Origin of the sequence: Brachybacterium vulturis (assembly GCF_002407185.1) — a bacterium.
GTDB classification, from domain to species: Bacteria; Actinomycetota; Actinomycetes; order Actinomycetales; family Dermabacteraceae; genus Brachybacterium; species Brachybacterium vulturis.
This window is the reverse complement of record NZ_CP023563.1, coordinates 627,903-854,304: the sequence shown is the minus strand read 5'-3', so window position 1 is coordinate 854,304 and position 226,402 is coordinate 627,903. Positions and strand designations below refer to the sequence as shown.

At 71.5% G+C, this 226,402-nt stretch carries 197 protein-coding genes, 1 tRNA gene, 5 pseudogenes and 1 CRISPR repeat array (2 of these 204 only partly in view); of the genes and pseudogenes, 87 read left to right on the top strand and 116 right to left on the bottom strand.

The window, feature by feature from the left end; genetic code table 11:
* From CFK38_RS03810 to CFK38_RS03770, 9 genes are all read right to left on the bottom strand, one after another.
* Positions 1-652, bottom strand: the 5' portion of a protein-coding gene (locus CFK38_RS03810; RefSeq protein ID WP_096801883.1) for an ABC transporter permease. The gene continues 20 nt to the left of window position 1, outside the view; the window shows 652 of its 672 coding nt (coding positions 1-652); the start codon lies at positions 650-652; its stop codon lies beyond the left edge, outside the window.
* Complete coding sequence (locus tag CFK38_RS03805; RefSeq protein WP_096801882.1) at positions 649-1,299, bottom strand: ABC transporter permease; 651 nt, start codon at positions 1,297-1,299, stop codon at positions 649-651. Before CFK38_RS03805 ends, CFK38_RS03810 begins: the two co-directional genes overlap by 4 nt.
* Positions 1,296-2,168: an ABC transporter ATP-binding protein gene (locus CFK38_RS03800; RefSeq protein WP_096801881.1), complete on the bottom strand. Its 873-nt coding sequence runs from the start codon at positions 2,166-2,168 to the stop codon at positions 1,296-1,298. The genes CFK38_RS03805 and CFK38_RS03800 overlap by 4 nt, the downstream gene beginning before the upstream one ends.
* Before the next feature lie 144 nt (positions 2,169-2,312).
* Positions 2,313-3,146, bottom strand: coding sequence for a class II glutamine amidotransferase (locus tag CFK38_RS03795; RefSeq protein WP_096801880.1), 834 nt, complete (start codon positions 3,144-3,146; stop codon positions 2,313-2,315).
* Between the two features lie 65 nt (positions 3,147-3,211).
* On the bottom strand, positions 3,212-4,039 hold the full coding sequence (locus CFK38_RS03790; RefSeq protein ID WP_096801879.1) for an amino acid ABC transporter permease: 828 nt from the start codon (positions 4,037-4,039) through the stop codon (positions 3,212-3,214).
* Positions 4,036-4,734, bottom strand: coding sequence for an amino acid ABC transporter permease (locus CFK38_RS03785; RefSeq protein WP_096801878.1), 699 nt, complete (start codon positions 4,732-4,734; stop codon positions 4,036-4,038). The genes CFK38_RS03790 and CFK38_RS03785 overlap by 4 nt, the downstream gene beginning before the upstream one ends.
* A gap of 117 nt (positions 4,735-4,851) precedes the next feature.
* The gene (locus CFK38_RS03780; RefSeq protein ID WP_096801877.1) at positions 4,852-5,832 is read right to left on the bottom strand and encodes a glutamate ABC transporter substrate-binding protein; all 981 of its coding nucleotides are present in this window, start codon (positions 5,830-5,832) and stop codon (positions 4,852-4,854) included.
* 108 nt (positions 5,833-5,940) lie between these two features.
* Positions 5,941-6,726 (bottom strand): amino acid ABC transporter ATP-binding protein, encoded by a 786-nt coding sequence (locus CFK38_RS03775; RefSeq protein WP_096801876.1) that lies wholly within the window; start codon positions 6,724-6,726, stop codon positions 5,941-5,943.
* A gap of 243 nt (positions 6,727-6,969) precedes the next feature.
* A complete protein-coding gene (locus tag CFK38_RS03770) occupies positions 6,970-7,770 on the bottom strand; it encodes a hydroxymethylpyrimidine/phosphomethylpyrimidine kinase (protein ID WP_096801875.1) in 801 nt (266 codons plus the stop codon).
* Positions 7,771-8,008: 238 nt separating this feature from the next.
* Here CFK38_RS03770 and CFK38_RS03765 point away from each other — a divergent pair, with 238 nt between their 5' ends.
* Positions 8,009-8,530: a GtrA family protein gene (locus tag CFK38_RS03765; protein ID WP_245851212.1), complete on the top strand. Its 522-nt coding sequence runs from the start codon at positions 8,009-8,011 to the stop codon at positions 8,528-8,530.
* Between the two features lie 201 nt (positions 8,531-8,731).
* On the opposite strand, the gene CFK38_RS03760 is transcribed toward CFK38_RS03765, so the two are convergent.
* The gene (locus tag CFK38_RS03760) at positions 8,732-9,253 is read right to left on the bottom strand and encodes an O-acetyl-ADP-ribose deacetylase (protein ID WP_096801873.1); all 522 of its coding nucleotides are present in this window, start codon (positions 9,251-9,253) and stop codon (positions 8,732-8,734) included.
* A gap of 107 nt (positions 9,254-9,360) precedes the next feature.
* Here CFK38_RS03760 and CFK38_RS03755 point away from each other — a divergent pair, with 107 nt between their 5' ends.
* Positions 9,361-10,587, top strand: coding sequence for an aminotransferase class I/II-fold pyridoxal phosphate-dependent enzyme (locus CFK38_RS03755; protein ID WP_096801872.1), 1,227 nt, complete (start codon positions 9,361-9,363; stop codon positions 10,585-10,587).
* An 86-nt stretch (positions 10,588-10,673) separates the two neighbouring features.
* Here CFK38_RS03755 and CFK38_RS03750 read toward each other — a convergent pair whose 3' ends face one another.
* The 3 genes from CFK38_RS03750 to CFK38_RS03740 form a co-directional block, all read right to left on the bottom strand.
* On the bottom strand, positions 10,674-11,615 hold the full coding sequence (locus CFK38_RS03750; protein WP_096801871.1) for a PT domain-containing protein: 942 nt from the start codon (positions 11,613-11,615) through the stop codon (positions 10,674-10,676).
* A 206-nt stretch (positions 11,616-11,821) separates the two neighbouring features.
* Positions 11,822-14,026, bottom strand: a complete 2,205-nt coding sequence (locus tag CFK38_RS03745; protein WP_096801870.1) for a 3-hydroxyacyl-CoA dehydrogenase NAD-binding domain-containing protein — start codon at positions 14,024-14,026, stop codon at positions 11,822-11,824.
* A gap of 167 nt (positions 14,027-14,193) precedes the next feature.
* The gene (locus CFK38_RS03740; protein ID WP_096801869.1) at positions 14,194-15,141 is read right to left on the bottom strand and encodes a hypothetical protein; all 948 of its coding nucleotides are present in this window, start codon (positions 15,139-15,141) and stop codon (positions 14,194-14,196) included.
* Between the two features lie 83 nt (positions 15,142-15,224).
* Here CFK38_RS03740 and CFK38_RS03735 point away from each other — a divergent pair, with 83 nt between their 5' ends.
* Together CFK38_RS03735 and CFK38_RS03730 are read left to right on the top strand one after the other, a co-directional pair.
* Entirely contained in the window at positions 15,225-15,578 is a 354-nt protein-coding gene (locus tag CFK38_RS03735; RefSeq protein ID WP_245851211.1) for an ArsR/SmtB family transcription factor, read from the top strand.
* A 2-nt stretch (positions 15,579-15,580) separates the two neighbouring features.
* Positions 15,581-16,063 (top strand): SRPBCC family protein, encoded by a 483-nt coding sequence (locus CFK38_RS03730; protein WP_096801868.1) that lies wholly within the window; start codon positions 15,581-15,583, stop codon positions 16,061-16,063.
* Positions 16,064-16,078: 15 nt separating this feature from the next.
* Here CFK38_RS03730 and CFK38_RS17055 read toward each other — a convergent pair whose 3' ends face one another.
* On the bottom strand, positions 16,079-16,228 hold the full coding sequence (locus tag CFK38_RS17055; protein ID WP_157773340.1) for a hypothetical protein: 150 nt from the start codon (positions 16,226-16,228) through the stop codon (positions 16,079-16,081).
* A gap of 317 nt (positions 16,229-16,545) precedes the next feature.
* Between CFK38_RS17055 and CFK38_RS03720 the strand changes: the two genes are divergently transcribed.
* Positions 16,546-17,661 carry a PLP-dependent cysteine synthase family protein gene (locus tag CFK38_RS03720; RefSeq protein ID WP_096801866.1) on the top strand — a complete coding sequence of 372 codons (1,116 nt, stop codon included), beginning with the start codon at positions 16,546-16,548 and terminating at the stop codon, positions 17,659-17,661.
* A 15-nt stretch (positions 17,662-17,676) separates the two neighbouring features.
* On the opposite strand, the gene CFK38_RS03715 is transcribed toward CFK38_RS03720, so the two are convergent.
* The 3 genes from CFK38_RS03715 to CFK38_RS03700 form a co-directional block, all read right to left on the bottom strand.
* Complete coding sequence (locus CFK38_RS03715) at positions 17,677-18,744, bottom strand: hypothetical protein (protein WP_096801865.1); 1,068 nt, start codon at positions 18,742-18,744, stop codon at positions 17,677-17,679.
* Positions 18,744-19,847: a hypothetical protein gene (locus CFK38_RS03710; protein WP_096801864.1), complete on the bottom strand. Its 1,104-nt coding sequence runs from the start codon at positions 19,845-19,847 to the stop codon at positions 18,744-18,746. The genes CFK38_RS03715 and CFK38_RS03710 overlap by 1 nt, the downstream gene beginning before the upstream one ends.
* A 365-nt stretch (positions 19,848-20,212) precedes the next feature.
* The gene (locus CFK38_RS03700; protein ID WP_096804202.1) at positions 20,213-20,698 is read right to left on the bottom strand and encodes a DUF2231 domain-containing protein; all 486 of its coding nucleotides are present in this window, start codon (positions 20,696-20,698) and stop codon (positions 20,213-20,215) included.
* 78 nt (positions 20,699-20,776) lie between these two features.
* On the opposite strand from CFK38_RS03700, the gene CFK38_RS03695 reads away from it, so the two are divergent.
* From CFK38_RS03695 to CFK38_RS03680, 4 genes are all read left to right on the top strand, one after another.
* Positions 20,777-21,352, top strand: a complete 576-nt coding sequence (locus CFK38_RS03695; protein ID WP_096801862.1) for a sigma-70 family RNA polymerase sigma factor — start codon at positions 20,777-20,779, stop codon at positions 21,350-21,352.
* Positions 21,349-22,089 (top strand): anti-sigma factor family protein, encoded by a 741-nt coding sequence (locus tag CFK38_RS03690; RefSeq protein ID WP_096801861.1) that lies wholly within the window; start codon positions 21,349-21,351, stop codon positions 22,087-22,089. The genes CFK38_RS03695 and CFK38_RS03690 overlap by 4 nt, the downstream gene beginning before the upstream one ends.
* A 110-nt stretch (positions 22,090-22,199) precedes the next feature.
* The gene (locus CFK38_RS03685) at positions 22,200-22,739 is read left to right on the top strand and encodes a COG4315 family predicted lipoprotein (RefSeq protein ID WP_096801860.1); all 540 of its coding nucleotides are present in this window, start codon (positions 22,200-22,202) and stop codon (positions 22,737-22,739) included.
* Between the two features lie 76 nt (positions 22,740-22,815).
* The gene (locus CFK38_RS03680) at positions 22,816-23,580 is read left to right on the top strand and encodes a CDP-alcohol phosphatidyltransferase family protein (RefSeq protein ID WP_096801859.1); all 765 of its coding nucleotides are present in this window, start codon (positions 22,816-22,818) and stop codon (positions 23,578-23,580) included.
* A 244-nt stretch (positions 23,581-23,824) separates the two neighbouring features.
* Here the strand turns inward: CFK38_RS03680 and CFK38_RS03675 are convergent, their stop codons facing one another.
* Positions 23,825-24,232, bottom strand: a complete 408-nt coding sequence (locus CFK38_RS03675) for a hypothetical protein (protein WP_157773339.1) — start codon at positions 24,230-24,232, stop codon at positions 23,825-23,827.
* Between the two features lie 634 nt (positions 24,233-24,866).
* Here CFK38_RS03675 and CFK38_RS03665 point away from each other — a divergent pair.
* On the top strand, positions 24,867-25,319 hold the full coding sequence (locus CFK38_RS03665) for a C2 family cysteine protease (protein ID WP_096801856.1): 453 nt from the start codon (positions 24,867-24,869) through the stop codon (positions 25,317-25,319).
* A gap of 60 nt (positions 25,320-25,379) precedes the next feature.
* On the opposite strand, the pseudogene CFK38_RS17510 reads toward CFK38_RS03665, so the two are convergent.
* From CFK38_RS17510 to CFK38_RS03655, 3 genes and pseudogenes are all read right to left on the bottom strand, one after another.
* A pseudogene (locus CFK38_RS17510) lies at positions 25,380-25,661 on the bottom strand (acyl-CoA dehydrogenase family protein); the annotation flags it as partial.
* Between the two features lie 120 nt (positions 25,662-25,781).
* Positions 25,782-25,925: pseudogene (locus tag CFK38_RS17730) on the bottom strand (LacI family DNA-binding transcriptional regulator); the annotation flags it as partial.
* A gap of 35 nt (positions 25,926-25,960) precedes the next feature.
* Entirely contained in the window at positions 25,961-26,359 is a 399-nt protein-coding gene (locus CFK38_RS03655; protein WP_157773338.1) for a hypothetical protein, read from the bottom strand.
* A gap of 305 nt (positions 26,360-26,664) precedes the next feature.
* Here CFK38_RS03655 and CFK38_RS03650 point away from each other — a divergent pair, with 305 nt between their 5' ends.
* Entirely contained in the window at positions 26,665-27,270 is a 606-nt protein-coding gene (locus CFK38_RS03650) for a hypothetical protein (protein ID WP_096801854.1), read from the top strand.
* Here the strand turns inward: CFK38_RS03650 and CFK38_RS03645 are convergent.
* A complete protein-coding gene (locus tag CFK38_RS03645) occupies positions 27,198-28,541 on the bottom strand; it encodes an acyl-CoA dehydrogenase family protein (protein WP_096801853.1) in 1,344 nt (447 codons plus the stop codon). The two genes, CFK38_RS03650 and CFK38_RS03645, sit on opposite strands and share 73 nt — an antisense overlap.
* The gene (locus tag CFK38_RS03640; RefSeq protein WP_096801852.1) at positions 28,541-29,758 is read right to left on the bottom strand and encodes an acetyl-CoA C-acetyltransferase; all 1,218 of its coding nucleotides are present in this window, start codon (positions 29,756-29,758) and stop codon (positions 28,541-28,543) included. Before CFK38_RS03640 ends, CFK38_RS03645 begins: the two co-directional genes overlap by 1 nt.
* A 146-nt stretch (positions 29,759-29,904) precedes the next feature.
* Between CFK38_RS03640 and CFK38_RS03635 the strand changes: the two are divergent.
* From CFK38_RS03635 to pdxH, 7 genes and pseudogenes are all read left to right on the top strand, one after another.
* Positions 29,905-30,365 (top strand): annotated as a pseudogene (locus CFK38_RS03635) (RsbRD N-terminal domain-containing protein); the annotation flags it as partial.
* A gap of 87 nt (positions 30,366-30,452) precedes the next feature.
* Complete coding sequence (locus tag CFK38_RS03630; protein WP_476727208.1) at positions 30,453-31,124, top strand: PucR family transcriptional regulator; 672 nt, start codon at positions 30,453-30,455, stop codon at positions 31,122-31,124.
* Positions 31,125-31,230: 106 nt separating this feature from the next.
* A complete protein-coding gene (locus CFK38_RS03625) occupies positions 31,231-31,764 on the top strand; it encodes a GNAT family N-acetyltransferase (protein WP_157773336.1) in 534 nt (177 codons plus the stop codon).
* A 122-nt stretch (positions 31,765-31,886) separates the two neighbouring features.
* On the top strand, positions 31,887-32,198 hold the full coding sequence (locus CFK38_RS03620; RefSeq protein WP_096801848.1) for a hypothetical protein: 312 nt from the start codon (positions 31,887-31,889) through the stop codon (positions 32,196-32,198).
* A gap of 22 nt (positions 32,199-32,220) precedes the next feature.
* Positions 32,221-32,727 (top strand): hypothetical protein, encoded by a 507-nt coding sequence (locus CFK38_RS03615; RefSeq protein WP_096801847.1) that lies wholly within the window; start codon positions 32,221-32,223, stop codon positions 32,725-32,727.
* Positions 32,724-33,071, top strand: a complete 348-nt coding sequence (locus CFK38_RS03610) for a transcriptional regulator (protein ID WP_096801846.1) — start codon at positions 32,724-32,726, stop codon at positions 33,069-33,071. Before CFK38_RS03615 ends, CFK38_RS03610 begins: the two co-directional genes overlap by 4 nt.
* A gap of 116 nt (positions 33,072-33,187) precedes the next feature.
* Positions 33,188-33,898, top strand: coding sequence for a pyridoxamine 5'-phosphate oxidase (gene pdxH, locus CFK38_RS03605; protein ID WP_096801845.1), 711 nt, complete (start codon positions 33,188-33,190; stop codon positions 33,896-33,898).
* 28 nt (positions 33,899-33,926) lie between these two features.
* On the opposite strand, the gene CFK38_RS03600 is transcribed toward pdxH, so the two are convergent.
* From CFK38_RS03600 to CFK38_RS03570, 6 genes are all read right to left on the bottom strand, one after another.
* Positions 33,927-34,811, bottom strand: a complete 885-nt coding sequence (locus CFK38_RS03600; protein ID WP_096801844.1) for a glycoside hydrolase family 25 protein — start codon at positions 34,809-34,811, stop codon at positions 33,927-33,929.
* A 179-nt stretch (positions 34,812-34,990) separates the two neighbouring features.
* Entirely contained in the window at positions 34,991-35,728 is a 738-nt protein-coding gene (locus CFK38_RS03595; RefSeq protein WP_096801843.1) for a glutamine amidotransferase, read from the bottom strand.
* A gap of 79 nt (positions 35,729-35,807) precedes the next feature.
* Entirely contained in the window at positions 35,808-37,559 is a 1,752-nt protein-coding gene (locus CFK38_RS03585) for an HNH endonuclease (protein ID WP_245851210.1), read from the bottom strand.
* 361 nt (positions 37,560-37,920) lie between these two features.
* The gene (locus CFK38_RS03580; RefSeq protein ID WP_096801842.1) at positions 37,921-39,744 is read right to left on the bottom strand and encodes a serine hydrolase domain-containing protein; all 1,824 of its coding nucleotides are present in this window, start codon (positions 39,742-39,744) and stop codon (positions 37,921-37,923) included.
* Positions 39,745-39,858: 114 nt separating this feature from the next.
* Positions 39,859-40,395 carry a hypothetical protein gene (locus CFK38_RS03575; protein WP_157773335.1) on the bottom strand — a complete coding sequence of 179 codons (537 nt, stop codon included), beginning with the start codon at positions 40,393-40,395 and terminating at the stop codon, positions 39,859-39,861.
* A gap of 44 nt (positions 40,396-40,439) precedes the next feature.
* Positions 40,440-42,536, bottom strand: a complete 2,097-nt coding sequence (locus tag CFK38_RS03570; protein ID WP_096801840.1) for a dipeptidyl-peptidase 5 — start codon at positions 42,534-42,536, stop codon at positions 40,440-40,442.
* A 122-nt stretch (positions 42,537-42,658) separates the two neighbouring features.
* Here CFK38_RS03570 and CFK38_RS03565 point away from each other — a divergent pair, with 122 nt between their 5' ends.
* From CFK38_RS03565 to cas2e, 8 genes are all read left to right on the top strand, one after another.
* Positions 42,659-45,538, top strand: a complete 2,880-nt coding sequence (locus tag CFK38_RS03565; RefSeq protein WP_096801839.1) for a CRISPR-associated helicase/endonuclease Cas3 — start codon at positions 42,659-42,661, stop codon at positions 45,536-45,538.
* A 68-nt stretch (positions 45,539-45,606) separates the two neighbouring features.
* Positions 45,607-47,295 carry a type I-E CRISPR-associated protein Cse1/CasA gene (casA, locus tag CFK38_RS03560; RefSeq protein ID WP_096801838.1) on the top strand — a complete coding sequence of 563 codons (1,689 nt, stop codon included), beginning with the start codon at positions 45,607-45,609 and terminating at the stop codon, positions 47,293-47,295.
* Positions 47,288-47,950 (top strand): type I-E CRISPR-associated protein Cse2/CasB, encoded by a 663-nt coding sequence (gene casB, locus CFK38_RS03555; RefSeq protein ID WP_096801837.1) that lies wholly within the window; start codon positions 47,288-47,290, stop codon positions 47,948-47,950. Before casA ends, casB begins: the two co-directional genes overlap by 8 nt.
* Before the next feature lie 58 nt (positions 47,951-48,008).
* Entirely contained in the window at positions 48,009-49,139 is a 1,131-nt protein-coding gene (gene cas7e / locus CFK38_RS03550; protein ID WP_096801836.1) for a type I-E CRISPR-associated protein Cas7/Cse4/CasC, read from the top strand.
* Entirely contained in the window at positions 49,136-49,840 is a 705-nt protein-coding gene (gene cas5e / locus CFK38_RS03545) for a type I-E CRISPR-associated protein Cas5/CasD (RefSeq protein WP_096801835.1), read from the top strand. Before cas7e ends, cas5e begins: the two co-directional genes overlap by 4 nt.
* Complete coding sequence (cas6e, locus tag CFK38_RS03540; RefSeq protein WP_096801834.1) at positions 49,837-50,523, top strand: type I-E CRISPR-associated protein Cas6/Cse3/CasE; 687 nt, start codon at positions 49,837-49,839, stop codon at positions 50,521-50,523. The genes cas5e and cas6e overlap by 4 nt, the downstream gene beginning before the upstream one ends.
* Position 50,524: 1 nt before the next feature.
* Positions 50,525-51,466 (top strand): type I-E CRISPR-associated endonuclease Cas1e, encoded by a 942-nt coding sequence (cas1e, locus tag CFK38_RS03535; RefSeq protein WP_096801833.1) that lies wholly within the window; start codon positions 50,525-50,527, stop codon positions 51,464-51,466.
* The gene (gene cas2e / locus CFK38_RS03530; protein WP_096801832.1) at positions 51,463-51,807 is read left to right on the top strand and encodes a type I-E CRISPR-associated endoribonuclease Cas2e; all 345 of its coding nucleotides are present in this window, start codon (positions 51,463-51,465) and stop codon (positions 51,805-51,807) included. Before cas1e ends, cas2e begins: the two co-directional genes overlap by 4 nt.
* Positions 51,808-51,905: 98 nt before the next feature.
* Positions 51,906-56,672: a CRISPR direct-repeat array (repeat unit 27 nt; unit sequence GTCCGCCCCGCGCAGCGGGGATGAGCC).
* 55 nt (positions 56,673-56,727) lie between these two features.
* Here cas2e and CFK38_RS03525 read toward each other — a convergent pair.
* From CFK38_RS03525 to CFK38_RS03475, 11 genes are all read right to left on the bottom strand, one after another.
* Positions 56,728-57,120 carry a cation:proton antiporter gene (locus tag CFK38_RS03525; RefSeq protein WP_338025019.1) on the bottom strand — a complete coding sequence of 131 codons (393 nt, stop codon included), beginning with the start codon at positions 57,118-57,120 and terminating at the stop codon, positions 56,728-56,730.
* Positions 57,120-57,380 (bottom strand): monovalent cation/H+ antiporter complex subunit F, encoded by a 261-nt coding sequence (locus CFK38_RS03520; protein WP_096801831.1) that lies wholly within the window; start codon positions 57,378-57,380, stop codon positions 57,120-57,122. The genes CFK38_RS03525 and CFK38_RS03520 overlap by 1 nt, the downstream gene beginning before the upstream one ends.
* Complete coding sequence (locus CFK38_RS03515) at positions 57,377-57,874, bottom strand: Na+/H+ antiporter subunit E (protein WP_245851209.1); 498 nt, start codon at positions 57,872-57,874, stop codon at positions 57,377-57,379. The genes CFK38_RS03520 and CFK38_RS03515 overlap by 4 nt, the downstream gene beginning before the upstream one ends.
* Positions 57,874-59,412: a proton-conducting transporter transmembrane domain-containing protein gene (locus CFK38_RS03510; RefSeq protein ID WP_096801830.1), complete on the bottom strand. Its 1,539-nt coding sequence runs from the start codon at positions 59,410-59,412 to the stop codon at positions 57,874-57,876. The genes CFK38_RS03515 and CFK38_RS03510 overlap by 1 nt, the downstream gene beginning before the upstream one ends.
* Positions 59,409-59,741 (bottom strand): sodium:proton antiporter, encoded by a 333-nt coding sequence (locus CFK38_RS03505; protein ID WP_096801829.1) that lies wholly within the window; start codon positions 59,739-59,741, stop codon positions 59,409-59,411. The genes CFK38_RS03510 and CFK38_RS03505 overlap by 4 nt, the downstream gene beginning before the upstream one ends.
* A complete protein-coding gene (locus tag CFK38_RS03500) occupies positions 59,738-62,839 on the bottom strand; it encodes a DUF4040 family protein (protein WP_096801828.1) in 3,102 nt (1,033 codons plus the stop codon). The genes CFK38_RS03505 and CFK38_RS03500 overlap by 4 nt, the downstream gene beginning before the upstream one ends.
* A gap of 351 nt (positions 62,840-63,190) precedes the next feature.
* The gene (locus CFK38_RS03495; RefSeq protein WP_096801827.1) at positions 63,191-65,836 is read right to left on the bottom strand and encodes an alkaline phosphatase PhoX; all 2,646 of its coding nucleotides are present in this window, start codon (positions 65,834-65,836) and stop codon (positions 63,191-63,193) included.
* 157 nt (positions 65,837-65,993) lie between these two features.
* Entirely contained in the window at positions 65,994-66,407 is a 414-nt protein-coding gene (locus tag CFK38_RS03490) for a universal stress protein (RefSeq protein ID WP_096801826.1), read from the bottom strand.
* A gap of 52 nt (positions 66,408-66,459) precedes the next feature.
* Positions 66,460-67,911 carry an APC family permease gene (locus CFK38_RS03485; RefSeq protein WP_096801825.1) on the bottom strand — a complete coding sequence of 484 codons (1,452 nt, stop codon included), beginning with the start codon at positions 67,909-67,911 and terminating at the stop codon, positions 66,460-66,462.
* Positions 67,912-68,029: 118 nt separating this feature from the next.
* Positions 68,030-69,634: an LssY C-terminal domain-containing protein gene (locus tag CFK38_RS03480; protein ID WP_096801824.1), complete on the bottom strand. Its 1,605-nt coding sequence runs from the start codon at positions 69,632-69,634 to the stop codon at positions 68,030-68,032.
* 82 nt (positions 69,635-69,716) lie between these two features.
* Entirely contained in the window at positions 69,717-71,378 is a 1,662-nt protein-coding gene (locus CFK38_RS03475; RefSeq protein ID WP_096801823.1) for a DHA2 family efflux MFS transporter permease subunit, read from the bottom strand.
* A gap of 115 nt (positions 71,379-71,493) precedes the next feature.
* On the opposite strand from CFK38_RS03475, the gene CFK38_RS03470 reads away from it, so the two are divergent.
* A complete protein-coding gene (locus tag CFK38_RS03470) occupies positions 71,494-72,342 on the top strand; it encodes an aldo/keto reductase (protein ID WP_096801822.1) in 849 nt (282 codons plus the stop codon).
* 42 nt (positions 72,343-72,384) lie between these two features.
* Here the strand turns inward: CFK38_RS03470 and CFK38_RS03465 are convergent, their stop codons facing one another.
* The 4 genes from CFK38_RS03465 to CFK38_RS03450 form a co-directional block, all read right to left on the bottom strand.
* Positions 72,385-73,140: an iron ABC transporter ATP-binding protein gene (locus CFK38_RS03465; RefSeq protein WP_096801821.1), complete on the bottom strand. Its 756-nt coding sequence runs from the start codon at positions 73,138-73,140 to the stop codon at positions 72,385-72,387.
* Positions 73,137-74,324, bottom strand: coding sequence for an iron chelate uptake ABC transporter family permease subunit (locus CFK38_RS03460; RefSeq protein WP_096801820.1), 1,188 nt, complete (start codon positions 74,322-74,324; stop codon positions 73,137-73,139). Before CFK38_RS03460 ends, CFK38_RS03465 begins: the two co-directional genes overlap by 4 nt.
* Positions 74,317-75,318 carry an ABC transporter permease gene (locus tag CFK38_RS03455; RefSeq protein WP_096801819.1) on the bottom strand — a complete coding sequence of 334 codons (1,002 nt, stop codon included), beginning with the start codon at positions 75,316-75,318 and terminating at the stop codon, positions 74,317-74,319. Before CFK38_RS03455 ends, CFK38_RS03460 begins: the two co-directional genes overlap by 8 nt.
* Positions 75,319-75,467: 149 nt before the next feature.
* On the bottom strand, positions 75,468-76,472 hold the full coding sequence (locus CFK38_RS03450; RefSeq protein ID WP_096801818.1) for a siderophore ABC transporter substrate-binding protein: 1,005 nt from the start codon (positions 76,470-76,472) through the stop codon (positions 75,468-75,470).
* A 261-nt stretch (positions 76,473-76,733) separates the two neighbouring features.
* On the opposite strand from CFK38_RS03450, the gene CFK38_RS03445 reads away from it, so the two are divergent.
* The 3 genes and pseudogenes from CFK38_RS03445 to CFK38_RS17495 all read left to right on the top strand — a co-directional run bounded on the left by CFK38_RS03445 (position 76,734) and on the right by CFK38_RS17495 (position 78,366).
* Positions 76,734-77,084, top strand: coding sequence for a YciI family protein (locus tag CFK38_RS03445; protein ID WP_096801817.1), 351 nt, complete (start codon positions 76,734-76,736; stop codon positions 77,082-77,084).
* Positions 77,018-77,913, top strand: a pseudogene (locus CFK38_RS03440) (RNA polymerase sigma factor); the annotation flags it as partial. The gene CFK38_RS03445 and the pseudogene CFK38_RS03440, both read left to right, overlap by 67 nt.
* Before the next feature lie 45 nt (positions 77,914-77,958).
* Positions 77,959-78,366 carry an RNA polymerase sigma factor gene (locus tag CFK38_RS17495; RefSeq protein WP_245851207.1) on the top strand — a complete coding sequence of 136 codons (408 nt, stop codon included), beginning with the start codon at positions 77,959-77,961 and terminating at the stop codon, positions 78,364-78,366.
* A gap of 42 nt (positions 78,367-78,408) precedes the next feature.
* On the opposite strand, the gene CFK38_RS03435 is transcribed toward CFK38_RS17495, so the two are convergent.
* Positions 78,409-78,825: a DoxX family membrane protein gene (locus tag CFK38_RS03435; RefSeq protein ID WP_096801816.1), complete on the bottom strand. Its 417-nt coding sequence runs from the start codon at positions 78,823-78,825 to the stop codon at positions 78,409-78,411.
* 129 nt (positions 78,826-78,954) lie between these two features.
* Here CFK38_RS03435 and CFK38_RS03430 point away from each other — a divergent pair, with 129 nt between their 5' ends.
* Complete coding sequence (locus CFK38_RS03430) at positions 78,955-79,818, top strand: DMT family transporter (RefSeq protein ID WP_096801815.1); 864 nt, start codon at positions 78,955-78,957, stop codon at positions 79,816-79,818.
* A gap of 112 nt (positions 79,819-79,930) precedes the next feature.
* On the opposite strand, the gene CFK38_RS03425 is transcribed toward CFK38_RS03430, so the two are convergent.
* Positions 79,931-80,752, bottom strand: a complete 822-nt coding sequence (locus tag CFK38_RS03425; protein WP_096801814.1) for a methyltransferase domain-containing protein — start codon at positions 80,750-80,752, stop codon at positions 79,931-79,933.
* 65 nt (positions 80,753-80,817) lie between these two features.
* Positions 80,818-81,342 (bottom strand): PH domain-containing protein, encoded by a 525-nt coding sequence (locus CFK38_RS03420; RefSeq protein WP_096801813.1) that lies wholly within the window; start codon positions 81,340-81,342, stop codon positions 80,818-80,820.
* Between the two features lie 184 nt (positions 81,343-81,526).
* On the opposite strand from CFK38_RS03420, the gene CFK38_RS03415 reads away from it, so the two are divergent.
* Both CFK38_RS03415 and CFK38_RS03410 read left to right on the top strand, forming a co-directional pair.
* Positions 81,527-82,642 (top strand): hypothetical protein, encoded by a 1,116-nt coding sequence (locus CFK38_RS03415; RefSeq protein WP_096801812.1) that lies wholly within the window; start codon positions 81,527-81,529, stop codon positions 82,640-82,642.
* 98 nt (positions 82,643-82,740) lie between these two features.
* Entirely contained in the window at positions 82,741-83,604 is an 864-nt protein-coding gene (locus CFK38_RS03410; RefSeq protein WP_096801811.1) for a hypothetical protein, read from the top strand.
* Positions 83,605-83,684: 80 nt separating this feature from the next.
* Here the strand turns inward: CFK38_RS03410 and CFK38_RS03405 are convergent, their stop codons facing one another.
* Positions 83,685-84,776: an FUSC family protein gene (locus tag CFK38_RS03405; RefSeq protein WP_157773334.1), complete on the bottom strand. Its 1,092-nt coding sequence runs from the start codon at positions 84,774-84,776 to the stop codon at positions 83,685-83,687.
* A 161-nt stretch (positions 84,777-84,937) separates the two neighbouring features.
* On the opposite strand from CFK38_RS03405, the gene CFK38_RS03400 reads away from it, so the two are divergent.
* From CFK38_RS03400 to CFK38_RS03375, 5 genes are all read left to right on the top strand, one after another.
* The gene (locus tag CFK38_RS03400) at positions 84,938-86,446 is read left to right on the top strand and encodes a purine-cytosine permease family protein (protein WP_096801810.1); all 1,509 of its coding nucleotides are present in this window, start codon (positions 84,938-84,940) and stop codon (positions 86,444-86,446) included.
* A 132-nt stretch (positions 86,447-86,578) separates the two neighbouring features.
* On the top strand, positions 86,579-88,156 hold the full coding sequence (locus CFK38_RS17820) for an isochorismatase family protein (RefSeq protein WP_338025018.1): 1,578 nt from the start codon (positions 86,579-86,581) through the stop codon (positions 88,154-88,156).
* Positions 88,143-88,373 carry a hypothetical protein gene (locus CFK38_RS03385; protein WP_096801809.1) on the top strand — a complete coding sequence of 77 codons (231 nt, stop codon included), beginning with the start codon at positions 88,143-88,145 and terminating at the stop codon, positions 88,371-88,373. Before CFK38_RS17820 ends, CFK38_RS03385 begins: the two co-directional genes overlap by 14 nt.
* The gene (locus CFK38_RS03380) at positions 88,370-88,948 is read left to right on the top strand and encodes a DUF488 domain-containing protein (RefSeq protein ID WP_096801808.1); all 579 of its coding nucleotides are present in this window, start codon (positions 88,370-88,372) and stop codon (positions 88,946-88,948) included. The genes CFK38_RS03385 and CFK38_RS03380 overlap by 4 nt, the downstream gene beginning before the upstream one ends.
* A gap of 76 nt (positions 88,949-89,024) precedes the next feature.
* On the top strand, positions 89,025-89,819 hold the full coding sequence (locus CFK38_RS03375; protein WP_096801807.1) for an SDR family oxidoreductase: 795 nt from the start codon (positions 89,025-89,027) through the stop codon (positions 89,817-89,819).
* Between the two features lie 31 nt (positions 89,820-89,850).
* Here CFK38_RS03375 and CFK38_RS03370 read toward each other — a convergent pair whose 3' ends face one another.
* The 8 genes from CFK38_RS03370 to CFK38_RS03335 all read right to left on the bottom strand — a co-directional run bounded on the left by CFK38_RS03370 (position 89,851) and on the right by CFK38_RS03335 (position 98,387).
* Positions 89,851-90,039: a hypothetical protein gene (locus CFK38_RS03370; RefSeq protein ID WP_096801806.1), complete on the bottom strand. Its 189-nt coding sequence runs from the start codon at positions 90,037-90,039 to the stop codon at positions 89,851-89,853.
* A gap of 139 nt (positions 90,040-90,178) precedes the next feature.
* Complete coding sequence (locus tag CFK38_RS03365; RefSeq protein ID WP_096801805.1) at positions 90,179-91,198, bottom strand: TerC family protein; 1,020 nt, start codon at positions 91,196-91,198, stop codon at positions 90,179-90,181.
* A 157-nt stretch (positions 91,199-91,355) separates the two neighbouring features.
* Positions 91,356-92,555, bottom strand: a complete 1,200-nt coding sequence (locus CFK38_RS03360; RefSeq protein ID WP_096801804.1) for a M4 family metallopeptidase — start codon at positions 92,553-92,555, stop codon at positions 91,356-91,358.
* A gap of 58 nt (positions 92,556-92,613) precedes the next feature.
* The gene (gene hutH / locus CFK38_RS03355) at positions 92,614-94,155 is read right to left on the bottom strand and encodes a histidine ammonia-lyase (RefSeq protein WP_096801803.1); all 1,542 of its coding nucleotides are present in this window, start codon (positions 94,153-94,155) and stop codon (positions 92,614-92,616) included.
* A gap of 50 nt (positions 94,156-94,205) precedes the next feature.
* A complete protein-coding gene (locus CFK38_RS03350) occupies positions 94,206-95,579 on the bottom strand; it encodes a YjiH family protein (RefSeq protein ID WP_096801802.1) in 1,374 nt (457 codons plus the stop codon).
* Between the two features lie 67 nt (positions 95,580-95,646).
* The gene (gene hutI / locus CFK38_RS03345; protein ID WP_096801801.1) at positions 95,647-96,939 is read right to left on the bottom strand and encodes an imidazolonepropionase; all 1,293 of its coding nucleotides are present in this window, start codon (positions 96,937-96,939) and stop codon (positions 95,647-95,649) included.
* A gap of 96 nt (positions 96,940-97,035) precedes the next feature.
* Positions 97,036-98,085 carry a C2 family cysteine protease gene (locus CFK38_RS03340; RefSeq protein WP_096801800.1) on the bottom strand — a complete coding sequence of 350 codons (1,050 nt, stop codon included), beginning with the start codon at positions 98,083-98,085 and terminating at the stop codon, positions 97,036-97,038.
* Positions 98,082-98,387 carry a hypothetical protein gene (locus CFK38_RS03335; RefSeq protein WP_096801799.1) on the bottom strand — a complete coding sequence of 102 codons (306 nt, stop codon included), beginning with the start codon at positions 98,385-98,387 and terminating at the stop codon, positions 98,082-98,084. Before CFK38_RS03335 ends, CFK38_RS03340 begins: the two co-directional genes overlap by 4 nt.
* 163 nt (positions 98,388-98,550) lie before the next feature.
* Between CFK38_RS03335 and CFK38_RS03330 the strand changes: the two genes are divergently transcribed.
* Positions 98,551-99,057 carry a hypothetical protein gene (locus CFK38_RS03330; protein ID WP_096801798.1) on the top strand — a complete coding sequence of 169 codons (507 nt, stop codon included), beginning with the start codon at positions 98,551-98,553 and terminating at the stop codon, positions 99,055-99,057.
* An 18-nt stretch (positions 99,058-99,075) separates the two neighbouring features.
* On the opposite strand, the gene hutU is transcribed toward CFK38_RS03330, so the two are convergent.
* The 4 genes from hutU to CFK38_RS03310 all read right to left on the bottom strand — a co-directional run bounded on the left by hutU (position 99,076) and on the right by CFK38_RS03310 (position 103,728).
* Entirely contained in the window at positions 99,076-100,758 is a 1,683-nt protein-coding gene (gene hutU / locus CFK38_RS03325; RefSeq protein ID WP_096801797.1) for a urocanate hydratase, read from the bottom strand.
* Between the two features lie 155 nt (positions 100,759-100,913).
* Positions 100,914-101,876, bottom strand: a complete 963-nt coding sequence (locus CFK38_RS03320; protein ID WP_096801796.1) for an aldo/keto reductase — start codon at positions 101,874-101,876, stop codon at positions 100,914-100,916.
* A 156-nt stretch (positions 101,877-102,032) separates the two neighbouring features.
* The gene (locus CFK38_RS03315) at positions 102,033-102,827 is read right to left on the bottom strand and encodes an IclR family transcriptional regulator (protein WP_157773333.1); all 795 of its coding nucleotides are present in this window, start codon (positions 102,825-102,827) and stop codon (positions 102,033-102,035) included.
* 28 nt (positions 102,828-102,855) lie between these two features.
* Entirely contained in the window at positions 102,856-103,728 is an 873-nt protein-coding gene (locus CFK38_RS03310) for a formate/nitrite transporter family protein (RefSeq protein ID WP_096801794.1), read from the bottom strand.
* A gap of 189 nt (positions 103,729-103,917) precedes the next feature.
* On the opposite strand from CFK38_RS03310, the gene hutG reads away from it, so the two are divergent.
* Positions 103,918-104,919, top strand: coding sequence for a formimidoylglutamase (gene hutG, locus CFK38_RS03305; RefSeq protein ID WP_096801793.1), 1,002 nt, complete (start codon positions 103,918-103,920; stop codon positions 104,917-104,919).
* 49 nt (positions 104,920-104,968) lie between these two features.
* On the opposite strand, the gene CFK38_RS03300 is transcribed toward hutG, so the two are convergent.
* Positions 104,969-105,928 carry a sulfite exporter TauE/SafE family protein gene (locus CFK38_RS03300; protein ID WP_096801792.1) on the bottom strand — a complete coding sequence of 320 codons (960 nt, stop codon included), beginning with the start codon at positions 105,926-105,928 and terminating at the stop codon, positions 104,969-104,971.
* Between the two features lie 161 nt (positions 105,929-106,089).
* Between CFK38_RS03300 and CFK38_RS03295 the strand changes: the two genes are divergently transcribed.
* The 3 genes from CFK38_RS03295 to CFK38_RS03285 all read left to right on the top strand — a co-directional run bounded on the left by CFK38_RS03295 (position 106,090) and on the right by CFK38_RS03285 (position 109,687).
* Positions 106,090-107,172, top strand: coding sequence for a phosphotransferase family protein (locus CFK38_RS03295; RefSeq protein WP_096801791.1), 1,083 nt, complete (start codon positions 106,090-106,092; stop codon positions 107,170-107,172).
* Positions 107,173-107,263: 91 nt separating this feature from the next.
* Positions 107,264-108,052 carry a fructosamine kinase family protein gene (locus CFK38_RS03290; protein ID WP_096801790.1) on the top strand — a complete coding sequence of 263 codons (789 nt, stop codon included), beginning with the start codon at positions 107,264-107,266 and terminating at the stop codon, positions 108,050-108,052.
* 102 nt (positions 108,053-108,154) lie between these two features.
* Complete coding sequence (locus tag CFK38_RS03285; protein ID WP_096801789.1) at positions 108,155-109,687, top strand: DUF4232 domain-containing protein; 1,533 nt, start codon at positions 108,155-108,157, stop codon at positions 109,685-109,687.
* Between the two features lie 11 nt (positions 109,688-109,698).
* Here CFK38_RS03285 and CFK38_RS03280 read toward each other — a convergent pair whose 3' ends face one another.
* The 5 genes from CFK38_RS03280 to CFK38_RS03260 all read right to left on the bottom strand — a co-directional run bounded on the left by CFK38_RS03280 (position 109,699) and on the right by CFK38_RS03260 (position 116,529).
* Positions 109,699-111,021, bottom strand: coding sequence for a hypothetical protein (locus CFK38_RS03280; protein ID WP_096801788.1), 1,323 nt, complete (start codon positions 111,019-111,021; stop codon positions 109,699-109,701).
* A 178-nt stretch (positions 111,022-111,199) separates the two neighbouring features.
* A complete protein-coding gene (gene gdhA, locus CFK38_RS03275) occupies positions 111,200-112,543 on the bottom strand; it encodes an NADP-specific glutamate dehydrogenase (protein WP_096801787.1) in 1,344 nt (447 codons plus the stop codon).
* 375 nt (positions 112,544-112,918) lie between these two features.
* Complete coding sequence (locus CFK38_RS03270) at positions 112,919-114,310, bottom strand: sodium:solute symporter family protein (protein ID WP_096801786.1); 1,392 nt, start codon at positions 114,308-114,310, stop codon at positions 112,919-112,921.
* Positions 114,311-114,395: 85 nt separating this feature from the next.
* Positions 114,396-115,460: a metal-dependent hydrolase family protein gene (locus CFK38_RS03265; RefSeq protein WP_245851206.1), complete on the bottom strand. Its 1,065-nt coding sequence runs from the start codon at positions 115,458-115,460 to the stop codon at positions 114,396-114,398.
* A gap of 328 nt (positions 115,461-115,788) precedes the next feature.
* Positions 115,789-116,529: a glycerophosphodiester phosphodiesterase gene (locus CFK38_RS03260; RefSeq protein ID WP_096801784.1), complete on the bottom strand. Its 741-nt coding sequence runs from the start codon at positions 116,527-116,529 to the stop codon at positions 115,789-115,791.
* 198 nt (positions 116,530-116,727) lie between these two features.
* Between CFK38_RS03260 and CFK38_RS03255 the strand changes: the two genes are divergently transcribed.
* Positions 116,728-117,354: a hypothetical protein gene (locus CFK38_RS03255; protein WP_096801783.1), complete on the top strand. Its 627-nt coding sequence runs from the start codon at positions 116,728-116,730 to the stop codon at positions 117,352-117,354.
* A gap of 138 nt (positions 117,355-117,492) precedes the next feature.
* Positions 117,493-118,014: a ferritin gene (locus CFK38_RS03250; RefSeq protein ID WP_096801782.1), complete on the top strand. Its 522-nt coding sequence runs from the start codon at positions 117,493-117,495 to the stop codon at positions 118,012-118,014.
* A 74-nt stretch (positions 118,015-118,088) separates the two neighbouring features.
* Here CFK38_RS03250 and CFK38_RS03245 read toward each other — a convergent pair whose 3' ends face one another.
* Positions 118,089-119,708 carry a BCCT family transporter gene (locus CFK38_RS03245; RefSeq protein ID WP_096801781.1) on the bottom strand — a complete coding sequence of 540 codons (1,620 nt, stop codon included), beginning with the start codon at positions 119,706-119,708 and terminating at the stop codon, positions 118,089-118,091.
* A gap of 236 nt (positions 119,709-119,944) precedes the next feature.
* On the opposite strand from CFK38_RS03245, the gene CFK38_RS03240 reads away from it, so the two are divergent.
* The 5 genes from CFK38_RS03240 to CFK38_RS03220 all read left to right on the top strand — a co-directional run bounded on the left by CFK38_RS03240 (position 119,945) and on the right by CFK38_RS03220 (position 125,458).
* A complete protein-coding gene (locus CFK38_RS03240; RefSeq protein ID WP_096801780.1) occupies positions 119,945-121,012 on the top strand; it encodes an LLM class flavin-dependent oxidoreductase in 1,068 nt (355 codons plus the stop codon).
* 137 nt (positions 121,013-121,149) lie between these two features.
* Positions 121,150-121,827: a TetR/AcrR family transcriptional regulator gene (locus tag CFK38_RS03235; protein ID WP_157773332.1), complete on the top strand. Its 678-nt coding sequence runs from the start codon at positions 121,150-121,152 to the stop codon at positions 121,825-121,827.
* Between the two features lie 5 nt (positions 121,828-121,832).
* A complete protein-coding gene (locus CFK38_RS03230; protein ID WP_096801778.1) occupies positions 121,833-122,825 on the top strand; it encodes an ABC transporter ATP-binding protein in 993 nt (330 codons plus the stop codon).
* Positions 122,822-124,468, top strand: a complete 1,647-nt coding sequence (locus CFK38_RS03225; RefSeq protein WP_096801777.1) for an ABC transporter permease — start codon at positions 122,822-122,824, stop codon at positions 124,466-124,468. Before CFK38_RS03230 ends, CFK38_RS03225 begins: the two co-directional genes overlap by 4 nt.
* Positions 124,469-124,528: 60 nt before the next feature.
* Positions 124,529-125,458, top strand: coding sequence for an exodeoxyribonuclease III (locus CFK38_RS03220; protein ID WP_096801776.1), 930 nt, complete (start codon positions 124,529-124,531; stop codon positions 125,456-125,458).
* A 45-nt stretch (positions 125,459-125,503) separates the two neighbouring features.
* On the opposite strand, the gene CFK38_RS03215 is transcribed toward CFK38_RS03220, so the two are convergent.
* The 3 genes from CFK38_RS03215 to CFK38_RS03205 all read right to left on the bottom strand — a co-directional run bounded on the left by CFK38_RS03215 (position 125,504) and on the right by CFK38_RS03205 (position 129,022).
* A complete protein-coding gene (locus CFK38_RS03215) occupies positions 125,504-126,391 on the bottom strand; it encodes a helix-turn-helix domain-containing protein (RefSeq protein WP_096801775.1) in 888 nt (295 codons plus the stop codon).
* 77 nt (positions 126,392-126,468) lie between these two features.
* Positions 126,469-127,599 carry an NAD(P)-dependent alcohol dehydrogenase gene (locus tag CFK38_RS03210; RefSeq protein WP_245851205.1) on the bottom strand — a complete coding sequence of 377 codons (1,131 nt, stop codon included), beginning with the start codon at positions 127,597-127,599 and terminating at the stop codon, positions 126,469-126,471.
* Positions 127,600-127,669: 70 nt separating this feature from the next.
* Positions 127,670-129,022 carry an MFS transporter gene (locus tag CFK38_RS03205; protein ID WP_096801774.1) on the bottom strand — a complete coding sequence of 451 codons (1,353 nt, stop codon included), beginning with the start codon at positions 129,020-129,022 and terminating at the stop codon, positions 127,670-127,672.
* A 399-nt stretch (positions 129,023-129,421) separates the two neighbouring features.
* On the opposite strand from CFK38_RS03205, the gene CFK38_RS03200 reads away from it, so the two are divergent.
* From CFK38_RS03200 to CFK38_RS03185, 4 genes are all read left to right on the top strand, one after another.
* Entirely contained in the window at positions 129,422-130,387 is a 966-nt protein-coding gene (locus CFK38_RS03200) for a hypothetical protein (protein WP_096801773.1), read from the top strand.
* Complete coding sequence (locus CFK38_RS03195) at positions 130,384-131,163, top strand: hypothetical protein (RefSeq protein WP_157773331.1); 780 nt, start codon at positions 130,384-130,386, stop codon at positions 131,161-131,163. Before CFK38_RS03200 ends, CFK38_RS03195 begins: the two co-directional genes overlap by 4 nt.
* A 60-nt stretch (positions 131,164-131,223) precedes the next feature.
* Entirely contained in the window at positions 131,224-134,760 is a 3,537-nt protein-coding gene (locus CFK38_RS03190) for a S41 family peptidase (RefSeq protein ID WP_096801772.1), read from the top strand.
* Between the two features lie 234 nt (positions 134,761-134,994).
* Positions 134,995-135,546, top strand: coding sequence for an SRPBCC family protein (locus CFK38_RS03185; protein ID WP_096801771.1), 552 nt, complete (start codon positions 134,995-134,997; stop codon positions 135,544-135,546).
* A gap of 22 nt (positions 135,547-135,568) precedes the next feature.
* Here the strand turns inward: CFK38_RS03185 and CFK38_RS03180 are convergent, their stop codons facing one another.
* Positions 135,569-135,859, bottom strand: a complete 291-nt coding sequence (locus CFK38_RS03180; protein ID WP_096804195.1) for a DUF1905 domain-containing protein — start codon at positions 135,857-135,859, stop codon at positions 135,569-135,571.
* A gap of 179 nt (positions 135,860-136,038) precedes the next feature.
* Between CFK38_RS03180 and CFK38_RS03175 the strand changes: the two genes are divergently transcribed.
* The 5 genes from CFK38_RS03175 (at position 136,039) to CFK38_RS03155 (ending at position 141,507) form a co-directional block, all read left to right on the top strand.
* Positions 136,039-137,022, top strand: a complete 984-nt coding sequence (locus CFK38_RS03175; protein WP_096804194.1) for a universal stress protein — start codon at positions 136,039-136,041, stop codon at positions 137,020-137,022.
* A gap of 38 nt (positions 137,023-137,060) precedes the next feature.
* On the top strand, positions 137,061-137,741 hold the full coding sequence (locus tag CFK38_RS03170) for a hypothetical protein (protein WP_096804193.1): 681 nt from the start codon (positions 137,061-137,063) through the stop codon (positions 137,739-137,741).
* A 159-nt stretch (positions 137,742-137,900) separates the two neighbouring features.
* Positions 137,901-138,581 (top strand): copper chaperone PCu(A)C, encoded by a 681-nt coding sequence (locus CFK38_RS03165; protein ID WP_096801770.1) that lies wholly within the window; start codon positions 137,901-137,903, stop codon positions 138,579-138,581.
* On the top strand, positions 138,578-139,822 hold the full coding sequence (locus CFK38_RS03160) for a Dyp-type peroxidase (RefSeq protein ID WP_096801769.1): 1,245 nt from the start codon (positions 138,578-138,580) through the stop codon (positions 139,820-139,822). The genes CFK38_RS03165 and CFK38_RS03160 overlap by 4 nt, the downstream gene beginning before the upstream one ends.
* A 194-nt stretch (positions 139,823-140,016) precedes the next feature.
* On the top strand, positions 140,017-141,507 hold the full coding sequence (locus CFK38_RS03155) for a gluconokinase (RefSeq protein WP_096801768.1): 1,491 nt from the start codon (positions 140,017-140,019) through the stop codon (positions 141,505-141,507).
* A gap of 336 nt (positions 141,508-141,843) precedes the next feature.
* Here the strand turns inward: CFK38_RS03155 and CFK38_RS03150 are convergent, their stop codons facing one another.
* The 8 genes from CFK38_RS03150 to CFK38_RS03115 form a co-directional block, all read right to left on the bottom strand.
* On the bottom strand, positions 141,844-143,115 hold the full coding sequence (locus tag CFK38_RS03150; RefSeq protein WP_096801767.1) for a mannitol dehydrogenase family protein: 1,272 nt from the start codon (positions 143,113-143,115) through the stop codon (positions 141,844-141,846).
* Entirely contained in the window at positions 143,115-144,551 is a 1,437-nt protein-coding gene (gene uxaC, locus CFK38_RS03145) for a glucuronate isomerase (protein ID WP_096801766.1), read from the bottom strand. The genes CFK38_RS03150 and uxaC overlap by 1 nt, the downstream gene beginning before the upstream one ends.
* An 82-nt stretch (positions 144,552-144,633) precedes the next feature.
* Entirely contained in the window at positions 144,634-145,638 is a 1,005-nt protein-coding gene (locus tag CFK38_RS03140; protein WP_096801765.1) for a LacI family DNA-binding transcriptional regulator, read from the bottom strand.
* A gap of 233 nt (positions 145,639-145,871) precedes the next feature.
* Positions 145,872-146,192, bottom strand: coding sequence for a DMT family transporter (locus tag CFK38_RS03135; RefSeq protein ID WP_096801764.1), 321 nt, complete (start codon positions 146,190-146,192; stop codon positions 145,872-145,874).
* On the bottom strand, positions 146,192-146,530 hold the full coding sequence (locus CFK38_RS03130; protein WP_096801763.1) for a DMT family transporter: 339 nt from the start codon (positions 146,528-146,530) through the stop codon (positions 146,192-146,194). The genes CFK38_RS03135 and CFK38_RS03130 overlap by 1 nt, the downstream gene beginning before the upstream one ends.
* A complete protein-coding gene (gene larB / locus CFK38_RS03125) occupies positions 146,527-147,255 on the bottom strand; it encodes a nickel pincer cofactor biosynthesis protein LarB (RefSeq protein ID WP_096801762.1) in 729 nt (242 codons plus the stop codon). Before larB ends, CFK38_RS03130 begins: the two co-directional genes overlap by 4 nt.
* The gene (gene larE / locus CFK38_RS03120; RefSeq protein ID WP_172895844.1) at positions 147,248-148,108 is read right to left on the bottom strand and encodes an ATP-dependent sacrificial sulfur transferase LarE; all 861 of its coding nucleotides are present in this window, start codon (positions 148,106-148,108) and stop codon (positions 147,248-147,250) included. Before larE ends, larB begins: the two co-directional genes overlap by 8 nt.
* 101 nt (positions 148,109-148,209) lie before the next feature.
* On the bottom strand, positions 148,210-149,550 hold the full coding sequence (locus CFK38_RS03115; protein ID WP_096801760.1) for a lactate racemase domain-containing protein: 1,341 nt from the start codon (positions 149,548-149,550) through the stop codon (positions 148,210-148,212).
* 297 nt (positions 149,551-149,847) lie between these two features.
* On the opposite strand from CFK38_RS03115, the gene CFK38_RS03110 reads away from it, so the two are divergent.
* On the top strand, positions 149,848-151,569 hold the full coding sequence (locus tag CFK38_RS03110) for an ATP-binding protein (protein WP_096801759.1): 1,722 nt from the start codon (positions 149,848-149,850) through the stop codon (positions 151,567-151,569).
* A 257-nt stretch (positions 151,570-151,826) separates the two neighbouring features.
* Here CFK38_RS03110 and CFK38_RS03105 read toward each other — a convergent pair whose 3' ends face one another.
* Positions 151,827-153,104 (bottom strand): MFS transporter, encoded by a 1,278-nt coding sequence (locus tag CFK38_RS03105; RefSeq protein WP_157773330.1) that lies wholly within the window; start codon positions 153,102-153,104, stop codon positions 151,827-151,829.
* Positions 153,105-153,209: 105 nt separating this feature from the next.
* On the opposite strand from CFK38_RS03105, the gene CFK38_RS03100 reads away from it, so the two are divergent.
* Entirely contained in the window at positions 153,210-153,791 is a 582-nt protein-coding gene (locus CFK38_RS03100) for a winged helix-turn-helix domain-containing protein (protein WP_218192339.1), read from the top strand.
* Here CFK38_RS03100 and CFK38_RS03095 read toward each other — a convergent pair.
* Positions 153,731-154,306: a methyltransferase family protein gene (locus tag CFK38_RS03095; protein WP_157773329.1), complete on the bottom strand. Its 576-nt coding sequence runs from the start codon at positions 154,304-154,306 to the stop codon at positions 153,731-153,733. The two genes, CFK38_RS03100 and CFK38_RS03095, sit on opposite strands and share 61 nt — an antisense overlap.
* Positions 154,307-154,413: 107 nt before the next feature.
* On the opposite strand from CFK38_RS03095, the gene CFK38_RS03090 reads away from it, so the two are divergent.
* Together CFK38_RS03090 and CFK38_RS03085 are read left to right on the top strand one after the other, a co-directional pair.
* The gene (locus CFK38_RS03090) at positions 154,414-154,809 is read left to right on the top strand and encodes a MerR family transcriptional regulator (protein WP_096801756.1); all 396 of its coding nucleotides are present in this window, start codon (positions 154,414-154,416) and stop codon (positions 154,807-154,809) included.
* 139 nt (positions 154,810-154,948) lie between these two features.
* Positions 154,949-156,499 (top strand): SulP family inorganic anion transporter, encoded by a 1,551-nt coding sequence (locus tag CFK38_RS03085; protein ID WP_096801755.1) that lies wholly within the window; start codon positions 154,949-154,951, stop codon positions 156,497-156,499.
* Between the two features lie 135 nt (positions 156,500-156,634).
* On the opposite strand, the gene CFK38_RS03080 is transcribed toward CFK38_RS03085, so the two are convergent.
* Complete coding sequence (locus tag CFK38_RS03080; protein ID WP_096801754.1) at positions 156,635-157,426, bottom strand: SDR family oxidoreductase; 792 nt, start codon at positions 157,424-157,426, stop codon at positions 156,635-156,637.
* A 170-nt stretch (positions 157,427-157,596) separates the two neighbouring features.
* Here CFK38_RS03080 and CFK38_RS03075 point away from each other — a divergent pair, with 170 nt between their 5' ends.
* From CFK38_RS03075 to CFK38_RS03065, 3 genes are all read left to right on the top strand, one after another.
* Positions 157,597-158,565, top strand: a complete 969-nt coding sequence (locus CFK38_RS03075) for a phosphotransferase enzyme family protein (RefSeq protein WP_096801753.1) — start codon at positions 157,597-157,599, stop codon at positions 158,563-158,565.
* A 96-nt stretch (positions 158,566-158,661) separates the two neighbouring features.
* A complete protein-coding gene (locus CFK38_RS03070) occupies positions 158,662-159,603 on the top strand; it encodes an aldo/keto reductase (RefSeq protein ID WP_096801752.1) in 942 nt (313 codons plus the stop codon).
* 57 nt (positions 159,604-159,660) lie between these two features.
* Positions 159,661-160,317, top strand: coding sequence for a CueP family metal-binding protein (locus CFK38_RS03065; protein ID WP_245851204.1), 657 nt, complete (start codon positions 159,661-159,663; stop codon positions 160,315-160,317).
* Between the two features lie 26 nt (positions 160,318-160,343).
* Here CFK38_RS03065 and CFK38_RS03060 read toward each other — a convergent pair whose 3' ends face one another.
* Positions 160,344-162,419 (bottom strand): heavy metal translocating P-type ATPase, encoded by a 2,076-nt coding sequence (locus CFK38_RS03060; protein WP_096801750.1) that lies wholly within the window; start codon positions 162,417-162,419, stop codon positions 160,344-160,346.
* A 215-nt stretch (positions 162,420-162,634) separates the two neighbouring features.
* On the opposite strand from CFK38_RS03060, the gene CFK38_RS03055 reads away from it, so the two are divergent.
* The 3 genes from CFK38_RS03055 (at position 162,635) to CFK38_RS03045 (ending at position 165,035) form a co-directional block, all read left to right on the top strand.
* Positions 162,635-163,060: a VOC family protein gene (locus CFK38_RS03055; protein WP_096801749.1), complete on the top strand. Its 426-nt coding sequence runs from the start codon at positions 162,635-162,637 to the stop codon at positions 163,058-163,060.
* A 69-nt stretch (positions 163,061-163,129) separates the two neighbouring features.
* Positions 163,130-163,792 carry a carbonic anhydrase gene (locus CFK38_RS03050; RefSeq protein WP_096801748.1) on the top strand — a complete coding sequence of 221 codons (663 nt, stop codon included), beginning with the start codon at positions 163,130-163,132 and terminating at the stop codon, positions 163,790-163,792.
* Between the two features lie 46 nt (positions 163,793-163,838).
* Positions 163,839-165,035, top strand: a complete 1,197-nt coding sequence (locus tag CFK38_RS03045) for an amidohydrolase family protein (protein ID WP_096801747.1) — start codon at positions 163,839-163,841, stop codon at positions 165,033-165,035.
* Between the two features lie 48 nt (positions 165,036-165,083).
* Here CFK38_RS03045 and pabB read toward each other — a convergent pair whose 3' ends face one another.
* Complete coding sequence (gene pabB, locus CFK38_RS03040; RefSeq protein WP_096801746.1) at positions 165,084-166,880, bottom strand: aminodeoxychorismate synthase component I; 1,797 nt, start codon at positions 166,878-166,880, stop codon at positions 165,084-165,086.
* 146 nt (positions 166,881-167,026) lie between these two features.
* Here pabB and larC point away from each other — a divergent pair, with 146 nt between their 5' ends.
* Together larC and CFK38_RS03030 are read left to right on the top strand one after the other, a co-directional pair.
* Positions 167,027-168,451 (top strand): nickel pincer cofactor biosynthesis protein LarC, encoded by a 1,425-nt coding sequence (larC, locus tag CFK38_RS03035; protein WP_096801745.1) that lies wholly within the window; start codon positions 167,027-167,029, stop codon positions 168,449-168,451.
* A 42-nt stretch (positions 168,452-168,493) separates the two neighbouring features.
* The gene (locus tag CFK38_RS03030) at positions 168,494-168,880 is read left to right on the top strand and encodes a cupin domain-containing protein (protein WP_096801744.1); all 387 of its coding nucleotides are present in this window, start codon (positions 168,494-168,496) and stop codon (positions 168,878-168,880) included.
* Positions 168,881-168,886: 6 nt separating this feature from the next.
* Here CFK38_RS03030 and ppsA read toward each other — a convergent pair whose 3' ends face one another.
* The 7 genes from ppsA to CFK38_RS02995 all read right to left on the bottom strand — a co-directional run bounded on the left by ppsA (position 168,887) and on the right by CFK38_RS02995 (position 178,349).
* Complete coding sequence (gene ppsA, locus CFK38_RS03025; protein WP_096801743.1) at positions 168,887-171,277, bottom strand: phosphoenolpyruvate synthase; 2,391 nt, start codon at positions 171,275-171,277, stop codon at positions 168,887-168,889.
* A gap of 25 nt (positions 171,278-171,302) precedes the next feature.
* On the bottom strand, positions 171,303-172,226 hold the full coding sequence (locus CFK38_RS03020) for a pyruvate, water dikinase regulatory protein (RefSeq protein WP_096801742.1): 924 nt from the start codon (positions 172,224-172,226) through the stop codon (positions 171,303-171,305).
* Positions 172,227-172,440: 214 nt separating this feature from the next.
* On the bottom strand, positions 172,441-173,046 hold the full coding sequence (locus CFK38_RS03015; RefSeq protein ID WP_096801741.1) for a class I SAM-dependent methyltransferase: 606 nt from the start codon (positions 173,044-173,046) through the stop codon (positions 172,441-172,443).
* The gene (locus CFK38_RS03010; RefSeq protein ID WP_096801740.1) at positions 173,043-174,083 is read right to left on the bottom strand and encodes a hemolysin family protein; all 1,041 of its coding nucleotides are present in this window, start codon (positions 174,081-174,083) and stop codon (positions 173,043-173,045) included. The genes CFK38_RS03015 and CFK38_RS03010 overlap by 4 nt, the downstream gene beginning before the upstream one ends.
* Entirely contained in the window at positions 174,083-175,474 is a 1,392-nt protein-coding gene (locus CFK38_RS03005; protein ID WP_096801739.1) for a hemolysin family protein, read from the bottom strand. Before CFK38_RS03005 ends, CFK38_RS03010 begins: the two co-directional genes overlap by 1 nt.
* A gap of 182 nt (positions 175,475-175,656) precedes the next feature.
* Positions 175,657-177,549 (bottom strand): hypothetical protein, encoded by a 1,893-nt coding sequence (locus tag CFK38_RS03000; protein ID WP_157773328.1) that lies wholly within the window; start codon positions 177,547-177,549, stop codon positions 175,657-175,659.
* Between the two features lie 131 nt (positions 177,550-177,680).
* A complete protein-coding gene (locus CFK38_RS02995) occupies positions 177,681-178,349 on the bottom strand; it encodes an alpha/beta hydrolase (RefSeq protein WP_096801737.1) in 669 nt (222 codons plus the stop codon).
* A 425-nt stretch (positions 178,350-178,774) separates the two neighbouring features.
* Between CFK38_RS02995 and CFK38_RS02990 the strand changes: the two genes are divergently transcribed.
* Positions 178,775-180,409 (top strand): glycoside hydrolase domain-containing protein, encoded by a 1,635-nt coding sequence (locus CFK38_RS02990; protein WP_096801736.1) that lies wholly within the window; start codon positions 178,775-178,777, stop codon positions 180,407-180,409.
* 3 nt (positions 180,410-180,412) lie between these two features.
* Here CFK38_RS02990 and CFK38_RS17050 read toward each other — a convergent pair whose 3' ends face one another.
* The 4 genes from CFK38_RS17050 to CFK38_RS02970 form a co-directional block, all read right to left on the bottom strand.
* The gene (locus CFK38_RS17050; RefSeq protein WP_157773327.1) at positions 180,413-180,712 is read right to left on the bottom strand and encodes a hypothetical protein; all 300 of its coding nucleotides are present in this window, start codon (positions 180,710-180,712) and stop codon (positions 180,413-180,415) included.
* A 19-nt stretch (positions 180,713-180,731) separates the two neighbouring features.
* Positions 180,732-181,286, bottom strand: a complete 555-nt coding sequence (locus CFK38_RS02980) for a type 1 glutamine amidotransferase domain-containing protein (protein WP_096801735.1) — start codon at positions 181,284-181,286, stop codon at positions 180,732-180,734.
* 111 nt (positions 181,287-181,397) lie between these two features.
* Positions 181,398-182,663: a mechanosensitive ion channel gene (locus CFK38_RS02975; RefSeq protein WP_245851203.1), complete on the bottom strand. Its 1,266-nt coding sequence runs from the start codon at positions 182,661-182,663 to the stop codon at positions 181,398-181,400.
* A 169-nt stretch (positions 182,664-182,832) separates the two neighbouring features.
* Positions 182,833-184,257 (bottom strand): protein adenylyltransferase SelO, encoded by a 1,425-nt coding sequence (locus CFK38_RS02970; protein ID WP_096801734.1) that lies wholly within the window; start codon positions 184,255-184,257, stop codon positions 182,833-182,835.
* A gap of 127 nt (positions 184,258-184,384) precedes the next feature.
* On the opposite strand from CFK38_RS02970, the gene CFK38_RS02965 reads away from it, so the two are divergent.
* The 4 genes from CFK38_RS02965 (at position 184,385) to fdhA (ending at position 188,929) form a co-directional block, all read left to right on the top strand.
* On the top strand, positions 184,385-185,509 hold the full coding sequence (locus CFK38_RS02965) for an ROK family protein (RefSeq protein ID WP_096801733.1): 1,125 nt from the start codon (positions 184,385-184,387) through the stop codon (positions 185,507-185,509).
* A 34-nt stretch (positions 185,510-185,543) separates the two neighbouring features.
* Complete coding sequence (locus CFK38_RS02960) at positions 185,544-186,425, top strand: sugar phosphate isomerase/epimerase family protein (RefSeq protein WP_096801732.1); 882 nt, start codon at positions 185,544-185,546, stop codon at positions 186,423-186,425.
* A 35-nt stretch (positions 186,426-186,460) separates the two neighbouring features.
* Entirely contained in the window at positions 186,461-187,522 is a 1,062-nt protein-coding gene (locus tag CFK38_RS02955) for a Gfo/Idh/MocA family protein (protein ID WP_096801731.1), read from the top strand.
* Positions 187,523-187,702: 180 nt separating this feature from the next.
* Positions 187,703-188,929 carry a formaldehyde dehydrogenase, glutathione-independent gene (fdhA, locus tag CFK38_RS02950; RefSeq protein WP_096801730.1) on the top strand — a complete coding sequence of 409 codons (1,227 nt, stop codon included), beginning with the start codon at positions 187,703-187,705 and terminating at the stop codon, positions 188,927-188,929.
* Positions 188,930-189,156: 227 nt separating this feature from the next.
* On the opposite strand, the gene CFK38_RS02945 is transcribed toward fdhA, so the two are convergent.
* Together CFK38_RS02945 and CFK38_RS17045 are read right to left on the bottom strand one after the other, a co-directional pair.
* Positions 189,157-190,830, bottom strand: coding sequence for an HNH endonuclease signature motif containing protein (locus CFK38_RS02945; protein ID WP_096801729.1), 1,674 nt, complete (start codon positions 190,828-190,830; stop codon positions 189,157-189,159).
* Between the two features lie 623 nt (positions 190,831-191,453).
* Positions 191,454-191,789 carry a hypothetical protein gene (locus CFK38_RS17045; RefSeq protein ID WP_157773326.1) on the bottom strand — a complete coding sequence of 112 codons (336 nt, stop codon included), beginning with the start codon at positions 191,787-191,789 and terminating at the stop codon, positions 191,454-191,456.
* On the opposite strand from CFK38_RS17045, the gene CFK38_RS02935 reads away from it, so the two are divergent.
* On the top strand, positions 191,776-192,324 hold the full coding sequence (locus tag CFK38_RS02935; RefSeq protein ID WP_096801728.1) for an NYN domain-containing protein: 549 nt from the start codon (positions 191,776-191,778) through the stop codon (positions 192,322-192,324). The genes CFK38_RS17045 and CFK38_RS02935 overlap by 14 nt on opposite strands.
* A 33-nt stretch (positions 192,325-192,357) precedes the next feature.
* On the opposite strand, the gene CFK38_RS02930 is transcribed toward CFK38_RS02935, so the two are convergent.
* The 5 genes and pseudogenes from CFK38_RS02930 to CFK38_RS17930 all read right to left on the bottom strand — a co-directional run.
* Positions 192,358-193,476 carry a magnesium and cobalt transport protein CorA gene (locus CFK38_RS02930; protein WP_096801727.1) on the bottom strand — a complete coding sequence of 373 codons (1,119 nt, stop codon included), beginning with the start codon at positions 193,474-193,476 and terminating at the stop codon, positions 192,358-192,360.
* Between the two features lie 101 nt (positions 193,477-193,577).
* Positions 193,578-194,402, bottom strand: a complete 825-nt coding sequence (locus tag CFK38_RS02925) for an alpha/beta hydrolase (protein WP_096801726.1) — start codon at positions 194,400-194,402, stop codon at positions 193,578-193,580.
* A gap of 221 nt (positions 194,403-194,623) precedes the next feature.
* Positions 194,624-194,707 (bottom strand) — tRNA-Leu (locus CFK38_RS02920).
* Between the two features lie 137 nt (positions 194,708-194,844).
* The gene (locus CFK38_RS02915; RefSeq protein WP_157773325.1) at positions 194,845-196,275 is read right to left on the bottom strand and encodes an amino acid permease; all 1,431 of its coding nucleotides are present in this window, start codon (positions 196,273-196,275) and stop codon (positions 194,845-194,847) included.
* A 79-nt stretch (positions 196,276-196,354) separates the two neighbouring features.
* Positions 196,355-196,669, bottom strand: a pseudogene (locus CFK38_RS17930) (DUF6198 family protein); the annotation flags it as partial.
* Positions 196,670-196,730: 61 nt separating this feature from the next.
* Here CFK38_RS17930 and CFK38_RS02910 point away from each other — a divergent pair.
* Entirely contained in the window at positions 196,731-198,113 is a 1,383-nt protein-coding gene (locus CFK38_RS02910; RefSeq protein WP_172895759.1) for an aminotransferase-like domain-containing protein, read from the top strand.
* A gap of 114 nt (positions 198,114-198,227) precedes the next feature.
* On the opposite strand, the gene rplI is transcribed toward CFK38_RS02910, so the two are convergent.
* The 6 genes from rplI to CFK38_RS02880 all read right to left on the bottom strand — a co-directional run bounded on the left by rplI (position 198,228) and on the right by CFK38_RS02880 (position 204,389).
* A complete protein-coding gene (rplI, locus tag CFK38_RS02905; protein ID WP_096801724.1) occupies positions 198,228-198,701 on the bottom strand; it encodes a 50S ribosomal protein L9 in 474 nt (157 codons plus the stop codon).
* 17 nt (positions 198,702-198,718) lie between these two features.
* Positions 198,719-198,955 carry a 30S ribosomal protein S18 gene (gene rpsR / locus CFK38_RS02900; protein ID WP_096801723.1) on the bottom strand — a complete coding sequence of 79 codons (237 nt, stop codon included), beginning with the start codon at positions 198,953-198,955 and terminating at the stop codon, positions 198,719-198,721.
* Between the two features lie 84 nt (positions 198,956-199,039).
* Positions 199,040-199,582 carry a single-stranded DNA-binding protein gene (locus CFK38_RS02895; protein WP_096801722.1) on the bottom strand — a complete coding sequence of 181 codons (543 nt, stop codon included), beginning with the start codon at positions 199,580-199,582 and terminating at the stop codon, positions 199,040-199,042.
* A gap of 56 nt (positions 199,583-199,638) precedes the next feature.
* A complete protein-coding gene (gene rpsF, locus CFK38_RS02890) occupies positions 199,639-199,929 on the bottom strand; it encodes a 30S ribosomal protein S6 (RefSeq protein ID WP_096801721.1) in 291 nt (96 codons plus the stop codon).
* A gap of 204 nt (positions 199,930-200,133) precedes the next feature.
* On the bottom strand, positions 200,134-202,671 hold the full coding sequence (locus tag CFK38_RS02885) for a transglycosylase domain-containing protein (RefSeq protein WP_096801720.1): 2,538 nt from the start codon (positions 202,669-202,671) through the stop codon (positions 200,134-200,136).
* 230 nt (positions 202,672-202,901) lie between these two features.
* The gene (locus CFK38_RS02880) at positions 202,902-204,389 is read right to left on the bottom strand and encodes a CCA tRNA nucleotidyltransferase (protein ID WP_157773324.1); all 1,488 of its coding nucleotides are present in this window, start codon (positions 204,387-204,389) and stop codon (positions 202,902-202,904) included.
* 117 nt (positions 204,390-204,506) lie between these two features.
* Here CFK38_RS02880 and CFK38_RS02875 point away from each other — a divergent pair, with 117 nt between their 5' ends.
* From CFK38_RS02875 to CFK38_RS02850, 6 genes are all read left to right on the top strand, one after another.
* Positions 204,507-206,867, top strand: coding sequence for a DUF6049 family protein (locus CFK38_RS02875; RefSeq protein WP_177371000.1), 2,361 nt, complete (start codon positions 204,507-204,509; stop codon positions 206,865-206,867).
* The gene (murJ, locus tag CFK38_RS02870; protein ID WP_096801719.1) at positions 206,864-208,603 is read left to right on the top strand and encodes a murein biosynthesis integral membrane protein MurJ; all 1,740 of its coding nucleotides are present in this window, start codon (positions 206,864-206,866) and stop codon (positions 208,601-208,603) included. Before CFK38_RS02875 ends, murJ begins: the two co-directional genes overlap by 4 nt.
* 54 nt (positions 208,604-208,657) lie before the next feature.
* Entirely contained in the window at positions 208,658-211,267 is a 2,610-nt protein-coding gene (locus CFK38_RS02865) for a protein kinase family protein (protein ID WP_096801718.1), read from the top strand.
* Complete coding sequence (locus CFK38_RS02860; protein WP_096801717.1) at positions 211,264-211,830, top strand: hypothetical protein; 567 nt, start codon at positions 211,264-211,266, stop codon at positions 211,828-211,830. The genes CFK38_RS02865 and CFK38_RS02860 overlap by 4 nt, the downstream gene beginning before the upstream one ends.
* 97 nt (positions 211,831-211,927) lie before the next feature.
* Positions 211,928-212,989, top strand: a complete 1,062-nt coding sequence (gene trxB, locus CFK38_RS02855; protein WP_096801716.1) for a thioredoxin-disulfide reductase — start codon at positions 211,928-211,930, stop codon at positions 212,987-212,989.
* On the top strand, positions 212,986-213,429 hold the full coding sequence (locus CFK38_RS02850; protein ID WP_096801715.1) for a hypothetical protein: 444 nt from the start codon (positions 212,986-212,988) through the stop codon (positions 213,427-213,429). Before trxB ends, CFK38_RS02850 begins: the two co-directional genes overlap by 4 nt.
* Before the next feature lie 2,574 nt (positions 213,430-216,003).
* Here the strand turns inward: CFK38_RS02850 and CFK38_RS02845 are convergent.
* The 8 genes from CFK38_RS02845 to rpmH form a co-directional block, all read right to left on the bottom strand.
* A complete protein-coding gene (locus CFK38_RS02845; RefSeq protein ID WP_096801714.1) occupies positions 216,004-217,890 on the bottom strand; it encodes a ParB/RepB/Spo0J family partition protein in 1,887 nt (628 codons plus the stop codon).
* Positions 217,891-217,978: 88 nt separating this feature from the next.
* Positions 217,979-218,860, bottom strand: coding sequence for a ParA family protein (locus CFK38_RS02840; RefSeq protein WP_096804187.1), 882 nt, complete (start codon positions 218,858-218,860; stop codon positions 217,979-217,981).
* A 34-nt stretch (positions 218,861-218,894) separates the two neighbouring features.
* Positions 218,895-219,569 (bottom strand): 16S rRNA (guanine(527)-N(7))-methyltransferase RsmG, encoded by a 675-nt coding sequence (gene rsmG / locus CFK38_RS02835; protein ID WP_096801713.1) that lies wholly within the window; start codon positions 219,567-219,569, stop codon positions 218,895-218,897.
* An 8-nt stretch (positions 219,570-219,577) separates the two neighbouring features.
* Positions 219,578-220,345, bottom strand: a complete 768-nt coding sequence (locus tag CFK38_RS02830; RefSeq protein WP_096801712.1) for a Jag family protein — start codon at positions 220,343-220,345, stop codon at positions 219,578-219,580.
* 68 nt (positions 220,346-220,413) lie between these two features.
* Positions 220,414-221,520 (bottom strand): membrane protein insertase YidC, encoded by a 1,107-nt coding sequence (gene yidC / locus CFK38_RS02825; protein WP_096801711.1) that lies wholly within the window; start codon positions 221,518-221,520, stop codon positions 220,414-220,416.
* 85 nt (positions 221,521-221,605) lie between these two features.
* The gene (gene yidD / locus CFK38_RS02820; RefSeq protein ID WP_096801710.1) at positions 221,606-221,911 is read right to left on the bottom strand and encodes a membrane protein insertion efficiency factor YidD; all 306 of its coding nucleotides are present in this window, start codon (positions 221,909-221,911) and stop codon (positions 221,606-221,608) included.
* The gene (gene rnpA / locus CFK38_RS02815) at positions 221,908-222,276 is read right to left on the bottom strand and encodes a ribonuclease P protein component (RefSeq protein ID WP_096801709.1); all 369 of its coding nucleotides are present in this window, start codon (positions 222,274-222,276) and stop codon (positions 221,908-221,910) included. Before rnpA ends, yidD begins: the two co-directional genes overlap by 4 nt.
* A gap of 30 nt (positions 222,277-222,306) precedes the next feature.
* Positions 222,307-222,444, bottom strand: a complete 138-nt coding sequence (gene rpmH / locus CFK38_RS02810; protein WP_096801708.1) for a 50S ribosomal protein L34 — start codon at positions 222,442-222,444, stop codon at positions 222,307-222,309.
* A 412-nt stretch (positions 222,445-222,856) separates the two neighbouring features.
* Between rpmH and dnaA the strand changes: the two genes are divergently transcribed.
* The 3 genes from dnaA to recF all read left to right on the top strand — a co-directional run.
* Positions 222,857-224,554, top strand: coding sequence for a chromosomal replication initiator protein DnaA (gene dnaA / locus CFK38_RS02805; protein WP_096801707.1), 1,698 nt, complete (start codon positions 222,857-222,859; stop codon positions 224,552-224,554).
* A 631-nt stretch (positions 224,555-225,185) separates the two neighbouring features.
* A complete protein-coding gene (gene dnaN, locus CFK38_RS02800) occupies positions 225,186-226,310 on the top strand; it encodes a DNA polymerase III subunit beta (RefSeq protein WP_096801706.1) in 1,125 nt (374 codons plus the stop codon).
* Between the two features lie 19 nt (positions 226,311-226,329).
* Positions 226,330-226,402: the 5' end (the start) of a DNA replication/repair protein RecF gene (gene recF, locus CFK38_RS02795; protein ID WP_096801705.1), read on the top strand. Its footprint extends 1,187 nt past the window's final position; the window shows 73 of its 1,260 coding nt (coding positions 1-73); its start codon is at positions 226,330-226,332; its stop codon lies beyond the right edge, outside the window.

Genomic DNA, 226,402 nt, shown 5'->3' with positions numbered 1-226,402 from the left:
CCGGTACGGTCAGTCGCTGCGCGAGCAGCAGGGACAGGTCCAGGATCAGGGCGAGCACGATCACCAGCAGCGAACCGGCGATCATCTGCGGGTAGTTCTGGGAACCCAGCCCCTGGAAGATAAAGCGACCCAGGCCGCCGCTGCCCACATAGGCGGCGAGCATGGCGGTGGCCACCACCTGGACGGTCGCCCCGCGGAACCCGCCGACCAGCAGCGGCATGCCCAGCGGGATCTCCACCCGGGTGAGGATCTGCCATTCGGTCATGCCCTGGGCGCGGGCGGCGTCGACGGTGGCGGGGTCCGCGGATTCGACGGCGGTGTAGGCCCCGGCCAGCAGCGACGGGATCGCGAGGATCACGAAGGACAGCAGCGGGGCGGTGAGGCCGATGCCCACCAGCAGCGCGAACAGGGTCACCAGGCCCAGGGTGGGCAGGGCGCGGGCGGCGCCGGCCGCCGCGACGGCGATGCCCTTGAATCGTCCCGAATGGCCGACGTACAGGCCGACGGGCACGGCCAGCAGCGCCGCGACCAGCACGCCGAGGGCGGTATAGCCGAGGTGCTCGAGGGTGCGCAGCGGGATGCCGTCAGCGCCCGTCCAGTGGGCGGGGTCCCCGAGCCAGCGCAGGGAGTCGAGGAAGGGGCTGCCGGTCATGAGCTGCCCACCTCCTGCCGACGGGTCCAGGGCATCGTCGCACGGCCCAGCAGCACCAGGAGGGCGTCGGTGAGCAGGGCGAGCAGAACCGTCGCGACGATCCCGGCGGCGATCTCGGCGGCGATCCCGCGCCGCACCCCGTCCACGAACAGCATGCCCAGGCTGGGCACTCCGAGCACGCCGCCGACGGTGACCAGCGAGATGGTGCTCACCGCGACCACCCGCACCCCGGCCAGCAGCGCGGGACCGGCCAGCGGCAGCTCGACCTGGACGAAGCGCGCCCGCGGCGCGTAGCCCTGTGCGGTGGCGGAGCCGAGCACGTCACGGCTCACCGAGCGGAAGGCGTCCGAGGCGGTGGGGACCATCAGCGCGAGCCCGTACAGCGACAGGGCGATGATGATGTTCGCCGGGCTCCGCACACCGGTGCCGATCAGCCCCGGCAGCAGCACGAACAGCGGCAGCGACGGGATCGCGTACATCAGGGAGGAGGTGGTGGTGACCGAGGTGCGCAGCCAGCCGCGGGAGTTCGCGAGCTTGGCCAGCGGCAACGAGAGCAGGAAGGCCACCAGGATCGGGGGCAGGGCCTGCAGCAGGTGCGCGCCGGTGTAGCCCGCGATGACGTCGAGGTTCTCGAGCACCCAGGTCACGAGGACCGCTCCCGCGTCGGCTCGTCCGCCGTGCCCTCACCGGCCGGCTGGGCACCGCTCGCCGCGAGCACGCCGGCGGGCCGACCGTCGGCATCGACCACCACGTCGCGGCCGTCGAGCCGTTCGAGGTGCAGGGTGCGGGCCCCGCGCTCCGCGCCGACGAAGCTGGAGACGAACTCATCGGCAGGGTCGGCGAGGATCTCCTGCGGGGTGCCCACCTGCGCGATGATCCCGCCGGGCTTGAGGATCACCACCCGGTCGCCGAGCAGGAACGCCTCGTCGATGTCGTGGGTGACGAACACGATCGTCTTGCGCAGGTCGCGCTGCAGGTGCTGCAGCTCCTGCTGGAGCTCACGGCGCACGATCGGGTCCACGGCGCCGAAGGGCTCGTCCATCAGCAGGATGTTGGGGTCGGCGGCGAGGCCGCGGGCCACGCCCACACGCTGCTGCTGACCGCCGGAGAGCTGGGAGGGGTAGCGCTCGGCGAGGGCGGCGTCCAGGCCGACGGTCTGCATCAGCTCGTGGGCGCGGGTGCGGGCCTCGCGCCTGGTGGTGCCGCGCAGCACGGGCACGGTGGTGATGTTGTCCAGCACGGTGCGGTGCGGGAGGAGGCCGGAGGCCTGCATGACATAGCCGATGCTGCGGCGCAGCTGCACCGGGTCCAGCTCCGCCACGTCGTCCCCGTCGATGTGGACGCGTCCCGAGGTGGGGGCGACCATGCGGTTGATCATCCGCATCAGCGTGGTCTTGCCGGAGCCGGATGTGCCGACCAGCACCACCGATTCGTGGGAGGCGATCTCGAGACTGAAGTCCTGCACCGCGAGCGTCCCGCCCGGGTACTCCTTGCGGACGTTCTCGAATCCGATCACGGGGCCTCCCAGCGACGTCGGGCCGACGAGCGATCACTGCCGGGGCTCCACCCTATCCAGACCGTCGGTCCGATGGGCGGTGCCACGTGTCGCGGAGCGGCCGGTCCGGGCCCGGTCAGGGTCTCCGGCGCGGCGGGGCCGGGATCACGCGGTGAGCTCCGCCAGCCGCGGCCGCAAGGAGACGCCGAGGTCGCTGCGATCCACCACCAGCGCCTGCCCCTCCCCCACCTCGAGGTACACGGCCTGCGGGATACCGGTGGAGGCGACGATGACCCGGTCCGCGTCGATCCGGTAGCGCAGCGAGTAGTTGTCCGCGGTGTGGTGGGGTCGGGCCTGTGCCGGATCGGACTGCTGATAGGCGACCAACAGGTCGGGGGTCATGTACAGGCAGTTCAGCGCCTCCGGCACCCGGGTGCCGTACTCGAGGCCGAGCGCGGTGAGCTCCGCGGCGGCGCGCTGCACGGCGGTGGCCGGCTCGGCGTCCCGGGCATGCAGCTCGATGAGGGAGAAGAAGAGCTCGGAGTCGGTGGTGCCCTCCGGGGTGCGGCCGCCCCGGGCGAGCACCGCCTCGCGCAGCCCGGGCGGCAGGTCGAACTGGCCGTTATGGGCGAAGACGGTCTCCCCCTCGCGGAAGGGGTGGGTGTTGGCGATCTGCAGCGGCGATCCGGGGCTCGCCTTGCGCAGGTGGATCAGCATCAGCGGCCCTGTCGCCGTATGCACGGCCGCGCGATAGGCGGTGGATTCCCGCGCCACGTCCAGGCGCCGACGGATCTGCGGCGTGCGCGGATTGCCGAGCCCGCCGGTGGCTCCGCCGATGGCGCCCGGGCGGGGCCGCTCACCGTCGTCCGCCTGGAACCAGGCCACCCCCCAGCCGTCCCCGTGGACCTCGGACTGGGCAGTGAACGGTTCGATCTCCTCGGCCACGGCCTGGTCCAGGGAGATGGGTTCACGGGAGACGACGCCGAGCAGGCGGCACATGGGCAGGACCAGCTTTCGCGGAGGAGTGAGGGTGGAGGGACGGAGAAGAGCGGAGCGGGTGCGGGTCAGCTCGCCACGGCGCGCTCCTTCATCCGCACATCGAGCGCGAGCGCAATGCGGGTGAGAAGGAGGTTGATGACGATGTAGATGACCGAGACGACCAGATAGGTCTGCACCAGGTAGCGGGTGATGGAGACCAGCGTCTTGCCCTGGAACTGCAGCTCGTTGTAGCTGACCACGTAGCCGAGGGTGGAGTCCTTCAGGAGTGTGACCAGGGCGAGGATCAGGCTGGGCAGCACCAGGCGCACCGCCTGCGGCAGCACCACGTGGATCAGCGCGTCGCGGCGGCTGAGACCGATCGCGTCGGCCGCTTCGTGCTGGCCGATGTCCACCGCTCTTATTCCCGCGCGGAACACCTCCGCGGTGGTCGCGCTGGAGACCAGGATCATCGGGATCACCAGCATCCAGAACCGCGGAAAGGTGACGCCGAAGGCCGGCAGGGCCAGCAGGAAGGCATAGACGACCAGCAGCATCGGGATCCCGCGGAAGAACTCGATCCAGGTCACGGCCACGGAGCGCAGCAGCAGGAAGCGCGACAGCCGCGCCAGCGCCAGCAGCAGCCCGAAGGGAAAGGCGATGACGGCCGCGAGCGCGGTGACCTTCAGCGTCCCCCACAGTCCGCGGCCGAGGAAGGCCAGGTAATCCGCGCGCAGGTAGACGACCCACTTGTTCGGGTCCAGCTGGCCGTTGGCATGGAACTGCCACAGCGCCCCGGCCAGCAGGGCGACGATCAGGACCACGCTGAGGACCGAGAGCAGCAGGATGCGTCGGCGTCCCTTGGGGCCGGGCGCATCGAAGAGGACCTGGGTGGCGGTGGAGGACGTGGTGCTCATGCTTGCGCCCCTGCCGTGACGTCCAGTGCGGCGCGCCCGCTCGAACGGTTCCTGCCGCCCGGGGCGACGGCCCGCTCGATGGCGCCGCCGAGCGCGGCCCCGCCGAGGGAGAGGATCAGGTAGACGGCGCCGGCGATCATGAACATCAGCACCGCCTGGGCGTAGCGGATGTTGAGCGTCTGCGTGACCCAGGTGACCTCCTGCACCGCGATCGCGGAGCACAGCGCGGAACCGATCACGGTGCCGATGAACACGTTCACCAGCGGCTGGACCATGCTGCGGAAGGCCTGCGGAAGCACCACGAAGCGCAGCGTCCCGAAGAAGCCGAGCCCGATCGAGCGTGCCGCCTCCGCGTGCCCGACCGGGACCGTGTTGATGCCCGAGCGGACGTTCTCACAGACGAACGCGGCCGATGAGAGGGTCAGCCCCAGCACGCCGCACCAGAAGTAGGGCAGCAGCAGGCCCACATCCGGCAGACCGAAGGCGATCAGGATCAGCAGGCTCAGCAGCGGGATGTTGCGGAAGATCTCGACGTACACCGTGGCCGCCCCGCGCAGCGGCGGGATCGGGCTCACCCTCGCCACCGCCAGGACGGTGCCCAGGAGCAGCGCGAACGCGTAGCCGAGCACGGTCAGCGCGACGGTGGTCCCGATGCCCTGCAGCAGCAGGGGGAGATTCTCGCGGATGGCGTCCATCTGGTGCCTCTCGGTGCGTTCGGGGGTGTCGATGCGGTCGGGGACGGCCGACGGGGAGCATGCGGTGCGCCGCTCCCCGTCGGCGCCGCTTAGGAGCTGTCCGGCCCGATCCGTGGATCAGACGGGCAGCTCTCCGGGGACCGGCGGCTCGGGGGCGTCGCCGTCGATGACCTCGCCGACGGTCGCGGTCCACAGCGACTCCCAGGAGCCGGAGTCGATGATCTCCTGCAGGAAGGTGTTGCAGAAGTCGAGGGCGTCCGGCTGGTCCTTCGACAGGCCGATGCCGTAGGGGTCGTCGACGAAGGGCTCGCCGACCACGACCACATCGGGGTCCGCGGCGGAGTTGCCCAGCAGCACGCCCTGGTCCAGGACGTAGGCATCGGCGCGGCCCTGCTTGAGCGCCGCCACACAGGATTCGTTGTCCGGGAGGGTCTGGACGTCGGCGGGATCGGTGACGTTCTCCTCGATGGCCTGGATACCGGTGGAGTTGGCCTGGGTGACCAGCTTCAGCCCGGTGAGGTCCTCGGGGCCGGAGATCGACCCCTTGTCCTCGGCGCGCACCTGGATGGCGGTGCCGGAGAGGTAGTACGGGCCGGCGAAGTTGATGACCTCGAGGCGCTCCGGGGTGATCGAGTAGGTCGCGATCACGCAGTCCACGGTGCCGTTCTGGACCATGGTCTCGCGGGTCTCGACGGTGGTGTCGATGTACTCGACCTTCTTCTCGCCGCCCTCGCCGAGGATGTACTTGGCCAGCAGCTGGGTGATCCCGGCGTCGAAGCCGGTGGGCATGTCCCCGGTGGTCGAGGCCAGGGAGAACACCTGGTTGGCGACGGTGCCGCCGCGGACCAGCTGGTCCTTCTCCTTGATGGCGGTGGCCCAGGCGCTCGCGGCGATCGCGCTCTCGTCGGCCACGGGGCCGGAGGCGAGCGCGTCGGCCTGGGGCAGCGAGTCCCCGTCGCCCTCGTCCTCGCCGCCGCCGCCGAGATCGGGACCGGCGCCGGTGTCGGAGGAGCAGGCGGCGAGGCCGAGCAGCGGGAGCGCGGCCGCAGCGGCGGCGACGACGGCGCGACGGCCGGGTCGGAAGGTGGTGGGGGTCATGGGGTCTCTCCAGTTTCTCGAGCCGCTCCGGGAGGAGCAGAAGGTCGGGTCCGGCAGGTGTCGGGGCAGGTGCTGGTCGGTGGTGGGCGGTGCGCGACGGCAGCCACGTCAGTGGGCGAGGATCTTGGACAGGAACGCCTTGGCCCGCTCGCTGCGCGGGGCGGTGAAGAACTCCTCGGGGTCGCCCTGCTCCACGATCTCGCCCTGATCCATGTAGACCACGCGGTCGCAGACGTGCCGGGCGAACCCCATCTCGTGGGTGACCACGAGCATCGTCATCCCCTGCTCGGCGAGCTCGGTCATGACGTCGAGGACCTCGTTGATCACCTCGGGATCCAGCGCCGAGGTGGGCTCGTCGAAGAGCATCGCCTTGGGCTTCATCGCCAGTGCACGGGCGATCGCGACGCGCTGCTGCTGGCCGCCGGACAGCGCCGCGGGCAGGGAGTTCGCCTTGTCCGTCAGGCCCACCCGCTCGAGCAGCCCCAGCGCCTGCTGGTCAGCCTCGACCTTGGACAAGCCGCGCACCCGCCGCGGACCCAGGGTCACGTTGTCGATGGCCTTGAGATGCGGGAAGAGGTTGAAGCTCTGGAACACCATGCCCACGTCGGCGCGCAGGCGCGTGAGCTCCTTGCCCTCCTCGGGCAGCTGCTCGCCGTCGATGGTGATCTCCCCGGAGGTGATCGTCTCCAAGCGGTTCAGACAGCGGCACAGGGTGGACTTCCCGGAGCCGGAGGCGCCGATCAGCGCGACCACCTCACCCCGGTGGATGTCCAGGTCGATGTTCTTCAGGGCTTGGAAGTCGCCGAAGAACTTATCGACGCCGCGGGCGGAGATGAGAGCATCGCCGATGCTCTTCGTCGGGCGCGGCTCCCGGGGCGGGCTGCTCTCGTTCATGCTCCGAGAATGCGGTGCCGAGTGACATCTGTCCACATCACGGCACGGTTGACCGGATGTCGGAACGTTCTCGTGACCGTGGAACCGCCTCTGCCTCGCAGTACACCGCCCATCGAGCAGCCCCGCGCACGCCAGAACCATCCGTGGTTCTCAGATGTTCACAACTCTCCGGCGACCGACGGCGAGGGGCGCGGGCGCGGGACGAGAGGCCTCAGCGCGCCGCGCGCCGCCCGGCGAGCACGGTCAGGCCGTGTACGCGCCCTGGTACACCGCGTCGAAGGGCGTCGCGCCCTCCTGGCGGTGCTCGATCGAGCTGGTGACCACGGCCTTGGCGACGCGGGCGGCCTCGAGCGGGGTGGCGCCCTTGGCAAGCTCGGCGGTGACCGCGGCGGCGAGGGTGCAGCCGGCGCCGGAGACGCGGTGCTCCCCGATCTTGGGGCTGCGCAGCTCGACGGTCTGCTCACCGTCGTGGAAGACGTCCACCGCGTCCTCGCCCTCGAGCACGACCCCGCCCTTGGCCAGCACGATCACGCCGTAGATGTCGTGGATGCGCCGGGCAGCCTCGGTGAGGTCCGCGACCGACTCGATCGCCTCCATCCCGGAGAGGGTCAGCGCCTCGAAGTGGTTCGGGGTGACGAAGGTGGCCAGCGGCAGGATCTTCTCCTTGAGCGCGGTGTCGGTGTCCAGCGCGGCACCGGGCTCCTGCCCCTTGCAGATCAGCACCGGGTCCAGGACCACGTTCGTGAAGCTGCGCTCGGAGAGCGAGGCGGCGACGGTGTCGATGGTGACAGGGGTGCCGAGCATGCCGATCTTCACGGTGTCGATGTCGTGGACGGCGGTGGTCGTCTCGATCTGGTCGGCGATCACCTGCGGGTCCACCGGCACGAAGCGGTGGCCCCAGTTGTTCTGCGGGTCGAAGGACACGATGCAGGTCAGCGCCGCGGTGCCGAAGGTGCCGAGCTGGTGGAACGTCTTCAGATCGGTCTGGGCCCCGGCGCCTCCGGTGGTCTCGGAGCCGGCGATGGTCAGGGCGACGTGGGTCATGAGGGCCTTCCGTGGAGATGTCGTCGTCGGTGCCGCGCGCTCCCCTGCCCGTCGGGCGGTGCCGTCAGGGCCGTCGCGCAGCGGCGATGACCGGACGCTCCCAGGGCCGGGATCCTCGAGGAACCCGCCTGCCCGTCGCCGCGGCCCGGCCGCGCGCTCCCAGGATCAGGCACCGGGAGGCACCGATCCGTCACAGCGGCCGAGGCCCGATCCTATCGCCTCGGGTACAGTGCCGGGCGTGCTGACGCCGGACCGGACGAGGCAGGACGCCCCTGCCGCCCCCTCCCCCACGGGCACCTCCCTGCGCGCACGCACCTCCGCGATGGCGAAGGAGCACCTGCGCCCCACGACGCTGTTCCTGCTGGTCGGCGGGGTCGTGTTCCTGCTGGACACCGCGATGTACAACCTGCTGGTGTTCTGGAGCCCGAGCCAGGGCTGGGGCGCCGGGCTGATGCACGGCAGCCCGTTGACGGCGAAGCTGCTCACCATCGCCCTCGCCTCCTGCCTGACCTACCTGGGCAACCGTCTGCTCACCTTCGCCGACCGGCCACGACCGGACACCACCCGCTCGATCATGATGTTCATCCTGGTCAATCTGATCGCTGCCGGTCTGCAGCTGTCCTGCCTCGCCTTCTCGCGCTACGTGCTGGGCCTGGACTCCGTGCTGGCGGACAACATCTCCGGCACCGTCATCGGGCAGGTGGTCTCGACCTCCTTCCGGTACGTCACCTACGGCCGCCTCGTCTTCCCCAGGCGCTGACCCGGGCCCCCTGACCGCCGCCGGGCCCAGCGGGCCGGGTGACTGCTCGACCTGCTGGCCGGACATGGTGATCGGCGGCATCACCGGTCTGCTCATCGCTCTCGCGCGGTGGCTGCTGCAGAGCACGGACCCCGGTGGGCAGATCGTCGGCAGCCGCCTGGTGCACGAGCACGCCCGCGGCGCACGGAGCCGCGGCCGCCCTCACCCCCGTATCCAGCGGCGGAACGCCTGCTCGGCCTCGTCGTCGAAGGGCACGAACACGACGGTGTCGATCTGTCCTGCGACCTCGTCGGCCGTCTCCCGCACGGTCTGCACGGCGATCCGGGCGGCGTCGTCCATCGGCCAGCCGAAGACCCCGGCGGAGATGGCCGGGAAGGCGAGGCTGCGGGCCCCGATCTCCACCGCGACGCGCAGGCTCTCGCGGTAGCAGGAGGCGAGGAGCGCGGAGCGGTACTCGCGGGAGGAGTGCACCGGGCCGACGGTGTGGATCACCCAGCGGGCCGGCAGCCTCCCGGCGGTCGTGGCGACCGCGTGGCCGGCGGGCAGGCCGTCCGGGAGCGTGGTCTCGCGCAGCTCCTGACAGGCGGCGAGGATGTCGGGGCCGCCGGCGCGGTGGATCGCCCCGTCGACGCCGCCGCCTCCCCGGAGTCCGGAGTTCGCGGCGTTGACGAGGGCGTCGGTGTCCTCCTGTGTGAGGTCTCCCGGTCGGACGAGGATCTCCATGGCCTGCTCCTTCGCTGCACGGGGGCGTCATCGCGCGGCCCGTCGCCGCGCGGCCGTCCTCCACGGTAGACCTCCCCTCCCCGCGCGTCTCTGACAGACTCGACGCCATGGAGACCACCGGCCCCTGGACCCGTGCCGCCGCCGCTGCCGGCCTGCTGAAGAACGGACGGGCGCACCCGAGCGTGTTCGCCCAGATGTCTGCGCGCGCCCTCGCGCACGGGGCGCTGAACCTCGGGCAGGGCTTCCCCGACGATCCCCCGCCCGCCGCGGTCGCCGAGGCCGCGATCGAGGCGATCCGCCGGGGCCACAACCAGTACCCGCCCGGCATCGGGGAGGCCGGACTGCGGGAGGCGGTCGCCGAGCATCAGGCCCGCTGGTACGGGCTGCACTGGGATCCGGCGAGCGAGGTGCTGGTGACCACCGGCGCCACCGAAGCGCTGGCGGCGACGATCCTGGCCCTGGTCGAGCCCGGCGACGAGGTGATCACCCTGGAGCCCTTCTACGACCAGTACGCGGCGATCATCGCCCTGGCCGGCGGGGTGCATCGCACGGTGCCGGTCACCTCCCGCCCGGACCCGGGCTCGGGCGACCTGGTCCTGGACGTCTCCACCGACGCGCTGCGCGGGGCGTTCTCCGAGCGCACCCGCCTGGTGCTGGTCAACACCCCGCACAACCCCACCGGGCTGATGCTCCGCACGGAGGCGCTGCAGGCGATCGTCGACGAGGCGGTGCGCCACGACGCGCTGATCGCCACCGACGAGGTGTACGAGCACCTCAGCTTCGCCACCGCGCACCAGCCGATCGCCGCGCTGCCCGGCGCGCAGGACCGCACCATCTCGATCTCCTCGGCGGGCAAGACCTTCTCGGTGACCGGCTGGAAGATCGGCTGGATCACCGCCCGGGCGGAGCTGATCACGGCGGTGATCGGGACCAAGCAGTGGCTGACCTACTCCTCCGGTGCCCCTTTCCAGCCCGCGGTGGCGGTGGGGCTCGGCATGCCCGCGTCCGTCTTCGAGGACCTGGCCGCGGAGCTGCGCGAGCGCCGCGACCTGCTCACCGACGGGCTGCGCGAGATCGGCTTCCGGGTGAGCGTGCCCGCGGCCGGCTACTTCACGGTCGCGGATGCCGGTCCGCTCGGGGAACCCGACGCCGACGTGCTGGCGCAGCGCCTGCCGACGGAGGCCGGCGTGGTGGCGATCCCGCTGTCCGCCTTCTACCGCGACGGCGACGCCGGAGAGGCGAGCGGCCACCTGCGCATGGCGTTCTGCAAGAGCCGCGCGACCATCGAGCAGGCGCTCGAGCAGCTCGACGCCTGGGCGGCTCCGAGGCGCTGAACAGGCGCCTCCCCGCCGGACACGGACGGCCCGCCCTCCTCCTCGACGGGAGCGAGAGGGGGCCGTGACCGCGCCGCGGGGTGTGCTCAGGTGGCGCTCACCCAGGAGACCTCCCCGCCGAAGTCGAACAGCGCACCGACGGTGAAGTGACCGGACTCGATCTCGGCGTCGGGCACGATGATCCCGTAGTCCCAGGTGGCGCTGTCGCCGTCGTCGAGGGTGTCGGCGTAGATGCGGCTCTGCGGCGTCAGGGCACCGTCATCGGTGTAGGTCCCCCCGGCCTCGGAGCGGTAGTCGAGGGTGAGCAGCAGGAGCGGCTCTGCGGTGTCGGTGCCGTGGTAGGTGACCGTGACCGGGACCAGGATGTAGGTCTGGTTCTCGGACGCCGCGGTGTTCGCGGAGCTGGCCTCCATGACCTCATCGGTCGCGTCCCAGTTCACCTCGCCGATGGTCACATCGAGGGTGCCGCCCTCGCCGTCGTCGATGGTGAATTCCTGCCCGAGGGCGTAGGGGTCGTCCTCGGTGCCGGTGCCGTCGCCCGCCGGCTCGTCCGTCGGCTCCTCGGACGGCTCCTCGGACGACTCGTCCGTGGGCTCCTCGGTCGGCTCGTCCGTGGGCTCCCCCGTCGGCTCGTCCGTCGGGGCCTCGCCGCCCTCGGTGGTGCTCGTCTCGCCGCCGTCGGTGGGCTCCCCGCCGCTGCGGGCGAACAGGAAGATGCCTCCGCCCACGACGAGCAGCAGCAGCACGAGCAGCGCGCAGCCGGCGCAGATGATGATCGGGACCGTGACGGACTTCTTCGGCGCTCCGCCCTGGGGCATGGCGCCCTGCCCTGCGCCGGCGCCGAAGCTCGGCGCGAAGGCTCCGTCCTGGCCATAGCCGCCGTTCGCGGACGTCGGGCCGGGAACCGGCGCGCCGAATCCGTGCGGGGACTGCCCCTGCGCGCCGTACCCGCCGTTCGCCGACGACTGGCCGTAGGGATCTTCGGAGGGCGGCTGCTGGCCCCATCCGTTCTGCGGTGGCTGCGACATGTTCCGTTCCGGCACCGGGCACGGCGCCGACCCCTCTCTCCTGACACGACCTGCTGCGGTCGAACCCCCCTGGGCCCGTGCGCCATATCGTACGGTGCGTCCAGGAGACATCCAGGGATGGCGGATCCCTTTCCGGTCACGAAGCACACCGCCCCGGGCCCGTCAGAGATCGGAGCCCGGGGCGGTGTGCAGGACGGCGCGACCGCTCAGCCGCGGCCGGTGAACATCTCGCCGTGGAAGGTGCGTCCGTTCACCCGCTGCGAGGCGCCGGAGGAGTCGAGGTAGGCGGTGACGCCGCCGCGGTGGCGGGGGAAGCCTGCGCCCAGGATCAGCGCGAGGTCCACCTGTTCGGGCCGCTCGACCACCCCCGACTCGAGCATCAGCGCGATCTCCTGGGCCAGTCCGTCCTGGACCGTCTCCAGCAGCGCATCGCCCACCGGGGCCGCGGCGGCGCCGGAGGGGTCCCTCCCGCACACCTCGGCGACGGTCGGCGAGACCGTCGGGTGCACGGCGGTCCTGCTGGGCTCGGTGAAGCGGGCCTGCTTCTCGACCATGGCGCTCAGCCCCGGGGAGGCGTGGAAGCGGTCGCCGAGCTCTGCGGCGAGCACCTGGCCCACGTGGTCGGCCACCGCCAGGCCCACCAGGTCCAGCAGGGCGAAGGGGCGCATCGGCAGGCCGAGGGCGTCGAGCGAGGCATCGACCTCGTCCGGATCTGCGCCGGCGTCGACGGAGGCCAGGACCGCGCCGAGCACGCGGAACAGCAGGCGGTTGACGATGAAGCCGGGGGCGTCGGCGCTGCGCACGGCGAACTTCTTCAGGCGGCGCACCACTTCGAGACCGGTGGCGAGGGTCGCCTCGTCGGTGGCCTCGGTGTGGATCACCTCGACCAGCGGCATCTTGGCGACGGGGTTGAAGAAGTGCAGCCCCATCACGCGCTCGGGGTGGGCGAGGTCCTCCGCCATCTGCGCCACCGACAGCGAGGAGGTGTTGGTGACCAGCAGGGCGTCCTCGGCCAGGACGCCCTCGAGCTCGGCGAAGACGGACTGCTTGATCGCGAGCACCTCGGGGACCGCCTCGAGCACGAGGTCGCAGCCCGCGAGCTCCTGCAGGTCCGTGGTGGCGGAGAGGTTCTCGGCGATCTGCGCGGCGGCGGCCTCGTCGAGCATTCCGCGGGCGGCGGTCCGGGCGATCACGTCCTGCGCGGCGGCCAGCCCCTTGGCGGCGGTCTCGGTGTCGAGGTCACGCATCACCACGGGGACCTGCAGACCCAGCGCCAGCTGGGCGGCGATCTGCGAGGCCATCAGGCCGGCGCCGGCCACCCCCACGCGGCGGATCTCGCGGGCCCCGTCGACGGGGCTGCGGCCGGGCTTGCCGCGACGCAGCAGCTCGGCGGAGTACATCGAGGCGGCGGCGGCATCGCTGCGCACCAGCTCCGCGAGTGCGGCGGCCTCGCGGTCGAGGGCCTCGGGGAGGGTGGAACCGGGCAGCGCCTGCAGCAGGGCCAGCGCACGGCCGACGGCGGGGGCGCCCTGTGCCTCGAGCCGGGAGGCCCAGGCGCGACGGGTCTCCGCGCTGCCGTGCGGCGCATCGAGGGCGTCCAGCAGCGCCTCGGCCTCGGGGGTGTCCGCCCCGGGCAGCGGCGCCTCGCGTCCGGCCCAGGCACCGGGGGCGTCGGCCGGGGAGTCGGCGGCGGTGGCGGCGAGCGCCGGATCGACCACGTCGGCATCGGTCTCGTCGAGGTCGATATGGGCGGCGACCAGGGCGGCGAACTGGTCCAGTGCCTCGTCCAGGTCAGCGGCGAGCTCATCGACCAGACCGTTCTCGAGGGCCTGTTCGGCGCCCAGCTGCGTCTCGCGTGCGGGGTCCTCGAGGATCATCCGCACGGCGGTCTCGGCGCCGACGACGGACTGCAGCAGCGTGGTGCCGCCCCAGCCGGGCAGGATGCCGAGGCTCGTCTCCGGCGTGCCGAGGCCGCGCACGCCGGGTGCGGCGGTGCGCACATCGGCCATCAGCGCGACCTCGAGACCGCCGCCGAGGGCGACCGCATTGAGGTGGGCGAGCACCGGGACGGGGCTGGTGCGCACCCGGATCTGCAGGTCGTGCATGGCGCGGGTCATGGTCTCGACCTGCGCCACGGCCGCGGGGTCGGCGAACATCGACAGGTCGGCGCCGGCGAGGAAGGCACGTCCGGTGCCGGTCATGGCGACGGCCTGGATCTCTCCGGCCTCGGCGCGATCCAGGGCGGCGGCGAGCGCACCGGTGACGGCCTCGATCGAGCGCGGGCCGAGGGTCGCGGGACGGCGCTCCTCCCCCTCCGGCGGCGCGAAGGTCAGCACGGCCACGGTCCCCAGGCCCGGGTGTTCGCGATCCTCGGTGAGGACTCGGGTGACGTGCTCGGTGTAGCTGCTCATCAGTGACCTTTCGCGATCTCTTCGTCGAGGGTGGGCGCCGCTCCGCAGTTGCCTGATACTACGGGTTTCAGATAGATCATGCCTCAGGTCGGGGCCGGGTGTCCACCGCGGACGAGCACCGGACCCTCATCGTCGGCCCGCGCGGCCGCGCGGCTCCGGGTCCCGCCTCACGGGGTCGCGAAGTACAGGATCTCGCCGCTGAAGGTCTCCACCCCCAGGCGCAAGGTGTCGATCTCCGCCTCGGGAACCAGGAACGCGCTGCGGAACCGTGCGGTCTCCCCGTCCTGCAGCGGCCTGATGGTCTTCATCGGATCGGTGACCAGACCCTCGGCGACGTCCGGGAAGTAGGTGAGGTCGGATTCCCCGGTCAGCCACAGCTCCTCGGCCGGGGCGAGCTGCCCGGGGCCGTCGTAGCGCACCTCGTAGGTCACCAGCACCAGGCGATAGCCCTCCTGGACCACGTCCTGCCCGCCGGCCCCCGGGACGGTCGCGGCGAGGTCGACCTCGAGGGCGCTGACGGCGATGGTCCCGTCGGTCCAGGCGGTCCAGCTGACGGTGTGCTCGCCGACGGTGGCCGGATCCGCGTAGCCGCCGGTCCCGTCGGCCACCTCCCGGCCCGCGGAATCGGTGACGGTGCCGGGCTGACGCTCCGGCGCGACCGACGACGGAGGGGCGGTGGGGTTCGGCGCCTGGCTGGACGGCTCGGCGACCGGCGCCCCGGGATCGCGGGCGGTCATCCGCTCGATGCCGCCGAGCACCAGCGCGACGGAGGCCACCAGCGCCGCCGCCTGCACGAGGACGATCGCGACGATCGCCCAGGGAGGCAGGGTGCCGCGGAGCGGACGGGGCTCACCCTCGACCGCCGGCGGGTCGTAGGTGAAGGAGGGGGCGCCGTAGGGGCCGACCCCCTCGAAGGCGCCGAACGGCGAGGACGACTCGTCCGCGGAGCCGCCGTCGGCCGCGGGGACGTCCGGGGCGGCCGGATCACCGTCGCGGCCCGGACGCCCGCCCGGCGGGCCGTGCTGGTGATCGGGCAGCGCGAGCGGCTCCGGCTCGGCCGGGACGGAGCCAACCTCCCAGTCATAGCCGGAGGGCGTCCCCCGTCCCTGCACCATGGTTCGAGCATACGGCCCGCCAGGGCGCGATGGCTCGCCGTGGACCCCTTGTACACACAACCTTCTGGTTGTATGATGGTGGCATGCAGGATGACATGCTCCGCAGCGACGAGGACCGGGCGGACGCCTGGTTCCAGGCGCTCTCGGATCGCACGCGGCGGGACATCCTGCGGCGCGTGCTGACGCACGAGGAGTCGGTCTCGTCCCTGGCCCGGAACTACTCGATGAGCCTCACGGCCGTGCAGAAGCACGTCCTGGTGCTCGAACGGGCCGGGCTCATCTCCCGTCGTCGCCGTGGCCGGGAGTCCCTGGCCCGCGGCGACGCCGGGATCCTCCGCACCGCCTCCGAGCTCCTCACCGAGCTGGAGAGCGGACGACGGGAGCACATCGCCCGCATCGACGAGCTGCTCGATGAGGAGCACGATCAGAAGGAGTGACCATGCCGGTCACCGACATCACCCATGATCTCGAGGCGCTGACCCTCACCATCACCGCCCGGTTCGCCGCCCCGGTGCAGCGGATCTGGCAGATCTACGCGGACCCGCGCCAGCTCGAGCAGGTGTGGGGGCCTCCGGAGTATCCCGCCACCGTGGTGGACCACAGCCTCGCCCCGGGCGGCCGCGTCGCCTATTTCATGACCGGTCCCGAGGGCGAGCGCTACTACGGGCTCTGGAGCGTGCTGGAGGTCGACGCCCCGCACTCGTTCAGCTACCAGGACAGCTTCGCGCACGAGGACTTCAGTCCGGACACCGAGCTGCCGGTCTCGCACTGCGTGAGCACCTTCACCCCGCAGGACGGCGGCACCCGCGCGGTGTACGTGACCTCCTACGCCAGCCGCGAGGGGCTCCAGACGGTGCTGGACATGGGGGTCGAGGAGGGCTCGCGCACGTCGATCGACCAGATCGACGCGCTGGTCGCCTGAGCGCGACGCTCCCGGTCAGCTCTCCGGGGGCGCCAGCTCCTGCGAGTGCGCCGGTGGACCGGCGGCATCCCCGACGGCGGCGGCATCGGCCCCCAGGTATGCCCGCATGCCGAAGAACGCGCCGAGCACGAGCAGGAGCACCAGCAGCAGCAGTCCGCCGGCCACGATCGCAGGGCTCGGCCTCCGACCGCGCCGCGGTCCCGAGCCCCGCTCGCGCCCCGGCTCCTGCTCGCCAGCACTCGGCGGGGCCGCCGCGCGCGGGTCGTCGTGGTCCCGCGGATCCTGCGCGGGGTGCGGACGGCCCTGTGATCGCCGGGGATCGGAGGGCGGGGGAGGCTGGGTCATGAGCGACCGGCGCGCGGGGCCGGGATCCTTTCGAGCAGTGGCACGGGCGCCGGGGCCCGGCGCACGGGATCACGCTATCGGAGCGCACCGGAGAGGGCCTGCACGCCCTGACCGGCCGCGCCCGATACGGTCTGTCCATGGACGACACCGTGACCTGGCCGCAGCAGCTCGAGGACGTGGACCGCAGCGATGACTCCCTGCGGGCGTGGGTGTCCGAGCGGATCCATCGACTGGAGGCCGACGGCAGGCGCAGCGCCGACACCCATCTGGTGCGCCTGGGCCTGCCGCCGAGCTGGGACATCCAGCTCTACCTCAAGGACGAGTCCACCCATGCCTCGGGCAGCCTGAAGCACCGACTGGCCCGCTCGCTGTTCCTGTTCGCCCTGGTCAACGGGCAGCTGCGGCCCGGGATGCCGGTGATCGAGGCGTCCTCCGGCTCCACCGCGGTGAGCGAGGCGCATGTGGCGCGGCTGCTGGGCATCCCCTTCGTCGCGGTGATCCCGCGCGGCACCAGCACCCGCAAGATCGCGCTGATCGAAGCCTCCGGCGGTCACTGCCACGTGGTCGACGGCGCGGGGTCGATGAGCCGGGAGGCGCAGCGGCTGGCCGACGAGCAGGGCGGGCTGTTCCTGGACCAGTTCACCCACGCCGAGCGGGCCACCGACTGGCGCGGCAACAACTCGATCGCCGTCAGCGCCCTGTCCCAGCTGGAGCTCGAACCGCATCCGGTGCCGCGCTGGATCGTGGTGGGCGCCGGCACCGGCGGGACCAGCGCGACCTTCGGCCGACTGCTGCGGTACCGCAACCTGCCCACCTCGCTGTGCGTCGCCGATGTCGAGAACTCCGCCTTCTTCGAGGGCTGGGTGCAGCAGGACCCGACGATCACCACCGCCCAGGGCTCCCGCATCGAGGGGATCGGTCGCCCGCAGGTCGAGCCGAGCTTCGTGCCCGGGGTGGTGGACCGGATGATCCGGGTGCCCGATGCGGCCTCGGTCGCCGCGGCCCGGTACCTCTCGGAGCACCTGGGCCGGCGCGTCGGCGCCTCGACCGGCACCAACCTGATCGCCGTCGCCCGCCTGATCACGCAGATGCGCGAGCGCGGCGAGACCGGTTCGGTGCTGACCCTGCTGTGCGATCCCGGGGACCGCTACTCCGACACCTACTTCGACGACGACTGGGTGGCGGCGCAGGGCTGGGACCTGGGACCCTGGCAGGACGCCCTCGCCCGGATGCTGCCGCTGGGGAGCCGCTGACCTGCGCGGCGACGGCTACTCCCGCGTGAAGGTCACCGCGATCTCCTCGGTGGCCAGGACCGTGCCGTGCGCGCTCAGCTCCACCCGGGCCGTCGCACCTGCGGTCTCGCGGGGAACCTCGAACCAGGCCTCGCCGCCGCCCTCGACCGCCTCGAACACCCTGCTGTGGTCCCCTCGCGGGGTGGCCGTCGACCCGTCGGGCAGGACCAGGCCCAGCGTGCTGGTCCCGGGGCGTCCCGTCGGGTACGTGCACACCAGCAGGCTGACCATCAGGGAGCCCGGTGCCGCCCAGGTGCCGTCGGGCGTGACCGCGGCGACCGTGCCCGCGACCACGGTGCCGGCGAGGAAGGTCCAGGGGTCACTGCCGGTCCGCTGCCACCAGTTGGCGGCGACCTCGAGGTCCGGCCGCGGCGCGTAGACGTGCTCGATGTCGCTGCTCACCCGGCTGCCGTCGAGCAGGCTCAGACGCTGGGTGATCCCGTCGAGGGAGGACTCCAGGACGATCCGCTCCGGGGTGATGTCCTCGGGCACCGAGATCAGGATCTGCAGGGCGCGGGGGCCCTCCACCTCCGGGGCGCTGCGCCCGGGCCGCGCGACCTCGACGCCGTCGAGCAGCACCCGCTCGAGGTACGTCCCCGGGACGGGCCGGGTCGGGAGAAAGGACGGCGGCCGACGGTCCAGGTCGACGACGAGGAGCTGCTCGCCGCGTGCGGCCCGGACCACCTCGAGCTCCTCGCCGTCCGGGATCTCGAGACCTGCCTCGCGGGCCTGCTGGGCCGGCAGGGACTCCGACAGGCTCACGCCGCGGACCTGGTACCGGACCCCGGGAAGCTCGATGAGGTGTCCTTCCTGCGGTGCGAGGCCGGTGGTGGGGAGCGGTCCGCCACCGGCCTCGGACAGCAGGACGGTCCGGGCCGGGAGACGCGCGGAGCCACCGCACCCTGCCAGCAGGAGCGCGAGGGCGCCGGCTCCCCCGACGCCGAACGCCGCCCGTCGGCTCCACCGCGGCGCAGACTGCCCGGTGCTCGCGGCGGTGCCGCCCGTGCCCGATGTCGTCCGGCTGGGGCCGGCTGCGGTGGCCATCACCGCTCCTGCTCGTCGGTCGCGGTCAGACGGGCCTCGGCACCCGCCTCCATCCCAAGGATCTCGGCGAGACCCGCGCGGCGCGGGCACAGGGACAGCCGGAGCTGCACGGTGGCCGACTCGAACCCGACGGGGACCTCGAACCAGACCCGGTGGGAGCCGCCGGCGAAGACCCCCTCGATGAGCTGGTGCTCCACGACGGTCTCCATCGCGGACTGCGGGATGACCGTGCCGTCGGGCAGGGTCAGCGTGCATCCCTCAGGTCGGGTCGGGAGCGGCATCGGCTCGGGCCGCCCGGACCCCGGCAGCTGCTCCTCCGCCGGGGTGAAGTGCTGGTCATGATGCACGGTGACGCCGGCCAGGAGGGTTCCCTCCGCAGGCCGTCCCAGGGTGCCGGAGACCGGCACCAGGATCCCGTCCCCGGCGTCGAGGCCGGCGGCGTCCGTCGCACCGTCCTCGTCGACCGCCTCCGCCTCGTACAGCCATTCGTGCTCCGCGGTCCCCGTCTGCACGGAGAGGCCGCGGGGACGGTCCTCCAGGTAGGCGAGATCGTCGCGCACCAGGGAGCCGTCGACGAGGCTCAGCCGGCGGATCCTTCCCCCGATCTCGAACTCGAGCACCGCCTCCTCCGCGGCGGGATCCGCGGGCACCTGCAACAGCCACTCCTCCTGCCGACGTGCGGGATCGAGCTCGAGGGCGGCCCGGTCCCCCGCGCTGTCCGTGAACCGGATCCGGCGGCGCGTCACGACGTCGGCCGCTGCGGGCCAGCGCCTGTCCTCCAGGTACTCCTCGCGGAAGGTGGCCAGCAGGAAGACTGTCCCCTCCGCGGCGGTGAGTCCGTCGTGGGGCGGTGAGCCGACGCGGAACAGCTCGTCCAGCTCCTCCTGGGTGAAGGAGGGCAGCAGTGCGGTGGCCGTGACCTGATAGGTGCTGTCCGGGGTCTCCACCAGCGGTCCGGGGGGCAGCGGCTCCAGCTCGAGGCGTGCGGCGTGCACGAGCAGCGGGGTCGTGCCGAGCGCTCGCCACGGCGCCTCGTCCTCGGGCTCCGCCGTGCATCCGGCGAGACCGACGGCGCCGATCACACCGATCGCCGCGGACGACATCACCGTTCGGCGAGGCAGCTGCTCCTGCGACCTGTGTCCCACCAGAGCCCCCGTACCGTCGAGGCGGACCCGATGCCCACCGAGGTGTCGAATCTAGCGGGACGCGACAGGGCGGTCGATGGGGCGAACTCCCCATGGTCGTCCTCCCCGAGGCGACCACGATCCGGCTGTCCCCGACGATCCCGCGCATCGGCCCGAACTCGTCACCGAGCTCGAGCTCGGGGTCACCGACCAGGAACCGCTCGTCGCGCTCCTCGTCGTCCGACGGGTCGACGGGCAGGAACACCGGCGGCATCGCGACGCCGCCGGTCGCGCGCGGGGACGCTGATGGTCATCGTCCAGCGGGCGGTGGGGCGCGCCCCGGCTCAGCCGAACCCGCCCCAGACGGCCTCCGCTCCCGAGTGCCCGGTGAGCACCACGAGCACGAGGCCGCCCGCGGCGACCACGAGCACCGCCACCGCGAGCACGGCGGCGAGGACGCGAGCCGCCCGCGCACGACCGCCTGCCCGCAGCGCCTCCGCACCCCAGCGGAACCAGGCCCACTGGACCACGGCCACCGCGGCGAGCGCGATCGACCACGGGACGAGCTGCAGCCCGAGCCTCTCGTGCTCCGCCACGGCGGGCAGCGGCCCCACCACCTCGGCGAGCTGCTGACCGGCCGTGGTGGTCAGCGGCACCAGGCCCGCGACCCCCAGCGCGAGCAGCGGCGTGAGCACCCCGAGCCGGCGCCGCGCCGACGGCCAGAACTGTGCCAGCAGCAGTGCCAGCGCGGACAGCGGCAGCAGCACCACGACGCCGTGGACGAGCAGGGGGTGCAGGGGCAGTCCGAGCAGCTGCGAGATATCGTTCATGCAGAGGACACGTGCGGCACCGGCACGGAGTTCATCGACCGCGATGAACCGTCCGGGCAGCTGTCTCGTGGAGAGCACATGGGCGCGGAGAGCACCGACGATCGGCCGCGATCGCAGCGGCCGGAGCCCCCGGAGCCGGGCCCCGAGGCCGAGGCGCACCGGGTCGAGGCCCTGCGCGCCCTGCACGACCGGTACGCAGGGATGCTCTGGCGCTACGTGGTCTCGCTGACCCGCCGGCCGGCGGACGCGGACGACGTCGTGCAGGAGACCCTGCTGCGGGCCTGGCGTCGGCCCTCGATCCTCGCGGAAGACCCCGCACAGGTGCACGGCTGGCTCGTCACGGTCGCGCACAACCTGGTGGTCGACCAGGCCCGCAGCGCCTACCGCCGCCACGAGGAGCCCGTGGCGGAGCAGCCGGAGAGCACCGCCGAGGACCGGATCGACCGGCTGTTCGACGCGCTCCTGCTGCGCGACGCGCTCGCGTCCCTCAGCGCCGATCACCGCGAGGTGATCGTGCGCGCCTACTACGGCGGGTGCAGCACGACGGAGCTGGCGGCGGCGCTCGGCGTCCCCGAGGGGACCGTGAAATCGCGCCTGCACTACGGGCTGCGCGCCCTGCGTCTGGCCATCGAGGAGAGAGGAGTCATCCGATGAGCGGTGGGGATCATGCCCGATTCGCGGACTGGGACGGCGCCTACGTGCTGGGGGCGCTCACCCCGGCGGACCGGCACGCCTACGAGGACCATCTCGAGACGTGCTCCCGCTGCCGGGACGCGGTCGCGGAGCTCGCCCCCGTACCCGGGCTGCTGGCGCAGATCCGTCCGGAGCCGGAGGCGGTCGACGGGACGGAACCGGCGCCCGGTGCCCCGGCCCCGCCCGAGGTCGGCGGGGCCACCGTGCCGTCTCCTCCCGGGGGCCGGTCCGCCGGGCCCCGCCCGCACCGGCACCGCCGCGTCCTCCTCGGGGCGCTCGCCGCGGCGGCCGCGCTGCTCCTGGTCCTCACCCTCCCCCTGGCCCTCGGGGGACGACAGGAGGAGCCGGCCCTGACGGTCTCCCCGAGCGCCGCGGGCCCCGGCCCGTCCGTGATGCGGGTCGACGTGGAGCTCGCGCCGCGGGACTGGGGCACCGCGCTGACGATCACCTGCGAGTACCCCTCGGCCTCCCCGAGCGGCCCCGGCCGGTACGGGGGCGGCGCCCCGCCCCCGTCGTACGCCCTGGTCGTCACGGCCGAGGACGCCACCCGCAGCGAGGTCTCGAGCTGGCAGGGGACACCCGGCGAGGTGGTGACCCTCGAGGCGGGGACCGCGGTCGAGCTCGCGGACATCGCGGAGGTGTCGGTCATCGACGGGGCGGGCACCACCGTGCTCACCGCGGAGGTCGACGCGCCCTGAGCGGGAAGACGGTGAACCGCGAGCCGCGGCGTCTCGTGACCTGAGCAGACCAGTCGCCGACGGCACCGTGCGCGCGCCGCCGACGCCCCTCGGCACAGGAAGGCACGATCATGAGAACAGCGATCACCCGCGGGATGGCGGCACTCTCCCTCACCCTGCTCGCGCTCAGCGCCTGCTCCGGCGGCGACCCGGGCGGTGGAGGCGACAGCGGGGGCGACAGCGGCATGCGCGGCTACGGCGGCGGACAGCAGTCGCAGGACCCGGCCGCCTCGGACGGCGGCGCGGGCACGGACACCGCAGCCGTCGGCCTCGCCACGGCGGAGACCGAGCTGGGCACGATCGTGGTCGACGGCGCGGGCATGGTCGTCTACCAGTTCGACCAGGACGAGCAGGGCTCGGGCACCTCGACCTGCACCGGGCAGTGCGCGGAGAACTGGCCTGCCGTCCCCGGTGACAGCAGCGCCGAGATCGAGGGTGTGACCGGCGAGGTCGGCAGCATCACCGGCGTCGACGGGCAGCCCCAGCTCACCCTCGACGGCTGGCCGCTGTACTACTACGCCGGCGATGAGGAGCCCGGGGACACCACCGGGCAGGGCGTGGGCGGCGTGTGGTGGGTGCTGTCCCCGGAGGGCGAGGTGCTCCGCAGCTGACCTGGGGAGGAGCCCGCAGGACGGCGGAGCGCTCCCCGCGGCCGGGAGCGCAGCAGCCGTCCACTACCCTCGCCCCATGACCACGACGCGGCCCGGCTCACCGCCTCTGCGACGCCCCCGGCGGGTGGGCCCGGTCCTGGCGCTGCTCGCGCTCGGCCAGCTGGGCGCCGCGACTGTGATCCTCCTGCTCGCCGCTCCCGTCCCCGTGCCGCTCGCCGCCCTCGCGCTCCTGATCGCACCGGCCCCGGCCCTGGTCGCCGCCGCGACCCTGCACCCGCGCGCCCCCGGCGAGGTGACCGGCGCGGATCTGCTGACGCTCCTGCGACACCTGGCCGCCGGTGCGCTCGCCGCCGCGGCCGTGCTCACCCTCGGCGGGGCGCTGGAGGCCCGCTCCTGGCCGCTCGCGGTCCTGATCGCGGCCGCGCTCGCCTCCGATGCGCTCGACGGCCCCGTCGCCCGGCGCACGGGCACCGCCGGCCCGGTCGGCGCCCGCATCGACATGGAGGCCGATGCCGCGCTGGTCCTGGTGCTCTCGGTGCTCGCCGCCACCGTGGTGGGGCCCTGGGCGCTCGCGATCGGGCTGATGCGCTATGCGTACGTCGCGGCATCCTCCGTCCGGCCCGCGCTGCGCCGTGAGCTGGGTTTCAGCCAGCTGCGGCGGGTGATCGGCGGGCTCCAGGGCGTCGCCCTGCTGACCGCGGTGGTGCCGGCGGTACCGATGCGGATGGCCACCGTGGTCGTCGGGTTCGCGCTCGGGCTGCTGATCTTCTCGTTCGGACGCGACGTCCTCACCCTCGAGCGTGCCGAGGCGGCCGCACGGGAGGGCTCCTCCCCCCGGTGAGCGGCACGCCGCGGGCGCCCGAGGCGAACCCGGGGGCCCTTGACTCCCTGCCGCGACCGCACGTCACTGTGCCTCCTGTGCGGGATATGTCCGCTTCGCGCCAGAGTTGTTCGCGGAGTGCAGGGCGACTCCGGCTTCACGCCGTCCGAGAAGATCTCCCAGGCCCGCTCCGGGTCGAGGGACGCGGTGCGCCCGGTGCCGCTCAGAGATCGCGCCCCGGCTCACGATGAGCGATTGCACGGCGTCAGTCCACGTCCTCACAGTTCACCGCGAGGTCGACATGCACGGTCAACTCGGTGAAGCCCTTCGCCCGGAATCCCAGCGTGATCCCCTCTCCGCTGCTGGACGTCGTGAGCCATCCGCCAGTGCCCCCGGCGGGTCGGGGAGCGGCCGGGAGACCATGGGCCTCGAGCGCCCGCGAGAGAACGGCCTCGATCGTCGCGTGATCCGCGCTGTCCAGGCCCAGGTAGCGGTCGCAGCGGCGGGCAGGCAACGTCAGCCGGCACCCGGCATCGACCGGTCCTGTGGTCTCGGAGGAGGACTCCTCCCAGCTCAGCCCTGCGAACTCCTCATCCAGCGCGTACTGCGCGTCGTCCAACAGCGAGGTGATCTCCTCGCGAGCTTGCTGCGGTCCCAGCGGGCTCCTGCTCACTGTCTTCCCCTCCCCGATCGGCTCCTCGCGAGCACACGCGGTCAGCACGGCGAGGCCGACCACCGCACCGCTCAGAAGAACCGACCGTCGGCACTGGAGCGCTGTTCCCCGTCTCAGCATCGCCACCTCCAGTCCATGCCGTCCGGCCGTCACGTCCGAGACCAGTCTCGCTGGTCACGCCGGACGGAGCACTCACAGGACATGGGCAGTCCACCCCATCGACGGCCCGGCTCACGCGGAATACTGTTCCACGGCACTGGACGTCCGTCAGGGGCGGAGAGGACTTTCCTGGGTGCTGATACCGAGATGCTGAGGTCATGGGCCGACCGTGCCGACCGCAGCCGCCCGCGGCTCGAGTCGCTGCTGCTCACGCTCACCGATGCGGTGCGATCGGTGCAATGGGTCGGTCCCGACGTCGACGGATTCCGGTCGAGCTTCTCGGCCCAGGTCGAACAGCCCGGACGGGCGCTCGTCGATCGCCTCGAGGACCTCGGCCTCCGCGCACGCTCCGATGCGGAGGAGCAGGACGCGGCCAGCGCTTCCGAGGGGACGCGGGGAGGGACGCCGATGGCTCCGGGTCGATCCGGAGGTCGCGGGGAACGGCGTGCGCGATGGTGACGGGAGCATCTCGACGATGTCGATCTACGAGACCGCCTGCGCGTCATACCGCGGAGGCTATGACGAGCTCGAAGGAGGAACCGCCGAGGACCCGATGTTCACGCTGACGGGTCAGGAGACCCGCACGATGGATGACGAGCCCTCCGCCGAGCGGCTCCGACAGGAGCTGGCCGACGGGAACGTGGTCGTCGCCGATTCCGGACTGCGCGACGGAGAGGGCGGGATCTTCGACTCGAGCTCCTGGGCGGACAGGGACGGTGCAGTCCCCCGCGACACCGTGAGCACGCACGTGTACGTCGTCACCGAGGTGACGGAGGGCGGCCGCATCGTGCTCCGGAACCCGTGGGGCACGGAGGGCGGGTACCAGGCGGGAGATGACGTGCACAAGCCCGGCCGGCTCGTGCTCACCCAGGACGTGTACCGCGAGCGGTTCCAGAACGTCACCGTCACCCGGGACCCCGAGCGCTGATCCCCGGGCTCCGCACGCCGGCCCGGAGCAGTGCTCGCGGACCGGCGCGCGTCTCGCCCCTCACGCGAAGGCGCTGACCCCCGTGATGGACCGGCCCACGATCAGCGACTGCATGGTGTCGGTGCCCTCGTAGATGCGCAGGGCCTCGATGTCGCTGCGGTGGCGCACGCAGTGCAGCTGCATCGAGGTGAGGGTCTGCAACATGGAGGCCAGCCGCACCTGGATGTGCTGCGCCTTCGCCAGCGGCCGACCGAACTGGATGCGCGTCCCGGCGTGCTCGAGGGCGGCCTCGTAGCAGGCCAGGGCATGACCGAGCGCGCCCCAGGTTACTCCGGCGCGGGTCTGGCAGGGCGGGGCCGACCTCGGCGAGGTGGCGATCTCATCGGTGATGAGACCGATGGTGCGTGTCCGCCGCTCCCGCAGGGACACGGCCACGGCCGAGCGGGTGCAGCCGAGCTCGGCCGCCGCCTCGCGGACACGTTGCTGGGTCGCTTCCGCGACGGTGCCCTCGACGCGCCCGTCGAGCACCATGGAGACGGTCGCCCGGGAGACCCCGGCACGGGCCGCGACGTCGGCGGAGGTGGGGCGACGAGGACGGGTGCTCACATCTGCAAGATGTACCTGCTCGGCGGCCGGCCGGTTCAGAGCCCGAGCGCCTCTGCCGTGCAGGGCTCCGCATCGACCAGCGCGCCGCGCAGCGAGAGCCGTCCCTGCTCGTCGAGCACCAGCTCGGCGCCGTGCTGATCCTGGCTGCTGACGCTGTGGATCGCCCCGGAGCGCTCGGGTTCGCCGAGGGCCCCGAAGCCGTGCTCGGCGAGCACCGGGTCCAGCCGCTCGGCGAGTTCGTCCCAGCCCTCGGCGCCGGAGATCCCGTCCAGCACGGCGTCCGCGTTCCACACCCCCGGTGAGTAGCGGCAGCCCTCGTCCCCCTCGCGCACGGTCCGCTGATTCTCCTGCAGGGTCCACTCCGGGCCGGGGAGCTCATCGAGGACGGCACCGGCGACTGCGTCGTAGTGGGCGACGGCATCCTCGGCCGGCACGGGCTCCTGACCTGCTCCGCAGCCTGCGAGCAGAACGAGTCCGGCGCCGAGCGCGACCCACCCCCTTCGGCGAACGCTCCCGCCCGACGCACGCGCCTCATGCGCGACCCCACGCCGCGTCCGTTCGATCGTCCCGTCCATGCCCTGCGCCCCCGGTCGTCCACATTCCCGTCGCGAGCGCTGATACGCCGCTCACTCCTCAGTATTGTGCATGACGAAGGTCACCCCGGGGGAGGTGGCCGGGAAGGAAGGACACGACCGGATTCCTGGGGGCGGATCCCGAGCAGCTGATCCCGCTGGGTCGGATGATGCAGCAGCACGGACAGCGGCTGCAGACCCTCGGCGAAGGGCTCGGCGCGGTCGCGCGGGCGGTGACCTGGTACGGGCCGGACGCGGAGTCGTTCCGCGACGACGTCTCCGCGCGCGCGGTCACCGCCCTCGCCGATGAATCGACGCGGCTGGAGAGCGGAGGGCAGGATCTGTTCCGCCACGCTGCACAGCAGGACGTGGTCTCCAGCCCCGACGGCAGTGTGGACGGTGCCCGCTACGCCGAGCTGCTCGGCGGCGAGTCGTGGTCCGACATCATCAACTGGTCGCAGGACGCGTGGGCGGAAACCCCCTTCGACGACCCGATGACGATCGACGAGCTCGGCGGACGCTATATCGACAGCCCAGAAGGGGCGGACTTCGATCCCGCGGACGTCGACCTCTCTGCGGAGGCGATCGCGGGACAGCGGATGCGTCAGGGGAGCCTCGGCGATTGCTGGCTGCTCGCCGCACTGATGGCCACTGCGCAGTTCGCACCCGCGCCCCGCCGCCACATCACGCAGAGCGCCGCTCACGCGAAGGCGCTGACCCCCGTGATCGCCCGCCCCACGATGAGCGACTGCATGGTGTCGGTGCCCTCGTAGGTGTGCAGGGCCTCGATGTCGCTGCGATGGCGCACCACGCGGTTCTCCAGCAGGATCCCGGAGCCGCCGAGCATGTCGCGGGCGTCGGTGGCGATCTCCCGGGCGGCACGGGAGTTGTGCACCTTGGCGAGCGAGGCCTGCTCGGGCCGGATGGTGCCGGCGGCCTCGAGCTCGGCGAGGCGCACGCAGTGCAGCTGCATCGAGGTCAGCGTCTGCAGCATCGACGCCAGTCGCACCTGGATGTTCTGCGCCTTGGCCAGCGGGCGCCCGAACTGGATGCGGTTCTGGACGTGCTCGAGCGCGGCCTCGTAGCAGGCCAGGGCGTGGCCGAGCGCGCCCCAGGCGACCCCGGCACGGGTGGCGAAGAGGATGACGGAGGTGTCCTTGAAGGAGCGCGCCCCGGGCAGGCGCTGATCCAGCGGCACCCGTACGTCGGTCAGCGTGATGTGGGCCTGGTGGATGGCGCGCAGGGCGACCTTGCCGCGGATCACCTCGCCCTGATATCCGGGCAGGGACTGGTCCACGAGGAAGCCGCTGACCTGGCCGTGCAGCTCGGGCTGGGACTCGTCCTCGACACGCGCCCACACCACCGAGACGTGGCAGCCGACGCCATTGCCGATCCAGCGCTTCTGCCCGGTCAGAACCCACTCGTCCCCGTCGCGGCGCGCGACGGTCTCGAGCGAGACGGAGTCGGAGCCGTGGTCGGGCTCGGTGAGCGCGAAGGCGGCGTGCTCGGCGCCGGTCGCCAGCGGCTCCGCCCAGCGCTGCTTCTGCTCCGCCGAGCCCAGCAGCATGATCGAGCGCAGGGCGAGCCCGCCCTGGACGCCCACCATGGTGCCCACGCTCCCGTCGATCCGGGAGAGCTCCATGTTCACCAGCCCGGTCGCGAGCGGGGAGAGGGTGCGATGGCCGGGCACGTCGAGACCGTCGGTGAGCAGGTCCAGCTCGCCGAGGCGGGCGACCAGCTCGATCGGGTACTCGCCGCGGTCCCACCAGTCGTTGATCCGCGGCAGCACCTCGGCGGCCAGGGAGCGGGCATCGGCCCAGGCCCGCAGGTCCTCGCCGGAGACGTCCTGGAACAGGGAGTAATGGTCGGCGGCGGCGGGCAGCAGGTCGGCAGGGGTCGCGGCGGAGGCGTCGGGCGCGGAGACGACGGCGCGGTCGGTGACGACCGAGTCGGGACGGGCGTCGTCGGAGCTGCCGGGATTGCCGCCGAGGGAGATGTGGCCGGGAGCGGGGGCGTCCCAGCTGCTGCTGTCGTTGCTGGTCATCAGTAGATCCTTTCGATGATGAGGGCCATGCCCTGGCCGCCGCCGACGCACAGGGTCGCCAGGCCGTAGCGGCCCTCGCGCTCCTGCAGGCCGTGCAGCAGGGTGGTGGTCATGCGGGCGCCGGTGGAGCCCCAGGGGTGGCCGAGCGCGATCGCTCCGCCGTGCACGTTGAGCTTGTCGTGGTCGATGCCGAGGTCCTCGGCGGCGGGCAGCACCTGGGCGGCGAAGGCCTCGTTGAACTCGACCAGGTCGATGTCCTCGATGGTCATATCGGCCAGAGCGAGCGCCTTCCGGGTCGCCTCGACGGGACCCAGCCCCATGATCTCGGGGCTGACCCCGGAGACGCCGGTGGCGATCACCCGGGCCAGCGGCGTGATGCCGAGCTCCTTCGCGTACTCCGCCTCCATCACCACCAGCGCGGCGGCGCCGTCGTTCAGCGGGCAGCAGTTGCCGGCGGTGACGGTGCCCTCGGGCCGGAAGACGGGGTCGAGGGAGCCGACGGCCTCGAGGGTGACACCGGCACGCGGGGAGTCATCCGCGCTGATCACGGTGCCGTCGGGCAGGGTCACAGGAGTGATGTCCCGCGCGAAGAAGCCCGAGGCGATCGCGGCCTCGGCCCGGTTCTGGGAGCGCACCCCGTACTCGTCCTGGGCGGCGCGGGAGATCCCGCGCAGCTCGGCGACGTTCTCGGCGGTCTGGCCCATCGCGATGTAGGCGTCGGGCAGCTCGCCGTCCTCGCGCGGATCGTGCCACGGCGCGGGGATCTCACGGGTGGCGCGCTGCGCGGTGCGCTCCCAGGCCTCCTGGAACAGCGGGTCGCGGGAGTCCTCCTCCATCAGCGCGCCGGTGCTGGCCGAGATCGACTCCACACCGGCGGAGATCACCGCACGGGCCTCACCGGAGGCGATCGCGTGGAAGGCGGCGCGGGTGGTCTGGATCGAGGAGGCGCAGAAGCGGGTCACGGTCGCGCCGGGAACGGCGTCCAGGCCGAGGCGGACCGCGACGGTGCGGGCGAGGTTCCCGCCCTGCTGGCCCTCGGGGATCGCGCAGCCCAGCTGCAGATCATCGATCGTGGTCGGGTCCAGCTGCGGCACCTGGTCCAGTGCCGCCTGGATCATCTGACCCACGAGGTCGTCGGGGCGGATGTCCTTCAGCGATCCCTTGCGGGCGCGGCCGATGGGTGAACGGGCGGTGGCGACGATGACGGCCTCGGGCACGAGGATTCTCCTTCGACGGCGATGTCTGGGGCGGTTGCCGGCCGGGGACGGCGGGATGCACGGCACCCGGCGTTACTGATACTACGGGTTGCAGGTACCTTTGGGGAAGCGGAGCCGGCGGTGGGACCCGCCGATAGGCTCGGTGCATGGCCGACCCGCGCTCCCGCACCCACGACGGACGAGCGAGGAGCCCGATGACGCCTCCGCCCACCGCCGACGATCCTCTGCATCGGATCCTCGACGCCCTCGAGGACGATGCGGCGCTGGTCGCGGAGACCACCAGCGCGATCCGCGAGGCCCTGCCCGGCTACGACCAGGTCCCACCGGCCTCGCTCGAGGCCTCGATCCGCCGCAACATCGGCCTCAGCATCCGCACCCTCCGCCGCGGTGCCGCGCCCGCTGCGACGCAGATCGACGAGGCGGAGGAGCTCGCCCTCGAGCGGAGGGGCAGGGGGTGCCGCTGGGCAGCGTGCTGGCGGGGTTCCGGCTGTGCATGACGGTGATCCTGGGGCGCCTGCAGCGGCTCGCCCCGGAGCACGGGATGTCCACCGCGGAGGTGCTCGCCGACGCGAACCTGCTGTGGTCCCTCGGCGACGCGTTCTCCACCCGCGCGGTGATCGCCCATCAGGAGCAGTCCCTCGCCGAGGCCGTCGCCGACTCCGGCCGACGCTCCCGCTGGATCATCGACGCGGTGATGACCGGCCTGCCCCGCACCGAGCTGCGCAGCGGGGCGACGGCCTACGGCCTCGCCGACCAGGACGTGCGGGCGCTGAAGGCGCCGCGGCAGGATCACCGCGTCGACGTCGGCCGACGGCTCCGGGACTGGGCGGCCCGCGCCGGGGTGTCGGTGCTGACCACCCCGCACGGCAGCGCGGAGGTGGGGATGGTGATCGGCACCCCGGCGCCCGGGGTCCAGCCCGAGGGGATGACCCTCGCACTGGGACCGGCCGGCACCCTGGAGGGCCTGCCGGAATCCTTCGCGGCCGCGACGCGGGTGCTGGAGACCGCGCTGGCGGTGGGCCACCGCGGCATCGCCGAGCTCGAGACGCTCTCGTGGCGGATGGGCATCACCGCGAGCCCCGAGACCACCGCACTGCTGCGCCGGCGGCACCTGGAGCCGCTGGAGGCCGAGGGCGAGTTCGGGCAGTTCCTGCTCGAGACCGTCCGCGCCTATCTCGCGCACGGACTGAGCATCCCGCGGGCCGCGGCGTCGATCCCCGTGCACGTGAACACGCTGCGCTACCGGCTCAAGCGGTTCCAGGAGCTGACCGGCGCGGATCTGCGCGATCCGGAGGACCTGATCGAGGTGAGCTGGGCGCTGGCGGCGGGCTCCGAGCCGCCGTCGCACCGTCCCGGAGCCCCGTAGCTCTCCGTCCCCGGCGACGAAACGGGCGCCGGGGCGTTGGCCGCTGGGGTCCGCGGCCCGTCGACCACGGGACTGCCGGTCACGCCGCCCGAATAGGGTGGTGGCCATGAGCGCCCCGGATCCCGCCTCCCCGACGGAGCAGGCCTTCACCATCAGCACCCCCACGCTCGCCGACGTCCCGGCTCTGGCCCGGATCCACGTGCGCGGCTGGGAGCTCGCCTACTCGCACCTGCTCCACGGGGAGCAGTGGTTCGGGCAGGAGGCGATCGACCGCCGGATCACGCACTGGACCAGCTGGCTCACGCCCGGCACCCCCGCGGCCGACGAGGGCCGCTACCGGGTGGGACGCGACGGCGTGGGCGCCGTGATCGGACTGGCCGCCTCCTGGCCCCCGCGCGAGGCGCAGCCGGTACGACCCCGCGAGCTGTCCCTGCTCTACCTCGACGAGGAATGGCTCGGCACCGGCCTCGCCGCGGCGCTGACCGAGGCGATCCTCGAGGGCGGGCCCGCGAGCGTCTGGGTCGCCGAGGACAACCCTCGCGCACGACGCTTCTACGAGAAGGCCGGCTTCGCGCCCGACGGCGCCGCCCGGGTGGAGGAGCATCTCGGCAGCCTGAGGGACCTCCGCATGGTGCGATGAACGGACGCCGACGCGGCGACACCCCGGGCGGAGAGCGGGCTCCCACAGATCACCCCACGGTCTGACCGCGCCGCTCCCGCCGACGGATGTGCCGCCGGTGCGCCGCGGCGGAGGCTGGGACCATGAGAGACGCGACCATCTCCACCAGCCGCACCCGAGCCACCTCCGACCACCTCATCGACTACCGCCCGCTGCCCGCCTCCTACGGCGACCGCGAGGCCCTGCACTCCCTGCGCGTCGCGAAGGTCCGCGCCGCCGAGCGCGGCGAGGATCCCAGCACGCTGAAGCTGCCGGCACCACCCGAGGGTCCGGGCCGGCGCCCGGCGGGGCACCCGCGCAGGCGGGCTCTGCCGTCGGCCCTGCTGCGTGTTGCCGGGACGGACCGTCGAGGGCGCCACCGCCTCTCTCCCGCCGGATCGCTTGCCAGTTCGTGAAGTCACTTGTAGCCTCCGCCGCATGAAGACCGACCCGTCGGGCCCTCGCAATACCCCCGTCCCTCCGCCCACCGCCGGCGAGGCGCGCACCGCGCTGGATGCACTGGACGAGGACGCCTCGCAGCTCGCCGGACGTCTGGTCTCACCGTGGTGGTATCACCTCGTCCTCGGAGTGATCGTGGCCGCGGCGATCGGCGCCCAGGCCCTGCCGACAGTCCCCTCGGTCTCCGTGATCATGCTGGTCGTCCTCTGGATCCCCGTCCTGATGAGGTCCTACACCAGCCGCTACCGGATCTCCATGACCCGGCCGGCGGGGCCCCGCAGCCGACGCATGTTGCTGCTGATCCTGGCGGTGCTCGCGCTGCTGGTGGCTTCCGGCGTGGTGCTGAAGATCGCCTCGCTCCCGCAGTGGTGGGTGCTGCTTCCCGCCGGCGTCGGCGTCGTCGCGACCGTGCTGCTGGGGAGGCGGTACGACGCGGTGCTGCGCTCGGAGGTCGCCCATCCGCACCGCCCCTCCGAACCGCGATGAGCCGACCCTCCTCCCGCACCGGGGCGGAGCCCGCCCCTGCGTTCCATGAGCTCATCCACGCCCCGGTCCGACTGCGGATCTGCGGTCTGCTGCGTCCGGTGGACGAGATCGAGTTCGCCGTGCTGCGCGACACCCTGGCGCTGAAGGACGCGAACCTCTCGAAGAACCTCAGGCTGCTCGCCGAGGCCGACCTGGTAGCGCTGCGCAAGGAGTTCTCCCCGGTCCGGAAGGATGCCCGGCGGTTGACCTGGGTCTCGCTCACCGCCTCAGGGCGCACGGCGCTCGCCGCGCACCTGGCCGCGCTGCGCGCGATCGCGGAGGGCGATCCGACTCTGCCCGGCTGATCGCTGCCGAGCTGCTTGTGCTCCGCCTGCTCTCCCCCCAGGCTTCTCGGACCCCGGTCCCGCACCTCGGCGGGGGCCTGCTGCACGAGTCCGAGCGGAGCTCTAGGATCAGCGTTATGACGAGGACTTCCCCCTCCCCGATCGACGGCGCCGCCGCTTCCGTGCGGCGGCTGGCCGGTGAGCGCACCGACTACCTCGCCGGGTCGCTGCCCGATGACGCCCCGGTGGACCCGCTGGCACTGTTCGACATCTGGCTGGCGGAGGCTTTCGCCCAGCGGGACGAGCACGCGGACCTGCCGGAGCCGTCGGCCGTGGTGCTCTCCACCGTCGCGATCGACGCCGACGGGACCGCCCGGCCCCGCTCCCGCTCCGTGCTGCTGAAGAACCATGACCAGGACGGTTTCGTGGTCTTCACGAACCTGGACTCGGACAAGGGCCGCGAGGTCGGGACGACACCGCGGGCCGCGCTGCTGCTGCCCTGGTACCCGCTGCAGCGCCAGGTGCGGATCGAAGGCACGGTGGAGCAGGCCTCCACCGCGGAGTCCGACGCCTACTGGAGGCAGCGTCCACGCGGTTCCCAGCTGGCGGCCTGGGCCTCCCGCCAGTCCCGCCCCATCGCTTCGCGCGAGTCGCTGGAGGCACAGTACGCGGAGGTCGAAGCACGGTTCGTGGATGCTCCGGTGCCGCGGCCCCCGTTCTGGGGCGGGCTGCGGGTGCGGCCGGAGTCCCTGGAGTTCTGGCAGGGGCGTCCGCATCGGTTCCACGACCGGATCCTCTACACGGCGCGCGCCGACGGCGGGTGGGAACGGCACCGGCTGCAGCCCTGAGCTGCAGGCATGGCCGGCGCTGCCGCGCTCACGTCTCCTCGAGGGGATGGGCGAGCGCACCCTCGCCCTCGGGGATGGCGGCGTGCTCGCGCAGGGTCTCGATCCGGGCCACGTCGATGTCGACCGGGCCGTCGATCCCGGCGACGGTACCGTCGAAGCGCAGCTGCCACACCGCCCAGTCAGCCTGGGACGGTCGCTTCCCGGCGGCGAAGCGCCAGTCCGGGCGGGAGTCGGTGACCGGGAGGCCGAAGTGGCGTCGCCACTCGGAGGAGGCGTAGATGACCAGGCGGCGACCCCAGGACTCCTCCACCACGGCGGTGAAGGCGTCGATCTCGGCCTGGACCGCGCTCGCCTCGGGAAGCTCCTCGCAGGCGCCGTCGAACTCGAGATCCAGCGCGGGGGGCAGGGCGGAATCGTCCGGTGGTGCAGCCGCCAGGAAGTCCTCGGCCTGCTCCGTGCCGGAGGAGCACAGGGTGAAGTAGTGGTAGGCGCCGGGCGTGATGCCGGCGGCGCGGGCCCCGTCCCAGTTCTTGCGGAAGTGGGTGTCGGTGAAACCGGCGCCCTCGGTGGCCTTGACGTAGGCGAAGCCGATCCCGTCGGCTCTGGCCCGCGCCCAGTCGATGTCCTGCTGGTGGCTGGAGACGTCGACGCCCATCACCTCGCCGGGCATGAGCCCGCCCCGGTCGGGCAGGTTCGCGAGCACCGCGGCGTCGCCCGGGGAGAGGGCCACCGACATCGCTGCATCATCGGCCTGGAAGGGCTCCGGATCGCTGAGCGCGTGCCCGTCGGCCTCGCCCCGCAGTGCGCCGATCACGGTGACGGTGCAGCCGCCGACCACCAGCAGCAGCACGAGGGCGAACGTGCCCGCGGCGATCTGGCGTCGACGGACCTGCTCAGGTGTGAATCGGGGCACGCTGGGACGGTACCCGAGCCGGCGGCGCCGACGGGGGACGCCGTGCCGGGCACGGGGGAACAGCCGTCCACGTCAGCCGTGTTGCACCCCGTCAGGCTTTCGACCGCTCGGCGCCGGCCAGCGGGAACCGCCGCGCCAGCCGGCAGGAATCGCAGCGTCAGTCGACGGGAGCCGCCGCGTCAGCCGGCGTACAGGGTCGCGAAGGCGCGCAGCAGGCGGGGCGGATCATCGGCGGTCTCCCCGCGCAGTGCATCGAAGACGTCCTCCATCTCGTCCGGGGAGAAGTAGCCGTGGTCGCGATAGGCGCGGGCGCGCTCGATGATCGAGGGGATGTCCAGCTCGGGATGGAACTGGGTCGCGTACTGCCGCGTGCCCACGCGGAACATCTGCACCGGTGAGGTCTTCCCGGAGGCGAGCACCGTGGCGTGCTCGGGCAGGGTGTTCACCGCCTCCTTGTGCCCGACCAGGCCGGTGAAGGTCTCCGGGAGCCGCGCCTCGCGGATCAGCGGGTCCTGCCGGCCGGCCTCGGTGAGGGTGACCTCCACGGCGCCCAGCGGCTCCCCGTGGACCTTGTCGATCAGGGCGCCCTGGTGGGTGCCGAGGGTGCCGATCCCGTAGCACGCACCGAGGAAGGGGATGTCCTGGGCGATCACCTGGTCGAGGATCCGGAAGATCTCCTTCTCGGCCTTGATCTGCGCCGCGGACTTGGTCCGGGCCGCATCGGAGACGGTGAAGGGGCTGCCGCACAGGATGATCCCCGAGATGTCCTCGGCCCCCAGGTCGGGGAACGGGTCCCGGTCCAGTCGCGCCCAGAGCAGCTCGTCCTCCGCGAGTCCGGTGAAGGCGAGCACGGCGGCGCGCTCGGTGAGGGCGACGTCGTCCTCGGGTCGGGTGGCGATCTGCACGAACGGTTTCACGAGGGTGATGCTAGCGGCCCCGGCCGGGAGGCCCTGCCCGTCGTCTGCTCGGGCGAGCGCTGGCCTCGCCGGCACACGCTCAATGATCCGGATCGTCTGCGGGCTCGGCCCGGTCGCTTCGCCGAGCGGTTGGCGGGACTCTCCGGGCCGGAACCGTCGCGGGTGCGCCGGTGGCTGCCCGCTCGCTGCGTGCAGGAGGCCGGGGCGCTGGACGTTGCGGCGGAGGCGGCGGGGAGGCCGGCTGCCGACGGGGTCGGGTGGCCCGTCGCTCAGCGAGGGACGCAGTTGCCAGGGTCTCGTCGGGCTCCGCGTCCTCGGGCTCTGCGTCCTCGGGCTCTGCGTCCTCGGGCTCTGCGTCCTTGGGCTTGGGCCGACGCGGCCAGCGCAGCGGGGTCGCAGTGGTGATCCGGCGGACGCCGGAGTGGCCGGTCCATTCGACGCGGTGGCCGGATCCCTCGGGGCTCTCGACCCGCTCGACGCTCGCGGCGCTGGTCTCCTTCTTGTTGCAATGCGCGCACAGGCCCTGTCCGTTGTCCACGCTGGTGGGCCCGCCTCGGGATGCTGGCTCGATGTGGTCGCTCTGCCGGATGGCGGCGTTGCAGTGCGGGCCGCGGCACGAGGTGTCGCGCCAGGTGAGGAACCGTCGCATCGCGGGAGGGAAGGCGCGAGCGGTCGAATCCATGGCGACCAGCTCATCGGAGGTCGGATGGGCGTAGAGCCGACGGAGCTCGGCGCGGACGGCCGGACCGTCGGCGCCGTGGGGGTCAGCCGCCGGGTCCGCGGGCTCGGCGGTCGCGGCCCGCAGCTGCTCCCGGACCGCCTCGGCGGGCACGGCCCCGTAGCCCTCGAGGTGGGCGGGGTCCCCGACATCCGGGCGGAACAGGGCTCGGTCCGTGATGATCATCCCGATGTCGAGCGTCCCCGGCGCGGCCGTGTTGTCGCCGCGTCCGAGCAGGGTGTCGGTGAAGGCATCGGCCATGGCGGCACCGTGGCCCCTCCGTGCTCCGGCGGCACGCCGGCGCTCCGCCTCGAGGGAGAGCCGTTTGTGGATCCGCGTGGCGTCGATCGCGGAGAGCCGGGCCGATACCGTGGCCATGCCGTGCTGACCCGGTGTCATCGTCACGTGACGGTCCCGGTGTGCTCGGCGGTACCGCAGGGTGGCCCCTTCGGGATCGAGCTCACCGGCGATGGTCGCCACCGCATCCGCCCAGCGCCGGGTGCCCGCGCCATCGAGCTCGGGGAGCCGTTCATCGAGCCTGCGATCCACCTCGCGGGCGAGGTCGGGGGAGAGCACCGAGGCGGCCCCGGCGACGGAATAGGCGACGTCACTGCTGATCTTCCCCGTACGCAGCGCATCCATCATCCGTGGCAGCACCTCGATGAGCCGCTGCGCGGAGGCCAGGGTGCGGCCGGCCATATGCGGTGAGCGGCGGGTGAGGAGCGAGAGGTCCTCCGCGGTGGCGCCGTCGGCCGCCTCCTGGACCGTGCTCTGCGACGGCCCCGCACCGGTCTCGTGCGCCGCCCGGTCCCGGGCCTGGGCGTGCCGGTCGCGGCGGGTGATGTCCCGCAGCGCGATCACCGAGCGCGCCTCGAGCGCATCCATCGCGGAGGCGCAGGCCTGGAGATTGCCGAGCAGATCCGTGACGTCGCCTCGGGCTCTGCCCGCGATCTCGAACGCCTCCCCGGGATCGCCCGCGATCTCCTGCAGGAGGTGGGCCAGGTCCCCGAGCGCCTCGGCGAGCGCGGCCGGTCCCTGTGCCCGCAGCCCGTCCAGGAGCGCCTGAGCGGAGATCTCTCCCTCAGGGCCGAGAACGTTCGGCGAGCTGGTCATGGCCCCATCGTTCTCACCGGGAGAAGACCGGGGAAGAGCCCGTGCCGAAATGTGGATCGATCGGTGCTGTGGAGGAACCGTCGGCGCTCGACACACGCCGCACGAGCAGCCCGCCCGGTCCACGCTCGGCAGGTTCTGTCCACGCCCCGCCCACGCCCGACGACCGGCCCGCTGCGGGCGCTCCCCGAGGCCTCCGGCGCGCACGTGCCGGCCAGGGCCGTCCGACCCCGGGCGCGGCCCCTCTGCCGCCAAGCCCTCTGTCGCCGTGCCGTCCGCCGCCGAGCCCGCCGCCGCCGTGCCGTCCGTCGCCGTGCCGTCCGTCGCCGTGCCCTCAGCCGCCGGCCCCGCCGCCGCCGAGCCCTCAGCCGCCGAGCACCCAGCCGTCCGCGAGGATCTCCCGGCGGTCATCAGGCCGATGCGAGTCGAACAGCTCGTGGCCCCCATCGAGCACGCGCAGCCGCCCCACCCGGGCACCGAGCCCGCGCGGGGGGCCGCCCGTGGTCAGGCGCAGGCGGATCTGCACCTCGCCGACCAGCGGTGCGCCGCCGTCGGCGAGCGCGAACGTGCCGTCCCACACCACACGCCGTCCCCAGCCGGTGATCCGCCCGTCGGGCACCTCGACCGGGTCCTCGTCCGGCGCCTCGAGGCGGCCGGGGAGCGGCAGCCAGGTCTCCCCCTGGTCCGCGGAGGCCTCGACGGTGAGGATGTCATGGTCGGTCTCGAGGTGCGCGAACAGGTCGAGATGCAGCTCCGCGGCAGTCGCCGGCAGACCCGCCTGCAGATCCGCTCGCAGCTCCGCTGCGAAGCTCAGCGTCGCGGTGCTCGCGTCCGCATCCCCCGCCTGCCAGCCGCCACGGATCTGCTGCGGGACCACTCCGAGCGCATGCGCGACGCAGGTGGAGACCTCGCGGCGGGTGACCGAGGTGCTCGACCACTCCCGGGTGGGGTGCACCGAGTTCGTCAGCAGGATGACGATCGTGTCGGTGAGCGGGTCGATGACCAGCGAGGTGCCGGTGAATCCGGTGTGCACGCCGCTGTAGGGGCTGGTCAGACCGGCGTGGTAGGTCCAGGCCGCGAGCTCCGGGCCCAGGCCGCGGCGAGCGCCGCCCGCCCCGGTCACCTCGGCGATGCGGTCGGTGAACATGTCCTGGACGGTGCTCGCCTCGAGGATCCGTGCCCCGCCGCAGCGACCCCCGTCCAGGAACATCTGGGCGAACACCGCGAGGTCCCGGGCGGTGGAGAACACTCCCGCGTGCCCCGCCACCCCGCCGAGCGACCAGGCGTTCTCGTCGTGGACGTGGCCGTGCACGAGGCGCCCGTCGGCGTCCACGTACTCGGTCGCGGCGATCCGGTCCCTCAGCTGCGCGGGCGGGTTGTACATCGTCTCGGTCATCCCCAGCGGGGCGGTGATGTGCTCGCGCACGTACTCGTCCAGCCCTGTCCCGGAGAGCTTCTCGACGATCAGCCCCAGCGTGATCAGTCCCAGGTCGCTGTAGGTGTACGTCGAGCCGGGCGAGGTCTGCAGGGGCGCGGTGAGCACCGCATCGATCCGGGAGGGGACGTCCGGGTGCGCGGTGCAGAGATCGATCCAGGCCGGCAGGCCGCTGACGTGGGTGAGCAGCTGCTGGACGGTGACCTCGCCCTTCCCGTGCTCGGCGAAGCGCGGCAGCTGGTCGGCGACCCGGTCCTCAAGGCGCAGCAGCCCCTGCTCGATGTGCTGCATCACGGCGGTCGCGGTGACGATCTTCGAGATCGAGGCGAGGTCGAAGAGGGTGTCGGTGCGAGCGGGGATCCACTGGTCCCGAGGCAGCTCGGTGGAGGCGTCCTGCCAGCGCAGCGCCTGGCCGTCCGCATGCTCGTAGGCGATCCCCGCCCGCGAGGCCACCAGCAGGGAGGCCCCCGCGAAACGGGGCGGAGAGTTCTCGAGACCGGCACGGATGATGCCCGGCAGCTGCGCCAGCACCTCGGCGTCGAGGCCGACGGCGTCCGGCCGGGCCTCCCGCAGAGTCCTCCCGGAGCTCCTGCCGGCCCAGGGATGGCGATGCGGCCCTCCGCGGCGCCGGCCCGGGGCGGGACGGTCCTCGTGCCCTCCCGGGTCTCCCGTCGCGGCGGGGAGGCCGGCGACGTCTGCGGCGGCGGGGCCACCGGCGGTCGGTCCCCGCCGAGGGGACATACGGGGGTCCATGAGGCTCCTTCGCAGCCGGAGGCGCCCGGTCGGGCCCGGGACGGGGACTGCCGGCACGCCGCCGACCAACCTAATCAGGACGGTCCGGCGGGGCAAGCGTCACGGCGAGCAGCGTCAGCGCAGATCGAGCGCGTACCCCGCCCGCGCCCGGCGCACCTCGCGGATCCCCAGCCCCAGGATCACGATGCCGGCCAGGGACACGCCCCACTGGACCAGCTGGGCCAGTGTCGCCAGGACGGAGAGGACGCTCTCGAATGTGCCGGAGAGCATCGAACCGTCCATGGAGAACGAGAAGAACAGTCCCATCAGCGCCACGGCGAGCAGCAGGCTCGCTCCGATCCGCAGCTTCCCGTCACCCTTGATCACCACGATGATCCCGAGGATCGCGGCGGCCAGCTTCGTGCCGACGGTGACCGCGATGACCGCCAGGCTCAGGAGCATCACCGCGATGAGCCGTACCGCGAAGCCCTGACCGCCAAGCAGATCCTGGCCCCACTCCGCATCCTCGAAGAGCCCGGTCGCGGCCAGGACGGTCACCAGCGCGACGCCCACCACCGCCATCAGGACCGTCAGCAGCGAGATGATCGCCAGCGCGATCGCGGGCCGCAACGGCTGCTCCTCGGCCGGCACCCGCCTCATCGTGCTCGTCATCGTCTCCCCTCCCGGGTCCGGTGCGCTCCCTGCGTGATCACGGTTCAGTCCCGCTGCAGCTCGAGCACCGGGACGCAGGCCGGGCTGAAGCCCAGCACCTGGCCGTAGAAGGACAGCGACGCCTCGGTGGCCCGGATGATGCTCTCCGCCTTGCGGAAGCCGTGCTGCTCCCCCTCGAACAGGAGGTAGGCGTGCGGGATCCCCTTGGCGGCGAGCGCGTCGCGGAACAGCTCGGACTGGCTGGGCGGGACGATCCGGTCCTCGTCGCCCTGGAGCAGCAGCACCGGGACCTCGAGCTCGTCGACATGGCCGAGCGGGGCGCGCTCGACATACAGGTCGCGCCGCTCCGGGTAGGGGCCCACCAGGCCGTCGATGTAGCGGGACTCGAAATCGTGGGTGTCCTGCCGGAACTTCTCGAGCTCGGCGACCCCGAAGCTGGAGACGCCCGCGGCGAAGGTGTCGGTGCGGGTCAGGCAGGCGAGCGTGGTCCAGCCGCCGGCGCTGCCGCCCTCGATCGCGAGCCGGTCCCCGTCCGCGATGCCGCTTGCGACCAGGTGCTCCATCACGGCGACGGTGTCCTGCACGTCGACCACGCCCCACTGCCCGCGCAGACGGTTGCGGTAGGTGCGGCCGTAGCCGGAGGAGCCGCCGTAGTTCACCACCACCACGCCGAGGCCGCGGGAGGTGAAGTAGGCGACCGGCAGCGAGAGCACGGGCGAGACATGGGCGGTGGGCCCGCCGTGGACCTGCGCGATGAACGGCGGCAGTTCCCCCTCCCGGCCCGCGAAGCCCTCCTGGCGAGGACGGTGCACGATCGCGTGGACGACGCCGCCGTCCGGCAGCGGCACCTCGATGCTCTCGCCCTCGGGCAGCAGGCCGGGGTCCGGCGCATCGCTGCGCGAGGAGCGCAGCAGCGTCAGCGGCGACAGCACGGGGGCCGACGGCGCAGCGCCGTCCCCGAGAGCGAGGCGCGCGAGATGGATCGCCGCGAACTGGGAGGGGGAGGCACCCGCGAGCACCAGCAGACCGTCCTCGCGCAGGTGGGCGGTACCGATGTCGGTGAGCGGGCAGTCCAGCGGAGCGAGCTCCCCGGTGCTGATCCGCAGCACGGACAGCGAGGTCGCGGCGCGGCCGTGCTGCACCAGCGCCCGGTCGGGATCCAGCACCTGGTACCAGCTGCTGCCCAGCGCCCACATCGGGCCCGCGAACTCCTGGTCCAGCTCGAGGACCTGGTGCGCGCCTCCGTCGGCCGACCAGACCCAGGGATTCCACCAGCCGGAGGCGTCGGAGACGAACATGAGGCGCTGGTCATCGAGCCACTCGGGCTGCAGGACGGATTCGTCCTCGCCGCCGGCGATGATCTCGCCCTCCCCCACGCTGCCGTTCATCAGCGGCGCGAGGTGGAGCTGGGTGCCGTCCCACGGCATCTGCGGGTGCTCCCAGCTGAGCCAGGCCACCTGGGTGCCATCGGGGCTGAGTCGCGGGTGGGCGACGAAGCGCGCCGACGGGGTGACCCGGCGCAGGGCGGCGGGATCCTCGGCGGCGGAGCCGTCCAGCGGCACCGCGACCACGTACCGCTCGATGTGCGGTGCGCCGTCGGCCCCGAGACGGGGCCCGTCCGGGCCGCCGGTGTGGTCCTCGCAGATCCACCACACCTCGGCGGTGCCGTCGGCGAGGGTCACCGGGGTGGGGTCAGCCCAGCGCAGTGAGGGGCCATGCGCGGAGGCGACCTCGCGGCCGACGGGAGTCAGCGGGAGCGGCTGCTCCCCCTCGCGGAAGGCATGGACGCGCTGGTCCTCGAAGTTCACGAAGACCACCAGCGGCGGCCGACGGGCCGCCTCGTCCGCCGTCCCGGGCACGACGCTCCAGCTGGCGCCGCCGTACTCGTGCACGCGGGAGCGCGCGTTGTAGGGGGCGGGCAGCACGGTGACCGGCTCCGCCTCGGAGGCGGCGGTCCCCGGCAGGGCGACCGGTCCGGCGGTGCGGAGGATCGCCTGGCGTCCCCCCTCGGTGGAGATGCCCTCCGTCCACCACACGGCATCCCCGACGGGGCGCGGCGCGCCGAGTCGGATGCCGCCCGTCGCGAGCAGCTCGGCGGTCAGGGGCGAGGGCCAGGAACCGTACGGCAGTGTCGTCACCATGGGGACAGGGTATGCAGTGGGGGCCCGGTACGGGGAGGAACGGGCAGGAGCGAAACGCAGCGGAGTGCCGCGGCCCCGAATTTTTCAAATGATTGCGAGAATCGGCCTCGGCAAGATCGTGAATGCTCTACGTTGGGCGAACCAGAGAATTGCTCCACAAAAAAGGGGATCCTTTGCTTCGCGTTCGGCACACTGTCGAGTCGTTCCGCAGACATCTCAGCCCTGCCGCCCTCTCCCTGTGGGCGAAGTCCGGGAGTGATCTCAGCCGCGCCGATGGCGAGGACCCGTGGCTCTGCCTCCCGCAGCACATGCTCGACTCCGCCGGCGCCGCCCTGCACGTCTGGGAGGGTTGGGCGCCCCACAGCGTGCGCGAGGCCGTTGCTCGCGAGGCGGGGCTCTCGATCGACGAGGCGGGGATCCTCCTGTGCTGGCTCGCAGCAGCGCACGACATCGGAAAAGCAATTCTCGTTTTCCAATGCCAACTCGAGGCCCGCGACGGCTTCGGGCATTTCCTCGATCGCTTGCGTGATGCTGGGCTTCCGGTCCGCCCCTCCGCTCTCGAGCGCTCCACCGGTCGTTTGCATCATTCTCTCGCCTCGATGGTCCTGGTGCGCGCCTGGCTCGTCGGCGAGGGCATGAAGCGCACCCACGCCAGCCGGATCGCGGCCGTGCTGGACGCGCACCACGGCTCACCCTCCCTGCAGGAGAGCCGCGCCGGAGCGGAGGAGATCCTGCGGACGTACACGGGCCCGTGGGCAGACGTGCACCAGGAGCTCCTCGAGTTCGCCGCGGAGATCTCCGGAATACGTGAGATCCTCCCTTCCCTCCGCACGAAGTTGCAGGGGTCCGGGCAGATGCTCCTGACCGGAATGGTGATCACGGCCGACTGGATCGCCTCCACCGAGGAGGCCTTCCCGCTCACCCCTCGGGGGTATGCGGGCGACCGTGCTGCCGAGTGCCTCGACCGCGTCGACCTCACGCCGCCGTGGATGCCCCACCCCGCCCCCTCCACGGCGCCGGACGTCTTCGACCCGCATCTACGGCAACGCTTCGGCTGGCCTGCCTCGTCAACCGCGCGCCCGGTGCAGGTCACCGCGGCGCAGGCGAGCGCCGATCTCGGTGGACCAGGGCTGGTCGTGATCGAGGCACCCACCGGCGAGGGCAAGACCGAGGCAGCTCTCAGCGCGGCGGAGATCCTCGCCGAATCCAGCGGTGCCGGCGGCATGATCGTCGCCGCACCGACCATGTCCACGGCCGACGGGCTCTTCAGGAGAGTTCTGGACTGGACTGAACGAGCTGCGGGGGAGGACGTCACCTCGATGTTCCTGGCGCACTCGAAGAGTCGGCTCAACGCCGAGTACCGCCGATTGCGCTCCACCGGGATCGGCGTGGACGAGACGAACCGCACGGAAGGGACCGTGATCGCGTCCCAATGGATGTCCGGCAGGAAGAAGGGGATCCTGTCGAACTTCAGCGTCGCGACGATCGACCAGGTCCTGTTCCTCGCGCTGCAGGCCAAGCACTCGATGCTGCGCCACCTCGGCCTCGCGGGAAAGGTCGTGATCATCGACGAGGTGCATGCCTATGACGCGTACATGTCCGAATACCTCGCCACCGCACTCGCGTGGCTCGCGCGCTATCAGGTGCCCGTCGTCCTCCTCTCCGCCACTCTTCCCGTCGCGCAGAAACAGCAGCTCCTCGCTGCGTACGGCTCCGAGGTCTCGCGGGCATCCATCGCCGAGCTCTCGACGTCCTATCCGCTCGTGACCACCATCGGTGCAGCAGGCCTGCGGGAGCTCCCGGTGCGTTCACGGCCCGCTGACCTGCACGCGGAGGTCGCTCTGCTCGATGACGATCTGCCCGCGCTGCTCGAGCGCCTCGCCGTGGACGCCGCCTCCGGCGGCTGCGTCCTGATCATCTGCAATACGGTGCGGCGCGCCCAGGAGACCTACAGCGCGGTGCGCGAGATCTTCCCCGGGCAGGTCGAGCTGCATCACGCCGCCTACCTCGCCTCAGCTCGAGTTGCCAAAGAAGCTGCCCTCCGCGAGGCGCTGGGTCCGCAGGCGCGCCCCGGGGAAGGACGTCCGGAGCGGCGGATCGTGGTGGCGACCCAGGTCGCCGAGCAGAGCCTCGACATCGATGTGGATCTGCTCGTCACCGACATCGCCCCGATCGACCTCCTCATCCAGAGGATCGGCCGGCTGCACCGCCATCCCCGCCCTGTGGCCGACCGACCCGTGTCGATGCGTGCACCACACGTGCTGATCCGCGGGCTGGTCTCCGTCGACCCCCCAGAGTTCGAGTCGGGCAGCGAAGCGGTCTACGGCCGCAAACTCCTGCTCTCGACGCTCTCCGTGCTCCTCGACCAGACGCTCGAACACGGGTTCTCCCGCCCCGACGACATCGCCGCTCTCGTGCAGACCGCCTACGGGACGTCGCCGCCGATCCCAACGGCTTGGTCCGAGGCCTGGGAGACGGCGGTCGCCGACCACGACCGGGAGCGCGACCGTTCCCGGTCACGCTCCCAGTCGTATCGGATCTGCGAGCCGGGCGGAGCGGGAAGCCTGGACGAGCTGTTCCGGATCGGCAGGGACTCGATCGACACCGCGGACGGCGAGGAACGAGGACTTGCACAGGTCCGGGACAGCGACCCGACCGTCGAGGTGATCCCGATCGAGGTGACAGAGGGCGGCTACCGGCCCCTCGGCCACACGGAAGCCGAAGACTTCGCTCCGGACATCGCGCCGCCCTCCTGGCTCGGCATCGAGCTCGCCTGTTCGACGGTGCGTCTGCCCGCGCGCTTCACCCGCATCGAGAGGATCTTCGACGAGACCCTCAGCCATCTGGAGAGAGGGACGCCACCGGGATGGCAGGCCTCGACCTGGCTCAAGGGTCAGGTGGCCCTTCCACTCGACGAGGAGGGCGGGATCGACCTGGCGGGGCGCCGGCTCATCTACGACGAGGAGCTGGGACTGCACGACGTCACGGAGACCCTTGGATGACGGGCCGCAATCGTTCGTCGGACCCGTCTCCCATACTCGGCACAGCAGGCGCGACGACGAGGAGCATCATGGAAGACCGCACATCCTTCTCCCTGGTGACGGAGCCATGGATCCGCTGTCAGCAGACCGACGGGACCGACGTCGTGCTCTCCCTCGAGGAGGTCTTCGACGGGACACGACCCGTCGCAGGGCTCCGCGGCGACTCGCCGACCCAGGACTATGCGGTGCTGCGCGTGCTCCTCGCGGTCTTCTGGCGAGCCCACCGCGGAGATGCCGTCGTCGCCCCCGGGCGGACCTTCGATTTCGAGGACTGGCGCGAAGGGGCCTGGCACGAGGCTGTCGACGGCGAAGCGGACGCCACCGTGCTCGACTATCTCGACCAGCACCGCGACCGCTTCGACCTGCTGCACCCCCAGCATCCGTTCATGCAGGTCGCCGATCTGCACACGAGCAAGGACAGTCGACCTGCCATCGCCCGGATCGTCCCGGAGGCCGAGTCCGACTACTTCACGATGCGGGCGGGAGAAGCCCTCGGGTCGCTCCCGTTCGACGAGGCGACCCGCTGGCTCGTCCACACCCACGCCTACGACTACTCGGGCATCAAGTCCGGCGCCGTGGGCGATCCTCGGGTGACCGGCGGGAAGGGGTACCCGATCGGCACGGGGTGGTCCGGAATGACCGGCGGCACCACGATCCTCGGCGCTTCCCTGCGCGAGACCCTCGTGCTCAACACCTCCCCGGGGCCGCTGCTCGCAGGCGAGGAGGACCGGCCGGTGTGGGAGCGGGAGCCCGACGGGCCGGCAGAGCGCTCGGCCCCTGCCCCGAAGGGTCCCGCAGATCTCGCGACCTGGCAGTCCCGGCGCATACGACTCTTCCGGGAAGGAAATCGGATCACGGGGGTGCTGGTGAGCAACGGGGACCGCATCCCCGATGCCGGCGCGAACGTGTTCGGCGACCCGATGACCCCGTACCGCTTCAGCACCAACAAATCCTCGAAGACCCAGGATGTGTTCTATCCGCGCCCGTACGACCCGAACCGCATGATGTGGCGCTCGCTCGAGCCGCTGATCGCGCTCGACGGCGATGTCACCCTCGCCCGGGGAGAGCGGTCGGGCCGTCGTCCGGAGACACTGGATGCTCTGGCCAGGGCCAGGGACGAGGGGCTGGCCGAGAGCCAGAGCGTGCTCAGCCTGCGGCTCACCTCCGCGTCATATGGCCCTCAGGCCTCCTCGATGGCGACCACCGTCGATGCCCGGCTCGACGTCCCCCGCAGGATCCTGGCCCCCGGAGCCGGGTCCGTACGCCAAGCCGTGCTCGCGAACGCAAAGGCGACTCTCTCCGCGTCCGTCGCGCTCGGTGTCTTCGGGGGGCGCCTCCTCATGGCCGCGGGCGGCGAGTACTCGTTCCAGGCCGCGCACACCGATGCGATGCTCGCGGATCTAGAGCAGGATTTCCGCGAGTGGCTCGCCGTCCTCGACCCCGACTTCGCTGACGCCTCGATGGTCGAGTGGCAGCAGGTCGTCGAGACACGCGTGCGTGACCGGGCAAATCTGCTCCTGCGCGGGGCGGGCCCCAAAGCTCTGATCGGGCGTGAGATCAGCCAGAACGACCGCGTCTCCCTCCTCACCGCCGGGACCGCCTACTCCCGGCTCCAGCGGGATCTGCGGAAGGCCCTCCCCCTACTCCCGGCGCCGCAGAAGAGCACCGACCACTCCCCCGGCACCTACACCTTCCAGGAGCTGACCACCGATGAATGATCACAGCGCACCCGAGCCCCAGGCCGCGCCGGCCACTCCCGTCACGCTGCAGCACGCAGTCGGCTCGTCTGCGGCGACGCTGCAGTCGCAGTATCTCGGAGAGCGCGGGGTCTCCCAGCAGACCATGGCGCGCGGCCGGCTCGCCGTGCTCAGACGCAGTGCTGGATTCACCGCTCTCCAGCACCCGCTCACGATGCAAGAGGTGCTCGACTCCCTCGACCCGGGCCTCGCGCTCGATGATCTGGGCTCGCAGGATGCTCCGTCCCCCAGCGAGAGCGCCGCCTTCGACGCGATGACCCTGTTCGCGCTGCACATGCAGTCCGCGGCAGCACCGGCCCACGTGCGGAGGAGGAGCTTCGGGACTGCCATGGGGATGCTCCGCCTCCGGTCGGACAGCGGCTCGCTGAAACCCCGCTTCGACGCGCTGCTCAGCGCACGGCACGAACGCTCCCGACTCACGCACGCCCGCTCGCTCATCACTCTGCTGCGCAGTGACGGGATCGGCCTCGACTACGGCCTCCTCGCCCGCGATCTGCGCACGCTCTCCGGGCGGTACCGCTCAGGGGTCCTCCTGCGCTGGGCGCGCGACTTCGCGACCACGCCCCGCAGGGAGACGGCCGACGCCCCCGAAACCGTCGCCACAAGCACCGCCTGACTCCTCCGTCCACTCACCGAACGAACGCTCGCTCAGCACACACCGGAAGGAACCCACCATGTCCCTGGTCCTCGACATCCACGCCCTGCACACCCTGCCCCCGAGCAACATCAACCGCGACGACACCGGCGCACCGAAGAGTGCCGTCTTCGGCGGAGTGCCTCGACATCGGGTCTCCTCGCAGTCCTGGAAGCGCGCGATCCGCCGCGACTTCGAGAAAACGCTCGGTGCCGACCATGTCGGCTTCCGCACCAAGCGGGTCGCGGATCTCGTCGCCGACCGGGTCCAGGAGCTCACGAAGGGCGACGACGCGATGTGGGACCGCGAGCGCGCTGACGCCGCGGCAATGAACCTCTTCACCGGCGCCGGGATCAAGCTCACCGAGGCGAAGGTCCGTGAGGGTGAGGAGAAGCGGGGTGCGGAGACCGGATATCTGCTCTTCTTGAGCCCCCGCCAGATCGACAACGCGGCTCGGAAGCTCGTCGAGACCGACGGTGCCAAGCCGTCCAAGAAGGAAGCCCGAGCCCTCCTCGACGACGCCCACAGCATCGACATCGCCATGTTCGGCCGCATGGTCGCCGACGCGCCCGACTACAACGTCGACGCCTCGGTGCAGGTAGCCCACGCCATCGGAATCCACGAGTCCGAACCCGAGTTCGACTACTACACAGCGGTCGACGACATCGTCGAGGACAAGGAGGAGACCGGCGCGGGCATGATCGGGACGATGCAGATGACGTCCTCGACCCTCTACCGCTTCGCGACCGTCGACCTCCGCTCCCTGCAGGAGAACCTCGGCGATGCGAACGCCGCGGTGGAGGCGACCACGGCGTTCGTGAACTCCTTCATCACGTCGCTGCCGAGCGGGAAGCAGAACAGCTACGCGCACAACACGGTGCCGGAGCTGGTGTACCTCACGATCCGCGATACCCGATCGCTCTCTCTCGTGAACGCCTTCGAGAGCCCGGTGCGCGCGGCGGATGGCGTGAGCAGGCGGGAAGCCGGTGCCCAGCTGCTGGCTTCCGAGGCGAAGCAGCTCGAGAGCAACTACGGGTTCGTCCCAGTGGCGAGCTTCGCGATCGGTCTCGGCGCCCTCACCGAGCCGTTCACCGAGTTCGCCACGGTCACGACTCTCCCCGCCCTCGCCGATCAGCTCCGGAGCGAGCTCACCGCTGAGGACCCGGCGTGAGTGCCACTCTGCTCCTGCTGCTCAAGGGGCCGATGCAGTCGTGGGGCCACACGAGTCGATACCGTGACCGCACCACCGCTTCGTACCCCACCAAGTCCGGTGTCGTCGGACTGCTCGCAGCGGCAGAGGGTCGACGAAGGAGCGCTCCGATCGAGGACCTCGCGCGACTGCGCTTCGCCGTCCGCGTGGATCAGCCCGGATCGCTGCTTCACGACTACCAGACCGCCCAGCGGTGGCAGACCGGTGGCAGCACATCGTTGGTCAGCAGGTACTACCTGAGCGATGCCGTTTTCCTGGCCGCCGTCGAATCTCCGGATCGTGAGCTCCTGGACGGAATCACCCAGTCCCTGCACTCGCCCCGGTTCCCTCTGTTCCTGGGCCGCCGTTCCTGCCCCGCGAACGCGGACCTGCTCCAAGAAGTCCATGACGGTGACGCCGTCGACGTGCTCCGGTCGGAGCGGTGGTTCGCGTCTGAGTTCCACCGGCGCACCAGGCCCCAGCAGCTCACTCTTCCTATCTTCCGTGACGCCCTGCCCGGCGAGATCGGCGATCCTCGGCAGGACGTACCTCTCTCGTTCGACCAGACCCACCGCCGCTACGGGTGGCGGGATGTCGTCCAGGATGCCGAGGGAGCAACCGTTGAGAATCCTCTCGGCAAGCGGAAGGCCGACCCGTTCTTCGAGGAGGTCATCTCGGCATGACAACGTTCACCAGGATCCTGCTGAACCCGCAGAAGCGGGGCGGGCGCAAGCTCCTCACGAATCCCCAGGCGATGCATGCCGCAGTCCGGTCCTGCTTCCCGTCCGACCTGGACGACGCCTCCTCTCGCATCCTGTGGCGCGTGGACCGGAACGATCACGACCATGTGCTCTACATCGTGGGACCGGTAGGAATCGATCCGACGGTCGTCGTCGAGCAGGCGGGATGGCCCTCGCGCCCAGGTGAGTCGGCGGACTACCGGCCCCTGCTGGACAGCCTGCGAGTCGGTCACGAGAGAGCGTTCCGCCTCACCGCGAACCCGGTCCGCAGCCTGCCCGCGGACGGCGCCAAGCGAGGGCGGGTCGTCCCCCACGTGACGCCCGAGCAGCAGACCCGCTGGCTCGTGGAGAAAGCTCCGCGCCATGGATTCGAGATCCGCACCTGTGCCGACGAGAACGGCGATGAACGTCCCGACCTGCTGGTCGACAGGAGGTCCGACATGTCGTTCGACCACCGAGACCCGCACGGCGAGAGTCGAGGCCGCGTCACCCTCCGCACCGCTCGCTTCGAGGGAACACTGAGAGTCACCGACGCCGATCTGTTCCGGGAGACCCTGGCTCGGGGGCTCGGGCGCGGCAAGGCCTACGGTTGCGGCCTGGTCACCCTGGCGCGGATCGGCGGCTGACATGGACAGCAGAGCTGGCTCACCGCCACCCGAGCGGGTGGAGCTTGCACGGGTCTCGGACAGGATCTCGTTCCTGTATGCGGAGCACTGCACCGTGCACCGCAGCGCCAACGCGCTGACCCTCACCGATCAGCGCGGTGTCGTGCACGTTCCAGCCGCGTCGCTGGCCGTGCTCCTGCTCGGCCCGGGGACCCGCATCACGCACTCGGCGATGGCGGTGATCGGCGACTGCGGCGTCTCGGTGGCCTGGGTGGGTGAGGCGGGCGTGCGCTACTACGCACACGGCCGTCCGTTGGCGAAGTCCGCAAGGATGGCAGAGGCGCAGGCACGGATCGTGACGAATCAGCGGTCCCGCCTGCGCTGCGCCCGTGCGATGTATGAGATGCGCTTCCCCGGCGAGGACTTCGCGACGCTCTCGATGCATCAGCTCCGGGGCCGTGAAGGCGCGCGCATGAAGCGCGTCTATGCCGTCGAGTCCGCCCGAACAGGCGCGGACTGGTCGCGTCGCTCGTACTCTCCCGATGATTTCGAGGCAGGCGATGACATCAACCGAGCGCTCACCGGCGCGAACGCGGCGCTCTACGGCGTCGTCCACGCCGTGATCTGCAGCCTCGGCGGCGTACCGGCCCTCGGCGTCGTGCACTCGGGCACCGACCGCTCCTTCGTGTACGACATCGCGGATCTCTACAAGGCTGAGATCTCGATTCCCGCGGCATTCGATGCTGTCGCATCCGATGCGGTCAATCCTGCCAACGAGGTCCGCCGGATGGTCCGCGACCGCATCGTCGAGACAAAATTGATCCGCCGCGTCGTCGCCGACATCCACCACCTGATGGGCTTGGAGGACGATCTCGAGCCGGACTTCGGCGATCTGCTCCTGTGGAGCGAGCTGGAAGCCTTTCCCACAGGGACCAACTGGGACGGCCACGGAGTCCCTGCATGATGACCCTGGTCCTGACGGCTTGTCCCGCAGGTCTCCGCGGGGATCTCACCAAATGGTTGATGGAAATCACTCCCGGTGTGTTCGTGGGACGCCCCTCAGCGAGAGTCCGGGATGAGCTGTGGCTCCGCACCATCGAGCTTTGCAAGGACGGAAAAGCAATTCTCGTGTACTCGGCCGATACCGAACAGGGTCTCGAGTTCCGTGTGCACAACCACGACTGGGTTCCCACGAACCACGATGGTGTCCTACTGATGCTGCGGCCTTCCGCCCCGGCGACTCCTGCGCGCAAGACGGGGTGGAGTACCGCGCGAGCCATGCGCCGCGCACGGCGGCCTCGCTGAGGGTCGAAGGGACCAAAGGTAAAGTCCGTCAAGCCCCTGCTGGCTCGAAGTTGTACCCGCCAGTGGCCTTTTCGTAGCATTTAAGCAGGTCGTTGAGGGTCCGCCCCGCGCAGCGGGGATGAGCCCCAGTCCGTGTCCAGCCGGTGCACGCCCTGCACGTCCGCCCCGCGCAGCGGGGATGAGCCCCTCACGAGGCGCGCCCCCCAGGTCGCTGATCAGTCCGCCCCGCGCAGCGGGGATGAGCCCTCGCGGGTGGCACAGGGGCAGGGCGGTGCAGGGTCCGCCCCGCGCAGCGGGGATGAGCCGTGCTCGGCACGCCTGTTGTTGCCAGTGTCGACGTCCGCCCCGCGCAGCGGGGATGAGCCCAGCTTGGCGAGAGGGGGCGGTTGAGGTCGATTGTCCGCCCCGCGCAGCGGGGATGAGCCCGGGCCGGGGACACATCGGGGGTAGACAGCGGAGTCCGCCCCGCGCAGCGGGGATGAGCCCAACGTACGTCGCAGTCACATCGCGGACACCAAGTCCGCCCCGCGCAGCGGGGATGAGCCCGGCTCGAACATCCTCGGCGCTGTCGCGGACTCGTCCGCCCCGCGCAGCGGGGATGAGCCGACGGCGCTCACCCTCATGCAGCACCCGAGCACGTCCGCCCCGCGCAGCGGGGATGAGCCGAACCGACGATGAACAACACCGGCAAGATCAGCGTCCGCCCCGCGCAGCGGGGATGAGCCGAAGGCCGCGTTCGGGTCATGGGAGCGCGCCACGTCCGCCCCGCGCAGCGGGGATGAGCCCCTTCCCAACCTTCCCGAGGCCAGACGCCGTGCGTCCGCCCCGCGCAGCGGGGATGAGCCGCATCCGCCACCTCAGTGAGCGCGCCCAGATGAGTCCGCCCCGCGCAGCGGGGATGAGCCCCGGTACCCAACTCGGAGCGCCCCACCGTGCCCGTCCGCCCCGCGCAGCGGGGATGAGCCCTGGTCTCGGATTCGCGGGCTCGTCTGCCATTAGTCCGCCCCGCGCAGCGGGGATGAGCCTGAGCCCACGGGCGATCTGGTCGGCGTGGTCCGGTCCGCCCCGCGCAGCGGGGATGAGCCGCCCGAGACCTACAGCGACCGCCACCAGTTCGGGTCCGCCCCGCGCAGCAGGGATGAGCCGTCCTGATACTGCAACGTGGTCATCTCGTCCGCGTCCGCCCCGCGCAGCGGGGATGAGCCCCTGTTGTGCAGGTCCTGGGCGAGCAGGCTCGTGTCCGCCCCGCGCAGCGGGGATGAGCCTCCGGGCCGGAACCCTGCGGGGAGCGTCCACGGGTCCGCCCCGCGCAGCGGGGATGAGCCCGTCCGCTGCGTCATGGCCCGATCTCCGGTCCAGTCCGCCCCGCGCAGCGGGGATGAGCCCCACGGCAGCAGTGCCCGCGACTCCCTCGGCCGGTCCGCCCCGCGCAGCGGGGATGAGCCCCACTTACGCTCGACGGTGCCCTGCCAGCCCGCGTCCGCCCCGCGCAGCGGGGATGAGCCCGGGATGCGCACCGCCCCGCGAGAGTCCGCCTGGTCCGCCCCGCGCAGCGGGGATGAGCCCTGTGCGACCTGCTCACGAGCAGACCGGACCGCGTCCGCCCCGCGCAGCGGGGATGAGCCCCGGACAGCTCTGACCGCACCCATATTTGGGGGGTCCGCCCCGCGCAGCGGGGATGAGCCCCGCGAACCCGCCATCGGGGGCGTACGTTGCCGGTCCGCCCCGCGCAGCGGGGATGAGCCCCACCCGTCGCAAACGCGGAGAGTGCGGCCAGCGTCCGCCCCGCGCAGCGGGGATGAGCCCGGAGCATTGAGCACCGCTGCTTCCCCTTCCAGGTCCGCCCCGCGCAGCGGGGATGAGCCCTCTGCTCCGTAGTCGGCGACGGGCGCTCCCAGGTCCGCCCCGCGCAGCGGGGATGAGCCCCGTGAGGTTCATGTCCGCGAACATGCGATCGCGTCCGCCCCGCGCAGCGGGGATGAGCCCGTCCCGTCCGGGCATGCAGTGCGGGCGTGGGGGTCCGCCCCGCGCAGCGGGGATGAGCCCTCCGGCCCGGAGAGCTGTACGTACGGGGACGGGTCCGCCCCGCGCAGCGGGGATGAGCCCCTGTACGACGTTCTCGCCAACACCACCATGCAGTCCGCCCCGCGCAGCGGGGATGAGCCCGAACAACGACGGCTGCATCCAGATCGAGTACAGTCCGCCCCGCGCAGCGGGGATGAGCCCACCACGGCACCCTTGGCGGTAGTTCGGCGGCCGTCCGCCCCGCGCAGCGGGGATGAGCCGAGGCCGCGGGAGTCGGGGCCGACCTGGTCGCCGTCCGCCCCGCGCAGCGGGGATGAGCCTGCCGGGGGCTTCCGGAGGGCTGAACAGGTCCAGTCCGCCCCGCGCAGCGGGGATGAGCCGCGCGCCGGCGTCGAGTCGGAGGACGTGCAAGCGTCCGCCCCGCGCAGCGGGGATGAGCCGGTTTCCCCGTTGATCTCGATGGTGCCGCCCGAGTCCGCCCCGCGCAGCGGGGATGAGCCGGTTTCCCCGTTGATCTCGATGGTGCCGCCCGAGTCCGCCCCGCGCAGCGGGGATGAGCCGGGTGATCATCCGGACTGGTCGCCGTGGTCGACGTCCGCCCCGCGCAGCGGGGATGAGCCGAAGATCCCCGCCGACGAATGGGCGTGGGCTGTGTCCGCCCCGCGCAGCGGGGATGAGCCCCGGAATCCCCGCTACGCGATGGCCGACTCCCCGTCCGCCCCGCGCAGCGGGGATGAGCCCTTGCCTCTCATTCCCTGCGCGGCGGGCTGCTGGTCCGCCCCGCGCAGCGGGGATGAGCCCCTTCCCGGCTGCATGGACGAGGACAGGGAGACGTCCGCCCCGCGCAGCGGGGATGAGCCGGGACCAGTGCGCCGGGACAGCCCCGATGGAACGTCCGCCCCGCGCAGCGGGGATGAGCCGTTGATGATCCCGCCGCTCACCTGAGCGTCGACGTCCGCCCCGCGCAGCGGGGATGAGCCCGAGACCGGGACTTCAACCCCTGTCGAGACGGTGTCCGCCCCGCGCAGCGGGGATGAGCCCCACTCCTGCTCGGTCCCCACCTTGATGAGTGGGTCCGCCCCGCGCAGCGGGGATGAGCCGGGTGGGCGTACCGTTCCGACGTGGACGGTCACGTCCGCCCCGCGCAGCGGGGATGAGCCCGCCGGCACTCGGTTCCGCATCGACGCGATCCGGTCCGCCCCGCGCAGCGGGGATGAGCCGCCCATGGGGACGACGCCGTTAATGCAGTTGATGTCCGCCCCGCGCAGCGGGGATGAGCCCTACGTGGGGGACGGGCCGATCGGCGTGGAGAAGTCCGCCCCGCGCAGCGGGGATGAGCCCGAGGTCGCGGCTCTGCGTGATGACGTCTACCAGTCCGCCCCGCGCAGCGGGGATGAGCCCGGCTGGGACGGCACCGGCGTCGCCGCGAACGAGTCCGCCCCGCGCAGCGGGGATGAGCCGAACGCCTTAGCGGCGTAGGCAGGATCGGTGACGTCCGCCCCGCGCAGCGGGGATGAGCCCGGCAAGTGCCAGCTCCTCTGGCTGATCGATCCGTCCGCCCCGCGCAGCGGGGATGAGCCGTAGCCCCAGCGGCCGCAGGCGTGATCGAGGGAGTCCGCCCCGCGCAGCGGGGATGAGCCCCTGACCCACGACCTGACCGCCGTGCTGGATCGGTCCGCCCCGCGCAGCGGGGATGAGCCCTAAACGAATTCCTGGATGCTGAGAAGTGGAAAGTCCGCCCCGCGCAGCGGGGATGAGCCGAACGCGGCAGCGTCCGCTACCTGGGTCACCGAGTCCGCCCCGCGCAGCGGGGATGAGCCTCGAGCGTGTTCTCCTCGAGCACGCTCGCCCAGGTCCGCCCCGCGCAGCGGGGATGAGCCCTCGCTCGGCTCTGTGGGCAGCTCCGCGAGGCCGTCCGCCCCGCGCAGCGGGGATGAGCCGTTCCAGCGTGATGTCGGGCCGACTGAAAGCCAGTCCGCCCCGCGCAGCGGGGATGAGCCGTAGGAGACGTTATCGCTCAGCCCGAGCATGTGGTCCGCCCCGCGCAGCGGGGATGAGCCCGGGCACTGGTACGAAGGTATCTCGAACTTCGAGTCCGCCCCGCGCAGCGGGGATGAGCCGGGTTGTGCCCTGCGACGTAGGGCAGGGCGTACGTCCGCCCCGCGCAGCGGGGATGAGCCCGGCACCTCGATCACGTCGCGCGAGCTCGGCGAGTCCGCCCCGCGCAGCGGGGATGAGCCCTTCTGGTGCTTCTCCCATGACGGGATGGCGTAGTCCGCCCCGCGCAGCGGGGATGAGCCCGATCTGTGCGAACCGCTCCATCTCTTCATCGGGTCCGCCCCGCGCAGCGGGGATGAGCCCAACGCCGCGGCGTCGGCGTCCAATCCTCGATGGTCCGCCCCGCGCAGCGGGGATGAGCCGCCGTCGCACAGTTCTCGCGGTCCCTCAAGATGGTCCGCCCCGCGCAGCGGGGATGAGCCGCCGTCGCACAGTTCTCGCGGTCCCTCAAGATGGTCCGCCCCGCGCAGCGGGGATGAGCCCGGCCCGACCATCCTCGCGGCTTCTGCTTCGGCGTCCGCCCCGCGCAGCGGGGATGAGCCCGTCGGCTCCTGGGCCACCTGCCCGAACCTCGAGTCCGCCCCGCGCAGCGGGGATGAGCCCTGCTTGGTCAGGTTGACGATGTTCTCGTCTTGGTCTGCCCCGCATAGCGGGGATGAGCCCAGGTCCACGTCGCGGCGCTGCCCTGCGCTGCCATCTGCCCCGCGCAGCGGGGGTGAGCCCCGTGCCTTCCTCGGATGCCTCGGGGCGAAAGGGTTCGCCTTGCGCAGCGGGGACGAGACCATCCTCGCCCACAGCGGGCCCCAAACGTGATCGCGCGCAGAGCAGTCAGGCGCGTCAGCGGTCGTCGCTGTGGGGCGTCTGCTCCCCCTCGCCCGGAGCCCGCTCGAGGTCCTGCGGGGCGGTGCGCGGATCCACCGGGTTCCCCGAGGAGTAGGCGGCGCGGGACAGGACGTTCGAGGCCACCGACGAGACGATGATCAGCGCGACCACGGTGATGCCGGTCTTCAGCAGCAGGTCCAACGCGAACCCGTCGGTGCGGGTGTGCTGCAGGAATGCACCGACCACGATCATCGGCAGTCCCAGGCCCGTCGCCGGGGAGAGCACGTTGATCCGGGACAGCGAGTCCCGGCCATGGAACATCGACAGGGCCGCGGTGAGCATCCAGAACCCGCCGCCGAGCAGGAGCGCAGAGATCAGCACCGTCAACGCGATATCGAGCACGGCCATCAGCGACGCCCCCTGGTGAGGATCCGGGCGAGCGCCACGGTGGCGAGGATCCCGAGCACCGAGGCGATCAGCGCCGCGTCCACCGCGGCCGCCGACTGCTTGAACAGACCCACCAGGACGATCACCCCGATGGCGGAGAAGAAGACGAGGTCGCCGACGACCGCGCGGCTGGCCGGATCGGGGGCGGTGGCGATCCGGAACAGGCCCACCAGGATCGCCGCCGCCAGCAGGGCGACGGTCATCCACAGCACGATGCTCATCGCTTCTCCTCCGGCTCCGTGGGGCGCAGCGGCCGGGGCGGCCTGCGCGCATCTCGCCCGTCGTCCTCCCGGACGTGACGGGCCATCCGACCGTCGACGTAGCGCACGTCGACGGTACCGCTGCGGTGCGGCCGGCGGGCCGCGTCCGCGCCCTTCGGACCTCGCGTGGCGTGCAGCAGCCGATCCTCCATCTCGGTGAGGTCGGCGACGACCTGCTCACGGGACTCGGCGAACAGCGCGTGCACGAACAGGCTGGGCCCCTCCTCCTGGGTGCCGTGGGCGGTGCCGACCACGAGGGTGCCGGGGGTGATCGTGATCGAGGAGGCCATGGCGACGATCTCGACGTCGGTCGTGCCGCGCAGCGGGTACTCCACGATCGCGGGCGAGCTGAGGGTGCGGCGGCTGTAGACGCCGCGGGCGACATCGAGGGATCCCTTCACGATCTCCACCAGCATCCACAGCACGTAGCTGATCGAGTACCACAGGCGCATCATCAGCCCTTCACCGCTTCCACATAGGCGTCGACGTCGAGCAGCCCGGCCGCGGCGGCATCGAAGAACGGCAGCACCAGTCCGATGCCGAGGAACATCGCCAGCGACAGCACCATCATCGAGGCGCCCGGCAGTGCGAGCCGCCACGGCACCCGGACCTCCGCCGGCAGCGCCACCTCGGCGCCGCGCCCGGTCCGTGCGTCATCGGGCCGGTAGGAGGTCATGTCCTCACCCCAGGCGATCCCGCGCCACAGCCGCTGCAGTCCCAGCAGGGAGCCCACGGACGCCGCCAGCACCGCGATGATGGCGGCCCACCCGAGGACCGCGTCCCCGGTCGGGATCTGCTCGGCGGAGGCCCCGAGCAGGCCGATCTTGCCCCACAGCCCGGACGTCGGCGGCAGGCCCACGAGGCTGAACAGGCCCAGGGCGAGGATCGCGATGACCCACGGATCGCGCCGCGCCAGTCCGGAGAGGTGCTCGAGGCGACCGGATCCGTAGGTGTGCTCGATCGCGCCCGTGGTCAGCAGCAGCGCCGATATCGTCACCACGTGGTGGACCAGGTAGAGCAGTCCCGCCGTGAGCGAGAGCTGGGTGAAAAGCACCAGCCCCAGCAGGATGTGGCCGACGCCGGCCACCATCTGGTGCCCCATCGCGGTGCGCAGGCGGGAGGAGGCGGCGGTGGAGAACGCGCCCAGGAGGATGGTCGCGATCACCAGCACCGCGAACACCGCGAGGTACGGCATGCCCTCGGAGAACGTCACCGAGACGATGCGGAACATCGCGTACAGCGCCACCTTGGTGTGCAGGGCGGAGAACAGGCCCATGATCCCGGCCGAGGTCGCCGGGTAGGCGCGCGGCAGCCAGGAGTGCACCGGCACCATGCCGCCCTTGACCGAGAGGGCCAGCAGCACCACGGCGAGCGCGGCTGCGGTCCTGGGGTCCTCGCTGCCGGCACCGGCCAGCTCGGCGAGGTTCACGGTGCCCGCGGTCCCGTACACGAAGCCCACACCGATCACGAGGATCGTCGAGGTGAGCAGGTTGACCAGGACGAACAGCCGCCCGATGCCGAGCCGGCGCCAGGTGCCGGTCACGGCGATGAGCGCGTAGGAGGGCATCAGCATGACCTCGACCCACACGAACAGGTTGAACAGGTCCCCGGTGAGCAGGGCCCCGTTGACCCCGGCGGTCAGCAGCAGCACCAGCGGGGGCACGAACCGATAGCGGGACTCGCCCGTCAGCAGCAGGAACCCGCTCGCCGCGAGCGTGGACAGGGCCGTGACCAGCAGCATCACCGCACTGGCCGTATCGGAGACGAAGGGGATCGCCAGGACGTCGGAGAACCCTCCCACGGCATGGGAGATCACCGGCACCGACCGGTGGAACAGCAGCAGCCACAGGGCTGCGCCCGCGAGCAGCACGGGGACCCCGAGCAGCAGCACGTGCTCGAGCACGGCCCGCCGGATGAGCACCAGCAGCGCGGCCCCCAGCAGGGGGATCACGACGAAGAGCGGCAGCAGCGCGGGATCGACGGCAGGGATCATCGGTCTCGGGGCTCCCCGGTCGACGGGTGCTGGGACATGTCGTCGTCACGCCCGATGACGGCCAGGGTCAGCATGAAGATGGTGACCGCCATGGTGATGACGATGGCCGTCAGGACGAAGGCCTGCGGCAGCGGGTCCGCCATCTCGGCGGGTGCCGAGACATCGGTGAGCGGTTCGGCGCGCCATGCGGGGACCCCGGCCGCCAGCAGCACGAAGTTCGCCGCATGGCTGAGCAGCGTGATGCCGAAGACGGCGCGCACCATGTTGCGCTGGAGCAGGAGGTAGACACCGCCGGTCACGAGGACGGCCACGGTCAGGCTGAGGATCATCGGCGCCCCACCTCCTTGGGCTCGATGCCGGAGTCCAGGTGTGCGGTGGCCACCCCGACCCGTCGGCGGCGGGGGGCGGGCTCCCCGCGGGTGGTCTCCAGCGGTCCGGGCAGCTCGCCCTCGACCGCCTCGTCGGTGCGCTCACGGGTGCCCTCGTCGGGCGACGCGCCGGCGGTCGCGCTGGCCCCCAGCAGGTTCACCGCGATCATCACCAGCCCCAGCACGGCCAGATAGACGCCGAGGTCGAAGATCATCGCGGAGGTGAGCGCCACACCCAGCACCTCGCCGTGCAGCGGCTCGAGGAAGCCGCTGCGGAGGAATCCCAGGAACCCGGCGCCGAGCGCGGTGGCGACACCTCCGCCGATCAGGAGCAGCGGCAGCCTCGGCGGGCCGATCTGGCGGTCCTTCGAGGTGGACAGATACAGCAGGGCCACGATCGCGGAACCGACCAGCGCGGCGATGAAGCCGCCTCCCGGGGCGTTGTGCCCGCGCAGGAACAGCACCGCCGAGATGATCACGAGGATCGGGGCGGTGACCCGCACCATGAGCTGCAGAGCCGCCGCGTTGCCCCACGCGGAGCGGATCGCGCGATGCGCCGAGGTCCCCTCCTCGCGCAGGGCCGGGGTGTGCTCCTCGTCGGCCGCGGTCTCGGCCTCCGCGATGTCCGAGGGATCGATGAACCGGTGGCGCACGCTGGAGATCAGCGCGACGATCGCGACCCCGGCCATCCCCAGCACGGACAGCTCGCCGAGGGTGTCCAGGGCACGGAACTCCACCAGGATCACGTTGACGATGTTGTGCCCTCCCGAGATCTCCTCGGCGTGCGCGATGTAGTACTCCGCGACATCGCTGCGGCCGCGGCGGCCCATGAACAGGAACATCCCGGCGCCGCTGGCGAGGCCCATCAGCACGGCGACGACGAGGGCGCCGCGCCGACGGGGCCGTGCGGTGGCGAGGAAGCCCCGCGGCAGCCGCTGCAGCACGAGCATGATGATGATGATCGTCAGCGCCTCGACCAGCAGCTGGGTCAGGGCGACGTCCGGAGCGCCCAGCACCAGGATCTGCACCGTGGCGAGGATCCCGATCGCGGAGAGCGTCACGGCGGCGCCGAGGCGGTCGCGGCGCGTGCACAGGGTGATGACGGCAGCGGTCATCAGCACCAGCAGCACGACGTCGAGGGGCTGGTTCATGCCCTCGGTCAGCGGGGGCAGGCCGCCGGTCAGCACCACCAGGGCACCGAGGACGACGGCCGCGAAGAACACCAGGACCGCTCCCAGGTGGCGCATCGGCTCGTCCGAGGCGATCGGTCGCACCAGCACCCGGGCGAGGCGCTCGGCCAGCACGTCCACCGCGGTCAGGGCGCGGGCGCCGTCGATCGGGAAGGGGTGGGCCTCGAGCAGGGGCAGCAGCCGCCGCCGGCCCAGGATGAACAGGATGCCGGCCACGATCACGGCCGCCGTGATGCCCAGCTCCGGGGTGAGGCCGTGCCAGAGCGCGAGGTGGGGATGGTGCTCCCCGCCGAGGGCCGCCTCCACCGCCCGGCCGACCGGGGTGTCCAGCACGCCGACGAAGACGGCCAGGGGCAGGCCTGCCAGGATCGGCAGCGCGGCCGGCCACAGCAGCAGCGCACCGGGGCGGTGCGCATCGGCCGCCCGGATGGTCGCGCCGGTCGCGTCGGTGCCGCCCGGTGCGGTCCCCGCCGACACTCCGCCCGCCGACGCTGCGCCCGCGCCGTCCGCGGCGGCGTCGGCCCGCGCCAGCGCCGCCTCGTCACGACCGTCGATGAAGGCGCCCAGCACGATCTTCGCGCAGTAGGCGAAGGTCAGGACGCTGGCGCCGCCGATGCCGAGGGCGACCACCCAGCCCGCCCAGGCACCGCCCTCGACGGACAGGGCACCGGTCAGCAGCGACTCCTTGGAGGCGAAGCCGAGCATCGGCGGCAGCCCGGCCATGGACATGCAGCCCAGCAGGGTGACCACGAACGAGCCCGGCAGGGCGCGGGCCAGGGCCGGCATCCTTCGCAGCTCCCGGGTATGGACGGCGTGGTCGATCACCCCGACCATCATGAAAAGCCCGGACTTGAACAGGGCGTGGGCGATGGTGTGCAGCACCGCCGCCAGGATCGCGACCTCCGTGCCCACACCGATCAGGGTGACGATCAGGCCCAGCTGGCTGACCGTCGAATAGGCCATGAGCTTCTTGAGGTCCGGCTGCTGCAGGGCCAGGACCCCGCCGACGAAGGCGGTGACGAGCCCGGCGGTGATCAGCAGGACGTTCCAGGCGATCACGTCGTGGAACGCCGGGCTGAAGCGCAGCAGCAGGAAGATCCCCGCCTTCACGACGGCGGCGGCGTGGAGGTAGGCGGAGACCGGGGTCGCTGCGGCCATCGCGTCCGGCAGCCACACATGGAACGGGAACTGTGCGGACTTCGTGCACGCCGCGACTGCGACCAGCACCGCGATCAGGGTGGTGAACGCCGGGTCCGTCGTCCAGACGTCGGCGGTGAGCACCTCGCTCACCGAGGCGGTGCCCAGGCGCAGCACCATCAGCGAGACCGCGGCCAGCAGGGTGAGCCCGCCGAGGAAGGTGATCAGCAGGGTGCGCATCGAGGCGGCCTGCCCGTTGCGGCCCGAGCGGGCGATCAGCAGGAACGAGGCGATCGAGGTCAGCTCCCAGGCCACGAACAGCAGCACCAGATCGTCGGCGAGGACCAGCACCACCATCGACAGCGTGAACACCGCCATCACCAGCGAGAAGCTGAGCTGCGGGCCCGGGTCGAGATAGCGGGCCGAGTAGGCGAGCACCACTGCCCCGATGACCAGGGCGATCATCGCGAACACGATGCCGACGCCGTCCGCCCGAAGCGCGAAGTCGATGCCCCACTGCCCCGCCCAGGGGACCGAGAACGCGGTCAGCGAGTCCTCGTGGGTCCCGCCGAGGACGGCGGCCGCCGCGGGGACCAGCGCCGCCGTGGCGACGAGGTACAGCCCGGCCAGGACCCAGCAGGCGGAGCGGCCGAGGACCCGGTCCAGGACCGGGGTGATCGCGACAGTCGCGACAAGAATCAGCAGGGTCCACAGCACTGACACCGTCAGCACCCCGGCCCGGCGAGCGCGGCGGCGTCGTGGCGGGTCATGCGAGGGAGTCTAGCGATGCCGGCAGGACCGCTCCAAAGTCGACCGGCGACGTCGGACGAGCATCGCCTGGCGCGCGCGTGCGGGAAGGAATAAGACTCGGGAGCTCGACGTGCCTGCCGTCGAGGCCGGATCTCGTGGTGAACATCACGGCCCTCCCGCCTGTCGGGCGACCTCACCGGGACGGTGCGATCAACGGTGGGCACCCCCTCGTGCGGTCCGCAGCGCGGCGTCCGCAGGCCCGACGCCGCTCCATCGCCCACCAGGGCAGGCGCCGGCCGACGAACGTCGGCCGGCGCCTGCCCCACCCTCCTCTCAGCCGCCCAGGCTGCGGAAGGTGATGTTCTGCTCCTGCGTCATGCGCTGCAGGAACGCCGCCGTCGCGTCGCGATTCATCGGGCTCAGCGGACGGTACGTGCCGTCCTTCCATCCGGTGGTGATGCCCTCGGCCTCCAGCCACGCGATCTCCGCGGCGTAGAGACCGTTCACCGGCACGTCCTGGAACGGTCGCTCCGTGGGTGCCGGCACGTCGGGCGAGCCGGCGTAGCGGTGGACGAAGGCGGCCATCGCATCACGGTTGATCGGCTGGGTGGGTCGGAAGGTGCGGTCCGGCCAGCCGGTGGTGATGCCCATCTGGTAGGCCCAGATGATCGCGTCATAGTGCTCCTGGCCCTTCGCCACGTCGCGGAACGGCTCGCTGCGCGGATGGTCCACCTCGGGGGCACCCGCCAGTCGGTGCAGGAAGGCGGCCATCGCGTCGCGGTTCACCGGCAGCAGGGGACGGAATGTGGAGCTGCCGTCGGCCTCCTGCCACCCCTTGGCGATCCCGTTCTCGTACGCCCACCGCACCGACTCGTAGTGCTCGTCGCCGGGGCCCATGTCGGTGAAGGGGTGCTCGGGCTCCTCGGACGTCGGCAGCACCTGGACGACGGCGGGCCGCGGGCCCTTCCCGTCGTAGTCGGGGAAGCAGGAGAACTGCTCCTCGTAGGTGCCGTCCTCGCCCGGGTGCTGCACCGCGACGAACGCGGTGCGGTCCTGGTCCCGCACGATCGGGCCGCAGGTCTCACCGTCGCGCGGGACGGAGAGGAACTGCTCCACGCGACCGCGGGCCGCTCCCTCGAGGGTGACGCGGAACAGTCCGTCGTTGTAGCCGATCCCGGAGGGGGCGCCGTCGGTGGAGATCCACAGGTTGCCCACCGAGTCGAAAGCCAGGTTGTCCGGGCAGGAGATCGGCGAGACCTGGTCCGCCGGGAAGCCCGAGAAGTAGGTCTGGTCGCCCTGCGCGGGATCACCGCACACCAACAGCAGGTTCCACGCGAAGGTCGAGGAGGTCTGGTCGCCCTGCTCGTCGATCTCGATGACGTGCCCGTCGCGGTTCTCCGCACGCGGGTTCATCTCGTCGGCAGGTGCCTTCCCCTCGGTGCCGCGCCCGGAGTTGTTCGTGCACGCCACGTACACGTGCCGGCTCTGCAGCGACGGCTCCACGTCCTCGCAGCGGTCCATCTTGGTGGGTCCGACGGCGTCGGCCGCCAGGCGGGTGTGGACCAGCACCTCCTCGAGGGTGAAGCCCTCCACCGCGGACTCGCCGTCCACGACCAGCGGCAGCCACTCGCCGGTGCCGTCGAAGGCGCCGTCGGAGGGGACCGTCCCGGAGCCGTCGATCTCCGCGGCCGGAGAATTGCCGCTGAACTTCGCGACGTACAGGTCGCCGTGCTCCAGCAGCGTCATGTTGTGCGCGCGATCGCCCTCGACGCAGGGGTCCCGCGAGACGAACTTGTAGAGGTAGTCGAAGACCTCATCATCGCCCGAGTAGGCGACGGCGCGGCCGTCCTCGGCGAGGATCACGTTGGCGCCCTCGTGTTTGAGCCGGCCCAGCGATGTGTGCTTGCGCGGGGTCGAGCTCGGGTCCCAGGGGTCGATCTCGACGATGTACCCGAAACGGTTCGGCTCGTTCTCGTAGCCCTCGTTGTGCGCATCGAAGCGAGGGTGCTCGAGCTCCCAGCCGCGCGCGGTGGCGCCGCTCCGGAGCCCGTAGCGCGTCTCCGCCTCGGACGCGCCGGGAGCGTTGAAGTAGCCGTGGAAGTTCTCCTCACCGGAGAGCAGCGTGCCCCACGGGGTGAGGCCGCCCGCGCAGTTGCCGAGCGTGCCCAGCACCTCGGCGCCGGTCGGATCGTCGACCGTGACCAGCAGGTCGCTGCCGGCGGCCGGGCCGGTGACCGCGAAGGGGGTGTCCAGCAGGATGCGCCGATTCAGCGCCGCGCCCTTGACGTAGGTGTACGGCTGCTGGGCGTTCTCGCGCTCGAGCTCGACGACGGTGAGGCCGTGGGCGGCCATGCCGATGTCGATCAGCTCGTCCTCGCCGGTGTCGGGCGGGAACATGATCGCCTCGTTCGTGTACTCGTGGTTCACGAACATCACGGCGCGCGTGCCGTCGGAGTCGGGGATCTCCTGGATCTCCGTGTAGTCGTTGTTGTAGCCGAACTGGAGCTTCTGCGCCTCTGCGGTCTGGGCCTCCCAGTCGAAGTCGGGCGCATCGTCGAACAGGGGGTCTCCCCAGCGGATGACGGGATGCCACGTGAAGCCCTCGGGGACGGTGAACTCATCCGCCATCGCGTCCACGGGGGCGATCGCGGTGAAGTCGAGCGCGGTGCCGTGGGGGGTGGGTCCGGCGGGGGCGGGCCCGGCGGGGGCGGGACCGACGGGGGCTGTGCCGACGGGTCCGGCGGGTGCGGCGAGCGCCCCCTGGGTGCCGGCCAGACCGATGGCGAGCGCAGCGGTCGAGCCGCCCAGCATGGTCCGTCGCGACAGCGCGGCGGAGGCGATGTCGCGGAAGGATGCGTTGTCGCTGTGGTTGCACGGGCCGAAGGCGCACTGGTTCCCGCACTTCAGTGCGCAGGTGACGGGCGAGCGCTTGCCGCGCACGGCATCCTTCATGAGCAGAGGGAGAGAGATCGAAGCCATCGAGGTGGGGTCCTTTGCAGTCGTCGGGCTCGCGGTCGCTGCGGACCGCGACGCGCTCTGACGATGCGCCAGCAGAGTGAGGGGCATGCCTCGGGCCGGGAACGGGGTGATGAACAGCAGGGAGCCGTCCGTCGACGTCCCCGCACTCCCGTCGGCCTCAGAACCGCGTCGGCGGCACGAAGCCCTCGGGCTTGACCAGCACCACCGGCACCGGGGACTCGATCGCGACCCGCTGCGAGGTGGACCCCAGCAGGATCTTCCCGATCGGGGTGCGCCTGCGGATCCCGAGGACCACGAGGCCCACATCGTCCTGCTCGACGGCATCGAGGATGTCGTCCGCAGGATCTTCGCGCCGGGGGACGGCGCGCAGCTCGAACTCGAGGCCGGTCTCGGCCAGGCGCTCCGGGAGCGGTCGCCCGTCGGTCACGCCCCGCGCCTTGCGGGGATCGGGCGCCCGCTCGGAGGCGAGGACCAGCAGGGAGGTCTCCCGTCGATGCGCTTCCTGGACGGCGAAGTCGAAGGCGGCCTCGCTGGTGGCACTGGGGACGTAGGCCAGCAGAACAATGGACATGATCTCTCCCTCGGGGGCTGGACGGTGGGGGCGGGGCGCTCGGGTCGCCGGGTCAGCCGAGATCGTCGGGGTGGCGGAAGCGGGTGCGACGGGCCCGCACCGCGCTGTTGTAGAACCAGGTGATGACGAACAGCAGCAGACCGATACCGAGCAGACCGCCGGCGATCACGTAGTTCTGCAGCGGCTGCGCGATCGGGGTGATCAGGGCGAAGGACGTGATCGCACCGATCACCGGCAGCACCGTCGGGGTGCGGAAGTGCCGCACATCGACCTTGTCCTTGCGCAGCATCAGCACGGAGACGTTCACCAGCGCGAAGACCGCCAGCAGCAGCAGCGCGGTGGTGCCGCCGAGAGCGGCGATCGTCTCCTCGGCGAGCACGTAGCGCACCGAGAGCACCAGGGCGAAGCCCAGCCCCGTGGAGAAGATGATCCCGGCCCATGGGGTGCGGCGTCCTCGCAGGACGCCCTTGAGGAAGCCGGGCAGCACGCCCTGCTTGGCCATGCCGTACAGCAGGCGGGAGGCCATCATCATGTTGATCAGCACGGTGTTGGCCACCGCGAAGATGGAGATGAACGCGAAGATGGTGTCGATCGGGATGCTCGGCGCGCCCACCTTGACCACCTCGAGCAGCGGGGTGGAGGACTCGGTGAGCCGCCCGATCGGCACCACCGCGACCGCGAGGACCGAGATCAGCACGTAGATCACGCCGGTGATCGACAGGCCCCCGATCAGCGCGCGGGGGAAGTTCTTGACCGGGTCCACCGTCTCCTCCGCCATGTTCACGGAGTCCTCGAAGCCGACCATCGAGAAGAACGCGAGCGCGGTCCCGCCGATCACGGCGATGAAGAAGCTCTTGTCGTCCTGGGTCTCGAAGAGGACCACGCGCGAGAGGTCCGCCTGGCCGCGCCCGAGGGCGTAGAAGCCGACCACGATCACCAGCGAGAGGCCCGTCAGCTCGATGAACGTGAGCACCACGTTCGCGGTGACGGATTCGGCGACGCCGCGCAGGTTGATCAGCGCCACCAGCAGCAGGAACGCCAGCGCGATCCCGGTGGCGACCGGCTGGGCGGCGGCACCCAGCGTCTCCTCCAGGTTGAAGGCCTTCAGCACGTTCTCGGAGAGGAAGATCGCGCTGGTCGAGGCCGAGGTGATGCCCGAGGAGAGCACGGCGAAGGTGACCATGAAGGTCAGGAAGTGGATGCCGAAGGCCTTGTGCACGTACAGGGCGGCACCGGCGGCCTGCGGGTACTTGGTGACCATCTCGACGTACGACAGCGCGGACACCATCGCGATGGCGAAGGCGACGATGATCGGGATCCAGCCCGCCCCACCGACCTCGCCGGCGACCTTGCCGGTCAGCGAGTAGACGCCGGTGCCCAGGATGTCGCCGACGATGAACAGCAGCAGCAGCTTGGGGGTGATCGCCTTCTTCAGCGCCGGCTGGTCATCGCCCGAGGCTCCCGGGTCGGCGGCGGCGGGTGCGGTATCAGGTGAGTCGCTCATGGGGACCTCCCAGGGAAGGGGCGGGAACGCGTCGGAACCGACGACGAGGCCGCCGGCCGGGCCACCGGCGCGAGAACTCGGCGCGACGGTGAGGGCACTCTACCCCCGGTGACGCCCCTCACACAGGCGGGCGGGACGTGGTGTCCTGTTCGTCGGGTGCTCGCTCGGCGTCGGCGTCGACGTCGGCCTTCGTCTCCGCGGCGACCTCGGCGCTGCGGAGGTCCAGGCGCAGGGTCTGCACCCACTGGCGGGAGGCGTCGGAGCTGATCGCCATCACGCCGAGCGCGGAGGCCCCCGCGCCCACCAGCAGCGAATGCGCGACGTCGCCGGACATGGAGGTGGCGAGCGCGAGGGCGGCGAAGGCGTCGATCGTGAACAGCGCCATCAGGGCGATCCGCGCCCACCGGCTGCGGCGCAGCACCCCGCCCTGCAGCACGAGCAGCGCCACCGCGAAGGCCGTCGCCCCGAGCATCCCGTCGCCGGTCGAGAGGATCAGCGCGGCGTCGGGATTCAGGGCCGCGAGGTCCACACCGGCCAGCCGTGCGATCCATTGCGTGATCACGAGGGCGGCCTGCACCAGCACCAGCGCACCGGTGAACAGCACCGTGGGCGGCGGCAGATGGTGGTCCGCGGCGCGCGCGATGACCTGGTGGACGTCATCGACCGTGTCCTGCCACTGGGCGGTCAACTCGTCCGCGACGCCGGCGGGGGAGGCCGAGGTGCGGCTGCGACGGGCGGCCGCCAGCGTCGCCCGGGCACGGGACTTCATCACCGAGGTCCCCGTCGGCCGGTGCCGGGGGAGCATCAGCGCCGTGGCGCCGTCGGAGCGGGAGGTCGCCCCGGCCACGTCGAGCACCGGCAGATCGCCGTCGGTGCGGATGCGGTCGCCCTGGCCGTTGCGGTGGTGGTAGGCGGTGGAGAACTCCCTGATCACCTCCGCATCGATCTGCGGATCGGCGAAGCGGACGGTGTCGATCACGAAGTCGCGCTCGGCATCGATGTTCTCGTCGATCCGATGGGTGATCTGCAGGGTGAAGAAGGAGAAGCCCACGGCGCGGTCGTAGGTCCCCGCAGCCAGCCAGTCCGCCCGGTACCCGCCCGGCAGCACGAAATCGGGCGGCACCCGCCAGAACCGCACATGGTGGCGCTTGGTGGTCGTGCCCCCGACCTCCTGCTGGTAGGTGAAGTCGTGGCGACGCCCCATCAGGTAGAGGTTCGAGACGGGAGCCGACGGGTAGGAGCGGCGCAGCAGCGTCGAGCGCACCATGGACCACGCCGAGGCGAGGGTCCGCTCCTCCGCGAGCACCCAGCCGGCACGGCGCATCGTCACGTGCAGATCGCGTTCGGAGCCGTCGAAGGCGAGGTTGATCGGGTCCGAGAGCACCCCCTCGGTGGTGCGGGTGCGCCCGAAGAAGTAGTCCGGCAGGTAGATCCACGTCATCAGCTGGTGCAGGCGCGGCAGGGTGATGTAGGTCAGCAGCACCCAGAAACCCAGCAGGTACAGCAGCCGGATCGGTGTGAGCGAGAAGCCCTCGACCAGGTACAGCAGGGCGAGCCAGATCGAGACCACCACGCCCGCGGCGATGAACAGGGTGTCCAGCAGCGAGTAGAGCTCGAACCGCGGACCCTGCGCAGTGCCTCCGCGCACGTGGTCGTAGGCGGGCGGCTCCTGCGGGACGGGACGGCGCAGCGGCACCAGGTGGCCCTCGCGCGTCGCCGTCACCTCGCACGCTCCGTGCTCGGCGTTCTCATACGGCAATCGTAGAGGCCGCGGGGCAGGGCCGGTCACCGGTCCGGGTCGGCGCTCAGGATCGGCGAGCGGCCCGCCGCACGGCGATCGCGCCGAGCAGCCCAAGCAGCAGGAACCCGGCCGAGCCCACCATGGCCAGGCGGGAGCCGTCGGCGAAGACGGTGCCGAGCTGGTCGAGGACGTCCGGGGCGGCGTGCTGGGCGCGCAGCTGCGGGAGGATCGAACCGGCCGAGTCGGTCAGCGCCTGCCCGTACCGGGCGGCCTCCCCGCTGAGGGAGTCGCTGCGGGCCGCGAGCCCGGCGGCGAGCATGGCCCCGGAGATGGCGGTGCCCAGAGCCGTGCCCAGCTGGCGGACGGTGGACTGGGTGGCCGATCCCTGCCCCGACTGCTCCTGCGGCACGGGGGCGAGCACGGTGGAGGTCAGCTGTGCGGAGGCGAGGCCCAGGCCCAGTCCGTAGACGACCAGGGTCACCACGAGCAGAGCGAGGGGGGTGGCCGGGCCGAGGAGCGCAGCGAGCACGCCGACCCCGAGCACCTCCAGCCCGAGCCCCACCAGCACCGTGCCCGGGGCACCGATCGCGCCGGCCAGGTGCCGGGCGGCGGTGCCGGAGAGGAAGGCCCCGCCGGCCATCGCGGCGAGCACCAGACCCGCCTGGAGGGTGCCCAGGGCCAGGACGTTCACCAGGTACAGGGGCAGCACGAACAGCAGCCCGAACTCCCCGATGGCGACGGTGCCGGCGGTGATGTTGCCCCAGGCGAAGGCGGGCAGCCGGAACAGCGTCAGATCCAGCAGCACCTCGCGACCGGTCGCCGCCCGGCGCCGCTCGACCAGGAGGAAGGCCGCCAGCGCGGCGATGCCGACCAGCAGCAGCACCGGGACCAGGGAGAGCGGGCCGGGGCCGTGGAGGGTGAGCGCTCCGAGCACCAGCGGGGCCTGCTCCGTGAACCAGCCCAGCGTGGTCGCCTCGATGATCGCGAACACCAGGGAGCCGAGGGCCAGGGCGCTGAGCAGGGCGCCGAGGACGTCGAGATCCCGTCGGCCGCCGGTCACCCGCGGCGCGTCCCGGGTCTCCCCCACCCACGCCAGGGTGCCGGCGAGGACCAGGATCCCGATCGGCACGTTGACCAGGAAGATCCACGGCCAGGAGAACGAACTGGTCAGCCAGCCTCCGAGCAGCGGGCCGAGGGCGGCGGCGCCGGCCATCACCGCGCCCCACACCCCGAAGGCCGCGGCGCGCTCCGATCCGCGGAAGGTCGCGTTGACGGTGGAGAGGGTGGAGGGCAGGATCAGCGCGCCGCCGACGCCCTGCAGCAGGCGGGCCCCGATCAGGGAGCCCGCTCCGCCGGCCAGCGCCGCGAGCACAGAGGCGATCACGAACAGCCCCACCCCGGCCAGGAACAGCCGTCGCCTCCCGATCCGGTCGCCGACCCGCCCGCTGACCAGCAGCAGGGCGGAGAGGACCACGGCATAGCTGGTGGAGACCCACTGGGCGTCGGTGAGGTCCAGGCCGAGGTCGGCGATGATCGTGGGCAGCGAGACCGCGACGATCGAGCCGTCGATGACGATCAGGGCGAGGCCGGTCGCCAGGACGGCCAGCGCCTTCCACCGTCGGGGGTCCGAGCTCGGATCCGCCGCGGAGCCGGCGGGGGTCTGCAGGGACGGCGTGAGTGCGGCCGGGGGCGTCGCTCCGCCGCGCGAGGGGCGTGAGTTCTTCATGCCCCCATGTTATGACACTGCGTCACCATCTTGCATCCACCGTTCGGTGGATGGTCGCGAGCGGCCCGCCGACGGGCCTAGGGTGGCCGCATCACCCCTTTCGGAAAGGTCCTCCATGTCTTCAGCGTCACCTGCAGTCCCGCACCTGTCGTTCCCTGACGGTCACACCATCCCCCAGCTCGGCTACGGCGTCTTCAAGGTCGCGGACGAGATCGCCGCCGACGTCACCGCCCAGGCGCTCGAGGCCGGCTACCGCCATATCGACACCGCGAAGATCTACGGCAACGAGGAGGGCGTGGGCCGTGCGATCGCCGCCTCCGGGATCGCCCGCGAGGACCTCTTCGTCACCACCAAGCTGTGGAACGACGCCCACCGCTTCGAGGACGCGATCGCCGCCTGCGAGGCCTCCCTCGCACGGCTCGGCCTGGACTACGTGGATCTGTACCTGGTGCACTGGGCGGTTCCCGGCCAGGGTCAGTATGTCGAGGCCTGGAAGGCCCTGATCGAGCTGCAGGAGCGCGGCCTGGTCCGCTCGATCGGCGTCTCCAACCACCCCCGGCCCCAGCTCGAGGAGATCATCGAGGCCACCGGCGTGGTCCCCGCGATCCACCAGATCGAGCTGCACCCCTACTTCTCGCAGCGCGAGCTGCGCGAGGTCCACCAGCGCCGCGGCATCCTCACCCAGGCCTGGGGCCCGCTGGGTCAGGGCAGGTCCGATCTGCTGGAGAACGCCACGATCGCCGCCGTCGCCGAGGCGCACGGTGCGAGCCCCGCCCAGGTGGTGCTGGCCTGGCACCTCGCCCACGGCATCGTCACCATCCCGAAGTCGGTCACGCCCGCGCGGATCGTGGAGAACCTCGCCGCCGTCGAGCTGCGGCTCACCGCCGAGGAGGTCGCGGCGATCGACGGCCTGGACCGCCCCGACGGCCGCGGCGGCGCGGACCCGGCGACCAAGACCGCCTGAGCCGGGCGGGCCGCCCCGCGGCTCCGCCGCAGAGCTCGCGGCTCAGTAGTAGACCGCGAGCGGCCCCGTCGGCCCGTCGATGACCTGCACGGGGGTGTCGAACACCCGCGTGAGCACCTCGCCGTTCATGATCTCGCCGACCGGTCCCGCCTCGACCACCCCGCCGTTCTTCATGGCGATGATGTGATCGGCATAGTGCGCCGCGAAGTTGATGTCGTGCAGGACCACCACGATGGTGCGGCCCAGCTCGCGGGCCGCATCGCGCAGCCGTCCCATCATCTGCACGCTGTGGCGCATGTCGAGATTGTTCAGCGGCTCGTCCAGCAGCACGTACTCGGTGTCCTGGGCCAGCACCATCGCGACGTAGGCGCGCTGGCGCTGCCCGCCCGAGAGCTGGTCGAGGTAGCGGTCCTCGAGCTCGTCGAGGTGCAGGAAGTCGATGGCCTCGGAGATCTTGTGCTCGTCCAGCCGGGTCAGACGGCCCTTGGAATAGGGGAAGCGTCCGAAGCCCACCAGCTGCCGCACGGTGAGGCGGGTGATGAAGTGGTTCTCCTGGCGCAGCACCGAGAGGATCTTCGCGAGATCCTTCGAGGCCGTCGAGGCGATGTCGTAGCCGGCCACCTCGATGGCGCCCTCGTCGATCCCCAGCAGGCGACCCGCCATGGTCAGCAGGGTCGATTTCCCGGCCCCGTTGGGGCCCACCAGGGCGGTCACTCCCCCCGAGGGGACGTCGACGGTGACCGGGCCGATCGCGACCGTCTCCGAATACTGCTTCCGCACTGCGTCGATGGTGATCACAGGCGCCCCCTCCGCATGATGACGAGGAGGAACACGGTCCCTCCGACGAGTTCGATGATGATGGACACGACGCCCTGCGCGGCGAAGAGATGGTTCATGACGAAGTAGGCGCCGGCCAGGACCACGAAGCCGGTCAGCACGCCGACCGGCAGCAGCAGGCGGTGGTCGTGGGTGCCGGCGAGCTGGAAGGTCAGCGTCGCGACCAGGAAGCCGAAGAAGGTCATCGGGCCGACGAGGGCGGTGGAGACCGCCATCAGGATCGAGACCAGCACGAGCATGTAGATGGTCTGGCGCCCGTGGTCGACGCCGACGTTGATGCACACGTCGCGGCCCAGCGAGATGACGTTGAGCTGGCGGGCGTTCAACCAGATCAGCGCGCCTGCGCCGAGGGCCAGCGGGATCGCGAAGGGCAGGTACTCGGCGCTGGCATTCTGCACCGAACCGAACAGTCGGGCGGTGAGGACGTCGAACTCGCTGGGCGTGAGCAGGCGCTGCATGAACGTGGAGACCGCGCCCATGCCGCCGCCGATGATGATGCCCACCAGCAGCATCACCTGGATGTTCGCGTACCTGCCGCGCAGCAGCCAGCCGTACAGCAGCACCGAGAGCCCCACCATCACCGCGACCTGCAGCAGGAACTGGCCGGTGCCCTGCAGGGCGACCACCCCGGCCACGCCCAGCAGGTAGACGGCCCCGGTCTGGATCACGGTGTAGAGCGATTCGAAGCCCATGATCGAGGGCGTGATGATGCGGTTGCCCGTGACGGTCATGAAGGTGATCGTCGCGACCGCCTGGCAGAACGCGACCACGGCCATCACCACCAGCGAGGTCGCGCGCATCTCGGCGATCAGCCAGAAGCCGCGCGAGCCCGTCGGCATCGGGTTGTCGACCGCGAGCAGACCGGCGGCGAATCCGAGGGCCAGCACGATCAGGATGGCCAGCATGATCCGGTAGCGCCGGCGGGAGCGGGCATCGGGGAAGGCGCCGGAGCTGCTGCGGGTGCGGCGGGGGGCGCCGATGACCTCGAGATCCTCGACCAGGTCGGCGGGGGCGGTGCTGATGCCGGGGCTGATCGGCTCCTCGGCGACGGCCTGCAGCCGGCGCTCGGTGAGCTGACCGGCGAGGGGGTGCGCCTCGGCGGGGCGGCGCACTGCGCGCGCGGGGACGGGGGTGCGCTCAGCCATGTCGACGCTGCCTCAGCAGGAGGGCGATGAACACGACGGCCCCGACGATCCCGAGGATCAGGGAGACCGGCACCTCGAAGGGCATGATGATGGTGCGGCCGATGAGATCGCAGACGGTGACGATCGCGATGCCGAGCAGGCACACCCAGGGCAGGTTCGAGCGCAGGTCATCGCCCCGGATCATCGAGATCACATTGGGCACGATGAGCCCCAGGAAGGGCAGGTTGCCGACCACCACGGTGACCACGCCGGTGGCGATGGCGACCAGTCCGGTGCCCAGCAGCAGCACCCGCTGGTAGTTCACGCCGACGTTGGTGGCGACGTCCTCGCCCAGGCCGATGACGGTGAGCCTGTCGGCGACCCAGAACACGGCGATCCCCACCAGCAGCACGATCCACAGCACCTCGTAGCTGCCTCGCAGCACCGAGGTGAAGGAGCCGGCGAACCACACGCCGAGGTTCTGCAGGGCGTCGAACTGGAGCGCCACGAAGGTGGAGACCGCGCCGACGACGGCGCCGAGCATGATGCCGATGATCGGCACGATGAGGGAGCTGCGCAGGGTGACCTTCCGCAGGAACAGGAAGAACACCAGGGTGCCGACGAAGGAGAAGATGATCGCGACCGTCATCCGGGTCAGCAGCCCGGCATCCGGGATCGTCACCATCACCAGGATCAGTCCCAGCCCGGCCCATTCGGTGGTGCCGGTGGTGGTCGGCTCCACGAAGCGGTTCTGGGTCATCAGCTGCATGATCAGCCCGCACATCGCCATCGCCGCACCGGAGAGGACCAGGGCCACGGTGCGCGGGATGCGGGTGATCGCGAACATCTCGGCCCCGTCCTCGGCGCCGAAGATGTCGTAGACACCGGTGAACAGGGAGGCGACCAGCAGCAGTGCGACCACCACGATGCCGAGCACGAGCTTGCCGTCGATCAGGCGCTCGCGCCCGCGGCGCCGCAGCGGCGGTGCCCCGGTGGCGAGGGAAGGACTGGGCATCAGATCTCCTGGGGGAAGCAGGTGCCCGCCGCAGCCCCCGCGGGCGCGGGCCCGGTGGGGCCGGCGGGGACTGCGGCGACGCACGGCACGGCGGGCCGGACCGGAGGGGTCCCGCCCGCCGTGCGGAGGTCAACGACGGCGTTCGTGGCTCAGGCCTTGGCCTCGAGGGCGTCGGCGAGCGCGGTGAAGAACTCGGTGTAGGTCTGGATCGACTCGTTGGTGTACGTGTCCGCCGGCATGTACACGATGTTGCCCTCGGAGACGGCCGTGACCGAGGAGAGCGCCTCGGAGGCCTCGAGGACCTCGCTGGCCGGGGTGTACTCCGGATCGTCTGCGGAGATCGCCGCATCCCGGTCCATGACCAGGATCCAGTCGGGGTCCGCGTCGGCGATGGCCTCGACGGAGATGTCATCGCCCTGGTGGTCGTCGCTGGCCCCGTCGATCTCGAGCGCGGGGGCCAGCCCGAGCGCCTCGAAGGTCCAGCCCAGGGTGCGGCCCATGCCGGGCGCGATAAAGCCGATGTCCCCGCCGGAGGTGGTGACGGCCATGACGGTGGAGGTGCCGTCATAGGCGGAGCGCACGCGCTCCATGGCGGCGTCGAGGTCGGTGCCGAGCTGCTCGGCCTCGGTCTCCTTGCCGAAGACCTGGCCCAGCACGCCCACCTGGCGCTTGAGCTCGTCGGCGAAGGGCTCGCCCTCGCGCGGGTCCAGCTCGAGGACGGTGGCCTCGGGGGCGAGCTCCACGAAGTCGTCGTGGTACTGGGTGAACCGCTGCCCGTTGACGATGAGGGTGGGCTCGGCGGCGACCACGGCCTCGAGGTCGGGCTCGCGGTGCAGGCCCAGGTCGATGATCGACTCGTCGTCCTTGAGCGGGTTGGTCGTCGGCATCAGCGCCCGCGCGGCGGCGGTGAGGGTGACGCCCCAGTCGGAGAGCGTCTCGAAGGTGCGGTTGTCGGTCGCGACCACGGAGGCCGGCGGGATCTCGACGGTCTGGGTGCCGTTGTTGTCCTCGACCTCGACGGTGCCCTCGGCCGCGATCTCGTCGGCGGCGCCGGCGCCGGTCTGGTCGGAGGAGGTGCCGCAGGCGGTCAGGACGAGCCCGAGGGCGCCGGCGGTGGACAGGGCGCCGAAGTGGCGGCGGGTGAAGGACGTCATGGAATGGCTCTCTCAGGAAGGCTCCGGGCGCCGCTGTGCGGTCTGCCCTGCAGGGACTCCACTGAGGCTAGCCTTCCCTGAGCGGTTTTCGCCACTCGGGACTTGCTTTAATACCCGAATTCACCCCTCGGACGCTGTGGACCTGGTCACAGACGCCGGCGGGCGGGAGATCTTCGGTGACTGTCGATCTGGGCCCGGTCCGTTCGTCATAGTGGTGTCCGGGCCGCTCGGCCCGGTCGAGGCACCACCGGAGGAGCCACCATGAAGTACGTCCTGCTGCTGATGGGAAACCTGGCCGACGACCGCTGCGGGGAGACCGGGGAGGGCCCCGGCCCCGAGGAGTTCATCGCCTTCGACGCGGAGCTCCAGGAGGCCGGCGTGCTGGCCGGCGGCTTCGCCCTCACCGATCCGGAGGAGGGGACCAGCCTGAGCAGGGCCTCGCGGGAGGCCGAGCCGGTGATCACCGCCGGACCGTATGCGGAGAGCCGGGAGTTCGTGGGCGGCACCATCGTGATCGAGGTCGATTCGCTCGACGATGCCCTGGCATGGGCCGAGAAGTGCCCCGGCGCGATCGGGGGCCGCATCGAGATCCGGCCGCTGCTCGAGATGTGAACGGGATGATCCCTGAGGCGGCGCCCGGACGGCGGCCGACGGACGACGTGCTGGCCCGGATGCACCGGGAGGAGCACAGCCGCCTGCTGGCCACCCTGGTGCGTCGCTTCGGCGATCTCGACCTCGCCGAGGACGCCGCCCAGGAGGCGATGGAGAGCGCCCTGCGCACCTGGCCCGCGCAGGGCGTGCCGCGCAGCCCGCCGGCCTGGCTCACCACCGTCGCGACCCGGGTCGCCCTGGACCGGGTGCGGCGCGACGCCACCTATGCCCGGCGCCTGGCCGAGCTGCGCCTCCAGGACGGCCCGGCCGTCGCACCGCCGGCCGATGTTGGTGCGCCCTCCGGCGAGGACCTGCCCGATGACCGGCTGGCGATGCTCATGGGCTGCTGCCATCCGGCGATCGCCCCGGCGGACAGGATCGCGCTGATGCTGCGCTTCGTGGGCTCGCTGAGCACGGCGGAGGTCGCGCAGGCACTGCTGGTCCCGGTGCCGACCCTGCAGGCGCGGATCACGCGGGCGAAGAAGCGGATCATGGCGAACCGCATCCCGCTCGCGGTGCCGACGGACCCTGCCGAGCGCGCCCGACGGCTGCCGCTCGTGCTGACCGCGATCTCCCTGATCTTCACCGAGGGATACGCGGCGACCAGCGGCGACACCGCGCTGCGGCGCGAACTCACGGCGGAGGCGATCCGGCTGGCCCGCATCACCCACCGCCTGCTCCCCGGCCTCGCCGAACCTCAGGGGCTGCTCGCCCTGCTGCTGCTCACCGAAGCGCGCTCCCCGCCCGCGAAGATGCCGAGGGGATCCCGGTCCCCCTCGAGGACCAGGACCGCTCCCGCTGGGACGGGGAGCTGATCACCGAGGGGCTCGGCCTGGTGAAGGCGGCCGCCGCACGCCAGGACTCCGGTCGCTTCACGATCCAGGCCGCGATCGCCGCGGTGCACGCCGAGTCCTCTCGCTTCGAGGACACCGACTGGCCCCAGATCGTGGCGCTGTACGACCTGCTGCTCGCCCGCGGCGACGATCCGGTGGTGCGGATGAACCGCGCCATCGCCGTGGGCAGAGCACAGGCGCCGACCGACGGGCTCGCGCTGCTGGAGCAGCTGGCCGCGGACCCGGAGCTGTCGCGCCACCACCCTTTCCACATCGCCCTGGCCCTGTTCCGCGAGGAGCTGGGGCGGACGGAGGCGGCCGTGACCGCCTGGCATCGGGCGCTGGACCTGGTGGGCAGCACGGCGGAGCGGCGGTTCATCGAGCAGCGTCTCGCCCGTCACGAGGAGTGAGGCACGACAGAGAGCGGCATCGGCCCCGCGGCGCCCGTCCGCTCAGGCCTTGGCGGAGCCCCTGCCCTTGGAGAGCAGCAGCGCGGCCGCGATCGCGAGCAGCCAGCTGTCCTTGGCGATCGGGGTGCCGTCCTGGGTGGGGCGCACGCCGTCGGGCTCGGTCATCCCCGGGGTGCGCAGATACATCGACACCATCGAACCGGAGAACGCCGCCAGGCCCAGGCCCGCGACCCTGGTCGGCACGAAGGGCAGCAGCAGGGAGGCGCCGACGGCGATCTCGCCGTAGCTGAGGAACTTCGCGAACTGCTCGGGGGTGAGCCTGCCCAGCGGCGGAACGCCCTGCGCGGCCATGCCCTGCAGGCCCTGGGCCGTCTCGGCGGGCATGCCGAGCTTGCCGATGCCGGAGTTGAGGATGAACGCGCCGGGGACGGCGCGGAGAACGGCGGTGCTGAGCGACATGGGGGACTCCTGGATCGAGGTGGTTTCACTTTCAACGATAAATCACGACGGGCGTGGTGTCGACCCGGCACGGGACACTGAGGTGATGCCGTCCACCCTCGCCCCTCTCCGCACCCGCCCGGAGGCACGATGAGCACCCTCGCCCTGTCCCTGGTGCTCGTCGCAGCGCTGTGCCATGCGCTGTGGAATCTCGCCGCGAAGCGGGTGCAGACCGACGCCTTCGCCTTCGTCTGGCTCTATGACCTGGCCTCCGTGGTGCTGTGGGCGCCGCTGGCGATCACCGTCCTGGTGCTCTCCGGCGGCGGACTGTCCCCCACCCTGCTGCTGGCGACCCTCCTCTCCGGACTCCTCCACATCGCCTACCAGCTGACGCTCCAGACGGGATACGCCCGTGCCGATCTCGGGATCGTCTACCCCGTCGCGCGAGGCGTCGGCCCGGTGCTGAGCATGGCGATCGCGGTCCTCGTGCTCGGGGAGCGACCCGGCGCGGCGGCGGCCGCAGGAGCGCTCGTGGTGGTCGGCGGCATCCTGGTGGTCGCGACCGGACGCTCGAGGACCGGGGGCCGCGGGGTGCGCGCCGGGGTCGCCTGGGGCGGCGCCACCGGGCTCTGCATCGCCGGGTACACACTGTGGGACAGCATCTCGGTGACCACCTTCGGCCTGCCCCCGGTCTCCTACTTCGTGATCACCTGCCTGTGGCAGGTGGTGCTCATGACGCCGCGGCTGCTGCGCCGGCACCGGGAGAGCGTCCGGCCGGTCCTGGCGCGGCACTGGCCGGACATCGCCCTGGTCGCGGTGCTCTCACCGCTCGCCTACGTGCTGGTGCTGACGGCGATGCAGACCGCGCCGGTCTCGCTCGTCGCCCCTGCCCGCGAGTCGAGCATCGTGGTGGGCTCGCTGCTGGCCTGGTGGCTGTTCAAGGAGCCGGACCTGCTGCGACGGATGCTGGGCGCAGGGATCGTGCTGGTCGGGATCGTGCTGATCGCGGCGTGACCCCCGCAGCCGGTCCATCTCCTTGCGGACCCGCTCCTCGCTCTGGCCGGGGCCGACCGGCCCCCGGCCTGCCAGAACAGCCGATCCTCCGGGCACCCGTCATACCCCCTGGTCAGGCGTGGGCGAGGATCTCTCCGTGCAGCAGGGAGAACCAGCCGTCGGGATCCTCGGCCCAGCCCAGGAAGACCTCCGCGAGTGCCGCGCGCTCCTCCGCCTCCGCCCAGCCCGCCCGCTCGAGCTGCGCCGCGAAGGGGCCTGCGGTGAGCCGGCCGGCGCAGGTCTCGGCCCAGGCGCGACGGGCCTCGGCGGTCGCGTACAGCCAGGTGGAGGCTCCTGGGGTGACGTCCTCGAAGCCGGCTGCGTGTGCCCAGGCCAGCAGGCGTCGGCCGGCGTCCGGGGTGCCGCCGTTGGCGCGGGCGGCGCGCAGGTACAGCTCACGCCAGCGGTCGATGCCCGGGGTCTCGGGGAACCAGCGGAAGCCTTCGTAGTCGCTGTCGCGGGCGGCGACGACCCCGCCGGGCCGGGTGACGCGGCGAAGCTCGGCGAGCGCGGTCACGGGCTCGGGCAGGTGCTGGAGGACCTGATGGGCGTGGACCACGTCGAAGGAATCGGCGGGGAAGGACAGCTCCTGGGCGTCGCCCACCACGACCTGGGCACCCTGGATCCCCTGGCGCTCCAGCTCGGCGCGGGTGAGGGCGGCGGCCTGCTCGCTCACCTCCAGCGCGGTGAGATGCTCCGGGCCGACGATCCGGGCGAGGTCGGCCGTGATCGTGCCGGCGCCGCTTCCCACGTCCAGCAGGCGCTGCCCCGTGCGCAGGTGGGGCAGCAGGTGCGCCGCGGAGTTCGCGGCGGTGCGGGTGCGGTGGCTGTCCAGCACCGCGGCACCGTAGCCGTGGGTGTACGCGGGAGCAGAGTGCGCTGTGGTGTCCGGCATGGCACGACGCTATGCAAGGCGCGCCCGTCGGACCAGGAGCGACCGCCCCGTGGTCGCCCTCGTCCTCACCGCGGCGGCGCGCCCCCGGCGGCCAGATGGCGCAGGAGCGCCGCGACCTCCTCCGTCCGGTCCTGCTCGCTGACCTTCATGGAGATGTCCTTGCCGTCGCGCACATGGACCCGCAGCCGCCCGGAGATCAGGCGCTTCTCGAGCTCGGCCCCCTGGATGCTCGCCGCCGGGGCCTCCTGGAGGACCGTCCAGCCGCGCAGGCGGTCCATCACGTGCATCACCCGACGGTCGGTGACGATCAGCAGCGGGAAGGTGTCCGAGCGCAGCGCCCCGACCGCGACCTCGTACACGGTCTCCTCGGGATGGAGCACCTGCTGCGGCAGGTTCGCGTCCGCCGCGCGGAAGCGCAGGCCCCGGTTCTTGGCCATGGCCTCGCGGTAGCTCGTCTCCGCACGGCTGTGCGAGGACGTCTCCGCGATGTGCTGCGCGAGCACGGCCTCGGCATCGTCCCCGTGGGTCTCACGGAGGGATCTCTGCAGTTCGGCGGCGGCTCGCAGCTGGTCTCGCTTCTTCCCATCCATGGGACGACCATACGGTGCCTCCCCGCGCGTCTGCCATGTCCACTGGCACCGCCTTCCCAGCAGCGGCTCCCGTCCCGTGGGGAGTTCTCCCCATCGCCGGATCGCCGGCGCACCTCTACGGTGGGGACGGTCGATGAACGCGGGGCCGAGACAGGGCGCCGGGCAGAGCGCGAGGGGACACATCATGAGCGGCTTCTACGGCGCCGACACGGGCCAGCTGCGACACCACACCGAGCTGCTCCGCACCCGTGCACGCTCGCTCACCGAGCTGCGCGAGCGCCTGCAGCCCGCCGTCATGGACGAGAGCGCCTGGCACGGCGCGGATGCCGACGGATTCCGGACCCGATGGACCTCCCGGACCACGGCCCTCTTCGACGATCTCGTCACCCGGATCGCGCAGCAGGCCGGCGACCTCGAGCAGCACGCCGAGGAGCAGGACGCGGCCTCCTCGCCGACGGGAAGCGGGGGCGGCAGCGGAGGCGGCGGAGGCGGCGGCGCTTCCGAGGGCGGCGCGGATGCTGGGACCTCCTGGTGGGATCGCGTCACCGGCGGTCTCGAGGTGTACAACACACTGCAGAATGCGTTCAGCAACGGCAAGGACGTCTGGGACACCCTGCGGGTCATCGACCGCTCCACCGACCTCATCGACGGCGCCGAGGACATCTTCCAGCTCGCTGCCGGGACGTGGAAGTACGGGCAGGACATCACCGGGGTCGTCTTCAACCGCGGCACCGAGTTCAGCGGCCTGGTGAGCAAGCTGGTCGGAGAGCTCCCCTTCCCCGTCCCCACCGGTGCCGGCACCCGGAACTTCTTCGGCTTCGTCGACGACGCCGCGGGGTGGGCCTCGAAGGCGGCGCCCTTCCTCGACGACGTGGCTCCGTTCGTCGGCAAGGCCCTGCCCGGGCTGGACGTCGTCTTCGGCGGTGCCCAGATGATCGAGGGCATCCAGAGCGGGGACACCTTCAGTGCGATCACCGGCGGTGCCAGCGCCCTCGGCGGCGGTCTGATGCTCGCGGGAGGTGCCATGTCCGCGACCGGCGTCGGCGCCGTCATCGGCGGCCCGCTCGTCGCCGCCGGGGCGATCATCTCCGGGGGCGCGGCCCTGGCCGACGTCGGCAGGATGGTCTACGACAACTGGGACTCGATCTCCGCCACGGCGTCGGACGCCTGGAATGCGACCACCGATTTCGTCGGGGACACCGCCGGGGCGGTCGCCGATACCGCCGGCGATGTCGTCGACTCCGTCAGCGACGGCATCTCCGATGCGGTCGACGGGCTCGCCGACGCGATGCCCTGGTGACCCCTCCTCCACCCACCTCGGCCGTGAGAAGCTGACACCGCTCGCCGGCGCACCACGAGCACCGGCCGGCCCATCGATATCCAGGGAGTCGACCCCGCATGAGCACCACCACCCAGTCCCCCTCGGCCGAGCCCACCATCACCCAGCGCGACATGCTCGGTGCGATGGAGGTGCTCGCCACCACGGAGCCCGAGCCGAGCGTGCTGCTGATCCTCACCGACGAGGAGCTCATGGGCCTCGACGGCGCCTCCGCCCTCGAGCTCCTGGGCAGCCCCTACCTCGACCAGGAGGTCGTGGACCGGACGTCCTCGGCCGCCGCCGCGCTGCGGTCCCTGACCGCCCGCGGGCTGGTCCGCCCGGGGGGTGAGAGCGTCGAGGACGAGGGGGAGCTGGTCTCCGGTCCCGGCGATGCCCCGCGACGCGCGATGCAGCTGGATCGTCGGCTGGCCGGCGTGGTCACCCTGCGACGCATCCCCGATGCGATGGTCACCACGAGCCGCACCCTGAACGGCGGCTCGACCACCCTGGCGCACTACCTGTTCCCCCGGGGCGGTGTGCTCGAGGAGTACGTCTCGATCGACGGCTTCCACCACTTCAGCGTGCCGGAGCTGGAGACCGTGCCCGATCGGATCCGACGGTTCGTGGATCCGTTCGAGGCGGCCGGGGAGGACGGCGATCCCGAGACGGTCACCGCGGCCGAGGTCACCCGGAGCATCGACGTGGACGATGCCCGTGCGGTCTCCGTGCTCACCGCCGTCGCGGAGGGGGCAGGCCGCCAGGCCACGCTGATCGCCACCTCCGACCGGGTGCGGGTGCTGGACCACGGGCCCCTCGGCGAGGAGACCTCGCCGCACGATGAGCTGCAGATCTCCGACGTGTCCTCGCAGAGCCTGCTCGGCGTGATCGATGTGCTGATCCCCCGCCCCGCGGACGTTGAGGACGAGGCGACTCCCGGCAGCTGAGGGACCGCGCGGCAGCGCGCGGGGAGGCGCCCGGAGAAGAGCCCCGGGCGGGAGCACCGCTCGCACGAGGCGCGCCTCGCTCACCCGCCGTCGGCCCTCACCGGGGCGTCGGCACGGGACCCCAGCGCCGCCCGCCGGTCCCGGAGGGCCGCGGCGGTCACCACCGCGATGCCCACCACTGCCCCGATGGCGGTCTCCAGCACCCGGGCCTCGAGCAGCGCGCCGATCGGCTGCGGATGGGCGAGCTGGACCATCAGCAGGGCCAGCGGCGTGATGAACAGCAGCGCGAAGGAGTAGTTGCGCATCGCGTACATCTCGGCGAGGAACTGCATGACCACCACCCACACCACCAGCTGCCACGGCTGGACGGGGAAGGACAGCAGGAAGGCGGTGGTGACGATGCCGAGCGCGGTGCCGACGATGCGGTGCAGCCCGCGTTCGACCTGCAGGGTGCGGCCCGGAGCCGACAGCGGCGCGATCGCCGCGATCTGCGCCCAGTACGGGAACGGCAGCCCGGAGGCGAGACCGAGCGCCCCGGCGATCGCGGAGGCGACCGCGAAACGGCCGAACTCCGCCCCCAGCTGCGCCCGCGACCAGGTCTCCGTCGCGGTGCGCACCCCCGCGCCGGGGTGCCGCTCCCCCGCCCAGTGGCCGAGCAGTCCCAGCACCACGCACAGGGACGCGCAGGCCCCGGCGATGAGGAAGGCGGCCCAGATCGGTGCGGCCGGCGGGGCGGAGGCGACGGCGGCGACCGCGAACAGCGGGAAGATCGCCCCGCCCGGCTTCAGGCCGAGCCGCAGCACCACCGCGGCGACCAGCCCCGCCACGATCGACCCTGCCATGAGGACGGTCCAGGACTCCGCGAGGTCGCTCATCGACTCCCCGAGCTGCGCGAGGGTCGCGCCGAGGGTCACGCACACGGTGAGCAGCGCCCCGGCGATCACCTGGCGCCGGAAGCGCATCCGCGTCGGCTCGTACCGCGAGTAGATCCCGGTGAAGGCCCCGAAGCCGACGAACATCGCCCACTGGACGTGCCCCGTCACCAGCAGCAGGGACAGCGGGATCGCCAGGCCCAGGGCGATGCGGAGGGCCGGGATGTGGTCCACGCGGCGCGGGCCGAGGCTGAACAGGCGCTTCGCCGACGTCCGGATCCGGGCGGGTGCTGCGGGCACGGGACTCCTTCCGGGACGTGCGCCGGGGGACGCACCGGTCCAGGGTATGGGCGCCGGCCCGGCCGGTCACCCCCGGATCGGCTCACACCCGTGGGAGACTGACGAGCGTCCCTGCCCCGCCGTCGGCCAGCGTCCACCGGCCCACCTCCCCCGGAGTCGACATGACATCCCCTGACCGCCCCGCCTCCGCGCCCGCCGCCCCCGTCGGCGGCGCCGGCGTCATCGAGACCACCGGCATCGAGATCATCGCCGAGACCGAGAGGACCGCGAAGCCCCGGGACCTGGTCTGGCCCTGGTTCGCCGCGAACGTCTCCGTGTTCGGGATGAGCTACGGCTCGTACCTGCTGGGCTTCGGCATCAGCTTCCTGCAGGCGACGGTGGTGGCGGTCATCGGCATCATCATCAGCTTCCTGCTGTGCGGACTGGTCGCCATCGCGGGCAAGCGCGGCAGCGCCCCCACCATGGTGCTCTCCCGCGCGGCCTTCGGCGTGCACGGCCAGAAGGTGCCCGGGATCGTCTCCTGGCTGACCTCGATCGGCTGGGAGACGTCGCTGGCGATCTCCGCGGTGCTCGCCACCGCGACCGTCTTCGACGTGCTGGGGCTCGCCTCGGGCCAGGCGGTGACCGTGATCGCCACGGTCGTCATCGCGGCGCTGATCGTCGGCGCGAGCGTGCTCGGCTATCACACCATCATGAAGCTCCAGTCGATCCTCACCTGGGCGACCGGTGCGATGACGATCCTGTTCATGATCCTCACGATCCCCCACATCGACTGGGCCGCGGTGGCCTCGATGCCGCACGGCTCCCCCCAGGCGATGATCGGTGCGCTGGTGATGGTGATGACCGGCTTCGGGCTGGGCTGGATCAACATCGCGGCGGACTGGTCGCGGTACCAGAAGCGCACGGCCTCCGACGGATCGATCGTGCTGTGGAACACCGTGGGCGGGGCCGCCGCCCCGGTGGTGCTGGTGATCTTCGGCCTGCTGCTGGCGGGCTCCGACGAGGGCCTGGCCGGCGCCATCGAGAACGATCCGATCGGCGCCCTGGTGACGATCCTGCCGCTGTGGGCGCTGATCCCGTTCTGGATCGTGGCGGTGCTGACCCTGGTCTCCGGCGCAGTGCTGGGCATCTACTCCTCCGGACTCACTCTGATCAGCCTCGGGATCCGCATCCCGCGCCCGGCGGCCGCCGCGGTCGACGGGCTCATCCTCACCGCCGGCACCATCTGGGTGGCGTTCTTCGCGACCAGCTTCATCGGCCCGTTCCAGAGCTTCCTGATCACCCTCGGCGTGCCGATCGCGGCCTGGGCCGGGATCCTCATCGCCGACATCCTCACCCGCCGTGCGGACTACGACGACCAGGCGCTGTTCGATCCTGCCGGCCGCTACGGGGCCTTCGACTGGACCTCGATCCTCACCATGGCGGTCGCCTCGGTGCTGGGCTGGGGCCTGGTGGTCAACTCCTTCACCGAGGCCGCTCCCTGGAACAACTGGCAGGGCTACCTGCTCCAGCCGCTGGGCCTGGGCACCTTCGTGGACGATCCGGCCGGGTCCTACTGGGACGGGAACTGGGCGTACTCCAACATCGGAGTGCTGCTGGCGCTGGTGCTCGGCTTCGTCGTGACCTGGTTCGCCCGGCGCGGGAAGATCCGGGCGCAGGAGCAGCGCTGAGGATCCTCGGACGGGGCTGAGGATCCTCGGACGGGACTGAGCCACCGAGCATCGACCTGCGGGCAGCAGGGGCGGGTGGCCATGAGTGCGCACGACACGCCGCACCCGGCCCGCAGGGCCCATGCTGTCCTCATGCGCCCCTCACCGCCCCACCCCGCCCTGCCCTGGCTCGCAGCACTCGGGGTGATGCTGATGTGGGCCTCGTCCTTCCTGGTCATCCGGGTCGCAGGCCATGACTTCTCCCCCGGGGCGATGACGCTCCTACGGGTGAGCGCCGCCTCGATCGCGCTGCTGCCCCTGCTCCTCCTGGGCCGGGTGCGGGCACCCCGGAGCCTGCGGCTGTGGGCAGCGGTGGCCGGCTGGGGCATCGCCTGGTTCGCGGCCTATCTCGTGGTGCTCAACGCCGCCGAGCTCTTCCTCGATGCGGCCACGGCGGCGATGCTGGTGAACCTGGCTCCGCTGATCGTGGCGGTCGTGTCGGGCCTGCTGCTCGGCGAGGGGCTCTCCGTACGGCTGCTGGCCGGGGTGCTGGTCGCCTTCAGCGGCATCGTGCTGATCTCCGTCGGTGCGTCCACCGGGGGTCTCTCGGGCGTGGGCATCATGCTGGGGCTGGTGGCGGCGCTGCTCTACGCCGGCAGCGTGCTCGTGCAGAAGCTCCTGCTCGCCCACGTCGACTCCCTCTCGTTGACGGTGATCGGCGTGCTGGCCGGTGCCCTGGCCTGCCTGCCCTTCGCCCCGACCCTCCTGGCTGAGATGGGAGCGGCTCCGCTCGGAGCGATCCTCGGCGTCATCTACCTCGGGCTGTTCCCGACCGCCGTCGCGTTCCTGCTGTGGGGATACGCCCTGACCTACACCGGTGCCGGACTGCTCAGCTCCTCCTCTCTCCTGGTGCCCGCCCTCACCGTGGTGATGGCCTGGCTGCTGCTGGGTGAGGTGCCCCCGCTGCTCGCGGCCCTCGGTGGGGTGCTGTGCCTGGCCGGAGCCGGCTTCGCAGTGGCTCCCTCGGTGCTCGGGGCCCTGCGGCCACGGCGACCGGCCGACTACCCTGGCTCCACGTCGTTCTCGTCGTACCTCGAGCACCGCCCGGAGAGGATCCCGCCCATGTCCCCTGAGCCCGACCCCCGCCGGGCGCCCTGGCTGCTGATCGTCGACCCGCAGCAGATCTTCGCCGCCCCCGGCTCGGACTGGGCCTCGCCGTTCTGGGAGCAGAGCTGGCCGCGGATCCAGGCGTTCGCCGCTCGGGTCGGACCCGAGCGCACCCTGCTCAGCCGCTGGCTGCCCACGGCGGATCGCAGCACCGCCTGGGGCGAGTACTTCCGGGCCTGGCCCTTCGCGGACGTCCCCGCCTCGGAGCCGCTCTACCAGCTGGTCGACGGCGCCGCGGCGCTCACCGCCCACCCCACCGTGGACGAGCCGACGTTCGGGAAATGGGGGCCGCAGCTCGAGGGGATCGTCGGCCCGGCCCCGCAGCTGCTGATCGCAGGGGTCTCGACCGACTGCTGCGTGCTCACCACCGTCCTCGCCGCGGCCGACGCCGGAGCGTACGTCACCGTGGTCACCGATGCCTGCGCGGCCTCGAGCCCGGAGAACGGGACCGCTGCCCTGCACGCCATGAGCCTGTTCTCCCCGCAGGTGGAGCTGAGGCCCAGCGCGGACGTCCTCGACAGCGTGCGACCGACGACAGGAGGAGACGACGATGGCGACGCCTGAGCCCGTCTGGGCGGTCGCGGGCGAGCGCACCGTGACCTGCACGCACTGCGGCCAGGGATGGTTCTGGACCCGCCGCATCGTGATGAGCAGCAGCACCGCGAGCCTGTTCGGCATGGACGGGTTCAGCCCGGAGGCCGCCGTGCTCTCGTGCACCAAGTGCGGCAAGCTCGAGCTGTTCGAACCGACGGCCCTGCAGCTGTTCACCTCCACGTCATGACCGCGGCCGAGGCGACCCCGCCCGCCGGGGGCGGCGCCCTGCTCACCGTGGGCCACGGCCGGCTGGAGCGGGACCAGCTCGCCGACCTCCTCACCGGGGCCGGGATCACGCAGCTGGTGGACGTGCGCCGCTTCCCCGGCTCCCGCACCAACGATGCCGCGGCGCGCGGCGCGGTCGAGGAGATCTGCACCGGGGCCGGCATCGGCTACCGCTGGGACGAGCGGCTGGGCGGGCGGCGCCGACTCACCAAGGACGAGGACGCCGCCTCCCCCGACACCTGGTGGCGGGTGACGCAGTTCCGCGCCTACGCCGGCTGGACCCGCAGCGATCAGTTCCGTGCCGGGATCTCCGCGCTGCGGGACGACGTCTCGCACGCCCGCACCGCGGTGATGTGCTCGGAGGCCGTGTGGTGGCGCTGCCATCGCCGACTGATCGCCGACGTGATGCTGCTCGAGCACGGGGTCGAGGTCCTCGACCTCATGCACTCGGGACAGCAGCGCCCGCACGAGCCCAGCGAGGGCGCCCGTCTGGGCGAGGACGGGCACGTGGTGTGGGATCTGCCCGACGAGTCGTGACCCCCGAGACTCCTGACCAGCGGCGAGACACGTAAAAGGCTTGCCCCGGTGGGGTCTGGACCCTACCGTCGGCCCCATGCGCTCCCCTGCACCGCGTACCGACGCCGCCCAGCCCCGTACCGCCCTGCTCACCGGCGTGGGCCGTCGCCGCGGGCTCGGCGCGGCGATCGCGCGCGGCCTCGCCGCCGACGGCTTCGATCTGGCCCTGAACTTCCACGCCCCCGACGACCGGCGCGTGCTCGGCGAGGAGGCCGACGTCGAGCTCCTCGCCGAGGAGCTGCGGTCCCTCGGATGCCGGGTGGAGCTGCTCCCCGGCGACCTCGAGGACCCCGCCGTGCCGCCGGCCCTCGTCACGGCCGCCCGGGAGGCGCTGGGCCCGCTCGGGGCGCTCGTGACCTGCCACTGCGAGGGGGTGGACTCCTCGATCCTGGACACCACGGTGGAGAGCTTCGACCGCCATTACGCGGTCAACGTGCGGGCCACCTGGCTGCTGCTGAAGTCCTTCGCGGAGCAGGTCGAGCCCGGCACGGACACCCCGGGTGGAGCGATGCTGGCGCTGACCAGCGACCACACTGCGCACAATCTCCCCTACGGCGCGACCAAGGGAGCGCTGGACCGCCTGGTGCTGGCGGGCACCCATGAGCTCGCCGACCGCGGGATCCGCACCAACGTGATCAATCCCGGCCCGATCGATACCGGCTGGATGGACGACGAGGTGCGTCAGGCCTGTGCGGCGCAGACCCCGGGTGGGGAGCTCGGTGGCCCGGACACGGTCGCGGACCTGGTGCGGTTCCTGCTCTCCGCGCAGGGTGCCTGGATCCGGGGGCAGCTGCTGCTGTCCAACGGCGGCTTCGCGACCCCGGCGGGCTGAGGCCCCGCCGCTCAGGCGTCGGGGCCGAGGCTCAGGCGTCGCCGGAGCCGACGGGGCCGTCCCCGGCGGCCTGCGCGCGGACGGTGCCGCAGCGCCAGCACGGCACGCTCGGGTCCTGCGCCCCGGCGCCCTCCGGCATCGCGCCGCACTCCGGGCACAGCTGATCGATCCAGCAGACCGCCTCGCCGGCGGCCTCGTCCGGGTCGATCTCCGGGTCCACCGCAGGCTCCTCGCGTCGCATCCTCCCGGTGCCGCGGGCGGCCCGGTCCCTGCTCACGACTGTACGCCGCGGGCGGGTTCGGCGCACCGGCGGCGTCCGTCGCCGGGGTCCGGGCGCCGGCTGCTCGCCTCGGAGGTGCTCAGTGCTCGGAGTCGGTGTGCTCCGGGTCGGTGCCGGTCCCGCCCTCGACCGGCGCGGAGGTCTTCGGTGCGAAGAGCAGGGAGGCGACGACCGCGACCCCCATCGAGACCACGATGACGGTCAGGGACAGCCAGATCGGCACCTCGGGGATCTTCTCCAGCACCGAGAAGCCGGGGATGAACTCGAGCGGGGACTCGTGGATCGCGTGGATCATCAGCTTGATGCCGATGAAGCCGAGGATCGCGGCGATGCCGTAGTGCAGGTAGGCCAGGCGCTCCAGCAGGCCGCCCAGCAGGAAGTACAGCTGGCGCAGACCCATCAGGGCGAACAGGTTCGCGGTGAAGACCAGGAAGGGGTTGCGGGTGACCGCGAAGATCGCCGGGATCGAGTCCAGCGCGAACATGACGTCGGTCAGACCGATGGTGATGAACACCAGCAGCATCGGGGTGAACAGGGTCTTCCCGTTCACGACGGTGCGCAGCTTGTTGCCGTCATAGCTCTCGGAGACGGGGAAGAACTTCCGCACGGTCCGAATGATGAAGGAGTCGCTGCCGTCGTCCTCCTCCTCGGCGGCCTGCTTCCAGGCGGTCCACAGCAGGAAGATCCCGAAGATGTAGAAGATCCAGGCGAAGTTGTTGATCAGCGCGGCACCCGCGACGATGAACAGCGCGCGGGCGATGAGCGCGATGATGATGCCCACCATCAGCACTTCCTGCTGGTACTTCTTCGGCACCGCGAACTTCCCCATGATCACGATGAAGACGAAGAGGTTGTCGATGCTCAGCGAGTACTCGAGCAGCCAGCCGGTGACGAACTCGGAGGCCGGCGCGATACCGCCCACGAAGAACAGCACCACCGCGAACACGATCGCCAGGCTCACGTAGAACCCGATCCACAGTGCGCACTCCTTCAGGGACGGCAGGTGCGGCCGCTTCAGGACCAACAGGAGGTCGACGAGCAGGATGACCACGAGCACGGCGAGTGCCGCGATCTCGAAGCCCAGGTTGAGTTGACCCATGCGAGTTCCTTCGGGTGGCGTGGACGATCTTCCCGTGCTGCCGGGACGGGCCGGTTCGTGCGGACCGGTGTCAGAGTACTAGGCGAGGATCCCGGAAACCTGGGGAGCGGTCACCGTCACAGCGAGCAGGGACACCGGCAGGAACGGCTCACCTCGCTCAGCTCCGCGCGCTGAGCACGCCGACGCTCCGCCAGGCGTCCGCGACGGCGGCGTGCTGCGGCGAACCCTCCCCGTGACGGACAGCGGCGACCTCGAGGGTCGCTGCGGCGAAGGTCGCGAAGTCGGCGTCCTTGGGCAGCCCGGGGCGGATCAGCGCCTCGTACCAGAGCGGGCCCGCGCCCTCCCACGACGCACCGCCGATCCCGGTCGCGGCCAGGTAGAACGCACGGTTGGGGATCCCGGAGTTGATGTGCACGCCGCCGTTGTCGTTCTCGGCCTCGTGCGGGAGGTCGGCGTAATCCGCCATCGAGGCGGGCTGCGGATCCTTCCCCAGCACCGGGTCGTCGTAGGCGGTCCCCGGCGCCTTCATCGAGCGCAGCGCGACACCCTGGACCCGATCGGTGAACAGACCCTCACCGATCAGCCAGTCGGCCTCCTGCGCGCTCTGGCCCCGCAGCCGCTGCTTCACCATCGCCCCGAAGCAGTCCGCGATCGACTCGTGCAGCGCGCCGGGCTGGGCGACGTAGATCAGCCCGGCGGTGAACTGCACGACCCCGTGGGTGAGCTCGTGCCCGATCACGTCCACCGCGTTGGTGAAGGACTGGAAGTACACCCCGTCGCCGTCACCGAAGATCATCTGCTCGCCGTCCCAGAAGGCGTTCTGGAAGTCCTGGCCGTAGTGCACGGTGGCGATCAGCGCCATGCCCTCGTCGTCGAGCGAGTTGCGGGAGAAGGCCTGGTGGTACAGCTCCCAGGTGGCGCCGAGGCCGTCGTAGGCCTCGTCCACCGACTCGTCCCCGCCGGGGGCCTGCCCCTCCTCGCGCACCAGCACCCCGGGCAGGGTCGTGCCCTGCTGCGCGTCGAAGACGCTGCGGCGGGGCGCGGAGTCCGGGCTCGCGGACGGTGCGGCCGTCCCGTCCCCGGCCGGGACTCCCTGGAGGCGCTGCTGCAGGTGCGGCGGGATCAGCCCGGTGCCCGTCCCGGGGTGTCCGGGGCGGCGGGTGCGCGCGGCCCGGACCTCCCGGTTCCCGGCGACGCGCTGTCCGGCCTCGAGGGTCCGTGCGGCGGCGGTGGCCTGGCCATCCTCGCCGGCGCGGGCGATCTGCTGCAGCAGGTGCGGGGGGACGATCCCGCAGACCGGGGGTGGGGCGTCGCTCTCGTGGGGTCCTGCGTCTGTGCTCCGGGCGCCGTTGCTCATGGCTCCAGCATGGCCCCGGCCACCGACGAGCGGAAGCCCTGCCCGCCCCACCTCCGGCTCAGGCGAGCCGGCCGGTGACCTCCTCGACCGCGGCCAGCACGGTCCTATCCAGCAGCCGTGCCTCGGCCTCGGCGATGTCCGGGGCCAGGAAGCGGTCCGGGCCGGGGCCCTCGACGGTGCGGCGCAGCACGGCGATCGCGGCGGCGCTCGGGGCCGAGGGGGCCAGCGGGCTCCGCAGGTCGATCGCGCGGGCGGCGGTGAGCAGCTCGATCGCGAGCACGCGGCGCAGGTTCTCCACGCTGGTGCGCAGCTTGCGGGCGGCGTGCCAGCCCATCGAGACGTGGTCCTCCTGCATCGCGGAGGAGGGGATGGAGTCCACGCTCGCCGGCACCGCGAGGCGCTTCATGTCCGAGACCAGGCCGGCCTGGGTGTACTGGGCGATCATGAAGCCGGAGTCCACGCCGGGGTCGTCGGCCAGGAACGGCGGCAGCCCGTGGGAGCGGGTCTTGTCGAGCATCCGGTCGGTGCGGCGCTCCGCGATCGAGGCGAGGTCTGCGGAGACCACGGCCAGGAAGTCCAGCACGTACGCAACGGGCGCGCCGTGGAAGTTGCCGTTGGAGGTGACGGTCCCGTCCTCGAGCACGACGGGGTTGTCGATCGCGGCGGTGAGTTCCCGCTCGGCGACCGTGCGGGCATGCTCGATGGTGTCGCGCACCCCGCCGGCGACCTGCGGGGCGCAGCGCAGCGAGTAGGCGTCCTGCACGCGCGAGCCCTCGGCGGCGACGTCGGCGATGATCGGGGACCCGGCGAGCAGGGCGAAGATGTTCGCGGCCGAGGCCTCCTGGCCCGGGTGGGGCCGCAGCGGGGCGTGCAGCTCGGGCCGGAACACGGAGTCCCGCCCGCGCAGGCCCTGCACGGACAGGGCCGTGGTGAGGTCGGCGGTGCGCACCAGGTCGTCGAGGTCGGCGATCGCCAACAGCAGCATGCCGAGCATGCCGTCGGTGCCGTTGATCAGCGCGAGCCCCTCCTTCTCCTCGAGCAGCACCGGCTCGATCCCGGCCTCGGCGAGCAGCTCGGGCACGGGGCGCTCCACCCCGTCGCGGTCGCGGGCACGGCCCTCGCCCATCAGCACGATCGCGCAGTGCGAGAGCGGGGCGAGATCGCCGGAGCAGCCCAGGGAGCCGTACTCGTGGACGATCGGGGTGATCTGGGCGTTCAGCAGCGCGAGGATCGTCTCGACCACGACGGGACGCACCCCGGTGCGGCCGGAGGCGAGGGTGCGGGCGCGCAGCAGCATCAGGGCGCGCACCACCTCGGTCTCCACCTCCGGGCCGGCTCCGGCCGCGTGCGAGCGGATCAGCGAGCGCTGCAGGGCGTGGCGCATGCTGGGCGGGATCGCGGTGTCCGCGAGGGCGCCGAATCCGGTGGAGACGCCGTAGACGGGGGTGTCCCCGGCGGCGAGCGCATCGATGTGCGCGCGCACCGAGGCGACCTGCTCCCGGGCGGCGGGGTCGAGCTCGACGCGTGCCCGATGGCGGGCGACGGCGAGGACGTCGGCGGCGGTCAGGCCGGAGCTGGAGAGGGTGACGGGGCTGAGCATGGGGAGCCTTTCTGGGTTTCGGGGTCAGAGGGGGCAGTGCCGGTGGCCGGTTACAGCAGCAGGTGCGCCAGCGGGGCGGCGATCAGGATGGTCAGGACCACCCGGATGAACCACAGCACCACCATGTGCACGACGGAGACCGGGATGCGGGTGGCCAGGATCGAGGGCACCAGCGCGGAGAAGAACACTATCTGGGAGACGGCGGTGACGCCGACGGTGAAGCGCAGCACCTCGGACTCGTGGCCGGCGACCACGGTGGCAGGCAGGAACATCTCCGCGATGCCCACCGAGACCGCCTTGCCGGCCAGGGCCGGGTCCGGCAGCTGTACGAGGTACGCGACCGGAACGAACAGCCAGCCGATCACGTCGAAGACCGGCGTATAGGTGGCCAGCAGCAGGCCGATCAGGCCGACGGAGAGGATCGAGGGGACGATCGCCGAGGCCATCAGCACACCGTCCTTGAAGGTGGCCCAGCTGCCGCGCCCGATGCCGGGGGCATTGGCCAGCGCACGCATCGCCTCGTCCCAGGCCTGCCGGAGACGGTGGCCGCGGGAGGCCGGCTCCGGCGAATGCTCGACGCCCTCGTAGGGCACGTCCGGCACCCGGCTCAGCGGCGGGATCCGCACCGTGATCGCGGTGACCGCGAAGGTGACCGCAAGGGTGAGGAAGAAGTACAGCGTCCAGTGATGCATCAGGTCGAGGGTGCTGGCCACGATCACCATGAAGGTCGCCGAGACGGTGGAGAAACCGGTCGCGATGATCGCGGCCTCCTTGCCGGTGTAGCGGCCCTCGCGGTAGACGCGGTCGGTGATCAGCAGCGCCAGCGAGTAGGAGCCCACGAAGGAGGCGACGGCATCGACCGCGGCACGGCCGGGCACCTTCCACACCGGGCGCATGATCGGCTGGACCAGCACACCGATGAACTCCATCAGCCCGTAGTTGATCAGCAGCGCCAGGAACACGGCGCCGACGGGGACCAGCATCCCCACCGGGATCCCCAGCTTCTCCCACAGGAAGGGGCCGATGTCCGGATTGCCGAGCGGGCCCGGATAGAAGCCGGCCGCCGCGCAGACCGCGACCACCAGGCCCACGATGTTCAGCAGAGCGAAGACGGTGCGCAGCGCGGACTGCCTCCAGCTGCCGGTGACGAAGGGGCGCACGGTCCCCAGCAGCACCAGGCAGACCACCACCCAGGGCACGGCCGGTCCCAGCATCCACATCACGAAGGTCAGCGCATGGTCCACCAGGATGGTGGACTCCCCACCGATCTCGACGGTGCCGAAGAACATCGCCAGGCCGATCGCGCTGTAGACGAAGAACCGCCAGCGATTCCCGGGCATCGGGCGTATCTCGATGCCGGTGGTGTTGCGGCGGGCGGCGGCGCCGTCGAAACCGGGGTCATGGGCAGCATCGGACGTCGTCATCGACGGTCTCCTCTGGTCAGGACTGCGGGGGTGGGGGACGGGACGAGGTGGTGGCGGCAGGAGGGCGTCAGGCCCCCGCGGCCGGGGACCGTTCGAGACCGTGACGCCACACCCGGTGGGTGAGCGGCATGCCGGGCCGGTAGGCGAGGTGGATCGCGGCGGGGGCGTCGAGCACATGCAGGTCGGCGCGGGCGCCGATCCCGAGGTGGCCGACGTCGGTGCGGCGCAGGGCGAGCGCCCCGCCGCGGGTGGCGGCGCGGATCGCCTCGGCCAGCGAGAGATGCATCTGCAGCACGGCGGTGGTGACGCAGAAGCTCATCGCGCTGGTGAAGCTGGTGCCGGGGTTGCAGTTCGAGGCGATCGCGACGGCGGCGCCGGCGTCCAGCAGGTCCCGGGCCGGCGCCAGCGGGGCGCGGGTGGAGAGGTCGCAGGCCGGCAGCACGGTGGCGACCGTCGGACCGGCGTCCACGGCCAGGAGTCCGGGCCGGTCACCCGGCGCGGTGGCGCGGGCCGCGGTCGCGGCGAGCGCCTCGATGTCGGCGGCGGCGAGATGGTTCACGTGGTCCACGCTCGCGGCCCCGAGCTCGGCGGCCAGCGCGACGCCGCCCGAGCGGCCCAGCTGATTGCCGTGCACGCGCAGGCCGAGGCCGGCGTCGGCACCGGCGCGCAGCACCCGCGCGGACTGCTCCGGATCGAAAGCACCCTGCTCGCAGAAGACGTCGATCCAGCGCACGTGCGGGGCGACGGCGGTGAGCATCTCCCCGGTCACCAGGTCGACGTAGTCGTCCGCATCCGGCCGGCCGTCCCGGCCGTCGAACTCACGCGGCACCAGATGGGCGCCCAGGAAGGTCGCCTCGTCGAGCTCCTCCTCCTGCACCAGTGCGGAGGCGAGCGCGGCGGCGCGGAGCTCGTCCGCGACGGTGAGCCCGTACCCGGTCTTGGTCTCCAGGCAGGTGGTGCCGCCGGCGACCGCCTCCGTGATCCGGCCGCGGACCAGCTCGCGCAGGTGCTCCTCGGAGGCGGAGCGGGTGGCCTCGGTGGTGACGCCGATGCCGCCGGCGCTGTAGGACTGCCCGGCCATCCGCGCCTCGAACTCGGCGGTACGGTCGCCGTCGAAGACGAGGTGGGAGTGGGAGTCGACCCAGCCGGGCAGCACGGCCCGGCCGCCGAGGTCCACGGCGGCGTCGGCCGACGGGGCCTCCCTCGCAGGACCGGTCCAGGCGATCCGCCCGTCCTCGATGACCAGGGCGGCGTCGTGCCGCACCTGCTCGTCGGTGGTGTCGCCGGGGCGTGCGCGATCATCCAGCGCGGGATCCAGGGTCCACAGCTCGCTGATGCCGGAGATCAGGGTGCTCGTCATGCCCCGAGGCTACGGGCTGCGATCACCCTCGCCCAGAGGCCCTGACGGTCGTGTGTCCGGGATGCCGGACGGTGGTGCGGGGGTCGATGCGGCCCCTCAGAGCCACCCGATCCGGTCGCCGATCCCGATGCCCTCGAACACGCCCTTCTCCTCGGTGCGGCCGACGGTGGTGCGGCCGAAGGTCTCCTGGTACTCCTCATAGCTCATCGTCACGTTCTTCGGGGCGTTCGGGTCCCCCGCGGCCCAGGGGTTGGTCACCGTGACGGTGCCCGCCTCGGTGTCCACGGAGGACACCGTGTAGGCGTGGTTGCCGACGATCTGGTCATGGCTGGGATCGTCGATCCCCCCGGTGTCGGCGTTGACGAGATGGCCGCGGTCGAGCTGCTCGGCGAGCTCATCGATGTCGAGGGAATCGTAGGCATCGGCGCCCTGACCGGTGAGGGTCTCCATCGCGTCCTCGGGGAACCCGCCGTCGATGTCGACGCCCCGGGCGTCCAGGTGCATCGCATAGGCGCGCTCGTAGAGGCTGTAGACGGACTGGTCGCCGTCGGCGCCGCGCACCCCGCCCTCCTGGACGGACTCGACCTGGTAGACGATCGGGTCGCCGTCCTCGTCGAACATCGTGACCTCGTAGACGCCCGGCTCGACCTCCTCCACGTGCTCGCGCAGGAAGTCCGGATCGCGCTGGGCGAGGGACTGCAGGGAGGACAGCAGATAGCAGTCGCCGATGCTGCCCTGGGCGGAGTCGTCGGGGTCCAGCGCCTCGTCGTCCTCGGGGATGTCCTCGTCCGCCGGATCCGTGCCCTCGACATCGCCCGGGTCCTTCACCGTCCCTGCCTCGTCGCCGTCGGGACCCGCGGCGCCGTCGCCCCCGCCGAGCCCGTCGACCGAGGAGACCAGGTCCTGCTCGTCCGCGTGCTCGAGGAGCTCCTCGCTGCGGCGATCGATGCTCTCCAGCACCGTCCCCGCCTCGGCAAGGCGCGACTCCGCCGTGGTGCGGAAGTCCTCGGCGTCGGGCCCGGTCCAGGTGACGGAGCGGACCGTGGAGCCGAGTGCGGAGATCCTCTCGCGCAGCGTTCTCGTCCCGGTGCGCATCGCCTGCGCGTGGGCACGGACCATATCGGTGTCGGCGCCGAGCTCGATCATCGCCCGCCGTCCTCGTCGGCAGTGCGGACGGTGACCAGCACCCGTCCCCGGCCCGTCGGAGCGGGCCCGTCCTCCGGCCGCGACGGCGGCGGCACCTCGTCCAGGCGGAGGCTCACGCCGTCCCCCACCTCGGCGGTCTCGCCGAGCTCGATCCGCACCAGCTGCGAGTCGTCGCCGCTGCGGACGATCACCTTGGCGTAGGACTCCCCCGTCTCCCCCGAGAACCCCTTGATCGCGAGCTGCAGAGCCCGCCAGGGCGTCACCGCCCCCAGCGCTATCGCCACCTGCTCCTCGGTCGCCATGGTCCGCCCCTCACCTCATCGTCCAGCTGTCGTGGGACGAGTCTGTCGCGGCAGAGCCGTCCCGTCGATGGGCAGTGCTCCCCATCGGAGCGACGCGCCGCACGCTCCGCCCTCTGGAACACTGAGGCCATCGAACACCGTCCGGACGAACTCAGGAGCCGCGATGACCCTCAGGACCTCCCACGGCGCCACGGCGACCGCCACCACCGATCCGGCCCGAGGACGCGCGGCGCGAGCGCTGACCCTTCTCGTCGGTGCCGCGCTGCTCGCGGGCTGCGGAGTGCTCGGTGGCGGCTCCGGCGACGACCCCGCACTGCTCGTGCAGGGGACCACGGAGGTGCAGCTCGCCGTCGGCGAGACCGCCCAGGTCTCCCTCGGTGAGGGCAGCCAGGGCATCGGGGACGACTGGGGCGTCATCTCGCAGACCGACGCCACCGTCGCCGAGGCGAGCGTCGTCATGGACGAGGAGGTGTTCGGCACCGACGAGGGGCAGGACGCCCCCGGGGCGTCGATGCCCTACGCCGTGGAGCTGACCGGCCGGCAGCCCGGGACCACCACGGTGCGGGTGCTGTACTGCACCCGCACCGAGATCGCCGAGGACTGCGACCAGAGCCAGGGGACCCTCGATGCTCCCGTCGCCCCGGTGGAGATCACCGTCGTCGTGGAGTGAGCCGGCGGCCCCGGGGGATCAGTCCCGCCGCACCGGGGTCATCGGCACCCGCACCCCGCGCTCGTGAGCGACCTCGTCGGCCCGGGAGTAGCCGGCATCGACGTGGCGGATCACGCCCATGGCGGGATCGTTGGTCAGCAGGCGCTCGAGCTTCTGCCGGGCGAGCTCGGTGCCGTCGGCCAGGCCCACCTGGCCGGCGTGGATCGAGCGGCCGATGCCGACGCCGCCGCCGTGGTGGATCGAGACCCAGCTGGCACCCGAGGAGGTGGAGGTCAGGGCGTTCAGCAGCGGCCAGTCGGCGATCGCGTCGGAGCCGTCCAGCATGGATTCGGTCTCCCGGTACGGGGAGGCGACGGAGCCGGAGTCGAGGTGGTCACGGCCGATGACGATCGGGGCCTTGACCTTCCCGTCGCGCACGAGGTCGTTGAAGAGCATCCCGGCCTGATGGCGCTCGCCGTAGCCGAGCCAGCAGATGCGGGCCGGCAGGCCCTCGAACTCGACGAACTCGTCCGCGGCGTCGAGCCAGCGGTGCAGGTGCTCGTTCTCGGGGAACAGCTCCTTCAGCGCCGCATCGGTGACCGCGATGTCCTCGGGATCACCGGACAGCGCCACCCAGCGGAACGGGCCGAGGCCCTCGCAGAACAGGGGGCGGATGTAGGCGGGCACGAAGCCGGGGAACTCGAAGGCGCGGTCGTAGCCGGCGTGGCGGGCCTCGTCACGGATCGAGTTGCCGTAGTCGAACACCTCGGCGCCGGCGTCCTGGAACTCGACCATGGCCTGGACCTGGCGGGCCATCGCCTCACGAGACTTCTTGGTGAAGCCCTCGGCGTCGGCCGCCGCCTCGCGCTGCCACTGCTCGACGGTGATCTCGGTGGGCAGGTAGCTCAGCGGGTCGTGGGCGCTGGTCTGGTCGGTGACCACGTCGATGTGCAGATCGCCGGCCCGGTGACGCTCGAGCAGAGCGGGGAAGACGTCCGCCGCGTTGCCGACGATGCCGATCGAGAGGCCCTTCTCCTCGGCCTTGGCGGCGTTCGCGCGGGCGATCGCATCCTCGAGGTCGTCGGCGATCTCGTGGCAGTAGCGCTTGGCGACCCGGCGCTCGAGGCGGGCGCGATCCACCTCCACGATCAGGCAGACACCGCCGTTGAGGGTGACGGCCAGCGGCTGGGCGCCGCCCATGCCGCCGCAGCCGCCGGTCAGGGTGATGGTGCCGGCCAGCGTGCCGCCGAAGCGCTTGGCGGCGACGGCCGCGAAGGTCTCAAAGGTGCCCTGGAGGATGCCCTGGGTGGCGATGTAGATCCAGGACCCGGCGGTCATCTGGCCGTACATCATCAGGCCCTCGGCCTCGAGCCTGCGGAACTCGGGCCAGGTCGCCCAGTCGCCGACGAGGTTGGAGTTGGCCAGCAGCACGCGGGGCGCCCACTCGTGGGTGCGCAGCACGCCGACCGGCTTGCCGGACTGGACCAGCAGGGTCTCGTCGTCCTCGAGGTCCCGCAGGGTCTCGACGATGGCGTCGAAGGCCTCCCAGGAGCGGGCGGCGCGCCCGGTCCCGCCGTAGACGACGAGATCGTCCGGGCGCTCGGCGACCTCGGGGTCGAGGTTGTTCATCAGCATGCGCAGCGGGGCCTCGGTCTGCCAGGACTTCGCGCTGAGGGTGGTGCCGCGGGCGGCACGGACGGGGCGGGCTCCGGGGAGGGACATCTCTGGCTCCTGGGGTCGGGGGCGGCGGGATGGTCCCAGCACACCACCGCCGCCAGGGCGGGTCGAGGGCCTCGAGGCCGCTTGTGTCCGGCATCCCGGACTCACGGCGCCCGCGTCGGCGAGGGCGCGGAGGTGCCGACGCGGGCGACGGCGGGTCAGACGAAGGTCGCGGACGCCTCGTCGAGCCGAGCCACCTGCTCGTCGGTCAGCTGCAGGGCGGCCGCGGCGAAGAGCTGATCCAGCTGCGCAAGGGACGTCGCGGCCGTGATCGGCGCGGTGATCTTGGCGTGCGCGGACGCCCAGGCCAGCGCCACCGAGGCGGGGTCGGTGCCGTGTGCGGCCGCGACGTCGTCCAGCACATCCAAGACCCCCAGGCCGGCCGGAGTGAGGTAGCTCTTGGCGGCCCCGCCGCGGGCGCGACCCTCGGTATCGGCCTCGGTGCGGTACTTGCCGCTGAGGAACCCGCCGGCGAGCACCTGGTAGGCGAAGACGGACATGCCGTGTCGCTCTGCGGTGGCGGCGAGCTCCTTCTCGTACTGGCGAGCGACGAGGGAGTACTGCGGCTGGAGGGCGACGGGCGCGGCGAAGCCGTTCTCCGCCGCGACCCGGAACCACTCGTCGATGGCCTGCGGGGAGAAGTTGGACAGCGCGACGGCGCGCACCTTGCCCTCGGTCACGAGCCGGTCGAAGGCGGCCGCGCTCTCCACGATCGGCGTCCGGTCATCCTGGAAGTGCGCGTAGTACAGGTCGATGTGATCGGTCTGCAGGCGGCGCAGCGATCCCTCGACGCCGCGGGCGATCGTCTCCGGTGCGAGGCCCTGCAGGTCCGGCCTCCCGGAGACCTTGGTCGCGATGACGACGTCGTCGCGATTCCGCCGCGCGGCGAGCCACTGGCCGATCACCGACTCCGACTCACCGCCGGAATTGCCCGGCACCCAGAAGGAGTACTGGTCCGCGGTGTCGAGGAGGCTGCCGCCGCGCTCGAGGAAACCGTCCAGGACGGTGTGGAACTCCTGCGGCGCGGCCGGGTCGATGAACGTGTTGGTCCCCAGGACCAGCGGATGGATGCTCAGCTCGGAGTCTCCGAGGCGGACGGTGGTGGTCGACGGCGCAGACATACAGCCCTTTCCTCGTCGTGGTGGACGCCAGCCCGTGCGAGCGCCCATCCTGGTCAACGAAGAACGCCCCTCGCAAATTCCCTCCTCCGCACCGCTGCGGACCGCGGGTCCCGCCGAGCGGCCGGACCGGGCACGGCTCTCGGCGTGCCGGAGCGGTCACCGGCCCGTCGCCGGGTTCTCCGGACGGCGCCCGCCGAGCCTGCGGGCGATCTCCTCGGCCGCGACGCGCACCGCGGCCGTGCAGCGGTCCCGCTCCGCCGGCGAGGTCCGCGACTCCTCGAAGGTGAGCGCCACCGCGGCCACGGGCCATCCGGCGTGGTCGTGCACCACCGCCGCCACCGAGGCCAGCTCCTCGGTGACCTCCCCGGTCTCCTGGGCGACCCCCTCGGCCCGCACCCGGGTCAGCAGCTCGCGCAGGCCCTTGGGGCTCTCCGGTCCCGGCACGGCCGTGCGCGCGGTGAAGTCCTCCCGGGTGCCGAACAGGGCGCGCAGCTGGGCGGGCGGGAGCTCGGCGAGGATCGCACGACCGCTCGCGGTGAGATGGGCGGAGATCCGCACGCCGACGTCCGTGACGAGGCTGGGCCGGTTCCGGGCCCGTTCCTCGATCACGTAGAGCACGTCCCGGCCGTGCAGCACCGCGAGGTGGCCCGACTCCCCGACCTCGTCGACCATGGCCTCGATCACGCGCCGACCGATCCGGGCCAGCGGCTCCTGGCGCAGGTAGGCGCCGGAGAGCTCCTGCGCGGCGGGTCCCAGCCCGTACAGCCGCTCCGGCTCCAGGTGCATCACGTAACCGTGCTCCACGAGCGTGGCGAGCAGATCGTAGGTGCGTGAGCGGGGCAGACCGAGCTGCTCGGCGATCCGCGCGGCGGGGACCGGGGAACGGCGGGAGGCGAGAAAGGTGAGCAGCCGCAGTGTCGCGTCGGCCGCCGGGACCTTCGGGGTCGTCATGTCGGACAAGGATGCCATCCTCGCGCGCTCAGCGGTCGGCGCTGTCCGCCGCCGGTGCCTGCGCGCGCCCTTCGCGTTGGACGGCGCGCTCCTCGGTGACCAGCTCCCAGGTGCGGATCAGGCGCGGGAGGGTGAGCATCACCAGACCGCCGGCCATGTTCAACGGGATCACCCACGCGAACCAGATCAGCCACTCGAGGTAGGTGGTCCCGGCGCCGGCGTGCATCGCCCCGAAGATCACCGCCGAGCTGAGCGCCCCGTGGAGCATCCCCAGGCCCACCACCAGCAGACCGGAGATGAGAGAGTTCGCGAGCGTGGCGATCCCCTCCTTCGACCCCTGGTTCATGCGGGTGACCAGGGTGATCGTGAACCCGGCGAGCACCGCGAGGGATGCCGTCTCGAGGGTCAGGCCCTTCTCCATGTAGCCCGTGGTGGTCTCGATCAGCTCGTCGTCGAAGCGGGGGAAGGCGGCGACCACGAACCAGGTGAACGCCCAGCCTCCGGCGAGGTTGGTGACCAGCGTCGTCACCCACAGCCGCAGCAGCTGCCACCAGGTGCCGTGCCCGGCGACGATCGCGTTGATCGGCACCAGGAAGTCCTCCGTGAACAGCTCCGAGTGTGCGAGCCGCAGCGCGTACAGGCCGATGCCGAAGGCGAGACCGCCGAGCAGCTTCGACCCCGTCGCATCCAGCACCGCGAGCATCGCCAGCAGCCCCAGGCCCACGTCGATCCCGCCGAACAGCCCGGTGATGATCAGGGCCCTCCAGGTGCGGTGCAGGCGGGCCGCACCCTCGCTGACGGTGTTCTCGAACTCCCCGGCCAGGGCATCCTCGACCGGTTCTTCGCTGGCGCCGAGCCGACGCCTCTCCTGCGCCCGGACGTGCCGCTCTCGCTGGGTCATCGGGTCTCCCTCTGTCGGGTCGGCTGGGCCCGGTCGGGCGATGAGCCCGCCACCGCGGCACCGTCGGACCGGCGCACCTCCGGGTGTCCGGCGGACCGGACCGGCGCGCTCTCGCGGCGGGCCCGGCCACCCGGGCCGGGTGCCATGATGGGCGAACCTACCCCCTTCGCGCCCCGACGAGGAGTCCCGATGCCGAACTCTCCCGACAGCAGCACCGCCTGGCACGGACGGCACGACGGCGAGGGCCCGGAGCACGCACGCTGGCACCAGGCGGTGCAGGTGGTCACCGGTCCGCGGGACGCCGCGGCGGATCCTGCCTCCGAGCACGTGAGCCTGCTCGGCTTCCGTTCCGAGGAGGGGGTGCGTCGCAATCGCGGCCGGGTCGGGGCGGCCGAAGGGCCCGCAGCGCTGCGGCGTGCCCTCTCGCCGCTGGCCCTGCACGGCCCGCTCGCCCGCGGCGAGGTGGGGCTCCACGATCTCGGGGACGCCGAGACCGTCGGCGAGGACCTCGAGGGCGGGCAGGCCGCGGCCGCGGCGCTGACCTCCGCCGCCCTGGATCGGGCCGGCTCCCGCCTGACGGTGGTGCTCGGCGGCGGCCACGAGACGGCCTGGTCCTCCTACCTCGGGCTGATGGGCTCCGGGCTCGGGCCCCGGGCGGGGCAGCGCTGGGGGGTGCTGAACCTCGACGCCCACTTCGACCTGCGCGAGGAGCCGCGCCCCACCTCCGGCACCCCCTTCGCCCAGATGGCCGCGGCGGAGCAGGAGGTGGGCCGCGAGCTGCGCTACGCCGTGCTCGGGATCGCGGAGTCCTCGAACACGGGGGCGCTGCTGGCGAAGGCCGAGCAGCTCGGGGTGCGGTGGTGGACCGACGAGCAGTGCCTCGCCGCGGGCGCCGCCGGGATCACGCGCTTCGTCGAGGAGTTCGCCGCGGAGCTGGACGTCCTCTACCTGACCATCGACCTCGACGTGCTGCCCGCCGCAACCGCCCCGGGGGTCTCGGCGCCGGCCGCCTACGGGGTGCCGCTGCCGCTGATCGCCGCCGCCGTGCGCGCCGCCGCCGACAGCGGGAAGCTGGCCCTGCTGGACGTGGTGGAGCTGAACCCCTCCCTCGACCTCGACGGCCGCACCGCCCGCGCCGCCGCCCGCCTCATCGACGACGCCGTGCGCCGGGTGGCCGGTCCCGCACGCTGAGCCACGATGCGCCCGGTCACCGGCAGAGCCCCTCACCGCGGCATCGTCCTCAGCCCAGCAGCGTCTGGACCAGCGTCACCGCGGCCACTCCCCCGAGCAGGGCGGAGAACGCCAGCGTGAGCGTGGAGGGTCGTGCCTTCGCCGAGAGCGGGCCGCCGAGCATGCCGCCGACGGCGGAGCCGGCCGCGAAGATCAGCGTAGTCACCCAGTCCACCTGCACCTCGGTGCCCACCCGGGCCAGCAGGCTGGCGGCGGTGGCAACCACCATGACCAGCAGGCTGGTGCCCGAGGCGCGGCGCATCGCCAGGCCCAGCGCGATCACCAGCATCGGCACCACGATGAAGCCGCCGCCCACGCCGAAGAAGCCGGTGAGGAACCCGGTGAGGGTCGCGGCGCCGATCACCAGCGGCAGGCGCGGTGCGGCGGGAGCCGCGGGCGAGAGCGGAACCTCGGGCTCGCCGTGGTGATGGCGGATCCCGTCGGCCCCGTCGACCATGTCGGGCCCGGGCTGGTCGAGCACCGGATCGTCGTGAGTGGCGACGGGCTCGGCGTCCTCCTGGCCGGCGGGGTCGTGCGCGGCGGGGTCGTGCGCGGCGGAGTCCTCGGCGAGCGCCTGCTCGGCCTCGGCCCGCTCCTCGGCGCGCGTGCGCAGGGCGCGACGCAGCATCGCGACCGCCACCGCCACCAGCATCACCCCGAACAGGGTCAGCAGCAGCTGCGAGGGCACCAGGGCGGAGAGACGGGAGCCGACCACCGCCCCCACCACGGACACTCCCGCGAACACGAGGCCGTTGCGCCAGTCGACATTCTTCCGGCGGGCATGGTGCGGCAGGCTCGCCAAGGCCGTGATCAGCACGATGACCAGGCTGGATGCGGTCGCAGAGTGGACGGGCATGCCGAGCAGGAACACCAGCACGGGCACGGCGAGGATGCCGCCGCCCGCGCCGAGGGCGCCCACCACGATCCCCACGCCGATGCCCACGACGATGGCGAGCAGTACGAGATCCATGAGGTGTCCTTCATCAGCGGGGCGGCCGGGCGCGGCGGCCCGGGGACGTGCCCCGCGGCCGGGGAACCGGTGGGGACGCCGGACGATCGTACCGAGCCGGCGGTCGCCGCGGCGGCAGCGGCCGCTCGATAGGATCGGAGCCCCCACGGACAGGAGCGACGATGGCCCCGAACCGGCCCGATCGGCCCCCGGCGCTGCTGGATCCCGTCTCGCCCGAGATGGGAGACCAGCTGGTCGAGGCCTGGCGCACCGGCGCCATGGTCCCGCCCGCGATGCTCTCCGGTCCGGTGCGGGTCGAGCTCGCGGGTGTCGGCGAGCGCTTCGCCGCCTGGCGGGTGATCCCCGACGAGCGCGCGCCCCTGATCGTGCGGATCCCGCACATCGCCCCGGACGAGCTGCACCAGGACCTCGACCGGGAGATCGCGGCGCTGACCATGCTCCCGCCGGGGGTGGGCCCGGCACCGATCGCGGTCCATGCCGAGGCGGGGACCAGCGCGCTGGGACACCCCTACGTGGTGACCACCGAGGTCCCCGGCACCGCGGTCGCGCCGGGCGCCTGGACCGAGGCGCATCTGCGCTCCCACGCCGAGCACCTGGCGCGGCTGCATGCGGTCCCCGCCCCGGGTCGTGGTGCGGTGAGCCCGGGCCCGGAGCCGTGGGCGGCCGGGCCGCAGCGGCTGCTGCCGGAGGTCGAGGGCGAGGTCGCGTCCTGGCAGGCGCAGCACGGGACTGCGATCCGGGAGCATGGCCTGTCGCCGTTGCTGGAGGCCGCCCTCGAGACGGTGGCATCGGTGGAGGGGCAGATCCGGCGGCTGGACGGCTTCGTGCTCGCCCACGGGGATCTGTGCGCGACCAACATCATGTGGGACGGGCGGGACGCCGGGACCGATCGGCCACGGGTGCGGTTCATCGACTTCGAGTGGGCTCAGGGGGACGACCCCGCCCGGGATCTCTCCTCCCTCGGCGGCACCGTCCACGGCGGCCCCTGGTACGTGCCGATGACCGAGGAGCAGGTGGCGGGATTCGTCGACGTCTACGTGCGGGCCCGCGGCGTGCACGGCGAGGTGCCGGACTCGGTGGCCGATGTCGCCTCGCTGCGGGAGCGGATGCGGGCGTGGACCGCGTATGAGCGCACCGCGATGCTGGTGCACGTCGCCGCCCGCGCCGCCACCGGCGCCTCGCACCGGCGGGTGCTGCCGGTGCTGCGGGACACCCTGGCCGCGGCCCTCGGCGTCGGCTCCTGAGACCCGCGACCGCACCCCGTCCGGGCACCCGACCGTGCCGCACGACACGGCAAGTGGCACCGCTCGCGCAGACTCTGCGTACGGTGGGCCCATGAACGACTTCGTGAAGAATGCCGACAGCGCCCCCACCGGGTACCTCGCGGCCGAGGCCGCTGGACTCCGATGGCTCGCAGAGCCGCAGGTCGTACCCATGGTCGAGGTGCTCGAGGAGGAGAAGAAGACGCTGCGCCTGGCACGTCTGGAGACGGTGCCGCCGACCGCGGAGGCCGCCCGCGAGCTGGGCCGCGGCCTGGCCCGGCTGCACGACGCCGGGGCGCCCTCCTTCGGCTGGACCCCGGCCGACGGCGCCTGGTTCGGACCGCTGGAGAGCCCCTTCGCCGTCCCGAACACGCCGAACGCGGACTTCGCCGGGTACTGGGCCGACGATCGGCTGCGGCCGCTCGCCGACAACGTCACCCGCACCCTCGGCGCCGACGGCCACGACACCGTGGACGAGGCGATCGATATCATCGCCGACGGCGCCTTCGACGGCGTCAGCGGGCAGGGCGAGGAGCAGCCGGCCCGCGTCCACGGCGATCTGTGGTCCGGCAACCTGCTGTGGACCGCGGACGGCGCGACCCTCATCGACCCGGCCGCCCACGGCGGGCACCGGCTCGAGGACCTCGCGATGCTCTCCCTGTTCGGGGCACCGTTCCTGGACGAGATCTTCGAGGGCTACGAGGCCGAGCACCCCCTGCCCGGGGACTGGCAGCAGGATCTCCCCGCCCACCTGTTCTTCGGTCTGCTCGCGCACGTGCGGATCTTCGGCGAGGCGTACGTGGACCAGACCATCGCCACCGCCGAGTCGATCATCGATCGCGCCGACCAGCTGGGGTTCTGAGCGCCGCCGCACGTCGGATCATCCGTGGAGAGTTCGTGCGCGGAAGGGGCGGGTCCTGCTGTGGCGCCGGGAAATGCGTGGGCGATCGTCTAGGTTGCCTGCATGGCCCGCCCTGCCCCGCTGCGACACCTCCCGGCCCCCGGTGTCGTCGCGGCCGCGCTGGTCCTCGCGGGATTCGCCGTGCTGCTGGTGGTAGGGGTCTGGGCGAGCCGGCTCGGGGCTCCCCCGGAGTGGTCCTTCGACTGCAACGACACGACCTGCATCGACCTATGGGCTGAGGCGCGACGCCGCTATCTGGGGGTCACGGTCCTCGCGGGAATCGTGGTGCTGCTCGGTGCCGTGCTCGGCTCCCTGGCAGTGCCGCGGTCACCCGTGCCGCGACGGAGCACTCCCGGTCCGGGAGCACCCCTCGCCCGCCGGGCTCAGGCAGCGTCCCCGGCGCTCCTGCGCCTGGTCGCCCTGATGCTCCTGGCCGCCGCGCTGCTGTGGGTCGCGGGCTGGGCGGCTCTCGCACTCTCCCGCCCGTCCGCTCTGGCAGTGGCCCTGGCAGCGCTGCTGCTCGCGGTGTTCGCGGCGTGGCGGTGGCTGCGGCCCGGTGCGGAGAGCGACCGCGGGGCCTGCTGGGTCGCGGCGGTGGGGACCATGGCTCCGGTGGCCGTGGGTGCCCTGATGCTGACGAATCCGGTGGTGCTGCTGGGCACGGTGCTGCTGATCGGCTCGCCGCTGCTGGGGGTGCCGGCGATCGCCGGGGTGCTCCTGGGTGGGACCGCGCTGATGGGCCGGCTCCTCCCCCGCATCGGAGAGCCGGGCCACGCCGTTCCCGCAGCGGTTCCACCCGCGGTCCCGGCACGCGTCACCGGCGACGACGCCGTCGAGAACGGACCCGCGCCTCGGCGGGCGAGCCGCCCCATGACCATCGCCGCCGTCATGGTCATCACGGTGCTCGCTGTGGTGATCGCTCGTCCGGTCCCGGCTCCGCCCGCCGATGCCTGGCTGTACACCGACACCGCCGAGGGCGTCGGCACGGGGGCCGACGCCACGGCCCCGGAGCGCACATCGGCGGCTCCGGCGCCGGAGGCCGGTTCCGGCCGGACGGGCGGCGCCGTGCCACCGTCCGAGGAGGACACCGCCCCGGCTGCCCCCGTCCTCGAGGCCGCAGGACTGCCGAGCTGCTCGCCGGAGTCGCTGCGGCTCGTCGCCGCCGGCTGGGACAGCGTGAGCGGCGACTCGGCGGTCACGCTGCGGGCGACCAATATCGGCACCGTCCCCTGCGCCCTGCAGGGCGCGCCGCGCCTGACGCTGGACCAGGGCGGCGAGGAGATCGCGCTGCGACCCGAGCCGCTCGCCCACCTCGCCCCCGCGGTGCGGGCGGCCGACGGGATCGGACTGGCCCCGGGGGACACCGCCCGCTCGCGCCTGTATTGGCCGGGCTACCGCACCGCCGCCGATCAGCGGACCCCTCAGCAGCTGACGGTGCGGATCGGCGCGTCCGAGGGGGCATCACCCGTCGCGTTCGCCCCGACACCGTCCGGGCATGATCCCGGCCCCGCCCCCTTCGACCTGAAGGCCGGGGTGGAGGGCGGGGCCGTGATCGAGGTGGGTCCGTGGGAGACGGACCCGGGGTCAGCGGGCTGAGGGGTGCCGGTTCAGTGGTCGTGGCCCTCGTGGTCGTCGTCGTCGTGGTCGCCGGGCGTGATCTCGTACTCACCGGACGCCGTCCCGGTGGTCACCTGGATCTCGTGCGGGACGACGGGCAGCTCGAGCTCGCGGTAGATCTCGCCACTGGCGATGTCGACCATGGAGAGGGCCTTCGCCTGCGGGTCGACGACGAAGGCGGTGCCGTCGGCGACGGCCATCATCGGGGCGGGGCTCTGCCACTGCTCGGGTTCGGTCCACTCCCCCGTCACCGGGACCTCGTGGAGCATCCCGCCGGTCTCGGGGTCCAGGATGTTCAGCTCGCCGTCCGTGGTCAGCACCAGGGCCTCGCCGTCCGGGCCGCGGTCCAGGGAGCGGAACCAGTACTCCGAGCCCAGGTCGACGATCTGCATCGAGTCATCGCGGGTGTCGATCAGCGCGATCTCGGTGGGCCGCTCCTTCCCGTCGGCGGGATCGGCCTGGACCTTGTGGTCCGCGAGCACGATCGGTGAGTCCTCATGCCCCTGCTGGTTTCCGGAGCGCTGGTAGTCGCCCTCGACCTGGACCTTGTGGAACTCGCCGTCGCGGTAGATCACGGGACCGTTCTCGCAGCCCAGGCTGATCACGTCCCCGGTCTCGGTGGGCCGGGCGGCGGCCTCGCCGTGCACGCCCGGGCAGTCGGTGGTCTCGGCGGTGACGTTCCCCTCGGCGTCGCGCACCTGGACGGTGCTGCGGGCCTCCTCGGTGCCCTGGGTCAGCAGCAGCCCGCCCTCGGTGAGCGGCACCGCCACCCCGTGGTGCGGGGCATCCGTGGCCGTCTCCTCGAGCACCTCGAGCTCGCCCTCGCCGAGGGTCGCGGGGTCGATGACCGTGATCGCGCCGGTGCCGTCGGCGAACAGCGCGGTGCGGCCGCCGTGGGGGACCACGTGCCCGGGGTGCGGGGCGGGGACGGAGAGGTCGGTGAGGACGGGGGCCTGCACGTAGTAGTGGAAATGGTCGCCGTGGCCCTGGGCGAGCAGCCCGGTGTCGTACATGGTGATCGCGTCGGCCGCACTGACGGCGATGTGCCGGCCGTCGCCCGCGGGATTCAGGCGCACGTACCCCTCGAGCTCGGCGCTGCCGAGGGTCGCCCCGTCGGCGGAATCGAGGGTGGTCACCCCGCCCTCGTGGGCGAGCACGATCCGCGGCGTCAGCGCGCCGACCTCGGTGCGATCGGAGGTCGGGGCGGCCTCGCCGCCGTCCGAGGAGTCGCCGGCGGCGCCGCCCGTCGAACCGCCGCAGCCCGAGAGCGCGAGCAGACCCGCACCGAGGAGCACGGCGGCGCGCCGCTTCATGACAATCGTTCTCATTAGATGCATGCGGAGAGACTACCAGTTGTTGAGAACTCTTCTCGCCAAGGGGTGGGTGCGCACGACGAGGGCCCCTCCGGACCATCCTCGCCCGGCGGGCGGAACAGCGCCCCGGAAGGGCCCTCGTGCACGCACCGGTCGTCGCCGGCGCGAAGCCGTCGGCTCAGATCACGCCGAAGGCGATCATCGCGTCGGCCACCTTGCGGAAGCCCGCCACGTTGGCGCCGACCACGTAGTCACCGGGCCGCCCGACCTCGTCGGCGGTCTCCAGGCAGCGGGCGTGGATGCCCCGCATGATCTCGGTGAGGCGCTGCTCGGTGTGCTCGAAGCTCCAGGCATCCCGGCTGGCGTTCTGCTGCATCTCGAGCGCGCTGGTGGCGACACCGCCGGCGTTCGCGGCCTTGCCGGGGCCGAAGGCGACATCGGCGGCGCGGAAGACGGACACGGCCTCCGGGGTGCAGGGCATGTTCGCGCCCTCGGACACGGCCAGCACCCCGTTCTTGACCAGGGTGCGCGCCGCCTCGATGTCGAGCTCGTTCTGGGTGGCGCCGGGCAGGGCGATGTCCACCGGGACGTCCCAGACGCTGCCACCGTTGACGAAGCGGGCTCCGCCGCCGCGGCGCTCGGCGTACTCGTGGATGCGGCCGCGCTCGACCTCCTTGATCTGCTGCAGCAGGGCGAGATCGATCCCGTTCTCGTCCACGACGTAGCCGGAGGAGTCCGAGGCCGTGACCGGGATGCCGCCGAGCTGTGCGACCTTCTCGATCGCATAGAGCGCGACATTGCCGGAACCGGAGACGGCCACGCGACGGCCGTCGACGGAGGAGCCGCGGGCCTTGAGCATCTCGTCGGCGAAGATGGCCGCGCCGTAGCCGGTGGCCTCCTTGCGCACCAGGGAGCCGCCCCAGTCCAGGCCCTTGCCGGTGAGCACGCCGGCCTCGTAGCGGTTGGTCAGGCGCTTGTACTGACCGAAGAGATACCCGATCTCGCGGGCGCCCACACCGATGTCGCCGGCGGGGACATCGGTGTACTCGCCCATGTGGCGGTGCAGCTCGGTCATGAAGGACTGGCAGAAGCGCATGACCTCGCCGTCGCTGCGACCGTGCGGATCGAAGTCGGAGCCGCCCTTGCCGCCGCCGATGGGCAGGCCGGTGAGGGAGTTCTTGAAGATCTGCTCGAATCCGAGGAACTTCACGATGCCGACGTTCACCGAGGGATGGAACCGCAGGCCGCCCTTGTAGGGGCCGAGCGCGGAGTTGTACTCGACGCGGTAGCCGCGGTTGATCTGCACGGAGCCCTGGTCGTCGACCCACGGGACCCGGAAGATGATCTGCCGCTCCGGCTCGCACAGACGCATCAGGATGCTGTGGTCCTGGTACTCGGGATGACGATCCTGGATGGCCTCCAGCGACTCGAACACCTCCCGGACAGCCTGTTGGAACTCGGGTTCTCCGGGGTTGCGGCGGAGAACCTGGTCGTAGGTCGCCTGGAGCGTCGAGTCGAGCATCGCGGTCCTTTCAGGGGGCCCGGGGCCCCGAGTCACGGGGGTCTCCGCGGAGACGGAGGTCATGGCGCCGACCAGAGTACGCGGGAGCTCCCGCGGGAGCACGGGACGTTCGATGCGTGAGCATGCAGGGCGGTGTCCGGCCATGCACCTGCGGCGATGTCCTCGATGGGCCTGTCGCGCAGGTCACAGGGACGCCGCCTCGTGACCGTCCCGTGATCCGACACGACGCCATCGCCGCTCATGCATACCAACCGGAACTTCGCCACCACGAGAGCAGGCGGCGGGGCTGTTCAGAGACCTAACGCGTGGATCGAAAGTCGTCGCGATCATGCCGACCAGGCGAGGGGCCTCGGATGTCGCGACCTCGTCGGCCTCCTAAGCCGTCACACTCGTCGTCCGCGACGGGGTCAGCAGCGAGACCAGAACCAGGGCGAGCACCGAAGCCGGCAGGGCGATGACCACCGAGTTGAGCGCCTCTGCGCGTCCCGTGACCTCCCAGAAGAGGGTGAGGACGGCGCCGACGACCATAGCCGCAAGTGCCCCGGCCCCGTTCGCGCGCTTCCAGAAGATCCCCGCGATGAGCACGGGGGTAATCGTCACGCCGTACATCGTGTACGCGTACATCTGCAGCGCGAGGACACTGGGGAAGAAGCTGACCATCACGAAGCCCAGGATCGCGACGCCGAGCACGGCGACACGGCCGATCCAGAGGTTCTGCCGGTCCGAGGGCTTCTCCCGACGCAGCTGCCCCACCAGGTCGTGAACCACGTTCGAGGAGGAGGTGAGGAGGTAGGAGGACCCGGTGGTGATGATGAGGGCGAAGGCGCCCGCGAGCAGAGCGCCACCGATCACGGCCGGGGTGAAGGAGGAGCCCGCCAGCGAGAGGATCGCCATGTCGGCCTCGATCCCGGGCTGCAGCACGGCGCTCGCGACAGCGAGCAGGACGATCGGGATGATCATGATGATGGAACCGAGGCAGAAGATCATCGCTCCGCCGAGTGCGGCGCGATCGCTGCGGGCCGCGGCCAGTCGCTGGTACATGTTCTGGTCTCCCAGCAGCAGCACCAGCACCGGCAGGATGAAGCCGATCATCTGGAGGGCCGTGAGGCCGCCCAGGGTCCCGGCCTCCGCGTTGACGCCGGTCAACGGGGCCAGGCCGCCCACGTCGGTGCCGACCACGATGAACAGGCTGACCCACAGCGCGAGGACGATGCCGAGCGCCGAGATGAAGTCGGTCCAGGCCACCGACTTCAGCCCGCCCGACAGCGCGAGGAAGGTGATCAGCACGGCGGCGATGATCGACCCCGTCCGCTCCTCGAGCGGGGTGATCAGGCTGAGGATGTAGCCCGCGCCGGTGAACTGATAGGCCGCGATGCCGATGAAGGCGAAGAGGATCATCACCGTCGCCACCACGCGCACCGCCTTGCCGTAGCGGGCGTCGAAGATCTCCGGCACGGTATGACCGGCCAGCCCGCGCACCCGACGGGCGAAGACCACCAGCAGGATCGTGCCGGTGATCGTCCCGGAGAAGAACAGGAATCCGGGCAGGAGGCCGTAGGTGTAGGCGAAGTTCGCGGCGCCGATGATGGAGCCGGAGCCCACGAAGGTCGCGAGCATGGTGCCGCCCAGCACTGGTGCCGGCAGCGAGCGTCCGGCCAGCACGAAATCCTCACCGGAGGACGTCGCCTTTGCGCGGCCGAACCAGGCGCCGACGGCCAGCATCAGCACGATGTAGCCGACGAGGACGGCGATATGGGTGACGTTCACGAGGAACCTCTCGGGTCGCTCAGGAGGGGCAGGGGGTCGCGTGGCGTGGACGGTTCATGACTGACGCCCGTCGGTCGACGGTCGCTCAGCGGGGCGCTCTCTCGTAGACGACTGCGCCGCCCTGGAGCACGAGCACGGGATCGGGCTCGGAGAGCACGGTGAGATCCTCGAGCGGGTCACGATCCAGGACGATCAGGTCCGCGTGGGCGCCCTCCCGGATCACGCCGAGCTCGCCCTCGCGCTCGAGGAGCCGGGCGGCGGTGGTGGTGGCGGAGCGGATCACGGACAGTGGGTCCTGATGCCGGGCGCGGATCGCGAACTCCTCGGACTGGTGCACCTGCATGCCGCCGAGCAGGTCGGTGCCGAAGCAGAGGTCCAGACCCATCTCGTCAGCGATGCGCAAAGCGTTCTCGCCAGCGCTGAGCACGTCGTCCACTTTGGCCCGGCTCGCTGCGGGCAGGCCCATCTCGACGCCGAACTCCTTGAGCGCCCAGTAGGTCACCAGGTTCATGGTCACGAAGGCCCCGGCCTCGCCGATGGCCTCGGCAGCGGCGTGATCGAGCAGGTTCGCGTGCTCGATCGAACGAACCCCCGCGTCGAGGGCACGGCGGATGGCAGCGGGGGTATAGGCATGAGCGGCGACGTAGCGGTTCGCGTCCTGCGCCTCCTCGACCGCGGCGCGCATCTCGGCGAGCGAGTACTGGATCGAGTCGACGCGATCGGTCGGGGAGGCGACGCCGCCGCCGGCCATGATCTTCAGGTGGTGCGCCCCGGTGCGGAGCTGGTCGCGGGCGGCGCGGCGCACGGCGTCCGGCCCGTCGGCGATGACTCCGAGGCCCGCGCAGCAGTTCGAGGCATGGGAGCGCTGCTGACCGGGGACCCGGGTGTCGCCGTGGCCGCCGGTCTGTGAGAGCGACTTGCCACCGAAGAAGAGTCGGGGGCCGCGCAGCAGGCCTTCGGCCTGAGCCATGGCCAGGCCGTGGTCGCCACCGCCGGTGTCGCGCACGGTGGTGAAGCCGCGATCGAGCATGTCGCCCATCAGCCGCGCGGCGTGCATCGTGGCGTAGGACGGCGCCGTGGTCTCGAGCTCGCCGAGGTTCGCTGTCATCGCATAGACGTGCACGTGGCAGTCGATCAGGCCGGGGAGCACATACCGCCCCTCGAGGTCGAAGGTCGGGGTCGCGGGAGCTGCGGCATCGCCGTCGGACCCAGCCCGTGAGGAATCGGCGAGGCCACGGCGTCGCGTGAATCGGCCGTCGCGAACCTCGAGGTCGACTGTGTGCCAGGCACCGATGTCGACGTCCAGATAGCGGGCGTTGGTGAGGACGATGTCGGCGGTCAGGGGATCACTCCTGGGAGAGGGGATCAGAGCATCCTAGAGGCCCGCCCGCCTCTGATCGCTCGATTCCACGGGCTGAGACTCTCTGGGACGCGATGGCGGAAGGGTGCGGGCACGCCCAGAGGACGGTCCTCGCCCCTCACCCCCGACGCACGTCCAGCTCGCGCTGCAGCCAGGCCGGGTCGTCGGTGGTGAGCGTGTCCACGCCGCAGGCGAGGGCCACCTCGAGCTGTGCGGCGGTGTTGACCGTCCAGGGATTCACCGTCATCCCGGCCTCGTGCACGGCTGCGGCGGCACGCAGGCTGAGCCCGTTGATCGAGGGACCCATCCCCGCCGCCCCGAGCTCGCCGGCGGTGGCGATCGCCTGCTCGTCGACCTGCTCGACCAGGTAGGAGACCGGGGTGTCGGTGGCACGGCGGATCTCGGCGAGCGCATCGGCGTGGAAGGAGATGACCGTGGAGTCGGCGGCCGGGGTGCCGGCAGGCAGTCCCCGCAGCAGCTCGGCGACGGCCCTCGCGGCGGCGGCGACCTTGACCTCGATGAACACCGGGGCCGTGGTCATCTCGAACAGCTCGGCGAGGGAGGGGACACGCTCGCCGTCCGCCAGCAGCACGGTGTCGAGCTCGGCCCGGGTGAGGTCGCCGATCGCCCCGGTGCGCAGCGGGGAGTCCTCCGCGGCGGTGCGATCGATGGTCTCGTCATGCATCACCACCACCTCGCCGTCGGCGCTCAGGTGCACATCGCACTCCAGCAGCTGCGCCCCGTCCTCGAGGGCCCGGCGGAAGGCGCCGAGCGTGTTCTCCGGTGCATGGGCGGAGGCGCCGCGGTGGCCGACGATGGCGGGGCGCTGCGGAGCGGACGGGCAGTGCTGCTGGGTCATGGCTCTCCTCGGGGCTGGGGTGGATGACGCCGACGGGACCCAGTCAACCGGACCGGGGATCGGAGCGGCGGGCGTCGGGGGCCCCCTGGACCGCAGAGGTGATCCACACCACACTGGGCGTCTGGCCTCCTCCATCGGAGGCGGCGTCGCCCCCAGGGGCGGCGGGGGCCGGGCCCAGCGTCCGGGAAGGGGATCTCGATGACCTCGAACCGCAGGGACAGCAGCTCGCTCACGCCGAGCAGCGGGCCAGGAGCCGGGCCGCGAGCACCGGGGGACGGTGACCTCGCACCCCATCACCACGGGGCGCGCGCCCGCAAGGGCCGACGGCTGCTCCCCGCCCTGGCGGTCGCCGCCCTCGCCACGACGCTCCTCGCCGGGTGCGGTGCCGCCGACACCGAGGAGCCCGACCAGGAACCCGGCACCGGCACGGAACAGGCCGAGCAGAGCGCCGTGACCGACGACGGCGCGGAGACGTCCGCGCCGGAGGAGCCCGCCGAGAGCAGCGCCCCCGCCGACGCCGGCGACGACACCGCCGAGGGCAGGGCAGGGGACGAGAACCTCTTCGAGGGCACCTGGGGACTCGGCCACGACACGAAGGTGCTCAGCGCCGAGGAGCTCGCCGACCTGCTCGAGGCGGAGGCCGAGTCCCGCGGGCCCGAGGAGATGAGCCTGGACGTCGAATGCGCCGACGGCGTCGACACCGGCGCCGAAGACTATGCAGCCGAGTGCACCGCCTACGCCGATGAAGGGGTCGAGCACCCCTGGGCCGTCACCGTCGGCCCGGCGGATGCCGGGCTCGAGATCGAGGTCGAGAACGCCGGGTGAGGACGCCGCCCTTCGATGAGCCCCTGCCACAGCCGCTCCCCGCACCGGTCAGGTAAGCCTGCCCGAACCCCATCATCGCTGGTCAGGCGAGCCTTTCCATACGTGACAAGGGCGCTCGAGAGGACTACCGTCAAGACCATGAAGATGAGCAATGACCTAGAGAAGAAGTTCCAGGAGCAGATCACGCTCGAGTTCGCCGCGTCGATCACCTACCGCCAGCTGGCCATCGAGGCCGACGAGAAGGATCTCCCCGGGATCGCCGAGTGGCTCCGGCACCAGGCGGACGAGGAGATCGTCCACGCCAACAAGTTCATCCAGCACGTCTCGGACCGCGGCAACCATGCCGCGATCGGCGCCATCGAGGCTCCCGGCGTGAAGCCCGGCCTCTCGGTGCTGGAGATCTTCGAGGCGGCGCTCGCGCATGAGGAGAAGGTCTCCGAGTCGATCCGCGAGCTGTACCGTAGCGCCGACAAGGAGGGCGACTACGACTCCCGCCCGCTGCTGAACTGGTTCGTGGACGAGCAGCTCGAGGAGGAGGCCACCGTCTCCGAGATCATCGGTCGCGTGAAGCTGGTGGGCGAGGACGGCTCGGGTCTGCTGCGTCTGGATGCCCAGCTGGGCACCCGCCCGGCCGGCACCACCGAGGCCGACGGCGAGTGATCCCCTCCGGGGTCGGCCGACCCCGGAGAGCGACGACGACAGCGCCCTGAGCATGACCGCTCAGGGCGCTGTCCTCATGAGCGGGGGCGTCGGCGCAGCAGCGCATCGCGGCGCAGCAGCATCACCAGCGAGACGGCCAGCGCGAGGATGACCAGGATGAACGGGGCGGCGGTGAGCATCACGGCGGCCTGCAGCGCCTCGAGGCCGCCGGCGTAGAGCAGCACGGCGGCCGTGGCCCCGGTGAGCAGACCCCACATGCACATCACCGAACGGGCGGGGTCCATGCGGCCGTCCGAGGAGATGACCGAGAGCACGTAGGTGTTCGAGTCCGCGCCGGTGATGAAGTAGAGCACCACCAGGGCGATCGCGACCACGGAGGTGACGCCGGTCAGCGGCAGCTGGTCGAGCAGGCCGAAGAAGGCGGTGTTGACGTTCTCCGCGGCGGCCGCGCCGATCCCGGCGTCCCGCTCGAGGTCCATCCACATCGCCGCGCCGCCGAACACGGTGAACCAGGCGGAGAAGATGAGGCTCGGCACGCCCAGGACGACCAGGACGAACTGCCGAACCGTGCGACCTCTGGAGATGCGGGCGAGGAAGATCCCGACGAAGGCGCCCCAGGAGATCCACCAGGCCATCATGAAGTAGGTCCATCCCTGCATCCAGGCCAGCTCCTCGCCGCCGGCGGGCAGCAGGAGACTGATCTCGACGAAATCGCCGACATACCCGCCCAGCGAGCGCAGGAAGAGGCTGATCAACCAGCTGGTGGGGCCGGTGACCAGCACGAAGAGCAGCAGGGCCGCGGCGATCACCATCGTGGTCTGGCTCAGGGTGCGGATGCCCCGGCCGATCCCGCTCATCGCCGATGCGGTGAACAGAACGGTGACCAGTGCGATGACCAGTATCTGCACCCCGGTGGTCGACAGCTCCCTCCCGGTGAGCAGGCTCAGGCCCTGGCTGATCTGCGCGGCCCCCAGCCCGAGGGAGGTGGTGGTGCCGAAGAGCGTGGAGAGGATCACCAGGACATCGATCGCCTTGCCGAGCGCGCCGTCGGCGTGACGGCCGATCAGCGGGCGCAGGATCGGCGAGACCAGGCCCTTGTTGCCCAGGCGGTGGGTGGAGTACCCGATGGCGAGGCCGAAGGTCGCGAACACGGCCCAGGCGTGCAGGCCCCAGTCCAGGAAGGTGAAGCGCAGCGCGTCGACGACCGCCTCCTGGCTGCCGGGCGCGGCGAGGCCGTGCGGCGGATCGACCAGGTGGGAGACCGGTTCGGCGACTCCGTAGGTGATCATCCCGATGCCCATCACCGCTCCCAGCAGCATCGCGATCCAGGCGAGGGTGGAGTACTCCGGCCGCGAACCGTCGGGCCCCAGGCGGATCTCCCCGACCCGGGTGAGGGCCAGCACGAGCAGCAGTCCGAGGAGACCCAGCGGGATCACCAGCAGGGACCAGCCGCTGGTGGCGGTGATCCAGCGCATCGCCGCGCCGGCGGCGGAGCTCAGCGGGGCGGGGAAGAGCCCGGCGACGGCGAGGAGGGCGAGGATCGCCGCCACGGAGGTCAGGAAGACGCTGTTCAGGGAACGGCCCGGCAGGTGAGGGTCCTCGGGGAAGCGGTCGGCCTCCCGGCGAGCGCGGCGCGACCCGGGAGGGTCGGTGGTGCCCTGGGGGCGCGGCGGGGCGGCGGAGTCCTGCGTCATGGCGCGGTCCGTTCATCGGGGGCGGAGGGGGCGGCGTCACCCTCGGGGGACGGCGCAGGGGCGGCGTCACGACAGGGGAGGCACGAGGCGGCGGGGACAGGGCCCGCTCGCGGAGCGCTCCACAGTACGCGGCCGACGGGCCCGACTCCTGCCTCCGGAGGGAGAGTGGGGCGCAGGTCTCCTCCGGGCGCACCCCCACTCTGGTTCAATTCTCAACCACCAAGTACGGTGTGGCCATGCGTGCCTTCGGATTCCTCAGCTTCGGCCACTACGGCGGCAGCCCCGCCCAGGGCGGGCTCAGTGCCCGGCAGATGCTTCACGACGCGATCGACATCTCCGTCGGCGCCGACGAGCTGGGCGTGAACGGCGCCTGCTTCCGGGTCCACCACTTCGCCCAGCAGTCCGCCTCCCCGATGCCGCTGCTCTCGGCGGTCGCCGCGCGCACGCAGCGGATCGAGGTGGGCACCGGCGTGATCGACATGCGCTACGAGAACCCGCTGTACTTCGCCGAGGAGGCCGCAGCGCTGGACCTCATCGCCGACGGTCGGGTGGCGCTCGGCGTCTCCCGCGGCAGCCCCGAACCCGCGGACCGCGGCTGGGAGGCCTTCGGCTATACCGGCTCGACCGACCCCCGCGGTGCGGACATCGCCCGAGAGAAGTTCGAGGTCTTCCTGCGAGCCATCCAGGGAGAGGGCATGGCCCGCGCGGCAAAGCAGCCCGACATGTCCCACGCCGCGCCGGGCTCCGATCTGCGCATCGAGCCCCACTCCCCCGAGCTGATCCGCCGGATCTGGTGGGGCGCGGGCTCTCGAGAGACGGCCGAGCAGACCGGTCGTCAGGGCCTGAACCTCATGAGCTCGACCCTGCTCACCGAGGCGACCGGTGCCTCCTTCGGCGACCTCCAGGCCGAGCAGATCGAGCGCTATCGCAGCGCCTGGCGCGAGGCCGGGCACACCCACGCCCCGCGGGTGTCGGTCTCCCGCAGCGTGTTCCCGATCGTCACCGAGCAGGACCGGATGCTGTTCGGCCTGCGCCCCGGTGACGGCGCGGACCAGATCGGCATCATCGATGGGCACCGCTCCACCTTCGGTCGCACCTACACCGGCGAGCCCGACCAGCTCATCGAGCAGCTGCAGGCCGACGCCGCGGTCCAGGCCGCCGACACCCTCATGCTCACCATCCCCTCGCAGGCCGGGGTCGAGCTGAACCTGCACATCCTGGAGACCTTCGCGGAGCACGTCGCCCCGGCACTGGGCTGGAAGCCCAACACCGAAGGCCCCGTACAGGGCGACCCGGTGGCCTGAGCGCACCGCAGGCCACGCCACGGGCCACCCCGACCCTCCTTCCTGCCGACCCAGAACACCCCCGAGAACCCCCTTGACTGAACACTCAGTCAGCCCTACGCTGACTGAGTATTCAGTCAGCGACGATAGGGTGTGCCGTGGGACGTGACGAGGACCAGGAGCACAGCAGCATCGAGCGGATCCGGGACGCGGCGATCGGGCTGTTCGGCGAGCACGGGTTCCGTGCGACGTCGCTGAAGTCCATCGCGGCCGAGGCCGGGGTGTCCCAGGCGCTGATCATCCATCACTACGGGAGCAAGCAGGTCCTCCGCACCGCCTGCGATCAGCACGTCACGGACCAGGTCCGCTCACGCAAGAGCGAGACGATCGGCGGCACACCGGGCGGCGGCCCCTTGGCCATCATGCACCAGTTGCAGGACGCGCCGCGGCTGCTGCGCTATCTCACCCGTGCCCTGACCGAGGGCGGCGAGCACACCGCGGAGCTGATCGACGACATGCTCGAGGACGCCCTCGAGTACATGGACAGCGGCGAGCGCGCCGGAATGATCCTGCCCAGCCAGTACCGCCGTGATCGCGCCGCGGTGCTGCTGCTGTGGTCCCTCGGCGCCCTGACCCTGCACGAGCACGTCTCGCGACTGCTCGGCGTCGACTTCCTCTCCGGCGGCGGCTCCCCGGAGTCGCTCAGCCGCTACTTCCGGCCGGTCCTCGAGCTCTACTCGCAGGGCCTGCTCACCACGCAGAGCGCCGACGAGCTGCTCGCCGCTCTGCCGGACGATCCCCCCGCAGCCCGTCCCACCTCTGACGAGGAGCACTGACCGCCATGAGCACGAGTTCCGTGATCTCCGCACACGGGTTGATCAAGACCTTCGGCCGCACCCGCGCCCTGGACGGCCTCGACCTCGAGGTCGCCCCCGGCGAGGTGCACGGCTTCCTGGGCCCGAACGGGTCCGGCAAGTCCACCACCATGCGCGTGCTGCTGGGCCTGCTGCACGCCGACGGCGGCACGGTCCGCCTGCTGGGCGGTGACCCGTGGCGCGACGCGGTCACCCTGCACCGCCGGCTGGCCTACGTCCCCGGCGATGTGGAGCTGTGGCCCAACCTCACCGGAGGTGAGGCGATCGACCTGCTGGCGCGCCTGCGCGGCCGCGTGGACCGGCGCAGGCGCGACGAGCTGTGCGAGCGCTTCGACCTGGATCCTTCCAAGAAGGCTCGCACCTACTCCAAGGGCAACCGGCAGAAGGTGGCGCTGATCTCGGCACTCACCTCCGAGGTGGAGCTGCTCCTGCTGGACGAGCCGACGGCCGGACTGGATCCGCTGATGGAGGTGGTCTTCCAGCAGGCGATCCGCGAGGTGAAGGACGCCGGGCGGACGGTGCTGCTCTCCAGCCACATCCTCGCGCAGGTGGAGGCGCTGGCCGACCGGCTCTCCATCGTCCGCCAGGGACAGATCGTCGAGACGGGCTCCCTCTCGCAGCTGCGCCACATGACCCGCACCACCTTCGTCGCCGAGCTGGAGCAGTCGGCGGCCGCACTGGAGCGGCTCGAGGGGATCCATGACCTCACCACGAAGGACGGCAGCGTCTCCTTCCAGGTCGACGGCGACCGGGTCGACGGCGTGGTCCGGGCACTGGCCCCGCTCGGGGTGCGGTCACTGGTGGCGCACCCGCCGACGCTCGAGCAGCTGCTGATGCGGCACTACGGGGACGGCAGGGACGGCGGGGACGCGCACGGCAGAGCGACCGACGGCCAGCCGGTGGAGGACTCCGCGGGGCACGGCGACCAGAGGGCTCCCCACCAGGAGGCGACCCGATGACCACCCACACGCACCTCGCCACCTCGAGCACCGGCGACGGCACCGCCTCCTCGCTCTCCGGCCTGCGCACCCTGATCCGGCTGGTGCTGCGCCGGGACCGGATCCGCCTGCCCGCCTGGATCGCGGGCCACGGCCTGCTGGTGGTCTACATCGGTGCCGCCCTGCCGCAGCTCGCGCCGCAGCAGGCGGACCTGGGGAATCTCACCGTGATGCTCGCGCAGCCGGTGGGTCGGATGTTCACCGGCCCGGCCTTCGGGCTGGACGCCCCCACCTATGCGCGGTTCTTCGCCGCCGGCTACATGCCGTACCTGTTCCTCCTGTCCGCCCTGATGAACATCTTCCTGATCACTCGGCACACCCGCGGTGAGGAGCAGTCCGGGCGCGCCGAGCTGATCCGCGCGAACGTCACCGGTCGGCACACCGCCCTCACCGCGGCGCTCGTCGTCGCCCTGCTCGCGAACGCCGTGGTGGCCGCCGTGGTGGCGGTCCTCGCCGTCGGCGTCGGATATGCGGTGACGGGTTCGCTCCTGGCCGGTCTCGCCACCGGCCTGACCGGGATGGTCTTCGCCGGCGTGGCTGCGGTGACCTCGCAGCTCAGCGAGTTCTCCCGCGCCGCGTCCGGGATGGCCGGGGCGGTGCTCGGAGCCGCCTTCCTGCTGCGCGCCCTGGGCGACATGGTCGCGGTGGGCGGGAGCGCGCTGTCGTGGGTCTCACCGCTGGGCTGGGCGGCGCAGACCGCTCCGTACGTCCACGACCGGTGGGCCCCGCTGCTGCTGTCCGCAGCCCTGGCCCTGGCCGCCGTGGCCCTCGCGTTCGGGCTGCAGCGACGCCGCGACTTCAGCGCCAGCTTCGTCGCCACCCGTCCCGGGAGGGCCCACGCACACCCCTGGCTGGGCAGTGCGACGGGCCTCGCCGCCCGCTTGCAGCGCGGAGGGCTCCTGGGCTGGGGGACCGCGATCCTCCTGCTCGGCATCATCGACGGCGCCTTCACCCAGGCGATGATCGATGCCGGCGACGGGATGCCCGACGAGCTCAGCGCCATCTTCGGCACCGAGGCGCTGGTGCAGGGCTACACGGCCTTCCTCGGCTCGTTCGTGGTCATCTTCGCCGCCGCCTACGCCGTGTACGCGATGCAGACCCTCCGCGCCGAGGAGGGCTCCGGTCGCGCTGACGCCGTGCTGGCCACCCCGGTGAGCCGCGTCGTCTGGAGCGCCTCGCACGTGCTGGTCATCGCGGCGAGGATCCTGCTGCTCGCGACGGTCACCGGGCTGGGGACCGGACTCGCCGCGGCGCTGGTGACCGGCGACGGGGACCTGGTGGGCGAGGTCCTGCTCGCCCACCTGGCCGTGGTGCCGGCCGCGCTGTGCGTGCTCGGACTGTGCACGGCCCTGTTCGGCTGGCTGCCGCGCCTGATGGCGGCGCTGGGCTGGGTCGCCGTGGCGGTGCTGGGCGTCGTGGAGCTGTTCGCCGCGCTGCTGGACCTGCCGGACGGGCTCCGGAGCCTCTCGCCGCTCCACCACCTCGCCGCAGTGCCGGTCGAGGAGTTCGCCCTGACCCCGTTCCTCGTGGTCACCGCGGTCGCCGTGGCCGCGGCGGCGATCGGGCTGCTCGGACTGCGCCGCCGCCAGCTGAACGTGACCTGAGCCGCCACCCCCGCAGCGTCAGCGGGAGGACGAAGAGGTCGGGACACGTAACCTCAGGCCATGCTCCGCATCGCCACCGCCAACATCAACGGGATCCGTGCTGCGCACCGGCGGGGGTTCGGCGGCTGGCTCGCCGAGCGGGACGCCGACGTGATCGCCCTCCAGGAGATCCGGGCCCAGCAGGACAAGCTCCCCGACGGTGCCTTCGGCGACCATCATGTCGCGCTCGACCTCGGCACCCTGCCCGGTCGCAACGGCGTCGCGGTGCTCACCCGGCACCCGCCGGCGGCGGTCCGCACCTGGAGCGGAACCGCTCTCGTGGGCGGGCCCGCTCTCGCCCCGGGGCCGACGACGAGGGGCGCTGTCGCCCCCGATCAGGTCCCGCTCTCCCGCGGTCTGGGCCGCTTCGCCGCCGAGGGCCGCTATCTCGAGGTCGACCTCGTCGACGTACCGCTCACGATCGCGTGCCTCTACCTGCCCAAGGGCGGTCTGCCCGCACACCTGCAGCGGGCGGAGCGGATGCGGGAGGCCCCCGACGGCGGTGCCAGGTACGCGCGGAAGATGGGGTTCATGGCGGCGTTCTCCCGCTATCTCACCCGCACCCGTCGCGCCGCCGCGGCAGCGGGCCGGGAGTTCCTGCTGATGGGCGACCTGAACATCGCCCACACTCGGCAGGACGTCGCCGCCTGGCGTCGGAACCAGAACAACGACGGGTTCCTCCCCGAGGAGCGCGAGTGGCTGGGACAGCAGCTGTCGCCGCGCACGCTCGTCGACGTGGTGCGGCACCTGCACCCCGACCGCGACGGCCCGTACTCCTGGTGGTCCTGGCTGGGGCAGTCGTTCGCCAACGATGCCGGCTGGCGCCTCGACTACCACCTGGCCACGCCCCGTCTGGCGCGCACCGCGCTCCGGGTCGCCGTGGATCGGGAGCATCACGGCACCCGGCTCTCGGACCACTCCCCGGTGGTGGTCGACTACGACTGGCGCTGAGGGTGCAGTGCGGCGCTGGGCTTCTGGGGGTCGGGGCCGGGTCGGCTACTCGGTCATCTGCGCGGCCCGGTACGCCCGCGGCGTCGTGCCCGTCTCCTCCCGGAAGCGACGGTTGAAGTTCGACAGGTTGGTGAACCCCGCGCGGAAGCAGACGTCTGCCACCGGCAGGTCGGTGCGCAGCAGGAGGCGGCAGGCCTCGGAGACCCGCAGCCGGATCACGGTGCGGGCGAACCCCACCCCCGTCGCTCGCGAGAAGAGGCGCGAGACGTGGGTCTCGCTCATCCGGATCTCGTGGGCGATGTCGGCCAGCTGGACGCGCTCGGCCAGATGCTCGTGGAGGTAGGTCACCGCGCGGTGGAAGATCTCGGAGTCGTCGGTGCCCAGCGGTGCGTCGATGATCTGTTCCGAGAGCACCTCGCGCTCGTGGGTCGCGGCTCCGGCCAGCAGGTCCAACAGCTCGAGCAGGCCCGCGAACCGCATCGCCCCGCGCCGGTCGCGGATGTCCTCGAGGACCTGCACCGCGCGTTCTCGGGTGGCCCCCGTGTACTGGATCCCGTACCGCGCCGTGGCGAGCAGGGGCGGGATCCGGTTCAGGTCCGGCACCAGGTCCGCGAGCCGGATGAGCAGCTCGGGATCGGCCTGGATCAGCAGGTCACGTCCGCGGACCATCTCGCCCTCCTCGACCGAGGAGACCCAGTTGTGCGGCAGCTCGGAGCCGATCAGGTACAGGGCGCCGGGACCGAAGGCCCGGGCCGCGCTGCCGATCTGCGCCGTTCCGGACGAGCCGGTGATGAGGTGGATCTCGATCTCGGGATGGTGGTGCCAGCGCGCGAGCGGATGAGGGTAGTCGTGCTGGAACCAGCGCAGGGCGCTCGCCGAGTCCATCACGACGAGCTCTCGGACGGACTCCACGAGATCTGCCGAGGCGGCCATCTGCCCTCCTCCGGGAGGTGTCACGCGGACAGGACCACTGTAGTCCGCTCCCGGGACGCCGCCGGTGGGGCGCGACCTCAGCCGGCGGCGACGTCCGCGAAGGTGAGCTGGAGCTTGATGTCCGTCGGCCGCCCCTGCGCACCTCGCTCGAACACCGCGACCGCATCCGAGACCGGGAATGTCTGCGTGACGAAGCGTCCCAGGTCCACACCCTCTCCGGCGGCGAGGTCGACGGCCTTCTGGTAGACGTTCGCGTAGCGGAACACCGTCTCGATGCGCAGCTCGCGCACCTGCGCCTTGGTGGTGTCGAAGCTGACCGGACGCGCGGGCATGCCGACCACGACGAGCACGCCGCCCGGAGCGGGCACGTCCCAGATCGACTCGTAGGAGCCGGCCGCTCCCGAGGCCTCGAAGACGGCCTGCGGGCCCCAGCCCCCGGTGTCCTGCCGGACGCGCTCGCCCAGATCCTCCCGAGAGGCGTTGACCGGGATCAGCCCGGAGATGCCGTCGATCAGTGCAAGCTTCTCGGGGGCGAGATCGGAGACGTAGACCCGGGACGCGCCGCCGTTCAGCGCGGCGATCGCGGTCATGATGCCGATCGTTCCGCAGCCCACCACGGCGGCGATGTCGCCGGGTCGCAGACGGGCTTTGGTCGCCGCCTGCATGCCGACCGCGAACGGTTCGATGAGCGCGCCCTCCGCGAAGGAGAGGGAGTCGGGCAGGGCGTAGGTGTACTCGGCCGGGTGGACGACCTCCTCGGCGAGGCAGCCGTCGTACGGCGGGGTGGCCCAGAACCGGACCGCGGGATCGACGTTGTACATGCCCTCGCGGGCGGCGCGGGAGCGGGCGTCCGGGATGCCCGGCTCCATGCACACGCGGTCCCCGGGGGCGAGGTGCTCGACCCCCTCGCCGACGGAGATGACGGTGCCGGAGCCTTCGTGGCCGAGGACCATCGGCGCCTCGAGGACGAAGTCACCGATCGCCCCGTGGGTGAAGTAATGCACGTCGGAGCCGCAGATGCCGACGGTGTGCATGGCGATGCGCACCTCACCGGACCCTGGCTTCCCCGGTCGCGGGACGTCCTCGATCGTTATACGGCCCGGCTCCTGCAGGACAACGGCCCGCATGGTGCCATTCGTACTCGCCGGGTCCGCTCCGGAGCGCTCCGCGGCGGGGCTCGGGGCGGTGGTCTGGGTCGCGTCGGTCATGGGATGCACCTTTCGTCGGGGCGGGGCAGGGAGGTACTGGCTGGGCGTGGAGAAGGTCAGAGCACGGGGGTCAGGACGCGGGAACGAGCCGGGGCTCCTCGTCCGCACCGGTACCGGACCCGGCGCAGGCAGCGGCCTCGGCGCGAGCACGTGCCTTCTCCGCGCGACTCAGCGGGCGGCCGGCGGCATCGGTGATGCCGGGCTGCGGGGGCCGGATGACAACGGTGGTCACCGTGCCCAGGAGCATGAGCACCGCGTACACCCAGATCACGCCGAGCGACCCGATCAGCGGCTGGAAGACGGTGACGATCGCCGGGCCGAGGAAGGTGGTCAGCCCCGACGCCAAATTGTGCGCGGAGATCGCTGCCCCGCGGTGCTCGGGAGCCAGGGCCGGGAAGATTGCGCCCATCGGCACGAAGGCCGTCACGGAGATCGAGAAGAGCACTCCGGCGACGTACATCATCACCAGGTTGCTGCCGAAGAGGTGGGGGAAGTAGCCGAAGCCGAGGGTCGCTGCCGCCATCCCCACGAAGCCGAACCAGCGCATCTGGCGCATCCAGCCGTAGCGATCGCCGAGCCGGCCCCAGAGGATGTTCGTGAGGATCTGGATCGCGGAGATGACCGCCCACAGACGGATCCACTCGGCCTGGGTGAACCACTCCTGGGAGTCGGGGTACACGCCGGTCAGGTAGAGCGGCATCATCAGCGGGAACCCGTACAGGGTGAGGTTGCACAACACCCGGATCACGACGGCGAGCGAGATCTGCGGCTTCTCCGCGAGGATCGTCACGCCGCGCAGCAGCTCGCGCGTCTTCTCCTGCCGGGTGAGCACCTGCTCGGACAGGGCGCCCTTCGGGGCGCCGGGCACGAGGAACAGGCAGATGAGGGTTCCGGTGCCGACGAATGCGGGCGCCATCCACAACGTCGCGAGCTCGCCGATCGCGGGGATCGTCACCGACGGGATGAAGGCCCCGAGCGTGCCCAGCCCCACGGAGAAGGCGGCCCAGAACCATCCCATCGCACTCGCCAGCCGAGCGGGCTCGGTCGATTCGGCGATGAGCACCACGAACGAGTACATGAACAGCGGATAGGCAATGCCCCGGAGGCCGTAGGTGGCGACGGCGAGAACGGGGTCGGCGATCCCGACGGAGAGGAACAGGGTGTGTAGGGCGATCCAGAGGACGCCGCCCAGCAGCATCAGCCGCTTGGGGCCGAAGGTCTCGGCCAGCACCCCGGTGGTCCAGGCGGAGATCGCGACCACGAGACCGTAGACCGTGAAGCACAGCCCGGCCTGCTGCGGGGTGAACCCGTGCTCGGTCACGAGATACCGAGAGAGGAAGGTGAGCTCGAAGCCGTCGCCGGCCATGAAGATGGCGAGCGCGATGTAGCCGAAGACCAGCTTTCGCGGCATTCCCAGAACCATTGCACTCCTTCGTGCTCGCCGTGATCTCGCCCGGCGGATCGAGTGGACGGCAGCTCAGCGCCGCCGACGAGACCGAACGGGATGTCCGGCCCGAGCCAGAATCCCAGCGGTGCTCGTCGCAGATCCAGCCTGAATACGCCCAGGAACCGATACTTTCCTGCAGTGCGTATTGCGAGGGTCACCAAAATCGTGCAGGAAGGCACCGGTGCGAGGTGAGCGGACGGGAGTCGCGCTGCCCCTCCGATCTCTCCGGGCAGCACCATGGGCCGGTGCCCCCGCGATGCGAGCTCCCCCGCAGATCACGCCGTGACCCCTGGTCCGCACCCCCAGGTTCCCGTAGAGTAGCCAGTCGTGGGCGCCGGACGATGCGCTCGTTCAGCACCACCGTGAAGGACCACGATGCCCGCGCCGCAGCCCGCCGCCGCCCCGGCCGCGCCTGCCGTACCCCTTCCTGCGGGAGGGACCCCCTCCGCCCCCGGCACCGAGGCCTCCCGCCGCCTGCTCGCCCCCCGGCGCGACGCCCGCCCGCTGACCCTGTGGGGCTCCTCCTCGATGAGTTCCGAGGGCGGCGCCGCTGCGACCCCGGTGGCGGTGCGGATCCACGAGCACCTCGCCCTGGCGGCCGCCCCCGCCGTGGTGCACGGCTACGGCGTCGGCGCCACCCGTTCCCGGCACACCCTGCTGATGCGCGGCCTGGACACCCCCGAGCTGCGGGTGCTCGGCGATCCCGCCCCCGGGTCCGGGGCGGTGCCGGTCGCTCTCGACTCCGGGCTCTCCCCCGCCGGGCCCCTCCGGATCCCCGGCGACCTGGCGGGAGTGCTCGGCGTGCTCGACGGCAGCGGCGAGAGCTGGATGTTCGTCCCCGACGACGCCGCGCGCCCGCTCGCGGCCGGTCGTTTCCGGTCCGCGCTCGCCCGGGTCGCGGAGGGGTCTCGTCAGGTGCTGTGGATGGGCAAGAACAACATCCTGGACGTGTCCGGGGTGCTCGAGGACACGCAGCGGATGTGGGACGCCACCGCGGATCCCGCGCGGGACACACTGGTGCTCGGGCAGTGGCCCACCCCGTACGACCCCGTCGGCTCTGCCACCGCGGACGCGGTCCGCGCCGTCAACGAGGAGCAGCAGCGCCGTTACGGGGACCATTTCCTGGACCTGGGCGGTCTGCTCACCTCCGAGGACGGGCTCCGCTGCCCACCGCTGGCGCCGCTGCGCCTGCTCGAGCAGGCCACCACCTACGAGGCGCTCGCCCAGCAGATCGTGCCGGACGGCCTGCGGGCGCCGGACGAGATCCACCTCAACGGCTGGGGGAACCTGGCCGTGAGCTGGGCGATCGTGAATCGGATGCGGGAGCTGAGGTGGCTGTGAGACGACCTGCCGCCCCGCATCTGCGCTCCGGCCGTCCCGGCGCCCCGGCCCCGGCGCCCGGGACCGCCGTCGCCCCCTCGTCGCAGGACGCGACCGGCTCGACGACCCCGCGGCAGTCGTCCCCGCAGCGCACCGGCCGTCGAGCGGTGCTGCTGGTCGGCGCCGCGGCGGCCGTCGGCGGTGCCGTCGGCGCCGGAGCCCTGCTGCGCGCCGGTGGTCCCGCCGCCCCGTCGGCCGCCTCCTCCCGGGATGCGGCGCCCGGCGGCGGGGGCGTGACCGCCCCCTTCGCGGACGTCGCCGCGGACGACCCCGGTGCCGAGGCGATGCGCTGGGCGGACGAGACCGGCGTGCAGCCGACCCTCTCCCCCGCCGGCTACTGCCCGCAGGAGGAAGTGACCCGCGGTGACGCGGCCGTCGCGCTGCACCGCCTGGCGGGCGCCCCGGCCGTGGACCTCCGGAGCGTCCCCGTCCTGTTCACGGATCTCGGTGCGGATCCTGCCCGGATCACCGCCGTGCTGTGGCTGCACGGTCGCGGTGCGCTGTGGGGGGACGCCGAGCTGCGGGTGCGTCCGGACGAGCCCGCCACCCAGGACTGCACGGCGATGATGCTCACGGCGCTGCTGCGTCCTGCCCTGGCCGGGGTCGGCGCCACCTGGGACGCCTCGACCGAGGTCGCGCCGCTCCGGTCCGAGGGCCCGGGCTCCGCCGTCACCCGCGCGGACCTGGCCGTCTCCCTGCACCGGGCGAACTCGATCATCACCGACGCGCTCGGCTGACCTGCCGCAGGCCCGAGAAATCGGTGTGAGCCGTCCCTCGCCGCGCGTAGGGTGGAACGCATGCCGATGACGCCTGCACATGCCGCATATCTCCGCCATCCCGATGTCCGCGGAGACCTCCTGACCTTCACCGCCGCGAACGATGTCTGGCTGGCCCCGCTGGCCGGCGGGCGCGCCTGGCGGCTGACCGATGAGGGCGCCCCCGTCGCCTACCCGCGCTTCTCCCCCGACGGCACCCACGTCGCGTACACCTCCCGCACCTCCGGCGGTCCCGAGGTGTGGGTGATCCCCACCGAGGGCGATACCGCCCCGCGCCGGCTCACCTTCTGGGGCCGCCCCTCCACGAAGGTCGCCGGCTGGCTGCCGGACGGCCGGATCCTCGCCACCAGCAGCTTCGGCGCACCGATCGCGCGGGACGCACAGCTGTGGGCGATCGACCTCGAGGGCACCGCCGAGCTGCTGCCGCTGGGGCGCAGCGGCGAGGTGGCGATCCACCCCTCGGGCACCACCGTGGTCTCCACCCCGTGGCGCCGGGACCAGGCCGGGTGGAAGCATTACCAGGGCGGCACCGCGGTGAAGCTCTGGATCTCCCGCCAGGACGTACCGCTGGATTCCCCTGCCGAGGCTCATGCCGAGCGCTCCTGGGAGCCGCTGCTGGACGAGATCCTCGCCTCGAAGCTGCGGATCGCCTGGTACGGGGACCGGCTGCTGTTCGCCTCGGACACCCCCGGCCCCGACGCGGCCCGGAACGATCGCGCCTCCGCGAACCTCTGGTCGGTGGCGCGGGACGGCTCGGACCTGCGCGCGCACACCTCGCTGACCTCCGCGCAGGGCTACCTGCGCGAGCCGGCGACCGACGGCTCCACCGTCGTCTTCAGCTCCCGCGGCCGCCTGTTCGCGATGGACTCCCTGGAGGCGAGCCCGCGCGAGGTCGAGATCCTGGTCTCCGGCGTCGGCGCCTCCCGGCTGCCGCGCCCCGCACCGGCGACCAAGAACGTGCTGGCCATGCGCCCGCTCCATGACGCCCGGGCGAGCGTCGTCGAATGGCGGGGCAGCGTCCATGCCCTCACCCATCGCGGCGGGCCCTCCCGTCTGCTCGCCGGGGCCTGCGGGCTGCGGCTGCGGGAGGCGCATCCGCTGGGCCGCTCCGACTTCGCCCTGTTCGTCACCGATGCGGAGGCGCTCGGCGACCGCGAGTCCGGCGGCGTCGGCTCCGACGTGCTGGCGCTGGCGCGGCTGGACGGCGGCGGCGAGGAGATCCGGCTCGACCTCGGTGAGGTGGGACGGATCCTGCATGCGATCCCCTCCCCCGACGGCTCCAGGGTCGCGATCTCCACCCACGACAACGTGGTGCGCCTGGTGACCCTGCGCGGCCTCGAGGATCCTGCGAGGTCCTCCCACCACCGGTCGGCGAAGGAGACCGCCGCCTCCGCCTGGGAGCAGGACGCCGAGCACGCGGTCCCCGCGCCGCGCCTCGACCACGTGCGCGAGGTGGGCCGCTCCACCGGCGGCGAGGTGCGGGACCTCGCCTGGTCGCCGGACGGTCGCTGGCTGGTCTGGGCCGAGCCCAACTCCTGGCAGCTCAGCCGCCTGATGATCTCGGACACCGAGGACCCCGAGCCCACCGGCCGCGCGCTGACCACCGGGAAGTATCAGGACTCCGCCCCGGCCTTCAGCGCCGACGGCAAGCATCTGGCCCTGCTGAGCCTGCGCACCTTCGAGACGGTGTACGACGACATGGTCTTCGACCTCGGCTTCGTCAACGCCGAGCGCCCGTTCCTGCTGCCGCTGGAGCGCACCACCCCCGACCCCTTCGGCCCGCACCCCGACGGCTGGGGTGCCGACGCGACGAGCAAGGATGCCGAGGGCGCCGGCGGTCCGGGCGGGAAGGACGCCGCAGCCACCGGCGGAGCCGGCGCGACCGACACCGCCACCGGCACCGCGGAGGCGGCGACCGCGGCCTCGACGCAGCCGGCCTCCTCGCACAGCGTCGCCGGCGCCGACGAGGCGGACCGCCCGCCCCTCACCCGCATCGATCTCGAGACGGTGGAGTCGCGCCTGGTGCCCTTCCCGGTGGTCTCGGGCTACTACTCGCACCTCACCGCAGTCAGCGACGGCTTCGTCTGGCTGCGTCACCCGCAGCAGGGCGTGCTGGGCAGCGCCCGCGCCGGGGTGGAGGGTGAGGCCCCGACGCCGACCCTCGAGCACTGGAAGCTCGCGGACCGCACGCTCACCGTGCTCGCCGAGGGCGTCAGCGACCTCTCCGCCTCCGGTGACGGGCAGTCGCTGGTGATCCGGCAGGGTGAGAAGTGGGTGCAGGTGCCGGCGACCCGCAAGGTCGAGGACGAGGATCCGGCGCGGATCGTCATCGACACCTCCCGGATGCGGCTGAGCGTCGACCCGGTCCAGGAGCGTCGCGGCATGCTCTGGGACAACTACCGGATCATGGCCCAGCAGTACTGGCGCGCGGACATGGACGGCATGGACTGGCACGCGATGACCTCCTGGTACGACCCGGTCGTCGAGCGCCTGGTCACCGAGGACGACTTCCAGGACATGATGTGGGAGGTCCAGGGCGAGCTGGGCACCTCGCACGCCTACGTGCAGGGCCCGGTCTACCACGCCGATCCGCCGATGCTCCCCGCCCATCTGGGGGCCGACCTCGAGCTCCGCGACGGGCGCTGGGTGATCACCCGGATCCTGCCCGGCGACTCCTCCGATCCCGATGCCCGCTCGCCGCTGCTCGCCCCCGGGGTGGGGGCGCAGGTGGGCGATGCGGTGCTCCGCGTCGACGGGCGGCCGGTGCCCCGCGAGGGCATCGAGGCCGCGCTGGTCGGCGCCGCGGACAAGGCCACCGAGCTGGTGCTGCTGCGCGACGGGGCCGAGCACCGGGTGGCGGTCACCCCGCTCGCCGACGACTCCGCTCTGCGCTACCAGGCCTGGGTCGCCGCCCGACGCGCGCTGGTGGAGGATCTCTCGGGCGGTCGCCTCGGCTACCTGCACATCCCCGACATGGTCTCCTCCGGCTGGGCGCAGATGCACCGTGACCTGCGCGAGGCCTCCACGAAGGAAGGACTGGTGGTGGACGTGCGCTACAACAGCGGCGGCCACACCTCGCAGCTGGTCACCGACCGGATCGCCCGCCGGGTGCTCTCCTGGGGCTACCCGCGCCATGAGCGCCCCGGCACCTACCCGTCCTTCGCCCCTCGCGGTGCGGTGGTGCTGGTGACCAACCAGGAGGCGGGCTCCGACGGCGACATCGTCAACGCCGTCTCCCGCGCCCTGGAGATCGGGCCGATCATCGGCACCCGCACCTGGGGCGGCGTGATCGGCATCGACGGTCGCTACGACCTGGTCGACGGCACCGGCGTCACCCAGCCGAAGTACGCCAGCTGGTTCGAGGGCGAGGACTGGGCGATCGAGAACTACGGCGTGGAGCCGGACATCGAGGTGCCGCTGCCGCCGAACGCCTGGGTCGCGGGCGAGGACCCGCAGCTGACGCGCGGGGTCACCGAGGCGCTCGCGCTGCTGGAGCAGCAGCCCGCCGCGGTGGCGCCCCCGCTGCCGGCGCCGCGCTTCGGTCCCGCGACGCGCTGAGCCACCGCCCAGCGGCCAACGGCCAACGGCCAACGGCCAACGGCCAACGGCCAACGGCCAGGATTGTCAGGATCCGAACCATTTTCGAGCAGATTCTGGTGCGGATCCTGACATTCGGCCACGACCGTCCGCGCCGCGACGGTCGGGCCGACGGTCCCGGCCCTGGCGCAGGGCCCGGGTGGACAATGGCAGGAGATGTCAGTGCCGCACAGGGCGGCGCAGGGGAGGAGCCACGTGAACACGTCCGGGAACGACTCAGCCAGGAACCGCTCAGCGATCGATCAGCGCATCGCCGACCTCCCCGTCGCCGTCGATATCACCGAGGACGCCGTGATCCTCGAGGTGGACCTCTCCGGCACCGGCGCGCAGATCTGGGAGCACCTCACCTCTCCGGAGCTGCTGGCGACCTGGTCGCCGATCGTCCCTGAGCGGCCGCTGACCGAGCCCGGTCCCGTCCTGTCCCGGGAGACCCCGGAGGCGGACCCGGTGGCCGTCGACGTGCTGGCCACCGCGGGGGATCATGCCCTGTCGCACCGCTTCGGCGACGACATCCTGGAATGGCTGATCGACGAGGCGCGGCTGACCCTGCTGATGAGGCTGTCGGATCCGCAGCAGGCACCCACCACGCTGGCCGGCTGGCAGGTGTGCCTCGGTGTGCTCGACGCCCGCCTCGAGGGCCTGGACCAGGAACGGATCGTGGGGCGCGACGCCCTGGAGCACGGCTGGCGCGAGCTGCGCGACCGGTATGCGCACGAGCTCGACCTGCCGGATCAGCCCGAGGTGTGAGAGCAGGGCGGGCGCGGCTCCCTCAGCGCGCCTCGATGTGCAGCGACACCGCCACCCGGTCCCCCACCCCGATCTGCTCGGCACGCTGGACCGCGACCTTCACCGGCACCAGGTACCCGCCGTCACGGGGGAAGAGAGAGGTGGTGAAATCCGTGTCCCCGATGCGGACGGCTGCCGGGATGCAGCCCCAGCCGTAGGTGGCCGCGGGAGCGATCGCCGCGATCGCGTCGGCCTCCTCCTCGGGCACGGGGGCGAAGACGAAGGGCGCCGGCCCGCGCCACTCCACGGTGGTCGCGCTGAAGGACAGGTCCATGCTCCGAGCGTAGACCCGCGCGGGACGGTCCATCCGTGATGTCCCGAGTCCGGGGCCGGACGAGGAGGACGAACGGTCCCTGCACCGGGACGGGTCCGGCCTACGATGGGTGCACCGACGACAGGATCGACCGGGGCGGCGTCGTCGGCCCCGCAGCGCCCCCGATGCAGGAGGTCGAGATGCACGACGACGGCTCCACCCCTCAGTCCCCGGTCCCCGCGGACCCGGGCGCCCGACCGCTCGGCGTGCTGGTCGGCTTCGACGGCTCGGACCAGTCCGTCCGGGCGCTGTTCTACGCGGCGCGCGCCGCACGTCGGCTCGGCAGCCCGCTCACCGTCGTCACCGCCTTCACGGTGCCGAGCCTCGCCTACGCCGATGCCTCGCTGACCCCCGCCGTCCCCGTGGAGGTCGCCCGCCTGGCCGCCGCCCAGGAGCAGCTCGAGGAAGCTCGCGAGCACCTGCGCGGATTCCCCGGCGAGGTCGACCTGCGCACCGCACAGGGCGACGCCGCCGGCGTGCTGGTGGAGATGTCCGCACGGGCCCGGCTCGCAGTGGTCGGAGCGCGCGGCCGCGGAGGCTTCTTCGGCCGTCTGCTCGGCTCCGTCTCCTCGGCGCTGCCGGCGCACGCGCACTGCCCCACCATCGTCGTCCCGCGCCAGTACGAGGTGGGCACGGAGTCAGGAGTCGCACGCTTCACCCCGCGGGACGAGCGCACCCCGGTGGTGGTCGGCGTGGACGGCTCGGCCACCAGCCGCCTCACCGTGCGCCACGCCGTCGTCGCCGCCCGCACCCGGAACGCGCCGCTGCACCTGCTGATGGTGATGTCCTCGCTCGAGGACTGGGGCGGTGCCTCCATGGCCTGGCTGCCCGACCCGGAGCTGCTGGAGCGTCACCGGAGCGAGCTCGGCGAACAGCTCGAGGCTGATGCGGCGGCGCTGCGGACCGAGCACCCGGACCTCGCGATCACCAGCCAGGCGGTGCTGGCCGAGCCGGTCGCCGCCCTGCTCGAGCAGACCGCGGGCGCCCAGCTCACGGTGCTCGGGACGCGGGGACACGGCCGGTTGGCCAGCACCCTGCTGGGCTCGGTCTCCCAGGCCGTGCTCCAGCGCGCCGAGGGCCCGGTGATGGTGGTCCCGCCGCGGGGCGCGGAGACCGGGGTCTGATCCCCGCCCGGCCCGCCGTCAGGAGCACAATGGGAGACATGCCCTCGAGTCGCTCGCCGCTGCGCCTGCTGCGCGGCGTCACCGCCGCGACGCTGGTGACCCTGGTCGCCCTGGGCGGGCACCTGATCGGCGGCGGTGCCGTGCCGTCGTGGTTCGGGGTGGCGCTGCCCTGGTGGCTGTCGGTGACCGCCTGCACGGTGCTGGCAGGGGCTCGCTTCTCGCTGCCGCGGATGGGGGTCGCTGTGCTCAGCAGCCAGGCCCTCTTCCACGGCCTGTTCGTCGCCGGCACGCCGGGGGACCCGAGCATCGCCCTGGTCGCGCCCCCGGGCTCCCACCTGGGCCACGGCACGCACGGAGCGGAAGAGGCCCTGACCGGCGCGGTGCACTCCGGCCACGGATCCGATGAGGTGGCCGCGGCCGCGGAGCACGCCCTGCACGGCAGCCACACCGATCCGCAGATGCTGCTGTGGCACCTCATGGCCGGGCTGGTCACCACCTTGGTGCTGCATCGCGGGGAGAGCGTCCTGCTGCGCTGCACCGGCCTGGTGGTCGCGGTGCTCGACGTGCTCTCCCGGCCGCCGCACCCCCTGACGCTCCCGACGCTCGTGCTGCCCAGAGCGTCCCGACCGGTGCCGCACCGCGCCACGCTGCACCACCTCCGCCGCGCGGTGCTCGCTCCCCAGCTGCGGCGCGGCCCGTCCGTGGACCTGGCCGCCTGAGCACCGCCGACGCCCCGCGTCGGCGGCACGGCCCCTCCGCCTGCCCAGGCAGCTCTTCGGATGATCTCCGCCCGGCCCCGCCGTGCGGCACTCCCTCACGCCCGCCGCCGGACGCGCACCTCGCCGCCGGCCGGCGGAGCGTCTCCGAAAGGACCACGCATGCCCCGCACGACCCCTCTGCACCCCGCCCCCTCACCCGCGGAGGTCCAGCCCTCCGCCTCCGCCGCCCCGCCGCTGGTCGGTGCCCGTCTCCCTCGGCGTGCTGCGCTCGCGGCGCTGCTGCTCCCCCTGACCGCCTGCGCCGCGGAGCCGGAGCCGGCCACCGGTGCCGGGTCCGCGGCGGACGCTCCCGCCCCCGGCGCCGACAGTGCCGCCGAGGAGGACGCCGTCACGGTCGCCGAAGCCTGGGTCAAGGCCGCCGAGGAGCACATGACCTCCGCCTTCGGCATCCTCCGCAACGACACCGACACGGACCTCGTGCTGCGTGGGGCGCGCACCGATGCCAGCGCCCGGGTGGAGCTCCACGAGACCGCCTCCGACGGCTCGGGCGGCATGAGCATGCAGGAGAAGGAGGGTGGCTTCCCGCTGCCCGCCGGTGAGGAGCTGATCCTCGAACCCGGGGGGAACCACCTCATGCTCATGGAGATCGCCGCGCCCCTGCTCCCCGGGGACGAGGTGGAGCTGATCCTGGAGTTCGAGGACGGCACCGAGCATCCGTTCACGGCCACCGTGAAGGACTTCGCGGGTGCGCAGGAGCACTACGAGCCCGAGGGCTCGACGGGAACAGGTGCCTCCGACGGCGGCGGCGAGCACGCGGCCGAGCACGAGGACGACGAATGACCGCCTCGGACTCCTCCGCCCCCAGACCCGGCCGGCGCCAGCTGCTGCGGGCCGGATCCCTCGGTGCGGGCGCCCTCGGCGTGAGCGCCGCGTCCATCGGCCTGGACCGCACATGGGGTGGTCGCGGCGCGGCCGCGGCTCCCCCCTCGACCGCGCCACCGCTGCACGGAGGCGAGACCGTCCCGTTCCACGGCGAGCACCAGGCGGGGATCGAGACCCCCGCCCCGGCGGATGCCACGTTCGTGGGCCTGGACCTGCGGGAGGAGGTGGACCGTGAGGGGGTGCTGCGACTGCTGCGGCTGCTCACCGACGACGCCGCCCGCCTCACCCGCGGCGAGCCGGCGCTCGCGGACACGGAGCCGGAGCTGGCGATGGCTCCGGCCGCGCTCACCGTGACCGTCGGCTTCGGGCGCGGTCTCATGGAGCGTGCCGAGCGGGCGGCCCCGTCGTGGCTGGAGCCGCTGCCGGCCTTCGGGATCGACGAGCTCCGGGAGGAGTTCACCGGCGGCGACCTCCTGCTGCAGGTCGCGGCGGAGGACCCGGTCACCGTCTCCCATGCGGTGCGGATGCTGCTCAAGGACGCCCGGGCCTTCACCCGGGTGCGCTGGGTGCAGCCGGGATTCCGACGCTCACCGGGGACGGTCGCGCCCGGCGCCACCATGCGGAACCTCTTCGGGCAGCTCGACGGCAGCGCGAACCCCACCACCGGGACTCCTCACTTCTCCCGCGTGGTGTGGATCGAGGAGGGTCCCTTCGCCGGCGGCACCTCGATGGTGATCCGTCGGATCCGGATGGACCTGGACGGGTGGGACGAGGTGGACCGCAGCGCGCGGGAGCAGTCCATCGGCACCCGGCTCGACGACGGCGCACCGCTGAGCGGCGGCACGGAGACCTCCGACCCCGACTTCGAGCAGGTCTCCGCGAACGGGTTCCCGGTGATCGGGGAGTTCTCCCATCTGCGGCGGGCCCGCGGCGTCGACGAGGGCGAGCATCAGGAGATCTTCCGTCGGCCGTACAACTTTGACCTCGCGCCGCCGCCGGGCAGCGGTTCGCTCTCCGAGTCCGGGCAGGTCTTCGTGTCCTTCCAGGCCGATCTGCGGGGCCAGTTCCTGCCGATCCAGCAGCGGCTGGACACGCTGGATCTGCTGAACCAGTGGACCACTCCGATCGGCTCGGCGGTGTTCGCGATACCGCCCGGCTGCGCGGAGGGCGAGCACATCGGGGAGTCGGTGCTGCGGTGAGGCGCATGAGCTGACCGGGCGTCGTCCCGTCGCGGCCCCGTCCTGGGGCGCGGGGCGGGACGGCTCCCGTCCCGTGCCCGTGGCAACCCGTGGCGAGGCGCCTGACGGCGATCTGCCCGCCTCGTATGCTGGCCGGAAGACCTGCGTCGACGCCATGCCGGCGCAGAGTGCCCGACCAGTGCAGGAGACCTCCCATGCCCCGATTCCACGTCCCGGCCGAGGATGCCCAGGGACCGCTCGTGGTCGGGATCGACATCGGCTCCGGCGGCACCCGCACCGCGGTCTACGACGTCTCCGGTCGCGAGGTCGGCGCGCTCCACCACAAGGAGACCCACGCGTTCACCGTCGGCGACGACGGCACCAGCACCCTCGACGCCGATCAGGTCGTCGAGGAGATCCGCACCTCGCTGGCCGCGGTGCTCACCGCCGCCCCGCTGCCCGGGCAGGTGCGTGCGATCGGCGTCGACACCTTCGCCTCCTCGCTGGTCGCGGTCGACGCGGAGGGCGCGGCGCTGACCCCCTGCATCACCTATGCGGACACCCGCTGCCTTGCTCAGGTGGAGCGCCTCGCGGCGAGCCTCGACGTGGACGGCCTCCACGAGCGCACCGGCGCACGCCTGCACTCCTCCTACACCGCGCCGCGCCTGGCGTGGCTGCGCGAGACCCGGCCCGACGTCTTCGACCGCACCGAGCGCTTCATGGCCCTCGGCGAGTACGTGGCCTCCCAGCTGCTGGGCACCGCGGCGCTGGGTACCGCCTCGGCCGCCTGGTCCGGCATGATCGACCGCCGCACCGGGCAGTACGTGCCCGAGCTGCTCGAGGCCGTGGGGGTGGACGTCTCCGCGCTGGGCCCGGCACTGGACCCCTCCGACGCGCTGCCGGTCGACGGCACCCCGCTGGCTGCGGAGTTCCCGCAGCTGAAGGATGCCGTGTGGCTGCCGGTGATCGGTGACGGCCTCGCCGCGAACCTCGGCATCGGTGCGCTCGGCGAGGGCACCTGGGGCATCTCCACCGCCACCTCCGGAGCGATCCGCCAGCTGCTCTCCACCGAGATCCCCTCGCTGCCCAGCGGGCTGTGGGCCTATCGCGTGGATCAGCAGCGCACCCTCGTCGGCTCCGCCATGAGCGACTGCGGCCGCGTGCTGGACTGGTGCCGCCACGAGCTGCAGATGCCCTCCGACGTCGCCAAGACGGACACCACCGCCCTGTTCTCCGCCCCGGTCTCCGCCGGGACGCCGCTGGTGGTCCCCTTCTTCTCCGGGGAGCGGGGCACCAAGTGGCGGGGCAGCTCACGGGCCCTGTTCGCGAACATCGGTGCGTCCACCACCTGGGAGGACATGCTGCGCGGGGCGATGGAGGGTGTGGCCCTGTCGTTCCTGCGGATCGCCGATCAGATGCGCGAGGCCGGCGGCGAGCCGGAGCGGATCGTGCTCTCCGGTGGCATGACAGGGGCGATCCCGGGCTGGCTGCATCTGCTCTCGGACGCGCTCGGCATGCCCATCGACCATGTCGCGGTCTCCCGTTCGACGATGCGCGGCGCCGCTGTGCTGGCCCTCGAGCAGGCCGCGCCCGGAACGTCCGTCGCCGAGGCGCCGGTGCTGACCCACGTGGAGCCCGTCGCGGCCCATCAGGACTACTACCGCGAGCGCCTCGAGCGCTTCGAGAAGCTCGCCGACCTGGCCTGAGACCCGCCGGGCAGTTCACCAGCCCGCCCGGCGCTCCGGCCCGGACGTGGCTGCCCGGGCGTAGGGCCCCGTGGCCTGGGTGCCGCGAGGCGTGGGGGCCCCGAGGCGTGGGTGCCGCGAGGCGTGGTCGCGTACTGGACGTGGAGCGCTCCGTATGCCGATATCTCCGCAGAGAGCGCGGTGACGCCGGTCCCCGACCATGCCCGAGACCAAACCCGAGGGCCATGCCCGAAACCAAGCCCGAGGACCATGCCCGACCCGGCGCCGCGAACGGCTCCGGGCCGGGCCCGGCTCCGCGAACGGCTCCGGGCCGGGCCCGGCCGCGCCGAGCGCTCCTCAGGGGCGGGGGAGGCGCTTCTCCTCGGTGGCGACGGCGATGACCAGCGGGTCCTCGGCGGCCACGTCGAGCAGGGCGAGCAGCGCGGTGACACGCTCGGTGTCTCCCGGCAGCGCGGCGGCCGCGGCGATCTGCTCGGCCTTCGGGTCCTGCACCTCGTGACCGCCGCGCACGCGCTCGGTGACCCAGGCGGTCCAGGCGGCCACGGCCGCGACCTCGCCGGGCGCCTGCGCCGGCCCGCCGCTCTCGGCGATCACGGGCAGGGCGCGCACCGGCAGCTTCACGGAGCCGTCGGCGGCGATGCGGATCAGGTTGTCGGCCAGGCGCGGGTTGCGGAAGCGCTCCTCGAGGGCCGCCGTGTAGGCGTCCAGCTCGGCGGCGGGCAGCGGCAGCGTGGCGCGGGCCTCGGACCACAGCTGCTCGACCAGGGCCCGCACCTCGCGGTGGCCGATCGCCTCGTCCACGCGCTGGAGGCCGGCGATCTGGCCGGCATAGGCCATCAGGGTGTGGGCGCCGTTGAGCAGGCGCAGCTTGCGCAGCTCGTGCACTTCGAGGTCGTCGGTCAGCTGTGCTCCGGCCTTCTCCCACTCGGGACGGCGGCCGCGGAAGCTGTCCTCCAGGACCCACTCGGAGAAGGGCTCGGTGACCACCGGGACGCTGTCGGCGAGCCCGGTCCGCGCCAGGACGATGTCCGCGGCCTGCTCGTCGGCCGAGGGCGTGATCCGGTCGACCATGGAGGAGACCACGTCCACATGATCCGCGAACCAGGCGGCCGTCTCCTCGTCGAGCTCGGCGAGGACGGCCGTGCGCAGCACCTCCCCGTTGCCGGTGAGGTTGTCGCAGGAGACCAGGGCGATCGGCTCGGTGACCCCGGCCTCGCGGCGGGCCTTCAGACCCAGCGCGAGGCGGGCGGGGGCGGAGAGGGCAGGATCGCTGCCGGCCGCGTAGCCCTTCTCGGTGATGGTCAGCGTGACCACCGCGGTGAAGGGGTCCGCGAGCAGGCGCACCAGGGCGTCGACGTCGGAGGCGGGGAACACCTCGTCGATGACCTCGACGAGGCTGACCTCGTCCTGCTCCCGGCCCCGGACGACCAGGCCGTACCGGCCTCCCTGCGCGTTCAGGGCATCGGCCATCTCGGCGGAGCGGCCGGTGAAGGCCACCACGGACCAGCCGCCGGCCACCTCGGTGTGGTGCAGGGTGTGGGCGCGGGCGAAGTTGCCGATGCCGAGGTGGACCAGACGGCCCACGTCGGAGGGGCTGGGGGTGTGCATCAGTTCTCCTCTCCTGCGGCGCCGAGGCGGAAGACCTCGCGCGGCTGCTGAGCGGGCAGGGTGACCACGAGCTCCTGGGCGTCCTCGAGACGGATCCGGTGCTCGGCGACCAGTCCGGCGAGGTGCGAGGCGTCCAGGCGTCGGGACATGTCGTGACGCGCCGGGATGGAGCAGAAGGCGCGGGTGTCGTCGATGAAACCGCTGGTCCGGCTGAAACCGATGGTCTCGGAGACCGCCCGGCGGTAGCGCAGGATCGCATCGGGGGCGTCGATGAACCACCAGGGTGCCCCGGCGAAGACCGAGGGGTACACGCCGGCCAGCGGCGCGATCTCGCGCGAGAGCACGGTCTCGTCGATCGTGAACAGCACGGTGCGGAAGTTCGGGGAGTGACCCACGTCGTTGAGCATCGGCCGCAGGTGGTGGACGTAGTCGACCGCGACCGGGATGTCGAAGCCGACATCGGCGCCGAACCTCTCGGACATCGCCTCGGAGTGGTTGCGGGAGACGCCCGGGTGGAGGGTCATGACCAGGCCGTCCTCGGCGGCCAGCCGGGCCTGATCGGCGAGCAGGTGACGGCGCAGAGCCACCGCCTCGTCGGCCCCGATCGCCCCGTCGCGGGCGGCGGAATAGAGGCGGCGGGCGTCCTCGATGCTCAGCCGGGCGGTGCCCGGGTCGATGTGCGAGTGATCGGAGGAGACGGCGCCGTGGTCGCGGAAGTACAGGCGGCGGGCGCGCATCGCCTCGAGGTGGCCGTCGTAGCTGCCGGCCTCGACCCCGGCGGCCTCGCCGAGGGCGTCGGTCAGCGCGCGGAAGTCCGCGCGGGCGGGCTCGAGGTACCTGTCCGGGCGGAAGGTGGGGAGGACCCGCCCGGTGAAGGACGGATCCGCGGCGAGCGCGGCATGCGGGGCCAGGTCGTCGACGGGGTCGTCGGTGGTCGCCAGGACGGAGATCTGGAACTGGTCGAACAGCGCGCGGGGGCGGAACTCGGGCTGGGCGAGCTTCGCGCAGAGCGCGTCGTACATCGCGTCGGCGGTGCGGGGGTTCAGCACGGTCTCGAGGCCGAAGACCTCGAAGAACTCGTGCTCCATCCAGTAGCGGGACGGGGTGCCGGCGTAGGCGTGCCAGTGCTCGGCCAGCAGGTGCCAGGCCCGGCGGGAGGCCTTCTCGTCCAACGGCCCCTGGCCCACGCCCAGATCCGCGAGGTCCACGCCGCGGGCGTGCATCAGGCGGTTGACGTAGTGGTCCGGGGTGATGAACAGCGAGGTCGGGTCGCGGAAGGGCTCGTCCTCGAGCAGCAGCCGGGGGTCGACATGCCCGTGGGGCGAGACGATCGGCTGGTCCTTCTCGAGCTCGTAGAGCCCGCGGGCGATCTCGCGCACGGCGGGATCGGCGGGAAGGAGTCTGTCCGGGTGCGGCACGAAGGCGTCGTTGCTCATGGCGTCATCCTCGCAAGGCGGTGCAGGTCCTGCTGGACGTTGTCACGGGTTGCCGATGCGGGTGGTCCGGGCTGCCACCGGGTCAGCGGCCGGGTTCGCGGGGCCCGGTGGTGCCGCGCGGCACCAGCCGCACCGGCAGGGAACCCTCGACCGGAGTGCGGTGCGCCGAAGGGTTCTCGATCCGGCGCACCAGGCGCTCGACGGCGGCCCGGCCCTGGGCCCGCTTGGGGCTGACCACGGTGGTGAGCCCGCCGCCGACCAGCCGGGAGAGCTGGATGTCGTCGTGCCCCATCACCGACAGCTCCCCCGGCACCCGGATCCCGGCACGCAGCGCGGAGATCAGGAAGCCGAAGGCGACCAGGTCGTTGTAGCAGACCACGGCGTGCGGGAGGGAGTCACGCAGCTCCTCGAAGGCCTGTTCGCCGCCCGCGGTGGTGGGAGCGAAGGGGCCGTGGCGCTGGATCTGCAGATCGTGCTGCCGGGCGGCGACGCGGGCCGCGCGCCAGCGCTCCCCGTCGGACCACGAGTTGACCGGGCCGGAGACGTAGGTGACGGTGCGGATCCCGTTCTCGGCGAGGTGCTCGAGCGCCTGCCCCATCCCGTTCGAGAAATCGGGGGTCACCGAGTCCAGGCCGGCGACGCGCCGGTTCAGCACCACCACCGGGATGCGCTTGGTGAGATGGTTCAGCGTGGCGTCGGAGAGGCGGGTGCCGGCCAGCACGATCCCGTCGACCACGTTGATGGCGCTCTCCAGGCTCGAGCGCTCGCGGGTCTCATCCTCGACGGTGTCCAGCAGGAGCAGCAGGAAGCCCTGCTCGTGCGCGGCTTCCTGCATGCCGGAGACGAGTTCGGCGAAATAGGGGTTGGTGAGGTCGGGGACCTCGATCCCGAGGCGGTGGTGGCGCTCCCCGCGCTCCTGGGCGGCGGGGGCGACGGTGCGGTAGTCCAGCGCCTTGGCGGCGTCCATCACCGTGGCGTGCGTCGCGGCGCTGACCCGTCCGGGCCGGGAGAAGGCGCGGGACACGGTCGACGGGGCGACCCCGGCGGCCTTGGCGACGTCGTAGATCGTCACGCGCTTCTCGGCCATCCTGCGGCTCCGTCCTCGCCGATGTCGGCGTCGTCTCCGGGGCGTCCGCCAGCCGGGGGAAGGCAGGGCGGGATGCGTCCGGGCCTCGACTCGGCATCCTACAACGCCGCCGGGCAACCGGCGGCAACCGGCGATAGCCGTCGGCAGCCGTCCAGCTGGCAGCCGATCGTCCGTGCACGACGGGTGGGCCCGCGGGGAGCGGTCCGGCCGACGGACGGCTCCGCCGAGGGGGCTCAGCCCGCGCCTCCGAGCTCGATCAGCAGCACCCCGACCGCGATCATCCCCATCCCGGCGAGCATCACCGGGGTCAGCGCCTCGCGGAACAGCACGCGGGAGGCGAGGGCGGTGAGCACGATGCCCACCGCGGCCCACATGCCGTAGGCGACCCCGAGCGGCATCCCGGCCGCGAGCGTCCCGGACAGCAGCGCGAAGGCCAGCAGGTACGCGACGGCGACCAGCAGGTACCAGGGGCGACGGCCGCCGGCGGCGACGCGCAGGGACAGGGTGCCGATCACCTCGGCGAGGATCGCTCCGCCCAGCAGCGACCAGCCCATCATGCCGCCTCCCGTCGGGTCTGCCGGGACCCGAGCTCGACGACCACCACGCCGGCGGCCACCAGCACGATCCCGGAGGTCTTCAGGGTCGTGAACGCCTCGCCGAACAGCACGGCGGAGAGCAGGGCGGTGAGGACCACCCCGCAGGCGCCCCAGATGCCGTAGGCGACGCCGAGCCCCATGCCGCGCTTGAGGACCAGGACGAGCAGGCCGTAGGAGAGGGCATAGCCGCCGGCGACCACTGCGTAGAGCGCGGGCCGATCCAGGGCGCCGCGCAGTGACAGGGTGGCGGTGACCTCGCTGAGGATCGCGCCGAGCAGCAGCAGCCAGGCGGTCACCGGGCCCCCGGGGCCCAGCGGGCGATCTGCGCGGCGAGATGGCCGGCGCCGTAGCCGTTGTCGATGTTGACCACGCCGATGCCGGGCGCGCAGGCGGAGAGCATGGTGAGCGCCGCGGTGACGCCGCCCGCCGCGACCCCGTAGCCGACGGAGGTGGGCAGCGCGACCACGGGCGCGCTGATCTGTCCCGCGACGACGGTGGGCAGTGCTCCGTCCATCCCGGCGGCGACCACCACGCAGGCGGCCTCCCGCAGCTCGGGCAGGCGGGACTGGAGGCGATGCAGGCCGGCGATGCCGATGTCCGCGATCAGCCGGACGGGCCGTCCGAGATAGCGGGCGGTGAGCTCCGCCTCGCGGGCCGCCGGGAGGTCGCTGGTCCCTGCACAGGCGACGACGACCAGGCCTCCGGTCGGCTCCGGGGGCGCGGGGGGCCAAGCGAGCAGGCGGGCGTCGGCGTCGTGGAGCGCCTCGGGCAGGGCGGTCAGCACCGCGTCGGCACGAGCCGCGTCGGCCCGGGTGAACAGCACCGGGCCGAGGTCGCCCCGGCCCTCGGTGCGCAGCCGCGCGTACTCCGCGGCGATCGCGCCGACCTGCTCGACGCTCTTGGCGTCGCAGAGCACCGCCTCGGGGGCGCCGCGGCGGCGGGCGCGATCCAGGTCCAGATCGAGGAAGCCGTCGATCTTCCCGTCGGCTGCCCCGTCGGCCGGCCCGCGTGTCTCAGCCATGCGCCCCGGCGCCCTTGCCCACGATCTGCAGGGAGAACAGTCCCGAGCGGATGCCGTCGAGGTCGATCGTGACGTGCTGGAACCCGGTCTCCGTGCCGGCGGCGACGAGGGCGGCGCGGATCTCGGGCTCCATGGCGCGGGCCAGTTCGTCGGTGGGCAGCTCGATGCGGCCGACGGCGCCGTGGTGGCGCACCCGGCAGTCGCTGAATCCCTGCGCGTAGACGGCGTCCTCGAGGTCGTCGATCTGGCGCAGCTTCTCGGGCGTGACCTCCTGGCCGAAGGGGACCCGGGAGGCGAGGCAGGGGGCGGCGGGCTTGTCCGCCACCGGCAGCGAGAGGTCCCGGGCGACGGCGCGCACCTGGGGCTTCGTCATGCCGACCGCGGACAGCGGGCGCAGCACCCGGTGGCGGGTCGCGGCGCCGGCACCGGGGCGGTCGTGGCGGATGGCGTCGTCGGCGTTCTCGCCGTAGGCGACCGCGTCCAGCCGCTGGGCACCGACGACGTCGTCGCCGATGCGGGTGAACAGCTCGTCCTTGCAATGGAAGCAGCGGGCAGCGTCATTCCTCTGGTACTCGGGGTTCTCGCCCTCGTGGGTGGGCACCTCGACCACGTCCACGCCGATCACGGCGGCGACCTGGTGCGCGAGGCGCCGCTCCCGCCGGGCGAGGGACGGGGAGACGCCGAGCAGGGCGACGACCTCCGCGGCGCCGAGGGCCCGCACCGCGAGTGCGAGCAGGGTCGCGGAGTCGACGCCGCCGGAGAAGGCGACGCCGAGCCGGCCCACGCCCTCGAGCTGGGCGGAGACGGCGTCGGCGAGCTCGAGCGTCTCGCCCGCGAGCGCCTCCGGGGTCATCTCGGTGACGGTGAAACCGGGGTGGCCGGGCGAGAACAGCGACGTCGGGGCCGACGGCTCGGCGCCGGGTCGCAGCGGGATGGGGCGGCGATCGGTGGTGGTCACAGGGAACTCCGCTCCGCGGCGAGGCGGAAGAGCACCTCGCCGGCATGGTCGATGACGAGGGTGTCCGGATCGCTGCGCAGGGCGTCGATATCGAGGGAGGCGGGATCCAGGTACAGGACGTTGTGGGCCTCGCACTCCTCCTGCGAGATCGAGGTGGCGAAAAAGCGATTCACCCGTTGCTCCTCCACCCCCGTCTCGGGGTCAAAGGTGCCCAGGCCCGTGACGTGCGTGGAATGGGCGAGCTCGCCCCAGGGATGGTCCTTGAACCTCTCCCACTGCTTGGTGAAGTACTCGATGTTGTGGTAGCCGATGTCGCGGATCCCGGGGTGCATCGCGGCGACCTCGGTGATGTGCGGGGCATAGATGATCACGTCGCCGCCGTCGGCGCAGACGGGCTCGGACTTGTAGAAGCCCTTGGCACCGGTCCACATGTCGTCGTACATCTCCGGCACCAGGGCGACGATCCGCCGGTACGGCTTCTGAACGTAGGTGATGTGGGTCTGCGCGGAGATCTTCGCCATCGCGGCCCAGGCTGCCTGCGGGTCGCCGACGGCGATCGCGTTCAGCTCCTGACCTCCGGAGACGACGTCCATGGTGATGGCGAGCTTCTCGGAGTCGATGAGCTCGCTGGCGGCGTCGATCAGCTGACGCACGGGGGTGATGCCGGGGGTGCCGATGATGCGGCTGGCGGTGATCAGCGCGCCCACCCAGTGGGAGACGTCGATGACGTCGTGCACCGAGCAGCCGGGGAAGAAGTACTTGTTGCCGCCGGAGAAGCCGACGACCTCGTGGGGGAAGACGGGGCCGACGATCAGATCCACATCGCTCTCGACGACGAGCTTGTTGATCTGCACGCGCATGGGGATGTCGGTGAGCAGCCCACCGGTGAGCTCGGCGATCCGCTCGGCGGAGATCTCGCCGAGGTCGGCGATCTGGGCGGGATCGTCCCAGGCGTGGTTGAGGACGGTCCACTCGGGGTAGGTCGCCGCGGCACCGTGCTCGGTGGCGCCGAGCAGGGTGTCGATCGCGCTCTCGCTCATCGCCGCGTGGGTGCCCAGCGCGATCAGCACCGTGACGGAGGAGGCCCTCCCGGCGAGCGCCTCGTGGATCGCAGGCAGCACCAGGGGCAGCGGCACCGAGCGGGTGCCGTCGGGGATGATCAGGCAGACGCTCTTGCCGTCCAGGTCCGCACCGGCGAGCTGCTCGGCGACGAAACCGGCGATCTGCTCGTCGGTGAGCACACCCTCCGGACCGCCGAGGAGGGCGGCGCGTTCGGCGAGGCCCTCGGGGATCGGGTGGATCAGGGGACCCGGAGTCTGCATCTGCGTCTGGCTCATCGCTCCACTATGCGCCGTCGGGCCTGACCAGGACAAGGATCGCCCGGTTGTTGCCATCGCGAGGCCCGATGGGTCGCTCGACGTGGCAGTCGCCGGTCCCGAGCCGCTCTCCTGTACCTCCTCGCCCTCGAGAGCAGGGCTCACCCCGGCACCTCCACAGAGGACTCTTCCTCACTCGATGAACTGTGGGGCATCACTCTACGCAATGACCACGTCACTCTATAGCGAGCTGGCCTCACTCTACATAGTGACGCTCTCACTCTATGCACTGAGCACCTCAGTCACTACAGTGACAGCATGAGGGATCAGGAACTCCGCGAGCACGTCATCCGCCTGCGGAGGCAGGGCAGGGATGACGCTCTCGTCGAGGCCACAGCGGCGGGCGGCGGCGTACCGAAGAGTGTCTGGCAGACGATCTCAGCCTTCGCCAACACCGACGGCGGGCTCATCATCCTCGGGCTCGACGAACAGACCGACTTCGGTCCTGTCGAGGGCTTTGATCCCCAGAGGATCCTCGACGCACTCCACTCGGGCCTGGACGATTCACACAGCGCGGACCCGAAGGTCCTGCCGATCCCCCCTCACGATCCCCGGCACGCCGACGTCGACGGGGCGCCTGTGGTCACGCTCCGCGTCGGCGCGCTGCACGAGGTCCCTGGAGCTGTGATGCCCTGCTTCGTGAGTGCACAGGGAATCGAGCGAGGGAGCTACAAGAGGGTCGGCGATGCCGACAAGCACCTGAGTCCCTACGAGACCCACCTCCTGCGCTCGCGGCGGAGCCCTGACCGCACCGACCGCGAGGAGGTCACGGGTACGACGCCGGCCGATCTCTCCTCAGAACTGGTCGGCCGCACGCTCGACGGACTCCGCCACCGCAGTCGGGCGCTCACCGGGATCGACGCGGGAGACTCCCTCGGAGGACTGCTCCGGGTCAATGCCGTGAGCTCCGCCGGCGTACCGACCCTTGCCGGATACCTGGCAATCGGCGTGTATCCGCAACAGGAGTTCCCTCATCTCGTCATCGATGTCGCTGTGCATCCGGGTACGGAGAAGTCCCGGGATCCCACGGTGCGCTTTCTCGATCGGCAGAGCTGCGACGGACCGTTGCCCCAGGCCGTCGACGATGCGGTGCGCGCGACTCTGAGGAACCTGCGATCCCGTCGGGTCGTCGACGGAGCAACCGGCATCGATGTTCCTGAGATCCCTGCCGAGGTGCTCCGGGAAGCGATCACGAACGGGGTCATGCATCGCGACTATTCCGCGTTCGCCCGTGGACAACAGGTCGCGGTGGACATCTTCGCGGACCGCGTCGAGGTGAAGAGTCCCGGGGGCTTCTGGGGCGACCGGACGAAGGAGAACGTCGCGGAGGGCTACTCGACTGCACGGAACGAGAATCTCGTCCGGCTGCTCACCGTCGTGCCCATGCCGGACGGCCGTTCCACCGTCGCGGAGAATCAGGGCTCAGGGGTCCCTCTCATGGTGACAGCCATGCGACAGCAAGGACTGCCCGCTCCCGACTACAGCACCTCGACGATCGACCACGTCGTCGTACGGCTGGCCCGCTTCGGGCTCATCGAGCCTGACATGGAGGCATGGCTCGACGGATTGCCGGATCGGGAGCAGCGCGAGCGGGCACATGATGCAGCTCTGGCTCTGGCGAAGCTCAACGGCCATGTGTCCGTGGTGGACCTGCGCAACAACCTCGGGCTGGACTCGGACGACTGCCGGGCGGCTCTCGCACAGCTCGTCGCGGACGGACTTCTCGTCGGGATGAACGACGGCCCGTATGTGCTGACCGATCTGCAGATGACCGATTCCGTCTCCGGCGCACGGTGGCAGATCCTCTCCCTCCTCGACGGCAGCCTCCCGAAGTCCATCGCCGAGATCTCCGAGGCGACGGGCAAGACCCGGTCGGCGCTCCGCCCGCTGCTGCGCGACCTGGTCGAGCAGGAGCTGGTCGTCGCGACAGCGCCACCGCAGAGCCGCAACAGGAAATACCTCCTGCCGCCGCGACGCTGAGGTGCGGCGGGCCCCGCGCCGCGGGACGCCCCACCACCTCGCCACCTCGCGGAGGTAGTCCTCGTACTCGGCGCCGAACAGGTCACGCAGCGCCTCCTCCTCGGCCACGGCGGCGGAGGCCCGATTGTGCTCAAGCAGGTAGGCGACCACCGGCAGCTCCGGGCGCGCCTCCCGCGCGGCGGCCACCGCCGCCTGGGCGACCTCGGTGGCGAGAGGAATCCTAGAGGCCGACCGGGACAGTTGCGTCGGTCGCCTGCTCATGACGATGCCGTGAACCGTCGCAGGGTAGGGCTCAGCGCCCCGGCGAGAGCGGTCAGCAGGAATCCGGCCCCCGCCACGACCAGCGCCCAACCACCGCCGAGACGCCCCGCGAGCAGGCCGCCGATCAGCGGCCCGAGCGGGGACAGCGCCATGCTCGCCATCCCCAGCAGCGCGCCGATGCGGCCGAGCATGCCGGCCGGCACCAGCTGCGAGATCACCGCCCCGGCGGCGACGTTGAGCGCCGGGGTGACCAGGCTGAAGGCCAGGATCGGGAAGAACGGCCACCAGGGCGTCCACGGCAGAGCAGCGAGGATCAGGCACAGGCCCAGCACGGCCGGCACCCCGACGGCCAGGCGCCCGATGGCCACCTTCCCGGTCACCCACCCCGAGACGAGGGCGCCGAGGAGGCCACCGATGCCGATGCCGGTGAGCACGAAGCCGGTGAGCGTCGCCGTCCCTCCGAGGGAGCGGATATGCACGATGAGCGAGAGCGTGACGGCGCCACCGCAGAGGTTCATCGCCATGAGCACCAGCGTCATCTCCCGCAGGCCTCGCCGGGCCAGCAGCCACCGCAATGCGTCCCGGGTCTCCGCGAGCATGCCGGGTCGGGACGTCCTGGTCGCACCGTCCTCCGGCGTGTCCGCCTCCTCGTCGGTGGCGGATGCGCTCCCAGTGTCCGCCTCCTCGTCCTCCTCCGGACGCCGTGGCACCTTCGCGAGCATCGCGAACACCCACGCCGCCGCCACGCTCACGGCCATCGCGAGATAGGGCGCCAGGAGCCCCACCCCGGTGAGGACGCCTCCGATCGCTGGACCTGCCACGCGGCCCGCGTGGGAACGGGCCTCCTCCTGTGCGAAGGCGCCGCGCAGCTGGGAGGACGGGACCACTGCGCGGATCGAGACCTGCCGCGCCGGGCCGAGGAAGGCCTGGCAGAGCCCGTCGACGGCGGCGAAGACCAGGAATCCGGGCAGGCCCGCGTATCCGGCGACGAGCCCTGCAAGCAGCGCCACGGCGTTGAGCACCTGGACGGCCTGGGCGATCAGCAGGATGCGTCGGCGGTCGTGCCGGTCCACCCAGATCCCGGCGGGCATCTGCGCGAGCAGCATCGACGCCGTGAGCACCGCGGCGACCAGCCCGGCGCGGGCGGCGCTGCCGGTCAGCGCCAGCAACGTCAGAGGCAGGGCGATGCGGTTGATCTCCGTCCCCAGCGTGGTGCAGGCCGAGCCCGCCCACAGGAACTGGAACCGGGCGTTGCGCCGCAGCGGCGGGATCATCGCCTCCACGGCGGCCCCGATTCATGAAGCAGATATTTCATAACCGTGAAGGTAATGCTTCACGCTTTCCGGGACAAGAGCCTCCGGCGGCCTACGATGGCGACCATGGCCCTCGATCCCCCACCGCTGCTGGACGATCACGACCGCATGCGCGCGGTCAGCCACCCGGCCCGCTGGCGGGTGCTGCAGGAACTCTGGAACGGGAGCACGCTGACCAGCACGGACGCGGCGGAACTGGCGGGTTTGAGCCCGTCGGCGATGAGCTATCACCTGCGGCGCCTGGCGGCGCTGGGGCTGGTCGAGCAGTCCGCCTCGGCCGATGGGCGCGAGCGTCCCTGGCGCGCGAGCACCGACGGGCTGAACATGACCGGTCAGCCGGACGAGTCGCTCGGCGGGATGATGATGCAGAACTTCGCCGCGGACATCGCCCGCGCGCTGGCCACCCCGCCCCCGCCCGATGGCGACCCCCGGCCCTGGCCGGCGAACTTCGCCCACCGCCGGGTGCGGATGACCCGGGCCGAGTCGAAGGCGCTGCACGCCCGGATCAGCGCGGTGATCACGGAGGCCGAGGAGGCCGGGAACGCCCGTGCGGAGCGCGGGGACGAGGCCGGAGAGCCCGCCTACCGCTACGACGTCTTCTTCGCGGCCGCCGCTGCGGACGACGGGCAGGAGACCGGCCGGCCCTGACCGCCGCGCCGCGTTCTCCACCCCCGGCCCCACCATCTCGGCACTGCGCGGAGGTACTCCTCGTACTCGGCGCCGAACCGGGACCGGAGCGCCTCCTCCTCGGCAGGGATCTGGGTACGGTCCATGACGAGCACGAAGAGCCCCACCGGCAGCAGGGCCGCCCACGACCGCCGGTCGACGGCGCGGGCGAGCAGCAGGCCGGCGATCCCGAGGTAGATCGGGTTCCGGGAGCGGCCGAAGGGCCCGGCGCGCACCAGGGTCGTCGCCCCGGACAGATCGTGCGGGCTGATCGTCGTGCGTTCGCGGTGGAGCGTCGCCGCCGAGGCTCCCATCAGCATCAGCGCGCCGACGACCAGCCCACCTGCAGCGGCCCGGGACGAGGAGGTGCTGCCGGCGCCCCGCGCGAGGACCCCCTGCACCACGGCGGCGGCACCGGCCACCACGGGCGGCGGGAGGCTGCGATGGCGCGATGCTGCCGGGCGAGCTCGGTCGGGGTCTTCCGGTGCGGCGGTCATACCGGCATCATCGCGGTCCGGCGCGGTGAGGGCCAGGGCGTCGTCGTGGACCACGCCTTCGCCCGCCGCGCCCTCGCCGCGGGTCCCGGGTGGGGCACACTGACGTCATGAGCGAGAAGGACGATCCGCAGGCGCTGCTGCACATCGGTGCGGTCGCGGAGCGCACGGGGCTCAGCCTGCGCACCCTGCGCCACTACGACGAGATCGGCCTGATCACCCCCTCGGAGCGCTCCTCCGGCGGGTTCCGGCTGTACTCGGAGGCGGACGTGGAGCGGATCCTGCTGATCCGCCGGATGAAGCCGCTGGACTTCACGCTCGAGCAGATGCGCGAGCTGCTCGAGGTCACCGAGGCCGCCACCCGGCCGGATGCCCCCGCCGAGGTCCGGCGGACGCTGCGGGAGTTCGAGGAGACCGCGATCCAGCGCCGCGCGGCGCTGGAACGGAAGGTCGCGATGGCCGACGAGTTCCTCTCGCGCCTGCGGGAGCTGTCGGCCGAGGCGTGACCGGATCCGCCCCGGGCGGCACCTGTGACGGACCGCTCGTATCGGCGGAGCCAACTCTCCCGTAACGTCAGGGTCGGCCATGAGCCCCTCACGGAGACGTTCCGTGCCTCCGGGGCTCCATCCCTCCCCTAGGACCCTGATGACCTCCTCCGCACCGGCGCCCGTCGACACCGCGCCCCAGCACTCCCAGCAGCGGCCAGCCACCGTGCGCGCCGCCCTGCGCAGCCCCCGCCGGCTGAAGACCGAGATCCTCGGCGGCCTGGTGGTCGCCCTCGCCCTGATCCCCGAGGCGATCTCCTTCTCGATCATCGCCGGGGTCCCGCCGCAGGTGGGCCTGTTCGCCTCCTTCACCATGGCGGTGACGATCGCGGTGGTCGGCGGCCGCCCCGCGATGATCTCCGCCGCGACCGGGGCCGTCGCCCTGGTCATCGCCCCGGTGGCCCGCGAGCACGGGATGGACCACCTCGTGGCCACCGTGATCCTCGCGGGACTGCTGCAGATCGTGCTCTCGCTGCTGGGGGTCGCGAAGCTGATGCGGTTCATCCCCCGCAGCGTGATGACCGGCTTCGTCAACGCCCTGGCGATCCTCATCTTCACCGCCCAGCTCCCCCACCTCATCGGCGAGGACATCCCCGTCATCGTCTACCCCCTGGTGGCCGCGGGCATCGCGACCATGGTGCTGCTGCCGCGCCTGACCACCGTGGTGCCGGCGCCGCTGATCGCGATCATCCTGATCACTCTCGCCGTGCTCGCCGCCGGCTGGACGATGCCGAACGTCTCCGACCAGGGCGAGCTGCCCGACTCGCTGCCGGAGCTGTTCTTCCCCAACGTCCCGCTGACGCTCGAGACGCTGCAGATCATCGCCCCCTACGCGCTGGCGATGGCGCTGGTGGGGATCATGGAGTCGCTGATGACGGCCAAGCTGGTCGACGACATCACCGACACCCACTCGGACAAGACCCGGGAGACCTGGGGCCAGGGCGTCGCGAACCTGGTCACCGGGTTCTTCGGCGGCATGGGCGGCTGCGCCATGATCGGCCAGACCATGATCAACGTGAAGCAGTCCGGGGCCCGCACCCGCCTGTCCACCTTCTTGGCCGGCGTCTTCCTGCTCATCCTGGTCGTCGCCCTCGGTGACATCGTGGGCCTGATCCCGATGGCGGCGCTGGTCGCGGTGATGATCATGGTCTCCGTCGGCACCTTCGACTGGCACAGCATCCGCCCCTCCACCCTGCGCCTGATGCCCTGGTCCGAGACCGCCGTCATGCTGGTCACCGTCGTGGCGACCGTGATCACCCACAACCTCGCCATCGGCGTGGTGCTCGGCGTCCTCACCGCGATGGTCCTGTTCGCCCGGCGGGTCGCGCACCTGGTCGGCATCGAGAAGGTCTGGGAGACCGACGTCGACGGCGACGGCGCCATCGACATCCGTCGCTACGCCGTGACGGGCCAGCTCTTCTGGGCCTCGAGCAACGACCTCGTCTACCAGTTCGACTACGCCGGCGATCCCGGGACCGTGATCATCGACCTCACGGCCGCCGACGTCTGGGACGCCTCCACCGTCGCCACCCTCGACGCCGTGCAGTCCAAGTACGCGGCCCGCGGCAAGGAGGTGCGCATCATCGGCCTCGACGGCGCCAGCCTCCAGCGGCTCGAGCGCCTCTCGGGGAATCTCGGCGAGGGTCACTGAGCCGCGGCGCCCGCCGTCCCCGCCACCAGAAGACTGACCTCTGTGAGGTTTGAGCGCCCGTAGGGCGTTCATCAGCTCGAAGAGGTCAGTTCTCCGGTGGTGCCGGCCGGCATCCGGCGGCTGATCAGGCTCCGCTCAGACGCTCTGCCAGATGTCGTCCCCGCGGCGCAGCGCGTCGAAGCCGCCGTCGACGAAGAGCACCTGCCCGGTCATGCGGGCGTTCGCGGCCGAGACCAGGAAGGCGTGGACGGCTCCGATGTGTGCTGCCTCGGCGACCCCGTTGTAGGGCGCGGGCATCGCGTCGTCGGCCATCTTGCGGCCCGCCTCGCTCGCGAAGAGCTCCGTGGTCATCCCGGTGCGCACCTGGCCGGGGCCCACGCCGTTCAGGCCGATCCCGGCGCCTGCGTACTCGGGGGTCGGGGCCGCGCGTCGGATCCAGCGGGAGATCGCCCGCTTGGAGCTGGAGTAGTTCGCGTACCCGGCCTCCGGACCCTGCGCGGCGAGCGCGGCGCCCCGGGCGAGCGCCGCCTCGGCGTCGCCCTCCAGGAGCAGGTCCACCAGCTGCGGGTCGTTGCCCTGCAGGGTGGCGGCGGAGGTGGTCACGCTCACCCGCGGGGCCGCGGCCGCGGCGAGCTGCGGACGCAGCGCCTCGATCAGCTGGACGGTGCCGAGGTAGTTGATCTTCACGGACAGCTCGGAGTTGGCGGAGACCCCGGCATTGGCGACCAGGCCGTCCAGCACCCCGCCGGTGCGCTCGGCGATCTCCGCGGCGACCCGATCGATCTGCGCCGGATCGGAGAGGTCACCGATCACATCGCCCTCCCGCAGGTCGATGCGGAGCACCCGGTCACCCCCGGCTTCCAGGAGTTCGGCGGTGGCCTTCCCGATCCCTGAGGCGGCTCCGGTGACGACGATGGTGCGTGCCATGAGGTGTTCCCTTCGATGATGGCGAGAGCATCCACTGCCTGCAGGACGCTGCTGTTGCTCCAGCGTACGTCCGGGTTCTCGGACCCTCCGGGCAGGAGGTCCCGCTGCGGGAGCGGCCCTACGCACGTACCGCTCCCGGATCCCGGATCCCGCGGCAGTATCGTGAGCCCATGCTGAGCCCGGGACTGTCGATGCTGTGGGAGACGGTCGATGCGGAGCGGGCGCTGCGTGAACGCTTCGGCCTGGGGGGACGGGCCGATGCCACCCGCCTGCTCACGGCGGTGCTCGCCGAGCACTGGGGGCTCTCCGTCCAGGTCCTCCCGCGACTGACGCTCAGCGACCACAACGCGATCGCCTGGGTGAGCAGCGATCACGGGCCGCTGGTCGTGAAGGTCTCGAGCGCGCAGGACCGGTTCGCACAGCTCGCCGCCTCCACGCGCCTGCTCACCGAGCTCTCCACCCGGGGGATCCCGGTCCCCGCTCCTCTGCCCTCGCGCGACGGGCCGGTGCGCCTCGAGGTCGACGGCCCCTCCGGACCGCTCTCCCTCGCCGTGCTGCCGGAGATCCCGGGAGACTGGCTCGACGTCTCCGACCTGCCTGCCGTGCATGCTGCCGGCGCCTGCCTCGCCACCCTGCATGACGCCCTCGGGGACATCAGGACACAGGGCCTCCCCGACCATGCTCCGCGCCCCCTGCCCGACCGCCTCTGGGGATGGCTCTCCGACCGTGACCCGGGCCGTGTCCCCGCCGCCTCCGACCGCCTCGCGGAGCTGCTGACCGGGCTGCCTGCCCCGGAGGATGCCCCGCAGCTGATCCACGGCGATTTCCGCGCCGCGAACCTGCTGGTGCGGGACAGCGGGATCGCGGCGGTGCTGGACTTCGACGACGTCCGCCTCGACCACCGGATCGCCGACCTCGCGCAGGCCGGCACCTACCTGGCGACACGATTCCGTGGTTGGGGCCCGACGCCCCTCCCGGCTCGGGCCGCGCTGCGCGCCGGCTACGAGACGGTGCGGCCGCTGGGCCCCCTGGGGTCGCGCTGGTTCGAGACGCTCTCGCTGTGGATGGGGATCGCGGCGATCCCGCCGCAGGACGACGGCCGGTGGACGACGGCGGTCGACGCGCTGATCCGGGTGTAGTCCCCTGGTGCGCCCCCCGTCCCCGGGAATAGGCTTCTCCGCGGTGGTTCCCGCTCGCCCTCCGGCGAGGCCGCCGACCTTGAGGAGTGAACCACGATGCAGTACTCCCAGCTCGGGCGCACCGGTGCGACCGTCTCCCGGCTCGTGCTCGGGACCATGAACTTCGGTCCGCACACCGCCGAGGAGGATGCCTTCGCGATCATGGATCGGGCCCTGGATGCGGGCGTGACCTTCTTCGACACCGCCAACGGCTACGGCGGCACGGACCGCCGCGGCTGGACCGAGGAGATCATCGGCCGCTGGCTCGCCTCCCGGGGCCGGCGGGAGGAGATCGTGCTCGCCACCAAGGTCTTCGGCGAGATGGGGCCCGGCAGGAACGACCGGGGGCTCTCGGCACTGAACATCCGCCGCGCCGTCGATGCCTCGCTGCGCCGCCTGCAGACCGACCACATCGACCTCTATCAGATGCACCACGTGGACCGCTCCGCGCCCTGGGAGGAGATCTGGCAGGCGATGGATCTGCTGGTCGCGCAGGGGAAGATCAGCTATGTCGGCTCCTCGAACTTCGCCGGCTGGCATCTCGCGCAGGCCAGTGAGGCCGCCCGCGCCCGGCACAGCCTGGGGCCGGTCTCCGAGCAGTCGCTGTACAACCTGCTGACCCGCGATATCGAGCTGGAGGTGCTGCCCGCCGCCGAGCACTACGGCCTGGGCGTCATCGCCTGGTCGCCGCTCGCGGGCGGCCGCCTCGGTGGCCGTTCCGAGCAGGGCGTGCGGCGCGGGGACGTCGCGCCCACCGCCCAGCTGGACCGCTGGGAGGCCTTCTGCGCGCAGCGGGACCTCGCCCCCGGCCAGGTGGCGCTGGCCTGGCTGCTGCACCGCCCCGGCGTGCTCGGCCCCATCATTGGCCCCCGCACGAGCGACCAGCTGGACTCGGCGATCGGCGCGGTGGACATCTCTCTGAGCGAGGACGATCTCGCCGCGCTCGACGAGATCTTCCCCGGCCCCGGCGGCCCGGCCCCGGAGGCCTACGCCTGGTGAGCGCGGCGGCACCGGGGTGACGGTCGCCGGCAGGGGCCTCACGGTCCGCGCACATCCATGCCCGATACCGTCGAGACCGACCCGCCACCACGCCTGGAGGACCCTGCCGTGCTCATCCCCCACCCCGCCCCCGCCGTTCCGCGCCGCGCCCTGTTCGGTGGTCTCGTGCTGTCCACCCTGGCCGTCGCGGGCTGCGGCGCCGACCGCGAGCCGGCTGCACCGGCAGCTCCCGCGCAGGATCTGCTGAGCGCGCACGGCCTCGCCGGCCGCACGTCGCGGGAGATCATCGATCTGCTCGAGGCGCTGCCCCTCGAGGAGCGGCCGACGGACCTCCTCGCCTCGGTGATGCCGGACCGCGTGGATCTCTCCGATGCCGCAGGCCGGGAGGCCTCGATCCCCCTCCCGGAGGGAGAGGCCTACGTCTCGGTCGCCCCGTTCGTGGACGCCACGCACGAGTGCTTCTTCCACAGCCTCACCACGTGCCTGGGCGAGCTGCAGCAGCAGAGCCTCGAGGTCCACCTGACCACGACCGACGGGGAGGTGCTGCTCGATCAGTCGCTCACCACGGCGCCGAACGGCTTCCTCGGCCTCTGGCTCCCCCGAGACCAGCAGTTCACGCTGACCCTCACGCACGACGGCGCGAGCGCCTCGACACCGCTGGCCACCGACTCCGAGGCCCCCACCTGCCTCACCACGATGCAGCTGGGGGCCTGAGCAGCCCACCGAGGCACGGCGCGGGCTCAGTCCGTCGTCGTCCGCCCGAGCATGCGCGCGCCGCTGGCCTGCGGCCGCAGATCCAGTCGGCGCAGCAGCTGCGCGTTCAGCGCCACCACGATCGTCGACAGGGACATCAGCAGCGCCCCCACGCTCACCGGGAGCACGAAGCCGATCGGAGCGAGCACCCCCGCCGCGAGCGGCACGGCCAACAGGTTGTACCCGGCGGCCCACCAGAGGTTCTGGCGCATCTTGCGGTAGGCGGCGCGAGAGAGCTCGAGCACGGAGAGCACCGAGCGAGGGTCCGAGGAGGCCAGCACCACTCCGGCGGAGCCGATGGCGACATCGGTCCCGGCGCCGATCGCGAGGCCGACGTCGGCTTGGGCGAGCGCCGGGGCGTCGTTGACGCCGTCGCCGACCATCGCGACCGTGCGCCCCTCCTGCTGGAGCTCGGCGACCGTCCCGGCCTTGTCCTCCGGGCGCACGCCGGCGAACACCCGGTCGATCCCGAGCTCCTCCGCGACGGACTCGGCCACCGCCTGCGCATCCCCGGTGATCATCACGACCTGCATGTCCTGGGCGTGCAGCGCGTCCACGGCGTCGCGGGATTCGGGCCGGATCTCGTCGACGAGCCGCAGCGCGCCGACGACCTCGCCGTCCGCGAGGACATGGAGGATGGTGGCGCCCTGCCCGTGCCACGTCTCCGCACCGGGCAGCTCCGCGGCCTCATGGCGCTCGAGCAGGTGCGGCCCACCCACTTCGACGACGGCACCGTCCACGACAGCGCGCACCCCGACCGCCGGGGAGGAGGTGAAGTCCTCTCCGGCGCGGTGGCTGATATCTCGCTCCTCGGCGGCGCGCACGATGGCACGGGCCAGCGGGTGCTCGCTGGGAGCCTCTGCGGCGGCGGCGAGGGAGAGCAGCTCCTGCTCGGTGCGACCAGCGCCGGGCTCGATCCCGGTCACCGCCGGTTCACCCTTGGTGAGGGTGCCGGTCTTGTCGAACAGGACGGTGTCCACGGTGCGCATCTGCTCGAGCGCCAGGCGGTCCTTGACCAGCACTCCGCCGCGCGCGGCGCGCTCGGTCGCGATCGAGACGACCAGCGGGATCGCGAGGCCCAGGGCGTGGGGGCAGGCGATGACCAGCACGGTGATCGCCCTGATCACTGCCTGGTCCGGACTGCCGAGCAGCATCCACATGACGGTGGTGAGGATCGCGGCGCCGAGTGCGAACCAGAACAGCCAGCCCGCGGCGGTGTCGGCGAGGCGCTGGGCACGGGAGCTGGACCCCTGGGCGTCGGAGACGAGCTTCCGGATCCCGGCGAGCGCGGTGTCCTCCCCGATGGCGGTCACCTCGAGGCGCAGCCCGGAGTCCGTGGCGACGGTGCCGGCGACGACCTCGTCCCCCACCTCCCGGTGCACGGTCGAGGACTCCCCGGTGATCATGGATTCGTCCATGCTGGCGGCACCGTCGACGATCCTCCCGTCGGCCGGGACGGAGGCGCCGGGGCGCACGCGGACGGTGTCGCCCACGGCGAGCTCGGACGGCGAGACGGTGACGACCTCGTCGCCCTCCAGCTTCTCCGCCTCATCGGGCAGCAGCGCGGCGAGCGAGTCCAGGGCCGAGCTCGTCTGCGCCAGCGAGCGCATCTCGATCCAGTGGCCCAGCAGCATGATCACGATCAGGAGCGCGAGCTCCCACCAGAAGTTCAGCTGCGGATCGAGCACCCCGAGGGTGGAGCCCCAGGAAGCGAGGAACGCGACCGTGATCGCGAGCCCGATCAGCAGCATCATCCCGGGCTGTCGGGAGCGGATCTCCGCGACGCCGCCGGTGAGGAAGGGTCTGCCGCCCCAGACGTACAGGACGGTGCCGAGCACCGGGGCGATCCAGGGAATCCATCCGGTCTCCGGCACCTGGAGGCCGATGAGCCCCGCGATCATCGGGTTCAGGGCGACGACCGGGATCGCCAGCACGAGCATGATCCAGAACAGCTGACGGAACTGCGCGACATGATCGCCGTGCCCGGAGTGTTCGGAGTGGTCATGGCCGCCTTCGGTCGCGTCGTGGCCATGCTGTACGTCGACGGTCTGCTCGTGCCTCATGCCTGCTGTCTCCTCCGCGCGCGTGATGGAACACTGTGACCCTATACCCCCTAGGGGTACTTCTCCATGGGTGTGGCGCGCTCGTCCTCCGCTGGTATCCCCCGGCCGGGCCCGGTGCGCCTCCGCAGCAGCGGCCCGTTCCGCTCGTCGGCCCCACGGTCTACGCTCGCAGCCAGCACCCGGCAAGGCGCCGGGTCGGCGTCGAGGAGGACACCATGCCCGCAGGACTCCATCCCTATCTCAACTTCGACGGCGACGCCCGCGAGGCCTTCGAGTTCTACGGGCGCGCGCTCGGGGCGGTCCCGCAGTTCGCCACGTTCGGCGAGTTCGGTGCGCTCCCGGCCGACGACCCGCACGCCGACAAGATCATGCACGGCTCGCTCGAGGTCTCCGACCTGATCAAGCTCTACGTCTCCGACGTCGTCGAGGGCATGGCGCCCTACGTCCGGGGCACCAATGTGACGCTCTCGCTGATGGGCGACGACGAGACCCTGCTGCGCAGCGCCTTCCAGAAGCTCTCCGAGGGCGGCAGCATCGAGATGCCGCTGGAGAAGCAGATGTGGGGCGACGTCTACGGCACGTTCACCGATCGCTTCGGGATCGTGTGGCAGGTGAACATCTCCTCCCCCGAGGCGGGCTGAGGGCAGGAGTATTCTGCGGCGGGGTCGGCGACCGCCGGCCCCACCGGCTCTCCCGAAGGAATCCTCGCCATGACCTCTCCCCGCGTGACCGTCCAGCAGGCCTGGGATGCACTCGTCGAAGGCAACGAACGGTTCATGGCCGGAGACCTGCACCACCCCCAGCAGAATGCGGCCCGACGCAGCGAGCTGCGCGGCAGCCAGGCCCCGAACGCGGCCTTCCTGGGCTGCTCGGACTCCCGCGTCGCGGCCGAGATCCTCTTCGACTGCGGTCTCGGGGACCTGTTCGTGGTGCGCAACATCGGCCAGATCGCGAACGAGAACACGGTCGCGACCATGGAGTTCGCCGTGGCCGAGCTGGGCGTCGCGGTGATCGTGGTGCTCGCCCACGCCTCCTGCGGCGCGGTGAAGGCCGCGATCGACCAGACCACCGCCACCCCCAGCGAGGTCACCCCCGCGATCCGCAAGGAGCTCGAGGCGATCCAGCCGTCCGTGCAGCTGGAGTGGTTCGCCTCCCAGCAGGTCAGCCCCTATGTGGATCCGGCCCTGATCGAGGCGGACGCGGTGGGTCGCCGTCACCTCGACGAGACCGTCAACGCCCTGATGCGGCAGTCGACGGTCATCTCCGACGCGGTCGCCGCCGGCGAGCTGGGCATCGTGGGCTGCCAGTACCAGCTGGAGGAGGGCCGGGTCTCCCCGATCTCGTGGGTGGGCCGCCTGGACGTCGCCCGCTGACGCGCGGCGGGAGATCCGCCGGCCCCGCCTGGCATATCGTGTCGCCATGACCACCACAGTGCTGCAGAACATCCGTCCGTGGGGCGCCGAGAGCGTCGATCTGAGCATCGAGGACGGTCTCGTCACCGGCCTCGCCCCGCACCGCCCGGGCAGTGCGGTCCCCGGGGGCACCGAGGTGCTCGACGGCGGCGGCCTGCTGGCGCTGCCGGGTCTGATCAACTCCCACGCCCATGTCGACAAGAGCTGGTGGGGCAAGCCCTGGGTGTCCTACGGCGGCGAGGCCACCACGCAGGGCCGCATCGCCCACGAGCGCACGGAGCGGTCCGCGCTGGGGATCCCCAGCACCGACTCGACGGAACTGGTCATGAAGGAGTTCCTGCGCCACGGCACCACCGCCACCCGCACCCATGTGGATGTGGACCTCGGGGTGGGGCTGGACGGCATCGCCTCGGTGCGGGCCGCTGCGGAACGGTTGGGCGGCGCGCTCGAGGTGGAGATCGTGGCGTTCCCACAGGACGGCGTGATGCGGCGACCGGGAGTGCTCGAGCTGCTGGACCGCGCCGCCCAGGAGGGGGCGACCAGCATCGGCGGCCTGGACCCGGCCGGCATCGACCGCGATCCCGTCGCCCAGCTGGACGGCCTGGTCCAGATCGCCGTGGACCGCGGCGTGGAGCTGGACATCCACCTCCACGACGGCAACGACCTGGGGATCTTCCAGATCGAGCTGCTCATCGAGCGCACGGTGCAGGCCGAGCTGCAGGGCCGGGTGAACGTCTCCCACGGCTTCGCGCTCGGCGACGTGCAGGGCGCTCGTCAGGAGGAGCTGGTCGCCGCGCTCGGCGAGGCGGGGATCTCCTGGACCTCCGTGGCGCCGCCCGGGCGGGGCCGGCTGCCGTGGGCGTCGATGCGCGAGCACGGGGTCCGGCTCGGGCTGGGCACCGACGGGATCCGTGACCTCTGGTCCCCCTACGGCGACGGCGACATGCTGCGCATCGCCCTCGGCTTCGCACGGGTGCACGGTCTCCGCCACGACGCGGAGCTGGCTGCGGCCGTCCAGCTGACCACCACGGACTCCGCCCCCTTCGTGCATCGCGACCAGCATGAGCTCGCTCCCGGCTCCCGGGCCGACGTGGTGCTGCTGGAGGCCGAGAACGTGCAGGATGCGCTGCTGCGCACCCCGCGGCGCGAGCTGGTCCTGGCCGGCGGCCGGGTCGTCGTCGAGGGCGGCGAGCTGACGCTCTGAGCCTCCTGGGGACCACCAGCAGCGACCGATCGTGGTCCCCCACCGGGGTCAGTGCTCGCGAGGCACGCCGGCGGTGTCGTGCGGCGGAGTCGGCCCCTCCACCAGCACCGCCGGACGCCACCCCCGGGCGGAGCTGAGCACGGCCAGCTCCTCCGCGCCGCGCAGCGCCTGGACCGTCAACGGACGCTCCTGAAGTTCACCGCGCTCCAGTGAGAGGCGCCGCCCCACCCCGGCCAGGCATCCGTCAGCGAGCGGCGGGGTGCACCAGGTGCCGTCGATCCGGGCGGCGAGGCTCGAGATCGTCGTCTCGACGGCACGGCCGTGCTCGCCGAGCAGCACCACGTCAGAGGCGTCGGGGTGACGCTCCCGGGCCGCGAGGAAGTGGCCTCGCACCGTGGTCTTGTGGCCGCTGAGCCCGGTCGGGAAGGCGGTGGGCACGGTGTCGACCACGAGCCGCACCGGTCCGGGCGTCGCGGCCAGCGGGCGGGAGGTGACGTCCACGCACCCGCCCCGCCGCAGCGCGACCCGCAGCAGCACGGCGTCGGGCCCGGCCTCGGCAGCGGCCTGCAGCGCAGCGGCCTCGATCGCCTCCCGCTGCGCCGATATCCCGAAGTGCGCCGCCGAGGCGCACAGCCGATCCAGGTGCTCGTCGAGATGCTGGGCGATGCCGCCCACGACCGCGAAGGTCTCCAGCAGGGCGAAGGGGTCCCGGGTCCCCACCGGCAGCACCGCGGCCTTGACCAGCAGCTCCTCGTACTCGTCCGGGGCGGTCGAGGCCCAGGTGACGCCACCGCCGGCGCCGTAGACCGCGGAGCCGTCGGCCCCGTCGATCACGACGGTGCGGATCGCGACGTTGAAGCGGGCGCGCGGCTGCGGGCCGGGGGCGAGAAAGCCCAGCGCCCCGCAGTACGCACCGCGCGGGGAGTCCTCGAGCTCGGCGATGAGAGCCATGGTGGACAGCTTGGGGGCACCGGTGATCGAGCCGCAGGGGAACAGCGCCTCGAGCATCGGCACCAGGCCGGTCCCGGAGCGCGGCCGGCCCTGGACCGAGGAGGTCAGCTGCCACAGCGTCGGATAGTCCTCGACCCGCAGCAGGTCGGTGACCTGCACGCTGCCGGGTTCGCACACCCGCGCGAGGTCGTTGCGCAGCAGGTCCACGATCATCACGTTCTCGGCGCGGTCCTTCTCGCTGGCCAGCAGCGCGTCCCGGGCGGCGCGGTCCTCCTGCGGGCTCCGCCCCCGCGCGGCGGTCCCCTTCATCGGGGCGGTGCGCAGCAGGCCGTGCTCCCAGCGGAGGAACGATTCGGGGCTGGCGCTGACCACGGTGTGCCGGCCCAGGTCCACGTAGGCGTGATGGGCGCCGCGCTGACGATGCGCGAGCTCGCCGTACAGCCCGAAGGCATCACCGGCGAACGTCGAGCGCAGCCGGGTGGTGAGGTTGCACTGGTAGGTGTCGCCCTCGGCGATCGCGGCCCGCACCGCCGCGACGCGGGAGGCATGCTGCGCGCTGGTCCAGTCCGGCACCCACGGCCCGAGCTGGTACCCCTCCCCCGTCGTCAGCGGCGGCGCGACCTCGTCGGGCCCCTCCGCGATCCCGAACCACACCAGCGGCAGGCCCTCCTGCGGAGCGTGGACGCGAGCGGCCGCATCGAGACCCGCGGCGGCCTCGTAGGCGATCATCCCGAAGGCCCAGGCGCCGCCGGCCACCGCCTCCTCGACCTCGGCGAGCGCCGGCCGCACCTGCGCGGGGCGGTCGGCCCGGATCACGCGCTGGGCCCGCGCGAACTGCAGGCTGCGGCCGGCGGCGACGTCATCGAAGCGGGCGACGGGGGCGGGGACGGTCATGAGGGGCGGCTCCGAGGATCCAGGCGGTGCGGGGCGGGACGGCGAACGGGGATGAGGGCATCATCCCTGAGAGCAGAGCGTCGGGAGGGCGGCAACACCCGCTCACCACGGCGCCGACCGCTCCCTCGCGGCCTACGATCGAGACCATGACCTCGACCTCCTCCCCCGCTCCCGTCCGCCTCGCCTATATCGACGCGACCGCGGGGATCGCCGGCGACATGCTGCTGGCCGCCCTGATCGACGCCGGGGCCGATCTCGGGCGCGTCCAGCGGGTGCTGGACGCGCTGGTGCCCGGCTCGGTGCGCCTCGTGCGCAGCGACGTGGACCGCGGCGGGCAGCGAGCGGTGAAGATCGACGTGGAGGTGCTGGTCGAGGACCCGCCGCACCGCACCTGGGCCTCGATCCGGGCGCTGCTCGAGCAGGCCCGGGGCGACGCGGCCGTCCCGGACCGCACGATCGACCTGGCCCTGGCGGTGTTCGGTCTCCTCGCCGACGCGGAGGGCGCGACCCACGGCGTCCCGGCCGACGACGTCCATTTCCACGAGGTGGGAGCGCTGGACTCCCTGGCCGACGTGATCGGGGCGTGCGAGGCCTGGCGCCAGCTGGGCATCACCGAGAGCACGGGCAGCGTGATCGCGGTGGGTTCGGGCCGGATCCGCGCCGCCCACGGCGACATCCCGGTGCCGGTCCCGGCGGTGGCTCGCCTCGCGCTCGGGTGGCCGACGGTGGCCGGTGAGCTGCTGCCGCCGCGCGGGCACAGCCACGACCATCCGCACCCCCAGGAGGGTCACCTCGTCGAGGTCCCCGACTCCGATGCCGCCCTGCCCGCTCATGCTCTGCCCGCTCACGCTCGAGGTGGCCCCCATGAGCATGGCGGCCGTCGGGTCCCCGCCGGGGTCGCCCCCGGCATCGGCGAGCTCGCCACCCCCACCGGCGTGGCCCTGATGCGCGGGCTGGCCGCCTCCCACGGACCGCAGCCGATGCTGGTCACCGAGGCGCTCGGCATCGGCGCCGGCACCAAGGACACCCCCGGCCGTCCCAACGTGGTGCGGGTGCTGGTGGGCCACCCCGTCGGCCGCCCGGACACCGCACCGGCGTCCGACGCCCACGACACCCCCGACGCCGCGATCCAGCTCGAGGCCAACGTCGACGACCTCGACCCGCGGCTGTGGCCGCGCCTCATCGACGAGCTGCTCGAGCAGGGCGCGCTGGACGCCTGGCACACCCCGATCACGATGAAGCGCGGTCGGCCCGCGATCACCCTCCACGCCCTGGTCAGGGACGGGGCGGAGCAGGAGATCTCGGCGCTCATCATGGACCGCACCGGCACCCTCGGGGTGCGGAGGCACCGGGTGGAGCGCCTCATCCGCACCCGGGAGTTCGCCGAGATCGACGTGCGGGGACAGCGGATCGCGGTGAAGATCGCGCGCGATGCGGACGGCGCCGTGGTGCGCCGGGCACCGGAGTTCCGGGACGTCGCCGCGGCCGCCCGGGTGCTCGGCATCAGCGAGCGGGCGATGCTGGACCTCGCGCAGGAATCCGCGACCCACCTGACGGAACCGGGCGACTGACGGATACTGGACAGGGACATCACTGCTCATCTGGAGGTTCCCATGGCTGCCCTGTTCGATGCGATCACCACGACCCTGGACCGGGCCCGCAGGTCCGACCACGGCCGGCACGCCGAGCTGCTGGTCCACGACGGGCCCCTGCGGCAGACGGTCATCGCGCTCCTGCAGGGCATGCGCATGTCCGAGCACAACTCCCCGCCCGCCGCCTCCATCCAGATGATCCGCGGCCGGGTGACGGTCACCGGCGAGGAGACCGTGACCCTCGAGACCGGCACCATCGAGGCGCTGACCCATCATCGCCACTCGGTCGAGGCGCTCGACGACTCCGTGTTCCTGCTGACCACGGTCACCAGCGTCCCGGGTGCAGAGAGCCACAGCGCCCCCGGCACCCACACCAGCGAGCTGCTGCGGGTGCGCGAGGACGAGTGAGCCCGCTCAGCTGACCTCTCCCCCGCCCTGGCTCGCGAGTCGCAGCCAGGTGTCCACGACGGTGTCCGGGTTCAGGGACATCGAGGCGATGCCCTGGTCCAGCAGCCACTGGGCGAGGTCGGGGTGGTCGGAGGGGCCCTGCCCGCAGATGCCCACGTACTTCCCGGCCGCGCGGCAGGCCTCGATCGCGCGGGAGAGCATGAACTTCACCGCCGGGTCCCGTTCGTCGAAGGCGTCCGCGACCAGCGCCGAGTCCCGGTCCAGGCCCAGGGTCAGCTGGGTCATGTCGTTCGAGCCGATCGAGAAGCCGTCGAAGTGCTCGAGGAACAGCTCCGGGGTGGCGGCGTTGGAGGGGATCTCGCACATCATGATGACCTGCAGGTCCTTCTCGCCGCGGACCAGGCCGTGGGTGGCCATCAGCTCGATGACGCCCTTGCCCTCGGCGGGGGTGCGCACGAAGGGGATCATGAGCTTCACGTTGGTCAGGCCCATGTCCTCGCGCACAAAGCGCAGCGCCTCGCACTCCATCGCGAAACAGTCCGCGAAGTCCTCCGAGAGGTAGCGGGACGCGCCGCGGTACCCGATCATCGGGTTCTCCTCCTCGGGCTCGAACAGCGGCCCGGCCAGCAGGTTCGCGTACTCGTTGGACTTGAAGTCGCTCATCCGCACGATCACCGGCTCCGGGGCGAAGGCCGCGGCGATGGTGGCGACGCCCTCGGCGACGCGCTGGACGAAGTACTCGCGCGGGGAGGCGTAGGCGGCGATCTTCTCGTTCACCTGCTGCGCGATCTCCGGGTGCTCGTGCTCCAGCCGGTCCAGCTCCAGCAGGGCCCGGGGGTGGATGCCGATCTGGCGGTTCACGATGAACTCCAGGCGGGCCAGGCCCACTCCGGCGTGCGGCAGCCGGGAGAAGCCGAAGGCCTGCTCGGGGTTGCCCACGTTCATCATGATCTTCGTGCGCAGCGGCGGCATCGAGTCGACCTCGGAGGAGGAGACGGTGAAGTCCAGCAACCCCTCGTAGACGTATCCGGTGTCGCCCTCGGCGGCCGAGACGGTGACCTCGTCGCCGTCGGCCAGTTCCGCGGTGGCGGTGCCGGTGCCGACCACGGCGGGGATCCCCAGCTCGCGGGCGATGATCGCGGCGTGGCAGGTGCGACCGCCCCGGTTGGTGACGATCGCGCTCGCCCGCTTCATGATCGGCTCCCAGTCGGGATCGGTCATGTCCGCGACCAGCACCTCCCCGGGCCGGAACTCGTGCATCCGCTCGATCGTGTCCAGCACCCGCACGGCCCCGGCACCGATCCGGGCACCGATCGCCCGGCCCTCGGCGCGGACCGGTCCGCGGGAGGACAGGAGGTACTTCTCCACGGTGTTGCCGGCGCGGGACTGCACGGTCTCGGGGCGGGCCTGGAGGATGTACAGCCCGCCATCGGCGCCGTCGAGACCCCATTCGATGTCCATCGGCCGCCCGTAGTGCTCCTCGATGATCAGCGCCTGGCGAGCGAGGTCGGTCACCTGCTGGTCCGTGAGGGACAGGCGGGTGCGCTCGGCGGGGTCGACCGGGATGAACTCGGTGGTGCGGCCGACGGCGGTGTCCTGGGTGTAGACCATCTTGGTGGCCTTCTCGCCGACGGCGCGCTTGAGGATCGCGGGACGGTCCTCGCGCAGGCCGGGCTTAAACACGTAGAACTCGTCGGGGTTGACCGCACCCTGGACCACGCCCTCGCCGAGGCCGTAGGCGGAGGTGATGAACACGGCCTGGTCGAAGCCGGACTCGGTGTCCATGGTGAACATGACCCCGCTGGAGCCCAGATCGGAGCGGACCATCTTCTGGACCCCGGCCGAGAGCGCCACCGCGGCGTGCTCGAAGTCGTGGTGGACGCGGTAGGCGATCGCCCGGTCGTTGTACAGGGAGGCGAACACCTCGCGGATCGCGGTGAGCACCGAGTCGATGCCGCGCACGTTCAGGAACGTCTCCTGCTGCCCGGCGAAGGAGGCATCGGGCAGGTCCTCCGCGGTGGCCGAGGAGCGCACCGCGAAGGAGGCCGCCTCCCCGCTGCCGGCGGCGAGCTGCTCGTAGGCGGCGCGGATGTCCGCCTCGAGCCGGGCGGGGAAGGGCTGGGCGACGACCAGCTCCCGGATCTCCTTGCCGGTCTCGGCCAGCGCGATCGTGTCCTCGGTGTCCAGACCCTGCAGCCGCTCCTCGATCCGCTGGGCGAGTCCGGTCGCGCCGAGGAACTCGCGATAGGCCTCCGCGGTGGTGGCGAAGCCGTCGGGGACCTGGACCCCGAGCCGGGTCAGGTTCGAGACCATCTCGCCGAGGGAGGCGTTCTTGCCCCCCACCTGCTCGAGGTCCGACATGCCGAGCTCGGAGAACGGGCGGATGCTCTGCGTCATTTCGTGCTCCTTCAGTGGTGGGTGCTCAGAGCGGGGTGGTCCCGCGGCGGGCGAGCGATTGGAGGATCAGGGTGGACATCTCCTCGACGGATTTGCTCGAGGAGTCGACGAAGGGGACCCCGTGCACGTCATAGACGCGGCGGGCCCGGGACAGCTCCCAGCGGGCCTGCTCGAGGGAGGCGTAGCGCGAACCGGGCATGCGCTCGCTGCGCACCGCCGAGAGCCGCTGCGGTGAGATGAGCAGACCGAAGCAGCGGTCGGCGACGCCCGCGATCGACGCGGGCAGCACCTCACCGTTGAGGTCCTCGTCCACCAAGGGGTAGTTCGCCACGAAGATCCCGTGCAGCAGCGCGAGGTACATGCTGGTGGGGGTCTTGCCGCAGCGGGACGGCGCGATCAGCACCACATCGGCCTTCTCGATCGCCCGCACGGACTGGCCGTCGTCATGCTCGATCGCGAACTCGACCGCCTGCATGCGGCGGTTGTAGCGGCGGGAGTCCCCCACCCCGTGCAGCCGCGCGGGAGCGTGGTCACCGGTGACCCCGAGCCTGTCCTCCAGCTGGGCCAGGTGTCCGCTGACGAAATCGATCACCGGCGCCTTCGTGGCCCGCAGCTCCTCGCGCACCGCCTCGTCGACCACGGTGAGGAACACCAACGGGGCGACGGCGCCGTCCATCGCCGCATCGAGGTCCCTGCGCACCTCGCGCGCCTCCTCGACGGTGCGCACGAAGGGCATCAGCCGTCGCTCGAAGGGGATCGTGGGGAACTGCAGCAGCAGGGCGTTGCCCATGGTCTCGGCGCTGATGCCGGTGGAATCGGAGATGAAGAAGACCGGGACGGCCGGGGGTGAGGTGGGACCGACGGCACCGGTGGGACCCGTGGACACCGCGGGGGCGGAGTTCCTCGCGGCGGAGGGCAGCGGTGGCGGGATCGGAAGATCTGCGTTCACTGTGCGCCCCTTGCTCTGGGCCCGGTGACGGGGCACCGGGGACACGACGATGTGCTGGGCTCACCGTATCCGGGAGAGGAGGGGCAGGGAGGGGCCGTCCAGGAAGGTGGTGCGGCTCACCACCGGGGTGCGCAGGATCAGCGACGTGCGCGTTCACGTGAGCACGAATGAGCAGCAGGTCGGAGCATGCTCTGCTCGGCTCCGCCGCACCGGTTCACTCGCAGGTCAGGATCCCCACCAGGAAATCGTCGTCCGCGGGCCGGAGGTCCCAGGTCCCGAAGCGCTGGCCCAGCCGCAGTCCGGCCGCCCCTGCATCCGCCTCGAAGTCCTCGAGCGCATAGCCACGGTCCAGCCCGAAGCCCACCACCAGGCGTCCCTCGGGAGCAAGGTGCGCGGCGAGCCGGGCGAGCGCGGGGCGACGCTCGGCTGCGGACAGGAAGGTGAGCACGTTCCCCGCGCAGACGATGAGGTCGAACCTCGCGGGCAGGTCCAGCGCCGCGAGGTTCCCCACCTCCCAGCGGGCCCCGGGGTGCTGAGTGCGGGCGACCTCGATGAGGTGCGGATCGAGGTCCACCCCGGTCACCGTGTGCCCGGCCCGGGCGAGGTATCCGCCCAGGCGCCCGCCGCCGCAGCCGGCGTCGAGCACCCGGGCCCCGCGCCCGGCCATCGCGTCGAGCAGGCGGGCCTCGCCGTGGATGTCCTGGCCGGCGGCCTCGAAGCGGTGCCAGCGCTCGACATGGTCGCGGGAGTGCCGGGGATCGCGGCGCAGCGCCGCGGTCCACAGGTTCTCCGCGGGGCCCGGCAGGGAGGAGGGGCTCATGCGGCGACTCGCGAATCGTCGCGGATCTGGCCCACCAGCTCCTCGAGCATGTCCTCCAGGGTGACGATGCCGATCACCGTCCCGGTCTCGTCGCTCGCCGCCCCGAGGTGGGCCCCGGAGTCCTGCATCGAGGTGAGCGCCTGGCGCAGCGGTGCCTCGGCCCCGACCACCGGCAGCGCCCGGATGCGGGCGGCGGGGATCGGCAGCTCCCGGTGCTCCTGCACCGAGTCCAGCAGGTCCTTGATGTGGACGTAGCCGGTCAGGCGGCCATCGGCGGCGCGGACCGGGAACCGGGAGTAGCCCTCGACCGCGGCGGCCTCGGCCTGTGCGGCGGTGACGCCCTCGGGGAGGGTGGAGACCTCCTCCAGCGGGATCACCAGGTTGGAGACGCTGCGGGCCTCGAAGCGCAGGGCGCCCAGCAGGAGCGCCTCGTCGTTGTCCTCGAGCAGTCCGCCCTGGCGGGACTCGCTCACCATCGCCGCTACCTCGTTGCGGGTGAACACGCTGGTGACCTCTGCTTTCGGGGTGACTCCGAGCATCCGCAGCACCAGGTTCCCGCAGGCGTTGAGCAGCCACAGCAGGGGGCGGAGCGCGGTGACGATGCCCATCAGCGGCGGACTGAGGATCAGCGCCATCCGCTCCGGTCCGGCCAGGGCGATGTTCTTGGGCACCATCTCGCCGAAGACGACGTGCAGATAGGTGACCAGCGCCAGAGCGATCACGAAGGCGATCGGGTGGGTGAGCGCGCCCGGCACGCCGAGCAGCTCCAGCGGCCCCGCGATCAGATGCGCGATGGCGGGCTCGCTGATCGCGCCGAGGGCGAGCGAGCACACGGTGATGCCCATCTGCGCCCCGGCCATCATCAAGGAGACCTGCTCCATCGCGGAGATGGTGACCTTCGCGGCCCAGCGGCCCTCGAGCGCCTTCGGCTCGATGACCGAGCGGCGGGCGGAGATCAGGGCGAACTCGGCCCCCACGAAGAACGCGTTGAGCAGGAGCAGCAGGAGGGTGAGGGCGAGGCCTGTCGGGGTGCTCATCAGCTGTTCACCGTCTCGTGCCCGGCGCGGTCGGCCGCGTCGTCGTCCTCGTCGTCGGCCTCGATGACCTCGACCGTCACGTGGACGGTCTCGATGCGCATGCCGTCGATCTCGATGACCTCGATCCGCAGCCGGGCAGGCTCCTCCCCCGGGGCGGGATCGGTGTCCACGCGCACCTCGTCGCCGACCTCCGCGAGGCGTCCCAGCTCCATCGTGATCAGCCCGCCGAGGGTGTCGTAGTCCTCGTGCTCGGGCACCGTGACGCCGAGGCGCTCGGTGGCCTCGTCGGGGCGCATCCGGCCGTCGAGGTCCCAGGAGCCGTCGGCCTCGGGGGTGTCGTCCGTCTCCTCGTCGTGCTCGTCGCGGACCTCGCCGACGATCTCCTCGACGAGGTCCTCGAGAGTGATGAGCCCGGCGTGGTCGCCGAACTCGTCGACCACCACGGCCATCTGCAGGCCACCGGCGCGCAGGGTGTCCATGAGGTCGTCCAGCGGCACGGTGTCGGGCACGAAGGTCGCCGTGCCCATCACCGTCTCGACCAGGGTGGTGGGGCGCTGGTCGAAGGGGACCGCGAGGCCGTGGCGGATGTGGGCGACGCCCGTGATCTCGTTGTCGTCATCCAGCACCGGGAAGCGGGAATGGCCGGTGACCCGCGCGAGCTCGAGCAGCTCGGCCACGGAGTCGCCGACCTCGAGGGAGTCCATGCGCCCGCGCGCGACCATCGCGTCATGTGCACGACGGTCACCGAAGGCGAGGGTGCGCTGGACCAGCGACGCGGTCTCCGCGGCGAGCGCGCCCTCCTCCGCGGACCGCTTGACCAGCACCGCGAGCTCGTCGGCGCTGCGCGCGGAGCCGAGCTCCTCCTGCGGTTCGACGCCGAGGGCGCGCACCACCGCGTTGGCGTTGCCGTTGAACAGGCGGATCGGCAGCTTGAAGATCGTGGTGAACAGGCGCTGGAAGCCGACGACCAGCTTGGCCGTGCGCAACGGCTCCGCGATCGCCATGTTCTTGGGCACCAGCTCGCCGAAGATCATGGTCATCGCGGTGGCGAGGACCAGGGCGATGGTCACGGAGACCGAGCGGGCGGCGACCTGGCCGAGCCCGGCGTCGAGCAGGCCGGGACCGATCAGCGCCGCGATCGCGGGCTCGGCCAGGAAGCCGATGCCGAGGTTGGTGACGGTGATGCCGAGCTGGGCGCCGGAGAGCTGGGTGGAGAGGGTCTTCATCCCCTGCAGGACACCGCCGGCGCGTCTGTCGCCGGCATCGGCGGCCGCCTCCACCTCATTGCGGTTGACGGTGATCAGGGAGAACTCGGCGGCGACGAAGCCACCGCAGGCGGCGATCAGCACGAGGCCGACCGCCAGGGATATGAGGGGACCGATCAGGTCCATGGACGGATCCCCCCATGGGAAGTGATGAGATGCAGGCCCGAAGGCCTGGGACTGTCACTGGGGGCGTCGCTGGCGGCGCTCATGATCTCCTGGTGCTCCTCATGACGACTCCGACGATCGGAGACGGATGAGGGAATGTTACAACCCGCTCCCTGGATGCGGGGGCCGGTGTGGAGGACGCCTCAGGGGCGATCGGTCTCCGGCGCGGGCGTGTCCGCGGGCAGCTCCGCAGCAGCCTCGGCAGCAGAGGGCTGGTCCGTGGCGGGAGCAGGCTGCCCGGGGCCGTCCACCGCTGCAGGCTCGTGCGCGGTCCCGCCGAGCAGGGCCCTGATCCGTCCCCGGTTCAGGAATGCGACGATACCGACCGCGATCACCAGGCCGAACAGGGCCAGGACGATGAGGATCGCGGCGATCACGCCCGCGCTGAGCCCCGTGCGCTCCGCAGAGAACACCAGGAGCACGCCGTGCTGGCCGTCCACCGTGATGACCTCCTCGCCGAGGACGGCGGTACCGGCCTCATCCTGAAGCACGGCAGTCGGGCGCAGGCCTTCTCCACGGATCGTCCAGGTCGCATCGGTGCCCAGCTTCTCGTACAGCGTGCCGTTCACACCCAATGCCAGGGAGACCTGGAAGTCGCCATCGCCGCGGTCCGCCACGGAGACCTGGGGCGGGCCCTCGGCGCCGTCGAAGCCGAGCTTCTGCAGCGCGCCCGGGAACTCGCCAGCGTCTGCGGCCTCTGCTGTCCGGGTGTAGGTGACGACTCCGTCGGTCTCGGAGCGCTCGGTGCCCTCACCCAGGAAGGCGATGATGTTCTCCGCGGTCACCGCTGCGTCATCCGCCGCCGGGAGGGAGAACTCCATGGTGAGCGAACCCCCGCCGTCCCGGTCGACGACGAGGTCATAGGAGGCGGTGCGGAAGCCGATGGTCCGGGTGAAGATCTGCGGCTCGGTGCCGCCCTGGAGCGCGACCACCTCCGTGCCCGCGGCTGCCTGGTCCTGCGGGGCGTCGGCCGTGCTGCCGCTGAAGCCGACCGGGACCTCGAGGCCCTGCTCAAGGTGGCCCCTCTCCCCGCATGCCACCGTGCACTCGATGGTGTCCACGACGCGGGTGTCGATGGAGAAGGGATCCTCGGCATTCGGTGCGACCTCGACCGAGAAGACGCTTCCCGTAGTGGCCAGCGCCGTATCGGTCCACCCCGCCACCTGCTCGGCGGTCCCGGCCGGGAAGACGATCTCCCAGGTGGTCCCGGTCTCTCCGGCGGGTGTCAGCTCGCCGCCCTCCGGGGTCGCCGCCTCGAAGAAGGCGTCGAAGTCGTCCTTCGCATCCAGGTATATGGCGCGCTGCAGCTCATAGGTGACGGTGCGGAGGTAGGAGTCCGCGGCAGGGTCCTCAGCGCCGGCGGTCACCACCTCCACGCCGTCGAAGCTGACCGTCTCCGCATTGGTCCACACGGCGGCCGAGTCCGTGCCGGGGTACGTGGACCGGTCCAGATCGGCGTCGTCGACCGTCACCGTCGCCTCACCCTGATCCAGCAGGTCATCGATGTCGCTCTCGCTCCCGTCAGCGATCTTCTCTTCCTCCACCAGCGCCTTCACGGCCCAGCGGGTGAGGTCACGGGCGGTGAAGTTCCGGGTGAGGGTGTAGCCGGAGCTGAACGGAGGCGTCGGCGGCGTGAAAGTCGCCTCGGCGGTCTTCGTGAGATCGCCGGCGGCCAGCACGGGCTGCGCCTTGGCCGCGTAGTCCTTGGCACCGGTGAACTCGAGTGTCAGGGTGAAGACGGTGTCGGTGCCGTCCTTCGTCATCCCCTGGTAGGTCAGCCCGGGGTTGTGCTCCTCGATCGTGGACTCGACGGTCGCCGCGCCACCGTTGATCTTCTCCATGTCACTTTCGGAGATCGTGATGGTGAGGGTCTGCACCCCCGAGCCGTCCGCAGCGATCTCGGTCGAGCTGTCGACCTCACCGCAGGCGGCGAGGGCGAGCAGCGCAGCGATCCCGGCGATCAGAAGCAGCAGCAGGCGTGACCTGGACAGCCTCGAATCCCCTCGACCGGACACCATATGGGCAGACGTGCGCATGACCCCTCCTGAGCGCAGCGGAGGGGACCCCCGTCCCCCGCCGGATGATTGTTCGCGCCAGCATTCTACGCAGAGTCATGGCCTCCCCGCGGCGATCAGCAGGTTTCGCGAGCGGCGCACGCCTGCGCCGCTCATCCCCGTGTGTCGGCCGCCCGTCGCTGCAGGAAGGAGGCGAGCGCACGCAGCTCGACCTCGTCGACCGCATGCCCCAGCTGCGGGCGGCGCTCCTCCTCGAGCCGGGTGTGGGTGCTCAGGAAGTCTCGCACCGCCTCCTCCCGCCCATCGGCGAAGTGCGGATCCATGCCGCCGTGTCCCCACAGCACCGGCGGCGACACCTCGGCGAGCGCGGAATCTCCGAGCATCGGGGCGGGGAATGGGAATCCGGAGAGGTTCACGACGAAGTCGACGGCATGCGGATCACGTCGCAGCAGCTGCAGCGCGAGGGCCCCGCCCTGGGAGAAGCCGATGGCACCGACGACCGGGGCGTCCTGCGCAGCGCTCCAGCTCTCGACCGCAGCGGCCGAGGCCTGCAGCGCCTCCGGACGCGCTGGGTCCATCGGCATCTCGAACCAGGCGTAGCCCTGCACGTAGCGATAGATGCCGCGCAGGGAGGCGTAGGTGAAGTCCGTGGGCAGGAAGGGGACCAGCCCGGCGAGGTCGTCCTCGTCGCTGCCCAGGCCGTGGAGCAGGAGCACGATCGGCGCACTGCGCATCCTGTCTGGATCCGAGCGCACCACGGCGTCCTCGTCGATCTCCGTCGCGATCAGCTCGACCGGTGCGTACTGGGAGGCGTTCGTCATCACGGCAGGATATCCGGCGCCGCCTCCGGGCAGGGGAGAACCCCCAGGTCGCGCGGTGCGCTGGTCGGAAGGACGAGATCCGACCCCTGGGGGTCCCGGCAGCTCGGTGGTATTCGCTGCGCGTCCGGATGAACGGTCGCCTCAGCGGCGAGCCACCTCACACGTCCGATGATTATTCACTTCTCGGACCACCTCCTTCCCTGTGTACCTCCACCGTAGGACCGCCGCGCCGGCAGCGCAACGGATTTTCCGCTGGAGGCCGTTCCGTGCTCGGTTGCGGCTGGATCACGGGACGTGGCCGTCGCCTGCGCTCACCCCCCGCCTCCGCCGGACGATGATCGCGATGATCGCAGTCAGCGCTCGAATGGCAGGATGTATGCCGGGCACCAGCCCGAGACATCGCCGTCCCCTCGAGGAGACCCACCATGCAGTCCGTCCTGATCGATTCCCTGGAGAAGGTGCTGGGCGACGCGGCACCGCGTCCGGCCGCGATGATCGGCGGTGCCCACGCCTCCGGCTTCCTCGGCGAGGTGCTCTCGCTCCAGGTCGCGCTCCGGCTCGAGGCCGACGAGGCCCCGGATCTGCGCGTCGAGCTCACCGGCGAGATCGCCGACAGTGTCCGGGTCCATGCGGTGCGCCGGGTGCCGGTCTCCTCCGCTGCACCCGAGGATCCCGACGAGCACTACCTCGTCACCGCGCCGGGCGAGTACCCCGACCTGCTCGAACCGGTCACCGACGGCGTCGTGCGGATGGGCCAGGGGATCTGGGAGGCGCTGTGGATCGACGTCGTGGAGGCCGCCCCCGGCGAGCACGACCTGACCCTCACCCTCTCCGACGCCGCCGGCGGGCAGGTCCTCGCCGAGCACGTCCTGCAGCTGCGCGTGCATGGGCATCGCCTGCCGCCGCTGTCGATCACCAACACGCACTGGTTCCATGTCGACAGCCTCTCGACGTACTACGACGTGGAGGTGTTCTCCGAGCGGCACTGGGAGCTGATCGAGACCTACCTCGTCTCGGCCCGGGAGATGGACGTGAACAGCGTGCTCACCCCCACCTGGACCCCGCCGCTGGACACCGCCGAGGGGCACACCCGGCCCTTCGTCCAGCTCATCGGCATCCACGAGGAGGGCGGCGAGTACTCCTTCGACCTCTCCCGCCTGGACCGCTGGCTGGGCCTCTGCCGCAAGCTGGGCTTCACCGGCCTCGAGATCGCGCACCTGTTCACCCAGTGGGGGGCGCTGAAGACCCCGGCGATCCAGGTGCAGACGGCCACCGGCCTCGAGCACCGCTTCGGCTGGCACGTGGCGGCGACCTCGCCCGAGTACCGCCGCCTCCTGGAGGCGCTGATCCCGACGCTGCGCACCCATCTGGAGGAGCACTGGGACGGACGGGTGCTCTGGCACATCTCGGACGAACCGCGCGAGCATCAGCTCGAGGACTACAGCGCGGCGAAGGCTCAGGTCGCGGACCTGCTCGAGGGCGCAGAGGTGGTCGACGCCCTGAGCCCCTTCGCCTTCGCCGAGCAGGGCGTGGTGGACACGCCGATCGTCGCGACCAATCACGTGGGCCCGTTCCTCGAGGCCGGCTGGCACCCCTGGGTGTACTACTGCGTCTCCCAGAACCGCGATGTCGCCAATCGCTTCATCGCCCTGCCCTCCGTGCGCAATCGAGTGCTGGGCCGGCAGCTGTTCGCCTTCGAGGCGCCCGGCTTCCTGCACTGGGGCTTCAACTTCTGGTGGGCGCAGTACTCGGTGCGGCCGATCGACCCCTTCGAGGACACCTGCTCGGGCGGCGGCTTCTTCGGCGGCGATCCCTTCGTCGTCTACCCGGGGCCCGACGGCACCCCCTGGCTCTCGCTGCGCTACCGCGTGTTCGTGCAGGCCATGGCCGATCACCGGGCGCTGACCTGGCTCGCGGAGCTCACCGATCGTGCGAGCGCGAGGGCGCTGATCGATGAGGGCGGCACGCTGACCTACTCGTCGTTCTCCTACGACGTCGAGGAGCACCTGCGCGCACGGCACGCAGTCGACGAGAAGATCCTCGCCGCCCTGGAGCGCTGAGCCTCAGAGCTCGGGCAGCTCCTGCTCGGCGGTCTCGGCCTCCATGCGGTCCTCCTCGCGATTGCCCTGCTCGGCGGCGGTGGCGTCGTCACCGCCGCGGTCGCGGTCCGTGTCGAAGCCGTAGCCGTCGGCGTTGCGGGAGTCCGGCCCCTCGGCGGCGACGCGGTCGGTCTCGAGGGCGTCGTCGATGCTCACCTCGTCGGTCTCCTCGTCGGCGCCGCGCTCGTACTCGTCCTCGCTGGTCGCGGTGATCCGGTCGAGCTCGGGATCGTCGGCGGGATCGTTCGGCGGCAACTGGGTCATGGGGTCCTCCTCGGGTGGGTCAGCTGAGGGCGTCGATGATCGCCGTGGTGAAGGCGTCGAGGTCATCGGGCGTGCGGGAGGTGATCAGGCGGAAGCCGGCGGAGTCGTCGACCACCACCTCCTCATCGACCCATCGCCCGCCCGCGTTGATGAGATCGGTGCGGATGGTGGGGACCGAGGTGAGCTCGCGGCCGTCGGCCAGGCCCGTCTCGACCAGCAGCCAGGGTGCATGGCAGATCGCGGCGACGGGCTTGCCGTCGGCGGCGAAGGCGCGGGTCAGGAACTGCGCGGTCTCGTCCCCGCGCAGCGCATCCGCGTTGAGGGTGCCTCCGGGCAGCACCAGGGCGTCGAAGTCCGCAGCCTTCACGGTGTCATGGGCCGCGTCCACGGGTACCTCGGGACCGCGCTCGCGGTCGCGCTCGAGGGTCGTGACCACACCCGTCTCCGGGGCGACCACGGTGAGCTTCGCGCCCGCCTCGCGCAGGGTGGCCAGAGGGATGCGGATCTCGTCGGTCTCCGTGCCGAAATTACTGGTCAGCACGAGAATATTGCGTCCGTCGAGGGTGCTGTTCATGGCGTCTCCTCACATCGGGGCGTCCGGGGTGCGACCGTATCACTGCGGCGCGGCGGGGAGGCCGCCACGGACGGATCCGTGGCGGCCTCGAGGGTCACTGCGATGCGGACATCAGCCCTCCGGACGCGGCGGCACCGTACCCGGGACCGGCTCCCGCGCCTGCGCCTTCTCGAACTTCGCGAGCTGACGGGCGGCGGCCTCGCGGCCACCGAGCCCGAAGGCCAGCATCGCGGCGGCGGCGGCACCGATCACCAGAGCGCCGAAGGCCATCTCGATGATCGAGTCGGCCACGCCCATCGACTTCAGGCCCATCGCGACGAACAGGATGATCACGGCCCACTTCACGACGGAGCCGACGGTGCCCTTGAGCACCTTGCCGACGATCATCGCCAGGAAGAAGCCGGCGGCGATGATCGCGCCGCCGAACAGCACGTTGCCGCCCAGCTCGAGGATCTGCGAGAGGATCGCGGTGATCTGCGGGAAGCCCAGCGCCTGGGCGCCCATCACGGCGAAGAACAGCACCACGGCGATCTCGACCACGCGCAGCACGGTCGGGGTGGCGGAGGAGCCCGGCGAGAGGATCTCCTGCTTGGTCAGCCAGGCGTCGATGCCGGATCCCTCGAGGATCGGGCGGAACAGGCCGGAGACGAAGCGGGCGACGAGCACGCCGATCCCCACCAGCACCACGGCGGCGATGATGTTCGGGATCGCGGTGAACACCGCGGTGAGCATCGCGGAGGCGGGGTCGGAGATCGAGGCGATGCCCAGGATCTGCAGCGCCGCGATCGACACCACGATCATGATCAGCGCGAAGACCACGGAGGCGAGGATCTCGGGGACCTTCGACGCCGGGGAGACGGCCGGGGCCTGGTCGGGCCCGCCCTGCGGCGCAGCCGGCTCGGTGGGACGCCCGGCGGAGGTCACTCCGCCGGTGGCCTTGTCGAAGCCGGACTGGGCGGTGCCCAGCAGCTTGCCGAAGTCCACGGCGTTCAGCGCGGTGGTGATCAGCGCCCGCACGATCTTCGCGATCGTCAGACCGATGATGAAGACGAACACGGCACCGATGATGTTCGGGATGAACCCGAGGCCCTGTTCGAGCATCGAGATCACGGGCGAGAGCACCTGGGAGAGCTGGAAGATCCCGAGGATGATGATCAGGCCCAGCAGCCAGATGACCATCGAGGCGATGGTGCCGATCGAGTTGCCGAGCGCCGCCCCGTCCACGCCGGGCCGGCGGAGGGCCGGCACCTTCTGCGTCAGGCCGGCCACGCCCTTCTTGACCAGCATGGCCAAGATCGCGGTGATGACCAGGATGACGACGGCGGCCAGGACCTTCAGTCCCAGCCCCGCCCAGTCGAAGTTCGATAGTGAATCCACGGGATCCTCCGGGGTTCGAGGGGAAGTCGGTCACCGATTTCCTCTACCGGCCTGCGGATCACCGGTCGTCCATCGGCTGAGGAATCGTCATGGTTCCTCGGGGTCGAGCATGACGTATGACCTGCGTCACGTCCACACGCACTGGTCACAGAGTTCTCACATCTGAGTATCAGGTCCCGCAGAAAGTCAGGAAGTTCTCGCCGCCGTCACCCGGGCCCTCGAGATGCTCGAGCCCCGCCCGACGGGTGAACGGTGCGGAGACCGCCGCGAGCAGCTCCCGCACAGGTCCCAGGTCACCCAGGTGCGCCGAGCGCAGCGCCGCCTCGAGGCGGACGTTGCGAGGGATGTACAGCGGATTGACGCACGCCATCTCCGCGGGCGTCGCCGAGCGCCGAGCCTCCCAGCGCCGCGCCCACTGCGCGAAGGAGTCGCCGGCGACGAGCTCCGCGGCCCTGCCCTCCCCGAGCGCCCGGAAGAAGCCGGTGTGGTCGACCTGCTGCTCCTCGAGCAGCACCAGCAGCTCCTGGCCGAGGGCGGACACCCCCTCGACGTCGCCGCTGATCCCCAGTTTGCGGGCCATCTGGCGGGTCCAGGCCTGCTGATACCAGCCCTCGTACTGCTCGAGCACCGCGGTGGCCTGCTCCACCGCGACGTTCGGATCCGCCTCGTCCAGCAGCGGCAGGAGGGTCTCGGCGAAGCGGGAGAGGTTCCACAGCGCGATGCCGGGCTGCTTGCCGTAGGCGTACCGGGCGCCCCGGTCGATCGAGCTGAACACGGCATCACGACGATGGACGTCGAGCACGGCGCAGGGTCCGTAATCGATGCCCTGGCCGGACAGGGCCATGTTGTCGGTGTTCATCACGCCATGCACGAAGCCCAGCAGCATCCACCTCGCCACCAGCTCCGCCTGCGTCCGGGTCACCGCCTCGAGCAGCCCCAGCGGCCCGTCGGCCGACGGGTGGTGGCGCCGGATCGTGAACTCGACGAGGCGCCGGCGCACCTCCTCGTCCAGGTGCCAGGTCGCGTACTCGAAGGTCCCCACCCGCAGGTGGCTCGCCGCGACCCGCACCAGCAGCGCACCGGGCTCCGCCGTCACGCCCTGACGCGGGGCGATCTGCTCCCCGGTGCTCAGCACGGCGAGCGCCCGACTGGTGGGCACACCCGTGGCGTGCAGCCATTCTCCGAGGACGGCCTCGCGCAGCATCGGCCCGAGCGGCGCCTTCCCGTCGCCGCCGCGCGCGAACGGAGTGCGGCCGGAACCCTTCAGATGCAGATCGCGGTGGCGACCACGGGTGTCCACGAGGTCGCCCAGCAGCACCGCCCGACCATCGCCGAGCTGCGGGTTCGGGCTGCCGAACTGGTGGCCGGCGTAGGCCTGTGCGGTGGTCCCGTCGATCTGCCCGGTCAGCAGCGCGAGGCCGTCCTCGCCGCGCAGCCACGCCGCGTCGAACCCCAGCTCCGCGGCGAGCGGCTCGTTGAGCCATACGATCTCGGGTCGCGGCGGCGCGTCGGCGCGCCAGGGGACCGACAGCTCGGGGAGCGCGCGGGCGTAGCTCTGCTGGAGCACCGGGGCGGGCGGGGCGACCTTCTCCATCTCCCCAGTCTCCCACCCCGGAGCACTGACCGCTTGACGGTTCCGGCCGTGGGGAGCACACTGGTCACGCACATTGTGCAACCCCCTTACGTAATGGTGGTGGGGACCTGCGACGCGAGAAGGACCGATGGCCACGGCGCTCTCCCATCCCTCTGCGGTCCGCCTCGCCAACGCGCGTGACTGCGTGGTCGTGCTGCGGGAGGCGGCCGCAGCGCTGAGCCTGGCCGAGCTCGCCTCGGCGACGGGGCTCTCCCGCCCCACCGTCGAGGCCGTGCTGGAGGACCTGCGCGCCACCGGGCTCGTCGCGCCCGCCCCGGCCGCTACTCCGGGTGGCGCCGGGCGGCCGGCCCGCCGCTTCGGGTTCGACGCCTCCGCGGCGACCGTCGCCGCCTTCGACATCGGCACCAGCACCGTGCGCTGCCTGGTCTCCGATGCCGCCGGGCGCGTACTGGCCCGCGGCTCCGCGCCCGCCACCGGCTCCGACCCCCTCGCCCCGCTCACGCAGGCGCTGCACGAGACGCGGACGACACCCACCGCGGTCGGGGTCGCCGTCCCCGGGATCCTGGGGCCCGACGGCCGCATCACCCGGAGCCTCGCGGTGCCCGACCTGGAGGGTCTCGATCTCGGCGTGATGCTCGCCGACCGACTGGGCTGTCCGGTGGCGGTCGAGAACGACATCAAGCTCGCCGCGCTGGCGGAGCATCACCTCGCCCCGCCCGCCCACAGCATCGTGCTCCTCCAGCTGGGCCACCGGATCTCCGTCGCCGTCGTGGTCGGCGGGGAGATCCTGCAGGGTGCCCATCGCCTGGCCGGTGAGCTCGGCAGCCAGCGCGGGATGCGGTGGACCGACAGCTCGGTGCGCGGCCGGCTGACCTGGTCCACCGGCGACGACGGACGCCGACTCCTCGAGCGCGCCGCCGCCGGGGACGCCGCCGCCCAGGCCGAGGTCGAGGAGTTCTGCACCCAGATCGCACCGCGGCTGGCCACCGTGCTGCTCACCGTCGACCCCGAACGGGTCGTCGTCGGCGGCGGCCTCTCCCGCGCCGGCGAGACCCTGCTGGCGCCGCTGCGCCGCGCCGTCGGCCGACTGCTGATGACCGAGCACGCCCCCGAGCTGGTGCCCGCGCGGCTGACCACCGACGGTGCCCTCATCGGCGCGCTCGGCCTGGGTTTCGCCCACGGCTCCTCGCAGATCACCGGCATCCCCGAGGTCCCCGCCCCGTGGCATCGCCTCCACGCCACCCTGTCCTGACCACCCCACCCCATCGACCCGCAAGGACACCTCCATGACCGCCGACATCACCTTCGGCTTCAGCTCCTACAGCTTCCACGCGAAGCTCTCCACCGGGGAGATGACCCTGCCGCAGGTCATCGACTGGATCGCCGCGAGCGAGGGGGAGCATCTCGAGCTCGCCGTCCTCGGAGACGACGCCGAGTCCCCGATCCCGAACCTCGCCTCCGATCCGGCCTACGTGGACCGCATCCGTGAGCATGCCGCGTCCGCGGGAGTGCTGCTGACCAACCTCGCCATCGGCGCGGACCTCTCCTCCGGGGACCCGGCGCAGACCGCCCGGGTGAAGGAGTACGTCGATCTCGCCGCACGGCTCGGGATCACCCGGATGCGCCACGACGTGGTGCCCCACGGCGGCCACGACGGGGACGACACCCCGCTGTTCGAGCAGGTGCTGCCGCAGATCGTCGCGGCGAGCAAGGAGATCGCGCAGTACGCCGCGACGAGGGGCATCACCACCAGCCTCGAGAACCACGGATTCTTCGTGCAGGCCGCGGACAGGATCCGTCGCATCATCCACGCGGTCGACGAGCCGAACTTCCTCACCACCCTCGACGTGGGCAACTTCGTGTGCGTCGACGAGGATCCCGCGGTGTCGGTCGCACAGAACCTCCCCTACGCGATGGTCGTGCACTTCAAGGACTTCTACGTGCGGCCGGCCGATGCCGCACCCGGCGAGGGGTGGTTCCGCAGCCGCGGCGGCAAGCCTCTGCGCGGGGCGGTCGTGGGAAGCGGCGACATCGATCTGCGGGCCGTGGCCCGGGCCATTCGTGACTCCGATTTCTCCGGCTACGCCGCGATCGAGTTCGAGGGCTGGGAGGACTGCCTCCTGGGCTGCGAGCGCGGGATCGCCTACGCCAAGAGCCTGTTCGCCTGACCACCCCTGTCCCCCTGACGAAGGAAGCATCACCCATGACGAAGTTCCGAGTCGGCGTCATCGGCGCCGGCAGCATCGCCCAGTCCCATCTCACCGCGTACTCCCAGAACGCCGAGGTCGAGCTGATCGCGGTCGCCGACATGAATCTCGAGCGGGCGCAGACGGTGGCCGCGCAGTTCGGCGCGGCCCGCGCCTACGCCGATCCCCACGAGCTGCTCGCCGATCCGGAGATCGACGGCGTCTCGATCTGCACCTGGAACAACTCCCACGCCTCCTGGGCGATCGCAGCGCTCGAGGCCGGCAAGCATGTGCTGGTCGAGAAGCCGCTGGCCCGCACCCTGGCCGAGGCCGAGGAGATCCAGCGCGTCGCCGCACAGAGCGACCGAGTGGCGCAGGTGGGCTTCGTGCGCCGCCACTCGCCCAACTGCCAGGTGCTGAAGTCCTTCATCGATGCGGACGAGCTGGGCGAGATCTACTACGCCAAGGCCAGCTGCCTGCGCCGCGTCGGCAACCCCGGCGGCTGGTTCGCGGACAAGGAGCTCTCCGGCGGCGGCCCGCTGCTGGACATCGGCATCCATGTGCTGGACCTGTGCTGGTACCTGATGGGCAGCCCCACGGTGGTCTCGGTCAGCGGGAACACCTACGACAAGCTCGGCAGCCGGGGGAACGTCACCACCATGCCCCGCTACAAGGCGGCGGACTACGACCCCGACAAGAACACCGTCGAGGACCTCGCCAACGCGGTGATCCGCTTCGAGAACGGCGCCTCGCTGCTGCTGGACTGCTCGTTCTCGCTGCATGCCACCAAGGACTCGATCGACGTCTCGGTCTACGGCGAGAAAGGGGGCGCGGAGCTCGAGCCCTCGCTCCACATCGCCACGGAGATGCACGATTCGGTGGTCAACATCGAACCGCAGATCGCCTCGCGCAGCTTCGAGTTCGGGGTCGGGTTCGCCCACGAGATCCAGAACTTCGTCGACGCCTCCCTGGGCCGGGCCGAGTCGATCGCCCCGGCCTGGCACGGAGTCGAGATCGTGCGCATCCTCGAGGCGATCTACGAGTCGGCCGAGCTCGGCCGTGAGGTCTCGCTCGTCTGAGCCGGTGGGCCCGGCGTGCTGCGGGTGAGGAGAGGAGCGCGTCCGGTCCGCACGGGCCGGGTGCGCTCCCTCCCTCCGTTGACTTCGTGACCCAGCTCACCCAGGCTGGGGGGTGGTGCGGCTCGTCCACGGGTGCAGCCAGGCCTCGGGAGCCGCCCGAGAGGGCAAGGAGGCTCATCGATGTCCAGCAATCGCGCAGTCGCATACAAGGGACCGGGCAAGGTCGAGGTCATCGACATCGACTACCCCACCTACGAGCTGCAGGACGGACCGGGCGTGCACCCGGACAACGTCGGCCGCAAGCTGCCCCATGCGGCGATCCTCAAAGTGGTCACGACGAACATCTGCGGCTCCGACCAGCACATGGTGCGTGGCCGCACCACGGCTCCCAAGGACCTGGTGCTGGGGCACGAGATCACCGGTGAGGTGATCGAGACCGGCCCCGGTGTGGAGTTCATCCGGAAGGGCGACCTGGTCTCGGTGCCCTTCAACATCTCCTGCGGCCGCTGCGAGATGTACAAGACGCGCCGCACCGAGATCTGCCTGAACGTGAATCCCGACCGTCCCGGCAGTGCCTACGGCTACGTGGACATGGGCGGCTGGGTCGGTGGTCAGGCCGAGTACGTGCTGGTGCCGTATGCGGACTGGAATCTGCTGAGGTTCCCGGACAAGGACCAGGCCATGGAGAAGATCCTCGATCTGACCATGCTCTCGGACATCTTCCCCACCGGCTTCCACGGCGCGGTCTCCGCCGGGGTGGGCCCTGGCTCCTCGGTGTACATCGCCGGTGCCGGTCCGGTGGGCACGGCGGCCGCCGTGGGTGCTCAGCTGCTGGGCGCCTCGGTGGTGATCATGGCGGACATGAACGCGGATCGTCTGGCCAATGCGGCGAAGTTCGGCTGCGAGACGATCGACGTGTCGAGCGAGGATCCGCGCGAGGGCATCTCCCGGATCCTCGGCCGGGAGGAGGTCGATGCGGGAGTGGATGCGGTCGGCTTCGAAGCCCGCGGTCACGGCAAGGATGCGCAGGAGGCGCCGGCGACGGTGCTGAACACGCTGATGGATGTGACGCGTGCCGGTGGCGCGCTCGGCATCCCCGGTCTGTACGTGACCGGCGATCCGGGCGGTGTGGACGAGGCCGCGCAGCAGGGCTCGCTCTCGCTGCGGCTCGGGCTGGGCTGGGCGAAGTCGCTGGCGTTCACCACCGGTCAGTGCCCGGTGATGAAGTACCACCGGCAGCTGATGGAGGCGATCCTGCACGACACGGTGCAGATCGCCGACGCCGTCAACGCCGCGGCGATCTCGCTGGACGATGCGCCGGTCGGGTACGAGAAGTTCGATTCCGGGGTCGCCACGAAGTACGTCATCGATCCCCATGGCATGACCGGCAAGGTGCAGCCGGTCTGAGCCTGAGTCTCACCGCCCGCCCCGGAGCCGCTCGCACGGGCTTCCGGGGCGGGCGACGTGCGTCCGGAGGTGACATCCGTGTCACGGTGCGCGCTGCACAGCGCGATCGCGCTCAGCCCCGCCATCGACCAGCGGCGGCTCGATGGGCCACAGCACGGCAAGAGCCCAGGTCAGAGCGTGTCGTCACATCGATGTCAGATCTCGAGCGTGGTTCCGCTCCCCACCGCTCAGAACGGTGGGTCGGTCTCGTCGGGGGTCGGTCCCGGTGGGATGATCCGACGGGCATACCGGCCGGGGTAGGCCTTCTTGTACGCAGCAGCGCGCTGCTGCGCGGCCCGCTCCCCCGGGGGTCGGGTCTTCTCCTCGGCGTGGCGGCGTTCGGCGTCCTCACGGGAGCGTTGGTGCACGCGCCAGGCACGCTCCATCGCCTGGACGGTGTGTGGGGTCAGCAGGTCGGTATTCGCCCTCGACCTCGTCCGGACCACATCGCCGATGACCCAGGTCGTCTCCAATGGTCCGGCGGTGGTGGTGCCGTCCCCGGTGCCGGGATCGTCCCCGGGGTCGCGGCCGGGATCGATCAGGCGGGCGGTCTTGTGCTTGTGGTGCAGCCAGCACAGCCGGTGGAGGTTCCACAGGCTGGTCTGTCCGCCCTGGTCGGGGTGTTCGTGGTCGTACTCGATGATGTGGTCATCCTCGGCCGCGATCACCGTCGCGCGGGTGCAGCCGGGGACCGCGCAGACGGGGTGTCGCAGCCGCAGCTGGAGCCGCATCTGCGCACTGGGGTGATACGTCGTCGCGGACACCGGCAGGTACGCGCCGGTGATGGGGTCGGTGAGGATCCGCTGCCATGTGCTCTCCCCTGCGGCGAGCGCCCTGGCCTGCTCTGCGGGCAGAGGGCTCATCCCCTCCAGCATCGCCGGCGCGTCATCGATCCCCAGCAGCGTGGTCGCGGGAACGGTGACCAGGATCTTGTAGGGCCGGCTGGTCTCTTCGACGGGGTCGATGTCCAGGATCGAGTGAGTGAGGATCGCATACCGGAGGGTCGCCAGCGACAGGGCGCGTCCCCGTTCGTGGAGGTTCTCGTCGATGTCGAACGGGAGCGGTCCTTCTGCTCCGTTCTCCAGGGCGGTGCGCTGGGCTCGTTGTACGGTGCGAGAGGCGACATCGAGTCGGTGCGCGAGCGACTGGATCTCGGGGATCGGGCCCGTCACCAGCAGTGACGCGGTCCCTGTCTCGGTATCGACGCCCACGATCCCCACATCCCTCGACGTCGAGGGTGGGGCCGGCAGAGTGCCGGCGGTCGCCAGCTCCACAGCCAGCACCACCTGCTTGTCGAACGTCGCCTTGGACACCGATGGCAGCTCCACGGTCGCCATATGCGCATCGACCTGTCGGATCTGCTCCTCATCCAACCGGCGCACGTGCCGGATCAGGGAGTGATGCCAGGCCGCAGGCAGGTCACCGGTTCGGAGATGCTCGAAGGTGAGCGGCATCCACTCCACCGCCATATGCGCGTCATGGACCTGCCCCTGGGCCTGGACGTAGGTGCACCGCAGACCGGTCGCGACCTTCAACGCGGTGACGTCCGCGTCGTCCAGGAGGCCCTGCACGGCGGGGTCCTCACAGAAGAACGTGGAGAGCTGACGGAGATGGTCGGCATGGAGGCGGGCCCGCGCCTTCATCGTGTGGTGCAGCGAGAGCACCCGCGCAGCCTCGACACTGCCCGGCTCGACCTCCTCGAGGATGTACTCCTCGGTCAGCTCTCGACGCGCCCGCACCGCCCACTCGAACACCTCACAGGGTCGGGCAGCGGCGGCGTTCCGGGGTGCGGCATCCGCCGCACCGTGCGGCCCCTCGCCCGCGCTCTTGCGATCGGAATCCGCGTCCTCGAACTCACCCATCGCCACCACCTCCTCCCGTATCCGGAGCACTTCACGGATCACGCCTGAAATATCCCTCGATACTATTCCGTGCACCCCCACTGCAGAAGGCCATGGACAAAATGGGGATGAATCTGTGGATAACGACCGTGCGTGGAGGAAAGGTCATCCAGTGCATGATCGCGTCTGCATCCTCGGCCCCAGCCACGGGCGCCTCACCGATCCTTCGACCCTGCACCCCCCCCCCGAGCGCCTGTCGTGGCCCGACGAGAACAGTGCGTCCACCTGCGAAGTCATGGTATCTCGAGACACTCGACACCGGTTCTGCGTTCCGCTCCTGACGCAACGAGGTCACGCCGCTCGGACGGCGAAGAGCGGCGAATACATGAACCGACGCATCACCCCGCACATGTCGTCAAGACCCACGTAAAATATGTGGATGGTGGAGCGGCGTGGAGGAAAGATTGTGGCACTTATCCACACTGTGCATAATTCTGGGGATAACTTCCCATCCGGAGATCCTCCGGCATAGAGTGAACCCAGTGCCCGGTCCTCCTACAGCCCGGTCCTCCTACAGAAGGAGCCGCTATGAGTTGGCGTCACTCTGCTCCCGTCCTCACGGTCCGACCCCGCCCGGCCACCCGTCACCCGAGCCCGAGGCGATCCATCGCGTCGAACGACTCGATCGCCGCAGTCGGTTCGACCGCCTCCGTGCTCGCGGTCGGCTCCGGGCTCTCCGTGCTCTCCCTCGGATCGTGGGGCTCACTGCTCGGGATCGGCTCGATCTGGTCCATCGGTTCGGTGGGCTCAGCGCTGTCCATCGGTTCGATCGGTTCGCTCCTGTCGATCGGCTCGATCGGTTCGCTGCTGTCGATCGGTGCCGTCGGCAGCTTCGGATGCATCGGGACCCGCCGGGTGCTGCCCGGGAAGGAGGTCCCACGCCCCAGGAGCGCGTAAGGTCGACCCATGACGGAACGCACCACGTACCTCCTGGTGGACGGCGAGAACATCGACGCCACGCTCGGGGTCTCGGTCCTCGGCCGACGCCCCCAGCCCGAAGAGCGCCCTCGCTGGAACAAGCTCCTCCACCATGCCGAGATGACGTGGCACCAGCCTGTGACCGGGCTGTTCTTCCTCGCTGTCGAGGACAGCCTGCCCTCGAGCTTCGTGCAGGCGCTCATCGCGATGGGCTACAAGCCCATCCCGCTGCGTGGCGAGGGCAAGATCGTGGACATCGCGATCCAGCGCACCGCGGAGGCTCTCGAGTCGCGCGCGGCCGACGTCATGCTGGTCAGCCATGACAAGGACTTCGTCCCGCAGATGGAGGACCTGGCCGCTGACCTGGATCGCCGGACCGCGATCGTCGGGTTCCGCGAGTTCATGGCCTCGGATCTGCAGGACATCCCAGGGATCGAGTTCCACGACCTCGAGTACGACGTCGCAGCGTTCACCAGCCGCCTGCCGCGCGTGCGGATCATCGACATCGACGAGTTCGATCCGCTCGAGTTCATCTGAGGAGCGGCCCGGGGGCACTCGAGAGTCCCCGGGTCACATCCACTTGCTGCGTTTGAAGATGACGTAGAGCAGCACGCCCAGTCCCACCATCATCCCCAGCGCCATCGGGTAGCCCAGAGCCCAGTGCAGCTCGGGCATGTCGTCGAAGTTCATGCCGTAGATCGCACCGATGAGCGTGGGGGCGAAGAGGATGGCCGCCCAGCCGGAGATCTTCTTCATGTCCTCGTTCTGCCGCTGCGCGACGAGGGTCGCGTTGACCTCCAGGATCTGGGACAGGGCATCACGCAGGTCGCGCACCCGCGAGGCCGCGCGGGAGAGATGATCGGCGACGTCGTCGAGGTAGGCCTGCAGCCCGCCCGGGATCTCGTACTTGCCGAACCCGGCCTGCAGCGCATCGATCACGTCGGCGAGCGACGTCACCGCCTGCTGCATGTCGATGACCTCCTGGCTGAGCCGATAGATGCGCTCGGCCACCGCGGCATCCCCGCTGAACACCTGCCGTTCGATCTGCTCCTTGTCGATCGTGAGACCCCGCAGCACGGGGCCGTAGCCGTCGACGATCATGTCGAGCACGCGATAGAGGACCGCCTCCGGGCCCAGGGTCAGCAGACTCCCGTCCTCCGGCGCCATGCGCTCGCGATGGGTGGACGTCAGGGGATGCTCCTCATCGAGGCGCGGACCGTCGCTCCCGTCGATCCAGTGGCCGTCCTGGCAGAGCACCGCCACAGCCCCGGGACGCACCAGCAGATGGAACTCGGAGAAGTCGACCTCCTCCTGCTCGTCGAGGTAGCGGGCCGAACGCACCACGAGGAACAGGACGTCGCCGTAGCGCTCGAGCTTCGGCCGCTGGTGCGCGTTGAGCAGATCCTCGAGCAGGAGAGGATGCAGGTCCCAGGCCTCACCGAGCTCGAGCACCTGCTCCCTGCCGGGCTGCGGGTAGAAGAACATCACCATCCGGTCCGCGGCGCCGCGGGTGAACTCCAGCGCGTCGCGGATCGAGTCGCCCTCCGGCTGGTGGGAGGGGACCCCGCCGGAGACGTACCGCGTCGTCGGCGCAGCTCCCCCGTCGTCCGGGCGGCGCTCCCGGCCGCCCTGCTCGCGCGAGCGATCGGAGCGCCGGCGCCGTGGCGGGCCATGTCGTCGCTGGGTCATGTCATCTCCTCGTGGAACGTCCGCCGGCAGGAGATCCTCCTCCGCGCTGGGACAGGGGTCATCGCCGTCCGTTCACGGCGAGCCGGACGTGATCGTAGCGCTCACCGCGGCAGAGCCAGCACACCCTCCACGAAGCCGATCACGTCCGCGAGGACCTCGTCGCGGTTGGTCTCGTTGAGGCTCTCGTGCTGCGCGCCCGGATAGGTCTTCGTGAAGGTCCGCGGGCCGCGCAGCTCGAGCAGGCCCTCCCAGCTGGCCGGGAGCGGGACCAGACGGTCGCCCTCCCCGTGCAGATACAGCATCGGGTGCTCCCCGACGCCGCCGGCCGCGGCGATCGTGGCCATCGCCTGCCGCAGGCCCTCGAGCGTGGGGCGGGCGAAGTCGCCGTGCCACACCAGGGGGTCCTCGGCATAGGCGGCGCCCACCGCAGGATCGCGGGACAGGGTGTCGGGATCGATCGGGGTGGCCGGGATCTCGTCCTGGGCGAGCAGGGAGTCCACGGTGATCCACGATCCGAGCACAGGCCCGGTGAGCACGGTGGCGAGCAGCCGATCCGCGTGCAGCTGGGTATAGCGGGCGGCGATCATCCCGCCCATCGAGTGGCCGATCAGCACGATCGGAACGCCCGGATGTTCCGCGGCGGCGTGCTCGACCACGAGGTCGAGATCGTCCACGACCGGTTCGAAGTCGCTGATCAGGACCCTCTCCCCGTCGCTGCAACCGTGGCCGACGTGGTCCGCGCCGTAGACCGCGGCGCCCGCGTCGCGCAGCCGCTCGGCGACCCACCCGTAACGGCCGATGTGCTCGCCGTAGCCATGGGCGATCACCGCCACCCAGTGGGGTTCCGGGATCGTCCAGGCCCTGCCCACGAGGGCGCCGGCGTGGCCGTGAAGGGTGAAGTCCGTCGCAGGGGAGTGATCGCTCATGGGGCCATCATGCCTGTCCCCTCGCGCGGATGCGCTCCTTCCGGTGTCACGGAGAAGAGGGCCGCGGGCCACCAGGGGCGGGCGGAGAGAGCAGAGCGCTGAGCGGCGCGGGCAGCCACTCCCTCAGGCTCAGGATCCTAGCGGCCCGGAGGTTGACGCCGCTGCGGCACCGGGACCTGAAAAACCCCGGTTCACCTGGGTGAACCGGGGAATCTCTGCGGTGCGCAAGGGGGGACTTGAACCCCCACGCCGTTTCCGGCACACGGACCTGAACCGTGCGCGTCTACCAATTCCGCCACTTGCGCGTATCTCCGGCACCGGGCTTTGAACCACCGAGGCCGAAGGTTCCCCTAGATTACCCCCGCTCCACCGTCAGCCCAAACCGACGCCCCGCACAGTAACGAACGACACGTCGACAGCTCCGCGCCGGTGTGTCAGCGGGTCAGCGCATCGATTCGGCCTCCGCGAAGGCCTCCTCGATGTCGGCGGGATCCATGCGGCGACGCGCGACAGCCACATAGAGCACCACCGCGACCAGCACCGCCGGCACCCCCACCATCGCGGCGACCTGCATGCTGGGCCGCACCGCGATGGTCGCGAACACCGCCACCAGTCCGATCAGGCCGACGATCGCGGTCGGGACCCCGCCGGGCATGCGGAAGGTGGCCCCGCTGATCCCTCGACGCCGGAACGCGATGTAGGTGCACAGGATCAGCGCCCAGACCAGGATCACCGCGAACACCACCAGGCTCATCATGTAACCGAACACGCCGCCCACCCCGCTGAAGGCGAGCAGCGCGGCCCCGAGCAGGCCCGCCGAGCTCAGGGCGATGCCGACCACCGGGACCCGGTGGGCGGTGGTGTGGGCGGCGAAGCGCGGTGCGAGGCCGTCGGAGGCCAGGGAGTGCAGCATCCGGCTGCCGGCGTACAGGTTCGCGTTCGCGGCCGACAGCGCTGCGATGAGCACCAGCAGATTGGTGATGTGGGCGGCGCCGGGGATGCCCAGCTGGTCGAAGACCATCACGAACGGCGAGGTCGCCACGTCCTCACCGGAGCCGGCTGCGGTCCGCCACGGCACCAGGCACAGCACGAAGCCGATGCAGAACACGTAGAAGAAGGCCAGGCGCACGATCGTGGTGCGGGCGGCGGTCCTGATGGAGCGGGCGGGGTCCTTCGCCTCGGCCGCGGTGATCGACAGCAGCTCGATGCCGCCGAAGGAGAACATCACCACCGACAGGGCGATCCACACCGCGGCCCAGCCGTTCGGGGCGAAGCCCCCGTCGGCCGTGAGCCGGGACAGGCCCGGGGCCGGGGCGTCCGGTAGGCCGAAGAACACCAGCACCGCGCCCACCAGGATGAACGCGAACACAGCGATCACCTTGATCGAGGACAGGAAGAACTCGACGATGCCGAAGGAGCCGACGCTCGAGAGGTTGATCGCGATGATCACAGCCGCGAAGATCAGGATCCCGGCCCAGATCGGGATCGCCGGCACCCAGTAGGCGAGGTAGGCGGCGCAGGCCACCAGCTCGGCCCCGGTCACGCACACGGTGACGATCCAGTACAGCCAGCGCGTGATGTACCCCCAGAACGGGGAGAGGTAGTGCGCGGCGAGGGTGCCGAAGCCCCCGCGGACGGGGTGGCGGGAGGCCATCTCACCCATCGACAGGGCGATGGTCGCGGCGATCAGCGAACCGAGCGCGAAGGAGATGATCACGGCCGGGCCGGCGATGCCGATCGCCTCGCCCGAGCCGAGGAACAGGCCGGTCCCGAGCGCGGAGCCCATGGCGATCATCGCCATCTGGCCGTGGCCGAGGGAGCGGGCGAGGCCGCCGTCGGCGCGGCGGGGGGTCTCGGTGGTCGAGGAAGTCACCAGGAGAGGGTAGCGAACCGGCTCGCCAGGGTGTGCCGACGGCGGCGAGGGCGCTCTCCGCGGGCGGGACCAGGTGCAGCGTCGCGTCCATCGCGATGCCCACCCAGAGTGCGTTGGCGAGCGTGCCGATCCCGGGCCTCTGGCGCAGCGGTATCCAGAGCAGCAGCACGAGGAAACTCATGAGGATCGTGAGGGTGCCGACGCTGAGGCCCGTGCGCTCCGCGAGGGCCACCGACAGCACGTCCCAGGGCGCCGCGCCCCATCCCGCGCGGAGGATCAGCCCGATGCCCACGCCGAACCCGGTGAGGCCGAGGGTGAGGGTGAGCAGGCGCAGGGGCAGGCGGTCCAGCCGGAGCTGGTCGCGCACGGTGAGGTTCTCGAGGGCGGGGGGCATGCCTCGAAGCCTGCCCGGCAATGGACCAATGGGACAGGGCCAATCGTGCTTCACTGGATCCGTGACCCCCGAGACCGTCCCCCTGCGCACGCTGCTCGCGCTGCTCGGCGACCCGCCCGCCGTCGGCCGCTCCGACTGGCTGTCCGCTCGTATCGCGGCCCTCGTCGGCGAGGGTCGTCTCACGCCCGGGGCCAGGCTCCCCTCCGAGCGGATGCTGGCCGCCGAGCTGGGATTCTCCCGCGGCACCGTGGTGCGGGCCCTGGACGCCGCCGGGGAGCGGGGCGTGCTGCGGGCCCGTCAGGGCTCAGGACGCACCGTGCGCGGCCCGTCGGCCCCGGGGCCGGTCGAGTCCCTCACGGCGCGCTCGGCCCCGCTCGCGCCCGGCGCGGTGGACCTGCGGGCGACGGTGCTCCCGCCACATCCGGAGCTCGGCTCCGCGGCCGCCGAGGCGGCCGCCCGCCTCGCGGAGGACCCCGCATGGGGCAGCGCTCCTGCGGACGGGATCCCCGAGCTCATCGAGCAGATCTGCGGCCACTACGCGCGGCGCGGCCTGCCCACCGAGCCGCGGCAGATCGTGGTGACGAACGGGGCGGTGAGCGGCCTGCATCTCGCGGTGCGGTCCATGACAGCGAGGGGCGCGCGCGTGGGGACCGAGAACCCCGGCTACCCGAACTCCGCCCGCGTGATCACGGCCGCCCACCGCCGGGCGATGCCGATCGACCTCGCCGCCGACCATGCCGGATCGATCGTGCAGGCGGTCTCCTCCGGCGCCCTGGCCGCCGCCGTCCTCACCCCGGACTTCCACAACCCCACGGGCCGACTCCTGGGCGCCGAGGACCGTGTGCGGCTGCTCCGGGCGGCGGCCCGCACGGGCACGCCGCTGATCATCGACGAGACCCTGGCGGGCATCAACTGGCACCGCACGCCCGCGCCGCCCCCGACCGCCGGTGAGGGGGCGACGACGCTCCTGGTCGGATCGCTCTCGAAGTCGCTGTGGGCGGGGTTGCGGATCGGCTGGGTGCGCACCTCCGAGGACATCGCGGACGCCCTCTCCCACCTCCGCCTCGGCGTGGACCTCGGCATGCCGCCGCTCGAACAGCGGATCGCCGCCCGGCTGATGCCCACGATGACCGCCGACGGGGTCCCGCACTGCCATGAGCACATCACGAGCTCCTGGGAGCTCGTCGCGGAGACGCTCGCGGAGCTGCTGTCCCACTGGACGTGGACCGCACCCGAGGGCGGGCTCTCCCTGTGGGTCACGGGTACGCGCCTACCGGCGCCCGAGCTGGTCTTCCGAGCCGGGGAGCGCGGCGTCGCGCTGCATCCCGGGGCGCTATTCTCGCCTCTCGGCACCGGCTGGCCCCACGCCCTGCGCCTCCCCTTCAGCGGCCGCGCCGCGCCGCTGCGGCGGGCGCTCGAGGTGCTCGCCGAGCTCGAGGGCTGAGGTCCCGGGAACGCAGGAGCGCCCCGCACCGGAAGGGTGCGAGGCGCTTCTGAGGTCAGGCGTGCCCGATCAGGCTCCGAGCGATCAGGCTCCGAGCGATCAGGCGCTGAGAACTCAGGCCTTGGCAGCCGCGCCCTTGGCGGCGATGACCTGGACGACGAGGTTGGCGAAGATGTCCTCGTGCAGACGGACGGTCGCCTTGTGCTCGCCGAGCGAGCGGATCGGCGCCACGAACTCGACGGTGCGACGGTCGATGTCCTTGTCGAAGATCGCCTTGATGCCCTCGGCGATCTCCTTGGAGGAGACCGCACCGAAGAGACGGCCGTTCTGGCCGGCGCGCTCGGCGATGACGACGGGCTTGGACTCGAGCGAGGCCTTCAGCGACCGTGCGTCCTCGATGTTGGCGATCGCGCGCTTGCCACGGGCCGCACGGATCTGGTCGAGCTGACGCTGTCCGCCCTTGGTCCACGGGGTCGCGAGACCGCGGGGCATGAGGAAGTTCCGGGCGTAGCCGTCCTTGACGTCGACGACGTCGCCGGCGGCACCGAGGCCGGTGACCTCGTTGGTGAGGATGAGCTTGGTGGTCATAATCTTCTCTTCCTCGCTCAGCGGCCGGCGGTCGCGTACGGCAGCAGGGCGATCTCGCGGGCGTTCTTCACGGCCTTCGCGATCTTGCGCTGCTCCTGGACGGTGACGCCGGTGACCCGACGGGCGCGGATCTTTCCGCGGTCGGAGATGAACTTGCGCAGCAGCGCGGCATCCTTGTAGTCGACGGTCTCGACTCCCGCGGCCTTCAGCGGGTTCTGCTTCTTCTTCGGGGGACGAAGTGAGGGCTTGGCCATCGTGGTGCTCCTTCTTTCTGAGGGGAGCCCGGGCATGCACCCGGGATGGAGTGGATCAGTGTGATGCTGTGATCGACGGAGCGATCAGAAGGGCGGGTCGTCGTATCCGCCCTGGTTGCCGCCGCCGGCCCACGGATCGGCGGCCGGGGCGCCCTGGGGGGCGTTGTTGAAGCCGCCCTGTCCGCCCTGGTTGCCGTAGCCACCCTGGCCGCCGCCTTGGGGGGCGCCGCCGCCGAAGCCGCCGCGGCCTCCGCCGCCCCCGCGCTGGACCTTGTTGGCCTTCGCGGTGGCGTACTTGAGGGAGGGGCCGATCTCGTCGACGTCCAGCTCGATGCTGGTGCGGTTCTGACCTTCCCGGTCGGTGAACGAGCGCTGCTTGAGACGGCCCTGCGCGACGACGCGGGTGCCCTTCTCGAGCGACTCGGCCACGTTCTCCGCGGCATCGCGCCAGATGGAGCAGCGCAGGAACAGCGCCTCGCCGTCCTTCCACTCGTTCGCCTGACGGTCGAACATGCGGGGGGTCGACGCGATGGTGAACGACGCGACCGCGATGCCGGACTGCGTGAAACGCAGCTCGGGGTCGGCGGTGAGGTTGCCGATCACCGTGATGACGGTGTCATTCGCCATGGGTGCTCCTCTGCTCCGGGATGGGGTGGGGTGGTGCGGGCTTCAGCGGCAGCGGATCAGGCTGCGTCGAGACGCATGACCTTGGTGCGCATGACGGACTCGTTGAGTCCGAGCTGGCGATCCAGCTCCTGTGCGGTGGAGGTCTTCGCGGTGAAGCTGAGGACGATGTAGATGCCCTCGGACTTCTTGTCGATCTCGTAGGCGAACTTCCGCTTGCCCCAGACGTCGACGTTGTCGATGGTGCCGCCCTCGGTCGGGATGACCTGGACGAGCTTCTCGAAAGTTCCGGTGACGGTCCGCTCATCGACGGACGGGTCGAGGATGACGACCATTTCGTACTTGCGCATGTTCTGGTACCCACCTCCTGTGGTCTCTGCGGCCACGGTCTCTCCGTGGCAGGAGGGTTCATGCCATCCGGTCCGGACATCGGCGATGCCCGGCACGGACCGGCCCATCGTACCTGCGGCATCCGCCATCGGCCAGGGAGCGACCGCCGGTGCGCGACGCATCACAGGCGCGCATTCGGCGAGGTCGACCGATCCGAGGTCGCGTCAGACGGTGTCGTCGTCGCCCTTGCCGTTCCCGTGACCATCGCCCTGGCCGCCGCCGCTGGCCTCCTCGTCGCCGCCCTGCGTCTGTTCCTTCGGCTTCTCGGTGGGCTGGGTGTTCTCGCCGTCCCCGTCGCCGGGCTCGGTGGTCGGCTTCTTCGTCGGCTCCTCACTGGGCTCCTCCGACGGCTTCTCGCTGGGCTCCTCGCTCGGCTCCTCCGACGGCTCCTCGCTGGGCTCCTCGCTCGGCTCCTCGCTGGGCTCCTCCGACGGCTCGGGCGCCCGAGTGGGCGGCGGGGGCGGCGGCACGTAGCTGCGCTCCTGGGTCTCGTTGTCCAGCCGGACCTCCTCGGGGAAGTCGAGCATCTCCTGCCCCTCGAGGGAGGTGGACATGATGTCGCCCCAGACGTCGGCGGGGAACTGGCCGCCGGTCATGCTCTGCACTCCGCCGAAGGGGGTCAGCTGCTGCTCGGAGCCGTCCTCCCCGGACTGGAACATGCCCACGGCCGTGACCAGCTGCGGGGTGAAGCCCACGAACCAGGCGGAGCGGAAGCTCTCCGAGGTGCCGGTCTTGCCGGCGACCGGACGGCCGTCCATGACTCCCTGCAGGCTCCGGGCGGAGCCCTCCGTCGGCGGGCCCTGGAGGGCGACGGTCGCATTGATCGCGACCTTCTCGTCCAGCACTCTCTCGTCCCCGCCCTCGTGCTCGTAACGGGTGGAGCCGTCGGAACGGGTCACCGACTTGACGATGTAGGAGTCGTGGTGCACGCCGCCGGAGGCGATGGTCGCGTAGACCTCGGCCATCTCGGTGACCGTCGGCGAGGCCGAGCCCAGCACGTTGGAGGGCACCGGCTCCAGGCCGGGGGTGTCCTCCGGCAGTCCGAGCTGGATGGCGGTCTCCATCGTGTTCTCGGGGCCGACCTCGATGTTCGCCTCGGCGTAGGCGGTGTTGATCGAGCTGGTGGTCGCCTTCTGGAGCGACACCCGGCCGTAGTCGGTGTTGTTGTAGTTGTTGACCGTCCAGCCGCCGGGGACCTCGGGGAACTCCTTCGGGGAGTTCCCGTCCCAGCGCGAGTCCAGCGGGAAGCCCTGCTCGAGGGCTGTGATCAGGGTGAAGGTCTTGAAGATCGACCCGGCCTGCATGCGGGACTGGGTGGCATCGTTCCGTGCCTGGCCGACGTAGTCCGGACCGCCGTACATCCCGCGGATCGCGCCGGTTGCGGGGTCGAGCGTCACGGTGCCGAGCCGGTTGTTCTCCGGGCGGTCATCGGGCAGGTTCTCGACGGCCTGGACGGTGTTCTCCTGGACCGCGGGATCGATCGTGGAGACGATGCTGAGACCACCGGTGTTGATCTCCTCCTCGGTGAAGCCCTGCGCGATCAGCTCCTTGCGCACCTCCACCAGCAGGTAGCCCTCGGGGCCGCCGAGGGAGTTCTCGGTGCTCGGCTCGATGGTCTCGGGGAACTCGAGGGCGTCGGCCTCCGCCGGGGTCATCTGCTCCTCCGCGACCTGCCGGGTGATCACCCGGTCCCAGAGGTTCGTGGCCGCCTCGAGGTCGTTGTCAGGATCGTAGGTCGAGGGGCTGGGGATCACGGCGACCAGCAGGGCCGCCTCGGCGTCGGTGAGCTCGGAGGCGTCCTTGCCGAAGTAGGCCTGCGAGGCCTCCTGGACGCCGTACGCGCCGCGCCCGAAGTAGATGGTGTTGAGATAGCGGGAGAGGATCTCGTCCTTCGGCAGCTCCTGGTCGATCTTCAAGGCCATGATCGCTTCCTTGGCCTTGCCCACGTAGGAGGTCTCGGTGCCCGTGTAGTAGCGCTCGACGTACTGCATGGTGATCGTCGAGCCGCCCTGCCGATCGCCGCCGGCGAGGTTGTTGACCAGCGCGCGCACGATGCCGCGCGGGGAGACCCCGCGGTTCTCGTAGAAGCTCGCATCCTCGCTGGCCACCACCGCCTGCTTGATGTTGTCGGGGATCTCGTCGGCCGGCAGCTCGGTGCGGTTGATCTCGCTGAACTGCCCCATCTCGGTCTCGCCGTCGGCGTAGTAGACGCGGGAGGTCTGGGCGAGGGCGAAGTCGGAGGGTTCGGGCACCTCGGTGTCGTTGTACAGCCAGACGGCGAAACCGAGACCGGCCAGCACCATCAGCGCCATCGCGCCGACGATCAGCCGCAGCGAGGGGATCCAGCGCCAGGGGTTCTTCGCCCCGGCGCGCGGGTAGTTCAGGAAGTTGGTGGCGGCGGCCTTCTTCGCGCGGCCCTTCGGCGCGGCGGCGGCCGAGGCGACCCCGGCGTGCCGGGCCGTGACCGAGGTGCGCGAGGTGGGCGGCTTCGGAGCGCCGGCGGCACCGGTGGCCGCCGTCCGGCGGCCGGTACGACTGGTGCCCTTGGGGGCGGAGGCCGTGCCGCGGGACTTGGGAGCGGAGGACGTGGGCGTCGAGGTGCGACGCACTCCGGCGGCGCGGCGGGCACCACCGGTCGTCGGCTTCGTCGATCGGCGCGATCGATCCGACGAGCCGCGGGACGAGCGTCGAGAGTCGCTCATGGCTGCTCCTGGTCCTTCGGGGGGCACGGGCATGTGCGGGCGCCGCGATCGTTCTCTTGCGCACCCAGCCATTCAGTATGACCACGACAGCACGCCGGACGGAACGACCCGGCGGCGAAGCACACAGGGTGTGCACGTCCGGTGCGGTGCCGCTCACATCGGTGCGGCCGGGCCCTCACACGACCTCCACACCCCACGGGATGCGGAGCCTCCGACCGAGCCCGCGCGGATCAGGAGTCCTCGCGGGACGCCCACCAGGTGCGGAGCTCCTCGATCGCCCGCTCCTCGCCGAGCGGGCCGTGCTCCATCCGGAGCTCGAGCAGGTGCTTGTACGCCTCGCCGACCATCCGACCGGGCGGAAGGTCGAGGATCTCCATGATCCGGTTGCCGTCCAGGTCGGGACGGATCCTTCCGATCTCCTCCTGCTCGGCGAGCTGATCGATGCGGGCCTCGAGCTCGTCGTAGGCGCGGGCGAGGGTGCGGGCCTTGCGCCGGTTGCGGGTGGTGACGTCGGCCCGGGTGAGACGGTGCAGGTGCGGCAGCAGATCCCCGGCGTCGGTGACGTAGCGGCGCACCGCGGAGTCGGACCACGGCGAGTCGACGTAGCCGTGGAAGCGCAGATGCAGCTCGACCAGGCGGGCCACCTTCTTGGTGGTGTCCTTGTCGAAGGTCAGGGCCTTCATCCGCCTCGCGGCCATCTTCGCCCCCACGGTCTCGTGGAAGCGGAAGGTGACCACTCCGCCCTCCTCGAAGCGGCGGGTGGCGGGCTTGCCGATGTCGTGCAGGAGCGCGGCCAGGCGCAGCACCAGGTCGGGAGCCTCGCAGGGGCCGGTCGAGCCGGCCGGGCTCTCCAGATCGATCGCCTGGTCCAGCACGGTGAGGGTGTGCTGGTAGACGTCCTTGTGGTGGTGGTGCTCGTCGATCTCGAGCTGCAGCGCGGGCAGCTCCGGCAGCACATGCGCGGCCAGGCCCAGCTCGGTGAGCAGCTCGAGCCCGCCGCGCGGATGGGCGCCGAGCATCAGCTTGACCAGCTCCTCCCGCACCCGCTCCGCGGAGACGATGGTGATCCGCTCGGCGAGCGCCTCGATCGCGTCGGCCGTGGCGTCCTCGATGCGGAAGCCGAGCTGGGCGACGAAGCGCACCGCACGCATCATCCGCAGCGGGTCGTCGGTGAAGGACTGCTCGGGGCCGACGGGTGTGCGCAGCAGGGTGCGGGACAGGTCGGCGAGGCCGTCGAAGGGGTCCACCAGCTCGAGCGACGGCAGGCGCACCGCCATCGCGTTGACGGTGAAGTCCCGCCGCGAGAGGTCGCCGGCCAGGGTGTCGCCGAACTCGACCTGCGGCTTGCGGCTGGTGGGGTCGTACGACTCGGTGCGATAGGTGGTGATCTCGACCTTCACGCCGTCGCGCACACCCCCGAGGGTCCCGAAGTCGCGACCCATGTCCCAGATCGCGCCGTCATGGGTCCACTCCCGCAGGATCTCCTCGGTCTGCTCGGGGCGGGCGGACGTGGTGAAGTCGAGATCGGCGCTCGAACGGCCCAGCACCGCGTCCCGCACCGGCCCGCCGACGAGGGCGAGCTCGTGCCCGGCCGCCTCGAACATTCGCCCCAGCACATGGATCTCCTGGGGCAGGGCCTGGAACATCGAGGCCGCGCGGCGGCGGGCGGTGTCGAGACGCGGGGCGGTGCCGGCAGTCTCGTCGACGGGATCGGTCACGGGGGGTCCTGTCCTGGGTCGGGGCGCGGAGAGCGGGGACCTGCGCTGCGTCACTGCCTTGAAGAGGTCTCGTGCACCTGCAGGCTCCCTACGGTAACGGCCGCTTACAGTGTCATCATGCCGTCGTCCCCGCCGTCCGTGCGCCCGATGCTCGCGGCGCTGCTGACGGTCCTGCTCCTCACCTCATCAGCGCTGGTGAGCGGCCCGGCGACCCTGCTTCCTGCTGCTCATGCCGCGGCCGGGACCCTCACGGACCTCGCTCCCCGCGTCCCGTCCGCGCCCTCGCCCGCGGCCGAGGACTCGCCGGTGAGCATGGATCTCGTCTCCCTCACCCCCACCTCGCTGGCCCCCGGCGGCACCCTCGAAGCACAGGTCGACGTGACCAACACCTCCTCCGAGCCGCTGCCCGCCCTCACCCTCGAGCTGCGCACCCGCACCGCCCGGGTCACGGACCGTGAGGTGCTGTCGACGTGGCAGTCCGACACCTCCGCACAGCCCGTCGGCGAGGCGATCGCGAGCTCCGGCGCCCACGATCAGCTCGACCCCGGGGAGTCGACCGTCCTCACGGTGCAGGTCGACGCCGCGGCGCTCGGCTACTCCGAGGCGCCGTACTACTGGGGGACCCGCCGCCTCGCGCTCACCGTCGCCGCCGAGGAGGATCCGCTAGCCACGCTGCGCACCTTCGTGGTGTGGCGCCCCCTGGAGGCGGAGGACAGGATCACGCAGTCCGTGCTGCTGCCGATGGCCGCGGAGGATGCCTCTGCCATGGTGAGGGACCCGGAAGGCTTCGAGGCCTCGCTCGACTCGGGTCGCCTGGCCTCGGTGCGCGAGCTCGCCCAGCGCGAGGGCGTGGACTGGTGGTTGGACCCGGCCCTGCTGGATCCGCCGAGGATGCCGGTGGACGCCGACGGGGAGAGCACGACCGCGCCCCCCACGGAGGCGGAGGACTCGGCGACGATCCCCGAGTACGCCCCCGCGCCGCGCTCCGCCGAGCTCGCGACGCTCCTCGAGGACGCCGCCGACGAGCGCACCGTGCTGTCCATGCCCTACGCCCGGTCCGACGTGGTCAGCCTGCGGGCCGCCGGCACCGAGCAGCTCGCGGACGTGGTCCGCGAGCACGGCGACCGGGCATGGGAGGACTCCGGCATCGCACCGCACGGCTCGGCGCTGCGGATCGACGGCGCCCACGCCGACGCGGACGCCCTCGACGCGGTGCTCGCCGCCGGCGGCACCACTGCGATCGCGCCGTCGAGCTCCTTGCGTCGTGACCCGGCCTCCTCCGTGACCCCCAGCTCCGTCGGGGTGTACCCCTCCACCCGCGAGGAGGGGGGCGAGCTCACGCTGCTGGCCCCGGATCCGGAGCTCTCCTCCGAGTTCTCCCTGCTCACCGGCGGCTCCGACACGGAGCAGGTCCGGCAGCGCCTGCTCGCGGAGACCGCGACGATCGCCTCCGAGTACACCCTGGCGCCGCGCCACCTGCTGATCTCCCCCTCGACCGATGCGGTGCTGGACCCGGCCGCGGCCGGCGCCGCCCTCGACGCGATGGAGGAGGCGCCCTGGATCGTCAGCGGCAGCACGAGCACCTTGCTGGATGCCGCCGACCAGCAGGAGTGGACCGGGAATCCGCGCAGCGAGAGCGGTGAGCTGTACGCACTGGGCCGGATCGATCCCGCCGGAGTCCATCCCAGCGGGCCCACCGAGATCGGGAGCTGGGAGCACCTGGCCAGGGCCGAGGATCCGCAGCTGCTGGACCCCGCGGCCCTCACCGAGCTCCAGGACGCCTGGACCGAGGTGGACACGCTCGCCGCCGCGATGGAGGACGATGCACCGCTGGACGCACCGCGCCGGGAGATCCTCGCCGGCACCTCGATCCGCTGGCGCGGTGAGCCCGAGATCCCGGCGACCCGCGCCCAGGAGGCCTCCGCCCTCTCCGCCGCGCTGCAGGACCGCATCCAGGTGGTGCCCGCCTCCGGTTACAACGTCATCTCGGATGCGGTGAGCGTCCCGATCACGATCAGCAACGGTCTGGACACCCCGATCACGGTGCGGATCGAGGTCACCTCCGACAAGCCCCTGGTGCAGGTCGGGGGGCCGACGGTGGTCGAGGTCCCCGCGCGGGGCCAGTTCGATGCCGCGGTCGATGTCGAGGCGATCGCGAACGGCTCCGTCACCCTCACCACCGTGGTCACCACCACCGATGGCCGACCGCTGACCGCTCCGGTGCGGGTGCCTCTGACGGTCAACCCGTCGTGGGAGAACTGGACCACGCTGCTGCTGGTCATCGCGATGGGTCTGCTGGTGGTGGTCGGAGTCGCCCGCGCCCGTCGCACCGGGGCCGCCACCCGGGCGCCGGGCTTCGCCGGCCCGGAGGATCCCGAGGAGCTGGCCCGTTCCGGTCGGACCACCCCGGATCGGGCTCCTGCTGCGGACTCCGCTCCCGACCCCGCATCCGCACCGACCGAGGAGGACCGTTCATGAGCACTGCCCGCCGGGTCCATCACGTCCCTCGTCACCGTCGTCACGGCATCCCCTCCAGCAGCACTGCGCTGCTGCGGGCGAGCGTGGTGATGGCGGCGGGATCGATGATCTCGCGGCTGCTCGGCTTCGTGCGGAACTTCCTGTTCGGCGCGATCCTCGGCGGTTCGATGTCCGCCGCGGCGAACGCCTTCAGCGCGGCGAACACGCTGCCCAACACCATCTGGCTGCTGGTGGGCGGCGGCACCCTGAACGCGATCCTGGTGCCCGCGATCGTGCGCGCCGTGAAACGACCGGACCGCGGCAGCGACTACGTCTCGCGCCTGATGACCCTGGTGGCTGCGGTGTCCCTCGGGATCACCGCAGTGTGCCTGGTCGCGGTGCCGCTGCTGCTGACGCTCACCAGCGGCCTGCTGCCCACCGCGACCTACGCGCTCGCGGTGCAGATGGGCTACTGGATGATGCCGCAGATCTTCTTCTCGGCGCTCTATGTCATGTGCGGGCAGCTGCTGAACGCCCATGACTCCTTCGGCCCGTACCAGTGGGCTCCGGTGGTCAACAACCTCGTGGGCATCTTCGGTGCCGCCCTGTTCCTGGGACTGTGGGGCACCGTCGGCGATCCCGGCCAGTGGACGATGACGATGATCGTGGCGATCGCCGCGATCAACGTGGGCGGCTCCGCCGCCCAGGTGCTGTTCCTGTTCTGGTACGTGAAGAAGCTGGACCTGCGGCTGCGGCCGAGGTGGGGACTGCGCGGGCTGGGGCTGGGCAAGCTCAGCCGGATCGGGCTGTGGTCGCTGGCGATGCTGGGGCTCGGCCAGCTCGGCATCTGGGCGTCGCGCTGGGCGACCGGCGGGGCGGTCCGGATGACGGAGCAGCTCCAGGACCGGCCGGACCTCGCGGCGCAGTATCCGGCGCTGCTCACCATGGAATGGGCCTACCTGGCGTTCATGATCCCGCAGGGGATCATCGCGGTCACCCTGGTCACCGCCGCGTTCCCCTCCATCTCGCGCAGTGCGGCCGACGCCGACCACGGCGGCGCTCTGGAGCGCTACAGCCAGACCAACCGGATGCTGGCTGTGCCGATGATGCTGTGCACGGCCGTGTTCATCGCCCTGTCGGGCCCGATCATGTGGGTCATCGGCGGCGGCACCGGCGAGACCGCGGCCCGGGCCAACGGCACCGTGCTGGTCGCCTACATGCTCGGCCTGGTGCCCTTCGCCTCGCTGTACCTGATCAAGCGGGTGTTCTTCGCGTACGAGGACGCCCGCACCCCGTTCATGGCACAGATCCCGATCGCGGCGCTCACGGTGCTCTCCGTCCCGCTCATCCTGGCGCTGGTCGATCCGAAGTACGCGGCGGCCTCCGCCGCCGGCGCCATGAGCCTGGGCAGTGCGGTGGCGTGGCTGGTGGGCATGGGCCTGCTGCGCCGCCATGCCGCCCGGCACGGCACACAGCCGCCGAGCACCCGCGCCGGGCTGTCGCTGTTCGGGCGGCTGGCGGCCTCCGCGCTGGTCAGCTGGGCCGCGGGCACCGGTCTGGTGCTCCTGGCGGAGGATCTGCTGTGGAGCCATCGCGCGCTGGCGGTGCTGCTCGGTGCGCTCATCGCCGGGGTGATGACCGTGGTGTTCACCGTGGTCGCGTACCTGCTGCAGGTCTCCGAGGTGCGGCGGCTGGTGGGGATGACACGGCGCAAGCTGGATGGGCTGACCCGCCGCACCACGAGGGTGACCTCGTAGCATGGTCGATGCACGCGACGGGCATCTCCCGCCGGACGACGAGAAGGACGGTCCGTGAACACGAACCCACAACCGGACGCACTGCGCTCCCGGTGGACGCTGGAGGGACGCGTCCCTCTGTCGGGCGTCGCCGACGGTGCCGTGTGGCATCGTGCACGCTCGATCTCCACCGGGGAGGGCGTGGTGCTGTTCGTCGTGCGGGGCGAGGCCGCTCTGGAGGCCGCCGACGCCGTGCGTCGCGCCTACCTGGTCGAGGATCCGCACCTGCTCGCGGTGAAGGACATCGTCGTGTTCGACGATCCGCGGGACACCAGGTCGGACCGGCCCGCAGCGGGTTCGACGGACGGCCCGACGACGGTCGTCGAGTACTCGCTGCCGCCCGCCCCGCCGCTCGCCGCACTGCTGGCCGAGGGGCCGCTGCACCCCGAGACCGCCCGCGCGATCATCGGGGAGGCCGCGACCGGTCTGGAGGCCGCCCGCCGGCGCGGGGTGCGCCACCAGTTCCTGGACTCCAATCGCGTCTTCGTCGACACCCGGTCCGGTGCTGTGGTCCTCCTCGGCATCGGGGTGGAGGCGGCCGCGCATCCGGGCCTGGACCGCTCCCGGGAAGTGGCGTCGTTCCAGGACACCGCCGCCCTGGTCGCGCTGCTGTACCGGGCGCTGACGGGTCGCAGCCCACGGCACGACGCCACCGGCACCGTGCCCCGTCCCTCCACGATCGTGGACACCGCGATCCCGGAGGACCTGGATCTGCTGTGCGACCTGGTGCTCAACGAGTCGGCCGACGAGATCCCCGAGACCACCCGTGGGCTGATCGAGGCGCTGCAGCCGTGGCAGTCCATCCCGGTGACCCTCGAGGCGTATGCACGCTCCGCGGAGTCACCATCCGAGGCCGGCGCTCCGGCGGCCGACGGAGACACCGCCGCAGGCACAGCCGTCGCAGGCGCAGCCGCCGGTGCTGCGGTCGCGGGTGCTGCGGCCGACGGCGAGTCAGAGGCGGAGTCCACCCCATCGGCCGACGTCCCGGGGGCGACGGGCACCGAACCGACGAGCACCCAGGCGGACGGTGCCTCGGACGACGAGCTGGAGAGCACGGCGCTGATGGCCGCCGTGCCGGATGAGGAATCCACTCCTGGCCAGGACCCCGCACCGGATCAGGAGCCCGCGCCGGACCAGGACACGGATCTCAGCCCTGCCGCGGCCACCGCAGCGGGAGCGGTGGGAACGGCAGGAGCCGCCGCCCTCGCCGCCTCCGCCGTCGGCCGCACCGGGAGCGACGAGCCCAGCACGCCCGCGGAGGCGGCGGACGCGCAGCCGACCGCACCGGACCGGGCCGACGACACGCAGCACGACTCGGCAGCGGCGAGGGCTCTCGTCGAGGACCTCCACCTCGATCAGAAGCGGAACACCAGTCCTTTCCCGGGGCAGCTGGAGATCACTGCTCCTCCGGAGCCGGCGACGGAGGGCGATCCGGACACCGAAAGCGGTGCTCAGGCCTCCGGCGGCGCCGTCGGAGCTGCAGCGGCATGCACCGCGACAGGCGCAGCGGCCTCCTGGGAGGTGGCCGAGCGGACACCCGACATCCCCTCCCGCACCGCCGGGTCCCATTGGCCGCTCGTCGGCACCGATGCCGGAGATGCACCGCTGGCCCCCGCATCCGTCACCCAGGGGGCGCCGGAAGGGGTGCCGCAGAACCGTGGCCAGGCGTCCACCCCCGCGTCGACGACCCCGGACGGATCCGCCCCGACGCCGTCGAATCCCGTCGCCCACAGCGAGGATGCCGCTGCGACCGCTCCGGTCGCGGTCACCGGGCGCACGCACCCGGTGGCTCCTGTGCGCGAAGACGGCCCGATCGTGATCCACGGGCGCGACCGCTCGGTGCTCGAGGAGCCCGAGGAGAGCACCGTGCCGTTCCAGCGCAGCTCCCTGCTGCGGGACGTGGTCGGGGTCGCGGTGAACACCGACGCCCCCGAGACCTACGCGATGGGCCCTCGGGACCGGGAGAAGCGCTCGCTGCAGTCGCAGTGGATCATCATCGGCGGCGCCATCGTGGTGATGATCGCGCTGGTCATCGCACTGACCACGATCACCAGCGATATCCGCGACATCCTCGCGGATCCCCTGGCCACCTCCCCGGCGGCGACGACGGCCGCGCCCACCGAGGAGGAGACCGAAGAGGCCCCGGTCGAGCCCACCGCGGAGGAGACAGAGGAGGCGCTGCCCGCTCCCCAGATCGACAGCGTCGAGCTGCTCGCCCTGCCGGACGGCGAGGAGCCGGACCACACCGATCAGCAGGAGCGGCTCACCGACGGCGACACCTCCACCTACTGGTCCACCCAGCACTACGCCAGCCCCGACTACGGCGGCCTCATGGAGGGGGTGGGGATCCGACTGCACTTCGCCGAGCCCTCGACCTTCACCGCCGTCACCGTCGCCACGGCGCTGAACAACGGCGGCGCCATCGAGCTGCGTGCGGTGAACGAGGACGGGTCCCCCGGGGAGGTGCTGGCCACCGGTGAGTTCGTCGCCGACGGCGAGGTCCGCCTGGAGGCACCGGAGGAGATGGAGACGGACGCGGTCATGCTGTGGATCCCGGAGCTGCCGCCGGACAGTTCCGAGGACGGCCGCTTCCGGGCACGTATCGCGGAGATCCAGGTCGAATGAGCGTGCGGTCGTCCGACCGTCCCTCCTCGCCGCCCGGGAAGGGACGTGGATCGCGCTTCGGCTCCGTCCTCGGCATCCCTGTGCCCGTGGTGCTCCTCGCGCTGATCGCCTCCGCGCTGATGGGAGTCCAGCTGGCGGCCGCGCTCGAGCAGACCACCGCCAGCCACGTCCGCGCCGGTTCGACCGCTGCCGACTCGCTGGGCGGGACCGGGAAGGTTTCCGTCGGCGTTCCCGTTGTCACCGAGACGACCCTCGGCACCGAGGTGCAGCGCCTGATCGACTCCGGCACGATCCAGCCGATGACGAGCTTCGACGCGGCGACCTGCCTCCAGGAGCAGGGGATCCCGGATTCGATCCTGATCATGGAGGAGGTCGCATGGGGCGGCGAGCAGACAGCAGGCTGGCTGCTGGTGCACGGGCCGTTGGATCGGGAGACGCTGCGTGCCAACGGCGGCATCGTCTCGGCGACCGTCGTGCTTCCCACCTGCGGGTCCACCGACGACGACCTCACACCGCAGCAGAACCGGCTCTGGTCCGGGGACGTGATGATCGGCTCCCTCTGACCTCGTTCCACCCGCCGGCCGCCGAGAGCGACCTGCTCCATACTTGAAGGCGGTCCTCCCGCAGACCGCCCGACCTCTCCACGGAAGGACACCCACCATGTCGCAGCCCATCCAGGCTCTTAACATCCTCGGCGGCCCCGCCCCGGTCGCACAGCCCGCCCCGGTCGCGAACACCCCGCAGGACGACACGATCCACGAGGTCGTGATCGTCGGCTCCGGCCCGGCCGGATACACCGCAGCCATCTACACCGCGCGGGCCGACATGAAGCCGATCGTGATCGCCGGCGCGCTCGACGCCGGTGGTGCCCTGATGACCACCACGGATGTGGAGAACTTCCCCGGCTTCCCCGAGGGGATCCAGGGCCCTGAGCTGATGACGAACCTGCAGGAGCAGGCCGAGCGCTTCGGTGCCGAGGTCATCTACGAGGATGCGGTGGATCTCCAGCTGGCGGGAGAGGTCAAGCGGGTCACGCTCGACGACGGCACCGTCTACCAGGCGAAGTCCCTGATCATCACCACCGGCTCCGCCTACCGAAAGCTGGGGATCGACGGCGAGGAGACGCTCTCCGGCAAGGGCGTGAGCTGGTGCGCGACCTGCGACGGATTCTTCTTCAAGGACCAGGAGATCGTGGTGGTCGGCGGCGGGGACAGCGCGGTCGAGGAGGCCACGTTCCTGACCCGATTCGGCAAGTCCGTCACTCTCGTCCACCGCCGTGACGCGCTGCGCGCCTCCAAGATCATGGCGCGGCGCGCCGAGGCGGACCCGAAGCTGAGCTTCGTGTGGAACAGCGAGGTCGTCAGCATCAACGGTGCCGACAAGGTCGAGTCCGTGACCCTCCGCGACACGGTCACCGGTCAGGAGCGGGTGCTGCCCACGAACGCGGTCTTCGAGGCGATCGGCCACCTCCCGCGCACCGACCTGCTGCGCGGGAAGCTCGAGCTGGACGACGAGGGATACATCGTCTGCACCGGCCGTTCCACCCATACCTCCGTGCCCGGCGTCTTCGCCGCCGGCGATGTCGTCGACCACACCTACCGCCAGGCGATCACCGCCGCCGGCACCGGCTGCCAGGCCGCCCTGGATGCGGAGCGCTGGCTGGCGGACACCGCCGCCGGCATCGACGTCGAGGACGCCGTGGCGCACACCGTCGCCCAGTGAGCACCGACCTCCCTGCGGGGAGCGGACCGCAGGAGGACCGGGACGGAGCTCCTGCCGCGGGGCAGGGCTCCGCGGCCCCCGTCCCGGTGGTGATGGTGGTCAGCGCACCATGGGCGGGACCGTCACGGCCGGCTCCGACCGTGCTGCGGGAGCTCGGCCGTCGCTGGGGTTCCGCGGTGCAGGTGCTGCTGGTCGAGGATCCGTCCGAGCAGTTCCTGGAGGACTGGTCGGTGGAGGTGCTGCCCACCTGGCTGAAGCTCCTCCCGGGCACCGGGCCGTCCGCAGCCGGCGTCTCGGAGGAACTGATCCTCGGGGCGCTCACGGGCACGGATCTCACCGGGCTCGAGGTGACTCTCGCCGGGCCGTGGCACCTCGAGCATCGCCGCACAGGAGCCCAGCCAAAACATGTGATCGACGCGGAGTTCGGTCCCGGCCACTGAGGCTCGGCAGTGAACTCGGGGCGGCGGGTTTCGACGCGCCTCGACTCGCTCTCTGAACAGCCGGTACTGCGGCCTCTGACGTGCCGGGACGCGGTTGTCCACAGCTCTATCCACACCGTTGTCCACACCATGGGCGACCTACATCCACATCGTTATCCACAATCTGATGTGGACAAGCCGTGCGCGAGCGTGTGGTCGCCGCTCTCCACGGTAGTGGCTCTGACCTGCAAAGACGCATTCACCGGAGGTGAGCGAGGGCCGTGCGGCCCGGTATGTCCGGCTGCCTCTTTGCAGCGCGGCCTTCTTTCGGACGTCTGTCAACTACTGGGTTGTCCACAAGTTTACGCACACTGTGCATAGAGGCCGCCCGCGTAGATTGTGGTACGACTGGGCGCCTCTCGACGCGACGTGTGCACAGGCCGTCGGCGGGACTCTAGCCATGGCATTGCGAGTTCCTGTTGCCGGACGTGGCATTCCTCCGCAGTGTCCGCTTGTGCTTTCCAGGGTGCAGTCATTCTGAGGGGGCGGTCCGGTGTTCTGGTTCAGGTGCCATTCGGTGTTTCCCGTGAAACGCCGGCGCCGAGGGCTGAGGCGGGGCGTCGAGTCAGCTGACATCCGGAGCGGTCGTCCACAGCTGACGAGACGCTGAGTTCCACGTGAAGCATCACTGAAGACGAACAGTATGGTCTGTCCGTCTCCTGCTCGGACGGCCCCCACGCGTCCCTGCTGGAGGAGACAGCGAGTGCGTGGGACCGTAATGATGACTACGGCGTTTCACGTGGATCATGCACCTCGCGAGTACAGCGTCCACAAAAGCGGACCCACGCGGATCGAAGCGAGCGCTCGACGCCTGTCGGAGGGCCGTGTCCACCATCGCGCACACCAACTGTTGGGTTTCCCGTGAAACGACAGACGATCACCGCGATTGGAAACGGCACGCTGGCTCCTCTCGGGCGAGAGGAGCGATTCGCACGTTTCCCGTGGAACCCAATGTTGGAATCCGAGCTCAGGGCCGGTCCTGAGAAGGTGGAAGGCATCCCGCGCTGTCGACATCTTTCCGAGACGGCGGCACTTGCGGTTGCCGCAGTGGAGGAGACGCCGAGCGTGCTCTCCAGCAACGCGACCCGGTCGTCCTCACAATGCCGGAGCCTAAGCGAGGCGCGAGTGCTGCGGCCCGCGGTGCAGCAGGGATCATCGACAGCCGAAACGAATCCCCACGTTTCCCGTGGAACGTTCAGCGACGACATCCCCCGAGACGCTTCTCGATTGTGCGTTACCAAGGCCGGTCCGAGGCGGTCGTTCAGCACCAGACCACTGAGAACCGTGCCGTCATCATCTAACAAGGGCGAACGTGCGGGGCACGTTTCACGGGAAACTCACTCTTCCTCGGCACCGAGGTGGCAGTGCGCGTCATGCAGATCCGACTCGCCCATGGAGGCGGTGGACGCACAGATGACGGAACGCACGCCAGTTCCGCGATGTTTCCATGGACCGCGATGAACTCAGTTCACGGGAAACTGTACGGGGCGGACTGACGACACCCTGCCCCCACCTCGCACCTGCTCCCAGTGGCCGTGAGCAGAGAGGGTTCTGACATCACCTGACGTCAAAGGCTGCTCGATATGCCCTGAAGAGCGGACGAGGCCGGAACCCGACGTTCCACGTGGAACGGACAGTGTCCGCCATGAGAAGACACCAATCGATAGGCCCCGCTGCCACAGTTCAGTGCACCGCACCCGTGGAGCGGTCTCCTCACATCGCTCCTTCATGGAATCGACGCGCGGCAACAGGTTTCCCGTGAAACGCAAGTACGGAGTACACGTCGAGTTCCGGTGCAGACACGGGAGCACCCGGCATTCGCCAGCCATACAGTTCCACGGGAAACACGACGACGCGGTTCCAATGGGAGGCGCACGCGAGCGTTCGGTCGCCAAACGGGGACCCGCACCTCACCATCTCGTTCCCGCTTCCTTCTGTGCACGGTGCGCCTGCATGGCCAATCCATCGACCGGATGACGCAGAGCACAGTGCCCGCACGCCGTTTCACGAGAAACATCAGTGGAAGATTCGTCGTACCGCATGGCTTTGCGCCTCTATGTGAACGTCGGCGCGTGGTCGATGTGGTCGTGACGCCCGAGGAGAGTTTCCCGTGGAACTCTGCCTGACTCTTTCCCCGCATTCCGCCAGTGGCAGCCCGAGACCCGGCGAGGCCGGGCCTGGTGGGGACGGCGGGGGTCAAGCGTCGGACGCTGCCGCCCGCGGAGCAGAGGATCTCCCACTGGCCTCCGGGGGTGGTCACAATGCTCCCGGGACCCGGATTTCCACAAGGTTGTGCACATCGGTGGATGAAGCGAGAAATCCGGTACGACCAGGGGTCTTTCCCGGAACAGCTTGCCACGGAGCCGACGGCGGTACGCAGACAGCAGACTGTTGCTGACGTTAGTAAAGATTGTGTCAGGACAGCGCGTCCCGGTGCCGATCCCCTGTGGATTCCGGTCGGAGGGGAATCGTTGTGCTCAGACAGCACAGAGGGGACCCGCTAGAGCGGGTCCCCTCTGTCAAGCCGAGCCGAGATCAGCTCTCGTCGGTCTGGTCTCCCGTGGGGAGGGGGATGTCCAACCCCATGTTCTCGACAAGGCGCTCGAGATCCTCGAGATTCGTGAACTCCAGGGTGACGCGTCCCTTGCGCTTCCCCACATCGATGCGCACCGGTGCTTCCAGTCGATTGGAGAGGCGACTGGTCAGATCGACGACATGCGGATCGTAGGTGCTGCGCCGCACCGTCCGGGTGGCGGGCTGCTGGCCTCCGCGCGCGACGAGACGTTCCACGGCACGGACGCTCAGGCCCTCCTGCACGATGCGCTGGGCGAGCTCCTCCATCAGCCGCGGGTCATCGAGCGAGAGGAGAGCGCGAGCATGGCCAGCGCTGATCGCACCACTGGCGAGCCGGCGCTGGACCAGCGCCGGCAGGCGCAGGAGGCGCAGCGTGTTCGTGATCTGGGGTCGCGAGCGACCGATGCGGTCGCCGAGCTCATCCTGCGTGCATCCGAAGTCGTCGAGCAGCTGCTGATAGGCGTTGGCCTCTTCCAGCGGGTTCAGCTGACTGCGATGCAGGTTCTCCAGCAACGCGTCCCGGAGCAGATCATCGTCGCTGGTCTCGCGGATGATCGCGGGGATCGAGAGCAGACCGGCACGCCGCGCGGCCCTCCAGCGGCGCTCGCCCATGACCAGCTCGAAGGACTCGCCGTCCGCGGTGACCGAGATCGGTCGCACGACCACCGGCTGGAGCACGCCGACCTCGCGCAACGAGTGGGCGAGCTCGTCGAGCTCGTCGTCGTCGAACATCGTGCGGGGGTTGCGGGGATTCTCCCGCACCTCGTGGATCGGGATCTCCGCGAACTCGGCACCCGGCACGCTGACCAGACCGCGGCCCTGCGGAGCGTCGTCCGCCGCAGGCTCCTGCCGCGCGGTCTCCGGCTCTGCGCTGGCCGGCGCGGCGTCCCCTGCTGCGCTCTCGCGGTGCTTCTGTGCCGGGGCAGGGGCAGGGGCGGGAGAGTCGGCCCTCGTGTCGCTGCGGGGGGCGGTCGGGGTGACCTTCTCGACGTCGACGACCGGGCTGTCCTCGGTCGGCTCGCCTGTGCCCGTGGCCGGGGCCGAGTCGGCGGTCGGACTCTCCGCGTCTGCGCGGTCGCCGGTCGGCGCCGAGCTCGTCATGGCCGACGACGGAGCAGTGGTCGTCTGCTCCTCCGTCTCGGCGTCCGCGGTCCTCGGAGCGGCATCCTGGGAGGTCGACGGCTTCGAGCCGGAGGACTTCGACGCAGGGGACTTCGACGCAGAGGACCTCGACGCAGGGGACTTCGCGGCGGAGGACTTCGTCGCCGTGGCGGGGGTCGAGGCCTTCGCGGGGGTCGAGGGAGAGGGCGGGGCGGCCTTCGCGGGGGTCGAGGGAGAGGGCGGGGCGGCCTTCTCGGGCTTGGCCGTCCTGTTCCCGGACGACGGCGACAGGGTCGAAGCCTTCCCTGACGTCTTCGCTGCCGAGGTCCGCTTCGCCGCGCCGCCGGTGCTCGTGCTCTTCGCGACCCGACTGCCGGGGGAGGTCGCAGGTGTGTCGTCGGTGGGCTTCGCAGTGCCCTCGGCCGTCGCCGGCGACTTGGCGGTGCTGGTCACGGTGGAGCGCCGCCCCGTGACGTTCCCGGAACGGCTACGACGCTCGGCGGCGGCGCGGGCCATCCCGGTGGCCAGGTCATGGGCACCGGCCCGCTCCCGCTGGGCGCTCTCCTCCTCACGGGAGACCTTCTCCCCGGAGAAGAACATGTCCACCGGACGGGTGCTCCCGGACTCGCCACCAGAGCTCGTGGCCGGGCGCGTGCGCGTACGAAGCTCCTGCTCAGGCGCAGGGGTCGAGCCGGCGCCCGGGATCAGGGCACCCAGTCCTCGACCGAGTCCTCGCTTCTGCGTCATGGCCGTTGTCCTTCCGAGAAATGTCGTCGCCATCGGGGTGTCCACGGACTCTGCGCGCATCGTCGCGTCGAGGCACCGTGGAACGGGGTCAGGGTGCGGAGCGGGAGTTCAGTTCATGGGCTGCTGCACGATACGCGAGCGCCCCGCTGGAGCTCGGATCGTAGGTCAGCACCGTCTGGCCGTAGCTCGGTGCTTCGGAGATCCGTACGGAGCGCGGGATCGAGGTCTCCAGGGTCTGCTCCGGGAAATGATCACGGACATCCTGCGCCACCTGGGCGGCCAGCCGGGTCCGGGCGTCGTACATCGTGAGCATGATCGTGGAGACCACCAGGTCCGGGTTCAGGTGCTGGCGGATCAGGTCGATGTTGTTCAGCAGCAGCGAGAGGCCCTCGAGGGCGTAGTACTCGGCCTGGATCGGGATCAGCACCTCCCGAGCGGCGACCAGGGCGTTGACCGTCAGCAGGCCGAGCGAGGGCGGGCAGTCGATGAGCACATAGTCCAAGGGCTCCAGACCCTGCTGCTCACGCTCCTCGAGATGGTCCCGGATCGCGTTGCGCAGTCGGTTCTCGCGGGCCACCAGCGAGACCAGCTCGATCTCGGCCCCGGAGAGGTTGATGGTGGCCGGTGCACAGAACAGCCCCGTCATCTCGGGGACCTGCTGGATCACCTCGGACAGCGGCGCGGACTCGACCAGCACCTCATACATGCTGGGGACCTCGGCATGGTGCTCGATGCTCAGCGCGGTGGAGGTGTTGCCCTGCGGGTCGGCATCGATCACCAGCACGTTCAGCCCGCCCATGGACAGCGCTGCGGCGACGTTCACGGTGGTGGAGGTCTTCCCGACCCCACCCTTCTGATTGGCGACGGTGATGATCCGGGTCCCCCCCGACCGCGGGAACTCGAGACCCTCGAGCTTCTTCCGGCGGGCATGATCCCGGGTGAGCTCACGCATCAGCGGGGTGTCTTCCATCGCGCCGTGCCCCGGGGAGGAGTCATCGCGCTGTTCAGCCACGTGCGTCTCCCTTCCTGGTCGCCTTCGCACGGCGACGCACTTGGACCACTGTAGTGGGAACCTCGACCTCGCCCTCCCCGTACCGCGAGATGGTGGGATCCACCCCTCCGAGCCGGGCCAGGACCTTCTGTGCCTTCTCCACCTCGTCCGCCGCCGAGGAGCCCTTCATGGCCAGCAGCGAACCGCCGTCGGTCGCCAGGGGCAGCGTCCAGCGGGCCAACTTGTCGAGCGCGGCGACCGCCCGAGCCGTCACCACCTCGAAGCTGCGCTGCCCGTGCAGCTCCTCGGCCCGGGCCCGCACCACCTCGAGGCCGAGACCCAGCTCGGCGTCGACCTCCTCGAGCCAGGTGGTGCGACGCTGCATGGTCTCGATCAGGGTGACCTGCAGCTGCGGCCGGGCGATCGCGATCACCACACCGGGCAGGCCCGCGCCCGATCCGACATCGGCGAGCGTGCTGACCGGGTGGTCCAGGGCATCGATCCCGTCGACCATCAGCGCGCAGTTCATCAGGTGCCGCTCCCACAGCCGTTCGACCTCCCGCGGACCGATCAGGCCGCGCTCGGGCCCCTGCTCGGCCAGCATCACGGCGAACCGCTCGGCGAGCTCGAGACGATCGCCGAAGAGACGCTCGGCCGTCGGGCGGAGGGTGTCGGGAAGCGGATGCATGAGGGGCCTCAGGATGCCGGGTAGATCACGACATGACGGTTCTTGCCGTCACCGTCGGACTCCGAACGCAGACCCTCACGCTTGGCGACGTCGTGGACGACCTTGCGCTCGAAGGGGTTCATCGCGCGCATCGGCACCGGGCCGCCGGACTCCTTCGCCTCGGCGATCGCCGTCGCGGCGAGCTCCTCGAGACTGTTCTTGTGCTCCGCACGGAAGCCGCCGATGTCGAGCATCAGCCGGGAGCGCTGTCCGGTGCGGGTCTGCACGGCCAGCCGTGCGAGCTCCTGGAGGGCGTCCAGCAGCTCACCCTTGGGCCGGTTGAGGCGGGCGAGCCGGTCCGCGCCGCGGATCTCCACGGAGGCGCGGTCGCCGTCCACATCGATGTCCATGTCCCCGTCGAGGTCGGTGATGTCCAGCAGCTCCTCGAGGTAGTCGGCGGCGATGTCGCCCTCCTCCTCGAGGCGACGCAGCCGCTCCTCGTCGGTCTCACCGGAGTCCGCGTCGTCGCCGTCGGTCGCCGCGCTCGACGCCGTCGGCGCAGGATCGTCCGACACAGCGGCGGTCTCCTCCGCCGGAGCAGGAGCCTCCGATGAGCTGGAGGCGCCGGCCGAGGCACCGGCCGCTGGGGTGGTGCCGGGGTCAGCGCCACCGACCGTCGCGGGCACCGGCGTCGTCCCGTCGGCCGGTGCGGCCTCTGCCGCCTCGGTCTCGAAAGGCTGCTGCGAGCTGTTCTCCTCGGCCGCGGTCGAAGCAGGCGTGCCGTCGTTGACGTTCATTCGGTCCTCCGGGGAATCCTGGGATGAGGGGATGAGACCCGGGAGCGACTGTGCTCCCGGGGGCCAGGTCACTTCTTGCGCTTCTTCTTGGCGCCCTTGTTCAGGACGCTGCCGCCCTGCGACGGCGGGTTCGGCGTCTCGCCGGCGGCCTCCCGGGCCTTGCTGCGCTCCTCGGTGGCCTTCGCGCGGAGCTCACGAGCCCGTTCGAGCTTCTCCTCGTCGGAGAGCTTCTTGCCGCCCTTGCCCTTGCTGGAGGGCTGGACACGGATCTGGGCCTCCGGCTCGGGCTCGGCGGAGATCGTCTTCGGCGGCGCGAAGTCGAGCGGCTCCAGGCCCTTCTTCTCGCGCTTGGCGTTGATGCGCGCCTGGCGCTCCTTCTCCGCGGCGGAGCCGGGGGTGGGAGCCGCGCTGATGACGATGTACTGCTGGACGAAGGTCCAGATGTTGGTGGTGAGCCAGTAGATGAGCACACCGATCGGCATGCCCGGACCCGTGATCACGTAGATGAACGGGAGCATGTACAGCATCATCTTCTGAGTGCTGGCCATGGGGCCCTCGAGGGCTGCCTTGGGCATGTTCTTCATCGTCAGGGACTTCTGGGTGAAGAAGGTGACCCCGGACATGCAGGCGATGATGAACCCGGCGACGATCTTGGTGGTGATCCCACCGTCCCCGGAGACCAGGAAGCTGTTGGCGATGGTGACAGAGCCGAAGAACGGGGATTCCGAGGCGCTGGTGGCGAGCTGCTCGGTCAGCGGGCCGAAGGGCTTGCCCGCAGCCGCATCCGGCAGCTTGTTGTACAGCACCCGGAACAGGCCGAAGAAGATCGGCATCTGCAGCAGCATCGGCAGGCACGAGGAGAACGGACTGGCGCCCGCCTCCTTGTAGATCGCCATGGTCTCCTCGGCCATCTTCGCGCGGGAGTCCTGGTCCGTCTTGCCCTTGTACTTCTTCTGCACGGCCTGCAGCTCGGGCGAGACCATCTGCATCGCGCGCGAGGCACGGATCTGCCGCACGAACAGCGGGATGATCAGGGTCCGCACCACGACGGTGAGGCCCACGATGGACAGCACCCAGGTGAGACCGGCATCCGGGTTCATGAAGGTGGACAGCAGCGCATGGAACTTCACCATGAGCCATGCGACGGCCCACTCGATCGGATACAGGGGGTTCATCGGCCTGGTCTTCCTGCCGCACGGATGCGCATGTCGCTCATGCGAGGTGTCGGCTGTGGTCGGGAGTCTTGGACAAGAGTAGGCCCTAGGGGGCCGGGCGCCGCAGTCGGCGTGGATTCCTCCACATCCCGGGGGCGGGCACCGGATCCAAGCCCCCCTGGGTGAAGGGGTTGCAGCGCAGGATCCGCCCGGTAGTGAGCAGGAGACCCTTCACCGCGCCGTGCACCCGCAGGGCGTCCATGCCGTACTGGGAGCACACCGGGTCGTACCGGCAGGCGGGCGGGGTGAAGGGGGAGATCCCCAGCTGATAGCCGCGCACCGGCAGCATGAGCAGCCGGCGCGGCAGGCGACGAAGACCGCTGAGGAGCCCGTGCGCCGCCGTCGGGCTCATCGGACGCTCGGGGAACGTGCGGCGAGCTTCCGCTCGGCGGTCGCGAGGGCCGAGTCGACATCGGTGCGGAGAGCGGCGAAGGGCTGCTCGTCGATGCCCGGCAGCGCCCGCAGCACGACGGCCGATCCCGGGGGCAGGGTCGCCAGGTGCGGTCGGACGATCTCGCGCAGCCGGCGGGTGACCCGATTGCGCACCACGGCGTTGCCGATCTTCTTGGACACGACGAATCCCACGCGGGGTGCCTCCTCTCCCTGCGTCAGCAGGGTGAGGTGCACGACCACGTGGGATCGGGCGCTGCGTCCACCGCCACGGATGACGGCACGGAACTCGTCACCGGTGTGGAGCCGGTGGCGGGACCAGGTCACGGCACCACGGCCGATACGCCGCGGATCGCCTCAGGCGGAGAGCGCGGCGCGGCCCTTGGAACGACGAGCGTTCAGGATGGCGCGGCCGGCGCGGGTGCTCATGCGGGCGCGGAAGCCGTGCTTCTTGGCGCGACGACGGATGTTCGGCTGGAACGTGCGCTTGCTCATGGTTCTCCTCGATCGTGGGCACCGATGTGCCCCTCGCGGTGGTCTGTGGTCTGCTGCACGAACGGGAAGTCCGGGCGCACCCGCCGAGACGGGGCGGCTGCCGAGGTCCGATCCGATGCCGGAGTGGGCCCACAGTGGATCCGGGAACCGTATCGGGACGGCGCGCAGCGCTGACTGCACGATTTTAGGCACCAGGGTGCACGGGGTCAACGTCTCAGCGCTTCTGGGGCCCGGTTGTGGCCGGATTCTCACTCCGCATCGGCGTCTCGCGAGGAACGCCACCGGAGGACCGAGGGGAGCCCCCGGGGAGAGGAGGGCCTCACCCCACGTTATCCACATGCTTGGTCCACAATACAGAAGCTACTGTGGAAAACTGTTCCGACCGCCCGCTCGACCTCAAGGGAGTGACCTGATGAACGAGGCGAACGCCGACGCGATCTGGGAGCGCACGCTCCAGACCCTGCGCCGTGACGACACCGTGTCACAGCGGGTCATCGCCCTGCTCACCCTCTCCCGCCTGATGGCGGTCGTGGCGGACACTGCGCTGGTCGCAGCCCCTTCCACCTCCGCGAAGGAGCTCTTCGAGCACCGGATCGCGAGCTCCCTGAAGGCGGCCCTGACCGAGGCCACGGGACGAGACATCCGCTTCGCGGTCACGGTCGACGAGTCGCTGCTGCTCGAGGGGGACTCCGCCGATCCAGCGCCCCCACCCCCGCTGACCTCCTCCACCCAGGACAGTGCACATTCTGTGGACAACTCTGTGGACAGAGTCCCCCAGGATGTCCACACCGCGCCGTTCCGGCGGGACGAGGGCTCGGTCCTCCCCTCGAGCGGTGAGCTGGGACGGGCCGCGCTGCCCCGGAGCACCTCCGCCGGCTCCCCGGGCGCCGCCCCCGGAGCGGAGCGCTTCGCCACCCATCGCAACTACCGCGGTCGTGCCGCTGACGACCCCAGCGCCTACGCCGGCCTCTCTGCCCTGACCGGGTCCTCGGCACCGTCCCCCGGTCCCGCACCGCGGCGACGCAGCAGCGTCGCAGAGGGCACGATCGTCGAAGATTCCCGCTTGAACAGCAAGTACACCTTCGACACCTTCGTGATCGGGTCCTCGAACCGTTTCGCCCAGGCTGCCGCCTCGGCGGTCTCGGAGACTCCTGCGAAGGCCTACAACCCGCTGTTCATCTATGGCGGCTCCGGCCTGGGCAAGACGCACCTGCTGCACGCGGTGGGCCACTATGCCCAGAGCCTCTACCCCGACGTGGTGGTGCGGTACGTGAACTCCGAGGAGTTCACCAACGAGTTCATCAACTCGGTGCAGTCCGGTCAGTTCGGCAAGGCGCAGGAGTTCCAGCGCCGCTACCGGGACATCGACATCCTGCTGATCGATGACATCCAGTTCCTGCAGCGGGCGCCGGAGACGATGGAGGCGTTCTTCCACACCTTCAACACGCTCTACAACTCGGACAAGCAGATCGTGATCACCTCCGACCTGCCCCCCAAGGAGCTGGGCGGTTTCGAGGACCGCATGCGCTCGCGCTTCGAGATGGGGCTGATGACCGACGTGCAGCCGCCGGACCTCGAGACCCGCATCGCGATCCTGCGCAAGAAGGTCGCCCAGGAGAACACCGGCGAGGTCCCCCATGACGTGCTCGAGTACATCGCCTCGCACATCGCCACCAACATCCGTGAGCTCGAGGGCGCGCTGATCCGCGTGCAGGCTCTGCACTCCCTGTCGCGCCAGCCCATGGACGTCACCCTCGCCGAGAGCGTGCTGAAGGATCTGCTCTCCCACGACGACGGCGCCCAGATCACCGCCTCGACGATCATCGCCCAGACCGCGACCTACTTCGGCCTCTCCGTCGAGGAGATCGTGGGCACCGGCCGCTCGCGGCGACTGGTCTCGGCCCGACAGATCGGCATGTACCTCTGCCGCGAGCTCACGGACATGCCGCTGATCAGGATCGGCGACGAGTTCGGCGGCCGCGATCACACCACCGTGATGCACGCCAACAAGAAGATCAGTGAGCTGATGAAGGAACGACGGGCGATCTTCAACCAGGTCACCGAGCTCACAGCACGGATCAAGAGCTCGAGCTCCGCGACCCGGCAGTGAGGGTCGCCGGCTGCGGCCGGACGCTGCACCGCACTGCCGTCCCCGATTCCGGTCAGTTCTTGTCACTGTGAAGAACAATGCTGGTCAGAGCAGAGTTCTCCCCAATTGTGGATAACTCTGTGGACACTGTGGAATCACAGCCATCCACGCAGGAGTCGATGTGCACGGGCGAATGACAGGAATCGCCCTCCTCGGCCTCGTCGTGCACAGTCCGCCCACGGGGCTGCGAGAGTCCTCCCCGCTTCGTCCACGGTGACCGTGATCCGTACGACCTGCGGTGATGGCACTTGTCCACGGAATCCACAGCCGTGATGATGAGGACTGTCAGTACTTGCTCGGCGGTGGTGTGGACGGGATCGCGGTGCGGGAGCGCTCGCAGAACATGTCATCCAGGTGCCGGGGAACGACAGGATTCCTCGACCAGGAGGGGCTCAGATCCTCGGCCCCGTGACGGTTCGCGGGCTGCGCAGGTGAGTCGAGCAGTGCCGGCGAGGGGAGGAAGTCAAGTTCCGTCCTCGGTGTGTCGGCGGCAGCTGCCGGGAACCGATACGCTGTGCACCGTTCGACCACGCCGCTGGGCGGTGCGGTCACCCCTGTTCTGTCATTCGACCACTGCGAAGGAGTGGCAACGGTGAAGTTCCACCTCGATCGCGGCGTCCTGGGCGACGCCGTCTCCTGGGCCACCCGCACCCTCCCGGTCAGGCCGGCGATGCCGATCCTGCAGGGCGTGCGGATCATCGCCGAAGCCGGCGGGGAGCTGCAGCTCTCGACCTTCGATTACGAGGTCAGCGCCCAGATCCGGCTCGAGGCGGAGGTCGAGCAGCCCGGCGAGGTGCTGGTCCAGGGCCGGATGCTCTCGGACATCGTGCGCGCCCTGCCCAACAAGGACGTCTCCATCGCTCTGGAGGGCACCAAGCTCCAGGTCCGCTGCGGCAGTGCCCGCTTCGCCCTGGCCACTCTCCCCGTCGAGGAGTACCCGCAGCTGCCGAGCATGCCTCCCGTCGCGGGATCCGTCGCCGCCGACGTGTTCGCCGAGGCGATCTCGCAGGTCACGGTCGCCGCGTCGAAGGATGACACCCTCCCGCTGCTGACCGGTGTCAAGGTCGAGATCAGCGGCGAGACCATGACGCTGATGTCCACCGACCGCTACCGCCTGGCGCTGCGCGAGCTGACCTGGAACCCCACCACTCCCGGCACGGAGCTCACCGCCCTGGTGCGCGGCCGCACCCTGCATGAGGTCGCCCGCTCGCTGGCCACCGGCGGCAGTGTCGAGATCGCCCTGTCCGAGGACGACTCGGCGACCCTGATCGGCTTCGAGGCCGGCGGTCGCCGCACCACCTCGACCCTGGTCGACGGCGAGTACCCGCCGGTGCGACGCCTGTTCCCGGACACCTCCGCGATCACCGCCGTGGTCTCCACCGCCAGCCTCATCGATGCCGTCAAGCGCGTCTCCCTGGTCGCCGAGCGCAACACCCCGGTCCGGCTGTCCTTCACCGAGGGACAGGTCGCCCTCGAGGCGGGCGCCGGAGACGATGCCCAGGCCAGCGAGGTCCTCGAAGCGCATCTGACGGGCGAGGACCTGGTCGTGGGCTTCAACTCCGGATTCCTGCTCGACGGGCTCGGCGCCCTGGGCACCGACTTCGCCCGCCTCACCTTCACCGACTCGATCAAGCCGTCGGTGATGACCGGCCAGGACTCGCTCGAGGGCGACCCCGACTCCTCGTACAAGTACCTGATCATGCCGATGCGGATCTGAGGGAGGGAGAGCTCCCTCCGTGCAGCTGACCGCACTCGACCTCACCGATTTCCGCTCCTACCCCCGGCTGAGCCTGTCGTTCCAGCCCGGCA

Bases quoted from the DNA above. Each gene is read 5' to 3' on its own strand.
- CFK38_RS03210 (WP_245851205.1), bottom strand. From the start codon at position 127,599: ATGACCGACGCGACCCAGACCACCGCCCCGAGCCCCGCCGCGGAGCGC.
- CFK38_RS03365 (WP_096801805.1), bottom strand. From the start codon at position 91,198: ATGGGTCAACTCAACCTGGGCTTCGAGATCGCGGCACTCGCCGTGCTC.
- CFK38_RS03360 (WP_096801804.1), bottom strand. From the start codon at position 92,555: ATGAGCAACGGCGCCCGGAGCACAGACGCAGGACCCCACGAGAGCGAC.
- CFK38_RS02965 (WP_096801733.1), top strand. From the start codon at position 184,385: ATGGCCACGGCGCTCTCCCATCCCTCTGCGGTCCGCCTCGCCAACGCG.
- CFK38_RS03135 (WP_096801764.1), bottom strand. From the start codon at position 146,192: ATGGGCTGGTCGCTGCTGGGCGGAGCGATCCTCGCCGAGGTGATCGGC.
- CFK38_RS03510 (WP_096801830.1), bottom strand. From the start codon at position 59,412: ATGATCCCTGCCGTCGATCCCGCGCTGCTGCCGCTCTTCGTCGTGATC.
- CFK38_RS03785 (WP_096801878.1), bottom strand. From the start codon at position 4,734: ATGGACGCCATCCGCGAGAATCTCCCCCTGCTGCTGCAGGGCATCGGG.
- CFK38_RS03340 (WP_096801800.1), bottom strand. From the start codon at position 98,085: ATGATCGAGCTCGGCGCCGACACCGATATGGTCCGTGCCCACGCGCAG.
- rpmH (WP_096801708.1), bottom strand. From the start codon at position 222,444: ATGAGCAAGCGCACGTTCCAGCCGAACATCCGTCGTCGCGCCAAGAAG.
- CFK38_RS03245 (WP_096801781.1), bottom strand. From the start codon at position 119,708: ATGACGCAGGACTCCGCCGCCCCGCCGCGCCCCCAGGGCACCACCGAC.
- CFK38_RS03335 (WP_096801799.1), bottom strand. From the start codon at position 98,387: ATGGCGACCGAGGAGCAGGTGGCGATAGCGCTGGGGGCGGTGACGCCC.
- CFK38_RS03280 (WP_096801788.1), bottom strand. From the start codon at position 111,021: ATGAAGCGGCGCGCCGCCGTGCTCCTCGGTGCGGGTCTGCTCGCGCTC.
- CFK38_RS03520 (WP_096801831.1), bottom strand. From the start codon at position 57,380: ATGAGCATCGTGCTGTGGATGACCGTCGCCCTGCTGGCGGCGGCGATC.
- CFK38_RS03320 (WP_096801796.1), bottom strand. From the start codon at position 101,876: ATGTCTGCGCCGTCGACCACCACCGTCCGCCTCGGAGACTCCGAGCTG.
- CFK38_RS03005 (WP_096801739.1), bottom strand. From the start codon at position 175,474: ATGGACCTGATCGGTCCCCTCATATCCCTGGCGGTCGGCCTCGTGCTG.
- CFK38_RS03680 (WP_096801859.1), top strand. From the start codon at position 22,816: ATGACCACGACGCGGCCCGGCTCACCGCCTCTGCGACGCCCCCGGCGG.
- CFK38_RS03505 (WP_096801829.1), bottom strand. From the start codon at position 59,741: ATGATCCTCAGCCTGACCGTGGCCGTCCTCGTGACCGGCGGTGTCTAC.
- CFK38_RS02995 (WP_096801737.1), bottom strand. From the start codon at position 178,349: ATGACGAACGCCTCCCAGTACGCACCGGTCGAGCTGATCGCGACGGAG.
- CFK38_RS02990 (WP_096801736.1), top strand. From the start codon at position 178,775: ATGCAGTCCGTCCTGATCGATTCCCTGGAGAAGGTGCTGGGCGACGCG.
- CFK38_RS03460 (WP_096801820.1), bottom strand. From the start codon at position 74,324: ATGGCTGAGCGCACCCCCGTCCCCGCGCGCGCAGTGCGCCGCCCCGCC.
- CFK38_RS17050 (WP_157773327.1), bottom strand. From the start codon at position 180,712: ATGACCCAGTTGCCGCCGAACGATCCCGCCGACGATCCCGAGCTCGAC.
- CFK38_RS03475 (WP_096801823.1), bottom strand. From the start codon at position 71,378: ATGAAGAACTCACGCCCCTCGCGCGGCGGAGCGACGCCCCCGGCCGCA.
- CFK38_RS02885 (WP_096801720.1), bottom strand. From the start codon at position 202,671: ATGAGCGACTCTCGACGCTCGTCCCGCGGCTCGTCGGATCGATCGCGC.
- CFK38_RS03350 (WP_096801802.1), bottom strand. From the start codon at position 95,579: ATGACGACGTCCGATGCTGCCCATGACCCCGGTTTCGACGGCGCCGCC.
- CFK38_RS03060 (WP_096801750.1), bottom strand. From the start codon at position 162,419: ATGAGGCACGAGCAGACCGTCGACGTACAGCATGGCCACGACGCGACC.
- trxB (WP_096801716.1), top strand. From the start codon at position 211,928: ATGTCGCAGCCCATCCAGGCTCTTAACATCCTCGGCGGCCCCGCCCCG.
- yidD (WP_096801710.1), bottom strand. From the start codon at position 221,911: ATGAGCCCGACGGCGGCGCACGGGCTCCTCAGCGGTCTTCGTCGCCTG.
- CFK38_RS03580 (WP_096801842.1), bottom strand. From the start codon at position 39,744: ATGGACCCCCGTATGTCCCCTCGGCGGGGACCGACCGCCGGTGGCCCC.
- ppsA (WP_096801743.1), bottom strand. From the start codon at position 171,277: ATGACGCAGAGCATCCGCCCGTTCTCCGAGCTCGGCATGTCGGACCTC.
- rpsR (WP_096801723.1), bottom strand. From the start codon at position 198,955: ATGGCCAAGCCCTCACTTCGTCCCCCGAAGAAGAAGCAGAACCCGCTG.
- hutG (WP_096801793.1), top strand. From the start codon at position 103,918: ATGCCGAACTCTCCCGACAGCAGCACCGCCTGGCACGGACGGCACGAC.
- CFK38_RS03200 (WP_096801773.1), top strand. From the start codon at position 129,422: ATGCCCGCGCCGCAGCCCGCCGCCGCCCCGGCCGCGCCTGCCGTACCC.
- CFK38_RS02930 (WP_096801727.1), bottom strand. From the start codon at position 193,476: ATGACCCAGCGACGACATGGCCCGCCACGGCGCCGGCGCTCCGATCGC.
- CFK38_RS03690 (WP_096801861.1), top strand. From the start codon at position 21,349: ATGAGCGGTGGGGATCATGCCCGATTCGCGGACTGGGACGGCGCCTAC.
- CFK38_RS02935 (WP_096801728.1), top strand. From the start codon at position 191,776: ATGACGGAACGCACCACGTACCTCCTGGTGGACGGCGAGAACATCGAC.
- pdxH (WP_096801845.1), top strand. From the start codon at position 33,188: ATGACGAGGACTTCCCCCTCCCCGATCGACGGCGCCGCCGCTTCCGTG.
- CFK38_RS03065 (WP_245851204.1), top strand. From the start codon at position 159,661: ATGCCCGATACCGTCGAGACCGACCCGCCACCACGCCTGGAGGACCCT.
- CFK38_RS03615 (WP_096801847.1), top strand. From the start codon at position 32,221: ATGAAGACCGACCCGTCGGGCCCTCGCAATACCCCCGTCCCTCCGCCC.
- casB (WP_096801837.1), top strand. From the start codon at position 47,288: ATGAATGATCACAGCGCACCCGAGCCCCAGGCCGCGCCGGCCACTCCC.
- uxaC (WP_096801766.1), bottom strand. From the start codon at position 144,551: ATGAGCAACGACGCCTTCGTGCCGCACCCGGACAGACTCCTTCCCGCC.
- CFK38_RS03225 (WP_096801777.1), top strand. From the start codon at position 122,822: ATGACCACCCACACGCACCTCGCCACCTCGAGCACCGGCGACGGCACC.
- CFK38_RS03070 (WP_096801752.1), top strand. From the start codon at position 158,662: ATGCAGTACTCCCAGCTCGGGCGCACCGGTGCGACCGTCTCCCGGCTC.
- CFK38_RS03740 (WP_096801869.1), bottom strand. From the start codon at position 15,141: ATGGTGCAGGGACGGGGGACGCCCTCCGGCTATGACTGGGAGGTTGGC.
- cas7e (WP_096801836.1), top strand. From the start codon at position 48,009: ATGTCCCTGGTCCTCGACATCCACGCCCTGCACACCCTGCCCCCGAGC.
- CFK38_RS03745 (WP_096801870.1), bottom strand. From the start codon at position 14,026: ATGAGCAGCTACACCGAGCACGTCACCCGAGTCCTCACCGAGGATCGC.
- CFK38_RS03230 (WP_096801778.1), top strand. From the start codon at position 121,833: ATGAGCACGAGTTCCGTGATCTCCGCACACGGGTTGATCAAGACCTTC.
- CFK38_RS03110 (WP_096801759.1), top strand. From the start codon at position 149,848: ATGAGGGATCAGGAACTCCGCGAGCACGTCATCCGCCTGCGGAGGCAG.
- CFK38_RS03150 (WP_096801767.1), bottom strand. From the start codon at position 143,115: ATGCACACCCCCAGCCCCTCCGACGTGGGCCGTCTGGTCCACCTCGGC.
- CFK38_RS03410 (WP_096801811.1), top strand. From the start codon at position 82,741: ATGAGCACCACCACCCAGTCCCCCTCGGCCGAGCCCACCATCACCCAG.
- murJ (WP_096801719.1), top strand. From the start codon at position 206,864: ATGAGCACTGCCCGCCGGGTCCATCACGTCCCTCGTCACCGTCGTCAC.
- CFK38_RS03565 (WP_096801839.1), top strand. From the start codon at position 42,659: ATGCTCTACGTTGGGCGAACCAGAGAATTGCTCCACAAAAAAGGGGAT.
- CFK38_RS03160 (WP_096801769.1), top strand. From the start codon at position 138,578: ATGACCGCCTCGGACTCCTCCGCCCCCAGACCCGGCCGGCGCCAGCTG.
- CFK38_RS03620 (WP_096801848.1), top strand. From the start codon at position 31,887: ATGAGAGACGCGACCATCTCCACCAGCCGCACCCGAGCCACCTCCGAC.
- CFK38_RS03215 (WP_096801775.1), bottom strand. From the start codon at position 126,391: ATGGCCGCCTCGGCAGATCTCGTGGAGTCCGTCCGAGAGCTCGTCGTG.
- CFK38_RS03095 (WP_157773329.1), bottom strand. From the start codon at position 154,306: ATGACCGCCGCACCGGAAGACCCCGACCGAGCTCGCCCGGCAGCATCG.
- CFK38_RS03000 (WP_157773328.1), bottom strand. From the start codon at position 177,549: ATGCGCACGTCTGCCCATATGGTGTCCGGTCGAGGGGATTCGAGGCTG.
- CFK38_RS03140 (WP_096801765.1), bottom strand. From the start codon at position 145,638: ATGGCCGAGAAGCGCGTGACGATCTACGACGTCGCCAAGGCCGCCGGG.
- CFK38_RS03085 (WP_096801755.1), top strand. From the start codon at position 154,949: ATGACCTCCTCCGCACCGGCGCCCGTCGACACCGCGCCCCAGCACTCC.
- CFK38_RS03285 (WP_096801789.1), top strand. From the start codon at position 108,155: ATGGCCCGCCCTGCCCCGCTGCGACACCTCCCGGCCCCCGGTGTCGTC.
- CFK38_RS03115 (WP_096801760.1), bottom strand. From the start codon at position 149,550: ATGAGCCAGACGCAGATGCAGACTCCGGGTCCCCTGATCCACCCGATC.
- CFK38_RS03630 (WP_476727208.1), top strand. From the start codon at position 30,453: ATGACCGGCCTGCCCCGCACCGAGCTGCGCAGCGGGGCGACGGCCTAC.
- CFK38_RS03055 (WP_096801749.1), top strand. From the start codon at position 162,635: ATGCCCGCAGGACTCCATCCCTATCTCAACTTCGACGGCGACGCCCGC.
- hutU (WP_096801797.1), bottom strand. From the start codon at position 100,758: ATGTCCCTCCCCGGAGCCCGCCCCGTCCGTGCCGCCCGCGGCACCACC.
- CFK38_RS03720 (WP_096801866.1), top strand. From the start codon at position 16,546: ATGGACGACACCGTGACCTGGCCGCAGCAGCTCGAGGACGTGGACCGC.
- CFK38_RS03290 (WP_096801790.1), top strand. From the start codon at position 107,264: ATGAACGACTTCGTGAAGAATGCCGACAGCGCCCCCACCGGGTACCTC.
- CFK38_RS02845 (WP_096801714.1), bottom strand. From the start codon at position 217,890: ATGACGCAGAAGCGAGGACTCGGTCGAGGACTGGGTGCCCTGATCCCG.
- CFK38_RS03570 (WP_096801840.1), bottom strand. From the start codon at position 42,536: ATGGTGACGACACTGCCGTACGGTTCCTGGCCCTCGCCCCTGACCGCC.
- CFK38_RS03665 (WP_096801856.1), top strand. From the start codon at position 24,867: ATGTCGATCTACGAGACCGCCTGCGCGTCATACCGCGGAGGCTATGAC.
- CFK38_RS03375 (WP_096801807.1), top strand. From the start codon at position 89,025: ATGCGCTCCCCTGCACCGCGTACCGACGCCGCCCAGCCCCGTACCGCC.
- CFK38_RS03075 (WP_096801753.1), top strand. From the start codon at position 157,597: ATGCTGAGCCCGGGACTGTCGATGCTGTGGGAGACGGTCGATGCGGAG.
- cas2e (WP_096801832.1), top strand. From the start codon at position 51,463: ATGATGACCCTGGTCCTGACGGCTTGTCCCGCAGGTCTCCGCGGGGAT.
- CFK38_RS03080 (WP_096801754.1), bottom strand. From the start codon at position 157,426: ATGGCACGCACCATCGTCGTCACCGGAGCCGCCTCAGGGATCGGGAAG.
- cas6e (WP_096801834.1), top strand. From the start codon at position 49,837: ATGACAACGTTCACCAGGATCCTGCTGAACCCGCAGAAGCGGGGCGGG.
- CFK38_RS03575 (WP_157773335.1), bottom strand. From the start codon at position 40,395: ATGACGAGCACGATGAGGCGGGTGCCGGCCGAGGAGCAGCCGTTGCGG.
- hutI (WP_096801801.1), bottom strand. From the start codon at position 96,939: ATGACGAGCACCCTGATCTCCGGCATCAGCGAGCTGTGGACCCTGGAT.
- cas1e (WP_096801833.1), top strand. From the start codon at position 50,525: ATGGACAGCAGAGCTGGCTCACCGCCACCCGAGCGGGTGGAGCTTGCA.
- CFK38_RS03315 (WP_157773333.1), bottom strand. From the start codon at position 102,827: ATGACGACCCCGAAGGTCCCGGCGGCCGACGCGACACTGCGGCTGCTC.
- CFK38_RS03455 (WP_096801819.1), bottom strand. From the start codon at position 75,318: ATGCCCAGTCCTTCCCTCGCCACCGGGGCACCGCCGCTGCGGCGCCGC.
- CFK38_RS02955 (WP_096801731.1), top strand. From the start codon at position 186,461: ATGACGAAGTTCCGAGTCGGCGTCATCGGCGCCGGCAGCATCGCCCAG.
- CFK38_RS03180 (WP_096804195.1), bottom strand. From the start codon at position 135,859: ATGGACCTGTCCTTCAGCGCGACCACCGTGGAGTGGCGCGGGCCGGCG.
- CFK38_RS03250 (WP_096801782.1), top strand. From the start codon at position 117,493: ATGAAGATGAGCAATGACCTAGAGAAGAAGTTCCAGGAGCAGATCACG.
- CFK38_RS02840 (WP_096804187.1), bottom strand. From the start codon at position 218,860: ATGGAAGACACCCCGCTGATGCGTGAGCTCACCCGGGATCATGCCCGC.
- CFK38_RS02925 (WP_096801726.1), bottom strand. From the start codon at position 194,402: ATGAGCGATCACTCCCCTGCGACGGACTTCACCCTTCACGGCCACGCC.
- CFK38_RS03525 (WP_338025019.1), bottom strand. From the start codon at position 57,120: ATGGCCGTGCTCGATATCGCGTTGACGGTGCTGATCTCTGCGCTCCTG.
- CFK38_RS03715 (WP_096801865.1), bottom strand. From the start codon at position 18,744: ATGGCCACCGCAGCCGGCCCCAGCCGGACGACATCGGGCACGGGCGGC.
- CFK38_RS03240 (WP_096801780.1), top strand. From the start codon at position 119,945: ATGCGTGCCTTCGGATTCCTCAGCTTCGGCCACTACGGCGGCAGCCCC.
- CFK38_RS03310 (WP_096801794.1), bottom strand. From the start codon at position 103,728: ATGACCCAGCGAGAGCGGCACGTCCGGGCGCAGGAGAGGCGTCGGCTC.
- pabB (WP_096801746.1), bottom strand. From the start codon at position 166,880: ATGACCGTCCCCGCCCCCGTCGCCCGCTTCGATGACGTCGCCGCCGGC.
- CFK38_RS03385 (WP_096801809.1), top strand. From the start codon at position 88,143: ATGGCGACGCCTGAGCCCGTCTGGGCGGTCGCGGGCGAGCGCACCGTG.
- CFK38_RS03795 (WP_096801880.1), bottom strand. From the start codon at position 3,146: ATGTGCCGCCTGCTCGGCGTCGTCTCCCGTGAACCCATCTCCCTGGAC.
- CFK38_RS03645 (WP_096801853.1), bottom strand. From the start codon at position 28,541: ATGACCAGCAACGACAGCAGCAGCTGGGACGCCCCCGCTCCCGGCCAC.
- dnaA (WP_096801707.1), top strand. From the start codon at position 222,857: ATGAACGAGGCGAACGCCGACGCGATCTGGGAGCGCACGCTCCAGACC.
- CFK38_RS03685 (WP_096801860.1), top strand. From the start codon at position 22,200: ATGAGAACAGCGATCACCCGCGGGATGGCGGCACTCTCCCTCACCCTG.
- CFK38_RS03255 (WP_096801783.1), top strand. From the start codon at position 116,728: ATGACCTCGAACCGCAGGGACAGCAGCTCGCTCACGCCGAGCAGCGGG.
- CFK38_RS03220 (WP_096801776.1), top strand. From the start codon at position 124,529: ATGCTCCGCATCGCCACCGCCAACATCAACGGGATCCGTGCTGCGCAC.
- casA (WP_096801838.1), top strand. From the start codon at position 45,607: ATGGAAGACCGCACATCCTTCTCCCTGGTGACGGAGCCATGGATCCGC.
- CFK38_RS03515 (WP_245851209.1), bottom strand. From the start codon at position 57,874: ATGATGCGCCTGTGGTACTCGATCAGCTACGTGCTGTGGATGCTGGTG.
- CFK38_RS03425 (WP_096801814.1), bottom strand. From the start codon at position 80,752: ATGCCGGACACCACAGCGCACTCTGCTCCCGCGTACACCCACGGCTAC.
- CFK38_RS02875 (WP_177371000.1), top strand. From the start codon at position 204,507: ATGCCGTCGTCCCCGCCGTCCGTGCGCCCGATGCTCGCGGCGCTGCTG.
- CFK38_RS03780 (WP_096801877.1), bottom strand. From the start codon at position 5,832: ATGACCCCCACCACCTTCCGACCCGGCCGTCGCGCCGTCGTCGCCGCC.
- CFK38_RS03770 (WP_096801875.1), bottom strand. From the start codon at position 7,770: ATGACCCACGTCGCCCTGACCATCGCCGGCTCCGAGACCACCGGAGGC.
- CFK38_RS03585 (WP_245851210.1), bottom strand. From the start codon at position 37,559: ATGACCAGCTCGCCGAACGTTCTCGGCCCTGAGGGAGAGATCTCCGCT.
- CFK38_RS03490 (WP_096801826.1), bottom strand. From the start codon at position 66,407: ATGTCCATTGTTCTGCTGGCCTACGTCCCCAGTGCCACCAGCGAGGCC.
- hutH (WP_096801803.1), bottom strand. From the start codon at position 94,155: ATGCTCAGCCCCGTCACCCTCTCCAGCTCCGGCCTGACCGCCGCCGAC.
- CFK38_RS03045 (WP_096801747.1), top strand. From the start codon at position 163,839: ATGACCACCACAGTGCTGCAGAACATCCGTCCGTGGGGCGCCGAGAGC.
- CFK38_RS03400 (WP_096801810.1), top strand. From the start codon at position 84,938: ATGACATCCCCTGACCGCCCCGCCTCCGCGCCCGCCGCCCCCGTCGGC.
- CFK38_RS02895 (WP_096801722.1), bottom strand. From the start codon at position 199,582: ATGGCGAATGACACCGTCATCACGGTGATCGGCAACCTCACCGCCGAC.
- CFK38_RS03700 (WP_096804202.1), bottom strand. From the start codon at position 20,698: ATGAACGATATCTCGCAGCTGCTCGGACTGCCCCTGCACCCCCTGCTC.
- CFK38_RS03380 (WP_096801808.1), top strand. From the start codon at position 88,370: ATGACCGCGGCCGAGGCGACCCCGCCCGCCGGGGGCGGCGCCCTGCTC.
- CFK38_RS03710 (WP_096801864.1), bottom strand. From the start codon at position 19,847: ATGTCGTCCGCGGCGATCGGTGTGATCGGCGCCGTCGGTCTCGCCGGA.
- CFK38_RS02945 (WP_096801729.1), bottom strand. From the start codon at position 190,830: ATGGGTGAGTTCGAGGACGCGGATTCCGATCGCAAGAGCGCGGGCGAG.
- CFK38_RS03170 (WP_096804193.1), top strand. From the start codon at position 137,061: ATGCCCTCGAGTCGCTCGCCGCTGCGCCTGCTGCGCGGCGTCACCGCC.
- larC (WP_096801745.1), top strand. From the start codon at position 167,027: ATGACCTCGACCTCCTCCCCCGCTCCCGTCCGCCTCGCCTATATCGAC.
- CFK38_RS03050 (WP_096801748.1), top strand. From the start codon at position 163,130: ATGACCTCTCCCCGCGTGACCGTCCAGCAGGCCTGGGATGCACTCGTC.
- CFK38_RS03090 (WP_096801756.1), top strand. From the start codon at position 154,414: ATGAGCGAGAAGGACGATCCGCAGGCGCTGCTGCACATCGGTGCGGTC.
- CFK38_RS03485 (WP_096801825.1), bottom strand. From the start codon at position 67,911: ATGAGCGACTCACCTGATACCGCACCCGCCGCCGCCGACCCGGGAGCC.
- CFK38_RS03750 (WP_096801871.1), bottom strand. From the start codon at position 11,615: ATGTCGCAGCCACCGCAGAACGGATGGGGCCAGCAGCCGCCCTCCGAA.
- rpsF (WP_096801721.1), bottom strand. From the start codon at position 199,929: ATGCGCAAGTACGAAATGGTCGTCATCCTCGACCCGTCCGTCGATGAG.
- CFK38_RS03420 (WP_096801813.1), bottom strand. From the start codon at position 81,342: ATGGATGGGAAGAAGCGAGACCAGCTGCGAGCCGCCGCCGAACTGCAG.
- yidC (WP_096801711.1), bottom strand. From the start codon at position 221,520: ATGAACCCCCTGTATCCGATCGAGTGGGCCGTCGCATGGCTCATGGTG.
- CFK38_RS03105 (WP_157773330.1), bottom strand. From the start codon at position 153,104: ATGATCCCGCCGCTGCGGCGCAACGCCCGGTTCCAGTTCCTGTGGGCG.
- rsmG (WP_096801713.1), bottom strand. From the start codon at position 219,569: ATGCATCCGCTTCCCGACACCCTCCGCCCGACGGCCGAGCGTCTCTTC.
- CFK38_RS03445 (WP_096801817.1), top strand. From the start codon at position 76,734: ATGAAGTACGTCCTGCTGCTGATGGGAAACCTGGCCGACGACCGCTGC.
- CFK38_RS03790 (WP_096801879.1), bottom strand. From the start codon at position 4,039: ATGAGCACCACGTCCTCCACCGCCACCCAGGTCCTCTTCGATGCGCCC.
- CFK38_RS03760 (WP_096801873.1), bottom strand. From the start codon at position 9,253: ATGGAGATCCTCGTCCGACCGGGAGACCTCACACAGGAGGACACCGAC.
- CFK38_RS03495 (WP_096801827.1), bottom strand. From the start codon at position 65,836: ATGGCTTCGATCTCTCTCCCTCTGCTCATGAAGGATGCCGTGCGCGGC.
- CFK38_RS02960 (WP_096801732.1), top strand. From the start codon at position 185,544: ATGACCGCCGACATCACCTTCGGCTTCAGCTCCTACAGCTTCCACGCG.
- CFK38_RS02830 (WP_096801712.1), bottom strand. From the start codon at position 220,345: ATGAACGTCAACGACGGCACGCCTGCTTCGACCGCGGCCGAGGAGAAC.
- CFK38_RS03415 (WP_096801812.1), top strand. From the start codon at position 81,527: ATGAGCGGCTTCTACGGCGCCGACACGGGCCAGCTGCGACACCACACC.
- larB (WP_096801762.1), bottom strand. From the start codon at position 147,255: ATGGCTGAGACACGCGGGCCGGCCGACGGGGCAGCCGACGGGAAGATC.
- CFK38_RS02860 (WP_096801717.1), top strand. From the start codon at position 211,264: ATGAGCGTGCGGTCGTCCGACCGTCCCTCCTCGCCGCCCGGGAAGGGA.
- larE (WP_172895844.1), bottom strand. From the start codon at position 148,108: ATGACCCCGGAGGCGCTCGCGGGCGAGACGCTCGAGCTCGCCGACGCC.
- CFK38_RS02980 (WP_096801735.1), bottom strand. From the start codon at position 181,286: ATGAACAGCACCCTCGACGGACGCAATATTCTCGTGCTGACCAGTAAT.
- CFK38_RS03030 (WP_096801744.1), top strand. From the start codon at position 168,494: ATGGCTGCCCTGTTCGATGCGATCACCACGACCCTGGACCGGGCCCGC.
- CFK38_RS03775 (WP_096801876.1), bottom strand. From the start codon at position 6,726: ATGAACGAGAGCAGCCCGCCCCGGGAGCCGCGCCCGACGAAGAGCATC.
- CFK38_RS03450 (WP_096801818.1), bottom strand. From the start codon at position 76,472: ATGACGTCCTTCACCCGCCGCCACTTCGGCGCCCTGTCCACCGCCGGC.
- CFK38_RS03430 (WP_096801815.1), top strand. From the start codon at position 78,955: ATGAGCACCCTCGCCCTGTCCCTGGTGCTCGTCGCAGCGCTGTGCCAT.
- CFK38_RS17820 (WP_338025018.1), top strand. From the start codon at position 86,579: ATGCGCCCCTCACCGCCCCACCCCGCCCTGCCCTGGCTCGCAGCACTC.
- CFK38_RS03735 (WP_245851211.1), top strand. From the start codon at position 15,225: ATGCAGGATGACATGCTCCGCAGCGACGAGGACCGGGCGGACGCCTGG.
- CFK38_RS03695 (WP_096801862.1), top strand. From the start codon at position 20,777: ATGGGCGCGGAGAGCACCGACGATCGGCCGCGATCGCAGCGGCCGGAG.
- CFK38_RS03010 (WP_096801740.1), bottom strand. From the start codon at position 174,083: ATGAGCACCCCGACAGGCCTCGCCCTCACCCTCCTGCTGCTCCTGCTC.
- CFK38_RS03295 (WP_096801791.1), top strand. From the start codon at position 106,090: ATGGCCCCGAACCGGCCCGATCGGCCCCCGGCGCTGCTGGATCCCGTC.
- CFK38_RS03330 (WP_096801798.1), top strand. From the start codon at position 98,551: ATGACCCTCAGGACCTCCCACGGCGCCACGGCGACCGCCACCACCGAT.
- CFK38_RS03100 (WP_218192339.1), top strand. From the start codon at position 153,210: ATGGCCCTCGATCCCCCACCGCTGCTGGACGATCACGACCGCATGCGC.
- CFK38_RS03755 (WP_096801872.1), top strand. From the start codon at position 9,361: ATGGAGACCACCGGCCCCTGGACCCGTGCCGCCGCCGCTGCCGGCCTG.
- CFK38_RS03155 (WP_096801768.1), top strand. From the start codon at position 140,017: ATGCCCCGATTCCACGTCCCGGCCGAGGATGCCCAGGGACCGCTCGTG.
- CFK38_RS03165 (WP_096801770.1), top strand. From the start codon at position 137,901: ATGCCCCGCACGACCCCTCTGCACCCCGCCCCCTCACCCGCGGAGGTC.
- rplI (WP_096801724.1), bottom strand. From the start codon at position 198,701: ATGACCACCAAGCTCATCCTCACCAACGAGGTCACCGGCCTCGGTGCC.
- CFK38_RS03015 (WP_096801741.1), bottom strand. From the start codon at position 173,046: ATGAGCCCCTCCTCCCTGCCGGGCCCCGCGGAGAACCTGTGGACCGCG.
- CFK38_RS02970 (WP_096801734.1), bottom strand. From the start codon at position 184,257: ATGGAGAAGGTCGCCCCGCCCGCCCCGGTGCTCCAGCAGAGCTACGCC.
- CFK38_RS03610 (WP_096801846.1), top strand. From the start codon at position 32,724: ATGAGCCGACCCTCCTCCCGCACCGGGGCGGAGCCCGCCCCTGCGTTC.
- CFK38_RS03470 (WP_096801822.1), top strand. From the start codon at position 71,494: ATGTCTTCAGCGTCACCTGCAGTCCCGCACCTGTCGTTCCCTGACGGT.
- CFK38_RS03730 (WP_096801868.1), top strand. From the start codon at position 15,581: ATGCCGGTCACCGACATCACCCATGATCTCGAGGCGCTGACCCTCACC.
- CFK38_RS03205 (WP_096801774.1), bottom strand. From the start codon at position 129,022: ATGGTTCTGGGAATGCCGCGAAAGCTGGTCTTCGGCTACATCGCGCTC.
- CFK38_RS03625 (WP_157773336.1), top strand. From the start codon at position 31,231: ATGAGCGCCCCGGATCCCGCCTCCCCGACGGAGCAGGCCTTCACCATC.
- CFK38_RS03175 (WP_096804194.1), top strand. From the start codon at position 136,039: ATGCACGACGACGGCTCCACCCCTCAGTCCCCGGTCCCCGCGGACCCG.
- gdhA (WP_096801787.1), bottom strand. From the start codon at position 112,543: ATGCTCGACTCGACGCTCCAGGCGACCTACGACCAGGTTCTCCGCCGC.
- CFK38_RS03260 (WP_096801784.1), bottom strand. From the start codon at position 116,529: ATGACCCAGCAGCACTGCCCGTCCGCTCCGCAGCGCCCCGCCATCGTC.
- CFK38_RS03435 (WP_096801816.1), bottom strand. From the start codon at position 78,825: ATGTCGCTCAGCACCGCCGTTCTCCGCGCCGTCCCCGGCGCGTTCATC.
- CFK38_RS03650 (WP_096801854.1), top strand. From the start codon at position 26,665: ATGATGCAGCAGCACGGACAGCGGCTGCAGACCCTCGGCGAAGGGCTC.
- fdhA (WP_096801730.1), top strand. From the start codon at position 187,703: ATGTCCAGCAATCGCGCAGTCGCATACAAGGGACCGGGCAAGGTCGAG.
- CFK38_RS03300 (WP_096801792.1), bottom strand. From the start codon at position 105,928: ATGGATCTCGTACTGCTCGCCATCGTCGTGGGCATCGGCGTGGGGATC.
- CFK38_RS03190 (WP_096801772.1), top strand. From the start codon at position 131,224: ATGCCGATGACGCCTGCACATGCCGCATATCTCCGCCATCCCGATGTC.